This window comes from Paenibacillus sp. S25 (assembly GCF_019454085.1).
GTDB classification, from domain to species: Bacteria; Bacillota; Bacilli; order Paenibacillales; family Paenibacillaceae; genus Paenibacillus; species Paenibacillus polymyxa_B.
This window is the reverse complement of sequence record NZ_CP073683.1, coordinates 4239446-4470131: the sequence shown is the minus strand read 5'-3', so window position 1 is coordinate 4470131 and position 230686 is coordinate 4239446. Positions and strand designations below refer to the sequence as shown.

The window sequence follows — 230686 nt, the reverse complement described above, 5'->3', positions numbered from 1 at the left end:
GCTGCCGGGACATTTTACACCGGACCAAATCCGTGAAGTGGTGGAAGAGGCACGGAAGCATACGGCGCAGGTATACGTATCCATGACGAATTTGATGACGAACGAGCTATTGCCACTTCTTCCCGAATATGTGCAGACCCTAGCTGGATGCGGCATAGACGCCATTGAGTTTAATGATCCTGCAGTGCTCATGGCCGTAAAGGAGTATGCCCCGCATCTTAAGCTGTTCTGGAACGGTGAGATGATCTCCACCAACTTCGCAACCGCCAACTATTGGGGTGAAAAAGGAGCTTCCCGGGTCATTTTGGCTCGTGAGCTCAGTATGGATGAAATTACCGAAATGATACCAAAGTTGAACATAGAAGCACAGGTTCAGGTACATGGCATGACCAATATTTATCACTCCAAGCGTAAGCTTGTTCAAAGTTATATGCTGCACCAGGGACGTAATGTAGAAGGCGATTTGGGCAGAGGGCGCGGCTTGTTTCTGATTGAAGCAGAGCGTAAGGAAGAGAAGTTCCCCATCTACGAGGATATTAATGGGACACATATTATGAGTTCAGATGATTTTTGTATCATGGAGGACCTGCATATTCTGATGGAGGCGGGCGTGCATAGCTTTAAGATCGAGGGCTTATTGAAACCTACGACTTACAATGAGGCGGTTGTTGGTGCTTATCGTAAAGCCATAGATAATTATACAGCTGACCCGGATGCTTATGCTTATGATGAAAGCTGGCTGGATGAAGTTCGCCGTCTTCAAGATCCGGAACGGGAACTTTCCTTCGGATTTTTCTATAAAGAGCAGGTTTATTAATTTTAAAATGAATTCACAGAGGGGGGAACGTCATGGGGACGATAACCAAAACGAGAAAATATATAGGTAAACGGAATCGTCTGGATAAGCCGGAGCTGTTGGCTCCTGCCGGAAATCTGGAAAAGCTGAAGTTTGCCGTTCACTATGGCGCGGATGCTGTATATATTGGTGGACAAAAATATGGTCTGCGTTCTAACGCCGACAATTTCAGTTTTGAAGAAATGCGCGAAGGTGTAGAATTTGCTAACAAGTACGGTGCTAAGGTGCTTGTAGCCACCAATATCTATGCCCACAATGAGGATATTGCCGGAATCGAGGAATACTTGCGCAATCTGTACGAGGCAGGAATTCATGCCGTTATCGTCGCTGATCCGGCTATTGTGTCCGTGGCATTGCGTGCTGTTCCCGGATTGGAAGTGCATTTGAGCACACAGCAGTCCACGCTGAACTGGCAAGCGGTAAAGTTTTGGAAAAACGAAGGACTACCGCGTGTGGTACTGGGACGTGAGACCAGTCTGGAAGAAATCGAAGAAATTAAAAAGCATGTGGACATCGAAATCGAAGCTTTTGTCCATGGTGCGATGTGCTCTTCATTTTCCGGCCGCTGCGTGTTGTCTAATCACTTTACAGACCGTGATTCCAATCGTGGGGGATGTTGTCAGTCTTGCCGCTGGAAATACGATTTGTTTGAGGATGCCCGCCCAGGTGAGGTTTGGATATCTGAGGAAGAGGCACAGGATAGCAATGTACTAAAACAGTTCCAGCTCGGTGTTAACCAGCTTCCACTGTTCGAAGAGAGCGATAATGCCTTTTCTATGGGTTCCAAGGATTTGTGTATGATTGAAAATGTCCCTGATCTGATTGATGTAGGTGTGGACAGCTTTAAAGTGGAGGGACGTATGAAGTCTATCCACTATGTGGCTACGGTCGTGAATGTCTATCGTCAAGCGATTGATTCCTATATGGCTGATCCTGAAAATTATGTGCTCAAACCAGAATGGATTGAAGAAATTAACAAGGCAGCCAATCGACCGTTGAATACAGGGTTTTTCTACGATACACCGGATCATGAGGATCATATTTATGAGCCGGAAGAAAAAGCAGTCCCTTATGATTTTGCCGGACTGGTCATGGACTACGATGCCGCGAGTGGCATTGCAACCATTCAACAACGGAACCATTTTAAACCAGGGCATGAAATCGAATTTTTCGGTCCGAACGGAACATTCTTTAAACAAACGGTCGGAACGATCTGGGATGAGGAAGGCAACGAATTGGATGCTGCTCGTCACCCGCTTCAACGAATTAGAATGAAGGTAGATCAGCCCGTATCGTATTTTGATATGATGCGTAAAAAGAAGTAAATAAGCCTTAAGTCACAGGTGAAAAGATACAAAAGCCTCTCCTATCGGTTGGAGGGGCTTTTTTTTGAATAGTTTTCTAGGAAAAAAGTTTCACAAAATTTAGTTGATACTCAAAGGAAAGCTACATTCCTTGTCGAATAGTTCCGATAGAAGTTATATAGATAATAGATACATAATGGATGACGTGGAATTAGAAACTAATTATATGGTGGTAGGTGAGAGAAATGGGTTTACGGAAAAAAGAGGGGAATACAGCAAAAAGGCAACCCAAGAAAACGGATCAAATGCAGGGTTTGAAAGGCAGTAAAGTGACAATGGATAAAGAGGAACAAAAGGTTGCGGTTTCTTCAAAGGTTGCCCCCTGGGTAGCTAAGGCGACTCGTAAAGGTACACACAATTTAAAGCGTTTACTTAAGCCGGAAAGGTACAGTAAAGATTTCATGCACTTGGTCAAAAACTATAATCCGATGCGTTCGGTTGGAATGAAGTTGTTTCTGATCTTTTTTGCGGCAATTATGTTATTTGTGGTCAGCTTGGGGATGCTCTCATACTATAAGGCTAAAAGTACGATTGAGCAAAATGCAGCTACGGCTTATCAGCAGACCGTTCAGCAAACTTCAGAAAAGCTTGATATTATTCTAGAGCGCTTTCAAGACACATCGACACAGGTATTTTTCGATACTGAATTAAGTGATCAGTTGCAAAGGGCTGTAAAGCAAGATAAAAATCCTTTTGCATCTTTTGTTGCTATGGGCGAAGTAAACAAGAAATTAACGAATATTGCTTTTACGAATAAAGCGATCGATTCATTGTACTTGTACCCGGAAGAAACCAAGTTAGCTGCAATGGGCACCGGAACACAAAAGGATGTACGGCAGGAAGCGTGGTTTAAGGATATTTTGAAAAACAAGGGAATTGTTTGGCTGCCTACGCAGGTGAATGACAATGGCAGCAAGACCTTTCGCCTAGCACGCTCCATGAACAGTATGTCCGGGTTGGGAGGGACTTACGTTCTGGTTATGGATTTAAAGTCCAGTGCGGTGGAGGACGAGTTGAAAGGTGTTAATTTGGGCTCAGGCAGTATGATTAGCCTTGTGACAGACAAGGGTGAGTTTGTAGGTTCCAACAATGAGAGCTTAGCAGGAGGAAAGACAAAGCTGGATTACGTTTCCAAGCTTGAAGGGATCGAAGGAAATCAAATTATGGAGCAGGAAGCAGACGGCAAAAGGCAAAGTGTGCTTACGGTTCATAATACACTGGGAACTTCCAAGTGGATTCTCGTGGGTGTAGTACCTGTATCTGAGCTGGTGAAAGACGCTAAGGGGATACTAACCACGACCTGGATATTTGCCGCAGTGGCTGCACTCATTGCATTGTTCATTGGACTGTGGATCGTGCGCCTCGTGGCTCGTCCATTGACACATCTGAAGGATTTAATGGTCGAAGGCGCCAAAGGCAACTTACAAATCCGAACGAACTATAAGGCTCAGGATGAAATTGGGCAGTTGTCAGAAAGTTTTGATGCGATGATGGAGCAAATTACATTGCTGGTAGAACAGACGAATGCCTCAGCTCAGGAGGTTCTGAATACAGCGACGGAACTAGGCGATGCCTCGAAGAAGACAGCCATTTCAGCTAAAGAAATTGCAGCAGCAACGGAAGAGATTGCTCATGGCGCCGCCAGTTTGGCAACAGAGGCTGAACGTGGCAGCGGACTTACCGGGAATATATCTCAGCAAATGGATACGGTTATGGCTTCCAATTATGAAATGAGTCTGGTCGCACAAGAAGTTGAACAATCCAGTGAAAAAGGGACCATTCAGCTGAAAAATCTATTAGGCAAGACTCGGGTTACGGAAGAAACTACACATGCTCTAGCGGGCAAAGTAGATGAACTGAAGCAGACAACTTCTGATGTATTTAAGGTGCTGGACGTACTACAGGATATTGCAAAACAAACGAATATTCTATCACTGAATGCGACGATTGAAGCGGCACGAGCGGGGACGGCCGGGCGTGGTTTTATGGTGGTAGCTAATGAGGTTCGGCAGTTGGCCGAACAATCACGTCAAGCCATTCGTACAGCTACAGGCATTACTAACAACATCGTCAATGAAATGAATGAAACGGTACAGGCATTATCTGAGGTGTACCCGCTGTTCCGGGAGCAGATGGGAGCCGTACAGGAAACAACGGATATTTTCCAATCGGTGCAGCAGCAAATGGGAGAGTTCGCGCTACGATTGGGAACGGTCACCGCCTCCATTCATCATCTGAGTGAATCGCAAACCACTTTGTCCGAGGCAATGACCAATGTAAGTGCGGTAGCCGAGCAATCTTCAGCTACTTCGCAGGAAGTCGCTTCGCTCAGCACTGAACAGGCCAATATTGGCAATCAACTGGTAGGTTTGTCGGATAAGCTGGAAGGAGTATCGGTGAATTTGAAGGAACAACTTTCGCGGTTTACGGTGTAGATATAACAAAACCATGGGAATCAGGATTGTTACTGATCTCCGTGGTTTTGTACTTTTATCAGTGGATGTGCTTAAAAATTTCTCAAGAAGGAAAGCGAAAGATGAATACAAACACAAAAGTAGCTTGGGTTGTGCTGGCCATTACCATTTTTATTACGGTTTTTTATTCGTTAGACGAGATTTTAGATTGGAACCCAGAAGCAGGCATCACAAGATACAAATAAATTCGGAAACCCATTCACGTTAAAAGTTGAGTGGGTTTTCTTTTTCAACTACAGGACATACTACTGGAAAAAAGATGAAAGAAGGATGGGCGTGCCGAGGCGTGGTAGCAGTTTCATTCGAAAACGTCGAATTGCATATATGGCCTTGGGGGTGATGGCACTACTGCTGATTTTATTATTCCGATTGGCTTGGCTTCAGGGGACAGCGGGCATTCATATGTCCGTTTATGGGGGGCATTCGCTTAAGGAAATGTCAGCACGTCAGCGACAGGAGGGTATTTCTATCGACTCTGGACGTGGACAGTTTACGGACCGGCATGGGCAACCCTTGACTGGCGGAGTAGTATGGGTGCCAGTGCTTTTTCCCGATGTAGATGGCAAAGCGGCTTTACATGGCGAAGAACTGGCCGAGCTACTGCGTACGAATAAAAAGCAACTACTGACACGATGGAAAGGACTGCAATCCCCGCTCATATGGCGAGATGGGCGCGGAGAGCCCGTACAAATCAATCCGAATGAAGCAGGCAAGCTGCTGAAGCTAGCCCCTTCGCTTATTGAGCTTGTACCTTATACGAAACGTTACAGGGATTTGCCCAATGGCAGGCAATGGCTTGGCTTTCTGTATGAACGTGCCGACCGAGCGAGTGAACTGCCGATGGGGGCAGCCGGGCTGGAAAGAACGCTGGAGCCGCTGCTAAGCGGCGTCGGTGAAACGTTCGTCTCCCGGTTTGTAGATGCACAGCGTCGTCCATTGACTCATGTACCGCTGCGTGTCAGTGCTCCATCCAATGGTCACTATCCTTTACAGGTGCAGACTACAATTGATCTACCTATACAGGAACAGATTGAAAAGCTGACGGAATCTAGTCATTTAGCAGAAGGGGCGGTGGTAGTGCTCGATTCAGGCAACGCGGATGTACTGGCGATGGTGTCTCGCCCTTTTTATAATCCCGGGCATGTTGATCCGCAGAAAAAAACAGACTGGTCTAATCGTGCTCTCAAGGCGATAACGCCCGGTTCCATTTTTAAGTTGGTTACGGCTGCTGCTGCACTTGAATCAGGTGTTGTCCAACTGCAGGAGCAATTCCATTGTCATGGAACTTATGGCAAGTACGGTTTGGCTTGCTGGAAAAAAGAAGGACACGGTACCCTAAACCTAGAGGAAGGGCTTGCCGTATCCTGTAATAGTGTGTTCGCTCATCTCGGCGAACGGCTTAATCCTGAGCAAATTCAGGCCACAGCCTCTGCACTGGGATTGAGCCGAATTGTGGGCTGGCAGGAGCGGAATCTTGCAGGACTACCTCAATTCAGACCGCTGGATCACGAAGAAAAGGGAGCCGTATTCGGCTCCCATACGAACGCGTCTGATCCGGGCGTACGTGTACAGACAGCTATCGGTCAGCGCGATGTGCTAGTAACGCCTCTCCAAGCTGCCAATCTCATCGTCACCTTGTTGCATGATGGTCAAGTACATGCACCACGCCTCGTCAAACGCATCAGTTACGCAGACGGTAGCACCTTACTGGAACTACCTGCTCATGCTGCACCTTTACCCGAGGGCAGCCGCTTGATTCACACATCGACGGCTCGCACGCTTCGTGAAGCAATGGAAAAGGTTGTGACACAGGGGACTGGTGTCTCCTTGCGTAATAAATCATGGAATCTGGCCGGCAAATCGGGTACGGCCCAAGCTTTAAAGAACGGTCACCCTATCAATCACCAGTGGTTTATAGGTTATGGTCCGATAGAGCGGCCTCGTTATGCAGTCGCCGTCCTTGTGCAAAATGCTTCAACACACTCTGCAAATCAAGCTACAGCACTTTTTGGTAAAGTAATGGATCTGTTAGCTCAATCCTCCTGAGTACCACGAGTAGCTTCACGATCCTCCTCCTGGATTTTTACGATAAACGGGGGCTCGTCAAATTCCTCTGTCGGAAACCGAATCCATTTCTGCAGATAGCCTTGCTGCCACAATTCCTTGAGCAAAATGATCAGAATTGGAGACAGTATTAATCCGGCCAGTCCAAAGATGGATAACGATATAATGGCAAAGGAAAGCATCAGATAGGCAGATGAAACACCGATGGAATTACCAGTGATTTTAGGCTCTGCCAGCTGGCGGACGATAACGGTGACAGCCATGACAATAAGCAGGCCTACAGCCAAGCCGGTATTGCCTGTGATAAACAGATACACTGCCCACGGAATAAAAATAACAGGCACACCCAACAAGGGCAGGATATCAAACAAAGCTGCCACGAGAGCCAATGATAGGGCATTATCCACTTGTAAAATGAGTAAACCTATAAATACGAGAACAAAGGTAATCCCTACCAGCAGAGCTTGAGCCTTGAGAAAAGCGGAGATGGCTTTAAGTACGTGATTTTTTAGAAAAAGGTAAGCAGTTTTTAGTGTCTTGGGTGTCTTACTACGGGCAATGCCCTTCCAAAGATTAATTTCCATACTTAAAAAGAACGCTAAAATGATGGCAATGGCAAAGTTGCCCATAAAAACAGTGAAGGAACTGAGGAACTGTATGAAAAAGGATAAGCCTAGCTGTGCCCATTTCGTAGCAATGGTGGTGGCAGTCGCAAAATAATCATTCACACGTTCAGTAACACTCGGAGGTAAAGCAGCGATTTTATCTTGAGAAAGATGAAGATACCGCGTGAATTCCGCTTGGATAATCTGAGTATATTGTGGGAGGTTTTGCGCGACTTTCGTAAATTGTGTAACCAGAATCAGGCCCAATCCGAAAAAAATAGCAAGTAAGAGGACGATAAATAGCAATACGGAGAGTGCGGAGGCAAAAGGCTTTTTCATTCCTTTCCGATGAAAATAACGGGCAGCAGGTTCAATGCACCAGAACACGACGAACGAAAGGAACACAGGTGCGGCAAGTTGATACAGTTTGCTGGATACGAACATAATTAAATACACGGTTAATACAATCAAACCGATATCAAAAACGGTACGCCAATATTTTTTGTACAATGGAAGCATATGTATACAACGACTCCTTTTAGATTTTTATTTATTGTACACTAAATTGGACCTCAATGCTGACCATATGCAATAGCGAAATCTCGGCATGTTTACGTCATTGTGATAACATATAAGTAAGTGAGTTTTCCTCAGGAAGCCTGCTTGGGGAGTTCAGAATAGAAAAGTGGGGATAAAACGTGCAGACTTTGCTGTTATGGATGTTTTACATTTCAACTTTTTATGCTTTTATTCCGGCGCTGGTTAGTCGTATATTTGGTTTCCGGGTGTTCAGGCGTGGCAAAAGTGAGCAAGAATATGCACTCACCTTTGATGATGGCCCTGATCCAGTGTATACATCACAGCTGCTTGATTTACTGAAGCGTTTTGATGCCAAGGCTACTTTTTTTGTTGTTGGGATGAATGCAGAAAAACACCCTGAGCTTCTGAAACGCATGCATGATGAAGGTCATCTAATCGGTATTCATAATTATGTGCACAAGTCGAATTGGCTTATGCGGCCTGTTACCGTCAGAAGACAAATTGCCCAGACAGAGTCAGTCATTCGTCGAGTAACTGGCGAGGGAACGACCTTTTATCGCCCACCTTGGGGGATAGTGAACTTTTTTGATATTTCCAAAACCAATGGTCGTCGAATCGTATTATGGTCCTCCATGTTCGGGGACTGGAAGGCAAGCATTGGAGCGAAACAATTAGCGGAGAGAATGCTCAAAAAGCTGAGGGGTGGCGAGGTCATGCTGCTCCATGACTGTGGTACGACATTGGGGGCAGACGTGGAAGCGCCCCAGAATATGCTAATCGCACTGGAGAAGCTACTGAGGGTCGCCCAAGAACGACAATTACGCAGCGTACGGGTGGATACCTTGTTTTGCCGTCAGTCTGTCAATCAACCTACTGCCTCCGAGATGTCCAGTACGGGCTGGTTAAAAAGAACGCTGGTATTTGGATGGTTCCAGTATGAGCGGCTATTCCATGTTTTGTTTCGTCTTCGTCCCGTAAGCAAGGAGGATACGATCTTTTATTATCGTCGCCGTATCTATCATGGGCCAAATGTAAATATGGAGAACAGCAGATGGCTAGAAAAAGGAGACCCGGTAATCGAGCTTCATTTTGATAATAAAAAGTTGTTTCAATTGGGTTCGACGGCAAAGTCGATGGTACATCTAGCTATTCAATTAATTCGGATTGTAAAAAAACAACTTCCTGATCTGGCCCAACGCATTGTACATGATTCTGAAATGAAGGATGTAAAGGCGATCTATGCAGTAAGTATGATTCATCGGGGACCAGAGAAGTTGGGATTTCAAGTTCGAGAGCTTCCCAAAGGACTGTTCAAGCATGTGTCCACTGTATATCTAAAGCTGTTATTTCGTATTATCCATTCTTCGGGTTCAAAGCAATTGAGTGAAAAAAAAGATGTAATGGTACCGAAACTGATTGTGATGCCAATGGATACCTTGTTTGACTGTTTTCATCAGGGAGACTTACACCGCTTAGACGAGGCTCTTGAGCAAACAGCTCAGAGAGATGATGTCCATATACTCAACAGCGAAATGACTGAATAGGCTAACCCTAATGACCTAATAAAAAAGCCTCTCGATCCCTTGTTAGGTATCGAGAGGCTTTTTAACCGTTCATAAAGTAATCCTATCTTGGCAAAGCATTTAGATTTTCATAATTCCGCCGTTACTTGCGTTCGTCACCAGCTTGGAATAGCGCGCCAGGTAACCCGTTTTCACCTTCGGCTCAAAGCCTTTCCAGTTGGCGCGACGACGTTCGAATTCTTCGTCCGTAATGTGGAGCTCAATCTTACGATTGTTCAAGTCCAGCTCGATGATGTCACCGTCCTCAACAAAAGCGATAGGTCCGCCTTCTGCAGCTTCGGGGGAAATATGACCGATGGAGATACCACGGGAAGCACCTGAGAAGCGTCCGTCTGTAATCAGCCCCACCTTGGCACCAAGCCCCATGCCCACGATTTGTGAAGTTGGAGCGAGCATTTCAGGCATACCAGGTCCGCCCTTTGGACCTTCATAACGGATAACAACAACGTGTCCTTCATTAATTTTACCATTGGCGATACCTGCCAGTGCATCTTCCTGTGAATCAAAGCAGATGGCAGGGCCTTTGTGATAACCACCAACCGAAGCATCAACTGCACCGACTTTAATGATGGAGCCTTGCGGTGCCAGATTACCAAATAATACAGCCAGACCGCCGCGTTCGGAATAAGGGTTGTCCAGTTTATGGATGACGTTAGTATCCAGAATTTCCTGACCCTCTACGTTTTCACGAATGGTTTTTCCAGTTACAGTAATACAGTCTCCATGCAGTGCTCCCGGTTTCTTCAACAATTCATTCAGCACTGCGCTTACGCCGCCTGCATTATGAACATCCTCAATATGATAGTCGGAAGCAGGTGCCAATTTGGACAAATGAGGTACGCGGTTTGCCACTTCATTAATACGTTCGATAGGGTAGTCAACTTCTGCTTCATGGGCAAGTGCCAATGTATGCAATACTGTATTCGTGGAACCGCCCATTGCCATATCCAATGCAAATGCATTATCAATAGCTTCTTTAGTCACGATATCACGTGGTTTAAGATCCAGCTTAATCAATTCCATCAATTGGCGTGCAGATTGTTTAACGAATTCTTTACGTTCTTCTGCTACTGCGAGAATGGTGCCGTTACCCGGCATAGCCAGACCCATCGCTTCTGCGAGACAGTTCATGGAATTCGCTGTGAACATCCCAGAACAGGAGCCACATGTCGGACAGCCATATTGTTCTAATTCAAGCAAGCTTTGATCGTCGATTTTGCCAGCCTGATATGCACCTACGCCTTCGAAGACGGAGGTCAGGGAAATAGAGCGTCCGTTCTTGTCTTTACCAGCTTTCATAGGACCGCCACTAACGAAAATAGTTGGAATGTTAACGCGCAATGCGCCCATCATCATGCCAGGGGTAATTTTATCACAGTTAGGAATACAAACCATGCCGTCAAACCAGTGAGCGGAAACGACAGTTTCCAGAGAGTCAGCTATAATTTCGCGGCTTGGCAGAGAATAACGCATACCGATGTGCCCCATGGCAATGCCGTCATCTACACCGATGGTGTTAAACTCGAAAGGTACACCGCCTGCCTCACGAATGGCTTGCTTGACAATTTTGCCAAATTCCTGCAAATGGACGTGGCCCGGTACGATATCAATATACGAGTTGCATACCGCAATAAACGGTTTGTCAAAATCTTCTTCCTTGACACCCGCTGCGCGCAGCAAGCTGCGGTGAGGAGCACGGTCAAAGCCTTTTTTAATCATATCGGAACGCATTTTTGTCTTAGCTGTCATGATGCTGGTTTCCCCCCAAAGTATAAAAATAGTATGGCGTTCAATGGACGCCGTAATAGCGCAGATGTTTTCTAAAGAGTCTATCATAGATGTGAGCATTTTTCTACATATATGAAGATTTTGAAAAAGTACTAGTAGGGTTCTGTAATCAACAATATATAGACATGAACAGTTTTATTTATCTATATATTGCATTTAGATGAGTTAGAATTTGTTCTATTAGAAATATGTATACTGACATGTTTGCCGTATCAGGTAAAATATGAAAGAGCCCATTCTGCAATAAAGCGGATGGGCTCAAGCTTGTTTTATGTTAAAGGAGGGCGGAAGATGACATTACACCTTAATTTCTGCCGCCTTTACGACCGATGTCTCTGTAGAAATTTTTGTCATGCGACTCAGCTGTAGCATCGCCGCCCTTTTTACCGATTTCCTGATAAAATTCTTTATCGTGAGAGTTTGCGGTTGCTTCCCCGCCTTTTTTACCAATCTCCTGATAAAATTCCTTATTGTGCTTCTTGGAAGTAGCTTCTCCACCCATACGGCCTGCTTCTTCGCGACTCATTTTCCCCTGATTTTGATTACGTGCCATTACAAATCACTCCTTAATAAAAAAGTTGTTTTTTGTTGCGCGCATCCTTTACTTACCACATCACGCCTGTATGAAACAGGCTCCAAGTGGAGTAAAGAGGGGGTAGACTCGCTTCCATGTTCGTCTGTGAGTGGGTTGTCGCGTGTTCAATGTTAAATAAAAAATGGATAAAAAGATTACGCGGACCGTCTAAAAGGATAAGGAGCTGGCTTTAGCATCCACTCTACCTGTGGCTCAATCAGAGGTCGTGTTGCAGTTCGAACCCAAGGCATGGTCAACATACAACACAGACCAGCAGCACACACTACTATCAACATGACTTCCACTGGAGTATCTATATACTCGTAGACTCCCTTTGCAACGACGGTACGGACGATCAAGCCATGGAGTAAGAAGACATATAGTGTCCGTCTCCCCATCTCGGTTATACGTCCTGTGACAGCTGGAACAAAGCTTAGGAACGCCATAGATGCTATCCATTGAACTCCATAAATGCCGATACGGTAAATTCCTGCGTACCATTCGGTATGGCCCAATTCACCGTAAGTCATGTTGCCATACAGCCAGCCTGCCGGGATGCCGAAATACGACGTTCCCGCCAGTACCATAAGCAGAAGAGATACAACGCCAGCGATTATGCGGACTGGAGCTGTGAAGAACCGTCGAACGTCCGCATAATTCAAATGATAACCTGCTACAAAGTAAGGCAAATAAACAAAGGTTCTGCATACGCTCAGCCATATACCATCCATAGGGAGATACCCGACGAGGATACCCAGCAGTACGGATATACCCAATTGGAGGACAGGTGGTATTTTCTGAAAAGACAGCATCAGCAGTCTCCAACAGATATGGCTGGCAAGGAACCAGAGTAGCAGATAAGGAGCAAAGAACGAATGATGGATATGAGGAACGTGGAAGAGTGCAACATCCAAGATCGAATAGAGCGATTGAAAAATAAGATATTGCATACCGATCTGAAGCAGAACTTTTTGGCCTGCGGATCCGGTCAAAGTTGTTTGGGCAAAGTAGCCTGTAACGAGTACAAACAACGGCATATGAAACATGAATATCCAGCTGAACCATTGTTGGGCAATATGAAGTGAACCGGCTAGAGGCTCCAGAGCATTTCCTGCAAATACGCATATGATCAACAGAAATCGCAAATTGAGAAAGAAGCTTTCCCCTTGTACATCATGGCTTGTCGTCATGTGTTTCCCTCCGAACGGCTTCTGCCGACTAAACTATTTAAAAAATAATTCTTTACAAGGAACAAGGTACGATACTCTGGACTTTATCATTGTGATTTTATTCACAATAGTAAGCGTTATCATAACCTTATTGTGTGGCGAAAGCTTGAACACCGGACAAAGATGGGCTAAGACATGGAAATGTATGCTGATTTGACCCTGTATGTGCAACGATGTTACCCTAACAAGGCTGGTTACGCTGATGAATACAGCGGCACATTTTATATTCAAATTACGAATTACGAGGTACGAAAGGCGAAAGGAACTTTTACAATGAGAAGAAGAACAAGAAGATCATACAATTCATATGGGACACGTGGTCCTCGGAAAATATGGAAAGTTCTCTTAGGCATCCTGATTGTTATTGCACTGATAGCAGGGTGGGGAGCATGGAAGGTATTTACGCCTTATCAGCCTGACGAGACGGCTGCTGCTGCATTAGCTGAAGTAGCGGATGCTGTGAAAGTAAATGAACAAGAACATTGGGTCGGTTTTGAGCCTGTAAAAAGAAGCGGAACTGGAGTCATTTTGTATCCAGGGGCGTTGGTGAAGCCCGAAAGTTATGCACCCTTGGCACGCCGTTTGGCGGAAAAGGGTCATCATGTGATCATTGCGAAAATGCCACTCAACCTTGCATTGATCTCTCCAGATCTGGCGAATGAAGTGCTAAAGGCATATCCGAAAGAAGCGTTTTTTATTGGAGGCCATTCGTTAGGCGGTGTGATGGCGGCCCGATATGCAGCTGCACATCCTGATCAGGTCAAAGGTGTATTTTTCCTCGCCTCCTACCCGGATAACAAGGGTAATTTAAAGGATAAAAATCTGCCCGTTATTTCTCTACTGGGAAGTGATGATGGAGTCGTCCAGATGGAAAATGTACAAAGTGGAAGAACTTATTTACCAGCCAACACACTGTATTTTACAGTTGAAGGGGGGAACCATGCCCAATTCGGCAGTTATGGTGTCCAAAAAGGAGATAATCCCGCGAAAATTAGCGCTGTTGAGCAATGGAATCAAACGGTAACGGCTTTACAGGACTGGATGAAAGAGAGTGTGGATGTGGCTCCTAAGAATCAGTAAAGGAGGTGTGCTGCATGTCTGAGCTGATCGTGCAGGGGGAGAGGTACCCATGCCGTGGTATTTTATTAGATAAAGATGGAACGTTGCTGGATTTTATTCAGTTGTGGGGCCCCTGGGCTCGTTCTATACTGGATATGATGGAGCAGCATCTTACCGTGGCGGGTACCGGTTTTACGGTAGAAAAAAGCAACGTTCTAGGTACTGTTCACGATCAAGAGGGACGTGTGATCGGTTACGATCCTTCTGGCCCGCTAGCCATGGGGACGGTGGACGAAAGTACGGGGGTACTGGCTTGGCAGCTTTATACTGCTGGTATACCGTGGAATGATGCTGTGCGGCTTGTCCGCGACTTTAATAAAACGGCGATGGCTGATATTCGGCGACATCGGGCAGCGAAGGTGTTTCCAGGGTTGCGGACGTTGCTTGAGCAAAGCCGCCATGCCGGGCTGAAGCTGGCGGTTGTGACCTCTGACAGTACAGAGGCTGCACAGGAGCATTTGGAGTGGATGGGGCTGACATCCTATTTTGACGAGATTATCGGACATGATAGGGTTACATACGGTAAGCCTGACCCGGAAATGGCTGAAAAAGCCTGCGCGTTACTAGGATTGTCGCCGGCGGACGTGGTAGTCATCGGAGACAGCAATGGGGATATGCAGATGGGCAAGCGTGCCGGAGTACGGCTCGCTATTGGATTTGCGCCAGAAGCAGAACGTTCTGGTCATTTGCTGGATGCGGATAAGGTTGTTCGTGGATATGAAGAGCTGGAGGTGCGTAGGGTATGAAAGTTAATACGTTGGCGGAATGGATACAGCAATCGCAGAATATTGTTTTTTTCGGCGGAGCAGGGACATCGACGGAAAGCGGTATTCCGGATTTTCGTTCGGCAGCAGGCCTGTATCAAAGTGAGGAGAAATTGCCTTATTCCCCTGAGGTTATGCTTAGCCGTTCATTTTTTGTGAAGCATCCTGAAGTGTTCTTCGACTTCTATCGCAGCAAAATGCTGCATCCCGATGCGGAGCCGAACGGTTGCCATCATTTCCTCGCGTTATTGGAAAAGCAAGGCCTTCTTAAAGCGGTTGTGACACAAAATATTGACGGCTTACATCAGGCTGCAGGTAGTGTGAATGTACTAGAACTTCATGGCTCGGTGCATCGCAACCACTGTATGGAATGCGGCCGCTTTTACAGTCTAGATGAAGTGATGAACAGCTCTGAGGTTGTACCCAAATGTCCGATAGATGGAGGAATTATCAAACCGGATGTCGTTTTATATGAGGAGGAGCTGAATCAGGATACCATTATTCAATCCGTTCAGGCTATTTCGCAGGCTGATTTGCTGTTAATTGGAGGAACGTCGCTGACAGTACATCCTGCTGCGGGCTTGATTACTTATTTTCGTGGTAAACATACGGTGCTGCTGAATACAGATCCCACCTCGTATGATCATAAGGCGGATCTTTTGATCACCGATCCAATCGGTAAAGTTATGGAAAAACTTGCTCATCAATTAGGTCTGTAATCGTTTTCTTGTCAACGCCTGGATAAAAGCGCTATGATGATGTTGTGATGGACATTACAATGTTTCGAGAGAGGCTGGGATAGCATGGTTTATTTAGCTGGCGAAGATCGTTATGAAAGTATGAAATATAACCGTACAGGGAGATCAGGTCTAAAACTGCCCGCTATTTCGCTGGGCTTGTGGCATAATTTTGGCGGGATTAACAACGCGGAGAATGGCCGTAGCATGATTACCCGTTCCTTTGATCTAGGAATTACGCATTTTGATTTAGCTAATAACTATGGCCCTCCTGCGGGATCAGCTGAGGAATTTTTTGGACAAGTCTTAGCCAGTGATATGAAACCGTACCGAGATGAGTTGGTCATCTCCACCAAAGCGGGCTACAATATGTGGGCAGGGCCTTATGGGGACTGGGGATCTCGCAAGTATATGATATCTAGTCTGGATCAGAGCCTGAAGCGGATGGGGCTGGACTATGTCGATATATTCTACTCTCACCGATTTGATCCTAATACGCCGCTGGAAGAAACGATGGGAGCACTGGATCATATCGTACGTTCCGGCAAAGCGCTGTATGTGGGTGTGTCCAATTATAGTGCGGAGCAAACAGCAGAAGCAGTTCGCATTCTGAAGGAGCTCGGAACACCGCTTCTGATTCATCAGCCGAAATACTCCTTGCTCGACCGCTGGATTGAAAACGGATTACAAGATGTACTGGACGAAAACGGGGTAGGCAGCATTGCCTTTTGCCCGCTGGCTCAGGGACTGCTGACCAACAAATATTTGAACGGAATTCCCGAGGATTCACGTGCAGCGAGTACATCGGTTTTCCTGAATGAGAACCATGTAACGCCAGAGACACTTCGCAAGGTACGCGCCCTGAATCAGATGGCTGCTGCACGCGGACAAAGTTTGGCTCAATTCTCGCTGGCCTGGGCTCTGCGCGGCGAACGTCTGACCTCTGTCTTGATTGGGGCAAGCCGTGTAAGTCAAATTGAAGAAAATGTTGCTACCTTATCCAATCTGGACTTTTCTCAAGAGGAACTGGATCGAATTGATTCGATTCTGAATGCCGGGAACTGACAGGACGGCGGCACAGCCTAATGGTGAAAGTTAATCTGTAGTCATCGGCCTAATTTCGCATCCTCTTATACAATATATAACCAACAGCCCGCATCCGTTTGAAGGATGCGGGCTGTTTAAGTCTGCTTTACGACTGTGGGTAGTGCTTAACCTTGCTTCGGTACTCGGTTGGAGACTGACCACAGAAGCGCTTGAATTGACGTGAGAAATATAAGGCATCGGTTAGTCCGACCGAAGCGGCCACTTGCTCTACTGATAGTTCAGGACGCTCACGCAGCAGTTGACGTGATTTGTCGATTCTTAGCTTAAGCAGATAGGTGACGGGGGAGATGCCCGTTTCCTTTTTGAATATCCGTGACAAATACGCACGGTTATAACCAAGTCCTTCAGACATTTGCTCAATGGAAACGGGATGTGCGTACTGAGTGGACATATATTGCACCATCTGCTTGACTGTACGTTGAATTTGCGAATCCGCCCCGGACGGATCAGCCCAGTCACTCAGGTAATTGCCTGCTTCCCCCATAATCAGATACAAATAGCCCAAGGCTGAAAGATGAGAACTAGATTTTCTGCTGTAAAAGGCCAATTGCATTTGTTCCAAATAACTGGGGATGGGACTTTGATCAGAAGCATGGAAGACAGGCTGGTGAACACGCAGTCCTGCCTCCTGTACCACCTGCTCAGTATGGTGTCCGGTAAACGCAGACCAACGATAACGCCATGGTTCCTCTTCATCAGAAGTATAGCTCACCAGCTGACCGGGATGGATAAGGAAAAAATCGTTTTCTTCAAGCTGATATGTGTGCTGTTCCGTTCGGAAGATGCCTTTGCCCGATTCTACAAAGTGAAGCAGATAGTAATCATAGATTTTAGGCCCTACGGCATGACCAGATTTGGTTTGGCTCTCTCCTGCAAAAAGTACATGCAGTGGGCTATTTTCATAAAACACTGGATTAGAGGCGACAGCATAACTATATGAATGCGCTTGCAATATAGGGTCATCCTTCCTGCATTTGTGAATAGTTTAGCGGATGCGGTATACTTACATTGTACATATCCAAGTCACATTTATCCATAGCTTAAACACATGGATGCATTACATTGTGTTACGCTTTCATTTATACTGAAATCATAAGAGATGTCAACCTGATTAAGATGTTACAGGGAAATCAGGGAGGCCTTTACTAACGGTATATGAGGTGGATGCGGATATGAACTCTACTGAATTAAAGAAACATTTTATTGAAAAATATGGTGAAAGCAGCAATGAACTGCGGATATTTCATGCACCTGGACGTGTCAATCTGATTGGAGAGCATATCGACTATAACGGTGGTTATGTACTCCCGGCTGCGCTGGAATTCGGAACGACACTAATCCTTCGTGCGCGCAATGATGATGAAATTCATTTCGCTTCGACAAACCTGTCGTATGAAGTATCTATCTCCCGCGGAGAAATAGGTAAAAACAAAACGGATGATTGGGTGGACTATCCGGTGGGTGTGCTGGTGGAGCTAGCTGATAAGGGAGTTTATCCTTCTAACGGATATGACCTGCTCTATCACGGAGAAATACCGAACGGTGCTGGATTATCCTCCTCAGCCTCCATTGAGGTTGTCACAGGATATGCGTTCCTCACTATCGAAAAACAGAAAACAGATACGGTCGAAATCGCTTTGTTGTCCCAGCGGGCAGAAAATAATTATGTAGGTGTCAATTGCGGCATTATGGACCAGTTCGCTGTAGCAAACGGAGCAGCTGATCATGCAATTCTACTGATGTGCGATACGTTGGATTACCGTAAAGTGCCATTCCGCACGGGAGATTACAAGTTGGTGATCGGCAATACAAACAAGCGTCGCGGTTTGGTGGACTCAGCCTATAACGAGCGTCGTAGTCAATGTGCCGAAGCACTGTCCATTTTGCAGCAGCAGGAGCCGTCACTGGAATACCTCGCTCAGCTGGACGAGAAGCGTTTCGAAGAGCTTCAGCATCACATCGCGGACGAAACAGTGCGTCGGCGGGCACAGCATGTGGTGGAGGAAAACGCTCGTGTGTTGGCCTCTGTTGATGCTCTCGCAGCGAATGAACTTGCAGCTTTTGGTCAGTTAATGAATGCTTCTCATGATTCATTACGAGATTTGTATGAGGTCAGCTGTACGGAGCTGGACGTCATGGTTGAAGAAGCACGACGCATTCCTGGCACGCTGGGTGCTCGTATGACAGGAGCCGGATTTGGAGGTTGTACGGTTTCATTGGTTCATGAGGACGATGTGGAACGTTTTGTGAAGGAAGTCGGCAAAGCTTATCAGACCCGCACTGGGCTGGAAGCCAGCTTTTATGTATGCAAGGCAGGAGACGGAGTTAAAGAACTGAAGGAGGACGAATAACATGGCCATTTTAGTCACAGGTGGAGCTGGATATATCGGTTCACATACCGTAGCAGAACTGTTGGATCTGGGAGAAGAAGTTGTGGTGCTGGATAATTTGCAAACCGGGCACAAAGCAGCATTGCTTGGAGGCAAGTTGTATGAAGGGGATTTGAGGGATAAAGAACTACTGTCCAAACTGTTCTCTGAAAATAGTATCGACGCAGTTATCCATTTTGCAGCCAACTCGCTGGTTGGAGAAAGCATGCAAAATCCTGGTAAATATTACGACAACAATGTATTTGGCACGCTGAGCTTGCTGGAGGCAATGAAGGATGCTGGAGTGCGCCGAATCGTGTTTTCCTCTACTGCGGCTACCTACGGCGAACCGGAAAAGGTACCGATTGAAGAGGGAGACCGTACAGAACCAACCAACGTGTATGGTGAAACAAAGCTGATGATGGAGCGCATGATGTCGTGGTTTGACAAAGTTTTAGGCATCAAATATGTGTCTTTACGGTATTTTAATGCGGCTGGTGCGCATGAGAGCGGCAAGATCGGTGAAGATCACCGACCAGAAAGCCATCTGATCCCGTTGGTGCTCCAGACAGCCTTGAAACAGCGTCCACACATCGCTGTATTTGGTGAGGATTATGCGACACCTGACGGCACGTGTGTTCGGGATTACATTCACGTGAGTGACCTGGCGGATGCTCATGTGCGTGCAGTAAATTACTTGCGCGAAGGCAATGACAGCAACGTATTCAACCTGGGCAACGGGCAGGGCTTCTCTGTGAAAGAAGTTATTGAGACGGCACGCAAGGTCACTGGGCTCGACATTCCAGTTGTTACAGAGCCACGCCGCGCAGGCGATCCAGCGATATTGGTTGCATCTTCTGACAAGGCTCGTTCGGTGTTGGGCTGGAATCCAGCACGTACCCAACTAGAGGATATTATTAGCGGAGCATGGGGATGGCATCAGTCGCACCCTCACGGCTACGGCGACGAGTAGACGGGAGACGATAACATATGAGCGAGCGCCAATCCGCAGATAAAGGCCAAGGCCGGGAACATTCCCGGCATCTGGCCAATGACATCGACGAAACTGTACAGCAATCAGCTCTATATGCGGTGGAGCAACTGGTTGCATTCGCACAAAACAGGGGCTTGATTGGTCCGCAAGATACAGATTACAGCCGTAATTTGCTATTGGATCAGTTTGGTTTTTCCGAGCCTTATTCAGGTGGGGAAGCAGGGGGCATTATGGCCCCCGAAGTGCTCCAGCCTGTGCTAAATGTTTTGATAGATTATGGTTTTGCCACTGGACTTATCCCTGAAAACACAGACACGTATCGTGATTTGCTGGATTCCAAAATCATGGGACTGTTGATGGCAAGACCGTCTGAAGTCATCCGTGACTTTCATCAAACGGAGACTGAACGAGGCATAGAGGCGGCGACAGATGCTTTTTATCAATTATCCATCGATTCGAACTACATCCGAATGGATCGGGTCGCCAGCAATGTGTACTGGAATCAGTCGACATCTTACGGAGATATGGAAATCACGATTAATTTGTCCAAGCCAGAAAAAAGTCCCAAGGAAATTGCGATGGCGAAGCTTTTGCCGCCGCCTGTTTATCCCAAGTGTCAATTATGCCGTGAAAACGTTGGATATGCAGGAAGAGTAAATCATCCGTCCCGTCAAAATTTGCGCATTATTCCGGTGGAATTGAATGGGGAACCGTGGTTTTTTCAATATTCACCTTATGTGTATTACAACGAGCACTGCATTGTGTTCCATCATGATCATGTACCGATGAAGCTTACGAAGGATACACTGCGCCGATTGCTGGCCTTTACGAAAGCGTTTCCGCATTATTTTATTGGCTCCAATGCGGATCTGCCGATTGTTGGCGGATCGATCCTGACCCATGATCATTTTCAGGGTGGTCGTCATACATTCCCAATTGAAAAAGCGGGTGTAGATGGCGTATACCATAATGAAGCGTTCCCGCAGGTTACAGCAGGGATTGTAAACTGGCCGATGTCGGTCATCCGTTTTACGTCAACAGATGCCGAGGCGTTGTTGGAAGCGGGAAATGCTGCTTTTGAAGCGTGGAAAGCTTATAGTGATCCTGTAGCTGATGTCCTCTCTCATACAGAGCAGGAAGGGGAAACGATTCCGCATAATACCGTGACGCCGATTGTGCGCCGTGATGCCGAAGGCAGGTACCAGATGGATCTCGTACTGCGTAACAACCGAACGAGTGAAGAGTATCCGGAAGGTATTTTCCATCCTCACCGCGAGATGCATCACATCAAGAAGGAAAATATCGGTCTGATCGAAGTTATGGGACTTGCCATATTACCGGGGCGGCTCAAGGATGAACTGGATGGAATTGCAGATATTTTGTGTGGGGATGACAAACTGGCTGTGGCTATGCAGCAGGAAGGACATCCACTGTTTAAGCATGCAGACTGGATTTACCAGTTAAACACCCGGTTCGGTCGTTTGCCTGACAAGGAGACGGCTATTCGTACCGTACAAAATGAGGTTGGACTGAAATTCAGTGAGATTTTAGAGCATGCAGGAGTGTATAAACGGAATCCGTCCGGTCAACAGGCCTTTGGTCGTTTTATGAAACAATTGGGATATACTTTGGGAGAATAAAATCGCTGGCGTAGCACATAATACACTACGAGAACCCTCCCAAGATATGACATGGAACCATGCTCCTCAAGGAGTGTGGTTTTTTTCTGAAAATAAAGCAGATTTGTTTCCTGTAACCGAAAAGGTTATAATAGAGTAGTTTCTTAACATTAAACTTTAGAACTATTGGAGGCGAGCGTTTGCGATGAAAGCATTCGAATTTTATAATCCTACACAATTGATCTTCGGTAAAGGACAATTGGAGGCTCTCAAGCGTGAAGTTCCTAAATATGGTAAACGTGTACTGCTTGTATATGGCGGCGGCAGCATTAAGCGCAGCGGTTTGTACGATAATGTAATAAGTTTGCTTGGTGAAATCGGTGCAGAGGTAACGGAACTGGCTGGTGTAGAACCGAATCCTCGCTTATCTACAGTACATAAAGGCGTGGAATTGTGTAAAACACATCAAATCGACCTCGTTCTGGCTGTAGGCGGCGGTAGTGTGCTGGATTGCTCTAAAGCCATTGCTGTTGGTGCAAAATATGATGGCGATATGTGGGATTTTGCAGAGCGTAAAGCGGCACCACAGGCAGCATTGCCATTAGGTACGGTTTTGACCATGGCAGCTACCGGTTCTGAAATGAATGCTGGTTCTGTTATTACAAATGAAAAAACACAGGAAAAATTGGGCTGGGGCAGCGTATTTGCGTTCCCTGCGTTTTCTATACTTGATCCGGTGAACACATACTCTCTGCCGCAAAATCAAACCGTTTACGGAATCGTAGATATGATGTCACATACGCTGGAGCATTATTTCCATTTGGAATCCAATACTCCGGTCCAACTTGGCTGGTGCGAAACGATTTTGCGTACGGTCATGGATGCGGCTCCAGGACTGGTCAACGATCTGGAAAACTACGAGCTGCGTGAAACGATTATGTATTGTGGTACGATGGCGCTGAACGGCTTCCTGAACATGGGGCTGACAGGTGACTGGGCTACCCACAATATCGAACATGCTGTATCTGCTGTTTATGATATTCCACATGGTGGAGGACTGGCTATTCTGTTCCCGAACTGGATGAAACACAATCTGCATGTGAAGCCTGAACGCTTCAAACAACTGGCCGTCAATGTGTTCCATGTAAATCCAGAAGGCAAGAGTGATGAAGAAGTGGCGCTGGAAGGTATTCAGGCGTTGCGTGATTTCTGGAACTCGATTGGTGCACCAAGCCGTCTGGCTGATTACGAAATTGATGCTTCCCAAATCGATGTTATGGCTGATAAAGCTGTGAAATTCGGATCTTTTGGTGGCTTTAATAAGCTCAATCGCGAAGATGTAGTCGAAATTTACAAAGCATCTCTGTAAACCGACACTTGTATCATTTTAAGCACGTTTGTGCGTCATTAGACGTACGAACGTGCTTTTTTGGGTTTGATTTGTGATATTGGAGGAAAATTTTGAAACTTTTTAAGGTTGAATACGTAAACATAGTTATAGACTGGAAACCAGACTGAAAAGGTACATGGAAGGAGGAGTCGCATGGAAACCATATTTTGGTGGTTGTTGGCAGGGGGCGCTATCTTTACCGTAGTCAGTGTGCTGATTGGAGATGTACTCGGTGGTTGGCTGGATGGTGCATTGGAGCTACCGGGCCTCGATTGGTTCAGACCTGTCGTTTTACTTGGAGCCATGACCGCTTTTGGCGGAGCTGGAGTACTGCTGACAAAGTATACTGGGCTGAGCATGGGGTGGGTCGTCGTGCTTGCTTTAGGGATTGCGTTCGTCATCGGAATACTCGTGTTCTTTGCGTTTATCAAACCCATGGCGAATTCGGAGGTATCCAGCGGCTTCTCCATGCGTGAGCTGACTGGCCGGATCGGTGAGGTCACCATTCCTGTACCTGAGGTTGGTTACGGGGAGGTTATGATCCGCTTGGGTGCAGGCAACACCATACATACAGCATCGAGCTTCGATCACAAACCGCTTGCTGCGGGAACCCGTATCGTCGTGGTTGAGGTCACAGAGGGCGTCGTCCGCGTAGCGTACCTGGACACATAGACGGCGCAATCGCTTAACTTGAAGGGAGCGTGATCGGGAGTGTCAAATTTGCAAGATATTGTGTTGGTCCCTGGGATTGTCGTCATCGTTATCGTTATATTAGGGATCGCTTTTTGGGCCCGTTACAAAACGGTAGGACCGGATGAAGGAATGATCGTGACGGGTTCTTTTCTAGGAAATAAAAATATTTCCGAGGATGACTCTGGACGAAAAATTAAAATTGTACGCGGCGGGGGGGCCTTCATTTGGCCTATTTTTCAGCAGTCCGAATTCATCTCTCTGTTGTCCCATAAACTGGACGTAACCACACCGGAAGTGTATACGGAACAAGGAGTTCCCGTGATTGCAGATGGTGTGGCGATCATCAAGGTCGGCAGTTCTATTGAGGATGTGGCTACAGCAGCCGAGCAGTTCATCGGGAAGCCACTGGAAGCTCTTAGGGGAGAGGCTCAGGAAGTGCTGGAGGGGCATTTACGCGCAATCCTCGGCTCGATGACGGTGGAAGAAGTTTATCGTAATCGGGATCGGTTTGCGCAGGAAGTGCAAGGCGTGGCTGCTCGTGATCTGAAAAAGATGGGCTTGCAAATCGTTTCATTCACCATCAAAGATGTGCGTGATAAACATGGATATCTGGATGCGCTTGGTAAGCCGAGAATTGCCGCTGTGAAACGGGATGCTGAGATTGCAGAAGCTGAGGCTGTGCGGGATGCCCGGATTCAGAAGGCGCGTGCGGAACAGGAAGGCCAGAAGGCCGAATTGCTGCGGGATACCAATATTGCCGAGGCAGCCAAGGAGAAGGAACTGAAAGTGGCTTCGTTTAAGAAAGAACAGGATACAGCGAAGGCAGAAGCCGATCAGGCTTATCACATCCAGGAGGCCCGTGCCAAGCAGACTGCTGTCGAGGAGCAGATGAAGGTCGAGCTTGTGCGCAAAGAACGGGAAATTGATCTTCAATCCAAGGAAATACAGGTACGTGAAAAGCAATATGATGCGGAAGTGAAAAAGAAGGCAGAAGCCGATCGGTATGCGGTTGAACAAGCGGCGGAAGCAGATAAATCGCGTAAAATGCGTGAGGCTGAATCGCTGCAATACTCGATTGAGACACAGGCTAAAGCGTCAGCTGAACAAAAACGTCTCAACGGGCAAGCAGAAGCGGATGCCGAACGCGCCAAAGGGACGGCAGACGCAGATGTCATCCGTTTGCGTGGACTTGCAGAAGCGGAGGCCAAGGAAAAACTGGCGGAGGCGTTCCAGAAGTTTGGAGAGGCCGCCGTGCTCGATATTATCGTAAAAATGTTGCCTGATCTGGCTGGACGTATTGCCGAACCGATTGCGTCCATTGATAAACTCACCGTAGTTGATACGGGAAAAGGAGAAGGAGCAGCGCGTGTCAGCAATTATGTCACCGAACTGATGGCTACGGCACCTGAGATGCTGAAGAGTGTATCCGGCATTGATGTGGAGCAGTTAATCAAAGGGCTGACGACTGGAAAAAAAGGCCTTCATTCCGTGCCGTTCTCCGGTGAAGCGAATAAGCAGCATCTTCCAGCCTCGGTGGAGGCAGCACTAACAGATAAAGAATAACGATAAGTCTATGGGAAGCATCTATCCCTAACTAAAAGACCGCTTTTCGTCACAGCATTTCCCGGCAATGTGATGAAAAGCGTTTTCTTTTTATTGACCTTTAGCCGAATATTTGGTACTTTAACGTGGATTCCTCTGAGCTTCATGCTATAATTCTTAGGATCAAGGTTCTGATAAAAGAGGTGCGGATGTGAGCAGCCTAAAAGTGGCCAAAGCGCTGAATAACAATGTGATTATAGGGATGCATCCCGAGCATGATGAGGTTGTCGTGATTGGAAAAGGAATCGGTTTCAATCGCAGACCCGGCGATCTTATGCCGTTGGATTCAGTTGAAAAATTATTTATTTTAAAAAGCCATGAAGAACAGGAGCAATATAAACGGTTGCTTCCTGAGCTGGATGAAAAGCTCATTGAGGTCATCGGTGAGGTGCTTCATCTTGTTCAGCTTCAAGCAAAAAAGCCTCTAAATGAGCACATACTGATTGCTTTAACTGACCATATCGCTTTTTCCATCAACCGTCATAAACAGGGAATTACGATTCATAATCCTTTTTTGTATGAGACTAGGGAAATATATCCTCAGGAATATAAGATGGCTGAGCAGGCTGTTGCTTTAATCAGGGATAAGATGGATGTAGATCTGGGAGAAGATGAAATCGGATTCGTGGCCCTGCATATTTATAGCGCCATGACAAACCAGCATATCTCCGAGGTTAGGAAGGATTCTCGTCTGATTGCTGATATGGTTCAGGTTGTCGAGACCACACTGGATTATCGTATTCCTCTTCAATCCCTTGATTATTCTCGACTGCTGACTCATCTGAGGTTTGCGATTGAACGTGTGCGCCGGGGAGAAATTGTGCAGGAGATTTATCGATTGGACAAGCTTTTGAATGAGGAGTACCCGGAAATGTATATGCTGGCCTGGAAGCTCACGAAAATTATGGAGAAAAGACTCCGTAAATCTGTGTACCCGGCTGAGGTTAGTTATTTGACAATGCATCTGCAACGGTTGTCCCAACGCAAAGAGCAGGGGGAGCAACAAAAGTGATAAAACCGGAATAAAAAAGTATTGCCTCGCATTTAGCGGGGTGCTATAATCAATTCTGCAATGAGGAAGACAACAACTGAACATTTAACGTGTTACTGATTCGATCAGGCATGAGTTGTTTTAAGTTATGATTGTTTACAGCCTACTGGGGCAAGCTATATCCCAAGGTTGTTTTCAAACATACTTAAATCGGCTCATGCCTTTTTTGTTGTTTTGCCTCTGTTCTAAATTTCAGAGAAGGATGTGGAAGGTATGTTTAAAAAGCTTTTCGGCGTTTTACAGCGTGTCGGTAAAGCATTAATGCTTCCTGTAGCGATTTTGCCAGCTGCGGGGCTTTTATTGGGTATCGGTAACATGCTGGTCAATCCTGATTTTCTCCAGTACATTCCGGCATTAAATGCAGGCTGGGTTCAATCGGTAGCGACGATCATGATGAATGCCGGACAAATCGTTTTTGATAATCTGGCACTGTTGTTCGCAGTTGGCGTAGCCGTCGGTCTGGCGGGCGGTGAAGGTGTAGCAGGTTTGGCTGCCATCATCGGTTACCTCGTTATGAACATTACACTGGGTACAGCCGTGGGTGTCACACCTGGTCTGATTGCTCAAAAAATACCGGGTTATGCAAACGTGTTGGGGATTCCAACGCTTCAAACCGGGGTGTTCGGCGGGATAATCATCGGTATACTGGCCGCGGCCATGTACAACCGGTTTTTCAAAATTGAGCTTCCTTCGTATCTGGGCTTTTTCGCGGGTAAGCGTTTCGTTCCGATTGCAACGGCGGTATCCTCACTGATTGTCGGACTTGCGCTGGTTCTGATCTGGCCTCCAGTTCAACAAGGACTTAATGCAGTATCTCACTTTATGGTGTATTCCAACCCGACTTTGTCGGCGTTCCTGTTCGGGGTTATCGAACGCGCGCTTATTCCATTTGGTTTGCATCACATCTGGTATTCACCGTTCTGGTTTGAGTTTGGTGAATATGTTAACAAAGCAGGTCAAACCGTTCACGGTGACCAGCAGATCTTCTTCAGCCAGCTTCGCGACGGAGTGGCGTTGACAGCAAGTACGTTCCAAGTGGGTAAATTCCCATTCATGATGTTCGGTTTGCCGGCAGCAGCGCTTGCAATGTACCATGAAGCAAGACCAGAACACAAAAAATATGTAGCAGGTATCATGGGTTCAGCAGCATTGACTTCGTTCTTGACAGGTATTACGGAGCCACTGGAATTTTCCTTCCTGTTCGTAGCTCCACTGCTGTTTGCAGTACACTGTATATTCGCAGGTCTGTCATTTATGACCATGCAAATTTTACATGTCAAAATCGGTATGACCTTCTCAGGCGGATTTATTGACTTCCTGATTTTCGGGATTATTCCAACCCGTACGCCTTGGTGGTATGTAATTATCGTCGGTCTGATCTTGGCAGTTATTTACTACTTCGGATTCCGGTTCATCATACGGAAGTTCAACTTGAAAACACCAGGACGTGAAGAAGCTACAGATAATGTGGATGGCGCAGCAGTCGGTAGTAGTGATGAGCTCCCGCACAACATTTTGGCAGCTTTCGGTGGTTCATCGAATATCAAGCATCTAGATGCTTGTATCACACGTCTTCGGATCGAGGTTAATGAGAAATCGAACGTTGACAAAGCTCGTCTGAAACAACTTGGTGCATCGGGTGTCCTTGAAGTCGGTAACAACGTACAGGCAATTTTCGGTACACGTTCGGACACCATTAAATCTCAAATGGCTGATATCATGGCTGGACGTACACCTGCACCAGCTCCGGCGCAACCTGCTCCACAAGAGGAGAAGGAAGCTGGAGAAGAACAACAAACCATTATTGTAGAAGATATTGTAATGCCTGTTAACGGAGAATTGGTTGATATCTCGACGGTTCCCGATCCGGTATTTGCAGAACGTATGACAGGTGACGGTTTTGCGGTCGTGCCAAATGATGGAACGATTGTGTCCCCTGTTTATGGTAAAGTATTCAATGTATTCCCAAGCAAGCATGCGATTGGTATTCAATCCGATGGCGGTAAAGAAGTGCTTGTTCATATCGGGGTGAATACAGTGAAGCTTAAAGGCCAAGGATTTGACGTTTTGGTGAACGAAGGCGATCTTGTGTCAGCTGGCCAGCCTATTATGAAAGTAGACCTGGAATACGTGAAGGCAAACGCTAAATCCATCATCTCACCTGTCATTTTTACTAACCTTCCAGAAGGTTCTTCGGTAACTTTAAACAAAACTGGAGTATTGAAGGCTGGCGAAGATGGTATAATTACGATAAAATAAACTCTATGTGTTTCGGATTAGTTGATTAGGCGGCTTAGGCCGTCTGATCAACTATCTGGTATACTGCGTGTAAACAAATATTATCTTTAGGAAAGTGGGAGGAACAAATTATGCAAACAACTTTTAGAATTACGGATGAAGACGGTATCCATGCACGTCCTGCAACTGCGCTGGTAAATACAGCTAACAAATTCAGCGGTGCTGAATCTTTTGCCGAAGCTAACGGTAAAAAAGTAACTTTGAAATCCATTCTGGGTGTATTGTCTCTGGGTCTGGAACAAGGCGATACTATTAACATTATCTGCGAAGGCGCTGAAGCTGCCGAAGCACTGAAAGCTCTTGAAAATGTAATCGTTAACGAAGGGCTGGGCGAAGTTCATGCTTAAAATTTCCGGGATTGCCGCTTCGGCAGGCATAGCCATTGCCCGGGCGTTTATCTTGGAGCATCCGAATTACGCTGTAGAGAGACGCGCGGTTGGTGATGTTGAAGCTGAAATCGCGAGATTGGATGCGGCTTTGGCACAATCTCAAACCGAATTGGAATCCATTAAGGAGAAAACGCTTCAGGAGCTGGGAGAGAAAAAAGCAGAAATTTTTGCATCTCACTTGCTCATCCTGAATGATCCTGAATTGATCGATCCGGTTAAAGCTAAAATCAGAGACGAGCAGCTTAATGCTGACTATGCTTTGAATGAAGTAGCTACACAGTTCATTTCCATGTTTGAAAACATGAAAAGTGCCTATTTGCAAGAACGCGCATCGGACATGCGTGATGTAACCAAGCGGATCCTGAATCACCTGCTTGGTGTTCATTTTGTTAGTCCTGCAGAAATTGCCGAAGAAACGATTGTGCTTGCAGAAGATTTGACACCTTCCGACACAGCTCAGCTGAACCGTGAATTTGTTAAAGGTTTTGCAACGAACATCGGCGGACGTACTTCGCATTCGGCTATTATGGCTCGCTCACTTGAAATTCCTGCAGTTGTGGGAACGAAAAATATATTGTCTCAAGCTAAAAGCGGTGATTTGATTATCGTTGATGGTTTGGATGGTCACGTATTCGTGAACCCTACCGAAGAGATTGTTGCGGAATACCGTGCTAAACAGGTGGCATACGACAAGCAACGCGAAGAGTGGCGCAAGCTGCGCGGCGAAGCTACGGTTTCTGTCGATGGTGTCCATGTGGAACTGGCAGCCAATATTGGTACGCCTAATGATGTAGCTGGTGTTCTGGACAACGGTGGTGAAGGCGTTGGCTTGTACCGTACGGAGTTCTTGTACATGGGACGCGATAAGCTTCCATCCGAAGAAGTACAGTATACGGCGTACAAAACCGTTCTGGAAAGAATGGAAGGTAAACCGGTTGTAGTCCGTACTTTGGATATCGGTGGCGACAAAGAACTTCCTTATCTAGACCTGCCGAAAGAAATGAATCCGTTCCTTGGATTCCGTGCTATTCGTCTGTGTCTGGATCGCCAGGATATTTTCCGCACTCAATTGCGTGCTTTGTTGCGTGCAAGTGTGCATGGTAACCTGCGCATCATGTTCCCAATGATTGCTACGCTGAACGAATTCCGTGAAGCTAAAGCTGTTTTGTTGGAAGAAAAGGAAAAGTTGGTAGCCGAGGGTGTATCCGTATCTGAAGAAATTCAGCTGGGCATCATGGTAGAAATTCCTTCTACAGCGGTATTGGCTGACCAATTCGCAAAAGAAGTGGATTTCTTCAGTATCGGTACAAACGATCTGATTCAATACACAATGGCAGCGGATCGCATGAACGAGCGGGTTTCTTACCTGTATCAACCATACAATCCATCTATTCTGCGTCTGGTGAAAATGGTTATTGATGCCGCTCACCGTGAAGGACGTTGGGTTGGTATGTGTGGCGAAATGGCAGGAGATACAACAGCAATTCCGTTGCTGCTGGGTCTGGGACTTGATGAGTTCAGTATGAGCGCAACTTCCATTCTGCCAGCACGTAGTCAAATTTCCAAGTTGTCCCGTGCGGACATGGAAAAACTGGCTACAAAAGCTCTGGACATGCAAACAGCAGAACAGGTTGTTGAATTGGTTCAAAGCATCGAAGGCTAAGGAAGGGTATTCCATTTCAAAGGTTATATCTTTTTTCAACAAAAAAATTGCTGTGTACATACAGCAGCCGGTATCTAATGATACCGGCTTTTTTGCATGCTTTAAGTAGAATTTGTTTTTAACTGCATGAGCAATTCAGTACAGGTTTGCGGGCTGCGGTAGTTTCGTCCAATCGTGTGACTGGAGTAGTATATGGTGCATTGAGCACCAGCTCAGGGTTCTCTTCTGCTTCCCGCGCAATATGAATCATAGTGTCGACAAAAGCATCAAGTGTTTCCTTACTCTCCGTCTCCGTGGGCTCGATCATGATGCACTCCTCTACATTCAGCGGAAAGTAAATTGTAGGCGGATGGTAGCCGAAATCAAGCAGCCGTTTGGCTACATCAAGCGTACGCACTCCAAATTTTTTCAAGCCTCGCCCCGACATTACAAATTCGTGTTTGCAATGTCCAGGGTAGGGCAGGTCAAAATCTGGAGCGAGCCTATGCATCATGTAATTGGCATTGAGCACAGCGCATTCCGATACACGCTTTAAGCCATCAGGACCGTAGCTACGGATATAGGTATAGGCACGGACGAGAATACCGAAGTTGCCGTAAAAGGCTTTAACCCGTCCAATAGAATCTCCCTGTTCCCGGTCCCAGTGGTACACCCCCTGCAGATCCCGTACGACAAGTGGCTTGGGCAAATAAGGGATGAGCCGTTGCTTTACGCCGACAGGCCCAGCGCCGGGGCCGCCGCCGCCGTGCGGGGTACTCATCGTTTTGTGCAAATTGAGATGCACTACATCGAAGCCCATATCTCCGGGACGGGTAATCCCCATGATGGCGTTGGAGTTCGCCCCATCATAGTAAAGTAGACCACCTGCGTCATGCACGATGGCAGCAATGTCAGTGATTTGCTTCTCGAACAGCCCAAGCGTGTTCGGGTTGGTCAGCATGAGCGCCGCGGTGTCGTTGCCTACGGCTTGACGCAGCGCATCCAGATCCACCAGCCCCTCAGGGGTGGAGGGGAGGGTGACTGTTTCGAAGCCCGCGACGGTTGCGCTGGCGGGGTTCGTTCCGTGCGAGGAATCCGGCACGAGCACCTTGGTACGTCGCTCACCACGTGCTTCGTGGTATGAGCGAATCATCATCAGCCCGGTCCATTCGCCATGGGCGCCCGCGGCGGGCTGAAGCGTGACGGCATCCATGCCAGTTAACGCAGCCAAATCATTTTGGAGCGTATGCAGCAGCTCCATGGCACCCTGGATGCTCTCCTCTGGCTGATATGGATGGATTTTGGCGAAGCCTGTATATCGGGCGACATCCTCATTCACCTTCGGATTGTATTTCATCGTACAGGAGCCGAGCGGATAAAATCCGTTGTCCACACCGAAATTACGCCGGGACAAGGCGGTATAATGCCGAATAACGTCTACTTCGTATACCTCGGGTAATGCCGCAGGTTCGCTACGCAGCGCATAATCTGGCAAAAGCTCTGCCACCGGGCGACGGGGAACATCGCACTCGGGAAGGGAATAGGCGATGCGACCCGGACGGCTCAATTCAAAAATGAGCGCTTGATCGTGTTCCTTCAACAGCCCTTGTTTCTGATCCTGTCCGGTGTGTGTCATAGCAATCCCCCCAAGGTGTGTACAAATTGGTCAATCTCTTCTTTGGTTCTTTGCTCCGTCACGGCAATCAACATGTGACCAGCAAGTTCCTCATAGTCCCGGCCCAAATCGTAGCCAGCGATAAATCCAGCAGCTAGCAGCTCGGCCTGGAGTTTGCTCATATCTGTACCCTCAGGCAGTCTAAGGGCAAACTCGTTAAACGTCGGTGCGTTAAACGAGACAGTTACGCCCTTCAAGCTCAGCAATTGCTCTAAAGCATAACGGCTTTTATGCAAATTTAGCTCCGCTACTTCCTTGATCCCCTGTCTACCCATGACAGACAAGTATACAGATGCAGATAAAGCTAGCAACGCTTGGTTGGAGCAAATGTTAGAGGTGGCCTTTTCGCGGCGGATATGCTGTTCCCGCGCTTGCAAGGTCAGCACGAAGCCGCGCTTACCGTTGCGGTCTGTGGTCTGACCCACAATACGGCCGGGGATACGGCGCATATGTGCCTGAGAAACGGCAAAGTATCCACAGGTCGGACCGCCGAGAGAAGAGGAGATACCAAGTGGCTGCGCGTCTCCTACCACAATATCCGCGCCCTGTTTGCCGGGTGTTTCCAGCAAGCCAAGTGCTAGTGGATTGGCACTGACGACCAAAAGACCTTTGTGCGTATGGATGAGGTCAGCCATCGGCTTCAGGTTTTCCACGGCTCCGAAAAAGTTGGGGCTTTGGACCAAAACAGCCGCGGTCTGTTCCGATACGGCTGCCGCTAACGCATCAACATCCGTTACGCCGTCCGAACAGCCGATCTCCACGATGTCCAAATCCAATCCGCGTGCATAGGCTGCCAATACCTGACGTGCCTCCGGATGGACGGACCTTGATACGATAAGCTGTTTACGGCGGGTAGCTGCGGCGGACAGTGAGCCCGCTTCAGCCAGTGCAGTCGCTCCGTCGTACATGCTGGCATTAGCTACAGCCATGCCCGTCAATTCGCAAATATACGACTGAAACTCGAAAATGGCTTGTAGCTCGCCTTGGCTTACTTCCGGCTGATAGGGGGTGTAGGCTGTATAGAATTCCGAGCGTGAAGTGATGTGCTGGATGACGGACGGAATATGATGATCATAAATTCCTGCGCCAAGGAAGCTGGCATGTGTGTCTGTATTGGCGTTGTGTCCGGCCAGCTCAGCCAAGTGGCGGGTTAAGGCTTTCTCATCGAGTCGAGAAGAAAGAGGCAGTTCCCCTTGATATCGAATGGCCTCTGGAATGTCACTGAATAAATCATCAATGGATGATACACCGACCACACGTAGCATTTCGGTTTGATCCTGTTCAGTCATAGGGAGATAACGATGCTGCTTCATAGGTTCTGGCTCCTTTCGAAAAGCAAATTTCAAACGTAAATTAGCTAATAAAAAAGTGTGTGAGATGAAAAAACCAGAAGTTCATATCTGACATGTTTGCTTTATAGAAATAAAAAGAGTTTAAGATCAGCGCGGGCGTCTATAAAAGGGTGCTGCCACCACCTCGGCACGCAGGCGTTTGCCACGAATCTCAACCTCCAACGGTGTAGAGAGGGCGCTAAAACGACTGTCCACCAAGGCGAGGCCCAGATTACGCTTCAAGGTGGGCGACTGAGTCCCCGTTGTAACCTCACCAATGTGTTGTCCTTCTGCGAATACTGGGTAATGGGCGCGTGGGATACCGCGATCAATCATTTCCAGCCCGATCAATTTGCGAGGAATCCCTTGTTCTTTCTGACGTTGCAGTGCTTCTCTACCGATAAAATCTCCTTTATTCAGCTTGACGAAGAAACCTAGACCAGCTTCGAGTGGTGAAATCGTGGCAGATAACTCCTGACCGTACAGCGGCAATCGTGCCTCAAAGCGTAGTGTATCCCGAGCACCAAGTCCAGCGGGAATCAGCCCATACGACTCACCGGAACGAAGCAAACCCTCCCATACGGCTGGTGCTTCCGCAGCAGGTACATAAAATTCAAAACCGTCTTCGCCCGTATATCCGGTTCGTGAGACAAGTGCTTTTGCTCCGAACAATGGCACATTCTCATGGAAGCGGAAAGATGCCAGATTCGTAATGTCCGTATCTGCCACGGCTGCGGCAATACGTGCTGCTTCCGGTCCTTGCAACGCCAGCAATGCTATCGCATCAGACATATTCTCCATGTGAACGGATGCAGGCATATGACGAATTAGCCAATCCCAATCCTTATCGATGTTGGATGCGTTCACAACGAGCATGTAGCGTTCCGGTCCTTTGCAGTAAACAAGTAGGTCGTCTACTACACCTCCATCGGGGTAACACAGGAGTGAATATTGTGCCTGACCTGGTTCCAACTGGCTGACATCATTCGTGGTCACCCTTTGCAGAAAAGCTTCGGCCTCTTTGCCTTCAACCAAAAATTCGCCCATATGCGATACATCGAATAAACCCGCACGTTGCCGGACGGCCTCATGCTCCTTTTGAATGCCGCTAAACTGAACCGGGAGCTCCCAGCCGCCAAAGTCAATACAACGAACCCCAGACTGCGTCCCGTAGGACGAATATAGCGGTGTTTTTCGCAAATTAGTCATTATTCCACTCCTATCCGGTGTGATCGGCTAAACAAAAAAGACAGGCCGAAAAAAACGTATAGACGGCAGTCTACACTCTTTTTTCAGCTCTGTCCTTGATACCAGAAAGTTACCCCGGTATGTACCGGGTTTCCCCTTGGGTGATCCGCTCCAATAGCGAATGCTCTCCAGAGATGCGTCCGGCAGAGGTCCTTTTGCCTGAGAGATTCACCTGCAATGCAGGTTTACTCCTTCGGCGCTACCTTCGGGATCAACGGTATATTACCTGGCTTTGCAGATAACAACTTGATCCGATTCGCGTGCACTTATGTCTCACAAGCGGCAACAGCTATGCGAATCTTTTTGGCAGTCTCTCCCTCCGCGTTCATCCGCGTTTGCAGTTGTCGGTGTGTTTCCCAAAGCATTTGCTATAACCCATTAATACGCAAATTCATTCAAAATGTCAATAAAAATGTCATCAAAAATAATAGAAAAAACATTTAATATATAAATAAGGATATGTAAGCGTTTGTTATAAGCTATCATTTTTTTATATAGTACGCTATATGAGGTGATATGAAGTATTTTTGTTAGTATTATTGACATGAGTGTTCTTGTTGTCATAATCTTAACCTGTCTAATACAGGTGAGCAAAAGCGATTTTATTCATATGGAAGTGAGGGGAACAGAATGGGTGAAGTGAAGCAGCAACTTTGGTATACAGACGAACATGAGTGGGTTCAGCGGACAGAGAATGGAACGGTGCGGATTGGTATTACAGACTTTGCACAGCATCAACTGGGTGATATTGTTTTTGTAGAATTACCTGAGGCGGGAGCAACGATTGAGCAGGGAGCGGAGATCGGTACGATTGAATCGGTGAAGACGGTATCCGACCTTTTTGCTCCGGTGACGGGAACCATATTAAAAGTGAATGAAACGCTGGAAAGTACGCCTGAGCTAGTGAATGAATCTCCCTATGACAAAGGTTGGATGATCGAAGTAGAGATGGATAAAGAGGTGGAGGAAGCCTTGGGCAAGCTACTGTCTGCGGACCAGTATGAGCAGTTGATTTCCGATGGGCAGTAATGGAGCATTGTAGTATGGAGTAAGAGGGTTATTTGTCTGCTCGATTATTGTATAAAATAGTCGCTATGATTTAACATAGCGGCTATTTTTTTGTCTTTTTGCAAACGTAATTACGTGTTTTATTCTGATTTAGAGGGTTGTCCCCATATAAGAATCATACATAATCCAGCACGGTTTTTCGACTAATTTCTATAGCTACAGGTCATATTAAGAAGAATTATGCAGGTATAATACCTTCCCGGATAATTTAAATTTAAATGTTGTCATCAACGTTCATGACGAAAGTACGTTTTCATTTCGTTGATGAAGATAGCGCTGTCATTTAGTATGAATTTTAAGAAAAGGTAGTGATGCTTACCTACAAGGAGGATTTGAATATGAGTACATTGGACGCAAAGCCAAGTTCAAAAGGAGGCACTCGTGTCGCCGTACAGCGTTTTGGCCGTTTTCTTAGCGGTATGGTTATGCCCAATATGGGAGCCTTTATTGCGTGGGGGCTGATTACGGCACTCTTTATTCCGACCGGATGGTTTCCAAACGAAGGTTTTGCACAATTGGTTGACCCGATGAAAAATTATTTGTTGCCGCTACTGATCGGTTATACAGGGGGCACGATGATTCACGGACAGCGTGGAGGTGTGATTGGTGCCATTATGACGATGGGTGTCATAGTGGGAGCCGATATCCCGATGTTCCTGGGCGCGATGGTAGCTGGTCCGCTGGCTGCGTGGATATTGAAGAAGTTCGACAAGGCCATTGAAGGCAAGGTCAGATCAGGCTTTGAAATGCTGGTCAATAACTTTTCGGCCGGGATTATCGGTGCCATTCTAGCACTGCTTGCCCATGTGGCGATCGGCCCGATTGTACAAATGATCAGTCAAATATTGTCGGCAGGGGTACAGTTCCTCGTGAACGCAGGGCTACTGCCGCTTGTCAACCTCATTATTGAGCCCGGAAAAGTATTATTTTTAAACAACGCGCTGAATCACGGAGTATTGAGTCCGATTGCGTTGGAGGAAGCTGCAAGAACAGGAAAATCCGTACTGTTCATGCTGGAATCTAACCCTGGGCCAGGGCTCGGTATTTTGCTGGCCTACTGCCTGTTCGGCAAAGGCACTGCGAAGTCGTCAGCTCCTGGCGCAGTCATCATTCATTTTTTCGGCGGGATTCATGAAATTTATTTCCCTTATATTTTGATGAAGCCGATTTTGATTCTTGCTGCTATAGCTGGGGGCGTTGTGGGAACCTTCTGTTTTATGTTGACAGGTGCCGGACTGGTTGCTGCTCCTTCACCGGGTAGCATCATCGCCTATTTTCTAATGACGCCAAAAGGCGGATATTTGCCAATGCTGAGCGGGGTGATCGCTGCTGCGGTCGTATCCTTTGCTGTTGCCGCAGTGTTACTCAAGACTAGTAAGCAAAAAGAAGAGGGGCTGGAGGAAGCTGCATCCCGCCTGAAAGATATGAAAAATCAAAGCAAGAGTGCAAGTGCTAACGCCACTGTAACGGAAGATAACCACGAATCTGATCGTGCTGCCGAGATTGCCGCAGATCGAACGCTCAAGGATAAATCCGAAGTGAACAAGATCGTCTTTTCCTGTGATGCAGGTATGGGTTCAAGCGCTATGGGCGCCTCGATTTTACGCAAAAAAATGAAGCAGGCGGGCGTAGGTGTGACAGTTACGAATACGGCAATCAGTGAAATTCCACAGGATGCGGATATTGTCATTACGCAAAAAACGTTGACAGACCGGGCTAAAACAGTAGCCCCGAATGCTGAGCACATTTCCATTGACAATTTTCTGAAGAGCCCTGAATACGAAGCGCTGGTTGAACGTCTGAAATCCGATTCTTAATCCCCGTCGTAGTCAGGCGGACTGTATGCAGTGTAAGTCTCCTGCTGGAGGGATGAGCTTGGGAAGGAACGGTATGCGCTTATGAATATTACGAAACGACAACGTGACATCGTGGAATATCTTCTGGAGCAGTCCAAAGAGGTTACAGCCGGGGAAATTGCCACGAAGATCAATGTCAGCACAAGGACGGTTCATCGGGAACTGGGAGCAGTCGAGCATTGGCTGGCAGCTCATGAGGTCAAGCTGGAGAAAAAGTCAGGGATTGGTATCTGTATAGATGCTGACCCAGCTCAGCTTGTATGTCTGCGAAGGCAATTGCTGCATACGAAGTCAGACGAATATTCGGCTGAGGAGAGAAAGATCGTGGTTCTCTGCATGCTGCTGGATACACGGGAGCCGATCAAGCTGCTGGCGCTGGCTTCAGACTTGAAAGTCACGGTAACTACGGTCAGTCATGATCTGGACGAATTACAAGGCTGGATTGGGGAACGGGGGCTCGTGCTTGTCCGCAGACGGGGGTACGGCGTCGAGATTACAGGACGGGAGACAGACAAAAGACGGGCGATTTCCGAGCTGGCTCTCGAATATTTGGATGAATCTGATCTGTTTTCAGTCCGAGAAGAACTTCGTTCTGTAACCCGTGTCGCCGACAAGTTACTGGAGATGATTGGCAGAGGGAACCTGCTGATTGTGGAAAAGGCCCTCTGGCAGCCCCATGAAAAATGGCTGGAAAACATGGTGGAAAGCAAATATATGGAGCTGCTGATTCAAATTTGCGTTTCGCTGGCACGTCTGCGACTCGGGTATGTTATGGATCCTCTTCCCTCATATTTAAAAACAGATTCAGATGAAAATATCATGCTTCGCACAGCTATGGTGGAACGCATATGCATGGAGTTGTCAGAGGCGCTGGATATTGAATTTCCAGAGCCGGAACGATCTTATCTCAGGCTACTGTTTCGTGATGCCGAGGATCACTCCACCCGGCTACTACCGCTGGATGATCTCGTACTGCTGGAATCGGTTCATGAGTTGATTCGTCGTGTGGAGGAAGAGACAGGCACGCCATTGGAAGAGGACCGTGTTCTGCGTGAAGGACTGATTGCCCACATGGCCCCGGTGTTCAAACGTTTGAAGGAAGGCAGGTCGATTCGTAACCCCCTCCTTCAGCAAATACGTAAGGACTACAGCAGCTTGTTCGACTCAGTGAAAAAGGCTGCGGCAGACATGACAGAAATGAAAGTGCCAGATGAAGAGATCGGATTTCTCGTCATGCATTTCGGAGCTTCGCTGGAGCGGCTACGACAATTGCGGCGGGAGGTGCGGGCCATCGTAGTCTGCACGAGCGGCATTGGATCATCCAGACTTCTGGCAACAAGGCTCGCCAAAGAGCTGCCACAAATCAAAATTGTGGATAGGGCTTCATGGTACGAGGCGGCGCGGCTTCCCAAGGAGGATTATGATCTGATCATTTCGACAGTAGAGCTACCGCTTGAACCGGATCGGTATCTTAAGATCAGCCCGTTGCTGACGCAGGAGGAGAGTGATCGCCTGCGTCAATTCATCCAGCATATTACACTCAATCATCCCAATGACCATCAGCAGGAACAGGCTGTTCAGCCTGGTCAGGATATGGAGTGGCTTACCGGTCTGCGGAAAAGTCTCGAGGAAATTGTACACATTGTACAGCAATTTCAAGTGTATCCACTGGAAAATCAGGGGATGGATATGGCGGCGACCGTAGAGGCTATATGCATGTTTGAGGCGGGGCGGGGAAATGTTACAGAGCCTTCTGCGGTTGCTGCACAGCTCATGGAAAGAGAACGCCAAGGTAGTCAGGTGATCTCTGATACCTCCATTGCTTTAGTTCATACGCGCAGCCACTATATTCGCAAGCCTTCGCTTACCTTGTATAAGCTGGCAGAACCGCTGTTGGCGGATACAGACGAACAAGTAGAATGCGTGCTGCTCATGTTGGGACCTCGTGAGTTGCCGAGAGAAAGCTTGGAGGTATTGAGCGAGATTAGTGCATTACTCTTGCAGGAAGATATGGTTACGCTACTGGAACACGGTAGCAGGGATCATATTGTCAATTATATATCGAGTGAACTAGCTGAATTTTTCCACAGTAAATTAGGGACAGGGAGGAACCTACCGTGAGTATTATGACGATAGACAAAGTGAAAATGAACGCAACCGCCAAAGACAAATATGAGGCGATTCGTATGGCTGGACAAATCCTGCTGGATGCAGGACATATTTCAAGTGAGTACATTGACAAGATGCTGGAACGCGAGGAGATCGTGTCCACCTATATCGGGAACGGGCTGGCTATTCCACATGGCACCAAGGAATCCAAGATGTTTATTCAATCCACAGGCATCTCCATCGTTCAGTTTCCGCAAGGCATAGATTTTGGGGAAGAAAAAGCATACATGGTAATCGGCATTGCAGCACAAGGCGGCGATCACATGGAGATTTTGACGAGTATCGCTGTGGTGTGTGCGGAGGAAGAAAATATGGATAAACTTCGCAACGCGGTGACCCCACAGGAAATTATAGATCTGTTCGAAAGTGAGATGGAACTATGAGAGCCGTCCACTTTGGAGCAGGAAATATCGGTCGCGGCTTTATCGGATTGATTCTGTCGCGTGCAGGCTATGAGGTTGTCTTTTCAGATGTCAACGACACCCTTGTATCCGAGTTACGTCGTCGTAAACAATACACCGTAGAGTTAGCCAATGATACAAAGGATACGGAGCTGGTCACGAATGTGACGGCGATTGACGGCAAGGATGCAGCGGCTGTAGCCGATGCGGTAGACCACGCTGATCTGGTAACGACCGCAGTAGGGGTCAGCATCCTCAAGCACATAGCAGCAGGCATTGCGGAGGGAATCAAGCGGCGGGTAGAGCGAGGAGCAAGGCCGCTGCATGTGATTGCCTGTGAAAATGCAATCGGAGGCAGCGCCCAACTGAAAGAGCATGTTTTTGCCCTATTGGATGAGGCGACCCGTGCCAAGGCTGAGGTTTCGGTGTATTTTCCAAATGCTGCTGTAGACCGGATTGTGCCGATCCAGCAACACGAGGACCCGTTACATGTGCAGGTAGAGCCATTTTACGAGTGGGTTGTGGATCGTTCGCAAATGGCACCTGACCATGAAGAGATCGAAGGTATCCTGTACGTGCAGGACCTAGAGCCTTACATTGAACGCAAGCTGTTCACGGTGAATACGGGGCATTGCGTGGCAGCCTATCTTGGTTATAACGCAGGTTATGCTACCATTCAGGAGGCTATGAAGGATAGCGAGGTGGTGGATTCGATACAAGGGTCACTAGAGGAGACAGGAGCAGTGCTTGTGAAGCGCTTCAGTTTGGATCAAGGGGAGCATAAGAAGTACATCTCTAAAATTTTGGATCGCTTCCGCAACCCTAATCTGACAGACGATGTTACTCGGGTCGGACGTTCACCGTTGCGTAAGCTGTCTCCCAATGACCGTCTTGTGCGTCCCGCGCTGCAAGCGCAGGAGTATGGCATCCCGACGGATCATCTGGCGTTAGGAATGGCGGCTGCCTGTAAATTTGATATTACGGAGGACCCCGAGGCAGTCGAGCTTCAGCAGGTGATCCGCAGTGAGGGACTGGGTGTGGCGCTAACGCGTTATACTTCCATAACCGCAGATCACCCGTTACATCGGCAGATATTGGAGCAATATGATATTATAAATTCATAAAACAACGAATTATCAACATCTACTCTCGAAGATCCTCTTGAAGACAAAGCATCGACATCAACACTAACGTGTTCTGTAGAGATGTGCTTCAAGAGGATTTTTATATGCGTGATTTACATCACATAACAACCTGCTTAAATTGTTTATATTGATAATGATTATCATTATCTATAAAATGAAATCATTACTATTATAACTATTAGGGAGGATTATAGTGAAACCGATCTATATTACCTTAGGGTTTTTATTTTTGGCGCTTGGAGTTATTGGTGTAGTGCTACCGTTGCTACCGACTACACCGTTTCTACTGCTAGCGACCTTTTTCTTTATGCGGGGGTCCGAAAGGATTCACCAGTGGTTTTCGAATACCTCTCTGTACCAAAAGCATCTAGAGAGTTTTGTGCAAACAAGGTCGTTGAAGTTGTCTACGAAAATCACGACATTGGGCTTAGCGTCAGCGATGCTGATTACAGGCTTTATTTTCATCCCTAATGTGTGGGGCAGAACGCTCATCGTCTTGGTCATCCTTTTTAAATATTATTATTTTATATTCCGAATCGGAACAGTGAGAAACGCTGCAGCAGAAAAAACGTCTTCACCTGCACCTACTCTGAAAAAAAGGTCTAAAATGGTCGACAGCCGTCTGCTCGGTCTAGTGGAACATTCTCGGAAATATATCGTATTGGGTGTGCTTGTGCAGTGGATCGGTCTTTTGGGGAGTATAGCTGCTGTGTTGTCTATGGCCTTTGTTATGCAGCAGGCATGGGAAGGACAAGTGACTCGCAAGCTGATTCTATCTATGACGGTCATTGTTATTGCTGCTATTGCAATTCGCTGTCTGAGCAATTATGCAGCCAGTATGTTATCCTATCGTGCTTCGGTAAATGCTAAAAAAACGCTGCGCTCGCAAATTTACGGCAAGTTGCTCAAAATGGGACCCGCATATACAGATCATACCTCCACCTCGGGGGTTATACAGGTTGCTGTAGAAGGGGTAGAGCAGCTTGAAACCTATTTCGGTAGATACATGCCTCAGCTATTTTACAGTCTGCTTGCCCCCGTAACGTTATTCATCACCCTCTCTTTTGTCAGCTTCAAAGCAGCCATTATACTATTGATCTGCGTTCCCTTAATTCCGGTGTCGATCATTGTCATTATGAGGATGGCTAAAAAGCTGTTTCGGAAATATTGGGGCAGCTACGTCAATCTGGGTCACAGCTTTTTGGAGAATGTACAAGGACTGACTACGCTCAAAATGTACGGGACAGATCAGGATAAACATCAGGAAATGAACACAGCAGCTGAGGATTTTCGCAAAATGACGATGAAAGTGCTGACAATGCAGCTTAACTCCGTGGCCATTATGGATCTTATCGCATTTGGTGGTGCCGCTGCGGGTGTACTGGTCGCGGTAAGCGAATATTCTTCAGGCCATATTGGCTTGGCGGGAGCAATCATCATTGTTTTGCTGTCGGCAGAATTTTTCATTCCTCTGCGTCTGCTGGGTTCTTACTTTCATATCGCTATGAACGGAATGGCAGCAAGCGACAAAATATTTCAAATGTTGAGTACTGAGGATCTTATACAAGGACAAGAAAGCATAGAAAACACAGATATTCGACTGGAACAGGTGAGTTTCGCCTACGACGAAAGAGATACCTTACGAAATATATCCATGGATATTCCCCAGGGCAGCTTTGTTTCAATTGTTGGGGAATCAGGCTCTGGTAAAAGTACGGTAGCCGGATTGATCGTTGGGCATCACGAGGGGTATCGAGGAAGTTTGACGATTGGAGGAACCGAACTTACCGATATTTCGGAAGAAAGCCGCATGCGTCACATGACCTGGATCGGTTTTAACAGCTATATTTTTAAAGGCACAGTGGAAGCGAATTTAAAAATGGGCAATGAGCACGCGGATGAGCAACAAATGCTGGAAGCTTTGCGACAAGTGAAGCTGTATGATTTTATCCTTTCAGAAGGAGGACTGGAAGCAGAACTGGAAGAGCAGGGAGCGAATCTGTCAGGAGGACAGCGCCAACGGCTAGCACTAGCCAGAGCATTGCTGCATGATAGTCGTGTGTACATTTTTGACGAGGCCACCTCTAACATTGACAGTGAAAGTGAGGAAGGCATTATGGAGGTTATACATGCGCTGGCAGGTCAAAAAACAGTGATTCTTATCTCTCACAGACTGGAAAATGTAGTTCAATCCGACTGTATCTATGTACTGCAAAACGGTTTGGTGGCAGAATCGGGAACGCATTATGAGCTGTTGAGCCAGCAGGGACATTATGCAGAGATGTATCTCAGTCAACACCGGGTAGAGCAGTTTGTAAAAGGAGGGGCTGTATATGCGTAGACACGGATTACGGATCATGGGCCAATTATTGGTATTGGCGGGGCCTCTTTTACCTGTGCTGCTCATCACGATTGTTACAGGAGTGCTTGGTTTTGTTTGTGCTATTGGCATTATAGTGTTTGGAGCCCTAGCTCTGCTTACAGCAACGGGCATCACTACAGGCTACACCATGTCGTTTTTGCTGACGACGATTGTCGTTTGTGCTGTACTGCGCGGCGTATTCCGTTATGGCGAGCAAATGAGTGGTCATTATCTCGCTTTCAAGCTGCTGGCTGTACTGCGTGATAAGGTACTTCAAGCCCTGCGCAGACTCGCTCCAGCCAAATTGGAAGGCAAGGACAAGGGGAATCTGATTTCACTCATTACGAGTGATATTGAGCTACTGGAAGTATTTTATGCGCATACGATAGCGCCTGTTATGATCGGCATCATCACTTCACTACTCATGGTGTTTTTTATCGGTTCTTATGAGCCTCTGCTAGCCTGGCTTGCTGCGCTTGCTTACCTAACTGTCGGTTTATTTATTCCCTTACTCACGTCACGTATGGGCAAACGTCAAGGGATGGAATACCGAAGCAGCTTTGGCAAGCTGAGCAGTTATTTTTTGGACAGCTTACGGGGTATGAAGGAAATTGTGCAATATGGGCAAGGAGAACAACGTTTGAATGAGATTAACCGTCGTACGGATCAATTAGATGCCAAGCAGAAGGACTTGAAGCATCATGAAGGTATCACAAGAGCCATCACAGATGCGGCTGTAGTTGGATTCTCATTCTTGATGCTGCTGGCTGGATTGTACGGTATATCTAATGGACAGGTTGACTTTACAGGTATGCTAATTTCTGTCATTGCCCTGTTTAGTTCATTTGGTCCGGTCGTCGCGCTGAGCAATTTGTCCAACAATTTGCTTCAAACGCTGGCGAGCGGGGAACGAGTATTGAGTCTATTGGAGGAAACCCCGGAGGTAGAGGAAAATATCGAAGGGATAAGTGTTGCCTTTACTGGGGCACAAGTAGACAAGGTGACTTTTGCATACGATGGTCAAACGGTGCTGAATGATGTAAGTCTCACGATACCGCATAAGCGGATTTTAGGCATTCAGGGTAAAAGCGGCTCTGGCAAGTCTACGCTGCTGAAGTTGCTGATGCGATTTAGGGACCCGCAGCAAGGTGAAATTTTGCTATCCGGGCACGATTTGAAGGAAATTGGAACCCGACATGTGAGAGGCTTACAGAGCTATGTAGACCAGCATACGTTCCTGTTTGATGATTCAATTGCAGCTAACATCAAAATCGGAAAGCCTGATGCTACGCATGAGCAGGTTGTGGAAGCAGCACGTAAGGCATCCGTGCACGATTTTATTATGACCTTGCCTCAAGGGTATGACAGCCGAGTTGGAGAATTAGGGGACAGGCTGTCCGGTGGAGAACGCCAACGCTTGGGGCTGGCGAGAGCCTTTGTCCATAATGCGCCTCTCTTACTGCTCGACGAGCCTACCAGCAATTTGGACAGCCTGAACGAGGCAATTATTTTAAAATCGTTAAAGGAACAGCAGCAAGATAAAACGGTTGTCCTTGTTTCGCACCGAAGTTCTACCATGCGGATTGCAGACGATATTTTTGAAATGGATAACCGTAGATTGTCTTGACTTTTCTAACGTGTTTTTTAACGTACTTATTTAGCAATAAGTGATGAAATCTAGGAAATTATTGTTATACCTTGAGGGCAAAAGCTGTAGCCTGTTCATGGTTTTGTCATAAAATGGAGTGTGCGTTGAAATGGAAGCGTCATCCTTATTTAAATCATCCAGCTTTTCAAGCTTGTCTTATTTTGATAGCCTATTAGGTGAAGATTTTACAAAATCCTGAGGTATATTGACAAGTCATAAACATCATAAATGATGGATGAACAGAGGCTGTAAGCCGATGTACAGAAATGGGTGGTGAACAGGAATGTCAGATTTCAATCAGCTCAAAGAGCTTGAGCACACAACATATCCTATATATGAAGGCTATGATTTGGGTCTTACTTATACGTCTGCGGACAGCAAGTTCAAGGTATGGGCACCGACTGCGCAGCAGGTCCATATAGCGTTGTATAACGATGCGGGGGTGTACGATCAGGAGGGGAACGTTCAGGAGCACGGTGGTGGTCAGGAATTTCTCATGAGCCGTGATGATCAAGGTGTATGGTCTATAGAGCTGGAAGGGGACTGGAACAAATATTATTACATGTACAGGCTGGAGTGGGCGGACAACACCATTCATTATGCTGCCGATCCATATGCCACAGGGGTATCAGCCAACGGGCAGCGTACAGCGATCATTGATTTGGCTCAAACCAACCCGGACGGATGGGAATTGGATGCGGGGCCTACACTTAAGCGGCCGACAGATGCCATTCTCTATGAGCTTCATGTACGTGATTTTTCGATGGATCCCCATTTTAATACGGGGAAAAGAGACTTATCTGCTGCTCAGGGACGGTTTGAGGCCTTTACGTATACAGGATTGAAGGATACTGAGGGGAACAGCATCGGGCTGGATCATCTGCTGGAGCTGGGCATTACACATGTTCATTTGCTTCCAGTAGCTGATTTTCATACGGTGAATGACTTTGCGGAATTAGATACTGAATATAACTGGGGCTATGATCCGCAGCATTATAATGTGCCGGAGGGGTCTTATTCTTCCAATCCGGCTGATCCGGAGACACGCATACGAGAGCTGAAACTGCTGGTACAGTCTTTGCATACTGCCGGCATCGGTGTCATTATGGACGTTGTGTACAACCATACTTATTCGGTGGAACAGGGGCCATTTGAGCCTGTTGTACCTGGATATTATTACCGAACAGATGAACAAGGGCAGCTCACCAATGGATCAGGTGTAGGTAATGAGGTGGCAACCGAACGCCCGATGGTGCGCAAGTATATCAAAGATTCACTACGCTATTGGGCAGAGGAATATCATATAGACGGCTTTCGATTTGATCTGATGGGTCTGATTGATACCCCAACCGTGGTGCAGCTTACGCAAGAACTTCGCTCTGAAGTGCGTTCGGATCTGCTTATCTATGGTGAGCCTTGGACGGGAGGAGAATCTCCGCAACCCTTGCTTACGCTAAAAGGAACGCAACGGGACAAAGGCTTTGCTGTTTTTAACGACAACTACCGTTCTGCTATTAAGGGGGATAGCGACGGTACTGGGAGCGGGTTTGCCACAGGTGCAGAACATCAGGAGGAACAGGTGCTCAAAGGTGCTTTTGGGGCGATTCATGATTTCACAGCTCAGCCATCAGAGACCGTCAATTATGTAACTGCCCACGATAATCTCAATCTGTGGGATAAAATTTTGACGGTAAGACAATTGCGGGAGCACTGTCGTTTTCCACAATGGGAGCAGGGGAAGCCACAGGATGGGAGGACACCTGAACAAGCTGTTGCCGAAACAGACCCGTATTGGGAACTGGATGAAAATAACTTGCTAGAGGACGAAACCGTACGCAAGTCCCTGTTATCTAACGGCATGGTACTCACATCTCAAGGTATTCCTTTTATTCATGCAGGGGATGAACTGCTGCGCTCCAAATGTGGAGACCATAATAGCTACCGAAGCTCAGATGTAGTCAATGCCATCCGTTGGGATAACAAGGCGAGGTTTCGCCCAGTGTTTGATTACTACCAAGGCTTAATTGCTTTGCGACGCAGCCACCCGGCATTCCGAATGGATCATCGTGAGCTGGTGGAGCAGCACATGGAAGTGCTGCAAAGCAGTGGGCATGTGGTGGCTTTTGCTTTGAGGCACCATGCTAACGGCGATGCCTGGAATCATATTGTGGTGATTTATAACGGCTCGGATGCAGAGCAGACGATAGCATTGCCTGCGGAATCGGATCGTTGGCATGTGGTCGTGGATGCACACGGGGCTGGTAATGAGACACGGTATGAAGTCGTAGGCCATCGTGTAACCGTATCACGCTGGTCGATGATGGTGTTATATGATCAGGAAGAACCTGCACGAGTCTCATTTGTGACTAAACAAGATCAGGCTAATCGTCAGGCGGAGAACGAATTGGAAGACTCGGATGAGGCAACAGATCAAGAAATTGCAGGTACAGCCATAGCGTTGACAGATGTCCAGCTTGGAAACGATAGTGAAGTCGCCCCATTTCGCACGATTGAACTGATCTATGAGCGTGCGGATCGGCAATACACTGGCTGGAACCTATGGGTATGGGGAACGGGGCACCGCGACGGACATGTCGAATTCCGTGATTTGGATGATGGTCGTGCAGTAGCGCGTATTCAGGTGGCCCCTGATATACAGCGAATCGGCTACATTGTCCGGCTTAATCACTGGGATGCCAAGGATGTTGAGGCAGATCGATATATTGATATAGACCCGAACCAGTCTGTGATGCAGGTATTGATTCATAGTGGCAGAGAAGAATATTTGCTACTGGTAAATGATAATCGGGCCGGATAGACTTGTATGCTTGGTCGCTATATATACGAAAGTAGCATTTTTCGATCATTTCGAAAAATGCTATTTTTTTATGCAAACGTGTGTCAGTTTCAGAAAAAAGGGGTAAAATAGAATTATGGACTTGTTTAGTTTTGCCAGCTTGCTGGCTTATATCCTGTAGTACGACTGGTAAACAGGCAAGATTCTTGGAGGAAAATCATTTGTAAGGTAACCTGAAGGAGGTTGTATATCATGAGTTCTAATGGAGGAAGTATTCAACTGACCGCCCAGCCGAGAACAGAGAAGAAGGGTTCGGCTATTCGTGAATTGAGGTTAAAAGGACGGATTCCAGCTGTGGTTTACGGCTCTGAGCTTGAAGGAACCCCTGTACATGTCGATGCCAAGGAATTTAATAAAGTAGTCAGAACCGGACGTTCAGAGGTGTTCAACCTTACTGTTGAGGGTGGAGAAACCATTCCAGTTATTATTAAAGATTATCAACAGCGTGACAACCAGTGGTTGCATGCCGATTTTTTGAAAATTGCCAAAAACAAACCGCTTCGCGTGCGTGTTTCTATTGATTATCAGGGTACACCTGCAGGTACAAAAACAGGCGGTATTCTGCAAGTTCAGGAAACGGAAGTTGAAGTCGAAGGTCTTCCGGCTGATTTGCCATCTACTATTGAGGTGGATGTATCCGCGCTTGATGTTGGCGACAAGCTGAGCGCTAGCGACTTGAAACTCCCTAAAGGAGTAACACTGCACGTCCCTGAAGAAGAACTGCTTGCTTCTATTATCGTTCCGCGTGCAGTTGAAGTGGAAAATGCTGCTGTGGAAGGTGATGCAGCGGCAACCGAAGGCGCTAAAGAGGCTTCCGAAAACAAGGAATCCTAATATTATCAGTGGGTACATGAACCTTTTCCCATTGCAGAAGATTATCAAAAATGAATTCAAATCGCTCCCTGCTAGGGGGGCGATTTTTTGCATTCATTTATTTACTATTACATACTCTTTCCCTTTAAAAAGTTGTCCTGTTGTGATTTGGTGTTTAAAAGGGAATGTGGTGTTTGTACGATTTTCATTCAATACGCGTTCTGATATGACGATATATATAGTATGGCATTTACATTTTTATTTTATAAATACCTAATATATATCTAAGGAGCGCGTACACAATCATGGACAGAACGAATGAATTGTTGTGGCAAAGAAACAAATTGGTGATCATTATTTTTTGGATTATGGCCTTGAGCGGCATCGTCCCGGCATTATCTAATCCCTCGATGTGGGTATCTAATGGTGTAGGATTTGTAGTCGCGGCAGTTTTAACGATCCTGAATATGAAAAAGAAAGGAATCCGCCTTATTCCGTGGATTACTACTTTTTTTAGCGTATTAATGTGTATATTTTTGAACTTATCTAGCGTCGAGGTAGTGACCACCATATTAATTTGCTCTTTGTTTTTGCTGTATCCGTCTTACCGATATTTTCTGGTAGCTATGACCTTAAATCTCTGTAATATTTTTGTGCAAATAACAATCGGTACGCCCCCAGTTCCCCCAGCTACCGGTTCTTTGCGCTATGTGCATGAGTTTATTATTGTTTTACTCATTGGTTTGCTACTGTTAGTGGTATCGGTGTTAAATCAAAAGCAGTTTAAGAAAAGTGAAGAGCAAAATAAAGATATCGATGCTACAAGGCAACGAATTGAATTTCTGTTTGAGCAAGTTAAACAAGCAGTGGCTGGATTGCATAACTTTACAGAACGATTCAGGAATCAAGTGGATGCTACGGGCAGCGTGACGAATGAAGTCGCTATTGGATTTCAGGAGGTTGCCAAAGGGGTAGAAATGCAAGCTTCGAATATCACCGAGGTTACGGATAACTTGGCCCAATCTGACAGGCACGTGCGAGAGGTAGCTGATCATTCTCGAGAACTGAAGCAGCTTTCCGAAGATACGAAAAATGCCGGGGACAGAGGGAGCAGTCAACTGCTGGCATTAACGTCTCAAATCAAGGATTTGGGTCAGGTCATGAGTCGTACCAAAGAAGAACTGGACGAGTTTAAAGTACAAAGTGATAGCATGTCTGCCATGCTTAAAGATATTACTCAAATCTCAAAACAAACTAATTTGCTGTCCTTGAATGCATCCATTGAGGCCGCCAGAGCGGGAGAGCATGGAAAAGGATTTGCCATCGTAGCTGGAGAAGTGCGTAATTTGGCTGAAATGGTAGGGAACACCTCGGTGGCGATGGAAGGTATCTTGACTCAACTGAGAACTCAGATGGATTCTGTCGTTAACCAATTTGATATGGGACAGCAAAGGCTACAGCAAAGTATGGAATCGGCACATTCGACCGAAATTGTACTGGAGGATATCCTGCAAAATGCCAATAAAGTGCTGCAGCAGGCCGTAGATGTGGAAAACAGTACGAATAGCATGCAGCAATACTCATCTCAGGTTGTTCAAGAAATGACGGAATTTTCAAGTGTAACGGAACAAGCGAGTGCAGCGTCAGAACAAATTTTGGCTGGAGTAGAGGAGCAACGAAATATAACTTCCAATATGGTGACCGGGTTTAGTGAGCTGGAGGCGTTGATTATTCAATTAAAAGAACTGGTACATGATCAAAAGGAGGACAACATTTCTACCGAAATCAGCAAAAGCAAATAACCGAAATGCTTCATTATCGGACTAGAGATCCGGGGATTATCGCTATCTAGCGGTAGTCTCCGGTTTTTTACTGCGTTTTAAGAAGGGAAATGAAGATGGGATTTTTAGAAGCTATAATTAGATGGAAGTTGATGGTATAATTTGTGGCAGTTTAAATGCTTTGTAACTAAGGGGGGATGACCATGATCATAGGAAAGCAAGCACCCAAATTAAAAGCTGGAGACGAGATACGCATTCTTTCGCCGTCCAGAAGCTTGTCTATCGTTTCTGAGGAAAATCGCTTGATTGCCCAGCAAAGACTGGAGGAGCTAGGGTTTAAAGTGAGTTTTTCGCAACATGTGCTGGAAAATGATGATTTTACATCTTCCTCAATAGAGTCCAGAGTCGCAGACTTGCACGAAGCTTTTGTCGATCCAAAGGTAAAGGGCATCCTGACTTCAATTGGGGGCTATAATGCCAATCAGCTCCTTACCCATCTTGACTATGAACTGATTGCAGCTCATCCTAAACGATTATGTGGTTATTCGGATATAACAGCGTTAAGCCATGCGATTTATGCCAAAACGGGGCTTATCACGTATGCAGGACCTCATTTTTTGACGTTTGCCATGTTGCGAGGAAATGATTATACGACGGCGTATTTTCAAAGGTTGATGTTGGAAGGGGGTAGCATTCAAATTCAGTCTTCGTCGGAGTGGAGTGACGATACTTGGTATCTAGATCAGGATCAAAGAAGCTTTCACCGCAATGCGGGTCCGTATGCAATTCATGAAGGTGAAGCAACGGGTACGATTGTGGGCGGAAACTTGTGTACCCTGAATTTGTTGCAGGGGACTCCGTATATGCCGAGTCTGGAAGGAAGCATTCTATTTGTTGAGGATGATTACGAAAGCTCTCCCGCTACGTTTGATCGGGATTTGCAATCACTGTTGCACCAGCCTGAATTTGATCAGGTTAAGGGGATCATCATAGGACGATTTCAGCAGGCGTCGCATATGACAGAAGTCTTGCTGCGGCAAATCATTAGCTCGAAAAGAGAATTGGCCTCCATTCCAGTGATTGCAGATGCTGATTTTGGTCATACTACGCCGCAGTTTACATATCCGATTGGTGGGAAGGCTAGCATCCATGCCCATAATGGCAGGGTGAGTATTGAAATATGTGAATAATTAACACAACCTATGTAGACATATCCATTTTTATTTGGGAGGAACGCAGGTGAACGCCTTGTTGGAAATGCTGATGCAGCTATTTGAGCGCGCAGCGTTGTTACTGATTTGTCTATTTTTTATTACACGTATCCCGCGGTTTAAGGAAACCTTGCAAAAGAACAGCCATTCTCCGGCAGAGCTGGCCATATTAACCTTGATTTTTTGTATGTTTGCGCTGTTTGGTACGTACACCGGGATTGAAGTCGAAGGTTCGCTTGTTAACGTTCGAATCATTGCAATTATGGCGGGCGGTATTTTGTTCGGACCCTGGGTTGGGATCGTTACAGGTATTGTATCAGGTATTCACCGTTATCTAATTGATATCGGGGGAGTGACCTCGATTCCGTGTCTGATTACGAGTATTTTGGCAGGTGTGGTGTCAGGATACATCGGCCGCCGGGTCAACCGTTCCAAGAGATGGCTAGTCGGTATCGCCGCAGGTATGGTCTGCGAAGCATTAACGATGCTGCTCATTCTGGTGATGGCACAACCCCATAACCTTGGAGTGGACATCGTTTCTAAGATTGGTCTACCGATGATTATCGGAGAAGTTAGTATCGGTTTAATCGTTCTGTTGATCCAGAGTGTGGAGGGGGAAAAGGAGAATATCGCGGCCAGACAGGCCAAGCTTGCACTGGATATTGCCAATAAGACGTTGCCTTATTTTCGCTCCATTAATGCGGAATCCTTGCATACCATTTGTTCGATCATAAAAGAAGATATCAAGGCAGACGCGGTGGCAATTACGGATACCAGAGATGTGCTTGCCTATGTCGGTTTTGGCGAAGAGCGTTATCACATCGGAGATGAGATCATTAGCGATGTGACTAAATCGACGATCCGCAGCGGTAAAATTACGATCCGCAACCATATTGCAGACGATAAAACACCCCAAATCCAGTCTCTGCTCATTATCCCGTTAGAGGAGCGCGGAGAAGTAACCGGAACGTTGAAGATTTATTATCGCAAAGCTTATAAAATCACGTATCCGTTGCAGACGATGGCGATTGGCTTGTCTCAAATCATTTCCACGTTAATGGAAGTGTCACGTGTGGAGCAAATTAAGGAAGCCGCGAATAAAGCCGAGCTAAAGGCGCTCCAAACGAAAATTAATCCCCATTTTCTGTTTAACGCGCTGAACGCCATTGCCTCTACGACACGCACCAAGCCGGATAAGGCGAGAGAGTTGATCATTAATTTATCGGGCTATCTGCGCTATAATTTGGAACTAAATGATGATTTGATCGAAATTCATAAGGAGCTTCAGCAGGTGTCTGATTACGTAGAAATTGAAAAAGCACGCTTCGGCAACCGACTTCAGGTAGAGTATGTAATGGATGAGGTGTCTGTGCGTATTCCAAGTCTTATTATCCAGCCCCTGGTTGAGAATGCGATTAATCATGGAATTCTCAAGAAAAAAGGATCAGGTACAGTAACCATTTCTGTAAAGGATCGTGGAGAAAAGGTGCGTATTTCTGTGGCAGATACCGGGGTAGGTATACGGGATGATGTTGTGGATAACCTGTATCATGATCGGGTTCCGGCTAAACAGATTGGCTTGTACAATGTGCACAGACGACTCAAGCTTATGTACGGCGAAGGAGTTATTATTCTGAAGCATGAGCCGGGCACCGAAGTTTATTTTGACATACCAAAGGAGAAGTCATGAAGGCCATAATTGTAGAAGACGAACTTCCGGCGCGTGAAGAGCTGGAGTATCTTATTCAGACTCATAGCAACATTGAGGTAACCGATAGTTTCGAGGATGGGCTAGATGTGTTTCGGTTTCTGCAAGATCAGGAGACGGACGCGATCTTTCTGGACATTAACATTCCTTCATTGGACGGGATGCTGCTGGCACAGAACATTAGTAAATTTGCCAAAAAGCCCTATATTATTTTTACAACCGCCTATAAAGAACATGCGGCGCAGGCTTTTGAATTGGAGGCGTTCGACTACATCCTCAAACCATATGATGAAAAACGGATCGCATCTATGCTGCGTAAGCTGGAAAATGCTTATGAGCAGCGGAACGTTCCAATACAGGAACCTGTCCAGACTGCACAACCCCGAGCTGCTGAAGCCAGCGCCGTTGCTGCGCCAGGTCGTATTAATTTGCTGAAAAACGACAAAATCATTGTGACGGATGCGAACGATATTTACTATGCGTGTGCGCAGGAAAAGGTGACCCGTGTCTTTACAAGGCACGAAGAATATACGATGCCGATGAGCATTTCGGAATTTCATGCCCGGCTGCCGCAGCAGGACTTTTTCCGCTGTCACCGATCATACACGGTGAATTTGTCGCAGATCCGTGAAATTGTACCTTGGTTCAACCATACGTATCTCCTGCGTTTGCGTGGACTAGAAGCAGAGATTCCGGTGAGCCGTAGTAAAGCCAAGGAATTTCGGCAAATTATGCGACTTTAAAGGCATTTCATTCCGCTATATGTGCATTTCATTCCTCAAACGATTTCTGGCTAACATGCAGGGTTATAATAATCCATGTAGAGAGAATCCTTACAGACTTGCTCCTCCACAGGCGCAAAGCGTACTGGATTCCCGGTTATTATGATCACAAATTGACGCTGTAGAGCCGGAATGAAAAGAGGAGAATGAAATGAAAACAAACAGCGGAAATCGTTGGCTTGTCGTACTTGGAACAATAATTGTCCAGATGGGATTAGGAACCATTTACACATGGAGTTTATTTAATCAACCGTTGGTGGACCGCTTTGGCTGGAATCTCAGTTCGGTTGCCATTACATTTTCAATTACCAGTTTTGCACTGGCGTTTGCTACATTATTCGCAGGCAAACTACAGGATAAATGGGGACTACGTCGTTTGATTTTGTGTGCAGGTGTCGTGTTAGGAGCAGGACTCATGCTCAGTTCGCAGGTAACATCGCTGTCCCTGCTTTACATTTTGGCGGGTATTGTCGTAGGTTTTGCGGATGGAACGGCATATATAACATCACTGTCGAATCTGATTAAATGGTTTCCTGAGAAAAAAGGACTTATTTCCGGTATTTCGGTTGGGGCATATGGAACAGGTAGTCTTATATTCAAGTATATCAATGGTTCGTTGATTCAGTCCGTTGGCGTATCACAAGCGTTTTTATATTGGGGAATGATCGTGCTGATCATGATTGTGGGTGGTTCTTTCCTGGTAAGAGAAGCTGTAGTCGTGAACAAGCCTTCGGTACAAAATGGGGTTGTACAACGGGACTACACCGTTAAAGAAATGCTGCGCACCAAGCAGGCATACCTGCTGTTCGTAATGTTCTTTACCGCTTGTATGAGTGGTCTCTACCTGATTGGAGTAGTCAAGGATATCGGCGTACGGATGGCCGGTCTAGATGTAGCAACAGCCGCTAATGCGGTCGCTATGGTCGCTATCTTCAACACGGCGGGTCGGATCATTTTAGGTGCGCTATCGGATAAAGTAGGTCGTCTGAAAGTAGTAGCGGGTGCTCTATTAACAACGGCGGTCGCAGTTGCAGTGCTGAGTCTGGTACCGCTGAATTATGGTTTGTTCTTTGCCTGTGTAGCAGGAATTGCTTTTTGCTTCGGCGGCAACATTACAGTCTTTCCTGCCATCGTAGCTGATTTCTTCGGTCTGAAAAATCAAAGCAAAAACTATGGTATTGTGTATCAAGGCTTTGGCCTCGGTGCGCTGGCGGGGTCATTTATCGCAGCCTTGCTCGGCGGATTCATCCCTACCTTTACTACGATTGCTGTGCTGTGTGTCGTATCATTCCTGATTGCCCTCACCATTCGCACTCCAGAACAAGGTAAAGGCAAACTGCGCAGTGAACGGAAGAAAAATACCAACAGTGTGCGCAGCATGAAGCCCGGAACGAAACTGGGTTAAACAATTTGAGAAAAAAGAACCAGATGAATGCCAAAAGACCTGTCATCATTTCTCTAAGGGAGATTATGGCAGGTTATTTGTTTTTCCAATAATCTATTTTACGGTATAATAAAAAGATGTGTAATAAGCCGATATATACAAAAGACATAAGCTAAGAACCTGACAGGAGGACGAGTCATGATCGTGGATACAAGCGGGAATCTGCTTGCCCGCAATACGAAGCTGCGAAATACATATCAAATTCGAAGCGCCTTGTCCCGCAGTGAGCTGGCCATCGTGTATACGGCAAGGCTGTTGGATAACCGAGAAAAGGTCATTGTGAAAGAATTTTTTCCGAATGCACTGGCTTTGCGGGGGGTGGATCGAAAAACGGTCACTTGCGGTGCTTCTATGCAATCCAAATACGTGGAGTTTATGCATTACTTTCTGCGTGAAGGGCAAATGTTGAAGGAGCTAAGTCATCCGGGGATTGTCGGTTATATAGATCACTTTGAGGAAAATGGAACTGCCTATCTGGTCATGGAATACTGTGCAGGCAAGACACTGGATCGAATGATGAAAGAAGAGGCTGTGCCAACGTATGATCCCACTTTTTTGTACCATACGCTGCTACCTTTAATTGATGCCATGGAGTACATTCATGACAAAGGAATTATTCATCGGGATATTAAGCCGGGCAACATTATGATTGGGGAAAATGGCAACATCAAGCTGATTGATTTTGGTTCGGCTGTGCATTTTGAAGGCAAAGAGCATCCAATCTTCACCACGGCGGGCTATTCTCCGCTGGAATTTTACTCTAATCGTTCGCAGCAGGGGCCTGTATCGGATATCTATAGTTTGGCCGCCACGCTGTATTATTGCCGAAAAGGAACACCTCCGCCAGATGTGCCAGGCCGATTGTTTGCAGATCATTCCGAGCGGATTCAGATTGAAAATGCGGGACTTTCTCTGTTGCCGTATGTCATTCGGCGTGGGCTGGAGGTACAGGCTAACAAGCGTTGCCGCTCACTTAGATGGTTTAAAGCCGCACTACGTGCGGAATATTGGATAAAAAAAGGGAAGCGCCCTACTCTTACGGTTCGTTAATCGTAAGAGAGGGTGCTTCTCTTTTTTTACGTTGTGACGGACATTATCCTGTCGGAGCTTGGATATGGTCGGTATACACTGAAGTATTCGGTTTAATCGCTTTGTATCGCAGCTCGATTTCAGTGACACCATCCTCGAATGTAATGTACAGTTTGTCACTGTACTCCATGACCGCTTTTTTATTGCGGGCTAATCTGATCTTTCCATGCTGTAAGGCACAGCGTGTATCATGTTTCACGATCAGGCTCCCTTTTTTGCCTGCGGAAAATAGGATCCGTTCCGCTTCTGGCAACGGTTCGTGAACGTCAAGCGTACGGAACAATTCCTGCAAGCTGACCTTACGACCCGGAAAGGAGGTGAGCGGCCAAGATTTTACCGGAATCTCCTGTCCGCTTGCTGTTGCGAGAAAATATCCTTCGATTCTTCCCGCAAACTGCGGCTTCGGCCGCAAGAACCAATACAGAAGAGCGGCTACCACGATACTGATGGCTACCGTCCACTTAATGGCTGTATACCGGGATTGTACGGAAACGATTAGTGTAGCGCTGCTGGATGCGCCTTCCGGATCGGTAGCGGTAATCTTTAGCTGAGTGTCACCTGTGTGGAGCTCGGATAGCAGCAGATCATTACCGTTAATCTCAGCATTGACCGCGTCCCCAGAGGGTTCTGAATCCAGCTTATAGTTCAGCTTGTCATGATTCGGGTCAATAATAAAATCCGATAAACTTCGACGGGAATCACCGTCTTCTTTTACCAGGCGAATCGTCAGGTCTTTCAAGACTTGTGGCGCTGCATTGGCCGCGTGAACTTTATGTACAGTTCCCTTACGGTACCATTGCGGACTATCCAGGGATAGCTGCCATGTATAATCCCCAGTTTGAGGGAACGCATATTCGGTATGGAAGGCTCCTGACTTATAGGTCATAGGCACCTTTTTGGCTGTGCCCCCCTTTGGAGTAACTATAATATGGGCTTGGAGAGACGTATATACGGCTTCATCCGTAAGCTTTTGACTGTCGGGTAACAGGAGCTGAGCTTGAAACGGTGTGGATTGACCTTTCAGTAACTGCACAGGCTTGTCGCCATGAGTTGCCGTTGCTTGTTGCTTTCCTCCCATGGTAGCTTCGGCTTCCAGTCGATAGCTGCCAAGTAAATTGATTTTTACCAAATCCCCGCGTATGCCCCGTAGTTTCAACTTCACTTTACCTGCCTGTGGATGTTCGATTTTTAAAATCGCATATCGGCTCGACTTGTACCTGCGGACATTTTCTGAATTGGAATATAGCTGTGTTTCCAGAAGGGGATGCTCCGACAAAAGCACCAGGTTGGCTTCCTCCATACTAGAATCAGGTAGAGTTACAGTTAATTCTTGCATCTCGCCAGTGGTCGTAATTGCAGCAATTGGAACGAGCTTGGAGCGAATTTGACTGGCGAAAATACGGTTCAGAATTTCCGGCAGATCCTCCGCACTACTCGTAATAAAAGAAGCTCCACCCGTTTGAGAAGCGATCCGTTCGAGTTCTTGTCGGTTCACTGTGCCATCATGGTTCAGACCAATCGTGTACACCGGATATCCCTTGGTCTGTGCAGATTTGATGACAGAGGACACATCGTTATTGGAGTCACCTTTGGATCGGGAACCAGAGGAGGCACCAAAATCAGTCTCTCCATCTGACAATAGAATCATAAAAGGCTGACGCCCTTGGGATGCTCCTGCCGCTAGCAGCTCCGAGCCTCTGCGCAACCCAAGTCCCAAATCCGTATAACCGGAACGGTTTAGCGTTCTGATATCCTGCTGGATCTGGGATTTTTGCGCTGCCACGGCAATCGAAGTCAGTGGTTTCGAGGCGACCACGTTGTGATTGTAGGCAACGAATCCTACGCGTGTGCGGTCTGCATCACTCAAATCCATAAACATATTGATGACTTCGGCGGCAATGCCCTCAGGATCAGTATCCCTCATGGAATAACTTGTATCCAATACAAAAACGGCATCATATCCCTCGATCGGGACAGCACCTAAAGATGCTGCATTAGCCTGATTTACAGTGCAAATGACCCCATTTAAGCCCAATTGTAAAAATAGTACAAAAGTCATGAAAACGATAATCCCTAGTTTCCTTATTCTGAACATAAGCTCCTCCATCGTCGAGGCCAACATAGGGGGATCAACTCTCCTAATCCTTGGGATATAAGGGATAAAGGATCAAAACAGCTGATAACCCTCACATTAGCCATGAATTTGATTCTTTTACGCTTATCAGAAATATCCAATGGACTTCTATCGGTAATTGGGTTCCATTTGTGAATATTTCCCTGAAGAAACAGGTCTAACATATCATGAAAATTACGTATTCACGCATAAAATGAGTCAAAATGCCCTGTTTCAATCTGAGACTACAGAAATTGACAAAACTGAAGGGAGCTTTGTATGATAGCTCTCGTATCAACGGCAAAAATTGGGATTGAAGTTAGGAATACGAAATCATAAATTTGAAATTTCTGTGTTATCTGACTTTTGAATTTGAAAAACATCTCATTTGTATGCTTTGCCGTTAAAAGCCGAATAACGCTTCGGACCGATTTTCGAGGTTACATGCCTGTACCGTAAATGTGGTATAAGCTCAATCCTTTGATGAATTTAAATGTTAAGTAGGGGGGAGGAGGCAAAAGAACTAAAAATGAGTATTCGTCCGTTTCAAATTGGACATCCCATGTCCGTATATGGAGCAATGGACCTATAACTCATACTTTATTCATTTGCCGACAGCGATGGAAATCATTTATCAAACCAACCGGACAATGCTTTTTGAAGAGATTAACCCGGAAAAGCTGGACCTGATCACCATTGTAGGTGATGTGAAGGGTATTGACAGCTTGAGCGATGAAAAGATCAAGGAAATTAATCAGCACCTTCTGGTGCGCAGCTTTGACGAATTTTTGGATAAGTTTTCACCAACCGTGTATTCGTTTTTTAACGCGGCCAATCAAAAAGTCGTCTACACCCTTAAAAAGCCAGAGGGAATTGATGAGGATAGCATTTCTGAAATTCGTGTAAATCAAAGTAATGACTTTCTGAAAATGTTGTTTACGCTCATCGATACCAAGCGCAGTCAAGGAATCACCAATGTAGATTTCAAATTTGAAAATCTGCTGGATATGATTTCACCGAAAAAGGTCATGGATGATATTCGTCAAGTCCGCAAAGAAATTCATTATATGTATGGTGAATACGACAAGCTGGATGATGGCGATCCGAAGAAACTCGATATGGGTGACAAGCTGAATGGTATGTTCGAGGAAGCGAGTCAGAACTATAGCAACGTTATGGCTATGCTCCCACTGGCAATTGAGGACATCAAAACCCGCCTTCTGCTCGGTGGCGCCCAAGAGGAAAACTCCGGTGAGCTGATCCAGGTGGGTATGCTCTCCATTGGAGAAAGCGGCGAACTGAAAATTATTGAAGCGCCGAAGAGCGACAGTACTGAGCTGATGCTGTTGGATGAGAACAGCACTGGCGATCTCTCCCAAGTATTCGAAGAGGATTATAACTCCATCACAGATACGCCTTCTGACTATGTGAAGGATTTGGTAGTTCGCACGTTTGTGCCACTGCCAGCTGTTCAGACCAAGGTGGATACAGCCGTTGAAGTTCAAAACTACAACACGTATCTGGAGTTCTATAAAAATGCCAAGGACGATTTCGTAAAGGCGGTTAAGCCGCTTGTGGAGAAAATTCTCGGTGTCAAAATGTTCTTCGACCAATATGCAACGAAGAGCAAAGGCATGCTGCCGACAATGCTGGTGGCGAACAACAAGCTGGACATGCTGGTAAAAAGCAGCAATATCCCGCGTCTGGAAACGTACCTGAATACTGTGAATGCTAAGAATGAATTCAGCGACACGATCTGGTTCGGTATCGTTCCATCCGTCGAGCTTGAAGCAGCCGGTAAGGTAAAGGTTTCACGTGAACGCTTCAAGGGCAACGAGAAGGTCGTTAAGCAGGGCGGGAATTCTATGGAATCGCTCTCGATGCTGCTGCAAGTCGTGAAGGATTACAAAATTCAAATGTTCTTTAACTTTGAATCCGGTGAAGAAACGACTTTCAACAGTATGGCGACAGCAGGCATCGATAAATATGTCGATAAATGCGCCAGTCTCGTTCGCAGAGAATATAGCGAATTTGCCATTCCTTGTGTACCGAATTTTACGATTATTCCGAAGGACAAATCGGGTGTTATTATCGACAGCAAAATGCTACAGACCGAAGATGGTGTACAGCTCTCTAAGGAGAAAGAGGATATTCTCAAGCTGTGGATCGAGGGCGTTTATGTGGGTGCAGCCTATGTTGCCGCCGGCTTGGTCGCTTCCTATCAGTGTCCTGAATACCTGCGTGAGACGTTCAAAACGGTCAATAAGAACTTTCCTGGCGTACGCTTCGACATTGAAGCGGGAGACAACAGTCTGCGCACGGTGACGACAATGGCCAAGGAAATCACCGGATTCACCAACACGATCAAGGATGCCATCAACCGTAAAAACTTCGGCTTTGTATTCTCGTCGGAGAATGCTCAGATCCAGGATAAGGATATCCGCCGGATTACCGTCTACAAGGCGAGAAGCATGGCGATGTCCGAGGACGGTTTTGACTCCATCTACAAGACGCTGGTCAGCACGTACATTGAACGTATTTTGCGCTACCAGACAGGGGACTTCAAACACGAAAATATCGTCCGCTTCTTCAGTAACAATCCGAGCAGTCAGAAGAGCAAGTGGCTGAGCAGCAGAGGATCTGTTAACTCGATCATTCAGGACGGAGACGATATGAGCTTCATTATTGATGAGAAAAGCAATATGTGCCATATCGATCTGGTCTTCAACGGTAATGTGAAGAACCTGGAAGTCATGATCACTAAGGGAACCAGCTCGGTCAAATCATGATCCGAGCACTACGAAAGATGTTAGAGGCGTTTCTATCCAGAATCGCCTTTATACATAAATCGCGGAGAAGCTCTGCATCTTCCGCCATCATATTACCTAATTTCAAGGAGGCAACACACATGGGATTCAGATTGAAAGTAGAAGGACAAGAAACAATCGAGCTGGGCTTGGATAACATCCAAACGGTTATTTATGACACCGATACACCGGACGATTCCAATGCACGCTCCACTGACGTAGGCTCCACGCTGCGCATCAGCGGCAAAATCATCACAGCAGTAGACGGTGACAGCGCGGATGACACGCTGAAACTGGCTCTGTGGTCTCTGGTTCCTGCTGAAAAAGCAGACAGCTACCGTAAAGTAACACTGGAAGTTATCGCAGCTGATCAAGTTGTGCGTAAAATCCACTTCCCGAATGCTTTCGTTGTAGACTACAACGAGCACTTCGGCGACACAGAAGGTGTAGGTGCATTTACACTTTACATCAAACAAAAGAAAGACAAAACCGAGCTGGCTACAATCGACGGCGGATATCCGGTTTAAGCTTAACGTCTTCACGTTAAGTGCAGCTTAAACACACACTCACCCGGCACACAAGTGCAGGGTGGATAAATATTAAGAGGCCTACGGGTCTCTTAATATTTATTTTTTTCGGAGAGGGGAACATCACACAATGACCAACTACTATGAGCTGCTCGGTGTCAGCCGGGATGCTTCGGAGGCAGAGATTAAGCAGGCTTACCGTAAACTGGCCAAAAAGTATCATCCTGATACCAACCAGGGAAGCGAGGAAGCAACGCGCAAGTTCAAGCTAATTCACGAGGCTTACAATACCTTGCGTGACGAAGCATTGCGGCAGGCATACGATGCCGAGCTCATCCGAAAAACTGAGGGAGCTGGCGGGGAACAGCGAGAGAGAGATAGAGGGGCTGCATCCTCCGGCGGTGCGCGTACGGCAGCCAAAGGATTCAATCCGGCTGATATAGGTACTGATTTTGAGCAATTTTTTGGTTTTCATCCGAAAACGAAGGAGGGCTCACCAGGGAAAAAAACGAAAAAACCCGGTGATCCGACGGATACCTCAGCGATGTTTAACCAATTTTTCGGTATTCGTAAAAAGTGATGATTTCAGGATAGAAATGGGGGAAGCAAGCAGTGAAAACGGCGCAGAACAGATGGGTTTTCATCATAGATGTTGCCATGTTCGGGCTGATGCTGGCGATCGCCTTTTATGTGTTTAATCGTACAGGCTACAGCGGTTTGAAAACCGTGGTCGCGATAGGTATTGGAATCGGCGTGCTTGTATACATATTGCGCAATCTGGTGTCTGTTGTACCCGTAGCCAAGCCAAAGGCGAAACGTCATCGGATTGCCAAGCTGGTGTTGATTGATGAAGAGGGCGAGTCCATTAAAGAATGGTATATCGAAGGCGAAACGTCACTCTTAATCGGTAAAACAACGTCACGTTCGGAGGCGGATATTGATTTGGTAGGTACAGATTATGCCTCCCTGGTAAGTGTGGAGCATGCGGTGCTCAACCGGGTGAACAGCGACTGGTTTGTGGAGGATGTGGATTCCGGTAATGGTACAGGCTTGCGGTCTGCCAACGAAAGTGTAACCAAGAAGTTGGAAAGCGGTGAGCCATACCGGATTTACTCAGGTGACTTATTATATATTGCCAATACGAGACTGCTCGTTAAATAGATGAGGATGCTGGAAAATCCTCAGATCGCTGAAAAGACAATCATGACAATGGGGGAAGGAACCGACTATGAGTTTGACAAGATGCCCGAACGGACACATGTTCAGTACACGAAAGCACGGAAATACGTGTCCATATTGCAACACGGTAGTAAATGTAGCTGCACCCAAGAGCGCAGAGCCAGTGGCGAAAACAAACGTCGCGGGAGATAACGACAAAACAATGCCGTATTTGGGCGAGACGGTGGGGATTCATCCGGTAACTGGATGGCTGGTATGCATCGAAGGAGCACAGGTGGGTCAGGACTATCGCATTATGGCGGAGAAAAACTTTATCGGGCGCGCAGAGGAAATGCATGTCCGCATTATCGGGGATAACACGATTTCCCGCAGAAATCATGCTGTCATTGTGTATGATCCGAAGAAACGTAACTTTTACTTGCTGCCAGGCGATTCATCAGGTTTGGCGTACCACAATAACGAGGCGGTATATTCACCAGCAGAGCTGGCTGCCTATGACGTGATTCAGCTGGGACACAGCAAATTTATCTTTATCCCGCTGTGTGGCGCCCATTTTGAGTGGGATAACGAAAACTAGGACGGAATTGGCAATGGTGCAGGGAGGTAACGATATGCAGCCTTATTTTGTTGTAAGTGGAGCTGCGGTACTATTCGCTGTTCTTCTCATGATCCGTATACGACTGACGCGAAGTCCCGGCAGCCGTACCGTGAGTGGAATTGAGATCGGAAATGGTCAAACGATCGGGAGCCGGAGCGAGCAGGATGATTATTTCTCCAGTATGACGACACCTGTCGGTACGCTGGCTGTTGTCGCAGACGGTATTAGTGGACTGGCCAATGGACGTATGTCCAGTACCTTAGCTGTGACGACTTTTACGAAGGCGTTTGCCAAGCTGGAAGATGCAACGAATTTGAACGGATATTTTGCAGAGGCGGCAACTCAAAGCAATCGCGGCATTTTGCAAAATTTGAATGGACAGGGCGGAGGAACGACGCTGGCTGCGGTCATTGTGTGCGGCTATCAGCTGTATTACGGAGCGGTGGGCGACAGTCTGATTACGATTTACCGCAATGGTCATTTCCAAACAGTCAATTCCAAGCATACAGCGGAAACACTGCTGGAGGAACGAGTGCTTGCTGGACAAATGACCTCGGAGGAAGCCAAAACGAGTCCAGTGCGCAATCAACTGGTCAACTACTTAGGCTATGAGGGCTTTGAGAGCATGGAACTGGGTAGTGCACCGATTCGTCTGTATTCAGGCGATCATGTGCTGCTGTGCAGCGATGGCATTCAGGAGGCGCTGACGGAGATTGAATTGGAAGAGATTATGCGCAAGGGTGGAACACCGCAGGAAACAGCGGATGCCATGATCGACGCCATTAATGATAAAGGCTTTAAAAGTCAGGATAATGCGACAGTACTTATTTTGGCGATAGGATGAAACAAGAAAGACGGGGGTAGCGATGCGCAAGGACAACAGCGATTTTAGTACCGCCTTTGTGTCGGAAGCGGGCTCTTACATAGACAACCGGGACTATTTTGCATTCATGGAGACGGACGACATGGCCTGTTATGTCCTCGCAGACGGTCTGGATTCGGATCAGGAACTGCGCAGCGCAGAAATGGTTGTCAAAACGGTGCTGGAAAACTTCATGGAGAAGCCTTCCATGTCCAAACGGCGCTTGATGAGAGATCTTCGTGAAGCGCAGGAATGGCTGCAATTTGAAAGCCGTCGTGTTCGGCTCAAAGCCAGTCTGCTGATGGTAGTGACCAACTACAACAAAATGCTATATGTTTCGTGCGGTAATGTGCGACTATATCATTTTCGCAATGGAAGGCTTAATTTTCGCAGTAAGGATCATAGCCTGGCTCAGTCATTGGCAGATGATGGACGCATTCCAGACGAAGCGACCAGCACACATGAGGAACGAGGCAATCTGCTGGAATACTTGGGAAATCCGAATGGAGTTCATGCCCATTACGCCAAAAAGACGCAGCTTGCAGATGGAGATGTAATCCTGCTCGCTACGTCAGGGATGTGGGAGGACGTCGAGTTGGCGGAAATGCTGGGGGCGCTAGAGGAAGCGAAGGACCCAGTCATGCTGACGGACACATTGGAAGAGGTTCTGCTAAGCAAACAGCACCGGACGGTGAATAATTACACGGCTGCGGCCATTTATGTAAATAAAGTTTTTCAGGAAAAGCCTAAAAACCGCCGTAAGCTGATCAAACGGATTTTGATTGCGTTGCTTGTCTTTATTGTTGTGGGCGGGGGAGCATGGATTACGCTGGCTCGTATGGCTGCTAATAAGGCAGCTGCGCTGGAAACGATGATCGAATCAGCCCAAGCCGCAGACGATTATGCAAGGACAGGGGATTATGCGAAGGCGCTTAAGTCTTACAGCGAAGCGAAAAACGCGGCGGTTAAAATTAACGATAAGATTCACAAGCGACTGTATACTGCAGAGCAGAAACTGTCTCAATTAATGGTTGATGGAGATGGCTATGTGGAAAAGGCGGACTTTACCAAAGCTGAAGCCAGCTACGCTAAAGCACGGAAAAGTGCCGGGCTATATCCACCATTTAATGTGAAGGATATTGAGCATAAAATCGACCAATTGGACAGCTATGCTGAGACGGCGAGCTGGATGAAGGACGGAGATTTGAAATTTCAGGGTGGCGATTACACGAATGCGCTTAAGCTGTACAAGAAAGCAAACAAGGCTGCGATGGAATCCGGATATACGTCCGCGCAAAAAGAACTGGAGAAGAAAATTACCGAGACCAACGATAAATTGACAGCTATTCAGCAGCAACTCAAGGAGATTCAAGCTGGTAAACTTCAGGCCAAAGGGGATCGGATGATGAAGGATCTCGATTATGAAGGAGCCATTGAGGCCTATAGCGGGGCACAGGAAATTTATCAGGAGATCGATAAGCTCGAAAGTGTTCTGGCATTGGAGCGGAGCATAGCCAAGGCGGAAGAAAAGCAGAGCGCGGAGCAGCAGAAAAACGGTCAGCTTCCTGCTGGATTGGGATTGTCTGACGGAGCGTTGAACGACGTGGACGCAGGGGACGCAGCGAGTGAAGCTTCATCTTCCGCTGCTGCAATCCCTGCCGCAATCCCTGCTGCAGAATCGCAAATGAAGGCTGCGCCAACGGCTTCAGCGGGAACTACACCCGCGAAGAAGGAAGCCTCTTCGGCTGCAAAGAGCATGGGTACAGGCGATGGAACTGCCCCTTCGGCCAAGGTGGATACCAACAAAGAGCAAGGAACTGCTGATTCCGCTTCTAAAGCAGCAGGGGCGTCTGATTCAGAGAACCAAGATCGGGCTGCTGCGAACGGAAGTTAAGTTTTTCATGTTCACTGAAGCTGGAGCCAGAAAGGAGTGAGACGTCGTGAAAGAGCTGGTACAGGACCGTTTGAGCAAGATGGACGATTTAGAGCAGAGACGTTTACTGAAAAATATGATGGCGGGGGTATTTATGAACCTCGTCGAATATCAGGAAGAAATGACCCGCCAGCTAGAACGGCGGGTATTTGAGGAAATTGAGAATACGGAAGAAAAGATTGATGTGTACGTGTCATTGACATCGCGTGAGGACTATGACCCGATTCATGAATTTTTATATCCTGTGTTACCGTCTGATACGGAGGAAAAGCAGATGGACATCAGCCGTGTGGCAGAGGTGGTACGCGAAGGCGGTGCGATGCCGCTGTTTACGCTTTTTCTTGAGATGGAGACCGAACGAATCTCAGCGCTGGTGCGCAACAAGCGAATTTTCTCAGGAATGTTGGTCACGGAAACCGACAATTATCCGATTCGTTTTCGTCTGGAGCATAACCGTTCTTATATTTTGGAGATTGAGCAGTTATATCACACGTTTATGCAAAATGGCATGCCGTGGAAAACAATTAATCACCCGTACGCTTATAAGTTTGTGGACTGTGTATTGATTGGTGGAGACGGTGAGCCGGCTGCCCATGAAGAAATTCATGAAATTACAATTTCATTGGAGGAATTCGACGTTTTTAAGAAGAGCGACGTTTTTCCACTTTGGAACATTGAAAGGCTATCTCTAAAGAACAGCGGTTTTCCTATACCCGCTATGGATCGTGTGAATTATGAGCATGTGCTGCCTTTGCGAAAAACAGGTCCTGAGCATGGTTATTTGATTGACGGGACTGAAGGTGATATCCGGTATATCAAGCGTACAGAAGAGGAACTGACGATTGTCACACCACGTGATAAGTCTGGCGAATGGAATGTGTTGAAGGTTACGAAGCCTGTTACAACGAGACTTAGTCGTCAGACTTATCCGTTATTGTCCAATCGGCGACAGGACAGCTTTTTGGGCCGCTATGCAGGAAAACAGGCCGTGATTGTCCGTGCCAAAGCGGAAATCATGCGCATCGTAAACTCGTTTGAAGCAGCACAGGGGCTGGAGCTGGAACGTGTGGACATCTGGGGAGGTGCAGGGAGAAATGATGTAAGCAACCTGTTAACCAAAACCCAGACGTATCCATTAAATCCGTTTGTCAGCGATAACGTACGGACAGAGGAAGGCAAGCAGATCATGCGTTTGGGGTTCAGACGTGGTTCTGACGATGTTTTGCCCACCGCGCCTGCTTATATTTTATCCGATTTAATGAGCTTTCTGGTATCGGAAGTGCAGATGTATTTTCCGGAGTACAAGTGTGAAGGAGAATGGGTGTGAATTACGTCTGGGATTTGCTCATGCGCGCGAGGGAACAGGGGCTGGATGTAGATAAATTCTGCTTCGTACCCGCTGTCAGCTACTCTCCGTATATGGAGCTTAGTCTGGCAGAGTTGAATACTTCCCATTTGGAGCAGGTAGTGGAAATAAATCCGTACTACCGCTTTTATTCTATTTTTCGGGATCTGTTTCCACCGGATGCTGAAGAGTATCTGGAGCTGAGAGAATCGCTATTTGATATTATGATGCATTTTCTGGCGGAAATGGACTTGTATCAAGGGATGAATCGACGGGAGTACCATATCCGGTTTGTTCGGCGTGATATTGCAGAGGGCATTTTTGGCCCGAAGGTAAAGGAAGGCTTTGGGCAATTAAACCGTGAGGATCAGGACGCGATTGCTGAAGGATTGCTGCGCCTGTATGAGACGGGAGAAGCCGTACATCTGCTAAAAGAAACGATGCGGCGCGTCTTTCATCGCTCAATCATTTACACCAATTGTGAGGAAAAAGACGAACTGCTCATCTATATCGGCCAAGAGGAGACACCGTTGTCACGGATTAAAGTGGATTTGATTCTGGATTTGTTTCTTCCGGCACGTTTTACGACGGAATTGTATTGGACAAGTCATTTCGGCATTTTAGAGGAAGATCCTACGATGAAAATAGACGCTATCGCCCTCTATTAAGGCTAAATGGCTAAGAAAGGACATGTGAACGATGAACGGACCCTATACATACAGGTTACTAGACCCGCTCACCGATCGAAAAAGCATACGCTTCACGGCGAAATACACGCGGGCGGAATTGGAGCAAATGACGACCTTTCAGTTACGCGGAATATGCGATAAGGAACGACTGGTCGAGGGCTTTGCCAATCGCCTGGCACGTGAAGAATTGATTCGGGTGATTTTGCGATTTCGGAGCGCGGAAGAGCATTTACTCATCACAAGGCCGAACCCTGGCGGTTTTGAACGCATGGAATCGGCACTACAGCGAAACTGGAACGACCGTCGGCAGGAGAGCAGCGGTATCCGGGTTCCCGCTAAAATCACGCTGTATCAGGGTGTACGCACAGGTCGCATGGACAACTACCGGATCGAATCCGATTTGCCCTGGCTGAGCTCATCTAATGTGCTGCTGATGAATGCGACAGGAGAACTGTGCGGTGTTTTGAATTTGGTGAAGGATGAGGGACGAACAGGCGTATATTATCTTTCTCGTCATCGCGACGCTGAACTGCGAGAGACGTCCAATCATAGTTATAGCCTGCTATTTCTGCGAAGACAGGAATCAGAATATTTTTATAACCTCTACTATGGAGATAAGCCAATGCTGCCGCTGAAGCTTCAAGGTCACCGGGTTCCGGTGGCAGAGCTGATCATTCGAGGCACGGAAACTACAGATGCGGTACTTGCGATTGATTTTGGCACCTCTAACACCACAGCAGGTGCTTATTTGGATAGCTCCTACGTTACGGCCCCTGATACAGGTATGAGCAGCACAGTAAGGCTGAACGCCATCAATTATGTGTCATTCCCCGGCCCAGAAGGGGCAGAAGGCGACTGGATCGAAGTATTGCCGACTGCTATTCGCGTCGCAGACTGCTCCAATCCGGAACATATCCTTTATGTATTTGGGGAGGATGCATTACGTGGATCTGACGTGGCAGGCAGCCGTGCGACAGTATTACGGGGAATCAAGCGGTGGGTCAACGACTACAAGCGAATCGAGGAATTAATGGATTCCGAGGGGAATACAGCAACTGCCTCCCGCAGCGATATTTTAGCTGCTTTTATCCGTTATGTGATTGCTACAGCCGAGCAGCAATTTAAGTGTCGGTTCCGCAATCTGCACTTTTCTGCTCCGGTCAAGCTGCAGCCCCAGTTTATAGAGATGTTTAGCGATATTTTGCCCGATTACCGGATTGAAACGGAGGATGCGTTGGACGAAGGGTTGGCTGTGCTGTACAACACGCTGGCAGACCAGATGGAACGAGGGACTTTTGCGGACGGTGAGGAGTATCAGGCACTTGTCATTGATTGTGGTGGAGGCACGACAGATTTGTCTTCCTGCCGATTCCGAATTGAGGACGGACGTATTGCTTACAAGCTGGATATTCACACAACGTATGAAAATGGGGATACCAATTTTGGCGGAAACAATCTGACGTATCGGATTATGCAGTTTATGAAAATTGTATTTGCAGGTTATTATGCTGCCGAGACGCGCTTGCCTGACACCGATATTGATGCCCTGATCGGCATTCCTTCGGGAGATTTGTACCGTCATGTGGATGAGTTTGGTGTAGATGCTGTATATGCGGGACTGGAGGAACGCTACCGAGAGGCAGAGGCCATCTTGCCTACCGCATTCAAACAGTATGAACATGCTACACGGGATGAATATCAGCGGGTACTGAGTAATTTTCATCTGTTGTGGAGCGCGGCAGAAAATATGAAAAAGGAATTTTTTCTACGTACGGGGATCTTGCGCAGCCGCTTCGAATCTGAGCAGGTATTATCTGCTGAAAGCGACCTGAACATTGCAGTGATGGACCGTTGGCTGGTTTCAGTCATCGAGAACGGACGGTTTCGTGATGAATATGGCTTGCCTGATGTGGTGTTTAACATTCGGGAGATACAGCAACTTCTTAAGGCAGATATCTACAATATTGTGCGCAAGTTTCTGGATGATTTTTATCAGGAGGGGCGCTTGCAGGATTATTCGATTATCAAGCTAACTGGGCAGTCCTGCCGAATTGACGTATTTCGCGAAGCACTCAAGGAATTTGTACCGGGGCGCAGTATTGAGTTCCGTCAAAAGGCAGAGGACCTCAGCCGGGTACCTGAGTTGAAAATGGCCTGTCTGCGCGGGGCTATCCGTTACCTGAACGCTAAAAAAATGGGCACGATTGAGCCTGTCATTACCAATCATATTCCGGCTATTCCGTACACGGTCAGCGCATGGACGCATACGGGGCGCGAAAAGGAGCTGATTGCGAGTTTAGAGAGCAACCGGGTGCGCGGTTCCATTTCCCGGCCGTCCCATGCAGCCGAGGTGGAGTTCTTCCTGACGGCCGACGGCGGCAAGCTGCGTCAGCGCCATGTATATCGTAGTCGGCCAGAAGCTTTTGAACCCATGCCGTATGAGGAAATTGCCGTGCTGTACGGGCGGGATATCCCGCAAGATGATACGGACTCCATCCGTAATGAGGAAACGAAATATTTTGTTTTTGTCGGGGATAGCCGCTGGGGCTTTTATGTAGTTCCGATTACCCGTCGAGATGAATTGCTGCATCTGGGTCCCAAACGCTTTTTTGCCTTCGAAAATGATCTCTCCGAGCTGGATTTCTTTGACGGCACGAAATAGTAAATTAAGGGTTTTGCAAAATGCAGAAATCAGAAAAGTACACAACACTTGGAGGGGATAACGTGCTGTATGCAGGTTTTTGGAAACGAACTTTGGCTTATATCATCGATGGCCTTATTCTATGGTTTGTATTTTTAATAATTGGATTGATCTGGCTTGTGATTCGGACCTTAGGGGATTGGATGCCCTATCCGGCAGAAAGCTCTATGCTGACAGACGGGCCGTCTGCTATTTTTACAATGCGATTATTAGGACAGACTTTGCTGAATTGGGGAGCTATATGGCTATACTATGCGCTTATGGAATCATCCAAATGCAAAGCCACGGTGGGCAAGCTGGCTCTCGGCATCGTTGTGGTAGATGAGTTTAATCACAAGCTCAGCTTTGGACGTGCAAGTGCCCGCTACTGGAGTAAGCTTATATCGGTCATCATTTTGTTCATCGGTTTTATCATGGCAGCCTTTACGACGAGAAAACAGGCCCTCCACGATCTAATCGCTCGTACCTATGTTGTGGACAAACGCGAGCTGAATTATATCCTTCGTGAGCAGGCTGAACGCGGAGCCGGGATGTAAAGTTGGATAAATAGATTCTAAGATTATTATGAACCGTAGTTTTCAATCAGGGGGAGCACGATGGATATACGCAGATTTTTAGAAAAGAATATTCGCCTATTTACTGGATTACTTGGAGTAAGTAAAGCTCAACCCATCGATGATGCAGTTCCTGTTCCGCCTCCTGCACCCGGTGTGAATCGGCTATCTGTTCCCCTAAATAAAGAAGAATAGAGAAAGGAGGGGAGCACCATGTTAACGCATATCGTTCCGAAGTTTGAGAAGGGCCGTATTCTAAAAACCGAGATGCTAGAGAACCTGCGAGACTACCCTCGCAGTTTTCTGGATATCCGGTATCAGGATTTTTCGGATGGCATTATCACCGGAATGAACGTAACTGTCGGGGAGAACACGCTGACCATTGGTAGAGGCATCGTGAAGCACAAGGATAGACTATACCTGCTGGAGCAGGAGCGGGAAGTGCCGTATGCGGCTACAGGCCGGCTATCGGTGTTGAAGTTGCTCTTTTTGGAACAAACAGATCGCCCGGATTTCACAGTCCATCATGCAGATATCGTGCTGGAGGATGAGGCAGAGATCGGTCTGGATGAGATGGAGCTGGGCCGATTCAAGCTTAAAGATGGAGCTGTGCTTCGCTCGGATTATCAGGATTTTGCTGACATGGCTACCGAATTCAATACATGGAGCGATATTTATGCTCCTTTTGCGGGTTTGAAGCAGAGTACATTGCGCCCGGAAACGATGCGCTACTTCGCATCCGAACTGCTTAAAAGTGGTGCCACAGATCCGATGGATTGTATGTTTGCGCTCATATGCCTGAACTCAGAAGCCGTAGACAGGGAGTCCATCCAGCATTACATTGCAAACCGAAATGGTGCGGAATACAGAGATTATTCTCATGCTCAGTTGCATAGACAGTTAGTTCTTATTCTAGAAGGCGCCGGACGTGGAAAACGAACAGCAGGACGTTGGCAGGGCGGCGGAGCCGGACGGATGATTGTGGATTAGAAAATCAGGTAGAGGAGTGTGCATTATGAAATATGAGGATGAAAAGATTTTGGATCGGCTCCGTGAGATGGAGAAGCTGAAGAGGCCTAACAATATTTTAGCAGGACCCATAATCATTAACGGTCAATCCTATGTGTTTGAAGAGCGCTCTTTTTTTAAGGATCGGCTGAAAATGCATGTCCCCTCTATCTTTACTCCAATGCCCAAGCATTTGCAAAAGATTAAATATCCTCATGAGCAACGTCCAGAAATGATTTTGACGAATGATTTGGGCAGTGTGGATGTTACGCTGAATCGGGTGGACCAGACGTTACAAGATGAATGGGTGGAGCAGCTCACTTCTGGCATGAAGGCCATGATGAAAAATATGAATCCTGCCCATGTATTTTATGATGAAAAAATAGAAGAGGTTTATGGTAAGCAGATTGGCTATTTTGACTTTAAAAGTCCTGCGCTGGACCAGCCCATCTACCACAATATGTTCTACTTTGAGCTGGAAGGAAAGACGGTCATGGGAACATTTTGTTGTCCGTATAAGCAGTATGCTGAATGGCGGGATGTCGCCCTGCAGATGATTCGTACCATTCAAACGGTTGACGAGGCAGAAAAGGAGGGATATGAATGAGTAACCCCATTTACACCACAGCAGATGTTCAGGTGGCCCCTTATCAGTTTCAGCGCGTATTAAGTATCCATCTCATTAAACAGTTAAACGAACATGTGAGCTTCTGCATACGTGGAATTGTTTCGGAGGACAAGCTGGATCAATACGTAGAAAAAGCAGATGAAGATGAGCACATCGAAGTCTTCTTAAAAAGTGAAGGCAAGGAGTTCCGGTTTTTTCAGGGAATCGTCACGAATATTGCTGTAAAAGCTGTAAACGGAGTACGCGAGCTTACGATTGAGGCTAGCAGTGAAACCTTAATGATGGACATTCGCCCTAAACGTCGTTCATTCCAAAAAACAGGAGAGTCGTATAACAAACTGTTTTCGCATGTTACAAGTTCATATACTGATGCAGAAGTGATTGATGAGGCTTCTCATGGCGCAGCTATCGGTGAATTATTAGTGCAATACAATGAAACGGACTGGGCTTTTGTCAAAAGAATTGCTTCTCGGCTACATGCTGCTTTAATTCCAATTACGATGCAACAAGGACTGAAATATGTGATTGGTGTCCCCCATTCTAGTGCCCCTCAACCGCTGAACGAACATAACTATTCCATAAAAAAAGACTTGAAGGAGCACAAGCTCATGTCCCGTAACGGGTTGCCGGAATATGGCGAGTCTAACAGCTTGAGCTATGAAGTGACCAGCAACAAAGTGCTAGAACTCGGTAGTTCCGTCATTTTTCATAAAAGAACGCTTTACATAGCTAGGGCGGAGACGACCACAGAAGGAAATCTGATCGTTAATCGTTACATTTTACGGGATGCACATGGGTTAAAATGCCCAACCGTCTATGCCTATGATCTGTCAGGAGCCTCTCTGTTTGGTAAGGTGATTGATATTTCCAAAGAAAAGGTGAAAATCAAGCTGGAAATTGATCAAGGTTCGACTGCATCCGGGGCTATGTGGTTTCCCTATTCTACGGTATATTCTTCTCCTGATGGGAGCGGCTGGTATGTCATGCCGGAAGCAGGGGATCAAATTCGTCTGTACTTTCCGGATGAAAGGGAGCAGCATGCTTTTGCCGCCAGTTCTGTCGATCTTGCCTCCTCTGATCCTGTTAAAAGAAGTGATCCTGCGGTCAAAAGTATCAGCACCAAATACGGCAAACAAGTCGTTTTCAAGCCTGGTGTAGTAGAAATTATCAACAGTGGGCAAATGCTCATGCGTCTCACGGATGAAGGTGGGATCGAAATTAACAGTAACAAAAAAATAACCCTGTCTGCTGAGGAAGATATCCAGATTACAGGGGGAGCGAAAATTATTATGGAGGGGAAAGAAGGCGTAAGTTTTATTCAATCCGGAGCCAAACTCGACATCATGGACGATGTGAGATTAACCGGGGGTAAGGTGAACATTGAATGAAGCTCATGGATCGGGATGCTGCGTTGCAGGATTTGCTGGAAAAGCACGTATTTACGGAATGGATACATGATTTGGCCCTTATTGAAAACAACTTTCTGACGCGCCAGCAAGCCATTGAAGACGAGCTTATAGCAGCTTTAGAGTCGCTATGCCAGCTTGCTACCCTTCAGCACGAGCAAGGTCGTAAGGGGGATATTCGATATATTTATATCTCCTTGCTCAGAACTCGTGTTATGAAAAATAAAGCGGTTTATCGTATAGATGCCTATGATGAAAATTGGTTTCTGGATGAGACTGAATGCGCTGTGGAATGGTCGGCAGACTTTGTTTTCGGGCCTCTGTTCAATCGCATGACTAAGCTGGAAAAGCTTAAATCAGATTATGCCCGTAAGATCACGACGATGGATATTGAACAAATTCAACAAATTGAGGCGGTCAAATACCATCTGCTCACTGTTGAGTTCTTGAAAAGCCAGATGCCAGTTCTTATCGCTTCCCCTTCGTTAGAAAGGATGCCAAAAGCAAATGTATGCACGATATTTGCTGGAGAATATCGAGATGATAGCGAAATATTGTGCCGTTTTACGCGTAGTGAGGGAGCCGAGGCACGAGAGGGGGGATCTTCATGGATTATTTCCTCTTAAAGCAGGATGTGCGGTATACCCATGTTCCTACGCTACAAAAGGTGATGGAAACGATTGATCCGTGGAAGCTGTATGATTTGCAGCCGGAGGATATTGTCAAGCCATTGATGTTTCACGTGAAGGCAGATGCAGAAAGTATTTTTATTGATTATCTAGAAGGTCCCATTCCACTCATTTCAGATGCTTTAAAACGCCTTGTCCAGGCCTATGTGCCGGAGATGCCTATGAAATTAACGATACTTACTCAGATCGAACAGAAGATACAGAAGAATTACTATATACCTTTTGCGGAGCGGCTTGCAGCAGTACATCCAGAAAGCGAATGGAATTTGGATCAAAGTGTGCTTAGAAAGCTGGTATTACAAGCAGATGCTATTCGGGGCCACAAGATATTTACAATCCAGGAGAGTGCTACCCCGATGATCATCGTCCGTTTGGACGTGGCGGAAAGTATATTGCGGCGTGATTACACAGGGATCGCTTTGGAGCAAGTCCAGGTGAAATAGGGAGGGAAAGGGCATATGTCAGACAATGAGTATTATGTCGTACGGGGGGCCTGTATGCGTTGCACTTGCGGGACCCATCCTCGAAAGATCAATTTGCCGAACAGCCACGGGGCTTTTGTTAATGGTAAACCCATGATGAATGAAGGAGATTATTCTCCTGAGAATGTCCCTCATTTTGGAATTTGTAACAGTCCAGAACAGCCGAGTGCCGAGACTATATATCTGATCGCCGAAGATGGCTCCACAATCTCAGGGAAGCCATGCCTGCCGATGCTGACGGATAAGTGGAAAAACACAAAAGAACAGACAAAGGTGGAAGGCCAGCCAGCCTTGACGACCTCTTCATTTCAGACTTGTTTATATCATGGGTTTATCGAATTTCATACGAATGGCCAGCAGGAGGAGTAGCTGGAAGGGAGGTTTGAAAACATGATAGGATATGATCAGATTCGAATAGATTCCCCCTACCCCATTCAGGTCTTAAAGGATGTTCAGATCGAGTGGAAGCCGGGTGAGCATGGGCGTATTACACTCACAGGTATTTGTAAGGAGTCGAGTCATGCCACGGCTGCGCTAGATGCGACCTCAGAGGATCAGCTACATGTGTATGCGCAGAATGGACAAGAGGAAATCAGCTTGTTTAAGGGTGTCGTTCATACAGTGGAGGTTGAGAACCATAATGGAGTATATACACTTACACTGGAAGGAATCAGTGGCTCATTTGAGCTGGATATTGTTAAAAGAAAGCGGTCATTTCCTGAGGAAAAACAAACATATAAACAGTTAGTGAATAAGCTTGCTCAAGGCTATGAGCGAAGTGATGTCTTGTACCAGACCGGAGAGCAGTCGGTAGGCGAAGCCATTTTACAATATGATGAAACCGACTGGGAGCTTATGAAACGGATGGCGAGCCGTTTACATACAGTGGTGGTCAGCGACATATGGGAGTCCGCATCGCCGAAGCTGTATTTCGGCATGCCTGCTGGCACCCAGCGAACGATTCGCAAGGATACGCCATATACGGCAAGTAAAGATTTAAAGGGCTATCAGCGGGCAGGCGGAACGTCAGCCGGACTACATGATACCGACTTTTTCAAATACGAGATTGAGAGCGGAGAACGGTATGCTCTTGGAGATGAGGTGCAATTTCGCCAGAAAACAATGATTGTAACTGAATTGCGAAGCCGCATGGAAAAGGGACATTTGCTATTCAGTTATGTGTTGGCCCGCGCAGAGGGCATTCGCAGTGATTTCATCTCCAATCCCAAAACAATCGGAATTTCTCTGGAAGGAGAGGTCCTTGCGGTACGGGGAGAGGAAGTGAAGCTGCGGCTGGCGATTGATAAGGATGATGGGGTATCCGAGCCGCATTGGTATCCGTTCGCTCCCCCAACGGGAAGTGCGATGTACAGTATGCCAAAGGTGGGAACACAGGCAAGCCTGTATTTTCCAGATGCGTCTGGTTCCAGAGCAATGATTTTGGGTGCGGTTCGTACAAATGGAGACGGGTGTGCGAAAACGAGTAATCCCAATGACCGATATTTTGGTACGGAGCATGGAAGTGAGCTGAAAATGGCACCAGGTCGCATCCATATCATGGGTGATGCGGGTGGGACATTGCAGATGAGTCTGGACGATGCTACTGGGATTGAAATAACTAGTCCCAAGAAGTTATCGTTAGAAGCAGAGCAGGAAATCATTCTGAATACGCCGAAGAAAATCATTATTGATGGAACAAGTCAGGTCATGGCGTATCAGACGGGAGGAAGCACGGGGCTTTCGGTAGAAAACGAATACCACGTGTTGGGAGGAAACGTCTGGGCTGACGGTAGCGACCGAACTGCATATCCGCCGTTTGATGATGAACCGAAGGAAGGCGAGCCCCCTCCACCACCGCCGCCCCCTGAACCGTTTAACTGGGGCAAGCTAGGGATGAATATTTTGGGCGGTTTGGCGGTTGTGGCAGCTGTAGCCGTGGTGGCGGCCGTTACGGTAGCGACGCTTGGAGCGGGTACGGTGGTCATTGCGGCGGTAGCCGGAGGAGCACTGCTTGCAGGCGGCTTGGGCGTAGCGAGTTTGGCGGCATCGGATATCGCCCGAGGGGAAGTGAGCGACTTTAGTGACTATGCCCTGACCGGCTTAAAAGAAGCGGGGATCGGGGCAGTGTCTGGAGCGATCTTTGGTCCACTCGGTGTAGGAGGAACGTTGCTAAGAAAAGCAGCGATCGGCGGTGTGACAAATGCCGCGGAAAATCTGGCGAGTCAGGTGCTAAGTGGTGAGAAGATCAACTGGGGCTCAGTAGCAAAGGACGCAGGACTGGGCTTTGTCACTGTGGGCGTACTGGATTCCAAAGTAGGCAAGGCCATTGGCGGATTCGCTGAAAAAGTAGGCAGCAAGGTTACACCGCAATGGATTAGCAAAGGTGTAGATGCAGTCGGGGCAGGCTTTGGCAAAGCTGTAAACAAGCTGGAGCAGGCCGGCAGTAAACTGGGTCAGAAGTTCAATGAGCAACTGAGTAAAATGTCAGACGGCCTTAGCCCCGGGAAGTTGGCCACGGCCAACGGAGCGCCAGTTCCGCACGTTAATAAGATAGACAGCGGACCACTTCCACAGACGGATGTGCAGAAGAATTACAACAAGGTCATGAAGGAAATGGAAGAGAGCGCGGCGAAAAAGGTTGAGGGAACAGTAGGAAGTAAAGAAAAAGTAACTGTTAAGAAGTATGGTGAGTGGAAATATGATAAATCTGGGAAGCAAAAGCATCACCTTAATCAAGATGCTGCATTTAAAAAAGATGGGAATGGCAAACAGGTAATCCCGTCAGATGAAGGATATACTATCGAATTAGAGGGCAATGCATTTAAGGATGTTGGTTCACCACATTTTATGGCACATAAAACTATGGAAGAATTTTTTAATAGATATAGAAAAGGGGATAAAAAAGGTTTAATTCCTACAAATGCTGAATATAACGTAGCATTATATAAATCGTTGAGAAAGGCCGGATTAACCGAAAAACAAACCTTAGATGTAGTGGAGAAAGCTAGAAGCCAACGGTTAAAATATGGTTTACAAGATGATGATCCAATACCAAAAATACCAGGACAAATAAATTCTATATATAAATATTTATTTCAAAAAATAAAACTAAACTGAGGGGAAGAAAATGAGCGAAGTAAAGGATTTTTACGATAATACAATATCTAAAATTGATTTTTTCAGTAACTGTGGGGATGCTATTAATGCTACACTCAATGTTAATGTTACGCAAGTACGTAACTGGGTTGATGTTGAAAAAAAAGTTAATTCTACTTGGGATAATGTTAGACTCCAAATAAGAAATCAACTAACTTCGACTCTACATGAGAATTGGCGAGAAGAATACAGACAGTGGAATAATATTACTATGGAGGCTAAATTATTACTTAAGGATGGAGTCCTTAAAAATATTTCTACATTTATAGAAAGAAATAAATTAAACAATTGTATATATGAGAGCGTTGAGTGGGATTTGCTTACTGCAATGATGGAGTATGCATATAGCACGTATGTAAAACCAGGTTTTCATACAGAATTGTTGGAAATATATAATTCAGGACATATACCTTGTGGTTGGAAAGGTAAGTGGCCTCAAGGAAGCCTATTGGTATTCTAACAGCCTATGGGAGGACTTCAATACAAAGAGATTGCTTATAAGAGGAAGTGATAATATTGGATATAAATAATCAATTATTAGAACATTATAAGAAATACATTGGTGAGCCAGATTTAATAAATATAGAGACCGTTTCAGAAAGTCTAAATATAAACTTAATCATTTTTCGAGCAAACGACCAAAGAGACTTTCATACTATTATAACGTCAGGAATGAGCTTATTACCTGCACAAGTTTCAGAAGATAATAAAGATTGGGAATATACAGAACTTATCATGTATCTTCCGGCATCATGGCCTGTGGCTAAAGAGGATATTAAAGATTTTAAAGATTATTGGCCATTTGGTTGGCTAAGAAAACTTGGCAAGTTCCCGCATGAAAGAAACACATGGTTTTGTTATGGAGACACTATACCTAATGGGGATCCTCCAGAACCAATTGCAAATGACAATAATTTCACTTGTATGCTATTATTACCTCCCATTCGTGAAGATGAAGGATTTAGCTCGTTAATGTTAAGTAAAGATAAAACCATACAATTTTTAGTTGTTTGTCCAATATATCAGGAAGAAATGGAATTTCAACTATCAAAAGGTTTTGGTGCTCTTCTTGAAAAGTTTGATGAATACAGCGTAAATGATATTGTTGAAGTTAATAGATTAAATACATGTAAATAAGGATATTAATAGCTAATAAAAGAGCGAGAATAACAGATTGTAAAAAGAATTTACACAATTAATTGACCCCAAAATTATAATTTATCTTAAAAAACTTATTTCACTCGAACATGAGAGGAATAAGTTTTTTCTTGTAGAGAATGACCAGTTGTGTGCTATGGTGACACTATCAAATACTGATGAATAGCCCCTAGTCTCCAAAACAAGCAGTGAACTCTTAGAAGGCTATTCAATGATTAGCTTATTTCTAATTAAATCGACCCTGTGTAAGCCTATACATTCTTTTAAATAAAAAAATTGACATATATTTAAAAACAGGACAAAAGTCACTAAGACTAAAGTCCTTTGTTAGATGAATTGTACATTCCTTAATCTGATGAAATTCGACATTTTTTATGCTAGACGGATGTATTCGAAATTAAGCTAGAAGTCAATGGGGGTGTCGTATCAAGGAATAATCCCTTTTTAGAAATTCATAAGTAGGAAACTGGCACGGAGAAGTAGTGCCATTGCGCAATTGTGCTTGTCCTTTATGAGTCTTTCTTATCGCTCATTCACTTATTATAAATTCAGTTCGATTAGATTAGAATATTTGCATACATATGTATAAAAATGAGTATTAAGTCTCGGAAACTCCCTTTGCTACTGCGAATTGACAAAATATGAAGCAGTGGCTAATATGGTTGGGGACACGGAAGATACTGGAATTTATAAAGGGGTAATGAGTTTTGAACAAGAGACTAGATAACAGATGTAGTAACAAAATGAAATGGGGCCAAACGATTTTTGGAGCGCTGTTGGCGCTTAGTCTGGTGTTACTCAGTGGGGGTAACGTGTGGGCCTCATCCAATGAACAATTAAAATGGATTGAGGGCGGCCGAAAGGTAGACCTGGGAAAAATGGCTACGGTTGAACTGGACTCATCTCTTCTTTTCTTAGATGCAGCTAACACGGCAAAAGTAAGCAAGATGAATCATGAGAAGCCAACTGGCAAGGAAATGGGGAGTATATTTCCGAAAGATGAAAATCAAAATTGGGAAGTTGTTTTTGAATACGATGAACTTGGACACATCAAGGATGATGAAAAAGAAGACATCGATGCGGATGCCATTCTAGATAGTTATAAAGAGGGTACGGAAGAGAGTAACAAGGAAAAAGCGGAAAGTGATCGTCTGTATGTTACGGGCTGGGATGTGGAGCCTTTTTATAATGAGGCGACCCATAATCTAACCTGGTCTATGCTGGCGGAGGATGGGAACAAGGAAAAACTGATCAATTATAATGTTCGTTTGCTCACTCGTCAGGGTTATATCTCTGCAATATTAGTGTCCGATCCTGCGCATTTGGACGCAGATAAGAAGTTTTTGAATGAGAACATATTACCCAAGCTGACAGTCAAATCAGGTGAGCGGTACGAGGAATTTAATGCTTCAACGGACAAAATTTCCGAATACGGCCTAACCGGATTGATTTTGGGAGGAGCAGGCTTGGCAGTAGCTAAAAAAGTAGGCTTGTTGGCATTACTCATTGCTTTTTTTAAGGGCGCGGGAATTAAGGTTATCATACTTATTGGTGCTGCTTGTGCAGGTATGTTTGGTGTAATAGGCAAGTTTTTCGCCAAATTATTTCGCAAGAAAAAATCGGAATCCATGCACAATGAAACGACCGCTCAGGATCAGTCAGAAACACTACAGTAACGATAAAGAAACATTCCATAAAAATTGCTGATAAAAAGGGGATGGTGATTGAACGCAAAACATAATCTCAGGCAGCCTGAGAAGCACGAGCTGGATACGCAACTTGAGCAGAACAATATGAACAGATGATCATGGTGATGTTAGACCCGTGAATCATCTGTTTTTCGTTTTTATCCCTTGTAATACTTTCGATACACCGCGGGCGTTGTGCCTTCATACTTTTTGAATATTTTAATAAAATACCCCGGCTCATTGAAGCCGAGCTCGCTACTGATCTGAGATACAGGAATATCTGTAGCTTCGAGCAATTGCTTCGCCCATTTAATCTTCAGGCGGGAAAGATAGCTGGAAAAGTTCTCCCCCGTTTCCTTGGCAAACAGCCGACTAAAATAGCTTGGGCTAATGTGGCACAAGTCAGCCATGGCTTTGAGAGAAAAAGTTTCACCCTTGTGCTCAAAAATATATTCAAAGGCGGGTTTTAGTACGGGATTTCCGCACGGAATATTCACATCTCCTGAGGAATTCAGATAGGCATCTGCTAAGAAATTATTCATTTCTTTCTTAAGGCTTTCGATATGCTCCAGCGAGTAGCCAGGAAGGATCTCGGACAGCTGTGGAGTGGACTGTGTGGCCGACGCCTTCTCGAACATTTCTGCGAGAAGATTTTTGTTCATGGCTTCTTCAACAATATAATTACACAATAAGGATAACATGTTGGAGATCGTCTGAATTTCCTGATAGGTCATGGATGGCAGATCGGCGTAGTCGTTCTTAAGTTCCTCCCATTTGGAACTGTACAGTTTTTCATTTTTTGACGTGAGGATTTGCTCCAGCTGTAGGGCACTCGAAGGATCAGCTAAGCGGACCTGACCTGCCATGACAGCGCCGATGTACTTATCGTCAATAATGATCGGTACCGCGATGTCGACGATGTCATAATGACAGAGATAAATATAAGGTTTGTTGGAACGCACCGCTTCAAGTCCACCGCGAGAGTCACATTTTTGGCAGTAGGGAAGGAGATTCTCATCCTGGCGAACCTTCTTGCAGAACGATTGGCATTGGCTGTGGCTAGTTACGGGATTCCCTTTATAATCGACAGTGAGAATGGCTAATTGGGTAACGGATGCTAATGAATCCTGCAACTGCTCCCACTTTTTCAAATCAAAGATTTTCTGGATGCTCAAATGTTCACGTATCAAGATTCTCATCCCTTAATGGTAAAATATACTGTAAGCGATAACAAAAAAGTACAATTCGTGATCTTTAGTGCAAAAAAATACGATTGTAGATTATAATATATTCCTTGATTCCTCCAATGTAAAGTTTACATGGTTCGGTTATAGTTTTAATCAGAACGAAGCCAACACAATCATAAGGAGGAATTATAGATGAGAAAAGCTTTTATCAGCCCAAGCAAATATGTACAAGGTGAAAACGAATTGTTGAATTTGGGTTACTATGTGAGCACCTTCGGCAAATCCGCTTTACTGATTGCGCATCCTGCCGATGTGGCGCGGGTAAAAGATAAGCTTGATTCCACTTTGGGTAAATATAACGTGACCTTTATTGAAAGCGGTTTTATGGGCGAGTGTTCCAGACAAGAAGTGTCTAGACTTCAGGAAATTGCTACTGCGAATGGATGCGATTGTATCGTAGGTCTCGGGGGTGGGAAAGCGATCGACGCGGCGAAATGCGTGGCCCAAGGGGAAGCGCTTATCATCTGTCCAACGATTGCTGCGACGGATGCACCGACAAGTCACTCGGCCGTTCTTTACACCCCGGAAGGTGCTTTCGATGATTACGCCTATTTTAAGCAAAGTCCGAATGTCGTATTAGTCGACACCACCGTAATTGCCAATGCACCAACCCGATTCCTCGTATCAGGCATGGGTGATGCACTGTCGACTTACTTTGAAGCCCGTGCGACCTCCCGTTCTTACTCCAGGGTCAATGCCGGACTGCCTAACGGAGTACGCGAAGGACAGTGTGCGCCAGCAGTAGGTACAAATGCGGCGATTGCACTTGCAACGCTATGTTATGAAATGCTGTTGAAAGACGGTGCCAAAGCAAAAGCGGCATGTGATGAAAACCAGGTTACGCAAGCACTCGAGAATATCATTGAAACTAATATTTTACTCTCAGGCCTCGGCTTCGAGAGCGGCGGACTTGCGGCGGCCCATGCGATTCATGATGGACTCACGATTTTGGAAGGCACGCATCATTATTATCATGGGGAGAAAGTTGCATTCGGCACGATCGCACAGCTGGTGCTCGAAAATGCACCGACGGAAGAATTACATCAGGTACTGGATTTCTGTTTAGCCGTCGGTTTACCAGTCTGCTTGGCTGATATTGGCGTCGATCATATCAGCCAGGAAGAACTCATGGAAGTAGCTGCAAAGGCCTGCATTCTGGAGGAATCGATTCATTCCATGCCGTTTCCGGTCACAGTGGAGCAGGTTGCAGCGGCAATCGCTGCGGCCGACCGTATCGGGAGCCAGTACAAAGCGGAGGTAAAGTAGCATGAAAAAGGTCATCAACCGTGCGGAAAATTTGGTCCTTGAGATGTGCAGCGGTATTGCGCTCGCGCATCCCGAGCTGGAATTTCTGCCAAAATACAAAGTGCTCAAAAAAAAGGAATTGAACGCGGAGAAAGTAACGCTCATCAGCGGCGGTGGTAGCGGTCATGAGCCCGCCCACGCCGGATTTGTTGGCAAAGGGATGCTCGATGCCGCAGTCTGCGGTGATGTCTTCGCCTCTCCCTCACAAATTCAAGTATATCAGGCCATCCGAGCGACAACCGGGAAAAAAGGTGCGCTACTGATTATTAAAAATTACAGCGGCGATATTATGAACTTTAGAAACGGCGCCCATCTGGCCACTGAAGACGGTCTGGAAGTGGACTATGTAAAGGTTGAAGACGACATCGCTGTAGAAGACAGCCTATATACGGTCGGACGGCGCGGGGTGGCGGGAACGGTACTCGTCCATAAGATCGCGGGTGCAGCGGCGGAAGAGGGCCGGAGTCTGGCGGAAGTTAAAGCAGTGGCCGAGAAAGCTGCTGCGAATGTACGCAGTATCGGATTCGCATTGACTTCGTGTACCGTGCCGGCGAAGGGCACGCCAACATTAGAGCTCGGGCATGATGAAATCGAGTACGGCGTCGGCATTCACGGCGAGCCTGGGACCAGCCGTGAGAAGCTGACGGATGCGGATACGTTGGCAGGCAGAATGGTAACCGATCTCCTTCGAGACATGCAGATTGAAACTGGATTCAGCGGAGAAATAGCCCTGTTGATCAATGGTTTCGGCGGTACGCCTCTGCAAGAACTGTACCTCTTCAATCATTCGGTCACTCGCGAACTAGCAGCGAAGGGGATCACGATCGATCGCACTTTTGTCAACAATTATATGACGAGTATCGATATGGCAGGTATCTCGGTTTCCATCATGAAGCTGGACAACGAACTGAAAACGCTCCTTTCCCATGAAAGCAACGCACCTGCGTTCAAGGTGGCTGGACCTGTTGATCATGTCGTATTCACGGATATTTCAACTGTAGCAGACGAAAAGCGGCAAGTATCCTTTGCGGTGGAAACGGACCCAGCCTTAGCGGTTATTGAGAACAACAAAGTTACGTTGAACAATCTTATCTATTTAGTAGATAAGATGAGCGAGGTTATCATCAAGAATGAGGTACCTTTCTGCGATCTTGACTCTCATGCAGGCGACGGCGACTTTGGCATGAGCGTTGCTAAGGGATTTCGTCAGCTAAAACGGGAATGGAGAGACATCCTGAATCAAGATTCTTTGACGATGGGAGCCTTTCTTCATTCATGCTCGCTCGTCATCATGGAATATTGCGGTGGCGCTTCGGGTCCGATCTGGGGTTCAGCATTTCGCGCAGCGGCACGATCTGCGGGCGAACGAACCGAACTCACCGTTTCCGAATTCGCGGATATGATGCAGGCTGCGGTGCAAGGCATACAATCGACAGGCGAACGTTCTTTCGGCAGAGGAGCCGTCGTTGGCGATAAAACGCTTATAGATGCATTAGTGCCATGTGCAGATAGCTGGTTGGAGAGCGCAAAATTAGATTTTGATGTGAAGGCAGCCTTTGTAAGAGGTGCTCAAGCCGCTGTATTAGGGGCCAAAAAGACGGAAGACATCGTGGCGCGCATGGGCCGTGCCGGAACGGTCGGAGAGAGAAGCCTTGGTTATCCAGACGCGGGGGCTTATGCGCTTGGAGTGATCTTTACGGAGCTTGCTGAATGTTTGAACTAATTCTATAAATCCAAAATTACTGGCGCGAACACTTCGTTTAGATATCCATTCCTGCCTGTAACACTCGCTAATTCTTAAAAATTCAAGGTTTGTTCATTGCAATTGATGTGCATTAGGTTTATAATTTCAGACGGATTCAAAGGGCTTATCCCGGAATCCATGGGAGTTCATCCCATCTGAGCTAGCTTACTGCATGCTCAAATATGAATTAAGCGAGGGATTTACAATGAAAACCTGCTGCACCATCCAAGTTGACGAAGACAGTTTAGTTATTGATTTACCAGAAGAAGGAACCACGCTAGAGTCCCTGCTCGGAGATATTGAGAGCTGTGGAGGTAGTGAAGAACCTTGGCTGCAACTTATTGACAAGGTAATAGGTAACTCATCTGAGACTGTACTGACAGAGCAAGCGACGGATGGCGGCGATATGAAGGAAGATCAGACGACCAAAGAGCCTCAAGCAACCGCTCAGGGGTAATAGGGAGATCATACGTTAAGACGATATTTGTAACATTATTCGATCACATATAAGATCATCTATAAGACTGCTATACCGAGCCAAGGCATCGGGAAGCAGTCTTTTTTTATTAAACAACTAAAATTCTCCAAATTTTTCAATTGTTAAATGAGTCTTTTGTCCCTTTAGTACTCTATAGTAGCCAACTAAGCAGAACACATCCCAAAACCGTGACTTCCTGTTCATTTTCTATCATAAAGTCGAAATGTAACATGAAACTAACTATAATAGTAGTATCATCCATATACAGGTAAGTGACATCTATGTTTGGACCTGATCCTCTTGCTGCATGAAGGAGGGGACGAAAGAGCAGAGAACAACGTACTGATAAGTCTCATCTACTTTATAAAAAGGAAGGAATGTGTAAATGATGAATGGGCAATGGATCCTGCCAAGGATCGCAAAAAGAGTAGCGGTGATGCTAACAGCAGTATTACTGTTAACGTTAACGAACGGATTCAACTGGAATACGCAAACAGCAGAGGCTGCTGGGACGACCCCTGTGGAACGTTACGGACAACTTTCAGTAAAGAATGGTAAATTGGTGGATAAAAATGGTAAACCTGTACAACTCAAAGGTATTAGCTCTCACGGCGTTCAATGGTTTGGGGATCTGGTAAATCAGGACTCTATGAAATGGCTACGGGACGATTGGGGCATTTCCGTATTCCGGGTTGCACTGTACACTGAAGAAGATGGTTATATCGCCAATCCTTCTTTGAAAAATAAAGTGAAGGAAGCGATTGAGGCAGCACAGAAGCTGGGCTTGTACGTCATTATTGACTGGCACATTCTCTCAGATGGCGATCCGAACATTCATAAAAAAGAAGCCAAAGCTTTCTTTAATGAATTTTCGACTCAGTACGGCCATTTGCCTAACGTAATCTATGAGCTTGCCAATGAGCCGAATGGGAATGTGAACTGGAACAATCAAATCCGACCTTATGCGTCTGAGGTATCTCAGGTTATTCGTGCTAAGGACCCGGACAATATTATTATTGTAGGAACAGGCACATGGAGTCAGGATGTACATGATGCAGCAGACCATCCACTTCCAGACAAGAATACAATGTATACCGTACATTTCTATGCGGGTACGCATGGACAGTACTTGCGCGATCGGGTCGATTATGCGCTGAACAAAGGCGTGGGCATATTTGCTACCGAGTGGGGTACAAGCGATGCTTCGGGTAACGGTGGTCCGTTCCTGAATGAATCCAAAGTATGGACTGATTTTCTTGCAAGCCGTGGAATCAGTTGGGCTAACTGGTCGCTGGCAGATAAAAATGAGACCTCTGCTGCGCTGTTGCCTGGTGCTGACCGTAAGGGCGGATGGCCTGATTCACAATTGTCCGCTTCCGGAAAATTCGTAAAACAGGCGATTCTGGAAGGCTCCAGCAACAATGGTGGAGGCGGAAACAACGCTGGGAATAACGGCGGAGATGGCGGCAACACTGGCGGTGGCAACAACGGCGGCGATAACGGTAACGGAGGAAGTACACCAGGCAGTAACGATCAAGGGATTGTGCTTCAGTATCGCACTGGTGACACGAACGCCAAGGATAACGCAATCCGTCCTGAATTTAATATCAAAAATACAGGGAAAACAGCTGTGAAGTTGAGTGATCTAAAAATTCGCTACTATTACACAGATGAAAGCAAACAAGCTCAGCAGTTTTTTGTAGACTGGGCCAGGATTGGCAATGAAAAGGTAAAAGCAACATTTGTAACATTGCCGAATCCAAAGGCTAAGGCTGATAAATATATGGAGATCTCTTTCACAGATGGAGCGGGAACGATTCAGCCCGGCGGGGAAAGCGGAGAAATTCAACCCCGTATTCATGCTGCAAATTGGAGCAATTTTGATGAGACCAACGATTACTCCTATGGTGCTACCCAAACAGCATTCGCAGACTGGGACCATGGCACTGTATATCAGCAGGGTAAGCTGGTTTGGGGGATAGAGCCTTAGAATTTAATCGTTATTAACTTTATCGGAACGAGTAAAGATATGGGACTTTTGGGTGCAAGCTTTCCAAGGTTTGGAGTATAGAATATGCGCCTTTGGTATATGAGGACTGGAACTTTAGGAGGTAACGACTGACACTTTAGTTTCGGTGTATATACTACTAAAGTACCATATGATGTTCGACTTTTGTGGTGCTTGAATTACTTCTATAGTGCAGAGGGGTTGGTTCCAATGGACCCTTCTCTACGACAAACCCCCGCTGTTGCCATCATAGGCAGGCGGGGGTTTTAATGTTTCTGAAGCTCAGCCTCCGTTCAACTGCGTCTATACCAAATCAAAAGCTTTGGCCAGCAGACGGTAGGACTGAACACGTTTATCAAAGTCATGTATGGATGAAACGACCAGTAATTCATCAGTACGATACTGCTCAGCCAGTCTTAGCAGCTGTTCCTTACACTGTTCAGGGGTACCAACAACACGCCATGCTGCGGACTGACGCAGCCGCTCACGATCCAACTCCGTGTACGGATAGGACATTGCTGTTTTTACCGACGGAAGAGAACTCATTTCTTTACCTTGCATAAGCAAAAGGAAATACAAACTAGCACTGGACGCCAGTTGTTCAGCTTCTTCTTCGGTTTCCGCACAGGCCACCGTCACAGCCGCCATGGAATGGGGCTTATCACCCAGGATCGAAGGCTGGAATTGCTCGTGGTAACGTGCGGTAGCTTCTACACCACCTGGAGTCCCGAAAAATTGGGCAAAGGCATAGGAGGCACCCATCATCGCAGCCAATCTGGCGCTTTCTCCGCTGGAGCCGAGCAACCATAATTCAGGGACGGTCGATATCATCGGGGAGGCATGAAGACCGGCAAATCGATGATTGTCAGGCACCGAATCATGGAAGTAGTCGATTAAATCGAGAATCTGCTGTGGATATTGTTCGACAGATTGGTACTTGCCTTCCTGCAGGGCACGAGTAGCCAGCGGTAAACCACCGGGAGCACGCCCTATTCCCAGGTCGATGCGTCCGGGATGGAGAGCCTCCAGCAAGCGAAAGTTTTCGGCGACTTTATACGCGCTGTAGTGTGGCAGCATAATACCGCCTGAACCCACACGAATGCGTGATGTATGAGCAGCCAAATGCGCAATCAGCACCTCAGGGCTGGAGTGCGCTAGTGTTTTGGACGCATGATGCTCGGATACCCAATAACGGCTGTATCCCAGTTGATCAGCTTCACGCGCTAAATCTGTTGTATTGGATAATGCATCCTGAGCAGTACCGCCTTCAGGAATATGAGACTGGTCCAGTATACCCAGTTTAAGCATTTTGCAATCACCTCTTACACAACTGTATCAGACACAACTCATTAGGTCAAAACTCAAAAATGGATAGGTTGGAGTTTGGGGACCTTTTCGTTATAATAAAGGATGTGTAAAGGATGAGAGAACATCCTTGCTTATGGAGAGGGGATTGAATTTGTGTTAAGAACACCTTTGGGGCGTGTCCGACTCATGCTCTGGATTCAAGCTATAGCTTATTTGGCGATACTATTCACCCACCAGCCCCTGCAAGCGGCGGGCATGACCCAGGCGGTTATGGTGATTGGTAACATATACCGGGTGAGCTTTTTGTTGCTCCTCGTTGCTTTAATCTATGGAAAAACAGCACTGCACTGGTCTATACGGCGGCCTCTTTTTATTATGTTTGCCTCCTTCATCCCGTTTGGTCTGATGATTATGGATTTTGTTTGGGTGCGAAAATGGACAGGGGATTCGGCAGCAGAACAGCGAACTGCATCGTAACATTTGAAGATGCGCTTAGTGTGAAGTTTCGAGGAGTTTGTCTGGCGTAAGCGGGACTGGTCCCGATGCAGTAGAAAAGAACATTACGCAGGTTGATGCGTGGTGTTCTTTTTTTGTGCACCGGAGGAATCTTCTACATATTTTTACTTTCGAGCGTTCAAAATCAAATTATGAAAAATGCTGAACTAAAAATTCTGCCGTCTTGCGTCTTTGAAAGCCTTCAACCCAATGTCCAGTAAACGGATAAATTTCAATCGTTTTCGCTGATTCAATGCGGTTATAAGCGGCGAAAATCGTCTCTGGCATACACACAGTATCCTTAAACCCTACCGATACCATGACCGGTATACGAATGCGATGAGCAAGATTCATCACGTCAAAATAACTTAATGTATGTAGTACCTGCTCCAAATGCTCCGGGAATCGGTTGGCGAATTCGGCAGCTTCCGTCAGTGAACTGGTAGAATTCATCATACCAAAATCCATATGACACATATTGGGGATATCCGCCACCGTAATGGCAGCTTTATCGCTGAGCGCAGCCACCATTAATGAAAGTCCGCCGCCCTGACTAGCGCCACTGACTGCGATTTTAGCCGAATCGACATCCGACTGCTCCGCTACCCAATCTACGGCTCTAAGGGCATCGGTTGTAATCGTTTTGTAGTAGCAGGTATCCTTGTCCAATATTCCTTTCGTTACCCAGCCTTTAACCGTACCGTGAGGATCACCCAGACGGTCTCCCGTTTCTCCTCCCTGACCACGTACATCTACTGCCAATACAGCAAAGCCAAGCATGAGCCAAGAGGAATAATCTTCAGGATAGCCTTTTCCGCCTGTATAGCCATGAAACAGAACGATACACGGCAACTTTTGATCTCCGGCAGATCGGGGGCGTACATACCAGGCATGCAGAGGCGTATCATCGACACCCTCAAAAGTAATCCGGTAGGCAAGGATATGAGGATATGGTGTTTCTACGGGAGCTTTGAACGCACGTACAGGTTTGGTGTGGACTTCTTCCAATGTTTTGGCCCAGAATAAATCTATATCCTTCGGGGCGGTAAGATCGGGCCGATATTGCTTCAATTCGGCAATTCTTTTTTCAATAACATTCATAATTAAAATTCTCCTTCATATAGAATGAACTTCTCCTTATGCTTTACCCGGTAAAGTTGACTCCTCCAGCTCTCTGAGCAGCTCAAATGCTTTTTCATTAGTGCTTCCACACGTATCCTCATCAGCATGGAATCCACTGCATACAACTGGGCGCTCAGGTTTGCCAAACAATCGGCAACGGTAATCGGAAGTGAGCTGAGGGCAAGGAACGCCAGCTGGTTTTCCATCTGGCATGCCGGGAATAGGGGAAGAAATCGTAATGGCAATACAGCACGCGGCACATCCTACTCGACACTCCAGTTGGGGTCACTCCTTAAAATCTGTTATTTTTGTAACTTATGCATGAAGTGACATTAATGAAGCCATAATGTGAGGATGGCACAAAAAAAGCAGGAATACAAGGATAAACGCATATTAGACACACTTTTCACACAAGGGGTATAAATAGTCGTAGAGGCACGTAAGATGGTATCAAGTCCCTAAATCAGTGTTCCGTTATGTGGTAATATTAACCAATCGTCTTTTGTGTGTTCAAAAGGAGTTCGAGTGGTTAATAATAGAACACAACGATAAAAACTTAAACGAGGTGACGCAAAATGAGTTGGTTATGGGCATTGATTGTTGGTGGTATTATTGGTTGGTTGGCAGGAATTATTGCAGGTCGTGATGTTCCGGGTGGCGTGATAGGTAACATCATCGCTGGTTTTATCGGCGCATGGTTGGGTAGCTTGATTCTGGGAAACTGGGGTCCTGAAATCGGATCGTTCTACATCGTTCCTGCATTAATTGGTGCGATTGTGCTGGTCGTGATTGTAAGCTTGATCTTCCGTTCCGTTGGACGGAGTAGAGGCTAACTTTACGAATCATTGAATAGACTAGCCCCTATGGGGCACAAGGCTAAAAATGGAAAGAAGCTGCTTCCGCAAGGTTCGAAAATGAACCTGTGGGAGCAGCTTTTTTTGAGGAAAAGTGACGAATTTTTCCTATTGAAAACGCCTGATATGAGGAACACTTAGAACGCCGAGCACGATACACATGCCTATGGTTGCAAACATGCCAATTGTGAACATACCACCAAGCTTATCCGCTACAGCACCTACGGCCAGATAGCCGACAGGGAGCAGGGCAAAGGAAAACATTAGATCCAGACTAGCTACACGTCCAAAAGACTCGGCTGGGACTAATTCCTGAAGGCTTGTCTCCCAGATAATCGCAAATATCATAATGCCAAATCCTTCGAGCATCATGCTCATAATCAGTCCTGGCATCCAAGTGACTACAGACAATAGTAGTAAAGCAAGGCCGCTGACAAAAGCTCCTAAGTAAGCGAGCAGACCGCGATGCTTCCAATGCTTGCGTGATCCATACACAAAGGCCCCCAGCATGGCGCCAATGCCGCTACTTGCCATCGCAATGCCGTATACGACTGGATTGTAGCCATGATGAACCTTGAACAGCCACGGAATGAGTACAGCGATAATGCCTGAATAACAAATATTAATGAAGGAAAAGGCAAGAATCGTAATCCATAGCCAAGGATGGCTTTTGAGAATGGTAAAGCCTGCGATAAAATCCTTGAGAAAATGCTGTCCACCCTGATCTTGCTGTTCTGGATCTACCTGACCTTTGCCGATGATGGAGGCCAAATGAGAGCTCAGCATCCAAAAGCAGGCAAAAGATATCAGATAAGCGATAGAATCCAGTCCAAAGCCGACACCCGGTGAGGAAAAAGATACAATGAAGCCTCCTAACGGAGGGCCAAGTAGACGGACGGCTTGTATACTGATCTGACTAAGCGCGTTAGCTGCATTACGTATGTCCGGTGTAAACACCTGTGCGCGTAAGGCAGAATAAGCAGGATTAAAGATGCCGTCCATCAATCCGTACAACGCTAGGCCAACGAATAGAACCGGTAATTTCATCCCGCCTGTAAACATCAGCACCGCCGCAATGAACATCAGTCCAAACCGGGCGATATTCGTAAACAGAAGGAGACGAATTCGGTCAATTCTGTCCACGATCATTCCTGCGAAAGGCAGAATAAGTACGTTAGGCAGCATATAAACAGTCATCGCCAGTCCCATGATAGTAGTCGAGCCTGTTAGGGAATAGATAACCAGTGGCAAAATGACTGTGGTGACTGAGCTCCCCAACATTGCGATCCAATGTCCAAGCCACAACAAGGTGAACGCTTTGGATTGTTTTAAAGGTGAAGTGAAGGTAGCCCAGGCTGAGTGACTTCCTTCAGGTGATGTAGAGGATAAGGTTGAATTTTGGGTATCCATAGTCACACTCCGGTATATTTCTAGACTGAATCTATTTCATAATACCTTCAGTAGCTTTAATAAGGAGTACATATAGATCAAAATGGTTTAATTTGTCTATACGTCATATACATTTCGTTGGTTTAATCATTTATGAAATGGATTCAACTGCATATTAAAACCTATTATACGAAATCTCTAACGTAAGGGTACAGAAAAAGTTGCTGTGAGGGGAGTTATAATGAATAACCTGCCAATGAAAGAGTCAACCTAGAATAATTATAGGCCACAAAAATATATAACTTACCTTTTGCATAGGGATTATTGGATAAAAGCATTGACGCGTGAAAATGAATGATGTACTATTCAATGACCAGCCGCGTGCTAGGTTATCAAGAAAAAGGGAAAGAGTGTGGATACCATGAAAAAATTTAGTTTTTTGCCGATTGTACTCATCGTGATGGCATTGCTGGTTTCGGCTTGCGGTAACAACGATAAAGGCGCCAGTACCAATAATGCATCTACCGGAGATAACGGATCTAATAATGGAAAAGCAGATACGACTGCTACAGCTACTCTTGAATCTGTAAAAGCAAGCGGCAAGCTAAGAATTGGCACGGAAGGTACCTATGCTCCGTTTACCTACCATGATGCTGCTGGTAAACTGACAGGCTTCGATGTCGATATTGCGACTGAAGTGAGTAAACGCCTGGGGGTACAACCGGAGTTTATCGAGACGCAATGGGATGGCATATTCGCAGGGTTGAACTCCAAGCGGTTTGACACGGTTTTTAATGAAGTATCCATTACAGATGAGCGTAAGCAAAAATATGATTTTTCCGATCCGTACATTGTCTCCAAGGCAGTTTTGATCGTAAGCGAAGACAATACAGACATCCAGAAATTTGCTGATCTAAAAGGAAAAAAGGCTGGGCAGTCCCTGACCAGTAACCTGACTCAAATCGCGAAAAGCAACGGTGCGGAAATTGTGGCAACAGAGGGATTCAACCAAGCCATCGACCTCCTCACTTCCAAACGGGTGGATGCGACCGTCAATGATGGATTATCCTATCTCGATCTGAAAAAGCAAAAGCCTGACGCACCCATCAAAAAGGTGGACGAATCTCCAGATGCTTCACACAGCGCAGCTGTATTCAATAAAGGTAGCGAAGATTTGATCAAGGAAGTAAACAAAGCGCTGGCTGACATGAAGGCTGATGGTACGTACCTGAAAATTTCCGAGAAATATTTTGGAGCCGACGTATCCAAATAATAAATGAAGACCAGACGTTCGCCAAGTCGAACCGAATCTTCTCAAACCTATCTTTTCAAAGGATGTCTGTACAATGGATGATCGCCAAATACAAATCATTATGGATTCATTATTGCCTCTGCTAAAAGCAGGGGTTTCTTTTACGATTCCGCTCACGCTTATCTCCTTTGCTCTGGGACTCGTGCTGGCGCTGGTTACAGCATTGGCCCGGCTGTCCAAATGGAGAATACTCAAGCTGATTTTCGGCTTCTATGTATGGGTGATTCGAGGAACTCCTTTGCTGGTGCAATTGTATATTATTTTCTATGGTTTACCTTCCGTGGGTATTACACTGGACCCGTTTATTGCTTCAGTGATCGGCTTTACCCTCAGCGTAGGGGCTTATAGCTCTGAAATTATGCGTGCGGCTATCATATCCATTCAGGAAGGCCAATGGGAGGCGGGATACTCTTTGGGTATGACGCGGTGGCAAGTATTGCGGCGTATCGTGCTTCCGCAAGCATCCCGTGTGTCCGTACCTCCGTTGGCTAATTCATTCATCAGCTTGGTGAAGGATACCTCACTGGCTGCGACCATCACTTATGTGGAAATGTTCAGAACGGCTAACCAGATTGTAGCTACCACATACGAACCGCTATTGGTGTATACCGAGGCTGGGATTATTTACCTGCTGTTTAGCACCATTTTGACTGTGCTGCAAAATTACCTGGAGAAGCGACTAGGCCGTTTTTCCGTCAGATAAAGGAGATTGTACCGGTGATCCAAATTCGGAATATACACAAATCGTTCGGCTCGCTAGAAGTGCTTAAGGGTGTTGACGTAACGTTGGGTAAGGGGAAAGTGCTTGTTATCATCGGTCCTTCCGGTTCTGGTAAAACAACGCTTTTACGCTGCTTGAATTTGCTGGAAATTCCTGACCAAGGAGAGATCCAAGTAGGGGATATTGCACTGAATTTTGCGAAAGGAACGAAGCTCCGGCAAGAAAACATTTTGGCGCTGCGCAAGCGGACAGGGATGGTATTTCAATCCTACAACCTCTTCCCGCATATGACAGCAGTACAAAATGTGATGGAGGGACAAGTCACGGTTCAGAAAAAGAGCAAGGATGAGGCGCGCAAACGTGCATTGGAGTTGCTTAAAAAAGTGGGGTTGGCTGATAAAGCGGAATCCTATCCGCATCAGTTATCGGGAGGACAGCAGCAACGGGTCGGTATTGCCCGGGCAATGGCGGTCGAACCTGAGGTACTATTGTTCGACGAACCGACCTCCGCGCTTGATCCCGAGTTAGTAGGCGAGGTGCTTAAGGTGATGAAGCAACTGGCTGCCGAAGGGATGACCATGGTCATTGTCACCCATGAAATGAAATTTGCAGCTGAGGTTGCGGACCATGTGATTTTGATGGATCAGGGTGTAATCGTTGAGCAGGGTACGCCGCATGAGGTTCTGGAGCAGCCCACCAGTCCACGGGCTATTCAGTTTTTGAATCGTCTGAGCGGGGAAGCGGAATAAAAGGGATTACAGTAGTTATTATAATAAGCGTTTAGACTGAATAAAAAGGCAGCTACAGCCGGGCATTGAAAAATAAGCCTCGAACCCGTAGCTGCCTTTTGCTCATCAGTTGTCCTCTTTTATTTCAATTTTAATGTAAGTAAAAAAGTGATCAACAGAATACAACAGCCTGCTATGAATGGAGCGAACAGATTTGTATCAAATAAAAATCCCGCTAGAGTAGGGCCTAAAATACTTCCAACACTCATATAGGCATTATTCATACCCGCTACATATCCTTGCTCATTCCCGGCCATCTTCGATAATTGTGTATTAAGAGCTGGACGAAGCATAGCTGTGGCAAAGAAAATAAGGGAAGTGACAAGGAAGATACTCCAAAAATCTTTGGCTAAGAGAAATAAAATATAAGCAACTGAGGTGAAAAGAAGCGATCCTTTGATCACCCTTTGTTCACCAAACTTATTGATTATTTTAGCAACAACTAATGCTTGCATACCGACTCCGATCACAGCACCTGCGGTCAGAATGACAGCAATATTTTGAGGTGAGAATTGGAAACGGTTCGTTACATATAAACCAAGAACAGATTCAAAATTAGCGAGCCCAAAGGTCATCACCAGGACAAGTACAAAGAGCATCGTATATTTTGACTTCAACGATCTCACGTATTGTTTGTAAATAGATTCCTTCTGAATCATTCTTGCCCGTGCTGCTTTCATTTGCTCTGTCGATAAACTTTCAGGCAAACAAAACACTGAAAAAATAACAGCAACCATAGCAGCACCTGTCGCTGCGTAAAGCGGCACTCTCGTTCCATATCCTGCAAGAAGACCACCCAGTCCAGGTCCAATAACAAATCCGAATGACATGGCTGCGGCGAGCAGGCTATTTCCTTTGGCGCGTTCTTCGGTTGTTGTAATATCCGCTACATATGCCATCATGGGTGGAACAATCAGGGCTGCTGCCATTCCTTCCAGAAGTCTTGAGGTATACAGCATCCACAGCTCATCTCCAATAGCAAAGATAAATTTAGCCACAGCAAAAACAATGACACCTACGACGATGAATGCCTTTCTCCCAAATCGATCAGACAGCTGTCCAGTCAGGGGAGAGAGCAGGAATTGTGTCATGCCATAGGCAGCTACCAATAAACCGATCGCCCGCCCACTGGCTCCAAACTCAATGATCAGTTCTGGCAGGATGGGGGTAATTAAACCAACGCCCACCATAACGATGAAGATATTAATCATTAGAATTCCAAGTATTCTTTTCATGCAAAAAACCTCCTTATCCATTGGTTTCTGGATAGGAGGTAGACGTGCGAACAAGAAGATACACTGCTCCCGTCATAGAAGCAATGCCCTTATCGTTAATACCCAAAGCCTACACTAATCCTATCCAGAAAATTCGTAAGATTACGATTTTTTCTATGGTGGAATAGGATTAGTAGATCATTGGCTTAAGGTCACCCTTTCGATACTTTATTATTTATAAACGTAACATAAATTTCTTGATAAGGCAATGAAAGGATAATTCAGAAGAACCCGACTCGTCCTTCGGCCACATTTTTTAACCAGTCCTGCTTACGGCTCTTATCGAGCTCGCCTCGCATACCTTTGATAATCAGTTCAATATCGGCTTTTCCCTGCTCATGCCATTCCAGAGCAGTGCTGACATACAGTTCTCCGAGCTGTGCCAGCGAAAACCCGTCAGTCATAGATGCCGCCTTCTGTGTACCTGTTTCCCCTGCAAAAACAAGGAAGTTGCGCAGCTTGAGATACGCCAGTCGCAGCGTTTCGTCAGGCAAACTGATTTCATAAGCCCGGTCGAAACGCCCTGCCCGGTTCATCAGACCTGGGTCGATTTTTTCGGGATAATTGGTCGTTCCGATCAGGAAGATGCCCTCCTTGGATGTAGCGCCGTCGAGGGTATTCAGGAAAAAGGAACGAACCTCCTGAGGCATGGAATCAATGTCCTCAATAACCAGTACCATCGGAGCCAGGCGAGTAGCCGCCTCGAACACCTCTTTGACCGATTCACTGGTTGTATACTCCGTAATTTGCCAGTAGGCTGCCGGACCCGGTACACTGCTGGCAATTGATTTTACAAGTGTTGTTTTACCGTTGCCCGGATGGCCGTATAGTAGAATACCTCGCTTGTAAGGAATGTTATAAGTCTGATAGAAGGTACGATCCGCTTCAAAAAACTGGTCGAGTGATCGGAAAATATCCCGTTTGATTTCCGCTTTCAAAATCACGTCATCCCGCGTAATTGCGCGGGTTATCGGCTCTGCCTGCCGAGAAAGTCCACGGCTTGTGTCGGTAAAAACGGTGACACGCTTCATATTCTGCTTACGTTCACGACCGCGTACTCCCGCAAGGAAGCCTTGCAACTCCTGGTCGCCTATCGCAAATACGTAATCTTCATTGTACACGCCATTATCACGGAAAAAGGGGACTCGCGCCAGTGCGATGCCCCACTTGGGATAGGCGAATACATTATTACGCATCGACAGATGCACGCCATATTCAGGAGTCGGCCCGTCATCGTCATACTGGATGGTGCGTTCCTCCAAACGATCGAAGACCCGTGCCACATGCTCCAGATCGGGACTGCCTGCACGAATATCCTCCTCCAGCAGATCCCAATACTCAATATTGGGATCATCGCTGGCATACAGCACGTATTTTACGCCGTAGCGGTTATAGAGTGCTTCACTGATACCGTCGATCAGACGGGCATAAGCGGCATAACCGGTAATGCGTCCATCTGTACGTTCATCAAATTCGTAAATAGCTGGGATGTCTATACTCAAATTATTTGGCTCCTTTCAGGGCGGCTAGCGGCTTGCATTTGGCTACAACTGCTGCGAGTCCTGCCCCGGTGACACTTTCGATAATATCATCTACATTTTTGTAGGCTTGCGGAGATTCGTCGATAATGCTTTCCAGTGATGCCTGATTGACCACAATTTCGTCCTCTGTCCCTACACCCAGGGCCCCTGCAAAATCGTCCACACTGACGAGTCGTTTGGTCGCAGAACGCGAACGAATACGGCCTGCTCCATGGCAAATGGAGTGGAAGTTATCCTGACCGCCCGGTAAACCTACCATAATATATGAAGCTGTCCCCATAGAGCCGGGGATCAGGGCCGGATGCCCTGTCGCCTGATAAGGCCGTGGATTGTCGGGGTGTCCTGCTGGAAGAGCACGCGTAGCACCTTTACGATGCACAAACACGCTGCCGTGATCCGGATGGGATTCCTCCCAAGCATAATTGTGCATTAGATCGTACAAAGTACGCAACTCGCACTTTGTATCAAAGACATCGCGGAAGGCTTCACGCACCGAGTATGCGATGAGATGTCGGTTCACCACGGCATAATTTAGCGCCGAATACATCATATCGACATAATGTGCAGCCTCGGGATGGTCCAGCGGTGCGAATACCAGTTTCGGGTCAGAGGTACCGAGTCCGAGACGGCTCATCGTCTTGGCAATAGCAGATGAACTGGCCTGGCTAACTGCTCCACCCCAAGCCCGCGATCCAGAATGAATCATCACAGCTACCTGACCGTCGAACATACCCCACGCTTCAGCTGTTTCGCGGTTTTCCTCCGCGATTTCAATCGCCTGAATTTCGACGAAATGATTGCCTCCACCCAGTGTGCCGAGCTGTCGGTGAGCCCGATGCCATGTACGGTCTTCGACAAGATTCAGCACCTCCTCGTCAAAGGAGAACTTACTGTGCTCTACATGGGTGAGTGAGGTGGATTTCTTAGGAGTGTAGCTGTCCGGAATATATTTGTTGGGTAAGCCGTGTAGACCCTTGCGTACAATATGCTCCAGTCGGATATCCGAATAATGCCCGCGCTGGTGAGCTTCCATGGGCAAGTATTTGTCGATGGTTTTGACCAGCTTGCGTCGCAGCTTGGTTTCCTTCAAAGCATCCTTGTGCAAATTGGTCAGGTGTACGCGCATGCCGCAGCCAATATCGCTGCCGACGATGGAGGGAGATACATAGCCGTCCTCCATTCCCCATACAGCAGTCGTACCGATGCAGGTTCCGACGCCTACATGTACATCTGGTGTGTATCCCATATAGCGGATACCAGGAATTTGTAAATTGTTATTAGCCATCTCGAACACTTTGTAATCCAGTGAGGAGAAAAGCTGCTGAGAAGCATATACGGTTAGATCACCTGCCGGAAGCTTCATCAGATGGCTGTATGGTCCTTCATGCAAGGACGAGTTGGTTGTATGTTGTATATTCATTTAAATGGGTAGTTCCCTTCTTCATGTAAATTCATAAATACTTGCATAAAAAGATTTAAAAAACAAAAAAAACCGCAGACTTGTCGTCTGCGGCTTCCTGCACCGAAAGTGTCATTACATTTTATGATCAACACATCATAAATACGTAAAATAACCTGTTCTTCCAATAGCATAAAAAAATAAAAAAGCCTGGCTAATCACGCCGTCAGACAGCGTGATATCACCCATCATGTCGCCCGAACGGGGCCGATGAGACGAAAACTCAAATATGTGGTTGTATCATGCTGCCTGTCTGTCGTTATCATGTAAAGCTCGGTCATGTCTGTCGGCCCCCTTTTCTTAAAGTTAATTGCTATGTTAATGGAAACCTGTGGAAGCTGTCAACCCCTGAAAGATAGAAGTGTGGGAGAATGTGACTTTACTCATGGTGAAGTGTGAGTAACATCATAGTTCAATTGGCCCAAAGCTGTTATTGTACTAAATATTCAAATATTCAGATATTGTTGATCGTTATAGGACAATTCTGTGAGGGGGACGGAGCAGGCATGGAAGGAGATCTCCAGAAATTTAAGGCCGACTTTTTCAAAGCATTGGCTCACCCTCTGCGCATCCGTATTTTGGAGGTGCTGAGTGAAGGAGAACGGAATGTGAACGAGCTGCAGACTGCGCTCGGTTCCGAAGGTTCTGCCGTATCGCAGCAATTGGCCGTTTTACGGGCCAAAAATTTGGTGAACAGCTTCAAGGAAGGTACATCGGTTGTGTATTCACTACGTGATCCGCTTTTGACGGAGCTGCTTGCGGTAGCGCGGCGGATTTTTGACAATCATTTGGTCGAAGCTATCTCGTTGCTGGAAGGTATACGTAACGAGAAGTAATGCTATTACAGAAAAGAAGGGTTACAGGAATGAAGTGGATAGGAAGGTTCGAAGGCTATAACGCAGGGGCTTTGCGAAAGGATCTAATTTCCGGAAGTATTGTAGCGATTGTGGCGATTCCGCTCGGTATGGCGTTTGCCATTGCATCAGGAGTAAAGCCGGAATATGGGCTGTATACGACCATTGTTGCGGGAATTTTGGTTTCGCTGCTGGGAGGGTCCAAATTCCAGATCGGAGGACCTACAGGTGCATTTATTCCGATTTTGCTGGCTATTGTCATGCAATACGGTTATGAGAACTTACTCATAGCCGGTTTTATGGCGGGCATTATGCTCATTTTAATGGGTGTGCTAAGGCTGGGGGCACTGATTAAGTTTATTCCCAAGCCAGTAACAATTGGCTTTACAGCCGGAATTGCCGTGACGATATTCAGCGGTCAGATTGCTAACTTTCTCGGCTTGCGTGGGGTAGAGCGGCATGAAACTTTTCTGCCTTCCATGGCAGAGCTCATCCATCGACTTCCTTCACTGAATGTATATAGTATCCTGACGGCTTGTATCTGTCTTGCCGCGCTTATTTTGGTGCCTAAAAAATGGCCCAAGATACCCGGCTCACTGGTTGGCCTACTCTTGTCAACGCTGGTGGCAGCTTTACTTTTTCCAGGGCAGGTGGCTACCATTGGATCTGCGTATGGCGCAATTCCAGCATCTTTACCTGAGCTACATATTCCTGTGATGACGTGGGATTTGATCGTGAAACTCTTACCGCCAGCACTTGTTATTGCAATGCTGGGAGCTATTGAATCTCTGCTTTCAGCGGTGGTAGCTGACGGTATGACGGGAGCCCGGCATAACAGCAATCGTGAACTGGTTGGACAAGGGATTGCTAATTTGCTGACACCGCTGTTTGGCGGTATTCCTGCGACAGGTGCAATTGCCCGCACCGCCACAAATATCCGTAACGGTGCTGTTTCTCCTATGTCAGGCATCGTACATGGGTTCGTGGTGCTCCTCATTTTGGTGCTTTTTGCACCTTATGCATCTAATATTCCGTTGGCCAGTATGGCTCCGGTGCTGATGGTAGTAGCGTGGAATATGAGTGAGCGCAAGCATTTTGCGCACATTCTCAAAACGCGGACAGCGGATTCTATCGTACTGGTTGTCACCTTTTTGCTGACGGTTTTTACGACGCTAACAACGGCTGTGGAGGTGGGTTTAATTCTGGCGGTTGTATTGTTTGTCAAACGTATGAGCAATACACTTTCAGTAGACAAGGTACTTCCTGATCCTTCTGTAAAACATGAAAAAGTAGGCGCGCATATGGTCACAGATCAGCATGATTGCCCGCAGGTGGCTATTTATAATGTGGAAGGCCCTCTATTTTTTGGTGCAGCCTCAGTATTGGAAAACTCAGGTGTGGGAGGTCAGACTAACCACCTACAAGGGATTTTGTTGTTGCGTATGGGAAAGGTCCCTTTTATGGATATGACGGGAGAAGGTAACTTTACCGCATTAATTCAGAAATACCGGAAGTCTGGTGGGACGGTGCTTGTTTCCGGACTCCAGCCTCAACCGCTGGCATTACTACAGAAAACCGGATGCTACGACATGATTGGACAAAAGCATTTTTTCGAACATACAGGAGAGGCTCTTACAGCTGCACTTGCGCTGGTGAATCAGGATCATTGCTGTGGATGCAGGCAAATGGCTTTCCGAGAATGTACGAGTCTGTGTCGCAGATCGCAGCAAACCAAATCTTCCTTTCCAGATGGAGCCGTATCGGTTCCCATACCTGTAAATAGCAGCAGATAACACTCTTTAAATTTGTTGCTGAATGCCGAAAAATCTCTTCTAATCTCCGAAACCAAGTGCACAATGAAGAGTTGCATTTGCTTCGAAAATGGAAGAGATTTTTCTCTTCTTAAAGAAAAAAAGGAATAAAATTCAAAAAAATGCTTGAATATCTGATTTTATGACACTATACTAGATTCAAAAGATACCATATGTTTCATTCTTCTGTTTTAAATTGTATTTTAATACTTGCTTATCAACCTCCTCGATCACTTCTAGTTTCTTACCCTACCTTTTTCTTCATTTTTTTCACTTACCATTTTCAAACTTGTTCACCTGTTCCTACCCGTTATGCTTGTTCTTTGCGGTCTGCACCAAGGGTTTTTCACCTCAGAATGATGACCTATGGATTTCACCCCAGCGGAATCTATATTTTTTAAAGGAGGTGAGTACCAGAGGCTATTTTGTGAGCTTTTGACGTAGCTGGCCGGAAGGTTGTCCTTGAGAATTAAAAAACCAAGTAAAGGGAGATGGAAAGTATTGATTAAGTCGAAAAATATCAAAAAGACGCTGTCGGTCAGTTTTACCGCTCTTCTTGCTTTTTCTCTAATTTCTCCGGTATATGGAGATTCCAGCACAGCCACCTCAGCAGGAGGATCAACCATTTCCGCCAAGGTTTCAGCCAAGCTGAACCAACAATTCAGTGCCAGTGAGTATGTCACCTATCTGGTTAAATTGAAGGATCAGGTGGATACGGAGTCAGTTGCCAAGCATGCTTTCCAAAAGGCCTCTGCAGAGCAAATTTCACCCGCTGCCGCCAAGCTTTCTGTACGTACAACAGTTGTGAACTCTCTCATGGATACAGCAGAAAAAACGCAACAATCCGTGGAAGAATACTTAAAGAAGGAAGTCAATAACGGAAACGTCAAAAAGTACAAGAGTTACTTTATCGTGAACGCATTTGCGGTAACCAGCACCAAAGAGGTCATGGATAATCTCGCCACACTTCCTGAGATCGACAAAATTTTACCGGATGAAAAGCGGGAACTGCAAAAGGTAGAAATAGATAAGGATGCCCAGCCCGTAGTTGAGGAATCTACAGCTGACCAAGCGGTTGCAGATCAAGCCGCTGTAGATACGGCTGTGACGGAAGAGAATGCGCAAAAATCGGTGGAAGAATCCGTGTATAAGGATGCTGTAACGCCAAGCCGGGTTGAATGGAATATTACCAAAGTCAAAGCACCACAGGTGTGGGCCAAAGGCATTGACGGCAAAGGGGTTGTCGTTGCCAATCTTGATACGGGCGTAGAGTATACTCACCCTGCGTTGAAAAGAAAATGGCGCGGTTTGAACGCTTCCGGTCAAGTCGTGAATCCAGAGCTGAGCTGGTATGATGCGGTTAACGGGGCATCTCTGCCAACTGATTCAAATGGACATGGTACACACACGATGGGTACGAGCGTTGGCTCGGACAGCAACGGTACGAATGAAATCGGTGTTGCTCCTGGCGCCAAATGGATTGCGGTTCGAGTATTCAATCCAGATACCACCGACTCCATCTTACTGGACGGTGGACAGTGGATTCTTGCTCCTGTAGATAAAAACGGTAAAAAGCACCCTGAGCTTGCACCGGATGTGGTGAATAACTCTTGGGGCGGTGGACCTGGCCTGGATGAATGGTATCGTCCAGTCACCAAGGCGTGGAGAGCGGCTCAGATTTTCCCTGAGTTCTCCGCCGGCAACACAACACTGTCCAATCCGGGCGGACCTGGGTCTGTAGCCAATCCGGCGAATCTGCCGGAAGCTTATGCGACAGGAGCCACGGACGTTAACAACAAGCTGGCCAGCTTCTCGCTGCGCGGTCCTTCTCCTTATGGCGAAGTGAAGCCTGAAATTTCGGCTCCTGGTGTAAACATCCGTTCTTCTGTACCGGGCGGAGTGTATGAGGGGGGATGGAACGGTACCTCCATGGCAGGCCCGCATACTGCCGGATTAGCAGCATTACTGCTTCAGGCCAAACCATCTTTGACTGTGGATCAACTGGAGGATGTTATTTCAAAAACAGCGACACCGCTGACAGACAGCCAGTATCGGACTTCACCGAACAATGGTTACGGATATGGTCTGATCGACGCGCTTGCTGCGGTGAACTCCGTACTTAAGTGAGGATTTTACAAAAATCCCATAAGCGACTTCCAATGAACAAGATATAGAGCGAAAGACAGGATTAAGAAAGAACCCCGAAAATCCCTTTGAGCGGCTCGTACAGAGATTGCATACACCTGTTAACCGTGTAATGCACTATTTACGTAGCCGCAAAAAAGGGGTTTTCGTACATAAAAGAATATAAAAGTCATAGAATTTCAAGAAAAATGCAAAAAAATGACTTGTATATCTGTTTTGATAACTTTATACTATTCCATAATATATGATTATATATCAATTTTTAATATAAAATGTAATGATATAACATGTCTTTTCTTCGAAGTTCTCCTGCTTTTTCTCCTTGGTTTCTACTGAATTTCATCGCTTGCTATTTGGATCGTAAACTCACCTATGAAGTACTACTACCTACGAACAGCCAAATATTTTTGTGCCTCTATATTCTATGAAGGAGGTGGTCGCCAACCACATCGTGTTGTGCAACCCGTGTGTTTGATGTGCTAGGCATGAGGTCTTACTCTGTACAGGTTATTCCAGAATCATTAAACCTAGTAAAAGGAGTGGAGAAGTAATTGATTAAACCTAAACGATTCAAGAAACCACTATCTATCGGACTATCTTTACTAATGGCCTTTTCCTTTGTTCAACCTGCTTTGGCGAATAACACACCGGATGGCTCCAAGCTGGAGCTGAAATCTGCCTCGCACAAGGTCACGACCGCGAAGGTGTCCCCGAAACTGACCAAACAGTTTGAGGAGAATAACTATGTTACCTATCTGGTCAAATTAAAAGAACAGGTAGACACCAACAAGGTTTCCAAAAATGCACTCCAAAAGGCCTCACTTGAGAAAATAACACCCTCCGCTGCAAAAATGGCTGCACGTAGCCATGTGATCAGCTCTCTGCGTGAAACCGCTTCAAGAACCCAATATGGGCTTGAAAATTATTTGGATAAGCAATCAGAGAGCGGCGGAGTGAAGGAATATAAAAGCTTTTTTATTGTCAATGCATTGGCTGTAACAAGCACCAAGGAGGTGCTGGATCACATTTCGCAGCTGCCTGAGGTCGATAAAGTCTTGCCGAATGAAACGCGTTATCTGCAAAAGGTGACGGTTGATAAGCAAGCAGAGGGAGCAAATGCCAAAACGGCTGAAACAGCTGAAACAGCGACAGCAAAGTCTGCAACGGTAGAGAAAGCTGTAGAGGTGGAGAAGGACGATGGCAAAACATCGGCTAAGCCTGGCAATGCAGGTAAGAACGCTGTAGACCCATCTACGGTGGAATGGAACATATCCCATATTAACGCACCACAAGTGTGGGAGAAAGGAATCGACGGAACCGGAATCGTGGTCGCCAATCTGGATACAGGTGTAGATTATACACATCCGGCCCTTCATCGTAAATGGCGGGGTCTGGACGCGGCAGGCAATGTCGTGAATCCCGAGCTGAGCTGGTACGATCCGCATAGTCATGCGACGCTTCCGGTCGATCAGGAAGACGATTCCCATGGTACACATACGATGGGCACGATGGTCGGCTCTGAGGAAAACGGAACGAACCGAGTTGGCGTTGCACCTGGTGCGAAGTGGATTGCGGTTCGGATTTTTAATCCGGAAACGACGGATGCGATTATACTGGATGGCGGTCAATGGCTGCTTGCGCCAAAAGATGCCCAAGGGAATCTTCATCCCGAGCTTGCTCCAGACGTAGTGAACAACTCGTGGGGAGGCGGACCGGGTCTTGATGAATGGTTCCGGCCTGTGGTTCAGGCATGGCGGGATGCTCAAATCTTCCCCGAATTCTCCGCAGGTAATACCTCTCTTTCCAATCCGGGCGGACCTGCTTCGGTAGCCAATCCGGCGAACTATCCGGAATCCTTCGCTACTGGAGCCACCGATATCAATGATAAACTGGCCAGCTTCTCCTTGTTAGGACCATCACCTTATGGTGAAGTGAAGCCAGAAGTTTCCGCACCGGGTGTGAATATCCGATCATCTGTCGCTGGTGGCGCCTATAAAGGCGGATATAACGGTACTTCTATGGCGGGACCTCATGTAGCGGCCCTTGCAGCTCTGTTGCTGCAAGCGAATCATTCGCTTACCGTAGATCAGCTTGAGGAAATTTTGATGAACACAGCTACACCGCGCACGGACAGCACATATCCTACTTCGCCAAACAATGGCTACGGACATGGTGTCATTAATGCGCTGGATGCAGTCGGTTCGGTTATGCAGGGTCTGGGCTCCGTGTCTGGTAAAGTTGTAACGGGTGGTGACGATCTGGAAGCACCTGTTCTCGAGCATACACCGCCCGCATCGGCATTCGAAGGTATTGATATACCTCTGACTGCTCATGTAACGGATGATGTCGGCGTGACAGCCGTTGAGGCATTTGCCAAAACAGCAGGTACGTCAAACTATGTATATATTCCGTTGGAACGGACCTCCGGCGACAGCAAAGATGGTACATATCAAGCGTCCATCCCGACTTTTTTGGTGGACAGCGCTGGTCTGGAATACTATATTCGTGTAAATGATTACGGTAATAACGGATTTGAAACTGAAGTATACAAGGTTAAAATCTCCAAAGGCGTAAAACCAGGTTACACACAAGACTTTGAAAAAGACATTGCCGGTATTAATATCGGTGGACAGGGCAGTGTTTGGAAATGGGGAACTCCGACAAGCGGCCCTAAAAGCGCACATTCGGGTACAAAGGTCATCGCGACTAATCTCGAAGGCCAATATCAGGCCAACTCCAACAGTTATTTTATGGCCCCTCCGATTGATCTGACCGAGAGCTCAAAAGGGGCACTGGTCAGCTTCAAGCATTGGTACGATCTTGAAAACAATTCTGATTTCGGCAAAGTGTACGTAGCAACCACAAACAGTCAGAATGCGTTTGAGCAGGTATTATCGTTTACTGGCACCAGCAACGGCTGGAAAACACAATATCTTGATTTACGGGCATTCGCGGGTCAAAAGGTATACCTCCTGTTCAACTTTACTAGTGACAATACGGTTGTGAAAGATGGCTGGTATATTGACGATCTGTCGATTCAGGAGCCAGACACCGTTGCACCTGCTGCGCCGAGCAATTTGACTGCTGAAGCCGATACTGTGGGCAACGTCACGCTGGCCTGGAATGCTTCCTCTGATGAAGATGTGAAGCAGTATAAGGTGTATCGTTCTACCCAATCAGGCAAAAATTATACTTCCATCGGTACAACCTCAGCACTGACACTCACAGATACCATCACGGTCGGTGGAGCAACCTATCATTATGCAGTGGCGGCTGAGGATTATAGTGGCAATGAAGGAATCAAGTCAAATGAGGCTTCTCTGAGAGTAGACGTGCCGGATACGCTGTATAGCGATCATTTTGACGGCAGCTCGGATAATGGCTGGACTCATTCCGGTACCAAGGATGAGTGGGAACGTGGCATTCCCAAGGAAGTAGGACCAGAAAGCGCAGTGTCCAGACCAAATGTGTGGGCAACCGATCTTGATAGCAATTATGAGAACGGAGCTGAATTTTCGCTGGTTTCTCCAAAAATTAATTTGCAGGCTGTACGCAACGCAACACTGACCTTCAATCACTGGTTTGAAATTGAGGCCGGCTATGATTACGGTTATGTGGAAGTGTCCAAAAACAATGGCGACACGTGGAGCGAGCTGGGCAAGTTCTCTCACAATACGAATGGGAAAAAGTGGGCTCCGGTTTATTACAATCTGGATAGCTACACCGGCAATGAGATCCAAATTCGCTTCCGTTTGAAATCGGATAACAGTGTGAACAAGAACGGCTGGTACATTGACGATTTCCGTGTGTTGGGTATTCCAGCTGCGACAGTGACCAAGGACATCGTACCTGAGTCGAATATCAAGCTGGAAAAAGCGGAAGAACAATTCCCGCTGTACAAAATTACTAGCACTGAAAAGAGTGAATTCCAGGAGAAAGTGAAGCCGGCAGAAACAACGGTGGATAGTGGACGTGTCGGGCTCGACAGTCTTCCAGCCAGCGCTACGGTTACGGTATTAGAAACCGGACGTTCGGTGAAGACGGATCCGACCACGGGCAAATACAGCTTCACCCATGTAGCAGGCGACTATACGCTGAAGGCTGAAGCCTATGGTTACGTGCCTCAAACGAAAGCAGTCACGATTGAGAATAACAAAGTCATTAGAGCAAACTTTAGCCTTCAGGCCGTACCTCACAGTACGATTCACGGGGTCATTACCGACAAGCAATCCGGTGAACCGATCCAAAAAGCGAAAGTGTTGGTGCTGGAGGATGCACGTATTGCTCCGGTAGAGACGAATGAGGCTGGAGAATTTACGCTGGATGTGCTGGAAGGAACATACACCTTGTCCATTTCAGCTGAAAATTATTATAGCGACAGTGTATCCGTTACTGCTCCTCCGAATGGTAGCGTGGAAGCGAATGTCACGTTGAAACCTTTCATCGGGTTCCAGGGAGGCATCGCCTACGATGACGGGACAGGAGAAAATGCCAGAGCCTTTAACGCGGCAGGCAATTCATGGGCAGTCAGAATGACGCCTGAGTCGGAAGTGGCTCAAGTGACAGGAGCATCGCTTTTGTTCTGGAACTCTGCCTTCCCGAATCCGGGAGGAACGGCATTCCAATATTCTGTTTATGACGCCTCCGGTACGGCAGGAGCGCCTGGACGATTATTGGCTGGTCCATTCGACGGAACTGCCGTGCGGGATGAGTCACAATGGACGACAGTGCAGCTTCCAGAGCCGGTGACGGTTCAAGGTGACTTCTACATCGTATATACACAGTCTGCTGTAGGCACACAGTCGCCGGGTCTTGCTACAGATGAGAGTGGCCCGAATGCACTTCGCAGCTGGCAAGGTGTAAGTGGCGCATGGAGCCAATCACCTGAGGAGGAAGGGAACTACATGATCCGGGCTATCGTCAGATATCCGGTGAATGCTCCAACCATTACGACTCCTACGAAGGCTACGTATACGCAGGAAGAGTCGATTACCGTAACAGGAACTTCCCCGGCAGAAGGAGCCGATATTCAGCTCTTTAACGGTAAGGAGCTGGCTGGCACAACGAAAGTGAAGGATCGCCAGTTCAGTTTGTCGGTTGATCTTCAACCAGGTGCTAATCCGCTAAGTGTTCAAGCAGCGGTATACGGCAAATTAACGGATCGTTCCGAAACGGTGGTTGTGACGCTCGATCAGACTAAACCGGGTCTGATCCTGACTTCACCTGATGAAGGGGCCCGTACAAACGCGGGTGTAGTCAGTGTAGTTGGTACCGTGTATGACGAGTTCCTCACCGAATTGACGATTAATGGTGAGCCCGCTGAATTTGGAAGTGACGGCAGCTTTAACAAGCGGTTGCTTATCAACGAAGGTGAAAATCAAATTACGGTGACGGCCAAGGATCTTGCCGAAAACGAAACAAGTGTTACGCGCTCGGTGTATGTCGATACAGCTCTGCCGAAGCTTGAAAACATTAGCCCTGCTGAGGATGTGCGTATTACTCCAGGGCAGCCGGTACGAGTATCCTTTGACAGTGCATCCGGTTTGGAGGCGTCCTTCCATGTGGAGCTGCCTTTCAACCTGTCCACTTTGGGCCGCAACGATATTCCATTAAATGAAACTTCGTCAGGCCACTATGAAGGTACTTATTTCACTTCATCTTCTCTGAATCTGGAAGGCGGAGTCATCGTGATCCGGGTAAGGGATGCAGCGGGAAATGAAGTGGAGACGGAGGCACCGGGAAGATTGTATGTAACCAATGGTGGAGGACAAAACCCTGATCCGAATCCACCTACATCCAATGAGAAGCCAGTAGCCATCATTCAGGCTAATGAATCAGCTAAGAAGAACAAAAATGTACAATTTAACGCCAAAGCTTCCCGTGATGTAGACGGTGAGATCGTTAGTTACAGCTGGAATTTTGGCGATGGCGATACGGCGTTCGGTTCCAAGGTGAAGCATAAATTCACCACAGCTGGAACGTATACCGTAGAGCTAACGGTAACGGATAATGACGGCGCAAGTGGTAAGACTGTGCATACGATCACGATCCGCTAACAGCCAGTAGGAAAGGGAAGGCTTCTTTTAGAATAGCAATGAAGGCCCACAGCAAGCCACGGTTTATAGAGGCTGCTGTGGGCCATTTTTAATTGTCGAGCCGTTCAGGAAGCGATACAATGAATAATGCTCATAAAGTGAATCGTTTCACAATAATATTTTTAGCAGGAGAGGATTATATGATTCATTTGCAAAAAGAAAGCGGACGTATCCGTCTTGTGCTGGATGCCTATTTTATGGGAGAAGATATCATTGTACTCATTTCAGGCGGTGATCAGCCTCATTTGGGAACGATTACAGCAGGGGCCAGACTCGAGCCGATTCAAACTGTGCAATTGCAAAATCACAAGGAGTTTTATATTACCGAAGAAATTGCAGTTCGCTTGCGAAAAGAGTTTGCAGGCAATTTTGCCATTTGCTGCGGGGCACATTTGGATCATGCAACCAAGGACGAAATCCGAGTGCTGACAGATATGGCTATACAACTGGGAAAAGAGCTCATTGGAGAACTCAAGCAAGCACGCTAGTAGCATACCTTTTTAAGTGAACTCCCGAAAGAGCAGATTGCGATATGGGTACTTACTAAAGGGATACTTAAAAAGCAATGCAAAGCCATCATCCTCAATTTGTACGGATTTCAGCGCAGAGGATGGAATCAAACTACGAATCATGACATGAACTGCACGCTGGTCTTGTCTGTTGATCGCTTTGGCTAAGGCAGAAGCAAAACATGGATTGCGTGCCAATTCGCGATACAGCGGAAAAACGGCTTTTGCGATGGCGCGATGGACTCTCGGCTCAAACGTAAACTGCACAGTCCCCGGTGGAATCGTCGTTCCATTCGTATAATAGAGCATCGGTGGCTGAGCTAAAAAGGAAATAAAGTAGCCGATGCCATTCGTGCCTAAGCCTTGTTTGGCGGCAAATGGCGCTACTGAGCAGAGAAGGGATTTCATCTGATCCAAATTGCCCTGAACGACAGCTCGTGACCATTGAACTGCAAACGCACGGCGAGTTGCAATAGCTTTGTAAAATGGCAGCATGGCAGTGGAAATTATCCTAAGTGTGTTTGCATTTAAACGTTTGTGAGGCGAGCCCTTTCTGCGGGATGTTGCACGATATAGCATAGCTCCGACCTCCTTGGCAGGATGCTCTCATGGAGCGCAATTGATCTGTAACAGGTACAATACTGTATGCCCGGTTACCTCAAAAAGTGCTAATATCGCTAGGTTTCTTCTTTTTAACGTTCTAATTTAAAAATTCGAAATAAGTACTGTCCTGATTTGTAAGATTGTGGTACCCTAGAACTTATATAATTGCTATTTTTCGTATTGGAGTTGAATTTAACAGATGAGTGATTTGTACAAGGAGCCTCGATCTTCCGATCCTTTTCAGGAGCCGAACGATTATAACGCCCCATTTAACCCGCCCCCAGTAGTTCCACCTACAAATAGTAAAGCTGTTGCCTCGATGGTGCTCGGGATTTTATCTGTTGTCATTCCCTATATCGGATTGATTATCGGAATTGTGGGTATTATTTTGTCCAGTCTTTCCCTGAAGGAAATTAACCGTCATGGCGAGCAAGGCAGAGGTATGGCCATTGCTGGATTGGTATGTAGTATTATCGGTACACTGATTTATACACTGATCATCATTTTTATAGTTATTGTTTTTATTGTAGCGGCCTCCAGTGGCGATCCGGATATTTTTTCAGACATTTAATCAATTGAAGAATGCTTGAGTAAGACAAACCATTCACGATTTGACTATTGGATGCTATGATAAAAGGAGTCCAATGAAGGAGAGTGAAGCCGTATGGCACGTACTCAAACACAAAAAGCGCTGAGCAAGGCAAAACGCGCTGGAATCTATTGCGCGGCACAAAGCCGCAAAACGAATGACCATTATGGCGAGATTTCACAGCACATACGAGTGAAGCCGACCAAGCAAGAACAATTACAAAAGGTCAAGCACAAGAAGCGAATCGTTCAGAGCGACGCTTCTTTTTTTTGTCTTTAGAGAGAACAGCAGTGTCCTTTTCGGCTTGGATTTATAAAGTAGCAGAGAAATGATTGTATACAAGCGAATAGCGTTTTTCTGTACCGAAAAAGGACTTGATAATAATTATCATTATTGTTAGAATATCATAAGAAAGAAGGAACCCGGGCATGGGCTCCTTCATTATAAAACTAGGCTTGAAATCAAAGATTTACTTGGCTTCGAAGGTTTTGCAGTCTGTTTCTTCAGACTTGTGAGTGTCTTCAGGTCTGTTGCTTACGATGTAAATGGAGCTAGCGCTGCATTTATTCTCTTGGGCCCAGTGCGTACATGAATTGACTTCACACAGAACGTCTTTTGCCATGTTGTACACCTCCTTATATGGATGTGGTGGGCTGAGCAAATAAAATCACGGTCAGTCAAGGTAGGACTTGTCCAACTGTGTTTACCCTCTTGTTAGGAAGAGGGACTTTGCTATGCCTACTTGTACAATATCAAATGAATTTTAAAATTGCAATGTTTGCTTCATTTTGCAATTCAGAGCGGACACAAGTGTCCCTTTTAATTAAAAAACAAAAGCTGTCCTCCAAGCAGAACGAAATGTTTCTCTGCTGGAGAACAGCTTTTGTTTGTTTTTCTGACATAATGACGGTATTAAAGGCTTAGCGCACGTTGGGAATATTTACGATGGGATCAATGTCAGCATCATAGTCTACACCCTCGAACTCAAAGCCGAACAGTTGGAAAAATTCGTGACGATATCCTTCAAGATCTGACAATTCGTAGATATTGTTGGTTGTCAGCGCCTCCCATATTTTCTCAACCTCTGCCTGTACGTCTTCGCGCAGTTCCCAATCATCAATGCGAATACGTCCTTCTTCATCTACAGGGATTTCTGGTGCATACAGACGCTCAGCAAACAGGCGGTAGCTCTGTTCTACGCACCCTTCATGCAGCCCTTTTTCCTTCATTACCTTATATAAAGCAGAAATATACAGAGGAACGACAGGGATAGCGGAGCTAGATTGGGTAACGAGTCCTTTGGTGACTGCGACGAAGGCACGTCCGCCTGTAACTTTCAGCTGATCGTTCAGCTGACGTGCTGTCTCCTCCAGATGATCCTTTGCACTTCCGATACTGCCCTCTCTGTAGATGGCTTGTGTAATATCTGAACCGATGTACGAAAAAGAGAAGGTAGTTGCAGTATCGGCGAGTACACCGCCAGCACGCAAGGCGTCAATCCACAATTTCCAGTCCTCACCGCCCATAACTTCTACAGTTCCTTGTACTTCTTCTTTTGTTGCGGGTTCAAGCGTCACGCTGCTGACTTCCCCGGTATGGAAGTTAACGGTCTTGTTTGTGTAAGGATTACCAATAGGTTTGAGTACGGAATTAAACGTTTCGCCTGTGCGGGGATTTGTACGTCGACCTGAAGCGACACTGTAAACCACCAGATCGACTTGTCCCAGTTCTTCGCGAATGGCTTCCACCGTTTTGGCTTTGACTTCATCTGAGAAGGCATCTCCCGTCACGCTTAAGGATTTAAGCCCAGCTTCCTGAGCAGCTTTTTCAAATGCAGCAGAATTGTACCAGCCTGCCGATGCTGTACGTGTGGCGCTAGCATTACTAGGGCGATATACACCAATTGTATTGGCACGCGCACCGAAGGCGGCAGTAATTCGAGAAGCCAACCCATATCCGGCAGATGCCCCGATCACAAGTACATTACGGGGTCCCTGGATAGCAGGACGGGCCTGTACATAGTCAATTTGCTCCTGAACATGTTGGGCACAGCCCACCGGATGAGCAGTGGTGCAGATAAAGCCACGTGTTCTTGGTTTGATAATCATGTTATTGTAATTCCTCTCTTCTTGTAGCGATCTTCACCCTTACTATTTTAACTTTTAACTATTTTTTTTCAAACGTGGATTTTAGTAAGTATCCTTTTTACCCAAAAGTGTATCCTTGCACGGGGTGGCAAGTGCCTAAGTGCCTGCATATGATGCTGTAACGATAAATATGAGAAGGGAGAGAGTTGCTTGAAGAATAAGAGCCGCAAAACCATAAGAAACAAAAAGCCGCTCTATAGTGTAATTGACCCGGATATGAATGAATTAAGTATGATACATCGCGTGAAGCCACAGCCTGCGGAGAGGGAGACAGAAGCAAGACTTCATCAAGTTGCTTCTCCGCCTCCCCCAACCAAAGAGGAGCCGGAGCTACAGACTATTGTGGAACCTGAAGTCGAGGCTTCGCATGAGACAGAGGTTGAATTTGCGGATGCAGAGGAGACTCAAGTGTCGATGGGGGAACCCCAAGAGCTAGAAGCAGAGCCGGAGCCAGAACCAGAACCAGAACCTGATCCAATCGATGTGGAGGAAATTTTGAGCAATAAGAAGGCTCCGCATGTAAACAACGCTTTCATTTATACAGACGATTTGAGCGATCTCGCTGTAACGGGTGAGAAGATCGCTCCCGCTTCCATAGATTCCAGCAAGCTGAAGCAAGAGAGTATCCACACGGATTCTCTGGCGGATTATGCCGTTCAAACGATTAAGATAGCCGACGGTGCTGTGACTTCTTCGAAGATTGCCCCGGATTCCATTACGGTGGAACATCTGTCGGACGCATCTGTGGCAGGCAGTAAATTGCAGGATCGCTCCATCGGTGGTGAAAAACTTCGAGATGGCAGCATCACTCCAGAAAAGCTGGCTGATAAGATTATCAGCGGCGATCATATTGCGAATGGCTCCATTGAGAGCCGTCACTTCAAGCAATGGATCGTGTCTTCAGACATGCTTCAAGATCAGGCGGTTACCTCTGATAAAATTCGCAGTGGTACGATTCAATCGAACAATTTGGCTAATGAAGCTGTCGATAGCTCCAAGCTGGGCGATCAATCTGTGACCACTTCCAAACTGCGGGATGGGGCTGTGGATGCGGCTAAAATCCAAGCTGGCAGCATTGAGAGTGCACACCTGACCGAGCATGCGGTTCATGCAAGGCATCTGGCCCCCGGTTCGATTAATCGCAAGCAGCTATCCAATGGAATTGTGGGCAAGGAACAATTGGAGGAAGGTGTTGTCAGCGGGCGTCATCTGGAGTCGGAGGCAGTTACCAGTTCGCACATTCAGGCTGGAGCGATTGAAAGAAAGCATCTGAGTCCAGGCTCCATTGGGGAAGAACAGCTTGGAACGGGCCAAGTAACAGCCCGTCACCTGGCGGATCGGAGTATTCAGTCCAATAAACTGGCAGATCAGTCTGTAGGCTCATTGCAAATTGTCGATCAATCCGTCACTTCATCCAAGATATCGGATCAGAGCATATTACCACACAAAATTGCCGATGAGGCGGTACTTACCAGACATATTGCTACAGCAGCCATACAAGGTCCACAAATTTCTCCAGAGGCAGTTTCTTCCTTGCATCTCCAGTCCGAAATCATTCGAAAAGATCATATTGCATCGGAGGCGGTTACGGAGCAACATTTGCATTCCGGGGCTGTGACGAGCGATAAATTAGGGAAGGGAGCAGTTCTGGAACACCATGTGGCGAATCAGGCTGTCAAGGAAAATCACATTGCTTCGAGCGCGATTAAGTCTGACAAAATCGCTGATGAGGCGGTTATAGAAACTAAAATTGGTAAAGGGGCGGTAACCGGAAATAAAATTGCGTCGCAAGCCATTACCCACGTACACATTGCAACGGGAGTAATCCGCGAAAACCACTTTGCCGACAACAGTGTGGGAGGAAAGGCGTTACAGTCTCAATCGGTTGATTCGACCCATTTGGCCCAGAGCTCTGTACAGAGCAAACATCTTGGGGAAGACAGTGTTGGAACCTCGGCTTTGCAAGAACAGTCCGTTACCGCGGACATACTAGGTGAAGGCGCTGTTCAAACCGCGCATTTGGCCGGCGGAGCGGTGTACTCCCATCATTTGCAGGATCATGCTGTTACTTCGCTGAAACTATCGCCGGAGAGTGTGGCCACGGATAAAATCAATGATTTGGCGATTACGGCTCCTAAGTTAGCTGAGGGGAGTGTTACTTCCTCTAAGCTGTCTGCTCGTTCCGTGCAGCCGTGGCATATTACGGATAAAGCGGTGCAGAGTAACCATCTGGCTGTTGAAGCGGTGGAGGCGAATCATCTCGCTCCGGAATCCGTCACCTCTAATCATTTGCAATCTGCATCGGTCCAAACCAAACACCTCGCCCCAGAAAGTGTGTCTGGCCATGCACTTCAGTCTGAAAGCGTCACTTCCGAGAAGTTAGCGGCTCGGGCTGTGCAGGCTTCCAACCTAGCGGAAAATAGCGTGGGCCCTGGACATTTGGCAGCACAGTCTGTACAAACCAAACATTTGGCAGCAGGAGCAATAGACGAAACGATATTAGCCCAGAATGCAGTGAAGTCTGAGCATCTTACAGCAGAATCCGTCCAATCAGAGCACTTGCAAAGCGGGGCTATTCTGGAAGAGCATATTGCACTGCAGGCCATATCAACCGATGCTTTGCAGGATGCATCCGTTACATTCGATAAATTGGCGGATGAGGGTGTGACTTCCTCCAAGCTGTCAGCCCATGCAGTGCAGTCCGAGCATATTATGGACGAAGCTGTACGAAGCAACCACTTGGCTGTGGCCGTTGTGGACTCGACCCATCTAGCATCCGGAGCGGTCACTTCGGTGCACCTACAGGCTTCCTCTGTGCTAACGAGACATTTGGCTCCGGATAGTGTGTCCGGTCGTGCGCTTCAAGCAGAAAGTGTTACCTCGGAAAAGCTGGCGGCGCGTTCGGTACAAGGAATGAACCTTGCGGAAGGCAGTATCGGTCCTTCACATCTATCTGTGCAATCCGTTCACACGCGGCATTTGGCAGCCGGAGCGGTACAGGATCGTGTGCTGGCAGAGGGAGCAGTGAAGTCCGAGCACATTGCCCCGGAATCGATCCAGCCGCGCCATCTGCAAGCTGAAACCATTCAGGGAGAACACATTGCAACCCAGGCCATATCGACTGATGCTTTACAGGATGAGTCCGTAACATCTGACAAACTGGCAGATGAGGGTGTGACTTCCGCCAAGCTATCGGCCCACTCGGTACAGTCGTGGCACATTACAGACGAAGCTGTGCGAGGAAATCATTTGGCAGAAGAGGCCATCCAATCGAGCCATCTGGCGCCGGAATCCGTCACCTCAGCTCACTTGCAGGCTTCGGCAGTGCTCACAGGTCATCTGGCCCCAGAAAGTGTGTCCGGCCGTGCGTTACAAGCGGAAAGCGTCACCTCTGAAAAGCTGGCAGCCCAATCAGTGCAAGGAACGAATCTTGCAGAAGACAGCGTCGGCCCGTCACATCTGTCTGCACAGTCGGTACACGCCCGGCATTTGGCAACTGGCGCAGTACAGGATACAGCGCTGGCAAAGGGAGCAGTGAAGTCGGTACACATTTCCCCGGGGTCGATCCAGTCACATCACCTGCACACTGGAGCCATTCAGGGAGAGCATATCGCATCTGAGGCCATATCGACCGCTGCTTTGCAGGATGCGTCCGTTACGTCCGATAAATTAACGGATGAGGTTGTGACTTCCGCCAAGCTGTCGGTCAACTCGGTACAGCCGTGGCACATTACCGATGAAGCTGTGCAAGCCAATCATTTGACAGCGGAGGCGATCCAGTCAAGTCATCTGGCCTCGGAATCTGTTACCTCTCGTCATTTGCAGGCTTCGGCAGTGCTCACGAGCCATCTGGCGCCGGATAGTGTATCTGGTCGTGCACTACAGGCGGAAAGTGTTACCTCGGAAAAGCTGGCGGCGCGCTCGGTACAAGGGACGAATCTTGCGGAAGGCAGCATCGGCCCCTCACATCTGTCTGCACAGTCCATACACAGCCGGCATCTGGTAGCCGGAGCGGTACAGGATCGAGCGTTGGCAGAGGGAGCAGTGAAATCCGTGCATATCGCCCCGGAATCGATTCAGTCGCACCATCTGCACACTGGAACCATACAGGGAGAGCATCTGGCATCCCAATCGATAACGACTGATGTTTTACAGGATGCGTCCGTTACGTCCGATAAATTGGCGGATGAGAGTGTAATTGCCGCCAAGCTGTCGGCTCATTCGGTGCAGGCGTGGCACATTACAGATGAAGCCGTGCAAGCCAATCATTTGGCAGCAGAGGCCGTTCAGTCGAGCCATCTGGCGCCGGAATCTGTCACTTCAGCCCACTTGCAATCTTCGGCGGTACTTGCGAGCCATCTGGCGCCAGATAGTGTTTCCAGTCGTGTGCTACAAGCGGAAAGCGTCACGTCGGAGAAGCTGGCAGCCCACTCGGTTCAAGGAACGAATCTTGCGGAAGGCAGCGTTGGTCCTTCACATTTGTCCGCCCAGTCGGTACACACCCAGCATTTGGCGAATGGCGCAGTAGAGGATACAGCGCTAGCAGAGGGGGCAGTGAAATCTGTACACATTGCCGCAGAATCAATTCAGTCGCACCATCTGCACATTGGAATCATACAGGGCGAGCATCTGGCACCCCAGTCGATAACGACTGATGTTTTACAGGATGCGTCCGTTACGTCCGATAAATTGGCAGATGAAATCGTGACCGCTGCCAAAATATCTCCACATTCCGTACAGCCATGGCACATTACGGATGAAGCTGTGCAAGCCAATCATTTGGCAGAAGAGACCATCCAGTCGAGCCATCTGGCGCCGGAATCCGTCACCTCAGTCCACTTGCAAGCTTCGGCAGTACTTGCGAGTCATTTGGCGCCAGATAGTGTATCCAGTCGTGCGCTACAAGCGGAGAGCGTCACATCGGAGAAGCTGGCAGCCCACTCGGTGCAAGGAATGAATCTTGCGGAAGGCAGCGTCGGTTCTTCGCATTTGTCCGCCCAGTCGGTACACACCCAGCATTTGGCGAATGGCGCAGTACAGGATACAGCGCTAGCAGAGGGGGCAGTGAAATCCGTGCATATCGCCCCGGAATCGATTCAGTCGCACCATCTGCATACTGGAACCATACAGGGCGAGCATCTGGCACCCCAGTCGATATCGGCTGATGTTTTACAGGATGCGTCCGTTACGTCCGATAAATTGGCGGATGAGAGTGTAATTGCCGCCAAGCTGTCGGCTCATTCGGTGCAGGCGTGGCACATTACGGATGAAGCTGTGCAAGCCAATCATTTGGCAGCAGAGGCCGTTCAGTCGAGCCATCTGGCGCCGGAATCTGTCACTTCAGCCCACTTGCAATCTTCGGCAGTACTTGCGAGCCATCTGGCCCCGGATAGTGTATCCAGTCGTGTGCTACAAGCGGAAAGCGTCACTTCAGAGAAGCTAGCGGCCCACTCGGTTCAAGGAACGAATCTTGCGGAAGGCAGCGTTGGTCCTTCACATTTGTCCGCCCAGTCGGTACACACCCAGCATTTGGCGAATGGCGCAGTAGAGGATACAGCGCTAGCAGAGGGGGCAGTGAAATCTGTACACATTGCCGCAGAATCGATTCAGTCGCACCATCTGCACATTGGAATCATACAGGGCGAGCATCTGGCACCCCAGTCGATAACGACTGATGTTTTACAGGATGCGTCCGTTACGTCCGATAAATTGGCAGATGAAATCGTGACCGCTGCCAAAATATCTCCACATTCCGTACAGCCATGGCACATTACGGATGAAGCCGTGCAAGCCAATCATTTGGCAGAAGAGACCATCCAGTCGAGCCATCTGGCGCCAGAATCCATCACCTCAGCCCACTTGCAATCTTCGGCAGTGATGACCCGGCATATTGCGCCCGGGAGTATATCGGTTCACGCGCTCCAGGCAGGCAGCGTGAACGCTGAGAAGCTTGCGCTTCGGGCGGTGCGTGCTTCGAATCTAGCAGAAGCCAGCGTAAACTCCGTCCATTTGACGGAGCATGCCGTACACGCTCAACATTTGGCCGATGGGGCGATCCAAGGGTCCGCACTGGCAGAAGGCGTGGTGCAGTCCAGGCATATCGCGCTGGATTCAGTCCAGTCGGAGCATCTGCAAGCAGGGGCTATTCAGCCACAGCATGTAGGCTGGCAGGCGGTGGCTGAGGATGCTATACAGGAAGGAGCGGTGACGTCCAGCAAGCTGGCAGATGGAACGGTACAGTCTCGTCATGTGGCTGAGGAGGCTATTGAAAGCCACCACATTGGAGAGGAAGTTATTGATTCGCATCACCTAAAGCCGGGCTCGGTGACACTGGCTCAGCTGTCCACAGATATACATCTCTCGGGACTTTTGCCAGAGGAAGGTGTCAGTGGCGACAGACTTCAGGCAAACAGTATATCTCGCAGCCATCTGAAAGCTCAGGCCGTCGACAGCGAGGTGCTAAGCCCGGAAGCTGTGGGACCAGAGCATCTGCAAGCGGCTGCGGTACAAAGCCATCATGTGGCAGAGCGGAGCATTGAAGGTCATCATCTGGTGGAAGGCTCGGTAGGCTCACGTGAGCTGGAGCTGAACGCAGTGAAGCCGGAGCATTTGAGCATCACTCCGGTCCGTACTTGTGCGAATCAGCCCGCATTACAGCAGTTCGGCAGAGCGCCGTTTCTTTTGAAAGGCAGTGAAGGAGAGACGGAAGTAACCATTGTATTCGGAGAGCCTTTTGTAAACCCGGACTACACGTTGGTAGCGATGACGAACCATCCTCTCTTTCATGCGACGCTGAAATCTCAGACGCCGAATGGAGCAGTGATCGTCGTAACCAAGTGGAACGAAACCGCGCATAACTACGGTATTATTTCCTGGATCGCCATTGGTTAGTGAAGATGGTTATTGTAAAACTCATAGCGTGCAGACTCATGTATTTTCTAAATACAGGGCTGCACGCTTTTTCATATACTTTTCACACATTTGCTCCACAATTATCCCGAATTCTCCTGATAAGCTAAAGATACTTTAAAGGAGAGGTGATTCAATCATGAAAAAATGGACTAAAAATGCAGCAGCCGTATTGACCGTAGTAAGTGTACTGGGAGGAGCAAGCAGCGCATTCGCCGCTACAGCAACAACGACTCCAGCGAGCACTGCACCAGCAATTAAAGCTCCTGCGGTTACAACTCCGGCTACCAAAACACCGGCAAAAGCACCTGTGACGAAAACACCTGTGGTGAAAGCACCCGTTAAAAAAGCTACAACAGATCATAAAACAACAACCAAAGCGAAGAAAGCCCCTGCCAAAAAATCCGTTGCGAAAAAAGTGGCAAGCCACAAAACAAAAGCAGTGAAAGTGCAGCACCGTACAGTTAAACATCATGCAAAAAAACATAATGTTGTCAAACACAAAGCAACAACTCATAAAACTCGTGCACATCATGTCGTAGCTAAAAAAGTGACCCACAAAGCTCCAGTTAAAAAAGCAGTCCCAGCCAAAACAGCTTCAAAAACAGTCAAAACAGCTCCAAAAACAGTAACAACCAAGAAATAAGATTGATATGCAGTTAGCATTCAGCTCGCCTGGCATATACAGCAGCGATTCATGATAAGAAAGACGGGACCGGGAACGGTATACCCGTCTTTTGTCTATTCTGCTGGGCTTCTGTTAAGCTTAAAGAGAGGATGGAAGCATCCAGAACAACGGCAAGGGGTTAAGGTCATGACAAAAATAGTAGTAGTGGATGACGATGTGTTCATTCTGCAATTAATATCTGAATATTTGAAAAAAGAATCCTACGAGGTCACTTCCTTTTCCAGTGGTAAAACACTGGTAGAGCATATCCGTACGAACCGTCCGGATTGTCTCGTTCTTGATATTATGATGCCTGGCATTGATGGGCTTTCTCTATTGACTCAGCTTCGCGAGTTTACGGAAATGCCGATCATTATGATCTCTGCCCGTGGAGAAGAAAACGACCGTATTCACGGGCTGGAGCTGGGATGCAGCGATTTTTTGACCAAGCCCTTTAATCCAAGGGAGTTGGTAGGAAGGGTCAAAGCGATGCTGAGACTGAGCAAGGCCGGAATGTCTGCATCAGACGATAGGCAAGCGGCAGAAAGCGCAGATATATGCCATGCGGGCAATCTGTGTATTTTTGCTGACTTTCGTAAAGTCACAGTGGACGGACAAGAGCTAAATTTGACCTCACGTGAATTCGACCTGCTGTTGTTTCTTGCGAATCATCTGGAAAGACCTTTCGGCAGGGAACATCTGATTCAGCAGGTGTGGAGCTATGATTTTATAGGTGATGTGAGAGTCGTGGATGATCTGGTCAAACGGATTCGTAAAAAGTTAGCTGAGTACCACTCTACGCTCGTCATTAACACCGTATGGGGCTTCGGATATAAAGCAACAGTTCAGGAGTTGTAGCCATGCGTACGATGAGAGCTAAAATACTGCTTTCCCTAACCATCGCCATGCTTATTACCGTCTGTATTACGGTGGTCTTATTCATCAGGCTTATCGACGACATTCTGGTGAATCAGGCCAAATCCAAGCTTCATGAGCAGGCACGCAAAGCCGTCCATATTATGAGTGACGGAGGCTTTGATCGACTGGATAATGCTGAATTTAACTATGTTATCAAGGGCGTGCTTTTATCTGCCGATTACTTTATTTTAAGCACGGATAACCGCATCATCGACTCAAGCGTCTCTGGAATGGAAGGCAAAAAGATCGAGCGTTTGCTTTTGATCCGACAAGGATTTTTTGCATCGGTTCATCCGTCTGCCCAGGATCTGACCGCTACACATGAAGGGGTGGCTGTGCTTCAAGGTAAAAAGGTACTGTTTACGAATGAAGAATTGCCCGGACAACCTTTTCGTATTTTTGTATACTCACCCTTATCTTCTTTGCGAGCACTGTATGTACCGTTAATGAGAACCACATTACTATCTATCATCGCGGGTTTTTTGGTGATTCTCGTCATTGGTCTGATGGTTGTCTCACGTCTGGTGCGTCCGCTCAAACGATTGATGGAGGCGGTAGGCAACTATGAGCCGAATCAGCCGCAGGATAGTGATTTTCCGCAGGCGGATAAAAGTGAGATTGGCGAGCTGATCAGCACCTTTCATTCCATGTCCGCCCGTATTCAGCACCACCACCACGGTCAAATTGAATTTCTGCAAAATGTATCTCACGAGCTAAGGACACCGTTAATGTCCATTCAAGGCTATGTATATGCCATTCAGGATCAAGTGGTATCCCAGGACGAGGGGCTGAGTATCATCAAAGTGCAGTCCCAGCGGTTAATTGATATGGTGGAAAAGCTGCTGCAGCTATCGAGGCTTGAGGCGCTGAATGAAGAATGGCCTGTCTCTCTGGTTGATCTTAGAAGCATGGCGGAGGATGCTGTTCATCTATTGATGCCAGTGGCTGCTGAACGTTCTATCTCGCTCCGAGTGGAGGGAGAGGGCCTGCATGTGGCCGTTCCGGCCGAGCAATTGTTCCGTATGATATTGAATTTGTTGCAAAATGCAGTTCGGCACACCTCTACGGAGGTTGTCATTCATTTGGAGACAGGGACAACACCGGAGGTTGTATGGGTTATGCACGTGGATGATGATGGGGAAGGGCTGACCGAACAAGAGGCAGCTGAGGTATTTGGAAGATTCTATGCGGGCTCGAATGGTGCCACAGGTCTTGGATTGGCTATTTGTCGTCAAATTGCTACCCGATTGAATGGAGAACTACTCTGCACACGTTCGCCATTGGGTGGAGCACGCTTCAGCTACATCCAGCGCATGTTATAAATGAGTACAGAAATGGTTAAAAATGATCGTTTTTTCGGACAAACATTCCATTTATATAACATGATATGAGAGGTTTTTGATGATATTTTAGATATAGCTTGACTGGTAGGTACTAAACTGAGTAAAATTAATCGTATATACCTTGACTCATGGACGTCGTTTTTTTAGATAGTGGTCAATAATAGTGATGAATAATAAATGAAAGAGTGATGAGATGAACCGCCTTTTGGAAGTGAAGGACTTAACGATATCTTTCAAGACCCGCCAGGGACTAGTGCAGGCCATTCGTGGCGTAAACTTTCATGTCAATAAAGGAGAGACGCTGGCGATTGTGGGTGAATCCGGCTCAGGCAAAAGCGTAACCTCACAAGCTGTTATGAAGTTGATTCCGACCCCTCCAGGCATTTATCAAAAGGGTCAAATTATGTTTGACGGACAAGAGCTAATTAATAAAACAGAGAAGCAGATGCAAAAAATTCGTGGTAAGGAAATTGGCCTGATTTCTCAGGACCCAATGACTTCGCTTAACCCGACGATGAAAGTGGGCAAGCAGATCACGGAAGTGCTTTTCAAGCATGAAAAAATATCCAAAGATGCTGCTCGCAAGCGGGGTATTGAGTTGCTGAATCTGGTAGGTATTCCACATCCTGAACAGCGTTTTAACCAATATCCGCATGAATTTAGTGGCGGTATGCGTCAACGTGTCGTTATTGCGATGGCATTGGCTGCTAATCCGAAACTTCTGATTGCCGATGAGCCGACGACTGCGTTGGACGTAACGATTCAAGCTCAAATTTTGGAGCTGATGAAGGATCTTCAGAAAAAGATCGATACTTCCATCATCTTTATTACTCATGACCTCGGTGTTGTGGCGAAGATGGCTGATCGCGTTGCCGTTATGTACGCAGGACAAATCGTGGAAACAGGTACGGTTAATGAAATTTTCTATAACCCGAAACATCCATATACATGGGGCCTTCTCGCTTCTATGCCAAGTTTGGACAGCCATGGTCAGAAGCTGGCAGCTATCCCGGGAACACCTCCGGATCTGCTTCACCCACCTGTAGGGGATGCTTTTGCAGCCCGTAGTTCTTATGCTATGAAAATTGACTTTGAGAAAGAGCCTCCACTCTTTCAATTATCCGATACGCACTTTGTGAAATCATGGTTGCTGCATCCAGATGCGCCTGCGGTTGAGCCACCAGAAGCGGTAAAGGCTAAACTTCGCAAGCTGGATAACGCATTTGAAAAGCCGGTTTTGGTAGAACAATACGGCAGTTAAGGCGTGTTATATTTGTAATTAAACAAATGAAAAATAAAAAAAGGCTGTTCTCTCCGTGTGGAATTATTCTACGGAGGAAACAGCCTTTTTGGTGTAAAACCGCAGGTTGTATGCGCCTGTGGTTATTTGTGTTAGCGGGCAGTGTTTACAGCTTACCGGAACCGGCTTGGGAAGTGACTTCTGCCTTCACACTGGCGGATGGGGAAATTTTATCGTTCAGCGATGGTTTCCAGCCTACAGAGGAGCTAAGACCCGCGCTGGAGCCTGCGTTAACAGCTTGTCCATTCAGGATTGTGCCCGTATCTGACAGGGCAGTTCCTCCAAAGACAGTCACGATTTTAGCTGCAGATAAACCGGCAACGTCAATGACATTGTTTTCGGCGAAGATTTTGGAGGATTTGCCTGCGCCCCATATATACAGTGAAGGATATTCGGAGCGTTTTACATCACCAGTATAGTAATTGTTGTACAGATGGACTTGTCCATACCGCACGCGTGGTGTGCGTTGTACCGTGTTTTCATAATAATTGTGGTGTAGGGTTACACGTAAAGTCCCTTCATCTGCTGTTTTACTGTCGCTGTTGCCAATAATCGATGATTTATCATGATCGTAAAAATGATTGTAAGAAACCGTAACGAGATCGCCTTGGTTAATAACATCGAGAAGTCCATCATGATGCTGGTATTCTTGGCCGTAAAAGGTGCCATTTTGGCTATCGGGGTGAGACCCATCATTGAAGGTATTGTGGTCTACCCATACATGTGTGGCGCCGTTAACTGTAATGCTGTCATATTCCGAATTCCAATTGCCTGTACTGCCGTCCGTTGGGTCCCATTGAGGAAAATAATCGTAGGCATCCTGGAATTCGATATTACGGATAATAACGTTGTCTGTCCCTTTTTTTAGTTGGAAGTTTGCGCCATTAATGACCGCGTCGCTTCCCAGACCGACAATCGTAGTATTGGACGGAATTTCAATGACGACACGACTGGCCTGATTTTTTTGTGAAGCCTCACGTGCCTTTTCCAATGTGCCAGACGGGGCCTTTTTACCCCATGTGGACGGGTCATACGCTTTGAGGTAGGCGTCAAACTCATATTTAGAGTCCTTGTAGTCGTTCAATCCTAACGGTTTATTATTGTCATCGACGTTGGCATTGATCGTGCCTTTGACATAAATAATTTTAGGTGTTGTGTTGCTGCTTTTGCCTAAGGCATCAACTAATTGCTTGCGATTCGTTACGGTGAAAATATTGGAAGAAGAGGCTGCAGCTCCGCCCGTTGTGCCTGTAGAAAAAGCTGCCCATCCGTTTTTGCTGCCAAGCGTTTCTTTACCAATATCGCTGGCTGCATGAGCAGGTGCACCAAGAGGGGACAGGGTAGTGAACAGCAGAGCTGCCGCGATTCCGAGTGAAAATCTCTTTTTCATAAAATACCTCCGTATATTGGATTAATGGAGTAGACGAACGAAGGGAGTCCCGGGTGCTCCTGTGGTTTCTACATTTTCTATCATACTTTGTGTTCCAGTATTTGTTAATATAATAAAAGTTACATACTAAAATTTTTGTCGAATTTTTTATATAATTCAATAGACCCCTTCTTTTTCCAATCAAGACGTATATGTAATAATGAAAACGTTAACAATCACACGGAATAGGAAATGTATATATGAATATATGGAATTGATTTTGTATTTTTATCAGAATGTTAACGATTTCATTCTAAAAGGAGGGATATCCAATGTTAAGAAATCGCTCATTTCATCGTAGACGGGAGGGTAGCTTCTTCGTCCATACGGTCGCACAAAATAGATTTTGTCTATATATTAGAATAGCAGATCGATTTATAGATTTTTGAAGAATCCTCAGGTAAAATGGCTTGTAATAAAGCTGAGGAGGAATGGGCATCATGGCAGAGCATTTAGCAGATATCTTGAAGTTGTTGAAGCAAAAAGAGTGGGTGGATTTGTCCCACGCTTTTTATCCTGAAATCCCTCATTTTCCAGTATTCGATAATGTTCAGGTGGATACCCTGTTTACCCACGATGATGGCTTTTTTGTAAAACAATACTGCTTTCCCGGTCAGTATGGGACTCATATTGACGCACCCGTTCATTTTGTGAAGGGCAAACGGTACTTGCATGAGCTTTCGTTGAAGGAGCTGGTTTTGCCGCTAGTTGTCATAGACCGTTCAGCAGCCGTTGCAGATAATTCTGACTATGAACTTACGGTTGCGGATATTTTGGACTTTGAGAAAGAGCATGGACGCATTGCTGATCAGTCCTTTGTAGCTTTTCGCAGTGATTGGAGCAACCGTTGGCCTGATTCAGATGCCTTCTCAAACAAGGACGACGCCGGAGATGCACACTGTCCGGGCTGGTCGCTGGAAGCGCTACGCTTTTTGGTAGAAGAACGGAATGCGGCTGCCATTGGACATGAAACACTAGATACCGATTCCTCTGTAGCTTATCGCAAAGCTGGCAAGCTGGTAGGGGAATATTACATATTGGAGCAGGATCGGTATCAAGTTGAGGTGCTGACGAATTTGGACAAGCTGCCCCCGACGGGCGCGGTCATATATAATATCGTTCCCAGCATTCAAGATTCCCCTGGATTTCCGGTGCGTTCCTTTGCTATTTTGCCTTAATCATACAGTATCCAGTCATTTGAAAACGATTATATAATCATCTTGAACTTAAAAGACCGATTCAGATATTGACATCTGAATCGGTCTTTTCTAGCTTTTACGGGGTAATGTACATCGGGCTTGAATGTTCAATCCGTCAGACTTAAAATGTGAAACGTCTCAACTGGTAATAGTAATGGTAGGAGCAGAGATGGTAGGTTGGGTTGAGATGGTAGAGGCTGTGCCGCTAAAATTTGATATTTCGATAATAACCGGAACACCTACTGAAATATCAGTGGAGTCAATGACCAGACTTGTTGTGCTTAGGGTGAATAAGGAGCTTTGCTGAACAAGTCCATTAACAGAATAACTAGAAGTATCATTAGCCGTTAATGTCGGTAAATTAACAACCGGAGCATTGGCGTCATCTACAAAGCTTGCAGCAGGAATGGTTGTTACTGTTGCTCCGATCATCCCGGCGGTAATCGTTGCGAAAAAACGAGTGGTGGTTGGGGTTACGGTCGTGGTTACAGCACCACCTGTTGACACTGGAGCAGTAGCCACTGCTGTAAAAACGGGTTTTACGATAGGCATCGTTCTCACCTCCTTTCGTTGTGGGGAAGAGCCATTCGCTGGCTCTTAATCAATAAATGATTTTTCAACCTATTCGGAAACGGCTTAATAACCTTTCTATTAATAATAGGGTAAATGGGGAAGGCCCTATTTTGCTACAAATATAGATAGAAGAGAATATTTGGAATCTGAGGGTTACAAATGCCTAAAACCCTAAAGGAGGATGTGCATACACTACATAAATAAGCATGTGAGAAGGAGGTGTATACGGCTGGTATGAGGAGACGCGATTCATCACTAAGGAGGCTAGGAAAGAGGACCATACATTACAAGATCAACAAACGTAAAAAGTGTAAAACAAGTTATTCATTCAAAGGTAGAACAAAAACGGGGTTCCATCCCAAAAAGCATCCAAAGCTAATCATGCAACGGCAGTGTAGAAATACTCCTAGCAAGCGGAGGAGGAGCATGAGCCAGACGGGAAAGCGAGCTGCACCGGGTTCGGCAGGAGCACAAGGCATTCCCGGTTTGACAGGGGTACAAGGTATTCCAGGTTTAGCAGGAGCCCAAGGCATGCCGGGAACTGCGGGAACACCGGGAGTCCAAGGAATACCAGGAATACAGGGTCCAGCAGGAACACGGGGAGCGACAGGAGTGCCAGGTCCGGCTGGAGTCCAAGGTAGTTCAGGTGCAACAGGTGCACCTGGCCCTACTGGAGCACAGGGCATAGCGGGCCCTACTGGAGCCCAAGGTATAACAGGCCCAACCGGTCCGGCAGCTGACATTTCAAATATTGAAATTATACCCATAGCTGAGCGGTATTTTTATTTTGCACCTGCTACAATTGAATCTTCAATCACGATTATGGCGGATCAATTTTCTGTAGATGGTGTACAGGGGGCCTTTCAGCGTTTTAATGTCGGAAGCAACAGTTATGCCAATCTATACATTAATGGAATGATACAAGAAAGCACATTGTATAGCCTAACACCTTCATCGCTGACGATTCGCCTTAACGAAGGAGAGGCAATTCTCTCCGGCACACCTATTATTGTGGAAATTGTCCAATTTAGTGTGCGATCCAGTGGATGATACTGTTTGCGGTGAGGTAACCCAGAGGCAGATATAGCTGTTTCTTGGGGCAACGAGCCTTTGCGTCCGACATGCCAAAGCTGAAGACCGGCTTTGGAGCCTTGGTCATGGATGGCTTGCACGACTTTTTGCAGCGGGGAAATGTGCTCGTCGCTCCATATGCCAAGACTGCCTGAGTCTTTTCCCTGCTGGGTGACTGCATGCACCTCAAGCATAATTAGTCCCACCTATCCTAGCGCCCGAGCACCATAATGCAGCGTATGCCAATCGGTTGCTTTTCCGTCTTCAGCAGCTGAGACGGTACCCATTGGAGACATCATAATCCGGTTTTTTAGCTCTACATCGTGTATTTGAAGGGGTTGAAACAGTAAGCTCATTGGGTTCACTCCTCTTTATTTACGGTTCAGAACACCCGTTTTTATTCGGTTACATATCTATTTTATATGAATAAAATGTGGTGATAAACGTATTGTTTAAGGTGTTCATGATCATTTGCTTATAAAAACATGTTATTTTAGGTTGAATCCAATATATTTTAAATGGAGATATGAAGACCGAATGAGCCTGCATAAATATAATTTGCACTTTAGTTAGTTATCGCTTACTATAAGCTTATGAATAAGAAAACACATGTAGACAGCAAAAAGAAAGATATTCTGCAGGCAGCAATGCGCTTATTTGCAACCAAAGGAATTGACGGGATTTCAGTCAAAGAAATTGGAGAGGCTGCTGGTGTGACGGATGCCGCGATTTATAAGCATTTTAAGAGTAAAGATGCGATGGCCTTGGAAGTATTCGGGCAGTATTGTAATAGCTACACCACATTAATTGACTTCTATCGCAAGCAGAGTGGGAACTTCGTTAGTCGTTTCCATCAACTGGTGGATGAAGTGCTGGATATGCATGACGAGGACCAGTATGGTTTGCTTCTACTATCACAGCATCATGAGCTGTATGTTGAAGCAAGCCAGAGCCAGAATGTGCGTCAGCCGCTGGAGGCGTTGACTGAATTCATCGAACAGGGGATTCAACAAGGTGAACTGCCGAAGCAGGATGCTCTGCTATCCGGTGTGCTCATCATTGGAGCCATTACACGCTTGTCCGTGTCCAGTCTGGAAGGTGAACTTCCACAGCAGTTGGTTCCATTTGCAGCAGAGGTCAAACAACGTTTAACTGCTTTATTAAGTAAAGGTCAGTAGTGACCTTTTCTTTTTAAATATAAAGTTAGTGTATTCTAACTAAAATCATAATATGAAGGTAGGAAGTGGTTTATATGTCTAAAAAAATATTGGTGATTCAAGGGAATCCGGTCGCTGGCAGTTATGGGGAAGCGCTGGCTCAATCCTATGTAAAAGGAGCGAAGGCTGCAGGGGCGGAGGTTCGTTTGTTGCAGCTATCCGCGTTGGACTTTAATCCAAATCTATTAGGTGGATATCGTAATAAATTACCGCTGGAACCTGATTTGATCCAAGCACAGGAGTCGATTAAATGGGCAGAACATCTCGTTTTTGTCTTTCCGATCTGGTGGGGCAGCTTGCCTGCATTAATGAAAGGATTCATTGACCGTACCTTTATGCCGGGATTTGCGTTTAAGTATCAAAAAGGAAAACCCCTGCCTGACAAGCTTCTAAAAGGAAGAACGGCCCGCCTCATTACAACGATGGACGGTCCGCATTGGTACTACCGATTTTTCCAGGGACAGCCTGGACATCGGATGATGAAGGATTCCACGCTGCATCTATGTGGTGTCAAACCGGTGCATTCTACTGCGATTGATCTCATGAATAAATTATCGGATCAGCAGCGCAACGATTGGCTGAGCAAGGTGGAGCAGCTGGGGCGAAACATGAGCTAGGTTTTCAACTGCCTGCCCCAAATTCATTGACCTACAGGTAAATCATGGTGGTATCTGATCATAATTGACCTGCGAAAAGGAAAAAGACCACAATGGGAGCAACTGGCTCGCATTGTGGTGTTCGGAATAGCTCATGTTTGCAATCAACGTTATGTAAATATCGATGCAACGATTAAAATAAATCCGATCGCTAGGCCGGCAGGGCCCCAATAATGCATGGGGATAAAAAACAGACTGTAATTCAAAAACGTTCCTGTTAGTGGAACATTTGAGAACAATTATTCAGGTTTATTGAGGAGCCTTTGTTCGAAGAAGATTTAATCCTAATCCGATGAAGATTATCCCGGTTATTTTGTTTAAATAGCTGCTAAGCCTTTGGTTGACTTTTATTTTATGGGTAATGTAAGAGGAAAAATAGGCAATAAATAAGCACCATAACAATCCGGTGAACGAAAATGTAAGTCCTAAAATGATAAATGGAATGGGCCCAGAAGCCTTTGTATCAATAAATTGTGGAAGAAAGGCAATGAAAAACAAAGAAACCTTGGGATTCGTAAGACTGGTCAACATCCCTTGTAGATATGTTTTTCTATTGCTGTGTTGTTTATTGGATTCAGATGCTCTAAAACTTGCATTTGTTTTATCTAATAGCATTCTAACCCCTAGATAAACTAAATAAATAACTCCAATTATTTTAATCATGTTGAACACGATAATTGACTTTGTAAGTATAATTGATAAACCAAAAGCAACTAACAACGTATGGATCAATGAACCACTAATGATACCGAAAACAGAATACATACCGGCTTTTCTCCCTTGCGCAATGCTTTTCCCAATTATATACATTGTGTCTGCACCAGGAATTAGATTTAGGAGGATTCCAGTAAGCAAAAATACTTCATAATTTACGATTCCAAACATTTTTTGAGCACCACCTCTTCATTATGAAATACATTAAAAGGTAATAATAATTTAGTAAATAGCTCATTGTCAATCATCAATATCTGTTATACGTATGTGTAAGTTTACCTAAAAAAACCGCTTTTCCCCCTCCATAGGTCTGGCATGACCTGATCCTGAAGGGGGGAAAGCGGCTTTTACAATGAGTATACTACGTAGTTACTCATTCACGATAATCAGCAAAAAACATGGGCAGCCTGTCCTGTGTCAAATGCCCAAAGGATGGGCCGTTGTCATATAACCGCGGAGCAGGCGACAGGCTTATTCGGCGGTTGCTTTCGCTTGTTCCGCTACAAAAATAACAGGTTTCATAATCCGGCTCAGCATATCTTGCTTCGGACGATTCCAGGTAACCCAGTCATCCAGTAGCAGACCGCCTGTGTCGCCGCTATTCGGATTCAGGGACCAGTACGTAAAGTACAGGTTGTTGGCACCAATATAGTCTACGAGTGCATTTTGCCATTTACCCTCAGTAGTAGACAAATCAACATTACGACCGCCGAATTCACCGACCAGTACCGGAGCTATGTTTTGCTTGCTGATGTAGCCCCAGGTTTGATCCCAGATCGCTGGCAGGTTGGACGGGAAGGACGAGTCGTTGAACCATGGCTGCGAAGACACACCAGGGCCGTAATCATGAGGAGAATATACGACACGGTTCGGTACGTCCAGAACGACAGGATAGTTGGCTACACCTGTCAGGTTGCCACCCCACCAGTATTGGCTATTGTTGCCTTGTACATTGTGGTCTACACCTTCTACGAGAATTAGCCAATTCGGATTCACGGACAGAATCGCATTCCCTGCACGTTGTGCCGCCAGACGCCAGTCTGTGGAGGTATTGCCTGTACCCCAGCTTGCTTGCCCGTGTGGCTCGTTGTGCAAATCCGCACCAATGACGGTGGGGTTGTTTTTATAACGGTCAGCTAACATTTTCCAGTCACTAATCCAGCGAGACTCAGGGTACTGGGATGTGTACCACAGCTCGGATTGCCCACCTGAGTCTGGACGGTGACGGTCAAGGATAATCTGAATACCGCGTTGTCCAGCTTTTTCGATCAGCTTGTCCATAATTTGAATCGGAGTTAATCCGACCAGATCAGGGTTTTTGTGGTAATCAATACTGTCTGGACGGGAACTGGAATCGAATAACTGATTGCTGTAAGGCAGACGAATCAGATTGTAGCCTTCTTTCTTCACCTGATCTAGCATGTCGTCCATTGAGCGGCTCCATAGTCCATGCAAGGTGTAATTAGGAGTTTCCAGACCGAACCAGTTCAGGCCGTTAAATGCCGCTTCTTTCCCGGATTCGTCTACAATCTTGTTTCCTTGGGTGTGATAATATCCTTTCACACTGGCTGCATCTACTGAAGCGGGAGTATAGCCATACAGTGTGAAGCCCATTACGAGGGAGGTAATGACGAAAAATGTTTTTTTCAGTCCTTTTTTCTTCATAATTCTGCTTCCTCCTTTATTTAAAAGAAATTGCAACCGATTACATTATCATTTTATGTTCAAATCTTCCATCAAACAAGTTCATAAAATTCGTATAATTCTAAGATTTCGTTCGAATTCAATAGATTCGTAACAACGGATGGTTAAGCTAAGTATCCAGCTTTTGTGGGAGTGGTTGTTTAGGGGCTGGAGGGCACGCTCTAACTCCTCATTTATTATATTTTCCTGCTGTAAAAGAAGGTATATAATAAAGTGAAATTCACTTTACACACAGGTTGCAGAATATATATATTTGAAAATTAATACACCTGACATGCAGAAAAGGAAAGGAGGGTAATTATGGTAACAACGATGAAGGAAGTTGCAGAACGTGCTGGGGTGTCGAAGAGTACAGTTTCGCAGTTTCTGCAAAAGAGATACAACTATATGAGTGAAAACACCAAGAAGAAGATCGAGCAAGCGATTGAGGATCTCAGTTATATACCTAATGAGGTGGCACGTAGTCTCAAGCAGAAGAAGACCTTTATTGTGGGGGTTATTTCTTCAACCATTTTATCGAGATTTACAACAGAAGTCGTGCGTGCCATTGAAGATGAATGCCAACTTGAAAATGTCCAGGTCATTGTCTGCAATACCGATGATGATTCGCTCAAAGAGAAAAAGTATGTCCAGTCGATGATTGCTCGGCAAGTGGATGGACTTATCATTTTCCCGACGGAAGAGAACAAGAAATTATATGTTTCCCTTGTCAAAAATGGCTATCCTTTCGTGTTTGTGGACCGAAAAATCGATGAAATCAGCGTAGACACAGTGCTGTTGAATAATGAAAAGGCCAGCGAGCTTGCGGTTGAAGCACTCATTGAGCATGGTCATAACAACATTGGGATTATCACGTTCCCCTTAGGCAAAAAAGCAATCACTACACGAAGTGAGCGGCTGTCAGGTTATCGAAATACGTTGGGCAAACATGACATATCAGTGAATGAAAACTATATCAAAAGCGGCAGGTTGGATGAAATGCCTAATCTGATTGGACAACTATTCCACATGGAGCATCCGCCCACCGCAATCATTGCTACTAATGATATGATTTTGGAGCAGGTGCTGATTTATGCAAAAAATAATCATCTGACCATACCTAATGACTTTTCCTTGATTGGCATAGATGATGTATCCTTTGCATCTTTTTATAATCCGCCGATCACAACCGTTTCCCAGCCGAGTTTTGAAATGGGGAAAAGAAGTGCGAGGTTACTGCTGGAGAAAATTGATCAAAAAGAACAGGATCATGAGGAGCTGTCAGAAATCATCCGAATGAATCCGGTCATTAACCACAGAGAATCTGTCCAAAAACTGAACTGAATGATTGAATAAGTCCTTTTCATCTTTTTGAAAACGTTTTTATAAATTCTATTGTAAAAAGAAAATAAAGAGCTATAATGATCTTATGATTCGAGTCATGAATACCCTTTCATTTATGTATGTCCTGAATTTAGTGATGATTGCGATTGAAGAGAGGGGAGGAATGAAGCTTAAACGAATAATGTGTGGAGTAAGTTGTGAATTGATTCACAAAAAATGATTCTGCTTCTTTTTACATTCCCGAGAGGGAAATTTTTTTCGAGTATTACTAAATCGATTTAGTAAGAATGGAAAATAAATAAAAGAAAGTCGGAGATCACTATGGAAATGTTTATGAGCATTATCAGAGAGCCATCCATCATTATCGCGATTGTGACATTACTCGGCCTTATATTCCAAAGGAAGAAAGTATCAGAGATCATTACGGGAACTACCCTTTCTTTTATGGGTTTCACCATGATCAAGGTCGGCGGCGGAATTTTAGGTGGTGTTCTCACTAACTTCAGCCAAATTTTTTCTTATGCGTTCAACCTTAAAGGTGTCGTACCAAGCAATGAAGCCATTATGGCACTGACCATTGATCAGATCGGGGCGGATGCTGCGCTCATTCTGCTCTTTTCCATGATCCTTAACATCGTGCTTGCACGCCTGACCAAGTTCAAGTACATTTATTTGTCTCTTCACTTGATTTTGTTTATGAGCTTTGCCGCTACAGCCGTTATGAAAGGTCTGGGTCTCAGTTCGCTAACTACGATCATCGTCGGTTCTTTGGTAATTGGGAGCTATATGGCGGTGTTTCCTTACCTACTCCGGAATGCCAGCAAAAACATTATTAAATCGGATGAATATACGATTGCTCATGCTTCCATGACCTCTTACATTCTAGGTACCTATTTAGGGAAAGTTTTTGGCAACCGTGAAAATGACACCGAAAATGTAAAAATTAATGACCGCATCAGTTTTTTGCGCGACCCCAATGTTGCAACGACCTTGACGATGCTTGTGCTTTTACTGGTATCTGGACTGGTTGCTGGTTCTGATTATGTCAGCAAATTATCGGATGGCAAAGAATATATCGTCTTCATCCTCGAACAGTCAGCTATTTTTGCTGCCGGCTTGTATATCGCAAAAGCAGGTGTTAAGTTGTTCACAACTGAAATTGTACCCGCTTTCAAAGGTTTCTCCCAAGTGTTCGCACCTGGAGCAATCCCTGGTGTGGATGTTCTGGTACTGTTCGACAAATCACCCAATTCCGCGTTGGTAGGCTTCTTGGTTAGCTTCTTCACAGGCGTAGCCTGCGTCTTTCTTTTCCCGTTTATCGGATTGCCTGTCATTGTGCCAGGGATCATGGCCTGTTTCCTCGCTGGTGGTGCAGCCGCGATATTTGGCAATTCCAGCGGTGGTTTCAGAGGAGCTGTTATTTCCAGTTGTCTTAATGGATTCTTGCTCTGTCTGCTGCCGGCTCTCACCTTGCCGCTCTTTTCTTTTTTGGGTGCCGAAGGGGTAACGTTCGCCGATCCCGACTTTACTACTCTTTCTGGAGTACTTTGGCTTATTTTTCGCTGGTTTTAAACTAAATCGATTTATGAATTTTTTCAAAATAACTTATCTAAATCATTTGCGTCTAAATCATTTGTGCTTAAAAAGAGGAGGAACTATCCATGTTTTTTAACGATCAAGATATTCAAATTGATATCGTTGACAGTAATACCACCCGAAAAGTGTTGGCCCACAGTGACCAGCTTATGTATGTCAAAGTGATGTTTGCTAAAGCCCAAACAGGGGAGATTCTGTTGCATAAGCATGTCCATGAACAAGTCACTTATGTAATAAAGGGAAGCTTTAAGTTCATGATCGATAATGGCGAAACAAAGGAAGTGCAGACTGTCAAAGAAGGAGACAGCATCCATTTTCCATCCGATACTCTTCATGGCTGTATCCCACTGGAGGATGGCGGTATTCTGTTAGATGCATTTACACCAGCACGTGCAGATTTTCTGTAAATTCCCCTTTCAAAATACGGTTTATCTACCCAGATATCTGGAGGAATTCACGATGCTTTTCAGCGGCAGACAACAGAGGCGAATGAACGCCTTCTGGCCATGTCATGTCCGATACATTTCTTTTTATCTTTTTTTAGAAGAAGACCTGCAAGTATGTTATATTTAACAAACGGCAATCGTGATGAACAGTAATATAGTGATTTTTAGAAAAGGATGAGATTATTTTGGAAAACAACGAAACTCAGCAAGAATTTGCAGAAGTATATGAGCAGCTTAAAGTAGCTGCAAACCGAACCTCCGATTGGAAAACACGCCTAGCCGCGGTAAATGATCTGGGTGCATGGAAGAACCAGCAGACGATTGACTTGCTGACACACCGTTTGAATAATGATACGGTATATGCCGTTCAGGAAGCCGCTTACCGCAGACTTCAGGAATGGGGCGAGAATGTACAGCCACCTGTGCGCAAAGAGGGTGAGCTTGTTAAGGGCCTGACGAAGATTCTGGTGCGGATTAAAAAAAGCTTGCCAGCCGACCATACCTATAACGATTTTCGCGAGAAGCTGCACAAGATGAGAGTCGATATTTATGACATCTATGAAGGCGACAAGGGTGCTGAATTTGATCAGTGGCTGGAGCAAAAATGGGCTTCGTTATCCACAAGATAAGATAATGTCTGAACCCTGTAATTGAATGTATTTTTAAGGATTGTTGCTGGTGATACAGACAGAGCCTTAACAAGGATAAGGGATTATCTTTGTTAAGGTTTTTTATCTTGTTCTCCTTAAGAATCATGTCCTTTATCTTTATGCCACTGTATATATACTTCAGCAATATGGTACGATGGGATCGGATTATTTTAGTGTGTACATGGGAGGGACTAACATGAGCAAGGCGAGGCTGTGTTTTATCGGGGCGGGCTTTCACGCTTCAACGAATATATATCCTGCTGTCATTGGGGCAGGTGCTGAAATTCAGGCGATTGCGACTAGAGATCTAAGCAGATCGAAGACAGCACTTCAGCGGTTTGGAAGCAGCGGCACACCTTATGACAATTACAAGGCTATGCTGGAGCAGGAAGACTGTGATGGAGTTGTCGTGATTGCACAAGCGGCAGATCATCCTTCGCTCGTACTGGACTGCATTAGGGCCGGAAAACATGTTTTTGTAGACAAGCCACTGGGCTGGAATGCTGAGGAAGCGGCCCGAATTGCAGATGCGGCAGAAGCAGCGGGTGTCGTACTGATGGTCGGTTTCATGAAGCGTTACGCACCTGTATACATAAAATTAAAAGAATTGATTGAGGGTGGATCACTTGGAGCCACACGCTCATTTCAGGCAAAATTTCTCGTGGACAGTACCCTGTTTTGTAAAACCGGCGAAGATTTCATGAAGCTGGCGGCGGTTCATATGGTCGATCTGGTACGTTATTTGTTCGGGGAAGTGGCGCAGGTTACCGGATTTGCTAACGATAACGGCGAGTGTATTTCCCATACGATTGCCCTGAAATTTGAAAATGGTGTAGTGGGTAGCCTATACTTCGCAGGTATGACAGCATGGACACGCGAGAGTGAAGGGTTTACGGTAACCTTTGATCATGGTTTTGCGAACGCGGATGAGGTGAATACACTGATCATTCACAAGTCGGAGAGTCATACAGAGCTTCCTTGGAAATCCCTTGCGGAAAACGATACGGTTCTGACACCGTCAGCCTCCGCGATGTCGGGCGGATACCGTGATTTGTACTTGCGCGGTTTTGTTGGTGAAATCGCACATTTCATGAACTGCTGCCAAGAAGGACGGACGCCTGATTCAAGTGGACGGGATAACGTGAAAACGATGGAGCTGTGCGACCGCATTTTGGCTGCGCTCCAATAGGATACCCATTTCATATACAAGCTTCGGAGCCTGAACGGTACCTTAGTTTGGGTGATTTGAAAGAAGCTTCGGTGTAACTGGTCAGTAGATGGCTCCTGCATTGTCGGGAGTCATTTTTCCGTTTACCCTACGTTCTTTCTATTTCATAGCATTCTTGCCCATTTTGATTAATCTCTACTGAAAATACGCCAAAAGACGAACGATGCGATAGAATAGAAAAAGGAAAGCGCTATCATTACCCATTTTTTCTGCGATGGTTCAGGAGGAGAAGGCATATGCGTTCAAAGTCAAGGTTTCAGCCATTAAACACATTACGTAATCAGATTTTTATCGGATTTATACTGGTGATGCTCATTATGATGAGTGTGGCGGGGGCGTTCATTTATCTCAATGTGTCTCACTTGTTAAAAGACAGTGCCGAGCGACATATTGGTCAGACTGCGGTACAAGCAAGCGGTAGGCTGGATGCATTAATCGGCCAGATGGATAGCTTGACGGAGCAGGTCGCGAATCACCCGTCTGTTCAGCATATTTTGCTGGAGGAGCGCAACGGGGGCAAGGTGAATTTCGGACAGCGTCAATCACTCCTGCAAGTGATGCATAGCTATCAGGCATATATGCCGAGTGTCGGCTCGCTGGAGCTGTATACCGCCGAAGGGAAGATGTTGTTTCCGATTAGAGAGGGCAGTCTGGAGGAACGTATCGGACAGGCAGACATCCGGGAAGCGAATCAGATGAAAGGAAGACTGGTCTGGATCGGTATTGATCCCGAAGACCCCCGGTCACTGCTGGCAATTCGGCAGGTGAGCCTGGTGGATCGCTGGTTCTCGCGCGGAGGGTACCTGATTACCCGTATGGAGCGAAGTTATTTTGGACTGAATGGTGCGTCAGCGGTCAATGAGGAAGCGGATGAAACCATGCTGCTTGTAGATCGTCAAGGCCAGCTGCTGTCGGGTGAACCAATGAACCAGACGGATTTGTCAGGTGTACTGCACAGCAAGACACAGACGGTTCATATTGGGGAACGGGAATATGTGAAGGCAGTTCAGCAGTCGGAGCGGACGGGCTGGTCGCTGCTGATCCTGATTCCGGTTAGCGTCGTCACAGACGGAATTACGGTTTTACGGACTACACTTATCATTTCCGCGTCTCTTGGTGCCGTGCTATTCCTGTTCATGTCCTTTATGTTGTCTACGTTGATTACAAGACCGATAGGTCACTTGATTCAGGCGATGCGCCGTTCACGGGAAGGGGCATTGGCCCTGAATCCAGAACCGGCAGCAGCAGTCGAGCTGCGAGAATTGAACGCAGAGTACAACACGATGATTGTCGATATTAATGAATTGATCCGTGTTATTTGCGAGAAGGAGGTTTTACAAAGCCAAACCGAACTTAAAGCTCTACAGGCGCAGATCAATCCGCATTTTCTTTTTAATACGCTGGATGCTTTCAACTGGTCGCTACAGGAGAAGGGAGAAGAGGAGCTTGCCGGGCTGATGGTGTCCATGTCGCGGCTGTTTCGTTATGTTATCGAACCGGCTCACCATGACTCTTGGGTGACCCTCGGGGAAGAAATGGCGCAAATCCGTCGTTATCTGGAACTGATGGAGATGCGTCTGGGTGAACGTTTGAGCTGGCAAATTCATATGCCTTCGGAGGCAGCCAGAATTCCGCTTCCTAAACTGCTGATCCAGCCTATTCTAGAGAATGCCATTTTGCATGGTGTCGAAAATCGCATCGGCAACGGTCGTGTTGAAATTAGTGTCACTCCTTCGACCAGAACGGGTTGGACCAAGATCGCGGTCATAGATAACGGACCTGGAATGACACTGGAAGAACTTGCAGCTGTGCGTACAGCGTTGATGGGGGGAACAGCCTGCCAGAGCAAGGGAACCGGTATGGGACTAGTGAATGTGCAGCGCAGGCTTGCTCTCTATTATGACAGCGCATCTTATCCAACGGACGGCGTGCTGATACATAGTGCTGAGCAGGAAGGAACTGTGGTCGCTTTTGAAATTCCTGATGAATATGGAGGGCGGTAGAAATGAGTGTTTCATCCAAAACCATTGTCATTGTAGACGATGAACAGCGAACACGTCAGGGGATACACCAGACATTGGAGCAATGGGCCGCCGGGAAATACCGGATTGTAACATTCGATAATGGTTTGGAAGCGTTAAATATACTGCGTGCAGAGACGGTTCATCTGTTGATTACGGATGTCCGGTTGCCGGAATTCAGTGGGCTGGATTTAATCCGCTCTCTGGAACGGGATTCACGACGACCAGCGATCATTGTCATCTCGGGTTATGCGGAGTTTGATTATGTCCAGCAGGCTCTTCGTCTGGGAGCCGTCAATTATTTGCTCAAACCGATTGATAAGCAGGAGCTGTTGAATGCGGTCAATGAAGCGCTTCGGCTGGAAGAGGAGCGACAGCGGTACGAGAAGCTGGACAAGCTGGCTGACCCTGTTTTGCTAGAGCTTGATCTCCAGGCGGCTACTCTTAGTGATCCGGTACGACGTGCCTTCACCTATATGGCGGAGCATCTTCACGAATCCATTACGATGGCGCAGACTGCCGCGCATTCACACCTGAATGCGAGCTATTTTAGCGTTTTGTTCAAGGAGCAAAGTGGTTTATCCTTCAGCGAATATTTGCACCGGCTGCGGATCCAAAGGGCTAAGGAGTTGCTGCTGCATACTCAGTTGACGATTGCCCAAATCGGCGAGCGATCAGGCTACCGAACAGATAAATATTTTATTAAAGTATTCAAAGCGACCGAGGGGGTAAGTCCCAGCCGCTACAGGCAGCAGATGCGTACAGGGCCGGAGAATATCGACTGACGTATAGGCAGATCAAACCCAATAAAAGTGGAATTATACCCAATGAGTGTACCCTGTTGGAAGCCGGAATGAAGTGCTAAACTTACAAATGACAACGGTTACAAAAAATATAATTACAATAAACGGAGGTCTAACGATGTCCAAGAAGCATGATTTGAGTAAGCGCTCACATCAAAAATGGTTTGCAGGGTTTGCCCTGCTGCTGTCACTTATGCTGGTACTATCTGGTTGTGGTGTTGGTAAGGATGGTCAAGGCGGTTCCAGTAAAGAAGGAGGAAAGGTTACACTCAAAATGATGCACCTGTGGCCAGAGGGAAGCTCGGCACAGCAGAGCAAGCTTGTGACTCAGATTATAAATCAATACCAAAAGGATCATCCCAATGTCGTCATTCAGCAAGAAGTGCTGGAAAATGAACAATATAAAAACAAGCTCAAAGTGCTGTCGGCTTCCAATGAATTACCGGATGTCGGCATTACCTGGGCAGCAGGCTTTATGGAGCCTTACGTTAAAGGTGGATTATTTACGCCTATGGATGACCTGCTGAACGGTTCCAAGCTGAAGGACAAATTTGTACCGGGAACGACCGAAGCTTATGCGCTGAATGGCAAAACGTATGCGCTTCCGATTGAATTGAACATAACACCTATTTATTACAACAAAGCTATATTCCAAAAATACAATTTGAAGGTACCTACGACATTTGACGAATTTAAGCAGGTTGTGAAAACTCTTACGGATCATGGAGTTGCACCGATTGCATTGGGCAATAAGGATCGCTGGACCGGCTCACTCTGGTACATGTATCTGGCAGAGCGTATAGCAGGTAATGACACGCTGAAAAAAGCGATTGACGGCTCAGGATCGTTCGATGACCCAGGTTTAATTAAAGCAGCCTCTGAAGTCCAGACACTTGTGGATATGAATGCTTTTAACAAAGGATTTAACGGCTTGTCCAATGATGAGGGAAAATCCGAGTTTATGAACAATAAGGCAGCTATGTATTTGATGGCTACTTGGGAATTGCCGAATTTTACGACCAATCCTGCAATCCCACAAGAATTTAAAGATCAAATTGGCTTCTTTAAATTCCCGATGGTTGCAGGTGGCAAGGGCAACGAGAACAGTTGGGTAGGAGGTCCGGGAGTAGGTTTGTTTGTTTCGGAGAATTCCAAGGTGAAAGAAGAGGCCAAAGCGTTCGTTGAATACTTTGTACTCAAATGGGGAGAACAATCGGTCACACAGGCGGGCGTTATTCCAGCGACGAAAGTGGACACCTCTAAAGAAAAACTGCCTCAGCTGTATGTTGATTTGCTGAACGGGCTGAACCAGGCCAGCAGCATTACATTGTTCGCTGATGTACAGATGAAGCCAAATGCAGCGCAGGTGCATTTGAACATGATTCAGGCGTTGTTTGGCAAAGCGGTGACACCGCAACAATTTGCCGACCAGCATAAGGCTGCCATCGAGAAAGGGAATTGAAATTGACCACCTAAGGAGGTCCGACCGTGGAAAAGGTCATGTCGAATAAGCTCGTCATTGCTCTATATGTATTGCCTTCTCTATTATTGCTATTCGCTATTATATATGTACCCATCGTACTGACTGGCTATTACGGCTTGAATCAGTGGAATGGAATTGGCTCTATGACTTTTGTGGGGCTGGACAATTATCAACATCTGTTTACAGACAAAGCGTTCTGGCAAAGTGCATGGCATTCGCTGCTGCTGGCCTTGTTTTCAGGCATTAGTCTAATCGGTTATCTGGTCATTGCGATGATTTTGTCAGGGAAAATCAAGGGAGCAAATCTGCTGCGGAAAATTTATCTGATTCCCATGCTGCTGTCTTCTGTAGCAATCGCACAGCTTTGGCTCAAAATATATCATCCAACGAACGGAGTGCTTAATTCCTTATTGGTGTCGGTCGGCGTTCACAACCCACCTGAGTGGTTAGCTAATCCGTCTCTGGTGTTGATTGCCTTGTTTATCCCGATTATTTGGCAATATGCAGGTTTTTATATCCTGATCTACTATGCCGGGCTGAAAAACATTCCCGAAACCTTGATGGAGGCTGCCCGGATTGACGGGGCCAGCCCCTGGCAGATTGCGACTCGTATCAAATTGCCCCTGCTGCGCGAGGTAATTAACGTTACGATCATATTATCGATTGTCGGCTCGCTTAAATATTTTGACCTTATCTATGTCATGACGGACGGTGGACCGAATGGAGCCAGTGAAGTGATGGCCTCATACATGTACCACCAGGCATTCCGCAGCTTTGACTTTGGATACGGCAGCGCTACAGCCTTCGCCCTGCTGTTCATCTGTTTGATCGCTACGTGGCTGATCCGTAAGGTTACGGCCACAAGTGAAACCATCCAGTATTCATAATCCAGTCTTGCAAACAGATGAGGGTAACAAAGGACAGAAGAGGGAGGAACGGATATGAAAACCCAGGCAGCCGCCAACTATCCGCTTGGAGTCGCTAGCCGCGGCAAAATGTTAAATCGGGTCGGTTATGCCGTGTTGTATATCATTTTAATTATCTTGGCGGTAACGCAGCTTTTACCGCTGGTGTGGCTGATGCTTTTCTCGCTTAAAAATAATCAGGAAGTGTTTAATCTTCCGCCGTTTGCACTCCCGTCCCAGCCGCATTGGGAGAACTATATGAATGTATGGACCAGCGGCAACATTGGGCGGTACTTTTTCAATAGTGTGTGGATTACGGTCATATCCGTAGCGCTGACGGTGCTATTAGCCAGCTTTGTAACGTTTGCCATTACGCGTATGCGGTGGAAAGGAAGCAAGTTAGTTCTCGGGCTCTTTATGGTTGGAATGATGATTCCAGTCCATGCCACCTTGATTCCGTTGTTCAGCATGTTTCTCAAACTGCATTTAACAGATACTTCACTCTCTATCATCCTGTCGTATGTTGCTTTTAATCTACCGACAACGATGATGATCTTGCTGGGATTCTATTACGCCCTGCCCCGTGAAGTGGAAGAAGCGGCCGTTATGGACGGCTGCTCGGTCAACCGGATGTTTTTTCGGATCATACTGCCCATGACAACCCCCGTCATGGCAACGACATCCATTATTAACATGATCTATAACTGGAATGAGTTTATTTTCGTCAATACGTTCATCAGCTCGGACGCGAATAAAACGCTAACCGTTGGCGTCCAGAACTTTATCGGACAATATACTACCGATTGGGGAGCTATCGGAGCTACATTGATGATCAGCATTTTGCCCATTTTGCTCGTGTTCCTCATTATGAGTGACCGGATTGTGGAAGGTATCGCAGCCGGGTCGGTTAAGGGGTAAAACAAAAATTCCCCAGGTTAGAAGAGCACCCCCTAGTGTAGACATTGGAACAAACCTTTTGGTTTGTCCGATGAATGCTAGGAGGTGCTTTTTATGCGAATCTAGTTTGAGTCGATGGGAAATACCTAAATGAAAGTAGAAAATCTATAAGTTTAAGTTTTTTCAGAAAATAAATGGTGAGCAAACATGTTGATAATTATGAAGCCGACCAATTGCGTGAATCCATCAGAGGTTATGATGTGGTTGGTAACTCTGATAGGGGGATGGCAAAGTTGTGTTATTCATATAGGAATTGGGATTCATTCTGCTAATTGACTGCTTATTTTTGGCATAAAAAAAGCACATTCCTACTCGTATCTCAAGTGGGACTGTGCCTTTAAAAGGCTATCATATTTGTGTTAAGTTGTTGGTTTGCATATCTGTTAATATTATAAAATAAATTTGTCCGAAGTTATTAACAAGCTATTGACATGGCTTATTTGAATCTTTCTAAACCATGATATGGATTCGAAATATTTTCACCAACTTCATCAATTGCTTCTATTATTTCTTCCAATATTAATTCATTTATATCCTTATCTTGATTTATTGAATCTTTAATTTTTTGAAAGCAATTCTTTAGTCCGAGGTTTACAACAATTGAAAGAATGATATCTACATCATCATAAGAATCAGTATTCCATAACCTGTGAAGAACCTTATCTATACTATTTCTTACTTCACTTTCCAATAACTCGTAGGTCATAACTTGTCTATCTGTTAATTGGCTAAGAATTAATAAAAAATCCTTTTTCTCAATTTTACCAGTATTAAATTCATTCAATACGTTTTGAAACATCAATGCTAATGTTTCTGTTGGTAATACATCGGGTAATTTCTCAATTTCTTTAAGATTCATTTTTTTATTTCCCTTCTATTGGAATGTGAACTTCATTTAAGGATTGATTTTTAGTCCATGTTCCATCGGTTTTTAATTGTTTATTACCTATCTTTATTTGTGCAGTCCAACGTGTTCCTGATACTGACCCAGAGTACTTACTTGCAGCTATAGGATCTGGCGAATGCCATCGAATAATTGCTTTCTGTCCATCAGCCAGTAAAAATTCGTACTTTGCTCCATCTTTAATTGTACTTGTTGGAAAAAATGTATTTGATGTATCTGGGGGGATCATAGATTCTAAATTGGATAAGCTAATTTCCCCATTTTTCAATAGATCTTGTGCTCCTTGTCTGGCCTGGTCTCTTGTTAAAGACTCTATAGAGGAATTTACAGATTTAGTATTCTTCGATTTAACAATTTCTTTTTCCTTTTTTAAATATTCTTTTATATTTGAGGATTTTCTTGTATTTGTACTCTTAGCTACATTAAAAGCGTAGGCTTTGATGGGTACAAACTGTGAGTCAAAATAGACATGTATTACAAGGTTTGTACGCTATAAAGGAATGAGAGGTGATATTTAATAAACAACCCAGCATATGTATTTATCGGTTAAAAGGGGGATTTAGTTTACAGAATGAACCATTGGAAGCGGTATTTACATGTGTATTTCTGGAATTAGAAGATATGAGAGGGAAGTATAAGGTGGAAAAAAGTATATAATAGATGGTAAGAGGGCGTATAAAAAGCTATATATATAAGATTGAGCTTAAATGAAAGATGAGGGTTCATGTTATGCCAAAAAACGATAATATGCTGGCGATTCTATGGATGCTGAATTCGGGCGTAAAAATGACTGCAAAACAAATATCCGAAAAGTTAGAAATAAATATAAGGACAGTTTATCGATATATTGATGCACTATGTGCCAGTGGAGTGCCTATAATATCCGACACAGGTCATAATGGCGGGTATAGCTTGCTGAATAATTTTATTAGAGCGCCTCTACTATTTGATATGGAAGAAAAAAAGGCACTCCTACATGCTGCTATTTTTGCAAAAGAGGCTGGATACCCTTTGAGTGAGGCATTAGACAATGCGACATCAAAATTGAAAATGTATTCGAATCAAGAGCAGGAAAGTATACTTAGCCGTCATTTAGCCGGATTTGAAGTGATTAACCGCATGGGAGACCCTTCTCTTCAGCCGATATTGGCGGAATTGGAGCAGGCTGTAGCCAACGAATTCTCTGTAGAAATGGATTATCGCACAAGCCATGAAGAACAACCCAAGAATAGGGTGATAGACCCCTATGGAATGGTTTACTGGAACAATAAATGGTATACTGTTGCATTTTGTCACCTGAGAAATGAGATCCGTAGCTTTCGGGCAGATCGGATTCTACAAATCAAGCGTACTCCAATCATATTTAAGCGTTCCGAAGCTTTTTCAGCCCGTGAATTTTTTATGCAAAATCTGTTACCTGATTTAGTGGGTAAGGACGGTTTAATTTCTTTAACTATCGGAGGCAGGTCCGAGGCATTGGATGACTTATGTCTGCATTGGTTTTTGGGACATCATCTGAAAGAGCGGACATCCAATCAAGCCATCTTTTTGCTTGAGGAAAAATCACTTCATACATATGTCCCTTATTTACTCCTACCCTACGGGAAATCCATTCAAGTAATCGAACCACAGAGTTTGAAGGGAAAACTTGTTGCTGTTGCGTCGGAGTTAATGGAATATTATCAACGTTAAAAGCTTCACTGACAGCAGATGTCAGTGAAGCTTTTTTATAATGATGATAATCATTGATTACCGGAGGATGATTGGTATCACTCGATGAATTATAAAATAAGGAGAATTTGCAAATGAATAATACAGTATATCTTTATGTGTTTGACACCATGGCAGATTGGGAGATAGGTTATTTAACTGCCGAACTGAACTCGGGGAGATATTATAAAAAGGGGCTGGTCCCATCAAAAATAGTTACCGTGGGAATGGAAAAGACCCCTGTAACTACAATGGGCGGATTGAAAATCCTGCCTGACATCACACTGGATGAGTGCAGCATTGAAAGCACAGATATATTGATTTTACCCGGTGGAGATACATGGACAGAAACCATTCACCAACCCATCTTAAAAATTGTTGAGAGGTGTTTAGAGGAAGGTATATGGGTTGCGGCGATTTGTGGTGCTACCATGGGACTTGCCCAGATAGGATTGCTGAATTCACGTTGGCATACAAGCAATGATCTGGAATATCTCAAAATGATCTGTCCCACCTACACGGGCGAAAAGTATTACAAAACGGAGTCTGCTGTAACGGATGGAAAACTGATCACTGCATCTGGAACAGCTCCGTTGGAATTTTCCGTACACGTTTTGAAAGCTCTGGGTGTGTTTTCTTCTAAAACATTAGAAGCCTGGTATAGTCTAAACAAAACTCGAGCATCCAAATATTACTATGAGTTGATGAATTCAATCCAATGAAGGTATGCGCATTAAATTGAACTGTTACGATCATTTAAAGGAGGAGTTAAAATGACTGAAAGCAGCGAATATGTGGGAGTGTCAGGTAAATATACAAAGAAGGGAACACCCAACGGCTTTACATCTATTACCCCTTTTATTACAGTGAAGAATCCTTCGGAAGCAATAGAGTTCTATAAAACGGTTTTCAATGCAAGGGTTAAGGATATTACTGAATATCCTGATGAGAATGGCAATAAAATAATTGTTCATGCTGAATTAGATTTTGGAAATGGTTTTTTGCAGCTGGGAGCAGCGAATCCAACATATCAATTGGTCTTGCCGCCAGATGAAGAAAATGCGTGTTATTCTTTCGGAATCTACGTTATGAATGTTGATCAGGTCATTGAAAATGCGGTAGCAAGAGGAGCGAAAGTAAGGGAACCAGTTGCAAACTTTGTTTCAGGTGATCGATTCGGAAGTATATTGGATCCTTGTGGAGTAAGGTGGTCTATTATGACTAGGATCGAGGATTTGTCAGAAGAAGAAAGTAGTCGTAGGGTTGCTGAATGGGCTAAAAGCTTTAGTGGAGAATAAATGCAATCACTTTTTAATAAAAAGTATTAAAGTGACTATCTGCTAAAATGATGATAAGGAAAGATTGAATATAGGAAGCATTGGTATTTTGCCTTCAATGAGGGTCTAGTTGATAAATGGAGAGAGGCCCTTCAAGTCTGGTACATAAGGCTTGAAGAGCAATAATAATAACAATTAATGCATAGCTGAAAAAGTTTGGAATAGGGGTTCGACTCCCCCCGCCTCTATACTAAAACCCGCTCATTGAGCGGGTTTTTGTTTTTAATCAATTTAAAAATGTAGACATGAAATATTTAAGGCATAGAGTTTGATGGAGCTTGTAGACATTCTGCTATGTTTAAATCATGTTGTTTACAAAATTGCTGGCGTAATTCTTCTTGAAACCATCTAGCCAATTTGGCAGGATACATTATAATTTGAATTCATCAGCTTTATTTTTTGACTTTATCTATCATTTAGGAATTGTGGTTACTATTTTTTATTTAATTGGATACAAAGGCCGCCTTTTTTCAATTCTGACCTATCTATTTTTTTATTCACTGTATGTTCGTTCTTTTCATATAAGTGACGGAGGAGACAATTTACCGATAGTAAATATGTTTTTTCTCCTATTCGCCAATAATACTGCATATTTCTCTTTTGATTCTAAATTGAATAGCTTACATGGAAAAGGCTCGAAGCAGTCTTTGATTTATAAGTTATCCATAATAATTCACAATTTTGCAGTACTTTTTTGTATTATACAACTGTGTATTGTTTATTTCTTCTCAGGAATGTATCAGCTTATGGGAGAAATGTGGCAAAACGGAACGGCACTTTATTATATCTCTCAGGTGAGAGAGTTTAGCAAACCTATTTTGGATTATATGGTTAACCATTATGTTGGACTCACCATTTTATTCACTTATTTATCTATAATTGTTAAAATAGCTTTTCCTTTTGCTGTAATTAATAAAAGCCTTAAACCGTTTGTAGTTATTGCTATGATATTGTTTCATGCAGGAATCGGTATAGGCATGGGCTTACTGACGTTTTCACTAATTATGATTGTTATGGAATTATTGTTGTTTACGGATCGAGAATATAAAAAGTTATACCATTTTATAAAGATCAGCTTCCGGAAAATATCAATTACAATTCGAAGAAAAACAAGAAAATTAGGATATGTAAGTTTTCAACACAAACAAATTCTGGTTTTCTATGATGGTTGGTGTCCTGTTTGTTAATGAATTAGAAAGGCGAATGCATAGTTTCTCAATGAATGATTCTAGTAAAATACAACGTGGAATTGACTCTATTGCACAAATTTGTACAAGAATACCGTATCTTTGGTGGGCGGTTCCCTATATAATTATTCTCAAAAAAATGGGTATTGGTGGTTATTTGTATGATTATATAGCTTCTAAAAGAAAAGTGATTCCCGTGGGGAACTGTGACGACTTATGTGAACTTCAGCCTAAGAGTGTCCATTAAGGAGCAAAGTATGAAAATAATTTTATTGTTAGTAGCTATAATTTTAATATTTGTGTTCATATGTATCCTGTTTTTGTTCATTGCGAAGCGCCAAAATAATAAGAAAACAGAAATGGATGTTCTAAGCTTTTTGAAGGAAAATCCGAGTAAAGCATCTTTGTTTATGATCAAAAATGGTATGGAGAAAATCAGCTATAACTCAGAAGTTAAAATGCCGCTTGCCAGCACGGCCAAAGTGATCATTGCTATCGAATTTGCTCGCCAAGTTGCAGCGAAAATATTAGACGAGCAGGAACTTGTTCCTTTAGAGGAATTAAATAAATTTTATATCCCTGGTTCCGATGGTAACGCTCATCATAACTGGATCAAATCCATTCGCGCAAACCATAAAGAGGTTCAAGGGAAAATTACGTTATTGGATATTACTCACGGCATGTTAGCATATAGTTCCAATGCCAATACAGAATTTCTGATGGCGAAAATGGGTTTGGATAAGATAAATGAGAATATTATGAAGCTCTCACTTTCTTCCCATGATAAAATCTTTCCTTTTTCATCTGCGGGATTCATGTCTCCTTATATCCAAGAGACCGAAAACATAGGCTTTAAAGAGTCGATACAAAAGATAAGTGAGATGAGCTACGAGGAATATATGAAAAAATCTATTGAAATTCATCAGATTTTAAATCGTGATCAGGGGATAGAATGTATTCAGAAATGGAACACCAGGCAGAATTATGTACGAAAGCTTCAAGTGCTGGAATCGCGCAAGCTTCCTCGTTCAACGACTAAAGAATATGCTTACCTCATGAAGCTTATACACAAGGGGGAGTTGGTTCCTTCTACTATAAATCCATATCTAAAAATGCTAATTCAGCGACAAGTGGATAACTCCAAGTTAATAGAGTTTGGAAACAAAGGTGGATCTACCATTTCTGTTCTAACAGAGGCTTTATATTGTACGGATCGGGAAGGAAATGACATTCAACTAGCCATGTTTATTCAAGATGATTCTGGGGTGGATCATATTTGGCTCAAGCAGAAGCTGGATTTGTTTTTTTACAAATTATTAACGGATACTGCATTTCAAGAAGAGGTAAGAAGCAAATTATCATATGATAAGGGAAGAAATTGAATGTTTTTTTATTTTGTAAAATGCTGCTGATTCCGCTTATACTTTACTGGATCATGGCTTACTTTCCATTTAAAAATCGTATTTCGTGGTATATACACACTTTGTTTACAAGTGCATATACGTTCATGATTTTATTCATAAATGATTGGCTCAAATAGAAAAACACGAATATTCCTTTCTCTTTATGGTTTATTAGCAATATATCAAGTTTTTATATGTATTTTATTTAGTGTTTCATACATTACATCCACTCCTAAACACGAAGATGCAGTCGATTTAGCGTTCCCTTTGAAAGGAGGGGCTTACGAGGTAGTGAATGGTGGAATGAGTTCATCTATGAACTATCACTTTTCGCATCGTACTCTGAAATATGCGGTGGATATAACTAAGCTCACCCCGTTAGGTTCAAGAAAAGGGATATTTGATAATCCTGAATCTTTAAAATCCTATCCCATTTATAATGATTCAGTATATAGTCCGGTTGAGGGTAGAATTATCGAAGTTGTGGATGGAGTAGAAGATAATGTCCCAAACTCCCTGGGCCGTAGTACTACAAATATGATTATCATCAAACATCAAGGATATAATATTCTGTTGTTACACTTGAAGAAAAATAGTCTATTAGTTAAGAAAAATGATTTTGTCAAAGTTGGACAAGAAATTGCGAAAGTAGGGAACTCAGGTTACAGTAGTGAGCCGCATCTTCATGTCCATGCTATAAAACATGACAATAAGAGAGATTACTTCAATGGAACCTCGATTCCTATTACTTTTAATGGTAATTACTTAAAGAGAAATGATTTGCTATTTAATCAAACACTTATTTTTCGTTAAAAATGTATACCTACCTAGAAAGTCGGTTTGAGAATTTGTTTACCAGGTTTTCAGTATCGTGTATTGTTCTTCAAAGCAAGTATCTTTAACTTAAGCGAGAAGTATATCCTTACCATCGTCTCGACACACGTGGAGTGCGTGGTAGTGATATATCAAGATGAGAAGCATTGATGCACGAGGGCTAGAGGGGAATTTGAATATGTACAGGAAAGACAGTAAAGAGGGGCGGCGAGCCCCTCTTATTTGTGTGATGTTGAGCATTTTTATTTATTTACAGAAAGTGTAGCACTTCATTTTCACAATTTTTCATCACAAAAAGGCTTTTGTCTCATTCAATGAGCGTGCTATATTTGATAAAAGCTGAATTGTATTCCTTATCTCATGTTCCGTAGTGTCTGGGTGAATTGCACAGATTCGGAGAACAGTTTTTCCATTAAGTTGTGTCGTAAGCACAGAGGCGTATCCGTTTGTCATCATTTCTTGGGAGATCCTTTTATTGAGTGAATCTAATTCTTGCTCAGATAATCCAGTTGGCGCATATCGAAAATTAACAATCGCTAACTGTGCGGGGGATACAATTTCCCAATGATTATGTTTTTTGATTTCATCTTCAGCCCATTCTGCGAGCTGAACTCCATGCTCTATGGCTTCACCGACAGCATTAGTTCCTAAAGCTTGTAGTGTCACCCATAGTTTCAAACTTCGAGCAGGCCGCGTTAATTCAGGGCCCAGATCCCAATAATTAATATGTTCTTCATTAGTCTCGGCATCTTTCAAATATTCTGGATGTGTGCTGAAGCAGTTTCTGAGCTGTTGATTTTCTTTGGCTAAAACTACGCTACAGGAATATGTCTGCATTAACCATTTATGTGCATCCCAGGTAATGCTATCTGAACGCGATATTCCGCTCAAAAGGGGCTTATATTTCGAAGAAGCCAAAATCGATGCACCGTAAGCTCCATCCACGTGTAACCAAATGTTATGTTTTTCACATAGGTCAGCAATTTCGTTTAACGGGTCAATGCTTCCCGTATTGGTTGTGCCTGCCGTGGCAATGATCGCAAAAGGCTTAAAGCCAGCCGCCTGATCATCCATTACTTTTTTTTCTAAGGCTGAAACATCCATACGAAAATTTTTATCACTTGGAATCTTTCTGATTTGATCACCACGGAATCCGAGGATGCGTAACCCTTTGGCGACCGATGAATGAGTTTGATCTGAAACATAAGCAGTTCCAATGGCATATTCCTGCTCGGATAACCTTGCATTGCGTGCAGCTGCCAAAGCGGTCAAATTTGACAACGATCCGCCCGACAGAAATAAGCCTCCAGCAGTATCGGGATATCCTGCTTGGTCACACATCCACCGGATCACTTCCCCCTCTAAAAGGCTTGCGCTCGAACTCAGCATCCAGCTTCCGGCGTGGGTATTATAAGCGCTGGTCATGATATCTCCTAACCAAGAGTAAAGAGACATTGGACTAGGAACCAATGCGAAAAAGCGAGGGTGTTGCATGAAGGTTTGGTGAGGATAGACGTTTTTCCTCATTTCGTCGACGACCTCTTGTATCGGTCTTCCTTTTTTCGGAAAACCAATTTCCCTTAGATGGGCTAATGTATCCTCATCTGCAGTATTGATTACTTTTTGGGATCGAATATTGTTATTTTCAGCAATATATGAATGTATGAACTGTTCAATAATCTCACCTAATTGCTGATTTGGTTCTTGATTCATCATAAGCATCTCCTTTGCTTAACTTCAACCAAGTATAATATAACATCTGTTGTCATATTGTGATATTCGCCGATTTCATCATTACGTTTATTTTTAGGCTCTTCGCTATTACGCAAAGTAATTTGGGGGAACCTTTGTTATCTGAAAAATATTAAAAAAGAAGATAAATGTATAGTGTTGGTTTATGTTGTATAAATAAAATTTATATGTAGGAAGGGTAGAAGGTGGAACGAGATTGGTTCTATCGCACTCTTATATAAGAAATTAATGAAAACCTTGATATTGATATAGCCGAATGATACTCACTTGTATGTAAAGTGTTTGAAAACGCTCTGCCAGAAGTTGCAACTGAGCTACTAAAATATTTTTAAAACTTTTCTTTAGTCGTTATAAGTGTTTACTAAGTTGTTTTGTGTCTAGCTTCAGACGATGGAATATAAAATTTCAGAAATATATTTTGACCTGCTGCAAAGAGTGGACCATATGAATAGCCTCCCTGTCTTATGAGCACTGACCAGTTATCGTTTGTAGGCTGATGGAAAAACCTGCATCAACCTCAGTTGCTGCAATTCCACCTGAAAACACACGTGGAGTGCGTGTTAATAATATATCGAGATGAGAAGCATTGATGCACGAGAATTTAAGAGCAACTTGAATATGTTCCTGCATTCAAAAAAACGCTTTAGGGTTGAGTGCGGGAACATATATTATTTACATACATATGGCATGTGGAGTGCTGTTTACTGTGGGTCAGGAAAGACTAATAGTTAGATGTACTGGTGAAATCGATAAGGGGCTGTCCTTAAAGTCATTGATAAGACTTAGGATAGCCCCTGTTGTATTTGTATTTTACTCAAAATATAAATAACAACTGCATATCCTCCAGGGAAGGATAGCGATACATTCTCTATTAAGACCGGTAAGCCAATGCTTACTCTAAAAAGTTATGATGGAACAGCTAACACAGAAGAGTCTGGGTTACTATTATGCTTAAAGATATAGTGGATATATTCTTTTGCACTGTGATTGATTTCCTCATCGCTAGCTTGAAATGAAGCTCCGAAGACAGCAAAATAGGGTAGTGCCACTGCGCCTACATGTCCTGTACTGGCTTTGAAAGGCGTAGTCACTTCATCTACGGTAAAAGAAACAGAGCCCTCTGGTAGGTAATTTTCTTTTTTATCGCCGATTGACATGGCAAGCCCTAATTTTTTCCCTTTAAGCTTGTCACCTTTTGATCCATAAGCCCATCCGTAAGCAAAAACATCGTCGAACCACTTTTTCAATAGAGTCGGATAACTGTACCAATACAACGGGAATTGAAAGATAACATGGTTATATGCTTCTAATAGATTTTGCTCTCTAGGAACATCAATGTTCCAGTCAGGATACTCTTTGTAAATCTCATGAATTGTAATATCGTTTGGATATTGCAGCAGTTCTTTTTTCCATCGCTGGTTTACCCTTGAAACCTCAAGGTTCGGGTGTGCCAAAATCACCAGTGTTTTCATTATAAAATCTCCCTTCTCAGGCCCATATTCAAGAGTGTATCGTCAAAGTGCCTTGCTTCATTTTTTTGAATATCATCATTATGTTGCAGGCTTAAAAAAAAGAAAATACACACAATAAAGTAAGATGGTAACTTCAAAGTACGTACTGGACTCGAAAAAAAATATATGCAATAATAAATTTTTAGATTGACTTTATAAGATCAGTATAAATGAGGTTTTATTCTATGAAACAATATAATCTGGGCATAGAGGCAACACTTGAAATAATCGGCGGAAAGTGGAAAGCTCTGATCATATGCTTATTAATGTCCGGTGTAAAGAGAACAAGCGAATTACAGCGGAATATTCACGGCATTTCACAAAAGGTTCTGATCCAGCAGCTTCGTGAACTTGAAAAGGATGGACTCGTAAGAAGATATGTGTACCAGCAGATGCCGCCAAAAGTCGAATATAGCCTCACGGAATACGGAGTTACAGCCAATAAGATCGTTGAAGTTATGTGTTCTTGGGGCAGAGAAAATATTCAAATAAGACAACAGCAAGGAGAAGAAATTGTCTTGCTGGAGGATAAGTCACCGGAGAACTTTGAGGACTTCGGAAAGACAGATAAGTTGAATTAAGTTAGAATAGAGTTAAGATTTCTTACATTACTTCCAATAGAGCAGTTCTAGAAGCAATAGCTGGGGAGCGTGTACGTGGTAGTAATATATCGAGATGAGAAGCATTGATGTATCGGGGATTAAGAGTAACTTGAATATGTTCTTGCATTCAAAGGATTGTATAGAGTGCCGTAAAAAGTAAAGAGGGGGAATAGCCCCTCTTTTTTTGTCGCCTAGCTATTAATTCCTAATATCAATAATATATAGTAGCCTAGCTAAATTGCCTTCGACTAATTCTATAATGTGCAAACGCTTGAACAGAATATAAACCTGACACTTCGGATTTTATTACATCGTTCACCCAAACCTTCTCCTCTAGAACAGACAGTCCGTTCGTTAATCTCATATTCAATGTTGGATCAACTAGTATTTCGGCTTCCCATTCAGTCAACAGATGTTGAATATCCTCGTTTTGGTTCATTTTGAATTGATCCAAATACTTTAGGATTTTTATATCCAATGATTAAACTGGGAGTAAAACTAATTTACGATATTGTTACATAATAAGAGCCAGCTATACTTTTGCTGTATACTGTCCCAACACCTTGAAAGAGTTAAAATAAAGGTGAGCTATCTTTCGATACACACCTTCATTTTGATTAAGAATTATTGTCCAATTTGTTCTAAGATTTGTGTGTAAGCATTCCTATAATGATCGGGGTTAGGATCTTCTCCTATTATTTTGGGTACGTCAAAGTTAGACAGCAGGAAATGGTGTTTGGGTTGAACCTCATGTCTTGCTAAGCAGCTCTTGCAACAGGACAAGGGACAGCCGTCAATTGCAATGATATCACGTCCCGATTTTGCTGTTCTGACAAGTGGTTTGACATCACCACCAACACCAGCAATGCAGGACATTTCAGCGACTTTTTCTCGATCCATTTGTATAGCGATCATGTTAGCGGTTTGTGCTGCGGAGGAACATCCAGAACAAGAATAGACAAGAGGTAAATCAGTTCTTTTCATCTTTGTACACTTCCTTGTTTTTTCTTTGTGATCCATCACGGTACCTTTGATTCTAGATGAAATAAAATTAAAATTGTTTGTATTTTAACTTAAATTTACAGTCTAAACCGTGATCGTGATCACGACATTATTTTTGCAAAATAGGGCTAACTGTGTGTATATAACTCAGCAAAATTATTTTTTCTAATAAAGAATTAAGCCTCATCTAAATATAAATCTGATCGTCATCCCTAATCACCATTAAAATTTCTTGCAATATAAAATAAGCGTTTGTTAAGTTGTTTTATGTCTAGTTTGTTGCAGTGTACGATCTGCTTTTAAAATGTAAACCTAAAAACTTAGGATAATGCTTTGTGGAGTGCATGACGCGAAGGATCGAGCGCATCCCATCTTTTACTCCTTCCATATAGATGGATTACTTATCCTGACTTAGCTAATATCCTATGGCTCTTCCCATTCGGATTAACGTAATCATTACTCTAACCCCCAGAAATTTCTCCAGTTTTTATTGAAAATTTCTGGTATTTATTTGATAATATCAGTATGATACACACTGAAGCGTGAGACATCATATTTTTGGAGTTCCATCTCATGAGCAGTGTCATAATCCATCCCTTTTTTCATCATAGTTGATTCGAACAATTATAAAACCATTTTTTTCAATATTCAATTTTGTGTAAGTTGGTATGTAATCATCCAGTATTTGTACATTTTTAACATCTTTCATTTTTCATAAATTTTAATTCTAATATTCTAAAAATGGGGAAAACAAAATGGAACCAGTCTTAAAGCACAATTGGGAATTAACTGAAACGGAAGCGATAAAATTACAACAGGAGCTATCTAAAAAAGTTACAAAAGAGGATCAACTCCCTGAAATTCATTACGTGGCTGGGGTAGACGTGGCATATAGTGAACAAAGTGATTTATTAGTTGCGGCAATCGTTATTTTAGAAGCAAACTCTTTAAATATAGTGGAATCAGTAGTAGTTGAAGATTCTGTGCAATTCCCTTATATCTCCGGATTGTTTTCATTCAGGGAGCTACCATCTATAGTTAAAGCATTTAAACAAATAAAGACCTTTCCTCAGCTTGTAGTTTGCGATGGTCAAGGAATTGCTCATCCTAGACGATTTGGATTAGCCAGTCACTTAGGAGTAATCTTTGATATTCCTACAATTGGCTGTGGCAAAACGAAGTTATTGGGGGATTTCCAAGAACCATCTCAAGAAAGAGGTGCATGTTCATTATTAGTGGATCGTGAGGAAATCATCGGAAGTGTATTAAGAACCCAAGAAAATATTAAACCTCTTTTTGTATCTGTAGGTCATCGTATTTCATTAGATACAGCCTGCAATTGGATTCTAAAGCTCTCTCCACGTTATCGCTTACCAGAAACAACTCGACAAGCTGACCAACTGGTGAAAAAAGTTTTATCAAAGATATATTAATAGCTCATTCAGCTCTAAGTACTTGATGGGCTAAACGCCCATCAAGATAAAGCTAATTTTGTACAGAGTGATCAACTGATATAGCAATCGAAATTCTGAGGAGATAAACACTTTTAGGAATTATTTTAGTCTCTTCTTATTTTACTATTCAGCTTTCTTTGAGTTAATAAATAATCAAAAATCTCACTTGTTTCTTGTAACTTGCTAGACTTAATCAAATTGTGTTTAACATCCCATTCCTGATAACTTAACTCTACCCCCAATTCATGTTCGCTTTCCGATTTAAGTTGTCCATTCTCATACCATTGAGTCCTTTTTCCTTTCGTCTGACCATAATGCATAATCTCTTCAGATTTTCTCTCCCCGGTAGTATAAAACTCTCGTAGTAATCCATGTTTAAAACCATCTTTATAAAAACTAAAATATCTTAATTGACCGTCATCGTATAATTCATAGGCTAATCCTGTAAAAGGGGTTCCACCCTCGTCTTCAGGGTTGTCCAAAATTTCATCACTAGTAGAAGAAAACCACAAGTCTTCAAAATCTACCCCATTTTTTTTGATATAATCTAAAGTGTATAATTCATTTTTATTTTCCATGATTATGTTTCAAAACCTCCGGTATAAAATTTGTTCCCTGTGTTATATATTCGCAATGAGGGCAACGTGGCATAGGGGTCCCTATAGGCATTTTTTTATTTATTTTTCTGGCAGAAATAACAAAGAGCATAAAATCAGATAATTGGGCATCTGGCCTTTTCAATAAAGCTCTGTTTAAGGCTTTTACTTCTGCATGAGATCCTGCTCCAGCCGTCTTTATATATTCTTCCTTTATCTTTGCAGGCATATTAGTAATTCTTTCGTTAAACCTTGGGCGAGGCTGCGGTTACCTCCGGCACAAGTACGGAGCCAAAGCGGGAGGCGAGACGTTTTATACATAATAGATAGAAGGGGGAGGAGAGGAAGGGGAGTATTAAAATCATCCTTGGTAAATACTTTTCAGTAAAGCGAAATCAATATCAAAAATAGATATATACTAGAAACCCGTTTTCTAATTAGAGCTCCAAATTCTTTAGAGTTTTTATATCCAATAATTTAAATAATGGATATAAAAAGGATGTAGTGAAACCCAGTATTGTCAACATTAGACCATACGGGCAATCCTAAAAAGGAAAACAACTGGTCCCCAAATATGTAATTGCCAAATTCAAAAGAAACAGCCATACCAAGAAGAGCTAGAAGAAGTGAAAGTGAACCCCAATCTATTTTTTTCGTTTTTCCTCAACAGTTTAAAGATAATTTGTAAAATTGCAACTGTTTGTATGCTGTACGTCAATATTGATGAAAAAGAATGTCTCATAAAATTCCTACTTGAAGTGTTGGTCTATGTATTATGATATGAAGTAAAGTAGAAATAATCATATTAAAAAGATATTCTGCTGTATAAAAAATAATACTGGTGGCCCTTAAAGATGTGTTCATGGATGGATGATGGGTTCATGCGGCACTGGGGGGCTTTTTGAGCAGCCGCCACTTATACGTTTGTATATTGTTTAACTTATTGCGGCGGATAAAAAGAAACCACAATACGCGGCTAGCACGTATTATGGCGTTTAATTTTACATATGGTATGAAAATTTTGATAGACTCTTTTGAATAGTTTCCATGGGTCTATTTATATGGTTTTATAATCCAGTTTCATAGTCTTCTATCAAATGTGACCAATACCCTTCAACATCCTTCAATGCAGCTGGGTCAATCTGTTCATAAAGCTTTCGGAGTTCAATTGCATATTTGTATGAAGTATATATCTCTCGTTGTCTCATTTCCGATGACAATTCCTGCCTAATTAATTGAAACAAAAAAAATGTTCTTAAGTTCTTATTAAGCATGTAAACAAATGGATGATGAAAAGAAGAACTAGTAAAAAGCCCACCCTCACCTTCTTTTAAGTAAAGTCCATATCCGTATGAAGCATAATGACCGATTTTGATAAATTGTACCTCACCAATTAACAACTTTTTAAAATCATTCAGTTCATAAAATACAAAATCATCAAATTCTTCTGGTACTCCAATGTCAATCATAAAGTCAGCATTTTCACGACTTACTCCAAGACCTACCAATTCATTAAAATCATAGTCTCGTATTTCTGAGTCATAATATTCACGAATTTCTCGAATATCATAATCCATACTATCACTCCTTTAACTTTTCAAGTTCTTGGGCTAAACCAGTATTGCCTCGATCTCTTGAAGCCTTATCCCCATACTCAACACTATAAGTTACTTCAGCATCAGGTAATTCCTTAGAAAGTAGCTCTTTACAATTATGACCACCAAGGATGCATGGTTCTCTTTCAGTATAAACTCGATGAACTATATACGTCTGCCCGTTTTTTTCAGCGGCAATTTTTTCTTCAACCAAAACCTTTTCAGAATGGACCTTTTTTACTTCTACTTTTCCACTCGGCTTTACTACTGATCTTTCTGTGCTTTCAAAAACCTTCTGAAAACGAACACCGTCTATTTCAATTTCCGCTACTACTAGATTTCTTAAATCGAATATTTGATTTTCAATTCGATACTTTTTCGTCATTGCACTTAAATCTGTTTTTCCATAACCAACTTGTTTTGGAATTTTGGAGTTAGGTATTCTGTTAGGGTTACCCGTCCCCTCTAACGCCTGTCGTTTCTTAATATCATCAAAGGTAAGCTTTTCTTTATTTGCATATTCCTTAAACTTGGATGCATCCCTTGTGGCCTTGCTCTGGGCGATGTTTTGTAATACTCGCTCTTTTATTTGGTCAGCCGGAGATACTTTAATTACTCCTGTCCCAGGTGTTTCAACATTAACTTTTGGAGCTTTAATTGATTTAGAAGGTATCTTTATATTCCTACCAAATTTAGCACCGTATAAACTTCCAACCATCTGAAATTCAGAAAATACGCTACTGATTATAATTGCATTTGCCTGCCATTTTGGTATTTCTTCGCCTGTCCAATAGTTCTTTCCTTCTTTAGCTGCTTTAATCTGTTCTACGAAAATATCCACATTTTCTGGTTCGTGATGTAATTTGATTTCTCCATTTTTGATAGCTTCGTTATAGGCAAGAGTGGCTTGGGCTGCTTTCTGATCGGTAACTCCATTTTTACTGAGGACCCACATAGTACCCATAAATTCTTTATCATACTCATCAAAATTATAGGACACTTTGGCTTTTTCAGCTGCCATGTAGCTGTCATAATTGGCTCTCCAGCGTTGTCTTAGATCTACCGGAACCTGCTGATACGCATGAGCCATGGCATTAGACTCTTTCAGCAGGTTTTGCACCAGTTCCAATGGGCCACCAGAATGCGCTATATGACGTGCACTCGTAAACACTTTCCCTAAAATCCACTTGCTATAGTAGGCTTGTCTCGCTTGATCATGCTCATACTGATTAATCAATCCTTGTAGTGCTAGACCAGCCAAGTGTTTCAACGGATGAATACCGTTCCCCTTTCTGCCTCCAATCGTAGGAGTTCCTTTGCTCCGAACGGGGATCATAGCGGTTGCTTTCAGAATCACACCCGCCGCAGGCCCACCTAAAGCTCCCGCAACAACGCCAGCCACTTTTCCCATCACTGGAATGGAGCCTAATAGCTTGGACACCGTACCCAACAAAGAGTTGGCCTGTTGAAGTGCAGCCGGACTTGTTACTTTGGCGGTAGGAGTGCTGCTTGATGAAGTCTTAGCTGCTGATGGAGCTTGCGCCGCCTCATATGCTTTGATGCTCATGAGTGGCGGCTCAGGCACAGGGGGGAGGTCGGCTACGAAAACAGGGGCTTTCACCGTACCTTCCTGATAAATCACTGGAGCTTTGGTATCCGTCTCACCATCCAGTACCACGCTGCTGGACCCGCCTTTTAGATACAGCGCCGTTCCAGCTTCAAGCGAAAGTTCCTGCCCAGCATCGAGCTTCACGTGACCACCCTGAATCTGCACATTCCCCGGACTGTCGATGGTAATGCCGCTACTTTCATGCAGTGTAATGGAAAATTCACCGGAGGTGGATAGAGTCAGCTCATGCTCAGACATTTCTACGCCGCTACCTTGTACATGTTGCCATACCTTCACATTCGGCTGTCCATTGGTGTGGCGTTGTTGTCGCAGTGAATCCGTGACATAGGCATCTTGTTCGCGGTGTGTAGGCAGATACAATTCCACCTGTTCCCCGAATTCAGGCATATCGTACCAGCCACTATGTTCTTCGGCGACATAACGGGTGGACACCGGAAACCAGCACGCTTTGGCAGGATCTTGCTTCGGATCAATGTCCAGTTGAAGCTGTACAAAATCCTGCTGTACCTTCAGCACCGTTCCTGTCAGCGAAATCCCAGTGGCCTGATTGTTTTCATAACGGGCATAGCGGATATCCTGTTCGGATTGAAGATCATAACGGGTGCGCAGTAAGCCATCCGTTAATGTGGTCACGGCTCGAACCACGACCAGTTCTTTCCCTTGTCCGATGGGTAATGTGATGAGGTCGCCCAGCGCATAGTATTGCAGATTTTCGATCATATAGGTGACATACGAGCCAGCACGTTCGCCTGGCTTTTCCGCATCCAGCTCATGAAACGTTTTACGTACTCGATAAAATACATCCCGCTCCACCTTATGCTGCTTGCCTTCAGGCATTCCGAAGAAAACCTTGGGTGAGGCTGCGGTTACCTCTGGCACGAGTACGGAACCAAAGCGGGAGGCGAGACGTTTTAAAAACGCCCAATCGGTCTCCTCATATTGTAAAACAAATGTCTCCAGTTTGGCATGGTTGCTTACCGTATCAATAGCATCTCCGTACGGATATTTTCGAATCAGCGCAGTGACCAGGTCATCATAGGTGCGGTGAATATCTTGATAGGAGCGCCTTTTACGCTTAATATCCATCTGGTACGAATGGGAAGCGGCCTCCAGTTCAAACGTATACACGCCTCGCACACAATGTACGGACATACGCGTGACAATTCCATGGAACAATCTTCTCAGCGATTGTCCCTGATCATTCAACTGACGGATCACAATGGGCTCTTGCTCCATATCCTGTCCGATGCATACAGCTCCTTGTTCTTCGGAGAGCATGCCACTGATATGTAAATAGGCATGATCATTAATGGTGCGTGTTATTTGAAGTTGTTCGATGTGTAGTGGCTGAAAGGGACCATAAAAGCGTAGGCTTTCATATCCGATCCCATCTGATAATACGCTCAAGTGAGTTCATAACTCCTTTCTAGATGCGATGGGTATTTCCAAGTAAAGCACGTCATCTTGAATGCGCTTCTGATTATAGCAGCAGCAGATGGGTACAAACTGTGAGTCAAAATAGATATGTATTACAAGGTTTGTACGCTATAACAAGATATGAGAGGTGATATTTAATAAACAACCCAGCATATGTATTTATCGGTTAAAAGAGAGATTTAGTTTACAGAATGACCCATTCATTGGGGGATTTTCAATGTGTATTTTTGGAAGGGAGAGACATGGGAAGAGAGAAAGCTGACAGTAATTTTGAGCAATTGCCTTCCAAAGTTAGGAACGGGGCTAATTTAATTGTGATTAAGGATTCGGGTAAATTAAATACAGGCTCATATGGAACTAGTGGGATCGATAGAAGTGAAGGGAAAACAGGTATCATCTGGAAAATGGGGGTGTTGTGAGAAGGAGTGGCTTTTGATATGATAGGTAATATATATAATAAAAAGGAATATATCCCTTCCACTGTCTCGACACACGTGGAGTGCGTGGTAGTAATATATCGAGATAAGAAGGCAGTAATGCACGAGGGATTGAGGGTAATTTGAATATGTTCCTACATTCTAAAAATAGCATTAGGATTGAATGCGGGATTAAATACATAAGACATACAAGAAGTTGGAGGAATTGAACTATAGGGAGAATGCTTCTTCCGATTAATAATGAAGATAAATTTTCGAACCTCCTTTGATAGGAGGTTTTTTGTATGATTTTAATTACAATTTGTTTTATTAACTGTTCTAAATGTTATGTATACTTTACAATTTGTTATTCATATAATACTATAAATATTGAAAGGGGGAGAATTCATGTTTGCATTTGGCGATATCAGCAACCAAGTTTATTTACTTCGTGCTGAACGGAGATGGACCCAAACAGACCTAGCCAAAGAACTAGGTGTAACTAGACAAACGATTGCCGCAATTGAGAACAATAAGTTTGTTCCTTCGCTTGAGCTTGCATTTGCTATAGCATATGTATTTAAAAAAGAAATTACTGAAGTATTTCATTTTGCAGCCTATGAAGAAAACGAGGAGGAATAATACAATGAGTATTTTAATAAGTGTTATTATTTTGGTAGGGGTACTAATAAATTTTATTTTTTTGCTTAGAGAAGGAAAAGATGAACGGTGGAAGCACATTATTAGTAGACCCTTAAATTATGCATTTTCTTTATTATTTATGGGCTATACTACGGGGAGCCTTATCTCTGGATACTATAAATTTGACTTAAATACATACAAAATGTACTATGATTATCTTTTCGCTGGCGTATTAGTCGTGTATATTGCTCTTTTGCTTATTGAGAGAAGGAAATTATCTTGACTCAAAGAATTACAGCTCTTCACTATACTGCGTGGTTAAAGATGTTTTTATTTAGGTTGTAAGAGCGATTGATATGGAGCCTCTTCGGGCATGAATACTCGTGAGAGCTGCGAAGTATAGAGACTTCGCGATGCTAACCAGCTTACCTGGATCGTCCACACTCTTCTAGACAGAAAGCTGGAGGAACATCCCTCACGACCCGTCCATTTACGAATGGCGTCTACGGTGGTGGTATAGAACTTTTTAAGTAAGCCTCATTAGTCGGGATTAAATTAAAATTTCAAAAGAATTCCATATGCTTCAAATTAGGTCCTTGGTATTATTCAAGGGCTTTTTTTGGTTCCATATATCCCCATGAATATGCTATAGTGTAAGAAATAAAGAAGATTTATACAGGATTTAGTAGAATAATGGGCTGAGGCATTTCCTTGGGCTTGGGTATATAGTCCTTTTATATAAGCTGAAGCATTCCATTGAGGTAAAAACAGTTGGCAAGAAAATATTATGCAGAAAAGCAGACAAGTTGCTTATGTATTGAAAGGCTATTTATTATAGGTGGCCTTGCTATTTGCTTTAATATATAGGTTTGCACTGGAAATATTTTTTCGGTATCTTACTTGTCTCTGTGACTATAGGAGAAGTTTTCAGACTATTAAAAATTTCAGTCCTATTGGGAACACAATGTATTATTGGTCGAATTTATAACAAAAACTAGAGGTGATTTGATGAACCTAAATTGGGCTGAGTGTACCAGAATCTCTGATAATTGGATTAAATCATATCTTAACAGTCATGAGCTACACACAGATGCAAAAATTAATGTGAGAAGTTATAGCTTGAAATTTAGCGGAACTCAATACCAAATTATGGGCTTTATTGATGGTATTATTGATCATATTAAACAATTTGTATTTCCGCCTGAAGAGATCAGACGCTTTGAGGCTGATGGAATAGATGTCTATAGACGTGCAATGAGTTATTTTGGTGATACGAATCCTGAAAATGACGGAAAGTATGGAGAGTTATTGCTATATATGTTGACTGAATCGGTTTTACAAGCTCCCATGGTTGCGCATAAAATGACTCTATTAACAAACACACGTGATCAAGTAAAAGGTGGTGATGGGATATTTTTTGGGGAATACAACGGTATTAATTCTCTTTTTATTGGTGAATCAAAGATTGAAATTGAAGCTAAACTGCAATAACACACGCACTTGGTTCAATTGAAAGATTTCATTCCAATTTAGAAACCACTTCTCAATTCCAACACGAATTGATTATTGCAAGCCAGATACTTAGACAGGACTTAACACCAGAACAACTGGATTATTTATACGATAGCTTTACTCCAAAAACAGAAACGTATAAAAACAATAACTTAGTCCATCCCATACTTATTATTTATGAAGATAGCTATATCGGTGATATTGAAGTTGCTTGCTCTGGTAATTTAGATGGGGAGTCTCGCTTAAGTGACAGAATGAGAAAAAGAATTCCAGAATTAATCCGGAATATCCAATCGAAAATTCTGAATCATTCAAAAGTAAAGACAGTATTTCTTGAATTTTTCTTCTTACCTACAACAAGTGTCAAGCAACTTAGACATACTATGTACCAGGCTATTCACGGAGTTGCCTATATCCCTCAAAACCCAACTGCAAAGACTAAAGAAAAAAGTGGGAGGGATTAAGGATGAACAGTAATACCTTTAATTCTGCTTTTAATCATCTTACTTTGGACGAAACTCTTGATATTCTTATTCAAAATCAATTTTTTTTGGATAATAATATTCCGGAGTCACTAATTGAGATTCCCCAAGAAAAGCTTAGAAAAGCCAATTGGTTGTGTTCAATACTTTCTTTAAGTTCTGAAGAATCACATCAACAAAAAGCTCTTAATTTCTCAACACTTTGTTATCTGCAAAATAATGATGATCTCTTTCTACGAAATTGCTATTTGACACAATCAAGAACAGGTAATATACCTTTAGGCAAGCATTTGGCAGGATTATTTGATGAAGATAACTTCTCGAATTCATTTAGTACACTTTTAGATTTTGAGGTGGGATTGCAAAGATACAATTCAATAATAAACATCGCTGACCATGGATTTGTTACTACGAGATTCCAAAAAGGATTGTGGGAGGCCCTGCATAATGAAAAAAATAACATTTCAATATCTGCACCAACTTCTTCAGGAAAATCTTATATTATTCAAAATTATATAATTAATAAAAGCCACATATCAAAATCATTTAGAGCAGTATATATAGTACCTTCTAGAGCTCTAATATATCAAGTTAGCGCAAGTTTCAAAAGAAATCTTAAGGATGAAGGAATAGTTGTTAGAACTGGATTTGGGAATGATGATAACGAGATTTCAAAAAAAGAAATAATAGTAGTTACACCAGAGAGATGTTTAAAACTACTTGAGCTAAGTTCAAATTCTGCATCAAGTACAGAAATTGATGTGATTTTTATTGATGAAATCCAAAATGTTGAAAAAGGCTCAAGAGGGATTTTACTTGAATATATCCTAAAAGAATTATACACTCGATGGCCAAATGCAAAGCTAGTAACCGCAGGCCCTTATTTGGAACGATCTGAAAACTTATTATTAGAACTAAAAGTAGAAAGTGTTACTCCACAGATGACCACTTTGTCGCCTGTATTCCAGCTTAAGACAGTTATCAGTGCATCTAAACAAAATAAAAAGGCATTGAAAGCAAGTATAGTAAGTCCTTCTGGACGAATAATTGACTTGAATGTTAAAACTATGTCTAGTTTATTCTCTAAGATTAAAAATAACCCAGGTGAAGCACTAGCACACATAGTTAACATATTCGGAAATGACAGCAAGAATATAATTTACTCACATCGTACAGATACTGCCGAAAATTGGGCGATAAAAATTTCGGAAAACGGAAAAAATGTCGTTAAGGAAATATTAGATGAACGTATTAATGAATTAATAGCTTATCTTTCAGAGGAAGTGCATGAAAAATATTCGTTGATTAGGTGTCTTAAGAAAGGTGTCGCTTTCCATCACTCTGGTCTTCCTGACATAGCTAGGACTGAGATAGAGGATATTTATTCAAATAGTAGTGATATACTAAATTTGGTATGTACATCTACTTTACTAGAAGGAGTTAATTTACCTGCAAAAAAGATATTCCTTATTAAACCAAAGACAGCGAATAGTGACCTAAGTGATTTTGATTTTGGTAATCTAATAGGTAGAGCAGGAAGAATGTCCGAGCATTTATATGGTTCAATTTATTGTATTGAATTAGATGAAGAACCATGGGCCAAAGAAAAACTTACTAATGATTTTTCTAAAGAAATAATTTCAGCAACTGGTAAAGCTTTGACTGAAAATTTAGATGACTTAAAAATTGCATTAATGATGGATCCCAAATATATAAAAGCTAATGAAGGAATCGCATACACCATTAGCATACTTCGACACAAACTTATTCAAGATAAAAATGAACTACAAGAATACTTAACTACCAGGAAAGTAGATGAAGCTGATTCAAAGGTTATCATTTCACAACTGAAACAAAATGAAGCATCAATAATTATACCTAAAGAATTACTTGCTCTAAATCCCTTAGTTGACCCTCTTTTACAAGATAAGTTTTTTAGAGATATTGCACAAAATGGATTAAATAAATGGTTAATTACTGCCTTACCTTTTAATACAAAGGATATCACAAGTGCACAAGAACAAAGAGAACTGGCTTTTGAAGAAAGAAACTTTTATGGACAATTTGAACATGTCGCTGAAGCATTGAATAATATTTTTGATATAGTTTCTGAAGCTAATAATAATAGCAATTACTCGACTTATACTATTAGGCAAATAGTTAGAGATACAGTTCCTTGGATCAGGGGTTCATCGTATAAAGTATTGATTGAAAGAGAACTTGAAGGAGTTCCTGAAGAAGATGTGGTAAATAGAGTGGATTCAGCTGTAAGGAGAGTAACTAAGAGTATTAACAAAAATGTTAGATTCCTGATGGTAAAGTACTTTAAGCTGTGGTCAGATATTCTAAAACATTTTATGAGTGAAGAGGATATAGAAACACATAAATATATCCTCAATCTATGTAATATGATAGAAATGGGGACGGATAACCCTAGAGGATTAGAGCTCATTTCAAAAGGAATTACTAGGACAGTGGCTCTTGCGTTAGTTAAAAGAATACCTCAAAGTTATACAGGTAGTTTAGATAATTGGATACAAGTCAATGCCAAGTTTGTATTACCTCATTTATATCTTAAGCATCTTATAAATCTAGGATATAAAATCTCTAATTAGAGCTTAAGACGTTTTATGAGTAATGTACAATCCTGAATGAAAACTCTAAAAATTCTTGTGATACAAGGCTTCTGCCTAGTTTTTTCTTGAAGTAGGATCGCCTTCCGCTGATTTCTTCACTGACATTAGTGATTGTGAAGTCTGGGGCAGGAATTTTAACGTGAAATTGGGGGACTAAACCAGCTGAAAACCCAGAAGAAATAAGTCAAAGATACTAACCCAAGTATGATCATTTCAGTGCTACGTATCCACGTACCACATCCGTTATCATCCTTTGCTACACTTTGAGTAAAAAGGAGATGATCACTTTGGATACTCAACCGAAACAACAAAAGGGAGAGGAGCTTACAAACCCGTCTAAAAATACAGCTGAAGAATACGAAAGTTTGGTACAGCAAGAAGATGAACACATAGAGAGACTTAAAACATGCACAAAGCTCATTTGGGATGCGCTAGCTATTATTTCTCAAAAGGCAAGTGTACTTCACATGGAAACCGTCAAAGAAGCAGCAGACCATCTTCATATCATGGAACTGGATTTACGAAGAGAACTGTTTAAAGTTCGTTTGAAAAAAAGTATTTTGGCGAACAAAATGAAGCAAACCCAAGCATAGGAGCGGAGGGGACGGAATCGTTCTGAAGAAGTGAGCGTTTGTTTGAATGATCCGTCCACGTAGTGTCCTTAGTTGCACGTACAACCTCTTTAAAAACCCAAACCCGACATGACCCTTCACGGTCTAATCGGGTTTTCTCATTTCAATCCCCACCCATAAATCTTCACGCCCCTCCCAACACCGCCACCCAAATAGTTACACCCACTTCCAACATCATGTATAGTAAAGTTATGGGAAATAAACATGAACCCGCATATTATCTTGAACGAATAACCGTACAATAAGAAACATGGAAAAAACGAGGAGGAACGTGATGATACATCCAACACAGATTCAGGATATGCTGCAAGCCGCGCTGGAGACGGGCGGAGATTTTGCAGAGGTGTTCGTCGAGGACCGTACCAATGGACAACTGGGTATGACCGGGGGAGTCGTGGATACGGCGCTGTCAGGCCGGGATTTTGGGATTGGTATTCGAATCATGAAGGAGCACTTTTCGGTGTATGCCTACACCAGTGATATGAGCGACCAGAGCTTGATCGGACTGGCCAAATCGGCTGCTAAGGCCATTCGCGGCGGTGGAGCACCAGGTACACACACCATTACACTCCATCCCCACGCGATTCCTAACCAACATCCGATTGCGATCATTCCTGACGGTTCACAGAAACGCGCCAAGATTGACATGATGAGACGGGCGCATGAGGCGGCAAGCCAATACGATCCTTCCATCACGCAAACTTCCATTGGCATTAGCAATTCGATCCAGAACGTGCTGATCGCCAATAGCAACGGGCTGCTGGTGGAGGATACCCGTACGTATACACGCATGAGAATAAGCGCGATTGCGACTGATGGGGAGCATAGACAATCCGGGTTCCGCGGGCCGGGAGCGTATGCTGGGACTGAATTCCTGGAGAACCTAAATATCGAAGAAAATGCCAGACACGCCGCTCGTATTGCGACCACGATGGTCAAAGCGGGATATGCGCCTAGCGGCAGACTACCCGTCGTAATTGAGAATGGGTTCGGCGGCGTTCTTTTTCACGAGGCATGTGGACACGGGCTGGAATCTACGGCGGTGGCCCATGGAACCTCCGTGTTTGCGAATAAGATCGGGCAGCAGGTGGCTTCACCGCTTGTCACGGCTATAGATGATGGAACGATTCAGAACGCGTGGGGCTCGCTCAATATCGATGATGAAGGAGCACCGACACAGCGCAACGTACTGATCGAGAACGGCATTTTAAAAGGATACCTGATCGACCGCATGGGCTCGCGCCAGATGGGTGTACCTGCGACAGGATCGGGACGAAGACAGTCCTATAAATTCGCGCCTGCATCCCGTATGAACAATACGTTTATTGCAAACGGGGATTCGACCCGTGAAGAGATCATTGCGAATACGGAGTACGGGATCTATGCCAAATCGCTGGGCGGGGGTTCGGTGAACACCTCGACGAGCGAGTTTAATTTTGCAGTCGAAGAGGCGTATATGATTCGCAACGGTAAAATTGCAGAGCCGGTCAAAGGCGCAACGTTGATCGGCAAAGGCATTGAAACCCTACAAAATATTGATATGGTCGGCAACAATCTGGATCATGGTCAGGGGATGTGCGGCTCGGTCAGTGGAAGTCTTCCGGTGAACTGCGGACAGCCGACAATTCGTGTGTCCGAAATGACCGTCGGTGGACGGAAGGGGGAATAGGCGATGAATATTCAGCAATTTCAGGAAGCGTTGTTCACAAAAGGTCGGGAAATCGGCTACGCGGATATGGAAATCTACTATGTAAATGGACGTTCTACCTCAGTGAAGGTGCTAAAGGGAGAAATTGATCAATATACCATCGTGGAGAACGGTGGACTTTCCTTCCGGGGCGTCATTAACGGGAAAATGGGTTATGCCTCTACGGAGAAACTGGAACCCGACGTGATCGACTTTTTATTGGATGAAGCACGCAGCAATGCGGACATATTGGAGAGCGAGGAACAGGATGAGCTGTTCGCAGGCTCTGAGAGTTACCCTGAGCAGCCTGCCTATGCCGCAGCGTTGGCTGACACGGCTCCTGAGATTCTGATCGAGGCGGCGCTAGAAATGGAACGTACAGCGCTTGCCGCAGATCCACGGATTGTGATGGCTCGGCATTGCTCGGTCAGCATTCGTGAAAATGAGGTTCTGATAGTAAATACAAAAGGACTGCACTGCCATCGTCGCAAAAGTCTGGCGAGCGCTTATGTGTATGTGATTGCAGCAGACCATGACGAGACCGTTACCGGGGGCTGGCATGATTATTCGCTGCGAAGTGTGGAGGAAATCGATATTGTGGATGTGGCGCGTAAAGCCGTAAAAGAGGCTGTTTCCAAGCTGGGTGCGCACACGATCCAATCGGATAACTATCCGGTCATTTTCCGTCATGATGCAGCAGCGCAATTGCTGGCTGCGTATACGTCGGTATTTTCAGCGGAATCGGTGGATAAAGGCTTTTCGCGATTAGCTGGGAAACTAGGGCAAAAGGTGGCAAGCGAGCGTATTACGCTGATTGATGATCCGCTGATGGAGAACGTTCCGGCAGGCAGTACGTTTGATGCTGAAGGCAGTGCAACACGCCAAAACGAGATCATCAAGGATGGAGAACTACGGACGTATTTCCATAATCGCAAGACGGCCCGCAAGGCTGGGGTGGAAAGTACCTCTAATGCTTCCAAGGGAAGCTATAACGGTAAAATTGGGGTGTCGTATCATAATCTGTACGTGGCTCCAGGTACGTCTACGTTGGAGGACATGATTCGCGAGACGGATCGCGGGTTGATGATCGTAGAGCTGCAAGGGCTGCATGCGGGTACGAATACGGCGTCCGGTAATTTTTCGCTGGCTTGTCTGGGATACTGGATTGAGCAGGGGCAAGTGGTCAGAGCAGTCAATCAGATCACCGTATCGGGCAACTTCTTTGATGTGTTGCAGCAGGTAGAGGAAGTTGGCAACGATTTGCGTTTTACGGGAAGCTGCACATCGCCTTCGCTCAGGCTGGCTGCACTCTCGATTTCAGGTTCCTAATGACTGAAGTAGCCTTCTTTTTTCAGACTCACGGCCTGTTTCTGACGTTCCGATTGCCTAGCGATTACAGATGCCTGATGCATCAGGGTATGGTAAAGTAGGAGAAAGTCTTTGAAATATGAAAAAAAGGCTTGGTTACAGCACCGCGACAGGGTATTATAGACAATAATATATTCGAAAAAAGGTTCGAATTGAATTTTTATTGGGGGATGTATATGAGATATATAAGCACTAGAGGTCGAGTAGAAGCCAAGGGATTTATTGATACCGTGCTCATGGGGTTAGCTGACGATGGAGGTCTAATGGTACCGGAGCAGATTCCGACCGTGTCGGTAGCTACGTTGGAGCAATGGGCAACATTGAGCTATAGAGAGCTGCTGCTGGAAGTTTTTGCGCTGTATATCAATGATGAGATTCCTCGTGAAGATTTGGAGCAGCTGGTGGAGCGCAGTTACGCGAGCTTCCGTCATCCAGAAGTTACGCCAGTGAAGAAGATCAACGATTCCCTGTCTATTTTGGAGCTGTTCCACGGGCCTACGTTTGCGTTCAAGGATGTGGCGCTGCAATTTATGGGTGAGTTTTATTCCTATGTGTCCAAAAAGCAGAATGAGATCATTCACATTTTGGGTGCAACCTCGGGCGATACTGGGGCGGCAGCGATTCAGGGTGTGCGTGGCAAGGAAGGCATTAAAATCTGTATTTTGCATCCACACCAAAAGGTGAGCAAGGTACAAGAGCTGCAAATGACGACGGTTGACGATGAAAATGTATTGAATCTGTCCGTAAAAGGGAACTTTGACGATTGTCAGAAGGTCATTAAGGACCTGTTTGCCGATCTGGATTTCAAAGCTAAACATCATTTGCGGGCGATTAACTCGATTAACTTTGTGCGTATTTTGGCGCAAACCGTATATTACTTTTATGCTTATTTCCGGGCGCAGGAGTCTGCCGGAACGAAAAAGATTAATATCAGCGTGCCATCCGGCAACTTTGGCAATATCTTTTCTGGCTTTCTTGCGAAAAAAATGGGCTTGCCGATCCATAAGCTGATTATTGCAACGAATGAAAATAATATTTTGGAGCGCTTTGTGAAGACAGGCGAATACAAGCCGGGCGACTTTAAAAGCACATACAGTCCTTCGATGGACATTCAGGTGGCAAGCAATTTTGAAAGATATCTGTACTACTTCCTTGGAGAAGATGCGACCAAGGTATCTGAATACATGAATAACCTCAAAACCGAGGGACGGATTGTGATCAGTGCAGAGGATTTAAAACGGGTACAGCAGGATTTTGAAGCGCTCGGTGCCTCGAATGAGCAGTGTCTGGAGCTAATCAAGAAATACAAGGCCGAATATGATTATTTGCTGGATCCCCATACGGCATGCGGTATTGCCGCGTATGAGGCGTATAATGGCGCGGATGAAGTATGTGTGACCTTTGCGACAGCGCATCCGGCCAAATTTGATGAAGCCATCCGTCTGGTGGACATCAAGCAGGAGTTCCCAGCGCAAATTGAACAATTGTTCTCCAAATCGCAGCATCAGCAGGTGGTAGAGCATGACGAGGCAGAAATTGTGCGTCAGCTTGAAGCTTTTTATGTGTAAAAGATCATTTCTGTCATGGTGAGTTATTGCACCTTTATAGGATGGAAAAAGAGGCTACGCCCTGCGCGCAGCCTCTTTTCCTTATTTCCATATTCCAGACATAATGTATGTTTTAGTTTCAATTTGTTCACATTATAATGCCATGTAGGGTAAGGTGTTAGGGCCTTAGAAATCGTGAAAAAAGCCCGTGAATCAAGGGATTTAGCTTTAGGAAACTAACAGACAATGAGAGGTTCATAGAGTTATTTAATGAAGGATACAAAAATTTTTTATAGGCGAATTAGATGTATTATTATAAAAAATCATGTATAGTTAACTAAATTTTATGAATACATAAAGTTCCACTCTCGAAGGTGCAGAATAAAGTCGTTCCGTCATTTAACAGAGGGGCTAATTATAAAAGGGGTGTATTATAAAAATGACCATGATCCGTCCAGAGCAGAGTCAACAAGCAGCAGCCGAATATGTGCAGTCCGTTTTTGAGAAGGTTATCGCGCGCAATCCTCATGAGAATGAATTCCATCAGGCCGTCAAGGAAATATTGGATTCGCTAATTCCGGTATTGGCTAAGCACCCTAAGTATATGCAGCAGGGGCTTCTGGAACGGCTAGTGGAGCCGGAGCGAGTCATTACCTTCCGTGTACCTTGGGTGGATGATGCGGGAGTTGTACAGGTCAACCGTGGCTTCCGTGTGCAGTTTAACAGTGCGATAGGGCCTTATAAAGGTGGACTTCGCTTTCATCCGTCTGTATATCTGGGAATCGTCAAGTTTTTGGGTTTTGAGCAGATTTTCAAAAATGCATTGACGGGTCTTCCCATCGGTGGTGGTAAAGGCGGCTCGGATTTTGATCCCAAAGGGAAATCAGATAACGAAGTGATGCGTTTTACACAAAGCTTCATGACTGAGTTGTATAAATATATTGGTCCAGATGCCGACGTTCCGGCAGGGGATATTGGAGTAGGTGGCCGCGAGATCGGTTACATGTTCGGACAATACAAGCGGATTCGCGGGGGACATGAAGGTGGTGTCCTGACGGGTAAAGGGATTCATTACGGAGGCAGTCTCACACGTACGGAAGCGACTGGATATGGCTGTGTGTATTTTGTAAACGAGATGTTGCAGGCTCAGGGATCGTCCTTTGAAGGAAAACGCGTCGTCGTGTCGGGCTCAGGGAACGTATCCATTTATGCGATTGAAAAAGCACAGCAGCTCGGTGCTATCGTCGTGGCATGTAGTGACTCGAATGGCTACATCTATGATCCAGACGGTATCGATCTGAAGCTGGTGAAGCAGCTGAAAGAAGTGAACCGTCTGCGGATTAGCGAGTATACTCAAGAGCGTCCAGGCGCAATCTATACAGAAGGCTGTTCAGGGATCTGGTCGATCCCATGCGACATCGCACTGCCATGCGCCACACAGAATGAAATTGACGAGCAAGCAGCCCGGCTGCTGGTAAGTAATGGCGTAAAAGCTATAGGCGAAGGTGCCAATATGCCATCCTCGCTACAGGCCATTGAAGTGTTTTTGGGCAATGGAGTTCTGTTTGGACCAGCCAAGGCAGCCAATGCAGGCGGAGTAGCGGTCTCGGCGCTTGAAATGTCGCAGAACAGCATGCGCCTGTCATGGACCTTTGAGGAAGTGGATGCCAAGCTGCATGATATTATGAAAAATATCTATGCTAACAGCGTTAAGGCGGCTGAGGAATACGGCGTGCCGGGCAATCTGGTTGTCGGAGCCAATATCGCAGGATTTGTGCGTGTGGCCGACGCAATGCTGTCACACGGGATTATTTAGCACAACGGAACAGAATAAAGTTAAATTGAAGCTGAGCGGCTCTTGTGCGAGTCGCTCAGCTTTTATTTGCCAAGAGCACTTTATTTTTCTCAGGGACTTGATTTATTTTTAAAGAGGATGTATATTACTTGATAGATCAATAATTGATGGATCAAAGGTTATATCACGAAGCCCAGCGATATGCTTAAGGGAGGAGAGATTGATATCACCCAGACACCATCCGAGCCTGAGTATATTTTTGACATGCTGTTGTTGCTGAACAAGCAGATTAGCTCTAAGTTTGAGCGTTGCGCAGGAGTCAGCGCATCCAGATTGCAGCTATTGTGCAAGTTGTATCAAGTGGAGGAGATTAGTCAAACTCTGCTGCAAAAAGAGGTTGGCATTGACGCTGCAGCCGTAACGCGCCATTTGAAACAACTGGAAGCGACAGCAATGGTCACACGACGCACGAAGCCAGAGGACAACAGGGTTACCTTGGTAAGCCTGACCGATTATGGGCGTGCACGCATTGTCATCTTTAAGCAGGAGCGCTCACAGTTTGTAGCTCAGCTGCTACAGAGCTTCGACGAGACCCAGCGGCACCAGCTAGCTGATATGCTGCAAGTGATGAATAGTCATATATCCGATATGGACTGACAACATTTTTTTAACATTACTATACCCACAGAGGGACAAGGAGAGATTGGAATGAATAATACGAACACATCCAGTACTGTAAAAACGAATGATTTTAAAGAAATCGCCCTGGGACGCCGTTCTGTAAAAGTATACGATCCGTCCGTGAAGATCAGCCGTGAGGAAATGACTGAGATTTTGACAGAAGCTACACGCGCACCATCTTCCATTAACCTGCAACCTTGGCGTTTCCTCGTCATTGACAGCCCTGAAGGTAAAGCTACACTGGCACCATTGGCCCGTTTCAACCAACGTCAAGTAGAAACATCTTCGGCAGTGATCGCTGTGTTTGGAGATTTGAACAACTTTGATAATTTTGAACAAATTTTCGGAGAAGCTGTAGAACTGGGCTATATGCCAAAAGACATTAAAGAAATGCAACAGGAAAAAGTAGCAGCTCATTTTGCAGCGCTTGATCCAGTTGTGAACAAAGAAACGGTCCTGATTGACGGTGGTTTGGTATCCATGCAGCTTATGCTGGTAGCGCGCGCTCATGGCTATGATACTAACGCTATTGGCGGTTTTGAAAAGGATCAAATTGCTGAAGCCTTTGGTCTGGAAAAAGATCGTTATGTCCCTGTTATGCTCATCTCCATGGGTAAAGGAATCAACGATGGTCATCCATCCACACGTTTGCCTATTGATCAAATCGCACAGTGGAAATAAGGGAAACGAACTAACATCTATACGCAACATAGAAAACAGGCGGACAAAGGAAATCCCTTTGCTTCGCCTGTTTTTTTATTTGCTTAGATGCAACGTAGATCACGGGTGCTTATCACGTTCTTAGTTCTTTCAGTTATCATTTCACGGTATTCGCTCCCGACGTTTCTGCCGGGTCAGCAGTGTCATTTTGAGGATGATGATAGTGCTTGGGCCATATAATTTGGTGTGAAGTATGGCTAAGCTCCTCATAAAATAACGGAGCTTTCTTGAATAGACGTATGACCAGATGGAAAAAGAACCATCCGTTGATCACCAACAACAAAAGGCTGATCAGAACACTTACCCATGGAGAGACTTGAGACCACAGCACAGGTCCACCCAGTACGTAATTAAGTCCAAAATACACCCAGTACAAGAGACTGTAACGCTTTATGAGCTCCCATAGGGAAATCCGTTGTCCTGTCCCTGTAAGATGAATACGCACCAGCCATTTCCCTGGCGTTCGTCCATTCGTCAGGTAAGGGACTACCATAAAGTAGACCCCACTGGAAAACCAGAAAGCAGCAGACACATGCAGAGACTCCATGATGCCGAGTAGCCCGATCCATATGATAGAATCCACGAAAAAGGCTACGCCCCGTCGGGTATAGGACACTCGCTTCGTTGCCATGTCCACATGCTTGTCTAGATGTTCTAAGCGGGGCAGGAAGCGTGAAAGCCATTCGCCTAATAGAAAGCCTAGCATACCGCCTAATGTATTAGCCATTAGATCGTCTACATCGAACACGCGATAGGCATGGTCAAAAAATCCATACAGTCCTGTCAACTGCGTCACCTCAAAGAAGAGGGAGAGGATAAAGGACAGAATCAGACACCATCCCCATCGTGCACGGAAATAATAACGTAAGAACATACCGAAAGGCACGGTCATCACAACGTTAAAAACGACCTGCAGAAAAGCGCGCTCCTTCAGCAAATGAACATAGCTGGAGGGATGGGCGGGTGAGATGGATGTTTCTCTTATAATGTCATGAACGAACTGCAAGGGCATCAACTGCAACGCTCCCCCGGCTAATGCAGCATTATGACGCGATGACGGAAGCGGTAGTATGACCAGAAAGAAGGCGTTCATTAAGTATAAAAGCATCAAGTAAAGCAGCCATGCTCTAGCCTTGTGAATATAGCCATGCCTTCGATATTGCACGATTAGGAAAGGCAGTGTGAACAATAACGCAGCAAAAGGAAACGCAAGAAAGGCATACGAAACAGGAAACAGGTAAGATTGAATCATGTGCTACTTACGCCTGCTTTCTCCGGAACTTCACCAAAGACCAGATGACCAGAAATGCCATGAAAGCCACGCACACGCTAATGCTAATGCGATTTTGCGGGTCAAGCAAGAATAGGAACGCAATTACCCATAGACATCCCACTGTAACCGCCGTTACATAAGGGAATCCCCATATCTTGAAAGTAGGCTCTACTGGATAAGATTTGCGCAATTTCAATTGGGACAGACAAATGCAGCTCCAGACGAGCAGCACAACGAAGCCAGGTACAGCCATCAAAATACGGAACAGCCCGTCCTGAGCGACATAAGCAACCATGGAACCGACAATCAGGACTACAGCGCACAATTTGAGACTATTTACCGGAACCCCGTTTGAAGATAAGCGGGCGAGTGATTTGGGACCTTCTCCATTGATAGCCAGCGAATGCAGCATACGTGTAGCTCCGTAAATCCCCGAATTGGCGGCAGACAGTACAGCAGTGATCAGAATAAAGTTCATAACATGAGCCGAGCCTTGAAGCCCTACAGAAGACAATACCTGTACAAACGGGCTGGTATTCGCATCCAGTTGGTTCCAAGGAATCAAGCCACAAATGATGAGAATTGGCAACGTATAGAACAAAACAACGCGAAGAATAAAGCTTTTAACCACTCTAGGCAGTACCTTTTCCGGATTTTCTGTCTCCGTCAACGTCAGTCCAATCAGCTCGGACCCTCCGTATGAAAAGGTAACGACCAGCAGCGCTGAAAAGATAGCTAACCAGCCATTAGGTAGAAATCCACCGTGCTGCGCGTAGTTGCTTAGATAAGGTGGAGTTTCAGTGGGAATAATCCCGAACAGTATACAGCCACCCAAGGCGATGAAGATAATAATCATGGCAATCTTAATACCCGCAAGCCAAAATTCCAGCTCCCCAAAACCGCCGACACTCAGCATGTTGACGACAATAATGAAAGCCGCACTCACTAAACTGAGTACCCATAGAGGCACATCTGGCAACCAATATTGCAGGAAGCTCCCCGCAGCAATGACCTCAATGATACAGACAGCCAGCCACATGAAGCAATACAACCAGCCGATAATAAAGGACAATCGTTCTCCAAAAGCTTTGCGAATAAAATCCTTCATATTCATGTTGGGGTAGACGGTAGCCATCTCGGCAATTGCGCCCATAACGACTAAGAGCAAGAGTCCTGCGAAGACATAGGATAAAATAACTCCAGGTCCCGCCAAGCTAATCGTTTCGGTACTTCCTTTAAAAATTCCCGTTCCGATAACTCCACCCATAGCCATAAAGGTAATGTGCCGTGGGAGCAGCTTTTTGTGCAAAGTTGCTTCATTTGATTTCAAAATGAAATCCTCCTTCATATAGTGTATAGCTTCAGCATGGCCCAAACAGGGTTACTTCAATTAGACTTATACTACATGAAAATATCCAATTAGGAAATGAAATAAATAGGATCTGGTAGGGAGATTGAAATCGCTAGAGGATAAACTGAAGAAAACCGAGGAAAACAGAGGAAAACAGAGGCAAAATGCTGGCGCTGATGATTGCTCTATCTGCGGTCATTCTGCCTTTATTGTTCTGCTCGGCGGATATTTAAGTGATCATGTAGGAGTATCGCATTGCGGTGAAGAATTAGCTCCGCAATATTCCATTAGCCCGCACTTGCTTGAGCCAACCAGGAAACTCATTCAGCAGACGGTCGTACAATTCTGCGTCTGTCACGGACTCAATGTCATCCAAGGCAAAGAAATCTGCATTATCCACTACGCGACCGCGCAGATTATCCAACTTTTGAAGGACTCCAAAATCAGCATTACCAAGACCGATAAATTGCCAGAAAATAGGAGTTTTCGAGCACTTGATCAGCAACTTTGATATTTTTTTCGTTTCATATACCCCACCGTCACTGAAAAAGATAATGTAGGTCGGGATTGTTTCATTGGGTACCTCTTTTGTATATTTTAAAATAATATCCTCTATCACTTCAGGCTCATTGTTACCAAATCCAATATTTCCGTATCCGATTTCTGGGAAATTTCGTTTTACGTAATTCTCGTAATCTCGTTCCGTGACGCTTGGAGCACGTTTGGCTTTGTCCGCAAAAAGCCATACATCCATTTCACCGTCATCATCCATGCAGGCCGATACAGCCAGAACACGTTCAAAGGCTTTTTGCACGGTTCCCTTAGAGTACAGTTTCGCCATGGAAGCAGAAGCGTCTAATACAACCGCTACTCGTGCTTTTTCCCGGTCTATCTGCTTCTTTTGGAGTGAAATTTGTACCTTCTGTTTAAGCAGATTAATTCTTCCATTCACAGGAGAAGGCTCCTTCACGCTGGCTTTATCCGCTGACGGTGCTGCTGGCGATTCTGTCTCCTCCACGGTGACACCATGAGCCTCGGCGAGCGGCTTCAGCCCTCCGTTGAAACCACGCCCAACTGCGCGAAGCTTGAAGCCAGACGTATGACGATACACCTCTGCCAGCACAAGCGATGTCTCACTGGTAGCTTCGGTGATGCTGTAGGTGATATGGGATTGCTTGCCTTGAGCAGTAAGTGAGCAGCCGACTACATCGGCAAAAGTACCCGGGCCGTCCAGTGTGGCCGCAAACACACATTTTTCCACTCCGGTTCGTTCCAGTTCCTGGAGCGCTACAGTAAACTCAGTGGTTCTGTCATTTGGACGCTGTAACCGTACATGGCCGTGCGGGTCAGCGGGTTGATTGTAAAAAATGAAATAGTCATCTGAGGAAACCTTTCCGTCTGCTCCTACCATAAAACAGCTAACATCCAGTTCGGCAGGTGCATGCTTCCATGTAATGGTGACCCGCACCGTATCTTCCTTACCGAATGGTGCATTAGCTCCTGTACTCAATGCAATGTTGGGACCGCTCATGCTGTCAAACCCCCTATGTATTTTAAATCTTGTATTTATACAAATTGTACCATGGAAATGGTATATTCACCTTGTTTCGTGCAGGAATATTTGTCTCATGGTAGACGCAGTAAAAGATGATATATAATAAGGTTGGTTTGGAAAAAAAGTATGATATTTATGAAGCGGAGGCTTTGATACGTGAAGCAGGATCGACAAAAGCAGGTAGGTTCCCATACCGGGATGAGCAAGGGACATGAAGCTGATGAGTTAAACAAACTGCTGTCCCTATGGCTTCATTCGTCGATCCGTGTCATGGATGTCCGGCATATTCGACTGGAGCCGGAAGAGTTGCTTCAACCGTATCGTCTTCCTGCGCAGGCTTTTGTATTTGTATTGCAGGGTAGCGTGCGTTTGGTTGGTGATTGGAAGGATACGCCACATTCAGGGTACGTACTGCATGGCAGCAAAGGCTTTGAACTGAATATGAAACCCTCGCAATACGGGATAGAATATATCCTTGTACTATATAAAGCGACTTCTCTATCGGGACACACGATGTATAATCATCCTTCGATAGCTCATGGTTTTGTACCGCCTTATCCGGTTATACTGTACCAAAAGCTGCAACTACTGGAGTACGCATGGCAGGATCATGAGGCGCTATCCAAGATTCAGGCTCAGGGTCGGTTCTATGAATTTGCATATGAATGTATGCGGCAATTGCAGGAACCGAAGGCTCGAACTTCTGCGCGGGATATCGTGACACAGGCGATTCGATTTATGCAGGATCATTACGCGGAGTCCGTAACGCTGGAACGTTTGGCCGTATTATTGGAATGCAGTCCGAGACATCTGACTCGGTTATTTAAAAAACAAACGGATTGTAGCCCGATTATGTACTTGATTCAACTGCGAATGGACAAGGCGAAGGAGCTTTTGCGGAAGACGGATGCCACTTTACAGGATATCGCTGTCAGTGTGGGGTACCCGGATGTCTATTTCTTTAGCCGGGCATTCAAAAAATATACGGGTGTATCTCCGGTTCATTACCGGGACAGCCTATATTCATCTGCTTTTGTGAGAGATACCAGTCTGGATAATCCATTAAGCATGTCCGAATGTTCCATTGATTCGATAAGTGGCGCCCTGCATACTGTTATTGAGGATAATAATCATTATCAAAATCATGATGAAGGGATTTTACGAATGAATAGAAACGCAAAGCATTCCATGGCATTTATTTTATTGCTTAGTTTTACCCTGCTGCTCAGCGCGTGCTCAGGCACATCCAGTCCTGCGGCAACCGGTGGCGCTTCCCAAGGGAACAATAATACATCAGCGGAACCAACATCACAGGAAAGGGTGCTGAAGGATGCACTTGGGCATGAGGTGAAGGTTCCGGCTCAGCCTCAGCGTGTGATCGCTTCTTATCTGGAGGATCATCTAGTGGCCCTAGGTGTTAAACCCGTAGCCCAATGGTCGGTAGGCAAAAATTCAGTTCAAGGTTACCTGCAAAAAGAACTGAAGGACGTTCCTACCATTGCTTCAGATCTTCCGTTTGAGGCGGTTCTGAACTTCAAGCCTGATTTAATCATTATGGACAGTGCGAGCATGGTGGAAGGCGACAAATATAATCAATACTCTAAAATTGCTCCAACCTACGTGGTAGGCAGTAATATGAACAATGATTGGCGTGAAGAGCTGCTGACCGTGGGTGAGGTGCTGAATAAGAGCAGTGAAGCGAAGCAGGCATTGAGCAACTACGACAAAAAAGCAGCAGAGGCTAAAGCCAAGCTGAGTCAGACGGTAGGACAAAAAACTGCGGCGGCTTTATGGGTAACGGATAAAAACGTGTATGTCGTAAACCAGAATCTATCCAGCGGTGATGTATTGTATAAGGATTTGGGATTCAAGATTCCACAAGTCGTACAGGAGATTTCCAAAACGGCTAAGGCGAACTGGAGTAATTTATCGCTGGAGAAGCTGGCCGAGCTGGATGCGGATTATATCTTTATCGTGAACAGCAAAAACGTAAGTAAAGAAGATATTGTAAAAGATCCTGTATGGGCGGGAATTCCAGCCGTTAAAGAAGGCCACGTATACGATTTTGGTAAGGATTCCAGCTGGTTGTATACAGGTACAATTGCAAACAGTCAAATGATTGACGATGTTCTGAAAAATGTAACTAAGTAATCCAAATGGTAATCAAAAAACGCTACTCATCTTGACGACAGCATGTCGCAGGAAGGAGAGCGTTTTTTTATAAAAAGATGTCTGCATAGAGCAGACATCTGGTTTATTTTCTAAATTAGGCTTGCGGAGATACCAGGATTTTAACCTGATTTTTCTCTTTCAGGAGTCCTTCAAAACCTTGCTCAATCACTTCTTCGAGCTTAATACGTTTGGTAACCAGCTTGTCGGCAGGGAAATAACCTTTTTCCATCAGGCTGATGACAGCTGGGAATACATCACGGTAGCCGATAATACCAGTCAGATTGCGTTCCTTCATAACAATATTGTTAGGCTTGATCGGAGCTTCTTTTTCAAAAATGCTGACGATCATGATTTGTCCGCTAATTTTAGTAGATTCAATAGCTTGAGTCAGTACAGGAGGTACTCCAGTGACTTCATAGGCTACATCTACACCGCCGTTAGTCCGTTTGTGCAGTTCTTCCACCACATCATAAGTCTTAGGATCAAGCACAATAGCACCCAGCTCTTCAGCTTTAGCTTTGCGTTCCTCGGAAAGCTCTACTGCATAAATCTCAGATGCACCCGAAGCTTTCAACGCTTCAATAACCAGCAAGCCGATAGGACCAGCGCCAAATACTACAGCTTTGTCGCCGACTTTCAGTTGGCTTTGGCGAACAGCATACAAAGCAACGGCCGAAGGCTCTACCAATGCGCCTTGCTCGAAAGATACGCTTTCTGGAATTTTGTGAACCATGTGCTCGTCAGCTGCGACATATTCAGAAAATCCACCGCCACCGCCTGCGAGACCGAGGAAGCCCATTTTATCGCAAAGATTATATTTTCCTTGTTTACATGCATCACATTTTCCACATGCAAAAACCGGTTCTACAACGACACGGTCGCCAACCTGAATCTTGGTTACACCTTCACCGATTTCGACGACTTGTCCAGAGAATTCATGTCCCATTACGATCGGCGCTTTTTCGCCAGTCAATGGATGCTGAGCATCTTGGGGAATGAAGATCGGTCCAGCTACATATTCGTGAAGATCACTTCCGCAAATGCCACACCATTCTACTTTGATTTTTACTTTTCCTGCCAGAGCAGCGGGCTGCTCAATATTTTCCAATCTTAAGTCTTTTACTCCATGCCATCTCAATGCTTGCATGTCTGTCATCTCCTTGACGAATATATGATCATTGCCTCTATGAAAGTGAATGAATTAGGAAACGTTTCCGAAAAATAATATGTCACAATTTTTACACATTGTCAAACCAATTTCATACAAAAAGCACTTGATTTTTTTGTGAATATAATCACTTGTGACTACAGTGCTATATTTGGCTCGTTACTTTTATACAAAGAGATTTTGTGAATTTTTCAGGTGAAGCAAAGACAAGAAGAAAACGACTTCAATTTTTAGACACTCATTCTGTGGTATAATATCAACATTAAGACTTTATTTTAGAAAGTCAGAAAACGATTCCGTTCTTGAAAGGATTTTGGGCGTGACAGATCAAAAGAAAGTAACCATAGAGGATGTAGCCAAGCGGGCAGGAGTCGGTATAGCGACTGTCTCCAGAGCTATTAATGATAGTGAGGGCATCAGCCCGAGAACGAAAGCCTTAATTTTGCAAGTGATTGAAGAGATGGGGTTTACGCCCAACACCTCGGCTCAGAGCTTGAAAGTTCGTCAGACACGACAAATCGCACTGGCTGTGCCAGACATTCGTAACGCGATTATTCCAGAGATCGCTTGGTCCGTAGAGCAGGCCGCCAAGCAGCATGGTTACCGGGTCGTGCAAATCAATACCGCCGGGAATGCCAGAATGGAGCTTGAAACAGTTCGTGAGGTCAAGAAGCTGCATGTCGACGGGCTCATCATTATGCCGCTGGCGTATCCCAAAATGTTGGTAGATCTGATTAACAAAGCCAGCGTTCCCGTGTCCATTATTAACTATGGCAAGAAGCTGGGCGAAGATGTCAAAGCGGATATCGTCAGTCTGGCCCGGCAAGAGGGAAGACTCGTGATGGAGCATTTGCTTAAAATCGGCAGAACAAGAATTGCCTATGCAGGTGCTGCGAAGGACAAAATCGAGGAAAGATACTTCGCTTATGAGCAGTCTCTCCAGCATGTGGACCCTTCACTCGTTTATTTTGGCGATGATTTCTCCTTTGAGACAGGGCTGCGCGCAGCCGATTATTTTTACAGCTTGAAACATATGCCGGATGCTATTTATGCGGTTAACGATATGGTGGCGATAGGGATCGTCAATCGATTTAAGGATTTGGGCGTAAAAGTGCCAGATGAGGTTGCTGTAGTCGGTATTGATAACAATCTGTGGGCTATGGTAACGACCCCTCAGATCAGCTCAGTTTCCATCATGGGGGAAGAGGTGGCACGGTTGGCTGCGGAGTTGCTGCTCAAGCGGATTCAGGAACAGACACCTGGGGACTATGAGCGTGTGCAATTCGAGCCTCGCCTGATCGTGAGGGAATCGAGCGTCTCTGTGATCCGTAAGCCTACGGTGGGACGTGACGCGTAGAAGTCTAGATGGAATCTTCCTATCGTTATAACGATAGATGAACGAGGTTATGAGTGGATTTTGGGCAATTATAACGACCACTGTTTGTTCAGACAGGAGAGTGGATTCATGTTAAAAGGTAATGGGTTTGTATCTGTAGCTTGTACTGCACTATTGCTGGCTGTAACCATAGGGTGTACTCCCCATCCTGTAAGACAGGATGCTGAAACTGCGGCGCCGTCCGGGGCAAACAATGGAGAGTCCAAGCAAACTGCAGTCAATACGCAGCATACCCAGCAAAGTAAAGAGGAGCTAGTGCTGTCCTTTTATAAGGATTCATCCCTCAGTGATGAAGTAAAAGTCCGTCATATGACGGACCATTTAGCAGGAATTCAATGGGGAAAGATGAACAAAATCAATGAACATCAAAGCCTGGAAATTATCGAATATCTGTATAGGCAGCGTGCTTTTATTCCATCGGAAAGCTTTGCAAATGTGATCCAGGCTTCTGACGGATTGGATGGAGCTTTAAGCGAAAGCTATGCTGGTCTTATGGGAGATTTGTTTACAAGAGACAGAACTGCGATGACCCGAGCATTGGCAAATATGGACAAAACCAACCGCATACAAGGTATAGGAAGCATCGGGTATGCTCTCAGCTATAGAGAACCCAAGGAAGTCAAGAAAGAGATTCAACAATGGCAGGCAGGACAAAAGCTTACTTCGGCAGAGAAGGATGTCATTCGAGCCTTGTTCGTCAAGCTGGATAATCCGTATTGATGCTCAAATAGTGATGACCACATGCATAGAGGAATATATTGAACAGCCGCGTCTCTACCGGTGGAGCGGCTGTTTTGTGCTGTTTTTTTACATTCTGCCATGTACGATTAGGGATAAGCGTTAGTAGGACCAGTAGTTTCAGATGTTCATCTAACAACGGTTCAAATGGTCGGGTGATCCTGATCCGAGCGCAAGCGTTTGATATCACTAATTGGAGGCAGGCCGAACAAGCGGGCGTATTCGCGGCTGAATTGTGAGGGACTCTCGTAACCTACCTGAAAACCGACATCTGCCGCATCCGCTGATTCGGATAACAACAGGCGGCGGGACTCTTGTAGACGTAATTGTTTTTGATATTGCATTGGGCTCATAGCCGTAACCTCTTTAAAATGACGATGTAGTGACGAAGGACTCATATTCGCTAGTTTGGACAATTCCTCAATACGTAACGGCTTATCATAATCCTGCTTAATCCGCTTTATGACTTCTGCGATTCGGTTGGAATGGCTGCCGGTCATGACCAGTTGTTTTAAGGATTCCCCCTGATTCCCCTGTAAAATCCTATACAGTATCTCACGAATGACTAATGGAGCTAGCACCGGAACATCCTGTGGGCTTTGCAAAAGATGCACTAGCCTTACCACGGCATCCAGCAGTAGAGAGTTGGTTTGGCTTACATATAAGCCTCGTCTGGAATCAGGCATTGGGCTTGTGGGAAAAGCAGATTCCTTGATCAGGTCCAAAACCTGATGCGGATCAAAATTGAGCCGGAGGCACAAATAAGGAGCTTCTGCTGACGCTTGGATAACCTGCCCCGAGATCGGCAAATCCACCGACACAACAAGGTAGTCGGATGTGCCGTAATGGTAACTTTCCTCTGCGAGCATCACGACTTTTCTGCCTTGTGCCACAATACATAAGGCAGGTTCATGGACTTGATGTATCGGAACGGTTGTATTTGAACTTCGGACGAAGTGAAGCGAAGGTATGGCTGTAGTGAGAACTCCGTCCTGATTTGAAAATCGTTCTATGAGCCTTGCCAACTCGGCTTGTTTTTCCATGGTAGAACCCTCTATTTTGGTTGCCCCCATCATGACACATCCCTTCTTTGCAACGTAGCCCGTTTTCATTTTCAGTAGTTTATTACATATTAAGGGTCTTTGGAGAATTAGGCAATAATTTGCTCTGATTCTTCTACCGGGCTGATGGACATTCCTCTCATAATAAGATGCAGATACAACACCTAATGAGCAATTGAGAAAAAAATAGAAGTGCAAAGGAGTGGGAGTCATGGAGAGTAACAAAGCGGAAAAAAGTGTACACGCTTCGCAGCATCCCTATATAGGGATGTGGGTAACTGAAGACGGAAATATCCGTCACGAACTCTTGCCTAATGGCCGTTATGATGAAGCACGGGGTCAGAGACAAAGTGCCTATACAGGCAGCTATATCTTAGAAGATGACTATATCGAATATGTAGACGACACCGGATTTACGGCAGATGGTGTATTCAAAAATGGTGTTTTGTATCATGCAGGGATGGTTTTTTACAGGGAAGTAAAAAAGTAATCTGTTTCAGTGATATTTTTAACTAGAGGAGGAATAAGAATGTTGGATATTAAAGGGAAAGTCGTAGCTATTACGGGGGCAAGTAGTGGGATCGGTGAAGCTACTGCCCGTTTACTTGCTCACCATGGGGCTCATGTAATATTAGGGGCCAGACGCACAGAGCGACTGGAGGCTCTGACATCCGAGATTCGTTCTAAAGGTGGATCGGCTGATTATCAGCAACTGGATGTGACAAAGAGAGACCAGATGGAAGCGTTCATTAAGTACGCGGAAAAAGCATTTGGACGCGTGGATGTAATTTTGAACAATGCGGGAGTGATGCCTCTTTCAAAATTAGAAGCCCTGAAGGTAGAGGAATGGGATCGCATGATTGATGTAAATATACGGGGCGTTCTGCATGGGATTGCGGCAGGGCTTCCGATTATGAAAAAGCAAGGATTTGGTCAGTTTATCAATATCGCCTCTATTGGCGCGTATAGTGTAACCCCGACTGCAGCGGTGTATTGCGCAACGAAGTATGCGGTTCGGGCGATTTCTGAAGGATTGCGTTTGGAGGTGGGGGGAGATATTCGTGTGACGCTGGTATCGCCGGGAGTAACCGAATCTGAGCTTGCTGACAGTATTTCAGATGAAGAGGCCCGGCAAGGAATGAAAGAGTACCGTCGTATTTCGATCACGCCTGATGCCATTGCCCGTTCCATTCTGTATGCCATGGAGCAGCCAGCAGATGTAGATGTTAATGAAATTATTGTCAGACCCACGGCAAGCCCGAATTAACGCCATGGCATCCATGATTCTCCCTCTCTACTCAGATCATTTTTCCCTCCATCCTTTATGGATGGGGGGTTATTCATCGGATGAGAAAGAACATTATTCACACCACAGAGTGTAAAATAGCTGTACCTTTATAATAAACGGGTTTACTTTTACAAATGTTTGTGATAACTTTATTTCGACAAACATCGAAATTAAGACTGGAACAGAAGGGAGCCGAACAGGGTGAAAGATACAACAGAGATGCAGCAGGCTGTAAAAATATATAAAGCACTTGGAGAACCCACTCGTCTCAAGATAGCACTTTTGTTAAAAGAGGAAAGTGACCAATGCTGCTCTAGGCTTGGTGGAAAGCTGAACAGTGTTGCTATTTCGACGCTATCACATCATTTGAAGCAAATGGCGGAGTCTGGGCTACTCACGTTCCGTAAAGAGGGGACGTTTATTTATTACAGCTTGGATGTGGAAGCAGCACAAAAATATGCCCCGTTCTTGATAACATAAATTTTTTTAGTCTTAATTTCGATATTTGTAAAAATATAAAAACAAGAAAAGGAAAGAGGCGTTACTAGAAAATGCAGAGTACATGGAAAGTATATATTTTAGCCATTGTCAGTTTTTTGGTAGGCACATCTCAATATATCATCGCGGGTGTTTTGGATCAGATTTCGGCGACGATGGGAATTACAGTGGCGGCTGCAGGTCAGTTAATTACCGTTTATTCTCTGGCCTATGCGATTGGAACGCCGATCCTGATGGCAGTAACCGCTAAGTGGGATAGACGCAAACTGCTCTTGAGTTCCCTTGGATTATTTGCAGTTGCCAATGTTCTGTCCTTTGCACTGCCGGGCTTTGGAATGTTTATCGCCGCACGTATTCTTATGGCCCTCGGGGCGGGGATGGTCGTGGTTACAGCACTGAGCATTGCTGCGAAAATTGCCCCAGCCGGCAAGCAGGCCAGTTCTATTGCTACGGTTACTATGGGTTTTACAGCCTCGCTGATTATCGGGGTGCCACTTGGAAGAATGATATCTTCTGCGTATGGCTGGAAAACCGTATTTCTCGGCATTGCGTTGACAGGGATTATTGCCTTGATCGTTATCGTTATGACGCTTCCTCGCTTGAAAGGAGATCAACCGATCCCCTTACTACAACAGTTTGCTCTTCTGAGAAAGCCTGAAGTCGCTTTGGGATTGGCTATTACCTTCTTTTGGGGAGGGGGTTATTCCCTCGCGTATACTTACATTTCACCGTACTTGCTGAATGTATCAGGTGTAGGAGAGGATATGCTAAGCTCAGTATTACTTGCCTTCGGAATTGCCAGTCTAATCGGGTCAAAAATTGGTGGGTACAGTGCGGATAAAAAGGGTATACCCTTTACATTACTCGGGGGCATGGTGCTGCATGTTTTTTCCTTGCTTTTACTTCCTATCGCCGCTCATTCTCTAGGTGCAGTATTTGCTTTACTGATGCTGTGGTCGTTCGCAGCCTGGACAACAGGACCTACTCAACAATATAACTTGGTCACCCTTGTGCCTGAGTCTTCTGGTGTGATGCTGAGTCTCAATCAGTCTACAATGCAGCTTGCCATGGCGGCTGGAGCCGGAATCGGCGGTGTCGTTGTTGGCCAGGTATCGCTGGCTTCCATCACTTGGTTTGGAGCAGCCGGTGTCGCCATCGCCATTGTAGCTGTATATTTACTTTCACGAAGATCCCCAGTCCACACGGAATTGGGTGTTACGGAGTAAAGTGAATAGATAAGTGAAGAGGAGGCCCAGTGATGAAGGTGACATTGCGGCCTTCTTTGATTTGAATGAGCAATAATATGCTCTCTTGCAGTAGGAGGGCTTATTCAAACGCAATATCAGTGATTTTGCCGCCTTCCTCAAAGCCGATATTTTTATAAACTTGATTGGAAACCGAATTTTTTAAATCTGCATATAGCATGGGTACTAAATGCTCATTTTCCAAAATGAAACATAGCTCGGATACCATTACGCTGGCAAAACCTTTCTTTCGCAAATTAGGTGGGGTATAGGGTGGTTCCTTTTAAATAACGTAAGAGTTCTTCTATATAGGTCAATTTATGATTTTCTGTGATTTGTTGTGAGATCCATAGCCAAGCCTTATGTCCGGGTGATTGAGCAAAGATCATATTTTTATCGGACGTTTTGAGGCATGTTGACCCTTCTGACTCACAAATTCGATGGATCAAATTGTATCGAACTTCATCAGCCAAAAATTGATTTTGATTTAATATATTGTCGTTTGGGACTAGTAGCTCAATCATGACTCTGCCTCCTAAAAATGAGTTATGACCTAAACAAAAAGTAGAAATCTATGAAGATTCAGTTGTTATATCTACTAGGATTTAAACTTCCGCGCTATAAGCTTCTTATTTTTTTGTCGCCAAATCCATCTTTCGATAAAGTTTTTTTCTTTTCTTTCCTGAAGTGTTTCTTTCATACCCTTAATAAGAAACTCGGATCTTCGCTTGTCGTTTCTGCTAATTTCACGTAGTTCCTCAATAAATTTATCGTCCATGTCCGCATCTCCGTTAGTTCAAGATTTTCCAAATTGCTTAGCTAGATTATACAGAACATATGTTCCTTTTTCAAGTCTGCATCTGCTCTATTCAATCACATAACTATTTTTAGATGGATGCTGCGAGGCCCGCGCCAATCGGATGGTGAAGCATAAGATGAAGTTGAAAGGAGGAATTACAACATGGACAACAAAGCATATGTATCTCAAACGTATCCACGTCTTACAGTCTACAACGAAGAAAATTTTCGGGGTTCCAGGAGAGTATTCAGAGGAAACCTAGGCATTCGTAATACCGATAACATTCTCAACGGCATCGAAAGTCTGCGTTTCTTTTCTACTAGCAGTAATGCTACACTTGTACTCTTTACTGGCACGCGGTTTAGAGGTAACTTCCGTGTGTTTAGAGGCAATCGCAACATCGCCGACCTGGATGATCTGATTCGCGGGAATGATGTGGAATCTATTATTTCTACCAATCAACGTCTGACGTTGCAGCAAATCCGTAATATCCGCAGTAGCGGTAGACTTCCATCGGGCTATCGAATCATCTAACGGCCTTATTTCGACTTCATAAACCATTTTACAAGACTGTTTCAGGAGCTTGCAACTTTCGGGCTTCCGGGGCAGTCTCTCTATTTGTACACGCGACTTACATACTCGAATGATGAGAGGAACTGTATGGGAGAATGGGACGTTGTCAGCAGTCAACATCAGCTCAATGTTCATGAAAATAGATAAAGGAGGGCATACGATATGTCCTCCTCATGACGTATATTGTATTTACTTCAGTTCCCAATTAGTTGCTTTGATCACAGCTGCATCTGCGTTTTTAAGATCTGTTTCGCCAGAAGCTAAGAGAGAACTCCATTGTTTCACACGATTCTTACCATTGGGAGGTTGGTTATAATCGTTGGTATCGACAACCAATGTACGCTTAGCATAGAAGTTAGTCATGAACTTCTTCTCATTCGTACTACTGCCTGAACGTGAGAGGATTCCTTCAAGACTACCTGAATCACCAGTAGCGCCTTGATTGAGTGCTGTGTCGACAAATGATCCAATCGTCAGAGCAGTATTAAATCCGCGTTTCTGTGCTTGCTGTACACTATACTCGATATAGGTGTCATAGAACGTACGCCACATGGCTTCTCTCCAAGCTTCATTGTTTTGGAGAGCGTTGATTTTCTTCTTGATTACACTATCGCTATCGCTGAGCTTTAGAATCGAACCACTCATTTTTCCCTTCAGACCAGCACGTGTTAATCCACCTGCAATGGAAGGGTTACCAGCTCCACTAGCAGCATCAAAAGCTTTGAATAAGTCCGGACCATCGGGTCCCGTATCATTTGAACCGCCGGTTGTTGCTCCAAATATACCAATGGTGTATCCGCGATTATCGCCGATATCTTCAGCATAGCCATAAAATTCAGTCCATTTCAAAGAATCTTGCTCTGGTTTGTTCACTAGCTTCATAATATTATCCCATTGCTCACCGTCGAGTCCTGTATTAGCCTTCAGAAACTGAAGTGTTGAAGGTGAGAAATTAGCATCATGATCAATAGCTGTAACCGATGCTTGGCTAGTAGCTTCTTCGCTGGTAAGGGATAATGGCTCTATACTAGCTTCATTTGAGTTGTCGAAGCCCTCATTTAAATCGATCGTTTTCTGTACCGGAGTTCCATTCTCTTCAGCAAAAGCCTTGGCAGGTGAAGGGCCGGTCAAGCTAGAGAAAGAAGCGATTACAGTAAAGCTTAGCAAGATCATAAGGAACTTTGTTTTATACATATAACTCCTCCTATAATAATGTAATTGTGAAAGGCTAAAAGCTAAAAGTGTAGATTTGAATCTAACTCGAATTGATTTAGCAAGAGTATAGATAAGAAGGAAATGTTTGAATAGAGCTTAAATAACCGTTTTTTCAGAAATTATGTTTTATATGTGAATAAATGGACCTAGTTGTTCCTAGATTCCTATAGACCATAAGTGCAAGAATGAGGACGAAACAAAGATAGCCTCTTGATAAAATGAGTTACATCACATACCAGGAGGCTATATTTATGAACAAAATTCATCAGTTTCATGCACTTCACACATCAGAGGAACTTTTATTTTTAGGGAACGCCTGGGATATGCTATCTGCGGTGGCTCTGGAGAAGGCAGGCTTTAAGGCGATAGGTACGACGAGCTGGGGAATTGCCAATACGCTTGGATTCTCAGATGGAGAGCTTATTGATTTTGACCAGCATGTAAGCATTATTCGGACGATTGCTGAGCATGTTCAGATTCCAGTGTCGGCAGATATTGAAGCAGGATATGGGGAGGATACGGCAACGATTGTTGAGCATGTTTTAAGGATAGCCGATGTGGGAGTTGCAGGGATTAATATTGAGGATTCTTTGAAAACGAAAAAGGGACTTCGAGAAGTGGGCCTGCACAGTAACCTGTTGTCCAAAATAAGAACAGCATTGGATACGCGTGGGTTTAAAAAGTTTTTTATAAACGCAAGAACGGATACATATTTGCAGATGGATGCCCCACTTTCAGAGACCATAGAGCGGGCCAAAGCGTATGTGGATAGTGGTGCGAACGGAATTTTTGTTCCAGGATTAAAGCGTGATGAAGAGATCAGGGAAGTTGTGTTTCATATACATGCTCCGCTTAATGTTTTATCCCTGCCGGGTCTGACGAATGTCCACCAGCTTCAGCAGTTAGGAGTTAAACGGTTTAGCTTTGGAAATGCATTTTCTGATAAGATAATAGTTGCTTTGCAAAAGAATGCAGAACAGTTGATAGAGCTTCAAGATACATCACATTTGTATGAGGATTTTGCAAAATCCTTGAGCTAGATGAATATGAACTATAGAAAGGACAGAGCATTCGATCATGGCTAACCTTAATCTTTCTTTTGAAGAAATGTGGGAGAAAATTATAGCGTGTGATCGTAAGTATGACGGGTTGTTTTTTACCGCTGTGAAAACAACCCGCATATACTGCCGACCTTCCTGTCGATCCAAAAAGCCGAAGAAAATAAATGTGGAGTTTTACTTTGATTTGGACAAAGTGGAAAAGGCGGGTTTTCGTGCTTGCAAAAGATGCCAGCCCCATACAGACCATTCGCCGTATATCAGACTTGTGCAGAATGTGGTAACCTTCTTGGTTAATCATTACAAGGAAAAACTTGTATTGCAGGATATTGCGGACCATATCGGAATAAGCTCCTTTTACTTGGATCGGATCTTTAAACAGGAAACCGCCGAAACCCCGCGCACGTATTTGGAAAAAATAAGAGTAGATAAGGCAGCCTATCTTCTTAAAAGTACAAATCTTACGAATCTTGAGATTTGCTATGAGACGGGCTTCCAAAGTCCCTCCCATTTCTATAAGGCGTTTCGTAGCTTGAACCATTGTTCTCCTAGTGAGTATAGAAAGTTGAGTAGGGAATAGAAAAGGAAGGAGGTTGTATCCTTTTATGAGCGAACTATACGTAATGAAGTATGTATCGCCGATTGGAGAGATAGAGATACAGGGCACAAATGAGGCTGTCTATTCTATTATGTTCTCTAATCGGAATGAGCTCTTAACGAGGGCTATAGAAGAGGTTCCAATCCAAGTATTAGCGGAATGCGCTATCCAGCTTGACGAGTATTTTAAAGGTGAGCGCTTTGAGTTTACGTTTCCTTATGCCTTTGAAGGTACGGATTTTCAGCAAAAAGTATGGAATGCTCTGGTGTCCGTGGGGTACGGTAAAACGACAGCTTATAAAGATATTGCTCTTGCTATTGGAAATGAAAAAGCGATCCGAGCCGTAGGCAGTGCTAATGGAAAAAATAAGCTGAGCATTGTGATTCCATGTCACCGAATTATCGGTTCCAATCAGAAACTAACGGGCTATGCAGGAGGGCTATGGAGAAAAGAATGGTTGCTCCAGCATGAAAAGCGTTGTCTGAGGCCCTAAGGAGGGTTCGTAGATGAGAGACATATATTTGAAAGAGTTTAAGCCGGAGAACTGGGCCAACATGGTTCAGGTCTATCAGGAGCAATATGATCAGGTAGATCCGGCTATAAGAGCAAAAGTGGCCGAAAGTAAAATTCCCAAGGAGATTCAGATTGTGCTGCTGCCCGATATGGGGGAGTATTTGCTGACTTGGATGGATCGAGAAGTCCCCGCACTCGGCAACGAAACACCGTCGGATTATTTGAAAAGCGAAGAAGGGACTAAAGCACTGAAGGCGGCCATATTACGTATGCCACGTTGAAGAAGCGGGCCAAGGAGATACATATGAACATTGAACAGATGAACAGAGCGCGAATGATGGAAAAAGTGAGTTCGCATATCCATAACTGTAATCAGATGGCATGAACTTCATCTAACCCTATGCTATGATTTACCGACAAGAATATAGATTCAAAAGGGGAAATAAGAATGAAGCTCAAAAGAATGATGTTCCTACTTTCGTTTTTAACGATACTCGTAGGGTTGTTCACTTTGTGTACAGAAAGTGTTCATGCTGCCAATTCGACAGTATTCAGAGATGGAGATAAGCTTACCCTTGATGATGGTAATGGAGTAAACAGAGTGTTTAAATTCGATCTCCCGTTTACGATTAAGCCTGATACGCCAATTCGCCTGTATAGCAACTATATTGAAATTCCTCCTGGTGACTTTACAATCGATTATGCCAACTCCACAATTTCGATTGCTGATTCACGACCAGCACCTAGGCCAGGATCAGAAAATCATATAGAGTTTCCTATAGCTACAACTATGGAAGGGACTGTGCAGTCAGTCGATGAATCTACAGTAACTCCACTTGCTGAGGAGCCAAAAGTAACGCAGCCTGAGGTAGATACCAATATAAAAGAGACTCCCACTCCAAGTGAACCCGAGGTTGCTCAACCTGTGGGTGAACCGAAAGTAATTGAACCTCAAGTAACCCAGCCCGTCGTGGAGTCTAAAGTGGACCAAGAGGTTGATGAGTCACCGGAAATCTCTTTGTCTATTCCGTCTGGAGAAAGTTTTCCGGGTACATTTACAATTAACTCTTCAGGTACGTCATTTTCGGTTCGTTTGAAAATGAAAAATATTCAACCCACGTACACTTCATACGTTATGGTCAAAAATACGGATGCTCAATTAATTAAACGGATTCAGTTCGATCCGGAAACAACGTTTAGCTACCCATTAAGTAACCTGAATTTATCTACGGGTGGATACTACTTTTATATCAAAATGATCGATCAGTCGGGAAATTCGGCAGCGTCTGTCCCCCAATTTGTTCCCATAAATAATAACAAGGCTCAGCAGGTTGAGGTGTTTATAGACGGGAAACTGCAACAATATGAGCAGCCTGCGACCTCTATTAGCGGAAGTATGCTGGTACCATTTCGTGCCGTTTTTGAGGCGCTTGGGGCGAAAGTGAAATGGGATGGAGCTACCAAGACCGTTACTGCAACCAAGGGAAATACAACGATTAAGTTAACTGTAGGCTCCAGAGATGCCTATATCAACGGTAAATTAGTGCGTCTCAATGCGGCGCCGAGACTCATTAACGGCAAAGTAATGGTTCCTATTCGCTTTGTAAGTGAGGCGCTGGGTGCGAAGGTAAAATGGAATATTGCAGCTCAGAGCGTTGTGATTTTTCATGCTCCACCGCAGGTTTTGACAACCAGTGAAAGTGAACAATTAATGGAGGGAAATGAAGATGCTTCCGAATCACATTCCAATCCAACGATTCTAAAAAAGATATCCACCACCTTCTCCAAATCTACGGATATTGTGTTCGTCATAGATGTTACGAGTAGTATGACAGGGACGCTGGATTATGTGAGACAGAAGGTAAAAGGCTTTGTTGATTCCGTTCCAGCAGGTTCCCAATTTGCTGTCGTTGCATTTCGGGATATCAATCTGAAGGCAGATAAAGATTTAGAATTTTTGGAGTTTACGACCGATAAAAACAAGTTAAAAGGTAATTTGAATATGCTGCGCCCTTCCGCTGGCGGGGATTTGAAGGAATCGGGATTAGAGGCTATTCAGTTAGCTATAAGTAAATTTCCCAAAAATTCTAATTCCAAAACAATCATATTCATTACAGATGCACCAGTTCATGATAAAAATACAGCTCTAGGTAAAGCGCGTTTTTCAGTAGATGAAATCAACGAGCAATTACAGAAAAATGGTGTTATTTTTAATGCAATCGTGCCTGCAAATGGACTAGCCAACAAACAAATGAAAAAGCTTGTAGATACCAACGAAGGGACTTTGTATGATATCAAGGATGCCAAGCTGAATTTAGCGAAGTAGGTTTGTCTAAACCCAAATAAAGCCGTATAAAGGGAGCCGATGTAAGGCTCCCTTTTGCTATCATAAGCGCCTGTGTTGTAAGAGTTCTAATGAGCTGAAAGCTCACTCTCCGTCACCCATTTATGATTTTTGACAGGCTCTCCTCCTGTAGTAGGCGTATAATCTACCATATATACGGTCGTTGGCTCGGCGGAATCAATGGTAGCCTTAGCCCCATCCATCCCCTTCATATGATCTGCTGCAAGGATAACCTCTGTGCCCGGTGCATAGGGCTCACTACTTGCATCCTTAATTTCTTCATGAATAACCCATTTATGATTATTCACTTTTTCTTCTCCAGTGGTTGGAGTATATGAGACTGTATAAGCAGTAGTCGTATAAGCACCCACAATCGTGGCAGTAGCCCCATTCATGCCTGCCATATGGTCAGCTCGTATAGTCGCTTGACTACCAACTTTGAAGGCTGGATTTTCAGCTTCTTTTAGTCCGGCAGGAAGCTCACTGGAAGTGGAATGGTTCATCTCCGATGTGTCGTGTTGTTGACTGCTGTTTGCCGTGTGCTCTTGGTTCGGCGCGTTACTGTTCCCGCACCCACTCAAAATAATCATGACTGTACCAGCGAGCAAAGCCCATTGCATTCTCATATTTAATAGCTCCTTTAGGGTTTTATTTTCATATTCATTATACCCCTGGGGGGTATAATTGAAACGGAATAATATTACAAACTTGTGAAGTATTTTTGCCTTCAATGGGATCGCCTGTTGTGATCCCTTATTTGTTATGCAGAAGATGCGTAATTAAATGTTGTTGACAGTGAATAAAAAATCATTGTAATATCTATAAAACGCATCAAATTACTTGGTGTTTTGAGCGATTGTAACATTCTAACTCACCAAAAGTAGATGATATCAAGGAGCAGGGGGAGACATTAAAATGAAGAAACCATGGATTTCGTTTATATTGCTGCTAGGAGCAGTCGTGCTTTTTATTTCAGGCTGCGGCAGCAAGAATACGTCGGGCAATGCTGCGGGTGAAGAAAAGAAAACACTGCATATCAGCTTTAATCCCGGTCCATATAGCGATCAGTTTAAGAATGGTGTGGCTCCATATTTAGAGAAGAAAGGCTATAAGATTACATATAAAGAGTTTACAGACGGTGTTCAGCCCAATGTAGCCGTGGCTAATGGGGATATTGATGCTAATGTGTTCCAGCATTCGCTCTACCTGGATTCTATGAATAAGCGGGAGAATATTGATCTGATTGGTGCTGTGCAGGTCCCGACTCCTCCAATGGGATTGTACTCCAGCAAGCACACCAGCCTTGACGAAATCAGCGATGGAGCCCAAATCAACCTGCCCAACGAGCCAGTCAATATGCTGCGTGCGCTGAATATTTTGAAGGAAGTAGGCTGGATTACTTTAAAGGACAAAATCGATCCATTGCAAACCTCGGTGAATGACATCACCTCTAATCCGCATCATCTGCAATTTGTTGCTACCGACCCGGCACAGGGGCCACGTGCACTGGAGGACGTTGATTTTGCGGCCATACAAGGGAACTTTGCTGTATCGAATGGAATAAAGCTGACCTCGGCATTAAAGCTTGAAAATATGACAGATCCGTTCACGAACGTGGTCGCTGTGGACAGCAAGAACAAGGATAAGCCCTTCGTCAAAGACATTATTGAAGGATATCATTCAGAAGAATTCCAAAAGTACATCCAATCGAATTCTGATTATGAAGGCTACAAGTTGCCAAGCTATTTCAAATAATATGGGTATTATCTTCTGCGGGCTGACGTTGTCAGCCTGTATCTTATGGATAGAAGGTGGATATGAACGTGATTTTTTCATCCTCTGATCTCGTCAAGGCTCTGCCTGACAACTATTTTAGCGCAATGGATGACAAAGTGAATCTGTATAAAAGCAAAGGAATAGATGTAATCAATTTGGCAGCCGGCAACCCGGATCAGCTAACACCAGCACATATCATCAGCGCTTTGAAAGAAGCGGTCGATCAACCGATCAATCAGGGCTATCCACCTTTTCATGGGAAAAAAAGCACGCTGGAGGCTGTCGCTGCGTTCTATAAACGGGAGTATCAGGTGGAGCTGGATCCTGACCGGGAGATTGCCATATTCAACGGCTCAGCCATAGGTGTAATGGGGATTCCACAGGCGCTGCTGAATCCTGGTGATTGGTTATTGACCACCGATCCGGCATATCCCCAATATTATTCCGCTGCTGCGCTGGCAAGAGCCCATATTCATACGATTCCGCTTGATGAGAAGCATGGCTTCTTGCCTGATTATACAACCGTGCCGGAAGAAATTGCAGAGCAGGTCAAATTGCTCATGATTAATTATCCGAACAATCCGACTGGAGCAGTAGCTACTTCAGATTTTCTGACAAAGACGCTGGATTATGCCGCTCAGTATCAGTTTCCGGTTATGAATGATTTTGCTTACGGCGCTCTTGGATTTGACGGGCATAAGCCGATTAGTTTACTGCAAATCCCCGGCGGCAAGGAGTATGGCGTCGAGACGTATACGGTTTCCAAAACATATAACATGGCTGGATGGCGCTTCGGCTTTGCAGTGGGAAATTCGTCCATCATTGGTGCGCTCAAGCATTATCATACGCATGCCTACAGCACTGTTTTTGGAGGGGTACAGGATGCGGGAGCTGTGGCATTGCTGGGCACGCAGGAACCGGTACGGGAGCTCGCGGCGTTATATGAGCGGCGCCGTGATGTTCTCATTGCAGCGTTACGAGGTATTGGCTGGGATGTAGCTGCTCCCCAAGGGTCTTTTTTTGCCTGGTTCAAGGTGCCAGAGGGTTATACATCCGCTTCATTTGCAGACTTTTTATTGGACGAGGCGCATGTTGCGGTCGCCCCTGGAGAAGGCTTTGGTCGTGCGGGAGCTTCTCATGTGCGGGTCAGTCTGGTGAACTGTGAAGAAAGGCTGCTGGAGGCAGTGCAGCGCATCGCAGCAACGGGTGTTTTTCAAGTATAAGCTGGGATACAAGGAATTCATGGAGGGAGCGGGAAAAGAACTTTGAGTATAGCGATTATCGGAGCCATGGAGGAAGAAATAGCAGATTTGAAAGCGCAGATCGAAGGGATAAAGATGACCCAGATTGCGAACGGGATTTTTTATACAGGCCAGCTTGAGGGCAAGGAAGTGGTTCTGCTGCAATCAGGAATTGGCAAAGCGAACGCAGCCTCGACTACGGCGCTGCTGATTGAGCGATTTAGCCCGGAGCTTGTCATTAATACCGGGTCTGCGGGTGGGCTTGATCCAGCGCTGCATGTTGGCGATGTCGTAGTGGCGACCGAGCTGACTTATAGCGATGTGGACGGAACGGCGTTCGGCTATACCTACGGACAGGTACCACAGATGCCGGCAAGTTATCCTGTCGATCCAGCGCTGCTTGCTTTTGCGACAGAAGCGCTGGCGGAGACCAGGATTGAGGGGCAGATCGTCAACGGTTTGATTACGACGGCAGACTCTTTTATCTCCCAGGCTGAGCGCGCCCATTTTATCCGTAGCCAGTTTCCTGAAGCGAAAGTGACGGATATGGAAGGGGCCGCGGTCGTTCAGACTGCGTACCAGTTTGGTGTTCCATTTTTGGCTGTTCGTTCTTTGTCAGATCTTGCCGGTGTAGAAGCAGCGGATTCTTTTGACTCCAATCTTGATTTGGCTGCGGCCAACTCCGCAGCAGTGGTTGTGGCTCTTGTAGCCGCATATGATAGAGACAAGCTTTGATATATTCAATGGCAATATTTAGGAGCGTTTTTTCTTCGGCTTGCCATGCTGGTTAATGAGAGTTCGAAGTTGTTTCCCGGCTTGGTTCAGCTCCATATCGTTCAACACATAATCGGTGCTGACTTCCCAGGTGCTGCGGTCATTCAGATGAAAAATAAAGGCGGGAAAGCGAGGGCGCAGCCATTTGCGGATGGAGGCCCCTTCGAATTCGACTTTAGTGATTGCAGACCATGGGACAGTTCGAATACCATCGGAAATGCTATGCTCGTCAAAGATGAACAGGTAGGTATCCTTACGAAGCGTTCTGCTCAAACAAACCACGAGATAGCTACCGAAAAAAGGAAGTCCGACAATGGCGGAGGTAATAAAGAAGAAGATTTGTAGAGCTGAGATATCTTCGTCGATAAAAATGAGCAGCAGCAAAAACAGACAGATCAGCACAAACATCAAGCTGCCCATGGCTTTCCAAAATGCCAAAGATCTTCGATATACAATTTTATCCACGGAATACCGCCTCGTCGCGTACAAACTCCTGAATGAAATAAGTTATTCGTTCTCTCCAGTCAGATTCGGTTACACTTTCAATACGCAGACATGGGGTGGCCTGCATATCCAGTTCTGTATTTCTTACGATCCACACATCATTCATTCCTTTAAGAACAAATAGTAGATTTGTAACGGAAGGTCCATCTTCATCCGTATCCGCGTATATCATCTGGCTCAAATTATCTAGGCTGCACTGATTACGTTCAAAATCCTCTCGCCAGTCTTGTATCATTTGTTGAGCCGACTCATGAAGCTTCCACGTTGGCGTTTGCTGCATGCTGAAGTTGGATGAGGTTAACTCATTCCACTGTTCTTCTGTCAGATCGACGTATCGGCTGTGCGCATTGAAGTTCGAAGCAAGCAGGCCGAACAATTGATCAATGTCGTGATGCCAGTCTTCTGGGGAAGACCAGCGAAAGAAATGAAGTTCATTGTGGCTGGAAAAATGATACAGAAAACGTTCATTTCCATGGTGTATCGTTAATGTATTTTGCTTGTCCTGTTGCTCCTTGTAGCCACGTAGCATCTGACGACTTTGTACCAGATGAGCTAGCATTTCAACAATGAACGCATCAAATTCGAGCTGTTGTTGCCCGTCATCCCGTTGTTCCATCAAACCCTTGGATATCAGGCTATGCGTTGCGGCATGAAAAAGCAGTTCCCAGCGATCCTCAGTCAGTTCCCCGTAATAAGATTGGAGCAGACCAGAAGCCATATCTTCTGCGCCCAGTGCGGTCAAGGCAAAGCCTAGTTCCTCAAGCGTTAAAATTACCGTTTGTTTGTCCATAGTCAGGCTCCTTCTCCATCTGTTAGGTGTATGTCATTTAAATAGTTTGCTGGCCCAACGTATCCCTTTTTCGGCGAATTTGGCGACCTTTCCACCTGCCCAGCTTCCCACCGTACCGCCGACGTAAGCACCGACGGCTGCACCGACCGGACCACCGATAGCGCCGCCTACGGCTCCCAAAGCAACAGCACCGCCATAAGTTGCAGCGGTTTTAATCGCTACGTTAGAAGCAGATACAGCCACATCCGTTCCGGTAAGCTTCCCGCTTTTCCATTTTCCAGCCAGACTGATACCCTCGCCCACAATATTCATGGTGGCATTAATAGGGTATAGCTTTTTGGCAATCATGCCGGGAATTTGGCGGGTGGCTATGCCGTAACGCCCTTTTTCCACCCCGGCGATGACGTTCCGCGTCCACTGAGGAAAGCTATTGGCTTTGTTGAATCCGAGGCCGAGCTTACCCATTTGAAGCTTTCCAGCTAAACGATCAAAGCCCTTTAAACCCTTCATCACAATACCGGGTTTAGCGAATTGGCGGTTTAGGCTTTTGCCCAAATTACGCATAAACGCATTGTTACCCTTGCCATTCACCCATGCCGCATTATGTATAACCGCTCGAGTGGGATTCTTCAGACTTTTCTTGAATTCTACTGTTTTGGTGAGCACAAGTGTGGAAGCCAGACCGCTATAGATAGCTGTTCCGGCAAATCCCAGTTGCCCGCGCCATTTATTGGCTTCTGAAATGCTGTTAATGGCTATATCTGCTGGATCGGGTCCTTTTTTTCCGGAAGTTGCCCCTTCACTGCTGTCGATCTGTCCGCTGTGATCTCCTTTATTAATACCCGAGTCTGCTTGGGTATCTGTTTCCTTGAATTTTACTGCAATGGAACGCAGCTCTGTGCTGACAGAACCGACAGTTTGAGTGAAAGCATCCATTTGTCCACGCGCTTTATGGAAATCCTGATAAAAGCGCTGCTGTGTTGTTCCTGCCCAGCTATTTTCCAACATCTGAATATGCTGTGACAGTTGTCCGCAAATTTGTGCCCCCAGCTCACGTGCCTGTGCGAACTGCCTGGAAACCGCCTCTAGTTTCTCAGGAGGAACCATAATTTTAGCCATGATGTCCACCTCGGATGATTAAAATAATTACTTATATTCTAGTGAATCTAGTGGGGGTTAGCAAAAAAAGGAGGGGATTTAAGTGAAAAATAAGTCATTTGTATGAGTTCCTGAGGATTCATAAGGGAGAATAGTAGGAGGTGTTATGCTCCGAAGTTCTTATATGTCATTCATAACGAAACCAAAAAAGCCACTCTTTTCAAATGGAGCTTTCCATTAAAAAGAGAGGCCTTCTTGCGTAGAGGCTAATACATATTTCGCGTCGTTTTAATTATTTTAGCGGAATCTGCTTGGACAGCTTTTCAAACTGCTGCAAATAAGGAGTGACCTTGGCAGTTATTCCTTTGAGATACTTGATGGACTCTTGTCTTTGACGTTCTTTGGTAGCAGTCTCTTCAGGGAACATAGAGTATTCCTTTTGGACAGAGCCATTTTTATAATTTACGGAGAAGAGATCTCCTTTTTGCCATCTTTGGACCAGATCTTGATTACTGTGCAAGATATTTAGCATTTCTTTGCTGTTTTTATAAGTGAAGCTGTAGTCTGGATCGGCCACAGCGTGGATCACTTGGTAGCCACTCTGTAATCCATTGTTCTGAAAGGTACCTACTTGGATCTCGTTCGAACGTACGGTTCCGTCCATTTGGGTCACTTTTTCAGTCTGCGTACCCTTGCCACTCATCGTGTCATTGTTCCATGTGCCGTTGTATACGATTTTATGATTTTGTCCATCTGCATCGGTGTATTGATTTATATATTTTCCGGTACCTGAGCGCTTGCCATTCACAAAATCACCCGAATACTGCTTATATTCGCTCCATTTGATTGTACCACGTCCGTTGGGCTGCCCATTCTCGACCTCTCCATAGTAAGTAGTCTGACCGGATAGCTGAAGCAATTCCTTGGTTGCAGCCGCATTCGCCGCAGGTGTACTTACAGACAGCGCTCCAGATATTAGCGATGCGGACACCATAATAGGCAGAGACAGAGCCTTCCCTTTTTGCCAAAGTTTTTGCATCACGAGTTCTCCCCTTTCGAAGCTTTGAATTTCTAAAAGTTAAGTTCAACGACCCAGCACCGTTTTTATACTATTTTGTGCTTGGTGATTTATAGTTTAATATAGATTGAGAATTATAGGAAACTGTAAAGTGAAAACAGCTAGTTAGGAGAGAGATTCATGAATTTACCTGAACATGGGAGTGAGGATGTATCTAGCATCCTTGCCGTGGAGATAGAACATGAGCCTGTGAAGACCATAAAAGGAATCCATCAAGTGGAGCCTGACTCTAATATCTATTGGCTGATTGACGTGGAATTCAGCGGTTTTACGTTATCAGATGAGGATATTTTGCAATTGCTTAAGGGGTATATCGTGTATGGACATGTGCATGATTTGCAGATATGGACTAGTGTGGGGCGCAGACCGGCAGGCGAATGCCATTTTGATAAAATCTGTATTTGTATGGATATATTCGATAATGTAGAGATGCAGGTTCGTTTAGATGAAGCCAAGGTTGCAGACTTTATGAACACACTGCCAGCACGTTTTCAGAAGAAGGGCACTGTTCATGTGCTTCCTCGGGAGGATGCTGCCCATGCACGTGCAAAAGGGGAAAAACTTAAAGTATTTACAGATCAGGAAGGTGAAAGGGAACATGCTGTCCTGCTTAGGCTGGTAGCGGATCAAGGCCAATCTCACCGTGGAGCGGATATCTGGGATGTCATGCTGAGTCTCGGAATGGAGTGGGGAGATATGGATATTTTCCATGCACACCATCACGGGCCGGGAGGCTATGATGAACTATTTCGCGTACATACGGGAACCGAGCCTGGCTTTTTTTGGTTGAGTACACTCGCTGAGGATCGCTTTGCCGATTTGATTTTCAGTATGGATGGGGTACGAACCGTGCAGCCGCAAACTGTGTTTGAGGCGATGTGGAAAAGTGCCGAATATGCACGCGCCAGACTTGGCGGGACATTAGTGAATGAACAGGGTCTGCCAGCTGTGCCGGAAGATTATCTGCGCCAGATTCAAGAGATGGAAGACCGCTTAAGTGAGTTTGGTTTTAAAGCAGGCGAGGATGTTGTTGCGTTTCTATTCTAGATTAGAAAGGAGTGGTTTCGTTGTCCAGCAACGCTATTGAGAAGCTAAGAACGATTTTAAAACGTAAAGCTACTATTTTTCATACAGGGGGTCGTAGACCGTCGGATTCCCTTGAACAAAGCTGGATTGGTAGAGTTACAGTGGCTTTGCCAACGGAGGAGCAACCCATTGATGTACAAGGGAATGTTATGGCTCCGATCATGCAATTGTATTTGCCTGCCTTGCCCTTTGTTCCTCCGGCTATGCATAGTGTCAAGCTGTTGACTTTCTTTCTGTCTCCCGATGTACTTGATCATGAGGACATGGAAGGATATATGTGTATTCGTGAGTATACGTCGGTAGAGGATTTGGTCGAAAAAGATTTTGGTCCGGCATTTATGCAAATCAAGGCGTTCCCGCTATTCCCTGAGCTCAAAGAGAATGACTATCCGGTCTGGGACGGTGAAGACATTCCTGAGGAATATGGCGATGCCCTCAACCATATGGACGAGGAGGAACCCGACTATTTTGAGGACATTGTAGAGGAAATATATGCGGTTCACAAAATCGGTGGCTATCCCAGCTTTATTCAATCGGGCATTGACTTTGGCGAGGGCTATGAATTTGTGTTTCAGATTACGTCAGACGCCAAAGCCCAATTGAATATTGTGGATGGAGGCAGTTTTTATTTTGCGAAGCATCAGAATGAAGGAGCCTGGCGGGGTTACTTTGATTTTTACTGATAAGCTCACTTAGAGAGCAGTCTGGAACCGATCGTTTTGTAGAGCATGGTTCGAATACTTTTGAGCCTATCAAAGTTTTCCTGAAAAGTAACTCCGGCATGCCGCTGCAAGCCTTCTTCGAAATCCTTTTTATAACGGAGCATGGCTTCCGGGTAAAGGCCAATAAGATTTGATTCCATGTCGGAAAGGCTTCATGATGGGACCACACCTCCAATGTTTCCAAGGCAATCATCATGTAGCACCACTGGATGGCTTGGGAATATGATGGCTTTCAGCCAGGTAGAGTTGGTGATCAACAGACTGCATGCCCAATTCTCCTTCTGTTTAATAATAATAGACCATTATACCTGATTATTGGTTTATAGTCTTCCATACATTGCCATGTTCGGTATGTCCCTATATACTCATAAACTAGATACTATTGAAGTGGGAGTGAAAAGATATGAATGTTTTAGGTCAGCTGGGATCTGCTATCCAGAGTAGTTTATTTATTCAATCCGAATTGAAGAAAGCTCATGCATTTATTCAGAAGCACGATCTGCCTGTAGAGCAGGTAGAAAATGATTTTCACAAGCAGATCATCGCGCTGGAGCAATATGCTGGAACTCGCGTTTTTCAGCGAGGGCTTGCCAAATACAAAGTAATCAATGCAATGCTTATGATCATATCTGTGATTATATTGCTGGCAGCATGCATCGTTGCGGCGGTGGAATATTTACAACCCGAACGACATTTGCTGCAAGTGGTGGCGAATGCCATGTTTGACTATTGGGTTCCCTCTATCACTTTGCTCAGTGTTGTATTTGTGGCTGTGATCGTTCTTGCCATCGTTAGAACTGTTTATGCCAAACAATTACATACGCGGGTGCTAGACCGGGCCTGGCAGGCCATTTTCAATCATGCGGACAAATGAGGGCATGTAGGAGATTGGCATAATAGCTGAAGGAGTGGCAGCAATGAATGACTGGGAATCGGGAATCATTCAGGTCGATGGTGATCGTGCGATTTACTCATCTTTAACAGAAGATCAGTTGTTAGAGGCCGATTGGTATTCGAAATATTTTCATTCTGTAAGAAAGCTAGGAAATGAGTATATCTGGTATCATTTCGATCAGGTTTCTTTGCTGCGTCGGCATTTTTTTGTGTCTGTATGCTTTAAGGATACAAGCCTAGTTGTCGTGGAGATTTCGCTCCAGGGCGATGAATTTCCAACTTCGTGGGATAATTGGTCTGAGGAAGGGGAGAGAAAGCGGCAAAGGGAGCATGATCGTTTGTTACAGCAACATTTGTCCGTGAAGCCAAGCTATCGTCAAACCAAACCTTACCCCTATATGGAATATGAACTGAGCTGGGGGAAAATCTCTTCTTATTTTGACCCCCGGTCAGGAAATACGGCCATTGCTTTTAAGTATAAAGATGAATAGCAATCTTACATAAAATGCACTACAACCCTGCGCTTTGTATTGGAGGTGAAGGGGTTGAGATGAGTAAGGGAGATGTTTTGTGGATAAAAAGGCAAAAAAAATACTGATGAACACATTCTGGTCCTCCAGCGGCTGGAAGCAGGAGCGGGGATCTTTTTCGGGTGAGGATTTTGAATATGCCAAAAGTAAGGGCTTGATGTTCGATCCGATCACCATTACACATAACGAGATTATAAACAGGTTACATGAGCTACACCAGCAAAAGGCTACAAAAGAACGAGTGGCAGCAGCATTTTTGCATAGTCTTTCCACGAAAAAGGTTCATTTACGAAGCGCCTTATCGAGCTGGGCATTAACCGCAGGGCTTCCTTTGCACAGCTATGGTGAGCGGCCTGTTGTCTTGCCCAATTACAGTAGCTGTGGGGATTGTAATTTTAATAAAATGATGTCCGATCAGGAATACGTCAATGAAGATTTGAATGTACTGAATTTTGAACGAATCAAATGGGGCGGTATTCGTCTGAACCACCTTCTGTATTGCTGGATGGACCTTGAATTGTTCAGTCAAGAAGAGGATGTTCAGGTTTCCGATGAGGATCTAGCTATACTCCATAACATGCTCGAAGCTGTTCAGAACTGTGATGCTCAAAGTAGTGCGCGTCAATTGGAAAAGCGCTGGAAGGATGTGTTTCCATCCAGCAAAAACGAGCGTGATGTAGTCATGGAGGTGTGGGGATATGCCGGACTGCTGGTCCCACAGGACACGCCTCGTAAACGACAGAACGGCAATCATGATTTTTATTCCGTAGCAGCTTGGCAAGGAGATGACGGATACTCACAAGAGGCGTTGGACTATTTCTTTGGAACGTTTTTATAGAGAAAGTGAATCGTTATGTCCCATCTTGATCATGACGGTTCCTCAAACAACAAACGTTCTTCTTCCCGACTATGAATAGCATTGACAACCAGAAGTGCATGGAACTGCTGTAGAACTTCAGGCGTAAGCCCTTCTTCACGGATCCCGGCTTTGAGCTCTTTTACAATGATTCGGAGCAGGTCATGATCCCGTGTAAGTTTGACGACAGCCTCCTGCAGTTCCTGTTTTTTCTCGACCTTTTCCTGATAGAATCCTTCCTCTTCTGCATCAGCATGGCTGAGAATGCGGGTTTCCCAATATTCGATCAAGTGGTCGGCAGCCTGGCGCGCCACCTTGAATTCTTTTGCTTCGAGTAATTCTTCTACTTCTCTCGTCTTATCTAGAGCGCCAGTTAGCCCGCCTTGATGAATGGCATGATGAGCATGCAGTTGACGTAAAGAAGGTCCTCCCATAATAGTTCATCCTTTCTTTGAGCCCTTTTTTAGTACAGTATAGCATAAGAAAATAGCGTTATTTTTCCGGTTAGGATTTTCCCCCCTAAGGAAAAGGGAACTCCCTAATTGGTTCAATTTCATATAATACTTAGAATGAAGTTAGAAGATAAAACTCAATCTTGGGGGAATGGATGATGAATCGATTAACCAAAATAATAGACATAAAAAAGATTGTGAAAAAAGGATCAAGGGTTTGAAGGGGATGAGCAGATACATACCTAATCAACATGGAGCCTGGGCCATGCTCATTCTTCCATTTTTATTCGGTTTAGCTGTTTCTCGAGGGGAACTCATTCATATACCCCTATTTGTGTGCTGGTTTTTTATCTACTTATTCACTTTTCCTGTCCTCCAATGGATCAAAACAGGCAGCAGTGAAAGATACTGCAAACCCGCCGTTATATACGGAGTGATATTACTTCCTTTGTTAATTTCACTGATATGGTTTGAGCCTGCCTTAATCTGGTATGGAGTTCTTCTATTGCTCTTTTTTATGGCTAATATTCATTTTGCAAAAACGAAAAATGAACGGGCTTTACTCAATGATATTGTTGCAATTCTACTCTTTTGTTCTTTTATATACCCCGTTATTTATATGGGGGGAGGAGAGGATTGGAGAGTAGCAACAGAGCTATTCTTGCTTTTGGTGCTTTACTTTATCGGAACTGCTTTGTATGTCAAAACGATCATTCGTGAAAGAAAAAATATACGTTACCATTATGCTTCCATCATCTATCATTTGGTGATTTTGTTGTTTGCTACTTGGTTAAAGTTACCTCTGGTTATTCCTTTTTTGATTTTTTTGATACGGGCCATATGGCTTCCTAAACTCGGATTAAAGGCAAAACAAGTTGGCATGGCGGAAATTGGATTTTCAATGATGCTCTATGTTTTTGTGTTGTTTTTATACTTCTAAAAGGAGAGACATCAATGATATCTTTGAAAACGCCGCGTGATTATCATACAGATCCGTTTATAGTCATCTGGGAGGTTACGCGAGCTTGTGCTTTAAAGTGCCTTCACTGTAGAGCGGAAGCTCAGTACAAACCTGATCCTCGCCAGCTGACATTAGAAGAGGGTAAGAAGCTGATAGATCAAATTGCTGAAATGAATCATCCGTTGGTTGTATTCACAGGCGGAGATCCTTTAATGCGTCCTGATCTGTTTGAACTGGCTCGATATGCAATTGAAGAGAAAAATCTGTCGGTTTCAATGACCCCCAGCGCCACCCCTAAAGTGACACGAGCAGCGGTAGAGAAAGCAAAGCAAGTTGGGTTATCGCGATGGGCGTTTAGTCTGGACGGTTCATGTGCAGACATTCACGATCATTTTCGGGGTACAGCGGGTTCTTACGATACGACCATGCGAGGAATTGGTTATTTAAAGGAACTGAATATCCCTATTCAAGTGAACACTACGGTGTCCCGGTACAATCTTCATGATCTGGAGCAAATTGCAGAAAGGGTAAAGGAAATGCAGGCCGTGTTATGGAGTTTATTTTTCCTTGTTCCAACCGGACGTGGCATGGAGAAAGATATGATTACTCCTGATGAGCATGAAGCTGTAATGAAATGGTTGTATCAAATACAGCAACAGATGCCGTACGGTGTGAAGGCTACGGAAGCTCCTCATTACCGGAGGGTCGTACTGCAGCAAAAGCACAGAGCAGGTGAGAGCAGTGTAGCAGACGGACAAAAGAGGGCAGATGTTTTAGGACGTGCTCCTAAAGGCGTAAATGATGGAGATGGATTTGTTTTTATTAGTCATATCGGCGAAGTATACCCGAGCGGTTTCCTGCCTCTTATGTGCGGGAATGTACGAAAGGATAGCCTGGCAGATATTTATCGCAACTCTCCGATCATGATGAATCTTAGAGATAAGTCCCTACTTAAAGGTAAATGTGGAGTCTGTGAATTCAAGGCCGTCTGTGGGGGCTCCAGAGCAAGAGCTTTTGCAATAACAGGAGACTATTTGGAGAGTGACCCTTATTGTGCTTATATACCCGGGGTTGGAGAGGAAAAGTGTTTTCATGAAAAAAAGTTCTAAAAAAGTCGTTATTCTCGGTGGAGGAATAAGCGGTTTAAGTGCTGCCTTTTATGTGAAAAAGCTGGCTGAGGATCGGCAGCTTGAAGTGGAGATTACACTGGTGGAGAAAAGTGAACGTCTGGGAGGAAAGCTACAAACCGTTCGCCAAAACGATTTTATGATCGAAAAAGGACCGGATGCTTTCTTGGCCAGAAAGACGGCAATATTGGATTTGACTATGGAGTTGGGGCTGGAAGCAGAGCTGGTATCGACAAACCCGAAAGCCAAATCTGCTAGCATTTTGCATAAGGGCAAACTTCATACGATGCCGATGGGCTTCATTCTGGGCATTCCAACAAAGCTCACTCCCTTCATTCGGACAGGACTTATTTCTCCGCTGGGAAAAGCACGGGCGGCCCTGGATTTAATCATTCCGGCAAAGAAAGGTGATGCAGACGAATCTCTAGGTGATTTTATCAAACGGCGTCTCGGCAAAGAAGTTCTGGATCAGATTACAGAACCTCTATTGTCTGGAATTTACGCTGGAGATACACATTCTCTGAGCCTCATGTCAACCTTCCCCCAATTTAAACTAATGGAACAAAAGCATGGAAGTCTGATTAAGGGTATGTCTAAAGGGGCGGGAAGAAAGCCAGCAGTACAAGACAACCTGCCTGATATCGCTAAGAAAAGTATGTTTCTTTCTTATCGGCTAGGATTATCTACGATCGTGGAGCGGCTAAAGGAAAGGCTGGATACCGTACGTTTTGTTATGGGGCAAGGTGTAGTTGAAGTAAGGAAAGAAAACGGTTATCAGGTCATTTTAGAACATGGACAAAAAATAGATGCGGATGCGGTGATTTGCGCTGTTCCAGCTTTTGAAGCGGCTGCATTATTTTCCGGCGTTGCAAGCGCTAGCTGGTTACACAAGATTCACTATGTTTCCGTAGCCAATATTGCCCTTGCTTATAAAAACACAGATCTTAATTTTGCTTTTGAAGGAACGGGATTTCTAGTCCCCCGCAAAGAAGGCAAAAAGATTACAGCATGTACTTGTTCTTCGACGAAATGGAGCCATACTGCTCCTGAAGGATATACACTTTTACGGACCTATATCGGACATGCAGGCGCACAGGAGTGGATTCAGATGACAGACAATCAACTTGTGGATGCCGCGCGCAAAGACTTGAAAGATTTAATGGGCCTGGAAGCGGAACCGGAATTCGCCGAAGTCAGTAGGTGTGATCGATCGATGCCGCAATATCCGATTGGACACAAAGAGCATATGGCGAAGGTGAGGCAGGACTTCGCACAGGATTTACCGGGTGTTTTTCTATGCGGAGCTGGCTATGGGGGCGTTGGAATTCCAGATTGCATCGCTCAAGGGAAAGAAGCGGCTGAACAGTTGCTTTCTGATTTTTTATAATCAGGCTCTTTCCACTAGTGAAAGAGGGAACCCCCTGATTGGTTCAGCTTTAAGGGAGACGTAGAATGAAAGTTGAGCATAAAATCGAAGTAAGATGGAGGAATGGAAGATGAGCCAGTTAACGGAAGAAACATGGGTGGCGGACATTGTGAAAGCAGTACCCAAAACGGGAGATCTGTTCCGCAAACTGAGGATTGATTTCTGCTGTGGAGGGAAAATATCGCTCCGTGAAGCAGCAGCCAATCGAGGCCTCCACGCTGGTGAACTGCTGACGCAGATACATGAAGTGGAAGAAAAGCAGGCACAGCATAAGCAAATGCAACCTCCTTCACTCGAACCGAAAGAACTAATCACCTATATTCAAAATGAGTATCATACGAAGCTTCGGGAAGAACTATCGGCGTTAACGCCGTATGTAACCAAACTAACGCGGGTTCACGGCGAACGTTATCCGCATCTAAAGCGGGTTAATGAACTGTTCACCTTGCTTAAACAGGAATTATCGGAACATATTCAAAATGAGGAGGACCTTGTGTTTCCGATGATTGAAGCATTTTTACAAGAATCAACAGTGGAACGAGCAGATGCATTAAATCCAACTTTATCCAAGTTGCAAGACGAACATCAAACAGTGGTGGAATTCCTGAAGGAAATGCGTTTGATCACAAACGGCTTTGAGCCAATGCAGGAAGCTTGTGGTACGCACCGACTCGTATTGAAGCGGTTAGAAGACCTGGAAGCAGATATTTTTAATCATATTCTTCTTGAAAATTGTACACTAATCGAACGTACAAGACAGGCACAGCTAATAGCGAAACCCATTAATTGATGATGAACGAACATGAGGAGCCGAACCAAATGCATAAATTAATTAAAAGTAGCACTGTTTTCGTTTTGGTTATTTCCATCATTTTATTATTATCAGGATGCGGTACGAAACAACAACTAGATTCAAATGTTGACAGCGCCGGTAAGAATGGATCTTCCAGCCAGACATCTTCGAAAACGGCTGAAACTATTGAGCTTACCATATCCGCAGCAGCAAGTTTAACGGATGCGCTCAAAGAAATTCAGCATTCATACGAATCAACCCATACAGGCATCAAATTGAATTTTAACTTCGGCGGCTCTGGTGCGCTGGAAAAACAAATTGAGCAAGGAGCGCCGTCGGATTTGTTTCTGTCCGCTTCGACCAAAAACATGAAGTCCCTTGTTGATCAGCAGCTAATAGATACGAAAAAACAAAAAACGTGGCTGACGAACGAATTGGTCGCGGTTATCCCTGCAGACGGGACGATGAACATCGCGAGTGTAACCGATTTAACAAAAAAAGAAGTGAAGAAAGTTGCGATCGGAATTCCTGAAAGTGTCCCTGCGGGCAACTACGCACAGGAAGCGCTGACGAAAGCGAAGCTTTGGGACACGTTACAGAGCAAGCTGGTTCAAGCAAAAGACGTTAGACAAGTGCTGCAATATGTGGAAACTGGGAATGCTGATGTCGGATTTGTATATAAAACAGATGCGTTGACTTCACAGAAGGCAAAAATCGCCTTTGAGGTGGATTCCAAAACCTATTCACCTGTTCAGTATCCAATCGGGATTGTCAAAGCTTCAAAGCACATTCAAGAAGCCGAAGACTTTTATGCATACCTACAATCGCAAGAATCTCTGAATATTATGGCTAAGTATGGATTTACCATACCGAAGTGAGCGTGCAAGATATAGATTGGAATGAATATTGGCCTCCTATCCGATTATCGTTGCAGGTTGCACTGTTATCCAGCGTTCTGGTAATCATATTAGGCTTGCTTGTGGCATGGTCAATGTCGCGGTTAGGATTATTTAAAGGGAAAACGGTCGTTGAAACCGTACTTATGCTGCCTTTGGTACTCCCACCAACGGTTGTTGGTTTTTTACTGCTCATATTACTTGGACGAAAAAGCGGGTTCGGACGGTTTGTGGAGCAATGGTTTGGCGAGCCTATTATATTCTCGTGGTGGGCAGGGGTTGTAGCAGCGGTGGTAGTAGCTTTTCCTCTTGTCTATCGGACGCTGAGAATGGGATTGTCTTCTGTTGACCGGGACTTGGAAAACGCTGGGCGTTCGATGGGTGCAAGTGAATGGCAGGTTTTTCGATATATCACCTTCCCTTTAATTTTCCCTTCTTTTAAGGCTGCCTTTATACTCGGTTTTGCCCGCGGCCTGGGCGAATTTGGTGCTACGCTGATGATTGCCGGAAATATTCCGGGTAAAACACAAACGATTCCGACGGCCATTTATATTGCGGTGGATGCTGGTCATCTTCCTATGGCCTGGGCGTGGACATGCTCTATCATACTCATTTCTTTTATCATGCTCCTGTTAACGGGCCAAAAGAACAATTAACTACTTCATACAAGCTTCCCTTTAGCAGAGGGAGGCTTTTTTGTATCTTTCCATAGAACGAGGGATTTCCTGTAGCGCTATAGGACATTCCCTAATGGGAACAGAGATGAATGAATTACATAATGAGAGTAAGCGAATGAGTCTTCCCTTGGAGCTTGCGTTGGGATGATTCTTTCTAAAAAGGAGTGTTGGTCATCGATGAAAAAAAAATACAACCTCAACTTTTTTAAACCGATCGAAAGCTATTCGGGAAATTGGTCAATCCTTGAGGAAAAAAATAGAGAATGGGAAAACGTGTACCGTCAGCGTTGGTCTCACGACAAAGTGGTTCGGACGACTCACGGAGTGAACTGCACCGGTTCCTGTAGTTGGAAGGTTTTTGTAAAAAACGGCATCATTACTTGGGAAAATCAACAGATCGATTATCCTTCCTGCGGTGTAGATATGCCAGAATTTGAACCGCGCGGCTGCCCGCGTGGGGCTACATTTTCCTGGTATGAATACAGTCCCTTACGCGTGAAATACCCTTATATGCGCGGTAAGCTGTTGCGGCTTTGGCAGGCAGCCATCCAGGAACATGCCAATCCGGTGGAAGCATGGGCAAGCATTGTGGAAGATCCGGAGAAAGCCAAGCTCTACAAAGCAGCTCGCGGAAAAGGCGGTCATGTCCGTGTCGCTTGGGACGATGTCCTACGTTTGATCTCGGCGCAACTCATCTATACCATTCGTAAGTATGGTCCCGACCGGATCGCGGGCTTTACGCCAATTCCGGCGATGTCAATGATAAGCTACGCTTCAGGAGCACGATTCATTTCGCTTCTCGGTGGACAGATGTTGAGTTTTTATGACTGGTATGCCGACCTTCCGCCTTCATCTCCTCAAATTTGGGGTGAGCAAACGGATGTACCTGAATCTTCTGATTGGTACAATGCGGGTTACCTGATTATGTGGGGATCGAACGTACCGCTTACCCGGACGCCAGACGCTCATTTTATGACGGAAGTACGATATAAGGGAACAAAAGTCGTATCAGTGGCTCCCGACTTGGCGGAGAATGTGAAGTTCGCTGACAACTGGCTTGCACCACATCCGGGTACAGATGCTGCCATAGCCCAGGCTATGACGCATGTTATTTTGGATGAGTTTTACAGAGAGCGCCAAGAACCGATGTTCATTAACTATGCCAAACAATATACGGATATGCCGTTTATGATTCTGCTTGATCCGCACGAGGGAGCTTGGAAAGGTGGACGTTTTCTACGGGCGAGTGACCTGGGCGATGTTTCGCCGCATGCGGACTGGAAGCCAGTCATATATGACGAAGCGGCGGGGGAAATGCTGGTCCCGAACGGTACGATGGGACAGCGCTGGGAGCAGGATAAGAAATGGAACCTGATTCTGGAACGGGAAGACGGAACAAAGGTTGAGCCCGCGCTCACTGTGGAAGGCCATGGCGAGCAATGGGAAGAAGTCGTATTCCCTTACTTTGATAACGCGGGTAATGGAACGTTCAAACGTGTAATTCCAGCCAAAAAAGTACGCTTGGCAGATGGCTCGGAACGTTACGTAGCAACCGTGTACGATTTGATGATGAGCCAGTACGGTGTCGCACGCAATGACAGCTCTCATAACGCCAAAAATTATTACGACGAAGCTTCGCATTATACCCCTGCCTGGCAGGAGAAGATCACAGGCGTGAAGGCGTCTGTTGTGGTACAGATTGCTCGGGAATTTGCCCAAAATGCTATCGATACTAAAGGGCGCTCCATGATTATTATGGGTGCGGGTATCAACCACTGGTTCAACAGTGACACGATCTATCGGTCCATCTTGAATCTTGTCGTGTTGACTGCTTCCCAAGGCGTAAACGGTGGAGGCTGGGCGCATTATGTTGGTCAAGAAAAGCTTCGCCCAATCGAAGGCTGGTCAACGATTGCCTTTGCAAAAGACTGGCAAGGGGCGGCTCGACAGCAAAATGCTACATCGTTTTTCTACTTTGCAACAGAGCAGTGGCGTTACGAAGAAAGTGGAACAGACACCTTGAAGTCACCGATTGGCGGGGATGTCAGTTACAGACATCCAGCAGACTACAACGTGCTCGCAGCGCGTCTGGGTTGGTTGCCTTCTTATCCACAGTTTAATAAAAACAGTCTACTGTTCGCCGAAGAGGCTGCGCAATTAGGCAAGAAGTCCAACGAGGACATCATTAATCATTCTGTGGAAGAGATTAAATCACGTAAGACACGCTTCGCTGTAGAAGATCCTGGGGCAGCCGAGAACTTCCCGCGTTCACTCTTTGTTTGGCGGTCAAATCTGATTTCCAGTTCGGCAAAGGGACAAGAGTATTTCATGAAACATTTACTTGGAGCATCTGATGCCCTGCTTGCCCGGCCGAATGAAGAACAGAAGCCTGAGGAAATCGTCTGGAGAGAAGATGTAGAAGGAAAGCTTGATTTGATGGTTGCACTTGATTTTCGGATGACAACAACTCCATTGTACGCGGACATCGTGCTTCCGGCGGCAACCTGGTACGAAAAAACAGACTTGTCGTCAACAGACATGCATCCTTTCGTGCACCCGTTTAATCCGGCTGTTAATCCACTGTGGGAATCCCGCGCGGACTGGGATATTTACCGCCAGCTTTCCGAAGTCTTTTCGGATATGGCAAAAGAGTACCTGCCAGGAATATATAAAGACCTTGTGACTGCGCCGCTCGCACACGATAGTATAGGCGAAATTTCACAGCCGATGGGTCTTGTAAAGGATTGGACGAAGGGCGAGATTGAAGCGACTCCGGGTAAAACCATGCCGAATTTCAGCATCATCGAACGCGATTATACTAAAATTCACGATAAATTTATCTCACTCGGTCCTAATTTGACTACTGGGAAAGCAGGTGCGCATGGCGTCAGCTTCTCCGTAGCGGACGAATACGAGGAAATGAAAAAGTTGAACGGAGTTTATTACGATGAGTCCATTAAAGATGGACTGCCCAAAATCCAGACAGCTCGCCAAGTGGCCAATGCAATTCTTCACCTTTCATCCGCGACTAATGGACGGGTGTCGCAAAAGGCTTATGAGCAGGCAGAAGAGCTTCACGGTGTGGAACTCAAAGACATCTCGGCCGATCGGGCAGCGGAAAGGATCACTTTCCAAAGTATCACGGCACAGCCGCGTGAAGTTATACCGACACCGGTATTCACTGGATCGAACAAGAAGGGACGCCGCTATTCACCATTTACAACGAATATTGAACGTCTCGTTCCGTTTCGTACTTTGACGGGAAGACAGCATTTCTATATTGATCATGAGATTTTCCAACAATTTGGGGAATCATTGCCGATCTACAAACCGACGCTGCCGCCGATGGTGTTCGGCCCTCGCGACCGGGAAATAAAAGGCGGGCAAGATTCACTTGTGCTTCGTTATCTGACACCGCACGGTAAATGGAATATTCACTCCACCTATCAGGATAATCAGCACATGCTGACACTGTTTCGCGGAGGTCCTACGGTGTGGATCAACAACGAAGACGCAGAGGCACATGATCTTGCCGACAATGACTGGGTAGAGGTATACAACCGTAACGGCGTCGTAACTGCCCGGACTGTTGTCAGCCACCGGATGCCAAGAGGCACGATGTTCATGTACCATGCTCAGGATAAGCACATTCAAGTGCCAGGCTCCGAAATCACGGACACACGCGGCGGTAGTCATAACGCACCGACAAGAATTCATCTCAAACCAACCCAGATGGTCGGTGGATATGCTCAGCTTAGTTATGGATTCAACTATTATGGTCCGATCGGCAACCAGCGTGATGTGTACGTTGCGGTACGTAAAATGAAGGAGGTTAACTGGCTTGAAGATTAAAGCTCAAATTGCCATGGTCATGAACCTGGATAAATGTATTGGCTGTCATACGTGCAGCGTGACATGTAAAACAACCTGGACGAACCGCAAAGGTGCGGAATATATGTGGTTTAACAATGTGGAAACCAAACCCGGTATCGGTTATCCGAAGCGCTGGGAAGACCAGGAATTATATAAAGGGGGCTGGCAGCTCCGCAAAGGGAAACTGGAACTGAAGTCAGGCAACAAGCTGTCCAAGATAGCACTGGGTAAGATTTTTTACAATCCAGACATGCCGGAAATGAAAGATTATTATGAGCCCTGGACTTACAATTACGAGCAACTGACCAACGCTGGAGAACAGAAGCATTCACCTGTGGCACGCGCGCATTCTGCGGTAACAGGTGAAAAAATGGATTTGGAGTGGGGTCCAAACTGGGAAGATGACTTGGCGGGTGCGCATGTCACCGGTCCGCTTGATCCGAATATTCAGAAAATCGAAGAAGAGATTAAATTTAACTTTGAGAAGTCGTTCATGGTGTATCTCCCACGGCTTTGCGAACATTGCCTAAATCCAAGCTGTGTCGCGTCATGTCCTTCGGGCGCCATGTACAAACGGGACGAGGACGGAATCGTGCTCGTCGATCAGGAAGCCTGCCGCGGATGGCGATATTGCATGACGGGCTGTCCATACAAAAAAGTGTACTTCAACTGGCAGACGAACAAAGCGGAAAAATGTACCTTTTGTTTCCCACGTGTGGAAGCTGGCCTGCCGACAGTCTGCTCCGAGACATGTACAGGACGAATTCGCTACCTCGGCGTTATGCTGTATGACGCGGATCGGGTGCTTGAGGCCGCTTCTACGCAGGATGAGAAAGAACTTTACAAAGCGCAGTGCGACCTGTTCATGGATCCAAGTGATCCGGCAGTGATTGCTCAAGCGAGAAAAGACGGTATCTCGGAGGACTGGATCGAAGCAGCGCAGAACTCGCCGGTCTACAAGCTTGCCATTGAGCACAAGCTGGCGTTCCCGCTTCATCCGGAATACCGCACATTACCTATGGTCTGGTATGTGCCACCACTTAGTCCGATCATGAATTACTTTGAAGGGAAAGACTCGATTGAGAATCCCGATATGATCTTTCCGGCTATCGAAGAGATGCGTACCCCCATTCAGTACCTTGCCAATATGCTGACGGCGGGCGATACGCAAACCGTGAAGGAATCCTTGCAGCGAATGGCTATGATGCGCTCCTATATGCGTGCCCAGTCCACAGGACAATCTTTCGATGAAAGCCGTCTTGAGCGCATCGGCATGACACCGCGGCAGATCGAGCAGATGTATCGACTTCTGGCGATTGCCAAATATGAGGACCGTTTCGTCATTCCGACATCGCATAAAGAAGGATATTCGAACCCGTACCGAGCTCAAGGATCTGCTGGTTACGGCGATACCATGGGGAACATGGGTTCAGGCTCTGGATGTGACGGCTGTAGTATGGCAAGTTCAATGGGGATGGAAGAGCCCTTGAAAACAGGCAAAGAAATGTATGAAGAAAACTTCTACGGGGGTATTTGGCGTGATTAATGTAGCGAAGCTGTATGAATGCAAGCCATCATTCGGGTTTTTCGCCCAGCAACTCATGTACCCGGAAAAGCTGGATTTTCATCCGGCTTTTCTGGAAGCATCGTTTGATGCAAACCATCCGGCATATACGTATGCGAACACCTACTGGTCCCTTATGCAAGAGTTCAGTATGGAAGAGATTCAGGAAATGTATACAGAAACCTTTGATTTTCAAAAAAATTGTGCACTATATATGACTTACTTCAAATTCGAAGATGCAAAAGAACGGGGACAAATGTTGGTCAAGTTAAAGGTGCTATACGAGATGTATGGTCTTGAAATGCCAGATGGAGAGCTGCCAGATTATCTTCCGCTCATGTGTGAATTTCTGTATGCCGCCGAATGGTCGCAAGATCCGAAAACGACAGAAAACTTCCGCATGCCAATTGCGATCCTGGAAGACGGCACATATCATTTGCTTAAAGCGCTGGAAAAAATGGAAAGCCCGTATTTTCATTTGGTGAAGGGACTGCGCGAAACGCTTAAAGTTTGCGTAGAACAGGAGGCAGCCGCGCAATGATGATGCTAGAGCAGTTTTTATGGGTTATTTTCCCTTATATGTGCGTGGTGGTCTTTATTGTAGGGCATATTTTCCGCTATAGAAACGACCAGTTCAATTGGACGGCAAAATCAAGTGAGTTTATTGAAAAAAAACAATTGATGATCGGAAGTCTCTTATTCCACCTGGGTATTATCCCGGTTATTATGGGTCATGTATCCGGTCTGGGCATACCAAAAACCTGGATGCATGCACTGGGTGTAAACGATCATCTGTATCATATTGGAGCAGTTTATGTTGGTGGAATATTTGGAGCGATGACATTCCTCGGTATGTTGATTCTTACCTCTCGTCGTTTTACAATACGCAATGTGCGCCGTTTAAGTACAGCGTCTGATTTGATTGTAAACGTATTGCTTTTGGCCATTGTATGCATGGGGATGTTCGCGACTCTCGTAACGAATGCGGTACAGCCGGAATTCGATTATCGGGAGACGATCTCGATCTGGTTCCGCGAATTATTCATATTCCGTGTTGACCCGACTCTGATGAGAGACGTACCGATGTCTTTCAGGCTTCATATACTTATGGGCTTTGCGATTTTTGCATTCTGGCCGTTTACCCGGCTTGTACATGTGTGGAGTGTTCCGTTGAATTATGTGCGCAGAAGTTATATCCTTTACAGAAGACATAAATCGAATTAGGAAAGCGGGCTCTGCCTTCTTTCCTAATTCTATTAGGAGAGAGCGATGAATAATAGGATGGATTATCAAAGGGAGCTTGAGCGAATACGCGAACATTTCGGTTATGATTTCATGGCGCTTGCTCTGGTTGAACCGGCCGAATATCAATACGTTATTAAATGGAAAAATGCAGCCGGTAATTTAAATGATCGCTTTAAGCGGATTGTGCTGCAATCCGGTAAGGGCATAGCAGGAATCGTGTTTAAAACCGGGAAATCCGTTTTCATTCCATCTATTTATCAATATGTGGGGGCAGACAACCTGTTTAACTATCCGATCGTTCAATCCGAGAAGCTCAAGAGTCTCGGGGCTGTTCCCCTATGGAATGATGCTCGCGTCGCGGGCGTACTGCTTGGTGGATTTCGGGAAGAACAGCTCATGACCGAAGCCATGATGCGTGATTTGGAAGCCTTGGCGCATAGGGGAATTGGAGAGTTGAACGGGAAGGAAGTGATGTGAATTGACATTGTCTTTAGGGACTGGCTCTTTGAGTGCGCTAATGGTGAAGTTGTTTGAGAACAGTACGGAAGCCATTTTCTTTTTTGATAGGCAAGGGAATACCCTAGCCATGAACCCGGCTGCAGAGGAGATTGTGGGCGATGACGTCCTCATTCAACTCTATGAAGGGAAGGAAAGAGCTTTATGTGGAACATGCAGGGGCTATACAAGCGAAACGGAGCCCCGTACCTGCCTTGACTGTTATTTCAATATGCCAGAATCCAAGGATTTCGCTTCTTTTCAGGTGTATCTGGAAACGAAGAGCAACGGAATGGTTCCCTATGCCGCTTCTTTTCACACCATTGATTCTGAACATGGAACACGGGTGTTGATGTTGAGAGACTTGACTCCGCAATTTCAGACGCAGGAAAAATTGTATCAAAACAAAATGATGAAGCATGTCATTGAAGCGCAGGAAAATGAGCGCAAACGGCTTTCCAGGGAACTGCACGACAGTGTGGCCCAGGAATTGATGAGCGCGGTTGTTGAACTACGGGTGTTAAAATACATGACGAATGATGAACAGCTCATCAAAAATATGAAGCAGACTGAAGCATCTATGACGCGATTGTTGGATGATATCCGCAATCTGTCTGTGGAACTACGCCCTGCTACACTTGATGATTTTGGGCTTGAAGCGGCCTTTCGTTCCCATTTCAAGAGGGTTGAGCAAAGCTTTGGTCTTGTCGTTGAATTTGTGTCGGATCTTCCCCAAAAGCGATACGGAAGTGAAAAGGAAACGGTCATTTACCGTGTCTGCCAGGAGGCTGTTCTCAATGCCTTGAAGTACGCCCAGGTAGATATGGTTAAAGTTTCTTTGACTGAGCACGATCATACACTTCGTTTGACTGTAGAGGACGATGGAATTGGCTTTGAAAAGGGGAGCAAGCCTATTGGAACGGGATTAGGTTTATATGGCATGCAGGAGCGAGCAGAGCTGGTAGGCGGAAGTTTTGGCGTCCTTTCAAATGTTGGTCAGGGAACCAAAGTCTTTTTACAAATTCCGATTGGCCAAGAGGAGGAATAGAGACTTGATCAAAATTGTGTTAGCGGATGACCATGCTATTGTACGAAGCGGATTTTCCATGATTTTGAACTTCCAATCGGATATGGAGGTTGTCGGAACGGCTGCGGATGGCATTGAAGCGTATACGATGGTAGCTAAATATCGTCCGGATATTCTAATCATGGATCTCAGCATGCCCCCAGGCGAAAGTGGATTGATCGCTACAGGCAAGATTAAAGAGGACCACCCTGATACTAAAATTCTGATTCTGACCATGCATGACGATGAAGAATATCTTTTTCATATTTTAAAGAATGGTGCTTCAGGGTACGTTTTGAAAAATGCTCCAGATGAGGAGCTATTGCTTGCTATACGAACCATTCATGGGGGTGGGACTTATATCCATCCTAAAATGGCTACTTCTCTCGTTCGTGAGTTCATCAAAAAAGATACTACGTCACAATCAGAAGATCCTTATGAGATCCTGTCCAAGCGGGAACTGGAGATTCTGCCTCTGGTCGCAAAAGGTTACGGTAACAAGGAAGTTGCGGAAAAGCTGTTCATCTCTGTCAAGACGGTGGAAGCGAACAAAGCGAAAATTATGGAAAAATTAAATTTAAGAAGCCGGCCTGAACTAGTCCAATATGCATTAAAGAAAAAAATGCTGGATTTTTAGCCGATGAATGGAGGAAATCCGCGTGCTGGAAAATGAGAAACTGCGCTTTTCCAAACCTGCCATGCGTATTCTTGAAAATGAGCATCGCTATCTAACCTATCTGATGGATGAATGGCATGCCATTGTATTGTGGTTTGAGCAGCACAGAATACTAGATTTGGAAGAAGGCCGCAAGCAACTGGAAAAGCTGAGAATGCAGATTATCGGTTTTAGGGTACCCCTCAAGAAACATACCGAAAAGGAAGAAGAACACTTCTTTTCTCTGCTAGGAACCTACATTGGTTTTGAACAGGGACCGCTCGTCGGTATACAGGAGGAGCACCGTGAAATAGAGGGCTATATCGATCATTTTCTTTATCAGACGGAGGGCGATCTGAGTTTGCTCACGCTTGATGAGATTCAGGAGGCGACCAAGAACGCAGGGGAGGCCTTCGAAGTCCTGACTGTACATTTTATAAAAGAAGAAACCGTACTTTTTCCTATGGCAGAACAACAGATCAATCGGAATGATCTGACCAAATTATGTGACAAATTAAATACGCTTATCTCTTGAATTGACCAAGCCGCTTCCTATAGAAGCGGCTTTTTATATTTTCAGGGAGTCCCCTGTCAGGTAAAGGGGACTCCCCTATATTCGAATGGATGGGCTAGCGGCTACAATGGGGACAGAAAATTCAAATCAATAATTCGACAGAAAAAACGTTGAAAAGGTGAGTTAAATGATTAGAAAAATGCAGTTGCCGTTACAAACATTGAACTTGATTCTTGGATTCATGGTATGGGTTATCATTTCTTCTCTTATGCCGTTCATTACGGAGGATATTGCTATTCCACCCGGAAAATTGGCCATGGTCACGGCAATTCCAGTCGTGCTTGGTTCGATTCTGCGCATTCCGCTTGGTTATTATGCCAACATCTTCGGAGCAAGAATCGTTTTTCTCGTTAGCTTTATTTTGCTTTTGTTTCCCGTCTACTATATCAGTGAAGCTTCTACGATGATGGATTTAATTATCGGTGGCTTGTTCCTTGGGATTGGGGGAGCTGTGTTCTCGGTTGGGGTGACTTCGCTGCCGAAGTATTATCCAAAGGAAAAGCATGGGTTTGTAAATGGGATGTATGGCATAGGAAATTTGGGAACAGCCGTCACTACCTTCTCGGCCCCTATTGTGGCTACTCAAATTGGCTGGGCCCCTACAGTGAAGCTGTATCTCATTCTGCTGCTTGTTTTTATCGTTTTGAATTTCTTCTTAGGGGACCGTCATGAAGCTAAAGTAAAGACGCCCATTATGGAACAGATTAAAGGAGTTTACAAAAATGAAAAGCTTTGGTTTTTCTCACTCTTTTATTTTATTACATTTGGCTCATTTGTAGCGTTCACGGTGTACTTGCCGAATTTCCTGGTATCGAATTTTGAGCTGAGTAAAGTGGATGCAGGGATGCGTACAGCAGGCTTCATAGCGATTGCCACTTTCTTCCGCCCTATCGGTGGCTGGCTGGCAGATCGGTTTCAGCCCCTGTTCCTGCTGGTAGGTACGTTCTCTGTTTATACAGTCGCTGCGATTCTTTTGGCTTTTTCACCAGGGATTACCCTTTATACAGTGGGTTGCTTGGCGATCGCTGTATGTGCTGGAATGGGGAACGGCGTTATTTTCAAGCTAGTTCCATTTTATTTTAATAAACAGGCAGGCATAGTTAACGGAATTGTATCCATGATGGGCGGTCTCGGTGGCTTTTTCCCTCCGATCTTGTTGTCGACGATTCATGCCGCTACTGGCCAATATTCCATTGGATTCATGCTACTCTCCCAAGTGGCGCTGGCTAGCCTGATCCTCGTTATATGGCTGTATTATCAAGGGACACAATCTAATGAATGAACGTTATTCCAGACAGATCTTATTTAGACCTATTGGTGGCGAAGGGCAGCGTAATTTATCCGCTGCTGTCGTCACCATTATCGGTTGCGGGGCACTGGGTTCCGCCATTGCCGAAACACTGGTAAGAGCGGGCGTTGGGGAGCTTCATCTTGTTGACAGGGATTATGTGGAGGTGTCGAATCTGCAACGTCAGCAGCTGTTTACGGAGCAGGACGCCGCGGAAATGCAGCCTAAGGTCATGGCAGCCGAAAAAAGGCTGAAAGCCATACGAGAAGACGTGAGGTTGCACACATATCTCGATAACTTGGATGCCGAGCTTGTTCAAGAACTTGCCAGCAAAAGTATATTGCTGATGGATGCTACGGACAATTTCGAAACTCGTCTGCTTATCAACGATGCTGCACTGAAGGCAGGAATTCCATGGATTTACGGAGCCTGTGTTGGAAGCACAGGCGTTGTTTTT

Annotated in this window: 198 protein-coding genes, 2 pseudogenes and 1 riboswitch (2 of these 201 cut by a window edge); of the genes and pseudogenes, 150 read left to right on the top strand and 50 right to left on the bottom strand. The window is 45.2% G+C overall.

Going from position 1 to position 230686, the window contains the following annotated elements; all coding sequences use genetic code 11:
* From KAI37_RS19465 to KAI37_RS19450, 5 genes are all read left to right on the top strand, one after another.
* Positions 1-817 carry the 3' portion of a peptidase U32 family protein gene (locus KAI37_RS19465; RefSeq protein ID WP_220030058.1) on the top strand. 113 nt of this gene lie to the left of the window's left edge, so the window shows 817 of its 930 coding nt (coding positions 114-930); its start codon lies beyond the left edge, outside the window; the stop codon is at positions 815-817.
* Between the two features lie 32 nt (positions 818-849).
* Positions 850-2181 (top strand): peptidase U32 family protein, encoded by a 1332-nt coding sequence (locus tag KAI37_RS19460; protein WP_071642463.1) that lies wholly within the window; start codon positions 850-852, stop codon positions 2179-2181.
* A gap of 224 nt (positions 2182-2405) precedes the next feature.
* The gene (locus tag KAI37_RS19455) at positions 2406-4655 is read left to right on the top strand and encodes a methyl-accepting chemotaxis protein (RefSeq protein ID WP_220030057.1); all 2250 of its coding nucleotides are present in this window, start codon (positions 2406-2408) and stop codon (positions 4653-4655) included.
* A 101-nt stretch (positions 4656-4756) separates the two neighbouring features.
* The gene (locus tag KAI37_RS26560; RefSeq protein ID WP_256703379.1) at positions 4757-4879 is read left to right on the top strand and encodes a hypothetical protein; all 123 of its coding nucleotides are present in this window, start codon (positions 4757-4759) and stop codon (positions 4877-4879) included.
* An 85-nt stretch (positions 4880-4964) separates the two neighbouring features.
* Entirely contained in the window at positions 4965-6740 is a 1776-nt protein-coding gene (locus KAI37_RS19450) for a peptidoglycan D,D-transpeptidase FtsI family protein (RefSeq protein WP_220030056.1), read from the top strand.
* Here the strand turns inward: KAI37_RS19450 and KAI37_RS19445 are convergent.
* Positions 6728-7882 carry an AI-2E family transporter gene (locus KAI37_RS19445; protein ID WP_220030055.1) on the bottom strand — a complete coding sequence of 385 codons (1155 nt, stop codon included), beginning with the start codon at positions 7880-7882 and terminating at the stop codon, positions 6728-6730. The two genes, KAI37_RS19450 and KAI37_RS19445, sit on opposite strands and share 13 nt — an antisense overlap.
* A 179-nt stretch (positions 7883-8061) precedes the next feature.
* Here KAI37_RS19445 and KAI37_RS19440 point away from each other — a divergent pair, with 179 nt between their 5' ends.
* A complete protein-coding gene (locus KAI37_RS19440) occupies positions 8062-9447 on the top strand; it encodes a polysaccharide deacetylase family protein (protein WP_076294378.1) in 1386 nt (461 codons plus the stop codon).
* A 99-nt stretch (positions 9448-9546) separates the two neighbouring features.
* Here KAI37_RS19440 and ilvD read toward each other — a convergent pair whose 3' ends face one another.
* The 3 genes and pseudogenes from ilvD to KAI37_RS19425 form a co-directional block, all read right to left on the bottom strand.
* Positions 9547-11235, bottom strand: coding sequence for a dihydroxy-acid dehydratase (ilvD, locus tag KAI37_RS19435; protein ID WP_025723889.1), 1689 nt, complete (start codon positions 11233-11235; stop codon positions 9547-9549).
* A 352-nt stretch (positions 11236-11587) separates the two neighbouring features.
* A pseudogene (locus tag KAI37_RS19430) lies at positions 11588-11827 on the bottom strand (KGG domain-containing protein); the annotation flags it as partial.
* Positions 11828-12003: 176 nt separating this feature from the next.
* Positions 12004-13038: an acyltransferase family protein gene (locus KAI37_RS19425; protein WP_220030054.1), complete on the bottom strand. Its 1035-nt coding sequence runs from the start codon at positions 13036-13038 to the stop codon at positions 12004-12006.
* A 312-nt stretch (positions 13039-13350) separates the two neighbouring features.
* Here KAI37_RS19425 and KAI37_RS19420 point away from each other — a divergent pair, with 312 nt between their 5' ends.
* From KAI37_RS19420 to mgrA, 4 genes are all read left to right on the top strand, one after another.
* Entirely contained in the window at positions 13351-14157 is an 807-nt protein-coding gene (locus KAI37_RS19420) for an alpha/beta fold hydrolase (RefSeq protein ID WP_220031515.1), read from the top strand.
* Between the two features lie 14 nt (positions 14158-14171).
* A complete protein-coding gene (locus tag KAI37_RS19415; RefSeq protein WP_220030053.1) occupies positions 14172-14942 on the top strand; it encodes an HAD family hydrolase in 771 nt (256 codons plus the stop codon).
* Positions 14939-15679: an NAD-dependent protein deacylase gene (locus KAI37_RS19410; protein WP_134902635.1), complete on the top strand. Its 741-nt coding sequence runs from the start codon at positions 14939-14941 to the stop codon at positions 15677-15679. Before KAI37_RS19415 ends, KAI37_RS19410 begins: the two co-directional genes overlap by 4 nt.
* 84 nt (positions 15680-15763) lie before the next feature.
* Positions 15764-16762 carry an L-glyceraldehyde 3-phosphate reductase gene (mgrA, locus tag KAI37_RS19405; RefSeq protein ID WP_220030052.1) on the top strand — a complete coding sequence of 333 codons (999 nt, stop codon included), beginning with the start codon at positions 15764-15766 and terminating at the stop codon, positions 16760-16762.
* Positions 16763-16889: 127 nt separating this feature from the next.
* Here the strand turns inward: mgrA and KAI37_RS19400 are convergent, their stop codons facing one another.
* On the bottom strand, positions 16890-17756 hold the full coding sequence (locus KAI37_RS19400) for an AraC family transcriptional regulator (RefSeq protein ID WP_071642446.1): 867 nt from the start codon (positions 17754-17756) through the stop codon (positions 16890-16892).
* A 220-nt stretch (positions 17757-17976) separates the two neighbouring features.
* On the opposite strand from KAI37_RS19400, the gene KAI37_RS19395 reads away from it, so the two are divergent.
* From KAI37_RS19395 to ptsP, 10 genes are all read left to right on the top strand, one after another.
* Positions 17977-19155 carry a galactokinase gene (locus tag KAI37_RS19395; RefSeq protein WP_220030051.1) on the top strand — a complete coding sequence of 393 codons (1179 nt, stop codon included), beginning with the start codon at positions 17977-17979 and terminating at the stop codon, positions 19153-19155.
* A gap of 1 nt (position 19156) precedes the next feature.
* Positions 19157-20146 (top strand): UDP-glucose 4-epimerase GalE, encoded by a 990-nt coding sequence (gene galE, locus KAI37_RS19390; protein ID WP_071642442.1) that lies wholly within the window; start codon positions 19157-19159, stop codon positions 20144-20146.
* A 17-nt stretch (positions 20147-20163) separates the two neighbouring features.
* Positions 20164-21807 carry a UDP-glucose--hexose-1-phosphate uridylyltransferase gene (locus tag KAI37_RS19385; RefSeq protein ID WP_071642440.1) on the top strand — a complete coding sequence of 548 codons (1644 nt, stop codon included), beginning with the start codon at positions 20164-20166 and terminating at the stop codon, positions 21805-21807.
* 184 nt (positions 21808-21991) lie between these two features.
* Positions 21992-23155: an iron-containing alcohol dehydrogenase gene (locus tag KAI37_RS19380; protein ID WP_071642438.1), complete on the top strand. Its 1164-nt coding sequence runs from the start codon at positions 21992-21994 to the stop codon at positions 23153-23155.
* 174 nt (positions 23156-23329) lie between these two features.
* A complete protein-coding gene (locus tag KAI37_RS19375) occupies positions 23330-23848 on the top strand; it encodes an NfeD family membrane protein (RefSeq protein WP_220030050.1) in 519 nt (172 codons plus the stop codon).
* 48 nt (positions 23849-23896) lie between these two features.
* Positions 23897-25432 carry a flotillin lipid rafts scaffold protein FloT gene (locus KAI37_RS19370; RefSeq protein WP_071642434.1) on the top strand — a complete coding sequence of 512 codons (1536 nt, stop codon included), beginning with the start codon at positions 23897-23899 and terminating at the stop codon, positions 25430-25432.
* A gap of 190 nt (positions 25433-25622) precedes the next feature.
* Positions 25623-26483, top strand: coding sequence for a glucose PTS transporter transcription antiterminator GlcT (gene glcT, locus KAI37_RS19365; RefSeq protein WP_023989882.1), 861 nt, complete (start codon positions 25623-25625; stop codon positions 26481-26483).
* A gap of 252 nt (positions 26484-26735) precedes the next feature.
* Positions 26736-28781, top strand: coding sequence for a glucose-specific PTS transporter subunit IIBC (gene ptsG / locus KAI37_RS19360; protein ID WP_023989881.1), 2046 nt, complete (start codon positions 26736-26738; stop codon positions 28779-28781).
* Between the two features lie 110 nt (positions 28782-28891).
* Positions 28892-29167, top strand: a complete 276-nt coding sequence (locus KAI37_RS19355) for an HPr family phosphocarrier protein (RefSeq protein WP_013372579.1) — start codon at positions 28892-28894, stop codon at positions 29165-29167.
* On the top strand, positions 29160-30872 hold the full coding sequence (gene ptsP / locus KAI37_RS19350; protein WP_025722137.1) for a phosphoenolpyruvate--protein phosphotransferase: 1713 nt from the start codon (positions 29160-29162) through the stop codon (positions 30870-30872). Before KAI37_RS19355 ends, ptsP begins: the two co-directional genes overlap by 8 nt.
* Before the next feature lie 118 nt (positions 30873-30990).
* On the opposite strand, the gene gcvPB is transcribed toward ptsP, so the two are convergent.
* From gcvPB to gcvT, 3 genes are all read right to left on the bottom strand, one after another.
* Positions 30991-32487, bottom strand: coding sequence for an aminomethyl-transferring glycine dehydrogenase subunit GcvPB (gene gcvPB / locus KAI37_RS19345; RefSeq protein WP_275955741.1), 1497 nt, complete (start codon positions 32485-32487; stop codon positions 30991-30993).
* Complete coding sequence (gcvPA, locus tag KAI37_RS19340; protein ID WP_076294373.1) at positions 32484-33839, bottom strand: aminomethyl-transferring glycine dehydrogenase subunit GcvPA; 1356 nt, start codon at positions 33837-33839, stop codon at positions 32484-32486. Before gcvPA ends, gcvPB begins: the two co-directional genes overlap by 4 nt.
* Positions 33840-33965: 126 nt before the next feature.
* Positions 33966-35066: a glycine cleavage system aminomethyltransferase GcvT gene (gene gcvT / locus KAI37_RS19335; RefSeq protein WP_220030049.1), complete on the bottom strand. Its 1101-nt coding sequence runs from the start codon at positions 35064-35066 to the stop codon at positions 33966-33968.
* A gap of 176 nt (positions 35067-35242) precedes the next feature.
* Positions 35243-35341, bottom strand: a riboswitch (glycine riboswitch).
* Positions 35342-35735: 394 nt separating this feature from the next.
* Here gcvT and gcvH point away from each other — a divergent pair.
* From gcvH to KAI37_RS19260, 15 genes are all read left to right on the top strand, one after another.
* On the top strand, positions 35736-36134 hold the full coding sequence (gene gcvH / locus KAI37_RS19330; RefSeq protein WP_071642426.1) for a glycine cleavage system protein GcvH: 399 nt from the start codon (positions 35736-35738) through the stop codon (positions 36132-36134).
* A 377-nt stretch (positions 36135-36511) separates the two neighbouring features.
* Complete coding sequence (locus KAI37_RS19325) at positions 36512-37990, top strand: PTS mannitol transporter subunit IIBC (RefSeq protein WP_076294372.1); 1479 nt, start codon at positions 36512-36514, stop codon at positions 37988-37990.
* Positions 37991-38071: 81 nt separating this feature from the next.
* Positions 38072-40150, top strand: a complete 2079-nt coding sequence (locus KAI37_RS19320; RefSeq protein WP_220030048.1) for a BglG family transcription antiterminator — start codon at positions 38072-38074, stop codon at positions 40148-40150.
* The gene (locus tag KAI37_RS19315; RefSeq protein ID WP_220030047.1) at positions 40147-40581 is read left to right on the top strand and encodes a PTS mannitol transporter subunit IIA; all 435 of its coding nucleotides are present in this window, start codon (positions 40147-40149) and stop codon (positions 40579-40581) included. The genes KAI37_RS19320 and KAI37_RS19315 overlap by 4 nt, the downstream gene beginning before the upstream one ends.
* Positions 40578-41723, top strand: a complete 1146-nt coding sequence (locus KAI37_RS19310) for a mannitol-1-phosphate 5-dehydrogenase (RefSeq protein WP_220030046.1) — start codon at positions 40578-40580, stop codon at positions 41721-41723. Before KAI37_RS19315 ends, KAI37_RS19310 begins: the two co-directional genes overlap by 4 nt.
* A 214-nt stretch (positions 41724-41937) precedes the next feature.
* Positions 41938-44085, top strand: coding sequence for a DUF454 family protein (locus tag KAI37_RS19305; RefSeq protein ID WP_220030045.1), 2148 nt, complete (start codon positions 41938-41940; stop codon positions 44083-44085).
* On the top strand, positions 44078-45733 hold the full coding sequence (locus KAI37_RS19300; protein ID WP_220030044.1) for an amino acid ABC transporter ATP-binding/permease protein: 1656 nt from the start codon (positions 44078-44080) through the stop codon (positions 45731-45733). Before KAI37_RS19305 ends, KAI37_RS19300 begins: the two co-directional genes overlap by 8 nt.
* Before the next feature lie 304 nt (positions 45734-46037).
* The gene (gene pulA / locus KAI37_RS19295; protein ID WP_076294366.1) at positions 46038-48572 is read left to right on the top strand and encodes a type I pullulanase; all 2535 of its coding nucleotides are present in this window, start codon (positions 46038-46040) and stop codon (positions 48570-48572) included.
* A 231-nt stretch (positions 48573-48803) separates the two neighbouring features.
* The gene (locus KAI37_RS19290; protein WP_076294365.1) at positions 48804-49445 is read left to right on the top strand and encodes a 50S ribosomal protein L25; all 642 of its coding nucleotides are present in this window, start codon (positions 48804-48806) and stop codon (positions 49443-49445) included.
* A gap of 284 nt (positions 49446-49729) precedes the next feature.
* On the top strand, positions 49730-51226 hold the full coding sequence (locus tag KAI37_RS19285; RefSeq protein WP_071642409.1) for a methyl-accepting chemotaxis protein: 1497 nt from the start codon (positions 49730-49732) through the stop codon (positions 51224-51226).
* Between the two features lie 182 nt (positions 51227-51408).
* Positions 51409-52395: a S66 family peptidase gene (locus KAI37_RS19280; protein ID WP_071642407.1), complete on the top strand. Its 987-nt coding sequence runs from the start codon at positions 51409-51411 to the stop codon at positions 52393-52395.
* 49 nt (positions 52396-52444) lie between these two features.
* The gene (locus KAI37_RS19275) at positions 52445-54106 is read left to right on the top strand and encodes a sensor histidine kinase (RefSeq protein ID WP_176716854.1); all 1662 of its coding nucleotides are present in this window, start codon (positions 52445-52447) and stop codon (positions 54104-54106) included.
* Positions 54103-54867: a LytR/AlgR family response regulator transcription factor gene (locus KAI37_RS19270; RefSeq protein ID WP_071642405.1), complete on the top strand. Its 765-nt coding sequence runs from the start codon at positions 54103-54105 to the stop codon at positions 54865-54867. The genes KAI37_RS19275 and KAI37_RS19270 overlap by 4 nt, the downstream gene beginning before the upstream one ends.
* Before the next feature lie 190 nt (positions 54868-55057).
* Positions 55058-56311, top strand: coding sequence for an L-lactate MFS transporter (locus tag KAI37_RS19265; RefSeq protein ID WP_220030043.1), 1254 nt, complete (start codon positions 55058-55060; stop codon positions 56309-56311).
* Positions 56312-56488: 177 nt separating this feature from the next.
* Positions 56489-57400, top strand: coding sequence for a serine/threonine protein kinase (locus tag KAI37_RS19260; protein WP_220030042.1), 912 nt, complete (start codon positions 56489-56491; stop codon positions 57398-57400).
* 43 nt (positions 57401-57443) lie between these two features.
* Here KAI37_RS19260 and KAI37_RS19255 read toward each other — a convergent pair whose 3' ends face one another.
* Positions 57444-59534, bottom strand: a complete 2091-nt coding sequence (locus tag KAI37_RS19255) for a vWA domain-containing protein (protein ID WP_258383003.1) — start codon at positions 59532-59534, stop codon at positions 57444-57446.
* Positions 59535-60172: 638 nt separating this feature from the next.
* Here KAI37_RS19255 and KAI37_RS19250 point away from each other — a divergent pair.
* From KAI37_RS19250 to KAI37_RS19145, 22 genes are all read left to right on the top strand, one after another.
* Complete coding sequence (locus tag KAI37_RS19250) at positions 60173-62341, top strand: transcriptional regulator (protein WP_220031512.1); 2169 nt, start codon at positions 60173-60175, stop codon at positions 62339-62341.
* A 119-nt stretch (positions 62342-62460) separates the two neighbouring features.
* Positions 62461-62886 (top strand): hypothetical protein, encoded by a 426-nt coding sequence (locus tag KAI37_RS19245; RefSeq protein ID WP_013311475.1) that lies wholly within the window; start codon positions 62461-62463, stop codon positions 62884-62886.
* Positions 62887-63016: 130 nt separating this feature from the next.
* A complete protein-coding gene (locus KAI37_RS19240; protein ID WP_071642401.1) occupies positions 63017-63466 on the top strand; it encodes a J domain-containing protein in 450 nt (149 codons plus the stop codon).
* A 32-nt stretch (positions 63467-63498) separates the two neighbouring features.
* On the top strand, positions 63499-64047 hold the full coding sequence (locus KAI37_RS19235) for an FHA domain-containing protein (protein WP_068942022.1): 549 nt from the start codon (positions 63499-63501) through the stop codon (positions 64045-64047).
* A 67-nt stretch (positions 64048-64114) separates the two neighbouring features.
* Entirely contained in the window at positions 64115-64642 is a 528-nt protein-coding gene (locus tag KAI37_RS19230) for an FHA domain-containing protein (protein WP_069290165.1), read from the top strand.
* A gap of 34 nt (positions 64643-64676) precedes the next feature.
* Positions 64677-65507, top strand: coding sequence for a PP2C family protein-serine/threonine phosphatase (locus KAI37_RS19225; RefSeq protein ID WP_025720818.1), 831 nt, complete (start codon positions 64677-64679; stop codon positions 65505-65507).
* Between the two features lie 22 nt (positions 65508-65529).
* On the top strand, positions 65530-67419 hold the full coding sequence (locus KAI37_RS19220; protein WP_220030041.1) for a PP2C family protein-serine/threonine phosphatase: 1890 nt from the start codon (positions 65530-65532) through the stop codon (positions 67417-67419).
* A gap of 46 nt (positions 67420-67465) precedes the next feature.
* Complete coding sequence (locus KAI37_RS19215) at positions 67466-68785, top strand: normocyte-binding protein (RefSeq protein WP_220030040.1); 1320 nt, start codon at positions 67466-67468, stop codon at positions 68783-68785.
* Entirely contained in the window at positions 68782-69471 is a 690-nt protein-coding gene (locus KAI37_RS19210) for an iron-dependent peroxidase (RefSeq protein ID WP_104496072.1), read from the top strand. Before KAI37_RS19215 ends, KAI37_RS19210 begins: the two co-directional genes overlap by 4 nt.
* A gap of 31 nt (positions 69472-69502) precedes the next feature.
* Positions 69503-72154 (top strand): Hsp70 family protein, encoded by a 2652-nt coding sequence (locus KAI37_RS19205; protein WP_220030039.1) that lies wholly within the window; start codon positions 69503-69505, stop codon positions 72152-72154.
* Between the two features lie 62 nt (positions 72155-72216).
* On the top strand, positions 72217-72729 hold the full coding sequence (locus KAI37_RS19200) for an RDD family protein (protein ID WP_220031511.1): 513 nt from the start codon (positions 72217-72219) through the stop codon (positions 72727-72729).
* Positions 72730-72789: 60 nt separating this feature from the next.
* Entirely contained in the window at positions 72790-72942 is a 153-nt protein-coding gene (locus KAI37_RS19195; RefSeq protein WP_023989850.1) for a hypothetical protein, read from the top strand.
* Positions 72943-72960: 18 nt separating this feature from the next.
* Positions 72961-73737, top strand: coding sequence for a DNA and RNA helicase (locus KAI37_RS19190; RefSeq protein ID WP_071642393.1), 777 nt, complete (start codon positions 72961-72963; stop codon positions 73735-73737).
* A 25-nt stretch (positions 73738-73762) separates the two neighbouring features.
* The gene (locus KAI37_RS19185; protein WP_071642391.1) at positions 73763-74362 is read left to right on the top strand and encodes a hypothetical protein; all 600 of its coding nucleotides are present in this window, start codon (positions 73763-73765) and stop codon (positions 74360-74362) included.
* Complete coding sequence (locus KAI37_RS19180) at positions 74359-75771, top strand: contractile injection system protein, VgrG/Pvc8 family (protein ID WP_220030038.1); 1413 nt, start codon at positions 74359-74361, stop codon at positions 75769-75771. The genes KAI37_RS19185 and KAI37_RS19180 overlap by 4 nt, the downstream gene beginning before the upstream one ends.
* The gene (locus KAI37_RS19175) at positions 75768-76415 is read left to right on the top strand and encodes a hypothetical protein (protein WP_220030037.1); all 648 of its coding nucleotides are present in this window, start codon (positions 75768-75770) and stop codon (positions 76413-76415) included. The genes KAI37_RS19180 and KAI37_RS19175 overlap by 4 nt, the downstream gene beginning before the upstream one ends.
* Entirely contained in the window at positions 76397-76921 is a 525-nt protein-coding gene (locus tag KAI37_RS19170; RefSeq protein ID WP_220030036.1) for a hypothetical protein, read from the top strand. The genes KAI37_RS19175 and KAI37_RS19170 overlap by 19 nt, the downstream gene beginning before the upstream one ends.
* 15 nt (positions 76922-76936) lie before the next feature.
* Positions 76937-77329, top strand: a complete 393-nt coding sequence (locus KAI37_RS19165) for a DUF4280 domain-containing protein (RefSeq protein ID WP_023989844.1) — start codon at positions 76937-76939, stop codon at positions 77327-77329.
* A gap of 21 nt (positions 77330-77350) precedes the next feature.
* Complete coding sequence (locus KAI37_RS19160; RefSeq protein ID WP_258383001.1) at positions 77351-80077, top strand: hypothetical protein; 2727 nt, start codon at positions 77351-77353, stop codon at positions 80075-80077.
* Positions 80078-80087: 10 nt separating this feature from the next.
* The gene (locus KAI37_RS19155) at positions 80088-80576 is read left to right on the top strand and encodes a hypothetical protein (protein ID WP_220030035.1); all 489 of its coding nucleotides are present in this window, start codon (positions 80088-80090) and stop codon (positions 80574-80576) included.
* A 56-nt stretch (positions 80577-80632) separates the two neighbouring features.
* Positions 80633-81253 carry a suppressor of fused domain protein gene (locus tag KAI37_RS19150; RefSeq protein ID WP_071642380.1) on the top strand — a complete coding sequence of 207 codons (621 nt, stop codon included), beginning with the start codon at positions 80633-80635 and terminating at the stop codon, positions 81251-81253.
* 764 nt (positions 81254-82017) lie between these two features.
* Positions 82018-82950: a DUF2167 domain-containing protein gene (locus tag KAI37_RS19145; RefSeq protein WP_220031510.1), complete on the top strand. Its 933-nt coding sequence runs from the start codon at positions 82018-82020 to the stop codon at positions 82948-82950.
* Positions 82951-83120: 170 nt separating this feature from the next.
* On the opposite strand, the gene KAI37_RS19140 is transcribed toward KAI37_RS19145, so the two are convergent.
* Positions 83121-84152 carry a PocR ligand-binding domain-containing protein gene (locus tag KAI37_RS19140; RefSeq protein WP_220030034.1) on the bottom strand — a complete coding sequence of 344 codons (1032 nt, stop codon included), beginning with the start codon at positions 84150-84152 and terminating at the stop codon, positions 83121-83123.
* 189 nt (positions 84153-84341) lie between these two features.
* Here KAI37_RS19140 and KAI37_RS19135 point away from each other — a divergent pair, with 189 nt between their 5' ends.
* The 4 genes from KAI37_RS19135 (at position 84342) to KAI37_RS19120 (ending at position 89726) form a co-directional block, all read left to right on the top strand.
* Positions 84342-85475, top strand: coding sequence for a glycerol dehydrogenase (locus KAI37_RS19135; protein WP_220030033.1), 1134 nt, complete (start codon positions 84342-84344; stop codon positions 85473-85475).
* Position 85476: 1 nt separating this feature from the next.
* A complete protein-coding gene (gene dhaK, locus KAI37_RS19130) occupies positions 85477-87237 on the top strand; it encodes a dihydroxyacetone kinase subunit DhaK (RefSeq protein ID WP_220030032.1) in 1761 nt (586 codons plus the stop codon).
* A gap of 226 nt (positions 87238-87463) precedes the next feature.
* Positions 87464-87715, top strand: a complete 252-nt coding sequence (locus KAI37_RS19125; RefSeq protein WP_071642371.1) for a hypothetical protein — start codon at positions 87464-87466, stop codon at positions 87713-87715.
* Positions 87716-88121: 406 nt separating this feature from the next.
* Positions 88122-89726, top strand: a complete 1605-nt coding sequence (locus KAI37_RS19120) for a cellulase family glycosylhydrolase (RefSeq protein ID WP_220030031.1) — start codon at positions 88122-88124, stop codon at positions 89724-89726.
* A gap of 321 nt (positions 89727-90047) precedes the next feature.
* Here KAI37_RS19120 and KAI37_RS19115 read toward each other — a convergent pair whose 3' ends face one another.
* Positions 90048-91052: an LLM class flavin-dependent oxidoreductase gene (locus tag KAI37_RS19115; protein ID WP_029515656.1), complete on the bottom strand. Its 1005-nt coding sequence runs from the start codon at positions 91050-91052 to the stop codon at positions 90048-90050.
* A gap of 153 nt (positions 91053-91205) precedes the next feature.
* Here KAI37_RS19115 and KAI37_RS19110 point away from each other — a divergent pair, with 153 nt between their 5' ends.
* On the top strand, positions 91206-91529 hold the full coding sequence (locus KAI37_RS19110) for a DUF3817 domain-containing protein (RefSeq protein ID WP_016324638.1): 324 nt from the start codon (positions 91206-91208) through the stop codon (positions 91527-91529).
* 168 nt (positions 91530-91697) lie between these two features.
* On the opposite strand, the gene KAI37_RS19105 is transcribed toward KAI37_RS19110, so the two are convergent.
* Positions 91698-92648 (bottom strand): acetylxylan esterase, encoded by a 951-nt coding sequence (locus tag KAI37_RS19105; RefSeq protein WP_220030030.1) that lies wholly within the window; start codon positions 92646-92648, stop codon positions 91698-91700.
* Positions 92649-92684: 36 nt separating this feature from the next.
* A complete protein-coding gene (locus KAI37_RS26555) occupies positions 92685-92948 on the bottom strand; it encodes a YkgJ family cysteine cluster protein (protein ID WP_181127251.1) in 264 nt (87 codons plus the stop codon).
* A gap of 296 nt (positions 92949-93244) precedes the next feature.
* Here KAI37_RS26555 and KAI37_RS19100 point away from each other — a divergent pair, with 296 nt between their 5' ends.
* A complete protein-coding gene (locus KAI37_RS19100; RefSeq protein ID WP_023989828.1) occupies positions 93245-93502 on the top strand; it encodes a GlsB/YeaQ/YmgE family stress response membrane protein in 258 nt (85 codons plus the stop codon).
* Between the two features lie 129 nt (positions 93503-93631).
* On the opposite strand, the gene KAI37_RS19095 is transcribed toward KAI37_RS19100, so the two are convergent.
* A complete protein-coding gene (locus KAI37_RS19095) occupies positions 93632-94933 on the bottom strand; it encodes an MFS transporter (RefSeq protein ID WP_220030029.1) in 1302 nt (433 codons plus the stop codon).
* Positions 94934-95333: 400 nt separating this feature from the next.
* Here KAI37_RS19095 and KAI37_RS19090 point away from each other — a divergent pair, with 400 nt between their 5' ends.
* The 3 genes from KAI37_RS19090 (at position 95334) to KAI37_RS19080 (ending at position 97694) form a co-directional block, all read left to right on the top strand.
* On the top strand, positions 95334-96185 hold the full coding sequence (locus KAI37_RS19090) for an amino acid ABC transporter substrate-binding protein (protein ID WP_023989826.1): 852 nt from the start codon (positions 95334-95336) through the stop codon (positions 96183-96185).
* Between the two features lie 73 nt (positions 96186-96258).
* Positions 96259-96927: an amino acid ABC transporter permease gene (locus tag KAI37_RS19085; protein WP_104496092.1), complete on the top strand. Its 669-nt coding sequence runs from the start codon at positions 96259-96261 to the stop codon at positions 96925-96927.
* Positions 96928-96941: 14 nt separating this feature from the next.
* Complete coding sequence (locus tag KAI37_RS19080; protein WP_068942063.1) at positions 96942-97694, top strand: amino acid ABC transporter ATP-binding protein; 753 nt, start codon at positions 96942-96944, stop codon at positions 97692-97694.
* 119 nt (positions 97695-97813) lie between these two features.
* Here the strand turns inward: KAI37_RS19080 and KAI37_RS19075 are convergent, their stop codons facing one another.
* From KAI37_RS19075 to KAI37_RS19065, 3 genes are all read right to left on the bottom strand, one after another.
* Positions 97814-98968, bottom strand: coding sequence for an MFS transporter (locus KAI37_RS19075; protein WP_220030028.1), 1155 nt, complete (start codon positions 98966-98968; stop codon positions 97814-97816).
* Positions 98969-99228: 260 nt separating this feature from the next.
* A complete protein-coding gene (locus KAI37_RS19070; protein ID WP_071642357.1) occupies positions 99229-100509 on the bottom strand; it encodes an AAA family ATPase in 1281 nt (426 codons plus the stop codon).
* A 1-nt stretch (position 100510) separates the two neighbouring features.
* The gene (locus KAI37_RS19065; RefSeq protein WP_220030027.1) at positions 100511-101968 is read right to left on the bottom strand and encodes an RtcB family protein; all 1458 of its coding nucleotides are present in this window, start codon (positions 101966-101968) and stop codon (positions 100511-100513) included.
* Positions 101969-102513: 545 nt separating this feature from the next.
* On the opposite strand from KAI37_RS19065, the gene KAI37_RS19060 reads away from it, so the two are divergent.
* The 5 genes from KAI37_RS19060 to lpdD all read left to right on the top strand — a co-directional run bounded on the left by KAI37_RS19060 (position 102514) and on the right by lpdD (position 113400).
* Positions 102514-102843 carry an ArsR/SmtB family transcription factor gene (locus tag KAI37_RS19060; protein WP_013311437.1) on the top strand — a complete coding sequence of 110 codons (330 nt, stop codon included), beginning with the start codon at positions 102514-102516 and terminating at the stop codon, positions 102841-102843.
* 29 nt (positions 102844-102872) lie between these two features.
* Positions 102873-104654 (top strand): SulP family inorganic anion transporter, encoded by a 1782-nt coding sequence (locus KAI37_RS19055; protein ID WP_071642355.1) that lies wholly within the window; start codon positions 102873-102875, stop codon positions 104652-104654.
* 519 nt (positions 104655-105173) lie between these two features.
* Positions 105174-106799: a S8 family serine peptidase gene (locus tag KAI37_RS19050; protein ID WP_071642353.1), complete on the top strand. Its 1626-nt coding sequence runs from the start codon at positions 105174-105176 to the stop codon at positions 106797-106799.
* A 569-nt stretch (positions 106800-107368) separates the two neighbouring features.
* Positions 107369-112873: a S8 family serine peptidase gene (locus KAI37_RS19045; RefSeq protein WP_220030026.1), complete on the top strand. Its 5505-nt coding sequence runs from the start codon at positions 107369-107371 to the stop codon at positions 112871-112873.
* 179 nt (positions 112874-113052) lie between these two features.
* Positions 113053-113400 carry a prenylated flavin chaperone LpdD gene (gene lpdD / locus KAI37_RS19040; protein WP_023989817.1) on the top strand — a complete coding sequence of 116 codons (348 nt, stop codon included), beginning with the start codon at positions 113053-113055 and terminating at the stop codon, positions 113398-113400.
* 12 nt (positions 113401-113412) lie between these two features.
* Here the strand turns inward: lpdD and KAI37_RS19035 are convergent, their stop codons facing one another.
* The gene (locus KAI37_RS19035; protein ID WP_076294344.1) at positions 113413-114000 is read right to left on the bottom strand and encodes a hypothetical protein; all 588 of its coding nucleotides are present in this window, start codon (positions 113998-114000) and stop codon (positions 113413-113415) included.
* A 223-nt stretch (positions 114001-114223) separates the two neighbouring features.
* On the opposite strand from KAI37_RS19035, the gene KAI37_RS19030 reads away from it, so the two are divergent.
* Positions 114224-114595 (top strand): DUF4190 domain-containing protein, encoded by a 372-nt coding sequence (locus KAI37_RS19030; protein ID WP_220030025.1) that lies wholly within the window; start codon positions 114224-114226, stop codon positions 114593-114595.
* 93 nt (positions 114596-114688) lie between these two features.
* Entirely contained in the window at positions 114689-114892 is a 204-nt protein-coding gene (locus KAI37_RS19025; protein ID WP_028542495.1) for a hypothetical protein, read from the top strand.
* Positions 114893-115082: 190 nt separating this feature from the next.
* Here the strand turns inward: KAI37_RS19025 and KAI37_RS19020 are convergent, their stop codons facing one another.
* On the bottom strand, positions 115083-115235 hold the full coding sequence (locus KAI37_RS19020) for a DUF1540 domain-containing protein (RefSeq protein ID WP_023989813.1): 153 nt from the start codon (positions 115233-115235) through the stop codon (positions 115083-115085).
* Positions 115236-115533: 298 nt separating this feature from the next.
* Entirely contained in the window at positions 115534-116721 is a 1188-nt protein-coding gene (gene fabV, locus KAI37_RS19015; protein ID WP_076294343.1) for an enoyl-ACP reductase FabV, read from the bottom strand.
* 189 nt (positions 116722-116910) lie between these two features.
* On the opposite strand from fabV, the gene KAI37_RS19010 reads away from it, so the two are divergent.
* The 5 genes from KAI37_RS19010 (at position 116911) to KAI37_RS18990 (ending at position 127858) form a co-directional block, all read left to right on the top strand.
* Complete coding sequence (locus tag KAI37_RS19010; RefSeq protein WP_220030024.1) at positions 116911-123651, top strand: WIAG-tail domain; 6741 nt, start codon at positions 116911-116913, stop codon at positions 123649-123651.
* Between the two features lie 157 nt (positions 123652-123808).
* Complete coding sequence (locus KAI37_RS19005; protein ID WP_076293888.1) at positions 123809-124315, top strand: hypothetical protein; 507 nt, start codon at positions 123809-123811, stop codon at positions 124313-124315.
* 168 nt (positions 124316-124483) lie between these two features.
* Positions 124484-125194, top strand: a complete 711-nt coding sequence (locus tag KAI37_RS19000) for a response regulator transcription factor (protein ID WP_023989808.1) — start codon at positions 124484-124486, stop codon at positions 125192-125194.
* A 2-nt stretch (positions 125195-125196) separates the two neighbouring features.
* Complete coding sequence (locus KAI37_RS18995) at positions 125197-126576, top strand: HAMP domain-containing sensor histidine kinase (protein ID WP_076293890.1); 1380 nt, start codon at positions 125197-125199, stop codon at positions 126574-126576.
* Positions 126577-126790: 214 nt separating this feature from the next.
* Positions 126791-127858 carry an ABC transporter ATP-binding protein gene (locus KAI37_RS18990; protein WP_013311421.1) on the top strand — a complete coding sequence of 356 codons (1068 nt, stop codon included), beginning with the start codon at positions 126791-126793 and terminating at the stop codon, positions 127856-127858.
* A gap of 145 nt (positions 127859-128003) precedes the next feature.
* Here the strand turns inward: KAI37_RS18990 and KAI37_RS18985 are convergent, their stop codons facing one another.
* Complete coding sequence (locus KAI37_RS18985) at positions 128004-129287, bottom strand: pectate lyase family protein (RefSeq protein ID WP_071642335.1); 1284 nt, start codon at positions 129285-129287, stop codon at positions 128004-128006.
* A gap of 479 nt (positions 129288-129766) precedes the next feature.
* Between KAI37_RS18985 and KAI37_RS18980 the strand changes: the two genes are divergently transcribed.
* Positions 129767-130504: a cyclase family protein gene (locus KAI37_RS18980; RefSeq protein WP_220030023.1), complete on the top strand. Its 738-nt coding sequence runs from the start codon at positions 129767-129769 to the stop codon at positions 130502-130504.
* Positions 130505-130663: 159 nt separating this feature from the next.
* On the opposite strand, the gene KAI37_RS18975 is transcribed toward KAI37_RS18980, so the two are convergent.
* Complete coding sequence (locus tag KAI37_RS18975; protein WP_071642331.1) at positions 130664-131077, bottom strand: DUF4183 domain-containing protein; 414 nt, start codon at positions 131075-131077, stop codon at positions 130664-130666.
* Between the two features lie 447 nt (positions 131078-131524).
* On the opposite strand from KAI37_RS18975, the gene KAI37_RS26645 reads away from it, so the two are divergent.
* Positions 131525-132148 (top strand): DUF4183 domain-containing protein, encoded by a 624-nt coding sequence (locus KAI37_RS26645; protein ID WP_220030022.1) that lies wholly within the window; start codon positions 131525-131527, stop codon positions 132146-132148.
* Between the two features lie 56 nt (positions 132149-132204).
* On the opposite strand, the pseudogene KAI37_RS26715 reads toward KAI37_RS26645, so the two are convergent.
* A pseudogene (locus KAI37_RS26715) lies at positions 132205-132525 on the bottom strand (oxidoreductase); the annotation flags it as partial.
* 237 nt (positions 132526-132762) lie between these two features.
* Here KAI37_RS26715 and KAI37_RS18955 point away from each other — a divergent pair.
* Entirely contained in the window at positions 132763-133347 is a 585-nt protein-coding gene (locus tag KAI37_RS18955; protein ID WP_071642327.1) for a TetR/AcrR family transcriptional regulator, read from the top strand.
* 74 nt (positions 133348-133421) lie between these two features.
* A complete protein-coding gene (locus tag KAI37_RS18950) occupies positions 133422-134003 on the top strand; it encodes an NAD(P)H-dependent oxidoreductase (protein WP_025723258.1) in 582 nt (193 codons plus the stop codon).
* A gap of 288 nt (positions 134004-134291) precedes the next feature.
* Here the strand turns inward: KAI37_RS18950 and KAI37_RS18945 are convergent, their stop codons facing one another.
* Together KAI37_RS18945 and KAI37_RS18940 are read right to left on the bottom strand one after the other, a co-directional pair.
* Positions 134292-134927 (bottom strand): LysE family translocator, encoded by a 636-nt coding sequence (locus KAI37_RS18945; protein WP_076293893.1) that lies wholly within the window; start codon positions 134925-134927, stop codon positions 134292-134294.
* A gap of 300 nt (positions 134928-135227) precedes the next feature.
* Positions 135228-136421 carry a glycoside hydrolase family 5 protein gene (locus KAI37_RS18940; protein ID WP_220030021.1) on the bottom strand — a complete coding sequence of 398 codons (1194 nt, stop codon included), beginning with the start codon at positions 136419-136421 and terminating at the stop codon, positions 135228-135230.
* Between the two features lie 339 nt (positions 136422-136760).
* On the opposite strand from KAI37_RS18940, the gene KAI37_RS18935 reads away from it, so the two are divergent.
* The 10 genes from KAI37_RS18935 to KAI37_RS18890 all read left to right on the top strand — a co-directional run bounded on the left by KAI37_RS18935 (position 136761) and on the right by KAI37_RS18890 (position 147833).
* Positions 136761-137783 carry a substrate-binding domain-containing protein gene (locus KAI37_RS18935; RefSeq protein ID WP_220030020.1) on the top strand — a complete coding sequence of 341 codons (1023 nt, stop codon included), beginning with the start codon at positions 136761-136763 and terminating at the stop codon, positions 137781-137783.
* A gap of 321 nt (positions 137784-138104) precedes the next feature.
* On the top strand, positions 138105-139355 hold the full coding sequence (locus KAI37_RS18930; RefSeq protein WP_023989788.1) for a PTS ascorbate transporter subunit IIC: 1251 nt from the start codon (positions 138105-138107) through the stop codon (positions 139353-139355).
* Positions 139356-139444: 89 nt separating this feature from the next.
* Entirely contained in the window at positions 139445-139786 is a 342-nt protein-coding gene (locus KAI37_RS18925; RefSeq protein ID WP_023989787.1) for a cupin domain-containing protein, read from the top strand.
* A gap of 224 nt (positions 139787-140010) precedes the next feature.
* Positions 140011-140454, top strand: coding sequence for a HEAT repeat domain-containing protein (locus KAI37_RS18920; RefSeq protein WP_013311410.1), 444 nt, complete (start codon positions 140011-140013; stop codon positions 140452-140454).
* Positions 140455-140671: 217 nt separating this feature from the next.
* A complete protein-coding gene (locus KAI37_RS18915; protein ID WP_220030019.1) occupies positions 140672-141664 on the top strand; it encodes a Gfo/Idh/MocA family protein in 993 nt (330 codons plus the stop codon).
* Positions 141665-141939: 275 nt separating this feature from the next.
* The gene (locus KAI37_RS18910) at positions 141940-143706 is read left to right on the top strand and encodes a cache domain-containing sensor histidine kinase (protein WP_220030018.1); all 1767 of its coding nucleotides are present in this window, start codon (positions 141940-141942) and stop codon (positions 143704-143706) included.
* Positions 143707-143708: 2 nt separating this feature from the next.
* On the top strand, positions 143709-144509 hold the full coding sequence (locus KAI37_RS18905) for a response regulator (protein WP_071642316.1): 801 nt from the start codon (positions 143709-143711) through the stop codon (positions 144507-144509).
* 136 nt (positions 144510-144645) lie between these two features.
* Entirely contained in the window at positions 144646-145989 is a 1344-nt protein-coding gene (locus KAI37_RS18900; RefSeq protein WP_104496114.1) for an extracellular solute-binding protein, read from the top strand.
* A gap of 26 nt (positions 145990-146015) precedes the next feature.
* Complete coding sequence (locus tag KAI37_RS18895; protein WP_071642313.1) at positions 146016-146897, top strand: carbohydrate ABC transporter permease; 882 nt, start codon at positions 146016-146018, stop codon at positions 146895-146897.
* Positions 146898-146951: 54 nt separating this feature from the next.
* Positions 146952-147833, top strand: a complete 882-nt coding sequence (locus KAI37_RS18890) for a carbohydrate ABC transporter permease (RefSeq protein ID WP_071642311.1) — start codon at positions 146952-146954, stop codon at positions 147831-147833.
* A 475-nt stretch (positions 147834-148308) separates the two neighbouring features.
* Here the strand turns inward: KAI37_RS18890 and KAI37_RS18885 are convergent, their stop codons facing one another.
* Entirely contained in the window at positions 148309-148731 is a 423-nt protein-coding gene (locus KAI37_RS18885; protein ID WP_220030017.1) for a hypothetical protein, read from the bottom strand.
* Between the two features lie 4 nt (positions 148732-148735).
* Entirely contained in the window at positions 148736-149044 is a 309-nt protein-coding gene (locus tag KAI37_RS18880) for a hypothetical protein (protein ID WP_258383000.1), read from the bottom strand.
* Between the two features lie 461 nt (positions 149045-149505).
* Here KAI37_RS18880 and KAI37_RS18875 point away from each other — a divergent pair, with 461 nt between their 5' ends.
* From KAI37_RS18875 to KAI37_RS26535, 6 genes are all read left to right on the top strand, one after another.
* Positions 149506-150468, top strand: coding sequence for a helix-turn-helix transcriptional regulator (locus KAI37_RS18875; RefSeq protein WP_220030016.1), 963 nt, complete (start codon positions 149506-149508; stop codon positions 150466-150468).
* Positions 150469-150581: 113 nt separating this feature from the next.
* Positions 150582-151208, top strand: coding sequence for a type 1 glutamine amidotransferase family protein (locus KAI37_RS18870; protein WP_071642301.1), 627 nt, complete (start codon positions 150582-150584; stop codon positions 151206-151208).
* 51 nt (positions 151209-151259) lie between these two features.
* On the top strand, positions 151260-151784 hold the full coding sequence (locus KAI37_RS18865; RefSeq protein ID WP_025721409.1) for a VOC family protein: 525 nt from the start codon (positions 151260-151262) through the stop codon (positions 151782-151784).
* 416 nt (positions 151785-152200) lie between these two features.
* Positions 152201-153010 (top strand): HTTM domain-containing protein, encoded by an 810-nt coding sequence (locus tag KAI37_RS18860; protein ID WP_258382999.1) that lies wholly within the window; start codon positions 152201-152203, stop codon positions 153008-153010.
* Positions 153011-153267: 257 nt separating this feature from the next.
* The gene (locus KAI37_RS18855; protein ID WP_220030015.1) at positions 153268-154392 is read left to right on the top strand and encodes a serine hydrolase; all 1125 of its coding nucleotides are present in this window, start codon (positions 153268-153270) and stop codon (positions 154390-154392) included.
* Between the two features lie 312 nt (positions 154393-154704).
* On the top strand, positions 154705-155226 hold the full coding sequence (locus KAI37_RS26535) for a M23 family metallopeptidase (protein ID WP_258382998.1): 522 nt from the start codon (positions 154705-154707) through the stop codon (positions 155224-155226).
* A 309-nt stretch (positions 155227-155535) separates the two neighbouring features.
* On the opposite strand, the gene KAI37_RS18845 is transcribed toward KAI37_RS26535, so the two are convergent.
* Positions 155536-156963: a pyridoxal phosphate-dependent decarboxylase family protein gene (locus KAI37_RS18845; RefSeq protein WP_220030014.1), complete on the bottom strand. Its 1428-nt coding sequence runs from the start codon at positions 156961-156963 to the stop codon at positions 155536-155538.
* A gap of 941 nt (positions 156964-157904) precedes the next feature.
* The gene (locus tag KAI37_RS18840) at positions 157905-158471 is read right to left on the bottom strand and encodes an NAD(P)H-dependent oxidoreductase (protein WP_220030013.1); all 567 of its coding nucleotides are present in this window, start codon (positions 158469-158471) and stop codon (positions 157905-157907) included.
* A 224-nt stretch (positions 158472-158695) separates the two neighbouring features.
* Between KAI37_RS18840 and KAI37_RS18835 the strand changes: the two genes are divergently transcribed.
* Positions 158696-159091 carry a winged helix-turn-helix transcriptional regulator gene (locus tag KAI37_RS18835; protein ID WP_076293912.1) on the top strand — a complete coding sequence of 132 codons (396 nt, stop codon included), beginning with the start codon at positions 158696-158698 and terminating at the stop codon, positions 159089-159091.
* 645 nt (positions 159092-159736) lie between these two features.
* Here KAI37_RS18835 and KAI37_RS18830 read toward each other — a convergent pair.
* Positions 159737-160096 (bottom strand): putative zinc-binding protein, encoded by a 360-nt coding sequence (locus tag KAI37_RS18830; RefSeq protein WP_076293914.1) that lies wholly within the window; start codon positions 160094-160096, stop codon positions 159737-159739.
* A 773-nt stretch (positions 160097-160869) separates the two neighbouring features.
* Between KAI37_RS18830 and nfi the strand changes: the two genes are divergently transcribed.
* Positions 160870-161547 carry a deoxyribonuclease V gene (gene nfi, locus KAI37_RS18825; protein ID WP_220030012.1) on the top strand — a complete coding sequence of 226 codons (678 nt, stop codon included), beginning with the start codon at positions 160870-160872 and terminating at the stop codon, positions 161545-161547.
* A gap of 125 nt (positions 161548-161672) precedes the next feature.
* Here the strand turns inward: nfi and KAI37_RS18820 are convergent, their stop codons facing one another.
* The 4 genes from KAI37_RS18820 to KAI37_RS18805 form a co-directional block, all read right to left on the bottom strand.
* Entirely contained in the window at positions 161673-162146 is a 474-nt protein-coding gene (locus KAI37_RS18820; protein WP_220030011.1) for a toxin-antitoxin system YwqK family antitoxin, read from the bottom strand.
* Entirely contained in the window at positions 162136-162393 is a 258-nt protein-coding gene (locus KAI37_RS18815; protein WP_081396580.1) for a YwqJ-related putative deaminase, read from the bottom strand. Before KAI37_RS18815 ends, KAI37_RS18820 begins: the two co-directional genes overlap by 11 nt.
* Positions 162394-163231: 838 nt before the next feature.
* Entirely contained in the window at positions 163232-163741 is a 510-nt protein-coding gene (locus KAI37_RS18810) for a hypothetical protein (RefSeq protein WP_053325908.1), read from the bottom strand.
* Between the two features lie 4 nt (positions 163742-163745).
* Complete coding sequence (locus KAI37_RS18805; RefSeq protein WP_220030010.1) at positions 163746-166796, bottom strand: nucleic acid/nucleotide deaminase domain-containing protein; 3051 nt, start codon at positions 166794-166796, stop codon at positions 163746-163748.
* Between the two features lie 272 nt (positions 166797-167068).
* Between KAI37_RS18805 and KAI37_RS18800 the strand changes: the two genes are divergently transcribed.
* From KAI37_RS18800 to KAI37_RS18740, 13 genes are all read left to right on the top strand, one after another.
* Complete coding sequence (locus KAI37_RS18800; RefSeq protein ID WP_220030009.1) at positions 167069-167245, top strand: hypothetical protein; 177 nt, start codon at positions 167069-167071, stop codon at positions 167243-167245.
* A gap of 405 nt (positions 167246-167650) precedes the next feature.
* Entirely contained in the window at positions 167651-167884 is a 234-nt protein-coding gene (locus tag KAI37_RS18795; RefSeq protein WP_152380531.1) for a helix-turn-helix transcriptional regulator, read from the top strand.
* A 4-nt stretch (positions 167885-167888) separates the two neighbouring features.
* Positions 167889-168167 (top strand): hypothetical protein, encoded by a 279-nt coding sequence (locus tag KAI37_RS18790; RefSeq protein WP_220030008.1) that lies wholly within the window; start codon positions 167889-167891, stop codon positions 168165-168167.
* A 725-nt stretch (positions 168168-168892) separates the two neighbouring features.
* Positions 168893-169375, top strand: coding sequence for a Hachiman antiphage defense system protein HamA (locus tag KAI37_RS18785; protein WP_220030007.1), 483 nt, complete (start codon positions 168893-168895; stop codon positions 169373-169375).
* Complete coding sequence (locus tag KAI37_RS18780; protein WP_220031508.1) at positions 169372-169860, top strand: Hachiman antiphage defense system protein HamA; 489 nt, start codon at positions 169372-169374, stop codon at positions 169858-169860. Before KAI37_RS18785 ends, KAI37_RS18780 begins: the two co-directional genes overlap by 4 nt.
* A 2-nt stretch (positions 169861-169862) precedes the next feature.
* On the top strand, positions 169863-172493 hold the full coding sequence (locus KAI37_RS18775) for a DEAD/DEAH box helicase (RefSeq protein WP_220030006.1): 2631 nt from the start codon (positions 169863-169865) through the stop codon (positions 172491-172493).
* A 308-nt stretch (positions 172494-172801) separates the two neighbouring features.
* Positions 172802-173107 carry a hypothetical protein gene (locus KAI37_RS18770; protein ID WP_226002022.1) on the top strand — a complete coding sequence of 102 codons (306 nt, stop codon included), beginning with the start codon at positions 172802-172804 and terminating at the stop codon, positions 173105-173107.
* 313 nt (positions 173108-173420) lie between these two features.
* The gene (locus KAI37_RS18765; RefSeq protein WP_071642279.1) at positions 173421-174815 is read left to right on the top strand and encodes a TldD/PmbA family protein; all 1395 of its coding nucleotides are present in this window, start codon (positions 173421-173423) and stop codon (positions 174813-174815) included.
* Between the two features lie 3 nt (positions 174816-174818).
* Positions 174819-176162: a TldD/PmbA family protein gene (locus tag KAI37_RS18760; RefSeq protein ID WP_220030004.1), complete on the top strand. Its 1344-nt coding sequence runs from the start codon at positions 174819-174821 to the stop codon at positions 176160-176162.
* A 215-nt stretch (positions 176163-176377) separates the two neighbouring features.
* Complete coding sequence (thrC, locus tag KAI37_RS18755) at positions 176378-177769, top strand: threonine synthase (protein ID WP_071642276.1); 1392 nt, start codon at positions 176378-176380, stop codon at positions 177767-177769.
* Positions 177770-178187: 418 nt separating this feature from the next.
* Positions 178188-179564, top strand: a complete 1377-nt coding sequence (gene gdhA / locus KAI37_RS18750) for an NADP-specific glutamate dehydrogenase (RefSeq protein ID WP_220030003.1) — start codon at positions 178188-178190, stop codon at positions 179562-179564.
* A 243-nt stretch (positions 179565-179807) separates the two neighbouring features.
* On the top strand, positions 179808-180200 hold the full coding sequence (locus KAI37_RS18745; RefSeq protein WP_025718154.1) for a MarR family winged helix-turn-helix transcriptional regulator: 393 nt from the start codon (positions 179808-179810) through the stop codon (positions 180198-180200).
* Between the two features lie 51 nt (positions 180201-180251).
* Positions 180252-180905, top strand: coding sequence for a nitroreductase family protein (locus tag KAI37_RS18740; RefSeq protein ID WP_023989745.1), 654 nt, complete (start codon positions 180252-180254; stop codon positions 180903-180905).
* A 136-nt stretch (positions 180906-181041) separates the two neighbouring features.
* Here KAI37_RS18740 and KAI37_RS18735 read toward each other — a convergent pair whose 3' ends face one another.
* The 3 genes from KAI37_RS18735 to KAI37_RS18725 all read right to left on the bottom strand — a co-directional run bounded on the left by KAI37_RS18735 (position 181042) and on the right by KAI37_RS18725 (position 185099).
* Positions 181042-182196 carry a VanZ family protein gene (locus KAI37_RS18735; RefSeq protein ID WP_220030002.1) on the bottom strand — a complete coding sequence of 385 codons (1155 nt, stop codon included), beginning with the start codon at positions 182194-182196 and terminating at the stop codon, positions 181042-181044.
* A gap of 7 nt (positions 182197-182203) precedes the next feature.
* Positions 182204-183547: an amino acid permease gene (locus tag KAI37_RS18730; protein ID WP_028542243.1), complete on the bottom strand. Its 1344-nt coding sequence runs from the start codon at positions 183545-183547 to the stop codon at positions 182204-182206.
* A gap of 289 nt (positions 183548-183836) precedes the next feature.
* The gene (locus tag KAI37_RS18725) at positions 183837-185099 is read right to left on the bottom strand and encodes a VWA domain-containing protein (RefSeq protein ID WP_220030001.1); all 1263 of its coding nucleotides are present in this window, start codon (positions 185097-185099) and stop codon (positions 183837-183839) included.
* A 180-nt stretch (positions 185100-185279) separates the two neighbouring features.
* Here KAI37_RS18725 and KAI37_RS18720 point away from each other — a divergent pair, with 180 nt between their 5' ends.
* Entirely contained in the window at positions 185280-187274 is a 1995-nt protein-coding gene (locus KAI37_RS18720) for an AraC family transcriptional regulator (protein ID WP_220030000.1), read from the top strand.
* Positions 187275-187389: 115 nt separating this feature from the next.
* Here KAI37_RS18720 and KAI37_RS18715 read toward each other — a convergent pair whose 3' ends face one another.
* Complete coding sequence (locus KAI37_RS18715) at positions 187390-188442, bottom strand: 2,3-butanediol dehydrogenase (protein ID WP_220029999.1); 1053 nt, start codon at positions 188440-188442, stop codon at positions 187390-187392.
* Positions 188443-188782: 340 nt separating this feature from the next.
* On the opposite strand from KAI37_RS18715, the gene KAI37_RS18710 reads away from it, so the two are divergent.
* Complete coding sequence (locus tag KAI37_RS18710) at positions 188783-189820, top strand: LacI family DNA-binding transcriptional regulator (RefSeq protein WP_013311372.1); 1038 nt, start codon at positions 188783-188785, stop codon at positions 189818-189820.
* Positions 189821-189928: 108 nt separating this feature from the next.
* The gene (locus KAI37_RS18705) at positions 189929-190579 is read left to right on the top strand and encodes a hypothetical protein (protein ID WP_220029998.1); all 651 of its coding nucleotides are present in this window, start codon (positions 189929-189931) and stop codon (positions 190577-190579) included.
* 161 nt (positions 190580-190740) lie between these two features.
* On the opposite strand, the gene KAI37_RS18700 is transcribed toward KAI37_RS18705, so the two are convergent.
* Positions 190741-191670: an AraC family transcriptional regulator gene (locus KAI37_RS18700; RefSeq protein ID WP_220031507.1), complete on the bottom strand. Its 930-nt coding sequence runs from the start codon at positions 191668-191670 to the stop codon at positions 190741-190743.
* A 199-nt stretch (positions 191671-191869) separates the two neighbouring features.
* Here KAI37_RS18700 and KAI37_RS18695 point away from each other — a divergent pair, with 199 nt between their 5' ends.
* The 4 genes from KAI37_RS18695 to KAI37_RS18680 all read left to right on the top strand — a co-directional run bounded on the left by KAI37_RS18695 (position 191870) and on the right by KAI37_RS18680 (position 194670).
* On the top strand, positions 191870-192148 hold the full coding sequence (locus KAI37_RS18695; protein WP_013311369.1) for an Atu4866 domain-containing protein: 279 nt from the start codon (positions 191870-191872) through the stop codon (positions 192146-192148).
* A gap of 39 nt (positions 192149-192187) precedes the next feature.
* On the top strand, positions 192188-192925 hold the full coding sequence (locus KAI37_RS18690; RefSeq protein ID WP_071642266.1) for an SDR family oxidoreductase: 738 nt from the start codon (positions 192188-192190) through the stop codon (positions 192923-192925).
* A gap of 222 nt (positions 192926-193147) precedes the next feature.
* Complete coding sequence (locus KAI37_RS18685; protein ID WP_220029997.1) at positions 193148-193426, top strand: ArsR/SmtB family transcription factor; 279 nt, start codon at positions 193148-193150, stop codon at positions 193424-193426.
* A 71-nt stretch (positions 193427-193497) separates the two neighbouring features.
* Positions 193498-194670: an MFS transporter gene (locus KAI37_RS18680; RefSeq protein ID WP_220029996.1), complete on the top strand. Its 1173-nt coding sequence runs from the start codon at positions 193498-193500 to the stop codon at positions 194668-194670.
* Positions 194671-194770: 100 nt separating this feature from the next.
* Here the strand turns inward: KAI37_RS18680 and KAI37_RS26530 are convergent, their stop codons facing one another.
* The 3 genes from KAI37_RS26530 to KAI37_RS18670 all read right to left on the bottom strand — a co-directional run bounded on the left by KAI37_RS26530 (position 194771) and on the right by KAI37_RS18670 (position 195466).
* Positions 194771-194917 (bottom strand): GNAT family N-acetyltransferase, encoded by a 147-nt coding sequence (locus tag KAI37_RS26530; RefSeq protein WP_233901757.1) that lies wholly within the window; start codon positions 194915-194917, stop codon positions 194771-194773.
* A gap of 28 nt (positions 194918-194945) precedes the next feature.
* Positions 194946-195212, bottom strand: a complete 267-nt coding sequence (locus tag KAI37_RS26525) for a hypothetical protein (RefSeq protein WP_233901756.1) — start codon at positions 195210-195212, stop codon at positions 194946-194948.
* A gap of 74 nt (positions 195213-195286) precedes the next feature.
* On the bottom strand, positions 195287-195466 hold the full coding sequence (locus KAI37_RS18670) for a hypothetical protein (RefSeq protein WP_013311365.1): 180 nt from the start codon (positions 195464-195466) through the stop codon (positions 195287-195289).
* 183 nt (positions 195467-195649) lie between these two features.
* Between KAI37_RS18670 and KAI37_RS18665 the strand changes: the two genes are divergently transcribed.
* Positions 195650-196021 (top strand): hypothetical protein, encoded by a 372-nt coding sequence (locus tag KAI37_RS18665; protein ID WP_023989731.1) that lies wholly within the window; start codon positions 195650-195652, stop codon positions 196019-196021.
* Between the two features lie 228 nt (positions 196022-196249).
* Here KAI37_RS18665 and KAI37_RS18660 read toward each other — a convergent pair whose 3' ends face one another.
* Complete coding sequence (locus KAI37_RS18660) at positions 196250-197254, bottom strand: chitosanase (protein WP_220029995.1); 1005 nt, start codon at positions 197252-197254, stop codon at positions 196250-196252.
* A 272-nt stretch (positions 197255-197526) separates the two neighbouring features.
* On the opposite strand from KAI37_RS18660, the gene KAI37_RS18655 reads away from it, so the two are divergent.
* The 5 genes from KAI37_RS18655 (at position 197527) to KAI37_RS18635 (ending at position 201770) form a co-directional block, all read left to right on the top strand.
* Complete coding sequence (locus KAI37_RS18655; protein WP_071642262.1) at positions 197527-198315, top strand: isocitrate lyase/PEP mutase family protein; 789 nt, start codon at positions 197527-197529, stop codon at positions 198313-198315.
* Positions 198316-198352: 37 nt separating this feature from the next.
* A complete protein-coding gene (locus KAI37_RS18650; protein WP_220029994.1) occupies positions 198353-198913 on the top strand; it encodes a bifunctional transcriptional activator/DNA repair enzyme AdaA in 561 nt (186 codons plus the stop codon).
* Between the two features lie 25 nt (positions 198914-198938).
* Positions 198939-199424 (top strand): methylated-DNA--[protein]-cysteine S-methyltransferase, encoded by a 486-nt coding sequence (locus KAI37_RS18645; protein ID WP_071642260.1) that lies wholly within the window; start codon positions 198939-198941, stop codon positions 199422-199424.
* A 13-nt stretch (positions 199425-199437) separates the two neighbouring features.
* Entirely contained in the window at positions 199438-199725 is a 288-nt protein-coding gene (locus tag KAI37_RS18640) for an antitoxin Xre/MbcA/ParS toxin-binding domain-containing protein (RefSeq protein WP_071642169.1), read from the top strand.
* A gap of 167 nt (positions 199726-199892) precedes the next feature.
* On the top strand, positions 199893-201770 hold the full coding sequence (locus KAI37_RS18635) for a stalk domain-containing protein (protein ID WP_220029993.1): 1878 nt from the start codon (positions 199893-199895) through the stop codon (positions 201768-201770).
* An 86-nt stretch (positions 201771-201856) separates the two neighbouring features.
* Here the strand turns inward: KAI37_RS18635 and KAI37_RS18630 are convergent, their stop codons facing one another.
* Positions 201857-202414, bottom strand: a complete 558-nt coding sequence (locus KAI37_RS18630; protein ID WP_071642167.1) for a YdhK family protein — start codon at positions 202412-202414, stop codon at positions 201857-201859.
* Between the two features lie 289 nt (positions 202415-202703).
* On the opposite strand from KAI37_RS18630, the gene KAI37_RS18625 reads away from it, so the two are divergent.
* The 3 genes from KAI37_RS18625 to KAI37_RS18615 all read left to right on the top strand — a co-directional run bounded on the left by KAI37_RS18625 (position 202704) and on the right by KAI37_RS18615 (position 205540).
* Positions 202704-203543: a MetQ/NlpA family ABC transporter substrate-binding protein gene (locus tag KAI37_RS18625; protein WP_071642166.1), complete on the top strand. Its 840-nt coding sequence runs from the start codon at positions 202704-202706 to the stop codon at positions 203541-203543.
* 68 nt (positions 203544-203611) lie between these two features.
* Complete coding sequence (locus KAI37_RS18620; protein WP_081366898.1) at positions 203612-204787, top strand: aminotransferase class I/II-fold pyridoxal phosphate-dependent enzyme; 1176 nt, start codon at positions 203612-203614, stop codon at positions 204785-204787.
* Between the two features lie 42 nt (positions 204788-204829).
* A complete protein-coding gene (locus tag KAI37_RS18615) occupies positions 204830-205540 on the top strand; it encodes a 5'-methylthioadenosine/adenosylhomocysteine nucleosidase (RefSeq protein WP_071642164.1) in 711 nt (236 codons plus the stop codon).
* A gap of 18 nt (positions 205541-205558) precedes the next feature.
* Here the strand turns inward: KAI37_RS18615 and KAI37_RS18610 are convergent, their stop codons facing one another.
* From KAI37_RS18610 to KAI37_RS18595, 4 genes are all read right to left on the bottom strand, one after another.
* A complete protein-coding gene (locus KAI37_RS18610; RefSeq protein WP_220025734.1) occupies positions 205559-206044 on the bottom strand; it encodes a DUF5381 family protein in 486 nt (161 codons plus the stop codon).
* Positions 206037-206873 (bottom strand): hypothetical protein, encoded by an 837-nt coding sequence (locus tag KAI37_RS18605; protein ID WP_071642161.1) that lies wholly within the window; start codon positions 206871-206873, stop codon positions 206037-206039. The genes KAI37_RS18610 and KAI37_RS18605 overlap by 8 nt, the downstream gene beginning before the upstream one ends.
* Positions 206874-206906: 33 nt before the next feature.
* Entirely contained in the window at positions 206907-207992 is a 1086-nt protein-coding gene (locus tag KAI37_RS18600) for a WXG100 family type VII secretion target (protein ID WP_071642159.1), read from the bottom strand.
* 271 nt (positions 207993-208263) lie between these two features.
* Positions 208264-209010 carry an MORN repeat-containing protein gene (locus KAI37_RS18595; RefSeq protein ID WP_220029992.1) on the bottom strand — a complete coding sequence of 249 codons (747 nt, stop codon included), beginning with the start codon at positions 209008-209010 and terminating at the stop codon, positions 208264-208266.
* Between the two features lie 159 nt (positions 209011-209169).
* On the opposite strand from KAI37_RS18595, the gene KAI37_RS18590 reads away from it, so the two are divergent.
* The gene (locus tag KAI37_RS18590) at positions 209170-210096 is read left to right on the top strand and encodes a cell division protein ZipA C-terminal FtsZ-binding domain-containing protein (protein WP_220029991.1); all 927 of its coding nucleotides are present in this window, start codon (positions 209170-209172) and stop codon (positions 210094-210096) included.
* Positions 210097-210116: 20 nt separating this feature from the next.
* Entirely contained in the window at positions 210117-210818 is a 702-nt protein-coding gene (locus tag KAI37_RS18585) for a DUF1963 domain-containing protein (protein WP_220029990.1), read from the top strand.
* Positions 210819-210823: 5 nt separating this feature from the next.
* On the opposite strand, the gene KAI37_RS18580 is transcribed toward KAI37_RS18585, so the two are convergent.
* Entirely contained in the window at positions 210824-210997 is a 174-nt protein-coding gene (locus tag KAI37_RS18580; RefSeq protein WP_233901755.1) for a hypothetical protein, read from the bottom strand.
* 263 nt (positions 210998-211260) lie between these two features.
* Between KAI37_RS18580 and KAI37_RS18575 the strand changes: the two genes are divergently transcribed.
* The 3 genes from KAI37_RS18575 to KAI37_RS18565 all read left to right on the top strand — a co-directional run bounded on the left by KAI37_RS18575 (position 211261) and on the right by KAI37_RS18565 (position 213119).
* Positions 211261-211731, top strand: coding sequence for a DUF6097 family protein (locus KAI37_RS18575; protein ID WP_220029989.1), 471 nt, complete (start codon positions 211261-211263; stop codon positions 211729-211731).
* 43 nt (positions 211732-211774) lie between these two features.
* Positions 211775-212242, top strand: a complete 468-nt coding sequence (locus KAI37_RS18570) for a hypothetical protein (protein ID WP_076293944.1) — start codon at positions 211775-211777, stop codon at positions 212240-212242.
* Between the two features lie 79 nt (positions 212243-212321).
* A complete protein-coding gene (locus KAI37_RS18565; protein WP_220029988.1) occupies positions 212322-213119 on the top strand; it encodes a hypothetical protein in 798 nt (265 codons plus the stop codon).
* 29 nt (positions 213120-213148) lie between these two features.
* Here KAI37_RS18565 and KAI37_RS18560 read toward each other — a convergent pair whose 3' ends face one another.
* Positions 213149-213571: a hypothetical protein gene (locus KAI37_RS18560; protein ID WP_071642147.1), complete on the bottom strand. Its 423-nt coding sequence runs from the start codon at positions 213569-213571 to the stop codon at positions 213149-213151.
* A 169-nt stretch (positions 213572-213740) separates the two neighbouring features.
* Here KAI37_RS18560 and KAI37_RS18555 point away from each other — a divergent pair, with 169 nt between their 5' ends.
* The 16 genes from KAI37_RS18555 to KAI37_RS18480 form a co-directional block, all read left to right on the top strand.
* The gene (locus tag KAI37_RS18555) at positions 213741-214529 is read left to right on the top strand and encodes a YwiC-like family protein (RefSeq protein ID WP_220029987.1); all 789 of its coding nucleotides are present in this window, start codon (positions 213741-213743) and stop codon (positions 214527-214529) included.
* A gap of 14 nt (positions 214530-214543) precedes the next feature.
* Entirely contained in the window at positions 214544-215659 is a 1116-nt protein-coding gene (locus tag KAI37_RS18550) for a TIGR04053 family radical SAM/SPASM domain-containing protein (protein WP_075154573.1), read from the top strand.
* Positions 215643-217064, top strand: coding sequence for a protoporphyrinogen oxidase (gene hemG, locus KAI37_RS18545; protein WP_071642144.1), 1422 nt, complete (start codon positions 215643-215645; stop codon positions 217062-217064). The genes KAI37_RS18550 and hemG overlap by 17 nt, the downstream gene beginning before the upstream one ends.
* Positions 217065-217173: 109 nt before the next feature.
* On the top strand, positions 217174-217893 hold the full coding sequence (gene ric / locus KAI37_RS18540) for an iron-sulfur cluster repair di-iron protein (protein ID WP_220029986.1): 720 nt from the start codon (positions 217174-217176) through the stop codon (positions 217891-217893).
* A gap of 29 nt (positions 217894-217922) precedes the next feature.
* Positions 217923-218774 (top strand): molybdate ABC transporter substrate-binding protein, encoded by an 852-nt coding sequence (gene modA, locus KAI37_RS18535; RefSeq protein WP_071642140.1) that lies wholly within the window; start codon positions 217923-217925, stop codon positions 218772-218774.
* A complete protein-coding gene (gene modB, locus KAI37_RS18530; protein ID WP_076293947.1) occupies positions 218771-219448 on the top strand; it encodes a molybdate ABC transporter permease subunit in 678 nt (225 codons plus the stop codon). The genes modA and modB overlap by 4 nt, the downstream gene beginning before the upstream one ends.
* 198 nt (positions 219449-219646) lie before the next feature.
* Positions 219647-223321, top strand: coding sequence for a nitrate reductase subunit alpha (locus KAI37_RS18525; RefSeq protein WP_071558428.1), 3675 nt, complete (start codon positions 219647-219649; stop codon positions 223319-223321).
* On the top strand, positions 223311-224888 hold the full coding sequence (gene narH, locus KAI37_RS18520; protein ID WP_220029985.1) for a nitrate reductase subunit beta: 1578 nt from the start codon (positions 223311-223313) through the stop codon (positions 224886-224888). Before KAI37_RS18525 ends, narH begins: the two co-directional genes overlap by 11 nt.
* The gene (narJ, locus tag KAI37_RS18515) at positions 224881-225447 is read left to right on the top strand and encodes a nitrate reductase molybdenum cofactor assembly chaperone (protein ID WP_025718076.1); all 567 of its coding nucleotides are present in this window, start codon (positions 224881-224883) and stop codon (positions 225445-225447) included. The genes narH and narJ overlap by 8 nt, the downstream gene beginning before the upstream one ends.
* On the top strand, positions 225447-226130 hold the full coding sequence (narI, locus tag KAI37_RS18510; protein WP_220031506.1) for a respiratory nitrate reductase subunit gamma: 684 nt from the start codon (positions 225447-225449) through the stop codon (positions 226128-226130). Before narJ ends, narI begins: the two co-directional genes overlap by 1 nt.
* Positions 226131-226175: 45 nt before the next feature.
* Positions 226176-226628, top strand: a complete 453-nt coding sequence (locus tag KAI37_RS18505) for a GAF domain-containing protein (protein WP_023989701.1) — start codon at positions 226176-226178, stop codon at positions 226626-226628.
* A 1-nt stretch (position 226629) separates the two neighbouring features.
* Positions 226630-227694, top strand: coding sequence for a PAS domain-containing sensor histidine kinase (locus tag KAI37_RS18500; RefSeq protein WP_220029984.1), 1065 nt, complete (start codon positions 226630-226632; stop codon positions 227692-227694).
* Positions 227695-227701: 7 nt separating this feature from the next.
* Positions 227702-228349 (top strand): response regulator transcription factor, encoded by a 648-nt coding sequence (locus tag KAI37_RS18495; RefSeq protein WP_023989699.1) that lies wholly within the window; start codon positions 227702-227704, stop codon positions 228347-228349.
* A 22-nt stretch (positions 228350-228371) separates the two neighbouring features.
* Positions 228372-228902, top strand: a complete 531-nt coding sequence (locus tag KAI37_RS18490; protein WP_220029983.1) for a hemerythrin domain-containing protein — start codon at positions 228372-228374, stop codon at positions 228900-228902.
* A gap of 166 nt (positions 228903-229068) precedes the next feature.
* A complete protein-coding gene (locus KAI37_RS18485; protein WP_076293951.1) occupies positions 229069-230223 on the top strand; it encodes a nitrate/nitrite transporter in 1155 nt (384 codons plus the stop codon).
* On the top strand, positions 230216-230686 hold the start of the coding sequence (locus KAI37_RS18480; protein WP_220029982.1) for a ThiF family adenylyltransferase. The gene runs 549 nt beyond the window's last position; the window shows 471 of its 1020 coding nt (coding positions 1-471); it begins with the start codon at positions 230216-230218; the stop codon falls past the right edge of the window. Before KAI37_RS18485 ends, KAI37_RS18480 begins: the two co-directional genes overlap by 8 nt.

Bases quoted from the DNA above. Each gene is read 5' to 3' on its own strand.
- KAI37_RS19460 (WP_071642463.1), top strand. From the start codon at position 850: ATGGGGACGATAACCAAAACGAGAAAATATATAGGTAAACGGAATCGT.
- KAI37_RS19455 (WP_220030057.1), top strand. From the start codon at position 2,406: ATGGGTTTACGGAAAAAAGAGGGGAATACAGCAAAAAGGCAACCCAAG.
- KAI37_RS26560 (WP_256703379.1), top strand. From the start codon at position 4,757: ATGAATACAAACACAAAAGTAGCTTGGGTTGTGCTGGCCATTACCATT.
- KAI37_RS19450 (WP_220030056.1), top strand. From the start codon at position 4,965: ATGGGCGTGCCGAGGCGTGGTAGCAGTTTCATTCGAAAACGTCGAATT.
- KAI37_RS19445 (WP_220030055.1), bottom strand. From the start codon at position 7,882: ATGCTTCCATTGTACAAAAAATATTGGCGTACCGTTTTTGATATCGGT.
- ilvD (WP_025723889.1), bottom strand. From the start codon at position 11,235: ATGACAGCTAAGACAAAAATGCGTTCCGATATGATTAAAAAAGGCTTT.
- KAI37_RS19425 (WP_220030054.1), bottom strand. From the start codon at position 13,038: ATGACGACAAGCCATGATGTACAAGGGGAAAGCTTCTTTCTCAATTTG.
- KAI37_RS19420 (WP_220031515.1), top strand. From the start codon at position 13,351: ATGAGAAGAAGAACAAGAAGATCATACAATTCATATGGGACACGTGGT.
- KAI37_RS19415 (WP_220030053.1), top strand. From the start codon at position 14,172: ATGTCTGAGCTGATCGTGCAGGGGGAGAGGTACCCATGCCGTGGTATT.
- KAI37_RS19410 (WP_134902635.1), top strand. From the start codon at position 14,939: ATGAAAGTTAATACGTTGGCGGAATGGATACAGCAATCGCAGAATATT.
- mgrA (WP_220030052.1), top strand. From the start codon at position 15,764: ATGGTTTATTTAGCTGGCGAAGATCGTTATGAAAGTATGAAATATAAC.
- KAI37_RS19395 (WP_220030051.1), top strand. From the start codon at position 17,977: ATGAACTCTACTGAATTAAAGAAACATTTTATTGAAAAATATGGTGAA.
- galE (WP_071642442.1), top strand. From the start codon at position 19,157: ATGGCCATTTTAGTCACAGGTGGAGCTGGATATATCGGTTCACATACC.
- KAI37_RS19385 (WP_071642440.1), top strand. From the start codon at position 20,164: ATGAGCGAGCGCCAATCCGCAGATAAAGGCCAAGGCCGGGAACATTCC.
- KAI37_RS19380 (WP_071642438.1), top strand. From the start codon at position 21,992: ATGAAAGCATTCGAATTTTATAATCCTACACAATTGATCTTCGGTAAA.
- KAI37_RS19375 (WP_220030050.1), top strand. From the start codon at position 23,330: ATGGAAACCATATTTTGGTGGTTGTTGGCAGGGGGCGCTATCTTTACC.
- ptsG (WP_023989881.1), top strand. From the start codon at position 26,736: ATGTTTAAAAAGCTTTTCGGCGTTTTACAGCGTGTCGGTAAAGCATTA.
- KAI37_RS19355 (WP_013372579.1), top strand. From the start codon at position 28,892: ATGCAAACAACTTTTAGAATTACGGATGAAGACGGTATCCATGCACGT.
- ptsP (WP_025722137.1), top strand. From the start codon at position 29,160: ATGCTTAAAATTTCCGGGATTGCCGCTTCGGCAGGCATAGCCATTGCC.
- gcvPB (WP_275955741.1), bottom strand. From the start codon at position 32,487: ATGACACACACCGGACAGGATCAGAAACAAGGGCTGTTGAAGGAACAC.
- gcvPA (WP_076294373.1), bottom strand. From the start codon at position 33,839: ATGAAGCAGCATCGTTATCTCCCTATGACTGAACAGGATCAAACCGAA.
- gcvT (WP_220030049.1), bottom strand. From the start codon at position 35,066: ATGACTAATTTGCGAAAAACACCGCTATATTCGTCCTACGGGACGCAG.
- gcvH (WP_071642426.1), top strand. From the start codon at position 35,736: ATGGGTGAAGTGAAGCAGCAACTTTGGTATACAGACGAACATGAGTGG.
- KAI37_RS19325 (WP_076294372.1), top strand. From the start codon at position 36,512: ATGAGTACATTGGACGCAAAGCCAAGTTCAAAAGGAGGCACTCGTGTC.
- KAI37_RS19320 (WP_220030048.1), top strand. From the start codon at position 38,072: ATGAATATTACGAAACGACAACGTGACATCGTGGAATATCTTCTGGAG.
- KAI37_RS19310 (WP_220030046.1), top strand. From the start codon at position 40,578: ATGAGAGCCGTCCACTTTGGAGCAGGAAATATCGGTCGCGGCTTTATC.
- KAI37_RS19300 (WP_220030044.1), top strand. From the start codon at position 44,078: ATGCGTAGACACGGATTACGGATCATGGGCCAATTATTGGTATTGGCG.
- pulA (WP_076294366.1), top strand. From the start codon at position 46,038: ATGTCAGATTTCAATCAGCTCAAAGAGCTTGAGCACACAACATATCCT.
- KAI37_RS19290 (WP_076294365.1), top strand. From the start codon at position 48,804: ATGAGTTCTAATGGAGGAAGTATTCAACTGACCGCCCAGCCGAGAACA.
- KAI37_RS19285 (WP_071642409.1), top strand. From the start codon at position 49,730: ATGGACAGAACGAATGAATTGTTGTGGCAAAGAAACAAATTGGTGATC.
- KAI37_RS19280 (WP_071642407.1), top strand. From the start codon at position 51,409: ATGATCATAGGAAAGCAAGCACCCAAATTAAAAGCTGGAGACGAGATA.
- KAI37_RS19270 (WP_071642405.1), top strand. From the start codon at position 54,103: ATGAAGGCCATAATTGTAGAAGACGAACTTCCGGCGCGTGAAGAGCTG.
- KAI37_RS19265 (WP_220030043.1), top strand. From the start codon at position 55,058: ATGAAAACAAACAGCGGAAATCGTTGGCTTGTCGTACTTGGAACAATA.
- KAI37_RS19260 (WP_220030042.1), top strand. From the start codon at position 56,489: ATGATCGTGGATACAAGCGGGAATCTGCTTGCCCGCAATACGAAGCTG.
- KAI37_RS19255 (WP_258383003.1), bottom strand. From the start codon at position 59,534: ATGTTCAGAATAAGGAAACTAGGGATTATCGTTTTCATGACTTTTGTA.
- KAI37_RS19250 (WP_220031512.1), top strand. From the start codon at position 60,173: ATGGAAATCATTTATCAAACCAACCGGACAATGCTTTTTGAAGAGATT.
- KAI37_RS19245 (WP_013311475.1), top strand. From the start codon at position 62,461: ATGGGATTCAGATTGAAAGTAGAAGGACAAGAAACAATCGAGCTGGGC.
- KAI37_RS19240 (WP_071642401.1), top strand. From the start codon at position 63,017: ATGACCAACTACTATGAGCTGCTCGGTGTCAGCCGGGATGCTTCGGAG.
- KAI37_RS19230 (WP_069290165.1), top strand. From the start codon at position 64,115: ATGAGTTTGACAAGATGCCCGAACGGACACATGTTCAGTACACGAAAG.
- KAI37_RS19225 (WP_025720818.1), top strand. From the start codon at position 64,677: ATGCAGCCTTATTTTGTTGTAAGTGGAGCTGCGGTACTATTCGCTGTT.
- KAI37_RS19220 (WP_220030041.1), top strand. From the start codon at position 65,530: ATGCGCAAGGACAACAGCGATTTTAGTACCGCCTTTGTGTCGGAAGCG.
- KAI37_RS19205 (WP_220030039.1), top strand. From the start codon at position 69,503: ATGAACGGACCCTATACATACAGGTTACTAGACCCGCTCACCGATCGA.
- KAI37_RS19195 (WP_023989850.1), top strand. From the start codon at position 72,790: ATGGATATACGCAGATTTTTAGAAAAGAATATTCGCCTATTTACTGGA.
- KAI37_RS19190 (WP_071642393.1), top strand. From the start codon at position 72,961: ATGTTAACGCATATCGTTCCGAAGTTTGAGAAGGGCCGTATTCTAAAA.
- KAI37_RS19185 (WP_071642391.1), top strand. From the start codon at position 73,763: ATGAAATATGAGGATGAAAAGATTTTGGATCGGCTCCGTGAGATGGAG.
- KAI37_RS19180 (WP_220030038.1), top strand. From the start codon at position 74,359: ATGAGTAACCCCATTTACACCACAGCAGATGTTCAGGTGGCCCCTTAT.
- KAI37_RS19175 (WP_220030037.1), top strand. From the start codon at position 75,768: ATGAAGCTCATGGATCGGGATGCTGCGTTGCAGGATTTGCTGGAAAAG.
- KAI37_RS19170 (WP_220030036.1), top strand. From the start codon at position 76,397: ATGGATTATTTCCTCTTAAAGCAGGATGTGCGGTATACCCATGTTCCT.
- KAI37_RS19165 (WP_023989844.1), top strand. From the start codon at position 76,937: ATGTCAGACAATGAGTATTATGTCGTACGGGGGGCCTGTATGCGTTGC.
- KAI37_RS19160 (WP_258383001.1), top strand. From the start codon at position 77,351: ATGATAGGATATGATCAGATTCGAATAGATTCCCCCTACCCCATTCAG.
- KAI37_RS19155 (WP_220030035.1), top strand. From the start codon at position 80,088: ATGAGCGAAGTAAAGGATTTTTACGATAATACAATATCTAAAATTGAT.
- KAI37_RS19145 (WP_220031510.1), top strand. From the start codon at position 82,018: ATGAAATGGGGCCAAACGATTTTTGGAGCGCTGTTGGCGCTTAGTCTG.
- KAI37_RS19135 (WP_220030033.1), top strand. From the start codon at position 84,342: ATGAGAAAAGCTTTTATCAGCCCAAGCAAATATGTACAAGGTGAAAAC.
- dhaK (WP_220030032.1), top strand. From the start codon at position 85,477: ATGAAAAAGGTCATCAACCGTGCGGAAAATTTGGTCCTTGAGATGTGC.
- KAI37_RS19125 (WP_071642371.1), top strand. From the start codon at position 87,464: ATGAAAACCTGCTGCACCATCCAAGTTGACGAAGACAGTTTAGTTATT.
- KAI37_RS19120 (WP_220030031.1), top strand. From the start codon at position 88,122: ATGATGAATGGGCAATGGATCCTGCCAAGGATCGCAAAAAGAGTAGCG.
- KAI37_RS19115 (WP_029515656.1), bottom strand. From the start codon at position 91,052: ATGCTTAAACTGGGTATACTGGACCAGTCTCATATTCCTGAAGGCGGT.
- KAI37_RS19105 (WP_220030030.1), bottom strand. From the start codon at position 92,648: ATGAATGTTATTGAAAAAAGAATTGCCGAATTGAAGCAATATCGGCCC.
- KAI37_RS19100 (WP_023989828.1), top strand. From the start codon at position 93,245: ATGAGTTGGTTATGGGCATTGATTGTTGGTGGTATTATTGGTTGGTTG.
- KAI37_RS19095 (WP_220030029.1), bottom strand. From the start codon at position 94,933: ATGGATACCCAAAATTCAACCTTATCCTCTACATCACCTGAAGGAAGT.
- KAI37_RS19090 (WP_023989826.1), top strand. From the start codon at position 95,334: ATGAAAAAATTTAGTTTTTTGCCGATTGTACTCATCGTGATGGCATTG.
- KAI37_RS19085 (WP_104496092.1), top strand. From the start codon at position 96,259: ATGGATGATCGCCAAATACAAATCATTATGGATTCATTATTGCCTCTG.
- KAI37_RS19075 (WP_220030028.1), bottom strand. From the start codon at position 98,968: ATGAAAAGAATACTTGGAATTCTAATGATTAATATCTTCATCGTTATG.
- KAI37_RS19065 (WP_220030027.1), bottom strand. From the start codon at position 101,968: ATGAATATACAACATACAACCAACTCGTCCTTGCATGAAGGACCATAC.
- KAI37_RS19060 (WP_013311437.1), top strand. From the start codon at position 102,514: ATGGAAGGAGATCTCCAGAAATTTAAGGCCGACTTTTTCAAAGCATTG.
- KAI37_RS19055 (WP_071642355.1), top strand. From the start codon at position 102,873: ATGAAGTGGATAGGAAGGTTCGAAGGCTATAACGCAGGGGCTTTGCGA.
- lpdD (WP_023989817.1), top strand. From the start codon at position 113,053: ATGATTCATTTGCAAAAAGAAAGCGGACGTATCCGTCTTGTGCTGGAT.
- KAI37_RS19035 (WP_076294344.1), bottom strand. From the start codon at position 114,000: ATGCTATATCGTGCAACATCCCGCAGAAAGGGCTCGCCTCACAAACGT.
- KAI37_RS19030 (WP_220030025.1), top strand. From the start codon at position 114,224: ATGAGTGATTTGTACAAGGAGCCTCGATCTTCCGATCCTTTTCAGGAG.
- KAI37_RS19025 (WP_028542495.1), top strand. From the start codon at position 114,689: ATGGCACGTACTCAAACACAAAAAGCGCTGAGCAAGGCAAAACGCGCT.
- KAI37_RS19020 (WP_023989813.1), bottom strand. From the start codon at position 115,235: ATGGCAAAAGACGTTCTGTGTGAAGTCAATTCATGTACGCACTGGGCC.
- fabV (WP_076294343.1), bottom strand. From the start codon at position 116,721: ATGATTATCAAACCAAGAACACGTGGCTTTATCTGCACCACTGCTCAT.
- KAI37_RS19005 (WP_076293888.1), top strand. From the start codon at position 123,809: ATGAAAAAATGGACTAAAAATGCAGCAGCCGTATTGACCGTAGTAAGT.
- KAI37_RS19000 (WP_023989808.1), top strand. From the start codon at position 124,484: ATGACAAAAATAGTAGTAGTGGATGACGATGTGTTCATTCTGCAATTA.
- KAI37_RS18995 (WP_076293890.1), top strand. From the start codon at position 125,197: ATGCGTACGATGAGAGCTAAAATACTGCTTTCCCTAACCATCGCCATG.
- KAI37_RS18990 (WP_013311421.1), top strand. From the start codon at position 126,791: ATGAACCGCCTTTTGGAAGTGAAGGACTTAACGATATCTTTCAAGACC.
- KAI37_RS18985 (WP_071642335.1), bottom strand. From the start codon at position 129,287: ATGAAAAAGAGATTTTCACTCGGAATCGCGGCAGCTCTGCTGTTCACT.
- KAI37_RS18980 (WP_220030023.1), top strand. From the start codon at position 129,767: ATGGCAGAGCATTTAGCAGATATCTTGAAGTTGTTGAAGCAAAAAGAG.
- KAI37_RS18975 (WP_071642331.1), bottom strand. From the start codon at position 131,077: ATGCCTATCGTAAAACCCGTTTTTACAGCAGTGGCTACTGCTCCAGTG.
- KAI37_RS26645 (WP_220030022.1), top strand. From the start codon at position 131,525: ATGAGCCAGACGGGAAAGCGAGCTGCACCGGGTTCGGCAGGAGCACAA.
- KAI37_RS18955 (WP_071642327.1), top strand. From the start codon at position 132,763: ATGAATAAGAAAACACATGTAGACAGCAAAAAGAAAGATATTCTGCAG.
- KAI37_RS18950 (WP_025723258.1), top strand. From the start codon at position 133,422: ATGTCTAAAAAAATATTGGTGATTCAAGGGAATCCGGTCGCTGGCAGT.
- KAI37_RS18945 (WP_076293893.1), bottom strand. From the start codon at position 134,927: ATGTTTGGAATCGTAAATTATGAAGTATTTTTGCTTACTGGAATCCTC.
- KAI37_RS18940 (WP_220030021.1), bottom strand. From the start codon at position 136,421: ATGAAGAAAAAAGGACTGAAAAAAACATTTTTCGTCATTACCTCCCTC.
- KAI37_RS18935 (WP_220030020.1), top strand. From the start codon at position 136,761: ATGGTAACAACGATGAAGGAAGTTGCAGAACGTGCTGGGGTGTCGAAG.
- KAI37_RS18930 (WP_023989788.1), top strand. From the start codon at position 138,105: ATGGAAATGTTTATGAGCATTATCAGAGAGCCATCCATCATTATCGCG.
- KAI37_RS18925 (WP_023989787.1), top strand. From the start codon at position 139,445: ATGTTTTTTAACGATCAAGATATTCAAATTGATATCGTTGACAGTAAT.
- KAI37_RS18915 (WP_220030019.1), top strand. From the start codon at position 140,672: ATGAGCAAGGCGAGGCTGTGTTTTATCGGGGCGGGCTTTCACGCTTCA.
- KAI37_RS18910 (WP_220030018.1), top strand. From the start codon at position 141,940: ATGCGTTCAAAGTCAAGGTTTCAGCCATTAAACACATTACGTAATCAG.
- KAI37_RS18905 (WP_071642316.1), top strand. From the start codon at position 143,709: ATGAGTGTTTCATCCAAAACCATTGTCATTGTAGACGATGAACAGCGA.
- KAI37_RS18900 (WP_104496114.1), top strand. From the start codon at position 144,646: ATGTCCAAGAAGCATGATTTGAGTAAGCGCTCACATCAAAAATGGTTT.
- KAI37_RS18890 (WP_071642311.1), top strand. From the start codon at position 146,952: ATGAAAACCCAGGCAGCCGCCAACTATCCGCTTGGAGTCGCTAGCCGC.
- KAI37_RS18885 (WP_220030017.1), bottom strand. From the start codon at position 148,731: ATGAATCTTAAAGAAATTGAGAAATTACCCGATGTATTACCAACAGAA.
- KAI37_RS18875 (WP_220030016.1), top strand. From the start codon at position 149,506: ATGCCAAAAAACGATAATATGCTGGCGATTCTATGGATGCTGAATTCG.
- KAI37_RS18870 (WP_071642301.1), top strand. From the start codon at position 150,582: ATGAATAATACAGTATATCTTTATGTGTTTGACACCATGGCAGATTGG.
- KAI37_RS18865 (WP_025721409.1), top strand. From the start codon at position 151,260: ATGACTGAAAGCAGCGAATATGTGGGAGTGTCAGGTAAATATACAAAG.
- KAI37_RS18855 (WP_220030015.1), top strand. From the start codon at position 153,268: ATGAAAATAATTTTATTGTTAGTAGCTATAATTTTAATATTTGTGTTC.
- KAI37_RS18845 (WP_220030014.1), bottom strand. From the start codon at position 156,963: ATGATGAATCAAGAACCAAATCAGCAATTAGGTGAGATTATTGAACAG.
- KAI37_RS18840 (WP_220030013.1), bottom strand. From the start codon at position 158,471: ATGAAAACACTGGTGATTTTGGCACACCCGAACCTTGAGGTTTCAAGG.
- KAI37_RS18835 (WP_076293912.1), top strand. From the start codon at position 158,696: ATGAAACAATATAATCTGGGCATAGAGGCAACACTTGAAATAATCGGC.
- KAI37_RS18830 (WP_076293914.1), bottom strand. From the start codon at position 160,096: ATGAAAAGAACTGATTTACCTCTTGTCTATTCTTGTTCTGGATGTTCC.
- nfi (WP_220030012.1), top strand. From the start codon at position 160,870: ATGGAACCAGTCTTAAAGCACAATTGGGAATTAACTGAAACGGAAGCG.
- KAI37_RS18820 (WP_220030011.1), bottom strand. From the start codon at position 162,146: ATGGAAAATAAAAATGAATTATACACTTTAGATTATATCAAAAAAAAT.
- KAI37_RS18815 (WP_081396580.1), bottom strand. From the start codon at position 162,393: ATGCCTGCAAAGATAAAGGAAGAATATATAAAGACGGCTGGAGCAGGA.
- KAI37_RS18810 (WP_053325908.1), bottom strand. From the start codon at position 163,741: ATGGATTATGATATTCGAGAAATTCGTGAATATTATGACTCAGAAATA.
- KAI37_RS18800 (WP_220030009.1), top strand. From the start codon at position 167,069: ATGGGAAGAGAGAAAGCTGACAGTAATTTTGAGCAATTGCCTTCCAAA.
- KAI37_RS18795 (WP_152380531.1), top strand. From the start codon at position 167,651: ATGTTTGCATTTGGCGATATCAGCAACCAAGTTTATTTACTTCGTGCT.
- KAI37_RS18790 (WP_220030008.1), top strand. From the start codon at position 167,889: ATGAGTATTTTAATAAGTGTTATTATTTTGGTAGGGGTACTAATAAAT.
- KAI37_RS18785 (WP_220030007.1), top strand. From the start codon at position 168,893: ATGAACCTAAATTGGGCTGAGTGTACCAGAATCTCTGATAATTGGATT.
- KAI37_RS18775 (WP_220030006.1), top strand. From the start codon at position 169,863: ATGAACAGTAATACCTTTAATTCTGCTTTTAATCATCTTACTTTGGAC.
- KAI37_RS18765 (WP_071642279.1), top strand. From the start codon at position 173,421: ATGATACATCCAACACAGATTCAGGATATGCTGCAAGCCGCGCTGGAG.
- KAI37_RS18760 (WP_220030004.1), top strand. From the start codon at position 174,819: ATGAATATTCAGCAATTTCAGGAAGCGTTGTTCACAAAAGGTCGGGAA.
- thrC (WP_071642276.1), top strand. From the start codon at position 176,378: ATGAGATATATAAGCACTAGAGGTCGAGTAGAAGCCAAGGGATTTATT.
- gdhA (WP_220030003.1), top strand. From the start codon at position 178,188: ATGACCATGATCCGTCCAGAGCAGAGTCAACAAGCAGCAGCCGAATAT.
- KAI37_RS18745 (WP_025718154.1), top strand. From the start codon at position 179,808: ATGCTGTTGTTGCTGAACAAGCAGATTAGCTCTAAGTTTGAGCGTTGC.
- KAI37_RS18740 (WP_023989745.1), top strand. From the start codon at position 180,252: ATGAATAATACGAACACATCCAGTACTGTAAAAACGAATGATTTTAAA.
- KAI37_RS18735 (WP_220030002.1), bottom strand. From the start codon at position 182,196: ATGATTCAATCTTACCTGTTTCCTGTTTCGTATGCCTTTCTTGCGTTT.
- KAI37_RS18725 (WP_220030001.1), bottom strand. From the start codon at position 185,099: ATGAGCGGTCCCAACATTGCATTGAGTACAGGAGCTAATGCACCATTC.
- KAI37_RS18715 (WP_220029999.1), bottom strand. From the start codon at position 188,442: ATGCAAGCATTGAGATGGCATGGAGTAAAAGACTTAAGATTGGAAAAT.
- KAI37_RS18705 (WP_220029998.1), top strand. From the start codon at position 189,929: ATGTTAAAAGGTAATGGGTTTGTATCTGTAGCTTGTACTGCACTATTG.
- KAI37_RS18700 (WP_220031507.1), bottom strand. From the start codon at position 191,670: ATGGGGGCAACCAAAATAGAGGGTTCTACCATGGAAAAACAAGCCGAG.
- KAI37_RS18695 (WP_013311369.1), top strand. From the start codon at position 191,870: ATGGAGAGTAACAAAGCGGAAAAAAGTGTACACGCTTCGCAGCATCCC.
- KAI37_RS18690 (WP_071642266.1), top strand. From the start codon at position 192,188: ATGTTGGATATTAAAGGGAAAGTCGTAGCTATTACGGGGGCAAGTAGT.
- KAI37_RS18680 (WP_220029996.1), top strand. From the start codon at position 193,498: ATGCAGAGTACATGGAAAGTATATATTTTAGCCATTGTCAGTTTTTTG.
- KAI37_RS26530 (WP_233901757.1), bottom strand. From the start codon at position 194,917: ATGGTATCCGAGCTATGTTTCATTTTGGAAAATGAGCATTTAGTACCC.
- KAI37_RS26525 (WP_233901756.1), bottom strand. From the start codon at position 195,212: ATGATTGAGCTACTAGTCCCAAACGACAATATATTAAATCAAAATCAA.
- KAI37_RS18670 (WP_013311365.1), bottom strand. From the start codon at position 195,466: ATGGACGATAAATTTATTGAGGAACTACGTGAAATTAGCAGAAACGAC.
- KAI37_RS18665 (WP_023989731.1), top strand. From the start codon at position 195,650: ATGGACAACAAAGCATATGTATCTCAAACGTATCCACGTCTTACAGTC.
- KAI37_RS18660 (WP_220029995.1), bottom strand. From the start codon at position 197,254: ATGTATAAAACAAAGTTCCTTATGATCTTGCTAAGCTTTACTGTAATC.
- KAI37_RS18655 (WP_071642262.1), top strand. From the start codon at position 197,527: ATGAACAAAATTCATCAGTTTCATGCACTTCACACATCAGAGGAACTT.
- KAI37_RS18650 (WP_220029994.1), top strand. From the start codon at position 198,353: ATGGCTAACCTTAATCTTTCTTTTGAAGAAATGTGGGAGAAAATTATA.
- KAI37_RS18645 (WP_071642260.1), top strand. From the start codon at position 198,939: ATGAGCGAACTATACGTAATGAAGTATGTATCGCCGATTGGAGAGATA.
- KAI37_RS18640 (WP_071642169.1), top strand. From the start codon at position 199,438: ATGAGAGACATATATTTGAAAGAGTTTAAGCCGGAGAACTGGGCCAAC.
- KAI37_RS18635 (WP_220029993.1), top strand. From the start codon at position 199,893: ATGAAGCTCAAAAGAATGATGTTCCTACTTTCGTTTTTAACGATACTC.
- KAI37_RS18630 (WP_071642167.1), bottom strand. From the start codon at position 202,414: ATGAGAATGCAATGGGCTTTGCTCGCTGGTACAGTCATGATTATTTTG.
- KAI37_RS18625 (WP_071642166.1), top strand. From the start codon at position 202,704: ATGAAGAAACCATGGATTTCGTTTATATTGCTGCTAGGAGCAGTCGTG.
- KAI37_RS18605 (WP_071642161.1), bottom strand. From the start codon at position 206,873: ATGGACAAACAAACGGTAATTTTAACGCTTGAGGAACTAGGCTTTGCC.
- KAI37_RS18600 (WP_071642159.1), bottom strand. From the start codon at position 207,992: ATGGCTAAAATTATGGTTCCTCCTGAGAAACTAGAGGCGGTTTCCAGG.
- KAI37_RS18595 (WP_220029992.1), bottom strand. From the start codon at position 209,010: ATGCAAAAACTTTGGCAAAAAGGGAAGGCTCTGTCTCTGCCTATTATG.
- KAI37_RS18590 (WP_220029991.1), top strand. From the start codon at position 209,170: ATGAATTTACCTGAACATGGGAGTGAGGATGTATCTAGCATCCTTGCC.
- KAI37_RS18580 (WP_233901755.1), bottom strand. From the start codon at position 210,997: ATGGAATCAAATCTTATTGGCCTTTACCCGGAAGCCATGCTCCGTTAT.
- KAI37_RS18575 (WP_220029989.1), top strand. From the start codon at position 211,261: ATGAATGTTTTAGGTCAGCTGGGATCTGCTATCCAGAGTAGTTTATTT.
- KAI37_RS18570 (WP_076293944.1), top strand. From the start codon at position 211,775: ATGAATGACTGGGAATCGGGAATCATTCAGGTCGATGGTGATCGTGCG.
- KAI37_RS18560 (WP_071642147.1), bottom strand. From the start codon at position 213,571: ATGGGAGGACCTTCTTTACGTCAACTGCATGCTCATCATGCCATTCAT.
- KAI37_RS18555 (WP_220029987.1), top strand. From the start codon at position 213,741: ATGGATGATGAATCGATTAACCAAAATAATAGACATAAAAAAGATTGT.
- KAI37_RS18550 (WP_075154573.1), top strand. From the start codon at position 214,544: ATGATATCTTTGAAAACGCCGCGTGATTATCATACAGATCCGTTTATA.
- hemG (WP_071642144.1), top strand. From the start codon at position 215,643: ATGAAAAAAAGTTCTAAAAAAGTCGTTATTCTCGGTGGAGGAATAAGC.
- ric (WP_220029986.1), top strand. From the start codon at position 217,174: ATGAGCCAGTTAACGGAAGAAACATGGGTGGCGGACATTGTGAAAGCA.
- modA (WP_071642140.1), top strand. From the start codon at position 217,923: ATGCATAAATTAATTAAAAGTAGCACTGTTTTCGTTTTGGTTATTTCC.
- KAI37_RS18525 (WP_071558428.1), top strand. From the start codon at position 219,647: ATGAAAAAAAAATACAACCTCAACTTTTTTAAACCGATCGAAAGCTAT.
- narI (WP_220031506.1), top strand. From the start codon at position 225,447: ATGATGCTAGAGCAGTTTTTATGGGTTATTTTCCCTTATATGTGCGTG.
- KAI37_RS18505 (WP_023989701.1), top strand. From the start codon at position 226,176: ATGAATAATAGGATGGATTATCAAAGGGAGCTTGAGCGAATACGCGAA.
- KAI37_RS18485 (WP_076293951.1), top strand. From the start codon at position 229,069: ATGATTAGAAAAATGCAGTTGCCGTTACAAACATTGAACTTGATTCTT.